This is a genomic window from Burkholderia sp. IDO3 (assembly GCF_003366075.1).
Taxonomy (GTDB): domain Bacteria; phylum Pseudomonadota; class Gammaproteobacteria; order Burkholderiales; family Burkholderiaceae; genus Burkholderia; species Burkholderia anthina.
Genome location: NZ_CP028963.1, coordinates 741,545 through 969,223 on the forward strand (window position 1 = coordinate 741,545; position 227,679 = coordinate 969,223).

The 227,679-nt window shown below is 64.7% G+C and carries 205 protein-coding genes, 2 tRNA genes and 1 riboswitch (2 of these 208 only partly in view); of the genes, 102 read left to right on the plus strand and 105 right to left on the minus strand.

What is annotated here, in order from left to right:
- The 6 genes in view from panB to hda are tightly spaced (at most 44 nt apart) and all read right to left on the minus strand, a layout consistent with a single transcriptional unit that may run on beyond the window.
- A protein-coding gene (gene panB, locus DCN14_RS17935) for a 3-methyl-2-oxobutanoate hydroxymethyltransferase (RefSeq protein ID WP_096505031.1) crosses the window boundary here: on the minus strand, positions 1-516 show its 5' portion. It extends 300 nt beyond the left edge of the window; the window shows 516 of its 816 coding nt (coding positions 1-516); its start codon is at positions 514-516; the stop codon falls past the left edge of the window.
- A gap of 44 nt (positions 517-560) precedes the next feature.
- Positions 561-1,247, minus strand: coding sequence for a deoxynucleoside kinase (locus tag DCN14_RS17940; RefSeq protein WP_096505029.1), 687 nt, complete (start codon positions 1,245-1,247; stop codon positions 561-563).
- The gene (folK, locus tag DCN14_RS17945; protein WP_096505027.1) at positions 1,244-1,786 is read right to left on the minus strand and encodes a 2-amino-4-hydroxy-6-hydroxymethyldihydropteridine diphosphokinase; all 543 of its coding nucleotides are present in this window, start codon (positions 1,784-1,786) and stop codon (positions 1,244-1,246) included. The genes DCN14_RS17940 and folK overlap by 4 nt, the downstream gene beginning before the upstream one ends.
- Before the next feature lie 35 nt (positions 1,787-1,821).
- Positions 1,822-3,357: a polynucleotide adenylyltransferase PcnB gene (pcnB, locus tag DCN14_RS17950; RefSeq protein WP_096505025.1), complete on the minus strand. Its 1,536-nt coding sequence runs from the start codon at positions 3,355-3,357 to the stop codon at positions 1,822-1,824.
- Positions 3,358-3,362: 5 nt separating this feature from the next.
- On the minus strand, positions 3,363-4,040 hold the full coding sequence (locus DCN14_RS17955) for an HAD family hydrolase (protein WP_096505023.1): 678 nt from the start codon (positions 4,038-4,040) through the stop codon (positions 3,363-3,365).
- A gap of 11 nt (positions 4,041-4,051) precedes the next feature.
- Positions 4,052-4,786 (minus strand): DnaA regulatory inactivator Hda, encoded by a 735-nt coding sequence (gene hda / locus DCN14_RS17960; protein WP_216360933.1) that lies wholly within the window; start codon positions 4,784-4,786, stop codon positions 4,052-4,054.
- A 250-nt stretch (positions 4,787-5,036) separates the two neighbouring features.
- Here hda and purM point away from each other — a divergent pair, with 250 nt between their 5' ends.
- Positions 5,037-6,092 carry a phosphoribosylformylglycinamidine cyclo-ligase gene (purM, locus tag DCN14_RS17965; RefSeq protein ID WP_059451336.1) on the plus strand — a complete coding sequence of 352 codons (1,056 nt, stop codon included), beginning with the start codon at positions 5,037-5,039 and terminating at the stop codon, positions 6,090-6,092.
- A gap of 96 nt (positions 6,093-6,188) precedes the next feature.
- Here purM and miaA read toward each other — a convergent pair whose 3' ends face one another.
- Positions 6,189-7,163: a tRNA (adenosine(37)-N6)-dimethylallyltransferase MiaA gene (gene miaA / locus DCN14_RS17970; RefSeq protein ID WP_096505019.1), complete on the minus strand. Its 975-nt coding sequence runs from the start codon at positions 7,161-7,163 to the stop codon at positions 6,189-6,191.
- Entirely contained in the window at positions 7,160-9,145 is a 1,986-nt protein-coding gene (gene mutL / locus DCN14_RS17975) for a DNA mismatch repair endonuclease MutL (protein ID WP_096505017.1), read from the minus strand. Before mutL ends, miaA begins: the two co-directional genes overlap by 4 nt.
- A 173-nt stretch (positions 9,146-9,318) precedes the next feature.
- On the opposite strand from mutL, the gene DCN14_RS17980 reads away from it, so the two are divergent.
- Positions 9,319-10,002: a DedA family protein gene (locus tag DCN14_RS17980; protein WP_096505135.1), complete on the plus strand. Its 684-nt coding sequence runs from the start codon at positions 9,319-9,321 to the stop codon at positions 10,000-10,002.
- A gap of 130 nt (positions 10,003-10,132) precedes the next feature.
- Here DCN14_RS17980 and DCN14_RS17985 read toward each other — a convergent pair whose 3' ends face one another.
- Positions 10,133-10,945: a mechanosensitive ion channel family protein gene (locus DCN14_RS17985; protein ID WP_096505015.1), complete on the minus strand. Its 813-nt coding sequence runs from the start codon at positions 10,943-10,945 to the stop codon at positions 10,133-10,135.
- A gap of 234 nt (positions 10,946-11,179) precedes the next feature.
- Between DCN14_RS17985 and DCN14_RS17990 the strand changes: the two genes are divergently transcribed.
- Positions 11,180-11,962, plus strand: a complete 783-nt coding sequence (locus tag DCN14_RS17990; RefSeq protein ID WP_096505013.1) for an SDR family NAD(P)-dependent oxidoreductase — start codon at positions 11,180-11,182, stop codon at positions 11,960-11,962.
- On the opposite strand, the gene DCN14_RS17995 is transcribed toward DCN14_RS17990, so the two are convergent.
- Positions 11,865-12,965 (minus strand): hypothetical protein, encoded by a 1,101-nt coding sequence (locus DCN14_RS17995; protein WP_240327384.1) that lies wholly within the window; start codon positions 12,963-12,965, stop codon positions 11,865-11,867. The two genes, DCN14_RS17990 and DCN14_RS17995, sit on opposite strands and share 98 nt — an antisense overlap.
- Before the next feature lie 484 nt (positions 12,966-13,449).
- Here DCN14_RS17995 and DCN14_RS18000 point away from each other — a divergent pair, with 484 nt between their 5' ends.
- Positions 13,450-13,641, plus strand: coding sequence for a hypothetical protein (locus tag DCN14_RS18000; RefSeq protein WP_096505009.1), 192 nt, complete (start codon positions 13,450-13,452; stop codon positions 13,639-13,641).
- Positions 13,628-15,688, plus strand: a complete 2,061-nt coding sequence (locus tag DCN14_RS18005) for a capsular polysaccharide biosynthesis protein (RefSeq protein ID WP_240327386.1) — start codon at positions 13,628-13,630, stop codon at positions 15,686-15,688. The genes DCN14_RS18000 and DCN14_RS18005 overlap by 14 nt, the downstream gene beginning before the upstream one ends.
- On the opposite strand, the gene DCN14_RS18010 is transcribed toward DCN14_RS18005, so the two are convergent.
- Complete coding sequence (locus DCN14_RS18010; protein ID WP_240327387.1) at positions 15,630-16,961, minus strand: capsular biosynthesis protein; 1,332 nt, start codon at positions 16,959-16,961, stop codon at positions 15,630-15,632. The two genes, DCN14_RS18005 and DCN14_RS18010, sit on opposite strands and share 59 nt — an antisense overlap.
- Positions 16,962-17,085: 124 nt before the next feature.
- Here DCN14_RS18010 and DCN14_RS18015 point away from each other — a divergent pair, with 124 nt between their 5' ends.
- The 8 genes from DCN14_RS18015 (at position 17,086) to DCN14_RS18055 (ending at position 29,609) form a co-directional block, all read left to right on the plus strand.
- On the plus strand, positions 17,086-19,170 hold the full coding sequence (locus DCN14_RS18015; RefSeq protein ID WP_240327389.1) for a glycosyltransferase family 2 protein: 2,085 nt from the start codon (positions 17,086-17,088) through the stop codon (positions 19,168-19,170).
- A 38-nt stretch (positions 19,171-19,208) separates the two neighbouring features.
- Complete coding sequence (locus DCN14_RS18020; protein ID WP_096505004.1) at positions 19,209-20,327, plus strand: ABC transporter permease; 1,119 nt, start codon at positions 19,209-19,211, stop codon at positions 20,325-20,327.
- Positions 20,328-21,476 (plus strand): polysaccharide biosynthesis/export family protein, encoded by a 1,149-nt coding sequence (locus DCN14_RS18025; RefSeq protein WP_240327390.1) that lies wholly within the window; start codon positions 20,328-20,330, stop codon positions 21,474-21,476.
- Between the two features lie 11 nt (positions 21,477-21,487).
- Positions 21,488-22,303 (plus strand): ABC transporter permease, encoded by an 816-nt coding sequence (locus DCN14_RS18030; RefSeq protein WP_096505002.1) that lies wholly within the window; start codon positions 21,488-21,490, stop codon positions 22,301-22,303.
- Between the two features lie 29 nt (positions 22,304-22,332).
- The gene (locus DCN14_RS18035; RefSeq protein ID WP_346265276.1) at positions 22,333-22,956 is read left to right on the plus strand and encodes an ABC transporter ATP-binding protein; all 624 of its coding nucleotides are present in this window, start codon (positions 22,333-22,335) and stop codon (positions 22,954-22,956) included.
- A 79-nt stretch (positions 22,957-23,035) separates the two neighbouring features.
- Entirely contained in the window at positions 23,036-27,190 is a 4,155-nt protein-coding gene (locus tag DCN14_RS38025) for a glycosyltransferase (protein ID WP_143331678.1), read from the plus strand.
- Positions 27,191-27,417: 227 nt separating this feature from the next.
- A complete protein-coding gene (locus tag DCN14_RS18050; RefSeq protein ID WP_162826222.1) occupies positions 27,418-28,686 on the plus strand; it encodes a BNR repeat-containing protein in 1,269 nt (422 codons plus the stop codon).
- A 74-nt stretch (positions 28,687-28,760) separates the two neighbouring features.
- Positions 28,761-29,609: a glycosyltransferase family 2 protein gene (locus DCN14_RS18055; RefSeq protein WP_096504996.1), complete on the plus strand. Its 849-nt coding sequence runs from the start codon at positions 28,761-28,763 to the stop codon at positions 29,607-29,609.
- A gap of 648 nt (positions 29,610-30,257) precedes the next feature.
- Here DCN14_RS18055 and DCN14_RS18060 read toward each other — a convergent pair.
- The 5 genes from DCN14_RS18060 to DCN14_RS18075 form a co-directional block, all read right to left on the minus strand.
- Positions 30,258-31,169, minus strand: a complete 912-nt coding sequence (locus tag DCN14_RS18060; protein ID WP_205212608.1) for a glycosyltransferase family 92 protein — start codon at positions 31,167-31,169, stop codon at positions 30,258-30,260.
- A 46-nt stretch (positions 31,170-31,215) separates the two neighbouring features.
- Complete coding sequence (locus DCN14_RS38030) at positions 31,216-32,481, minus strand: hypothetical protein (RefSeq protein WP_143331677.1); 1,266 nt, start codon at positions 32,479-32,481, stop codon at positions 31,216-31,218.
- Positions 32,482-32,880: 399 nt separating this feature from the next.
- Entirely contained in the window at positions 32,881-34,047 is a 1,167-nt protein-coding gene (locus DCN14_RS18065; protein ID WP_096504994.1) for a nucleotide sugar dehydrogenase, read from the minus strand.
- A gap of 53 nt (positions 34,048-34,100) precedes the next feature.
- Positions 34,101-35,459 carry an aminotransferase class I/II-fold pyridoxal phosphate-dependent enzyme gene (locus DCN14_RS18070; RefSeq protein ID WP_096504992.1) on the minus strand — a complete coding sequence of 453 codons (1,359 nt, stop codon included), beginning with the start codon at positions 35,457-35,459 and terminating at the stop codon, positions 34,101-34,103.
- A gap of 7 nt (positions 35,460-35,466) precedes the next feature.
- On the minus strand, positions 35,467-43,104 hold the full coding sequence (locus DCN14_RS18075) for a type I polyketide synthase (protein WP_096504990.1): 7,638 nt from the start codon (positions 43,102-43,104) through the stop codon (positions 35,467-35,469).
- A 299-nt stretch (positions 43,105-43,403) separates the two neighbouring features.
- Between DCN14_RS18075 and DCN14_RS18080 the strand changes: the two genes are divergently transcribed.
- Positions 43,404-43,634 (plus strand): hypothetical protein, encoded by a 231-nt coding sequence (locus DCN14_RS18080; protein WP_143331676.1) that lies wholly within the window; start codon positions 43,404-43,406, stop codon positions 43,632-43,634.
- A 64-nt stretch (positions 43,635-43,698) separates the two neighbouring features.
- On the opposite strand, the gene rfbD (DCN14_RS18085) is transcribed toward DCN14_RS18080, so the two are convergent.
- From rfbD (DCN14_RS18085) to DCN14_RS18110, 6 genes are all read right to left on the minus strand, one after another.
- Positions 43,699-44,601, minus strand: a complete 903-nt coding sequence (rfbD, locus tag DCN14_RS18085) for a dTDP-4-dehydrorhamnose reductase (protein ID WP_096504988.1) — start codon at positions 44,599-44,601, stop codon at positions 43,699-43,701.
- Positions 44,602-44,609: 8 nt separating this feature from the next.
- On the minus strand, positions 44,610-45,161 hold the full coding sequence (rfbC, locus tag DCN14_RS18090) for a dTDP-4-dehydrorhamnose 3,5-epimerase (RefSeq protein ID WP_096504986.1): 552 nt from the start codon (positions 45,159-45,161) through the stop codon (positions 44,610-44,612).
- Positions 45,146-46,039 (minus strand): glucose-1-phosphate thymidylyltransferase RfbA, encoded by an 894-nt coding sequence (gene rfbA, locus DCN14_RS18095; RefSeq protein ID WP_096505127.1) that lies wholly within the window; start codon positions 46,037-46,039, stop codon positions 45,146-45,148. Before rfbA (DCN14_RS18095) ends, rfbC (DCN14_RS18090) begins: the two co-directional genes overlap by 16 nt.
- Before the next feature lie 11 nt (positions 46,040-46,050).
- Positions 46,051-47,112, minus strand: coding sequence for a dTDP-glucose 4,6-dehydratase (gene rfbB / locus DCN14_RS18100; RefSeq protein WP_096504984.1), 1,062 nt, complete (start codon positions 47,110-47,112; stop codon positions 46,051-46,053).
- A 578-nt stretch (positions 47,113-47,690) separates the two neighbouring features.
- On the minus strand, positions 47,691-48,524 hold the full coding sequence (locus DCN14_RS18105; RefSeq protein WP_096505125.1) for a class II glutamine amidotransferase: 834 nt from the start codon (positions 48,522-48,524) through the stop codon (positions 47,691-47,693).
- A gap of 148 nt (positions 48,525-48,672) precedes the next feature.
- Positions 48,673-49,002, minus strand: a complete 330-nt coding sequence (locus DCN14_RS18110; RefSeq protein WP_096504982.1) for a carboxymuconolactone decarboxylase family protein — start codon at positions 49,000-49,002, stop codon at positions 48,673-48,675.
- A gap of 128 nt (positions 49,003-49,130) precedes the next feature.
- Here DCN14_RS18110 and DCN14_RS18115 point away from each other — a divergent pair, with 128 nt between their 5' ends.
- The 10 genes from DCN14_RS18115 to DCN14_RS18160 all read left to right on the plus strand — a co-directional run bounded on the left by DCN14_RS18115 (position 49,131) and on the right by DCN14_RS18160 (position 59,980).
- Complete coding sequence (locus tag DCN14_RS18115; protein WP_096504980.1) at positions 49,131-50,075, plus strand: AraC family transcriptional regulator; 945 nt, start codon at positions 49,131-49,133, stop codon at positions 50,073-50,075.
- 110 nt (positions 50,076-50,185) lie between these two features.
- The gene (gene yiaA / locus DCN14_RS18120) at positions 50,186-50,629 is read left to right on the plus strand and encodes an inner membrane protein YiaA (RefSeq protein ID WP_096504978.1); all 444 of its coding nucleotides are present in this window, start codon (positions 50,186-50,188) and stop codon (positions 50,627-50,629) included.
- 139 nt (positions 50,630-50,768) lie between these two features.
- The gene (locus DCN14_RS18125; RefSeq protein WP_239007660.1) at positions 50,769-51,833 is read left to right on the plus strand and encodes a glycosyltransferase family 2 protein; all 1,065 of its coding nucleotides are present in this window, start codon (positions 50,769-50,771) and stop codon (positions 51,831-51,833) included.
- A gap of 59 nt (positions 51,834-51,892) precedes the next feature.
- Positions 51,893-52,924: a hypothetical protein gene (locus DCN14_RS18130; protein WP_096504974.1), complete on the plus strand. Its 1,032-nt coding sequence runs from the start codon at positions 51,893-51,895 to the stop codon at positions 52,922-52,924.
- Positions 52,921-53,676, plus strand: a complete 756-nt coding sequence (locus DCN14_RS18135; RefSeq protein WP_172441903.1) for a hypothetical protein — start codon at positions 52,921-52,923, stop codon at positions 53,674-53,676. The genes DCN14_RS18130 and DCN14_RS18135 overlap by 4 nt, the downstream gene beginning before the upstream one ends.
- Positions 53,673-54,842 carry a hypothetical protein gene (locus tag DCN14_RS18140; RefSeq protein WP_096505121.1) on the plus strand — a complete coding sequence of 390 codons (1,170 nt, stop codon included), beginning with the start codon at positions 53,673-53,675 and terminating at the stop codon, positions 54,840-54,842. The genes DCN14_RS18135 and DCN14_RS18140 overlap by 4 nt, the downstream gene beginning before the upstream one ends.
- Positions 54,839-55,462 (plus strand): phosphatase PAP2 family protein, encoded by a 624-nt coding sequence (locus tag DCN14_RS18145; RefSeq protein WP_096504972.1) that lies wholly within the window; start codon positions 54,839-54,841, stop codon positions 55,460-55,462. The genes DCN14_RS18140 and DCN14_RS18145 overlap by 4 nt, the downstream gene beginning before the upstream one ends.
- Positions 55,450-56,424 carry a fatty acid desaturase family protein gene (locus DCN14_RS18150; RefSeq protein ID WP_096504970.1) on the plus strand — a complete coding sequence of 325 codons (975 nt, stop codon included), beginning with the start codon at positions 55,450-55,452 and terminating at the stop codon, positions 56,422-56,424. Before DCN14_RS18145 ends, DCN14_RS18150 begins: the two co-directional genes overlap by 13 nt.
- Positions 56,421-57,560 (plus strand): beta-propeller fold lactonase family protein, encoded by a 1,140-nt coding sequence (locus DCN14_RS18155; RefSeq protein ID WP_115531421.1) that lies wholly within the window; start codon positions 56,421-56,423, stop codon positions 57,558-57,560. The genes DCN14_RS18150 and DCN14_RS18155 overlap by 4 nt, the downstream gene beginning before the upstream one ends.
- Positions 57,557-59,980, plus strand: coding sequence for a hypothetical protein (locus DCN14_RS18160; RefSeq protein ID WP_162826223.1), 2,424 nt, complete (start codon positions 57,557-57,559; stop codon positions 59,978-59,980). The genes DCN14_RS18155 and DCN14_RS18160 overlap by 4 nt, the downstream gene beginning before the upstream one ends.
- A gap of 207 nt (positions 59,981-60,187) precedes the next feature.
- On the opposite strand, the gene DCN14_RS18165 is transcribed toward DCN14_RS18160, so the two are convergent.
- From DCN14_RS18165 to DCN14_RS18205, 9 genes are all read right to left on the minus strand, one after another.
- A tRNA-Lys gene (locus DCN14_RS18165) sits at positions 60,188-60,264 on the minus strand.
- A gap of 114 nt (positions 60,265-60,378) precedes the next feature.
- Positions 60,379-61,128, minus strand: coding sequence for a tol-pal system protein YbgF (gene ybgF, locus DCN14_RS18170; protein WP_096504966.1), 750 nt, complete (start codon positions 61,126-61,128; stop codon positions 60,379-60,381).
- Positions 61,129-61,147: 19 nt separating this feature from the next.
- The gene (gene pal, locus DCN14_RS18175; RefSeq protein WP_096504964.1) at positions 61,148-61,660 is read right to left on the minus strand and encodes a peptidoglycan-associated lipoprotein Pal; all 513 of its coding nucleotides are present in this window, start codon (positions 61,658-61,660) and stop codon (positions 61,148-61,150) included.
- 17 nt (positions 61,661-61,677) lie between these two features.
- On the minus strand, positions 61,678-62,973 hold the full coding sequence (gene tolB, locus DCN14_RS18180; protein ID WP_096504962.1) for a Tol-Pal system beta propeller repeat protein TolB: 1,296 nt from the start codon (positions 62,971-62,973) through the stop codon (positions 61,678-61,680).
- Positions 62,974-63,082: 109 nt separating this feature from the next.
- The gene (gene tolA, locus DCN14_RS18185) at positions 63,083-64,147 is read right to left on the minus strand and encodes a cell envelope integrity protein TolA (RefSeq protein ID WP_096504960.1); all 1,065 of its coding nucleotides are present in this window, start codon (positions 64,145-64,147) and stop codon (positions 63,083-63,085) included.
- Positions 64,144-64,593: a protein TolR gene (gene tolR, locus DCN14_RS18190; RefSeq protein ID WP_096504958.1), complete on the minus strand. Its 450-nt coding sequence runs from the start codon at positions 64,591-64,593 to the stop codon at positions 64,144-64,146. The genes tolA and tolR overlap by 4 nt, the downstream gene beginning before the upstream one ends.
- Positions 64,594-64,603: 10 nt before the next feature.
- Positions 64,604-65,281: a protein TolQ gene (gene tolQ / locus DCN14_RS18195; protein ID WP_021157170.1), complete on the minus strand. Its 678-nt coding sequence runs from the start codon at positions 65,279-65,281 to the stop codon at positions 64,604-64,606.
- Between the two features lie 130 nt (positions 65,282-65,411).
- Positions 65,412-65,897: a tol-pal system-associated acyl-CoA thioesterase gene (gene ybgC / locus DCN14_RS18200; RefSeq protein WP_096504956.1), complete on the minus strand. Its 486-nt coding sequence runs from the start codon at positions 65,895-65,897 to the stop codon at positions 65,412-65,414.
- Positions 65,898-66,005: 108 nt separating this feature from the next.
- Positions 66,006-66,752, minus strand: coding sequence for an SDR family oxidoreductase (locus tag DCN14_RS18205; protein ID WP_096504954.1), 747 nt, complete (start codon positions 66,750-66,752; stop codon positions 66,006-66,008).
- A 180-nt stretch (positions 66,753-66,932) separates the two neighbouring features.
- Positions 66,933-67,033, plus strand: a riboswitch (ZMP/ZTP riboswitch).
- A 137-nt stretch (positions 67,034-67,170) separates the two neighbouring features.
- On the opposite strand from DCN14_RS18205, the gene glyA reads away from it, so the two are divergent.
- From glyA to DCN14_RS18245, 7 genes are all read left to right on the plus strand, one after another.
- Positions 67,171-68,418, plus strand: coding sequence for a serine hydroxymethyltransferase (glyA, locus tag DCN14_RS18215; protein ID WP_096504952.1), 1,248 nt, complete (start codon positions 67,171-67,173; stop codon positions 68,416-68,418).
- Between the two features lie 6 nt (positions 68,419-68,424).
- Entirely contained in the window at positions 68,425-68,904 is a 480-nt protein-coding gene (gene nrdR, locus DCN14_RS18220; protein WP_006760615.1) for a transcriptional regulator NrdR, read from the plus strand.
- Positions 68,905-69,057: 153 nt separating this feature from the next.
- Positions 69,058-69,624, plus strand: coding sequence for a GspH/FimT family pseudopilin (locus DCN14_RS18225; RefSeq protein WP_096505119.1), 567 nt, complete (start codon positions 69,058-69,060; stop codon positions 69,622-69,624).
- Between the two features lie 20 nt (positions 69,625-69,644).
- Positions 69,645-70,055 carry a hypothetical protein gene (locus DCN14_RS18230; RefSeq protein ID WP_096505117.1) on the plus strand — a complete coding sequence of 137 codons (411 nt, stop codon included), beginning with the start codon at positions 69,645-69,647 and terminating at the stop codon, positions 70,053-70,055.
- The gene (locus tag DCN14_RS18235) at positions 70,045-70,884 is read left to right on the plus strand and encodes a PilW family protein (protein WP_096504950.1); all 840 of its coding nucleotides are present in this window, start codon (positions 70,045-70,047) and stop codon (positions 70,882-70,884) included. Before DCN14_RS18230 ends, DCN14_RS18235 begins: the two co-directional genes overlap by 11 nt.
- Before the next feature lie 110 nt (positions 70,885-70,994).
- Complete coding sequence (locus DCN14_RS18240) at positions 70,995-71,540, plus strand: hypothetical protein (protein ID WP_240327391.1); 546 nt, start codon at positions 70,995-70,997, stop codon at positions 71,538-71,540.
- Complete coding sequence (locus DCN14_RS18245) at positions 71,537-71,989, plus strand: type IV pilin protein (protein WP_096504948.1); 453 nt, start codon at positions 71,537-71,539, stop codon at positions 71,987-71,989. The genes DCN14_RS18240 and DCN14_RS18245 overlap by 4 nt, the downstream gene beginning before the upstream one ends.
- A gap of 63 nt (positions 71,990-72,052) precedes the next feature.
- Here the strand turns inward: DCN14_RS18245 and DCN14_RS18250 are convergent, their stop codons facing one another.
- From DCN14_RS18250 to DCN14_RS18260, 3 genes are all read right to left on the minus strand, one after another.
- On the minus strand, positions 72,053-72,496 hold the full coding sequence (locus DCN14_RS18250; protein WP_096504946.1) for a DUF3318 domain-containing protein: 444 nt from the start codon (positions 72,494-72,496) through the stop codon (positions 72,053-72,055).
- Positions 72,497-72,539: 43 nt separating this feature from the next.
- The gene (locus DCN14_RS18255) at positions 72,540-72,929 is read right to left on the minus strand and encodes a phage holin family protein (RefSeq protein ID WP_096504944.1); all 390 of its coding nucleotides are present in this window, start codon (positions 72,927-72,929) and stop codon (positions 72,540-72,542) included.
- 125 nt (positions 72,930-73,054) lie between these two features.
- Positions 73,055-73,357, minus strand: a complete 303-nt coding sequence (locus DCN14_RS18260; RefSeq protein WP_096504942.1) for a YqjD family protein — start codon at positions 73,355-73,357, stop codon at positions 73,055-73,057.
- A 316-nt stretch (positions 73,358-73,673) separates the two neighbouring features.
- Between DCN14_RS18260 and DCN14_RS18265 the strand changes: the two genes are divergently transcribed.
- A complete protein-coding gene (locus DCN14_RS18265) occupies positions 73,674-74,312 on the plus strand; it encodes a peroxiredoxin (RefSeq protein ID WP_096504941.1) in 639 nt (212 codons plus the stop codon).
- Between the two features lie 150 nt (positions 74,313-74,462).
- On the opposite strand, the gene DCN14_RS18270 is transcribed toward DCN14_RS18265, so the two are convergent.
- Positions 74,463-75,650: an acyl-CoA dehydrogenase gene (locus DCN14_RS18270; RefSeq protein WP_096504939.1), complete on the minus strand. Its 1,188-nt coding sequence runs from the start codon at positions 75,648-75,650 to the stop codon at positions 74,463-74,465.
- Positions 75,651-75,920: 270 nt separating this feature from the next.
- Between DCN14_RS18270 and DCN14_RS18275 the strand changes: the two genes are divergently transcribed.
- Both DCN14_RS18275 and DCN14_RS18280 read left to right on the plus strand, forming a co-directional pair.
- The gene (locus DCN14_RS18275) at positions 75,921-76,712 is read left to right on the plus strand and encodes an IclR family transcriptional regulator (RefSeq protein ID WP_096504937.1); all 792 of its coding nucleotides are present in this window, start codon (positions 75,921-75,923) and stop codon (positions 76,710-76,712) included.
- Positions 76,713-76,822: 110 nt separating this feature from the next.
- The gene (locus tag DCN14_RS18280; RefSeq protein WP_096504935.1) at positions 76,823-77,233 is read left to right on the plus strand and encodes a GFA family protein; all 411 of its coding nucleotides are present in this window, start codon (positions 76,823-76,825) and stop codon (positions 77,231-77,233) included.
- A gap of 204 nt (positions 77,234-77,437) precedes the next feature.
- On the opposite strand, the gene DCN14_RS18285 is transcribed toward DCN14_RS18280, so the two are convergent.
- The gene (locus DCN14_RS18285; protein ID WP_096504933.1) at positions 77,438-78,241 is read right to left on the minus strand and encodes an EAL domain-containing protein; all 804 of its coding nucleotides are present in this window, start codon (positions 78,239-78,241) and stop codon (positions 77,438-77,440) included.
- A gap of 375 nt (positions 78,242-78,616) precedes the next feature.
- On the opposite strand from DCN14_RS18285, the gene DCN14_RS18290 reads away from it, so the two are divergent.
- Genes DCN14_RS18290 through fahA form a run of 5 tightly spaced genes read left to right on the plus strand, consistent with a single transcriptional unit; the run spans position 78,617 to position 84,574 of the window.
- The gene (locus DCN14_RS18290; RefSeq protein WP_096504931.1) at positions 78,617-80,293 is read left to right on the plus strand and encodes an FAD-dependent oxidoreductase; all 1,677 of its coding nucleotides are present in this window, start codon (positions 78,617-78,619) and stop codon (positions 80,291-80,293) included.
- Between the two features lie 41 nt (positions 80,294-80,334).
- The gene (locus DCN14_RS18295) at positions 80,335-80,565 is read left to right on the plus strand and encodes a DUF2783 domain-containing protein (protein ID WP_096504929.1); all 231 of its coding nucleotides are present in this window, start codon (positions 80,335-80,337) and stop codon (positions 80,563-80,565) included.
- Positions 80,562-81,923, plus strand: coding sequence for an MFS transporter (locus tag DCN14_RS18300; protein ID WP_096504927.1), 1,362 nt, complete (start codon positions 80,562-80,564; stop codon positions 81,921-81,923). The genes DCN14_RS18295 and DCN14_RS18300 overlap by 4 nt, the downstream gene beginning before the upstream one ends.
- 15 nt (positions 81,924-81,938) lie before the next feature.
- Complete coding sequence (gene hmgA / locus DCN14_RS18305; protein WP_096504925.1) at positions 81,939-83,273, plus strand: homogentisate 1,2-dioxygenase; 1,335 nt, start codon at positions 81,939-81,941, stop codon at positions 83,271-83,273.
- Positions 83,270-84,574, plus strand: a complete 1,305-nt coding sequence (fahA, locus tag DCN14_RS18310; protein ID WP_096504923.1) for a fumarylacetoacetase — start codon at positions 83,270-83,272, stop codon at positions 84,572-84,574. Before hmgA ends, fahA begins: the two co-directional genes overlap by 4 nt.
- A gap of 135 nt (positions 84,575-84,709) precedes the next feature.
- Here fahA and DCN14_RS18315 read toward each other — a convergent pair whose 3' ends face one another.
- The 6 genes from DCN14_RS18315 to DCN14_RS38035 form a co-directional block, all read right to left on the minus strand.
- Positions 84,710-85,870 (minus strand): MFS transporter, encoded by a 1,161-nt coding sequence (locus DCN14_RS18315; RefSeq protein WP_096504921.1) that lies wholly within the window; start codon positions 85,868-85,870, stop codon positions 84,710-84,712.
- Between the two features lie 108 nt (positions 85,871-85,978).
- Positions 85,979-87,148, minus strand: coding sequence for an MFS transporter (locus tag DCN14_RS18320; protein ID WP_096504919.1), 1,170 nt, complete (start codon positions 87,146-87,148; stop codon positions 85,979-85,981).
- Positions 87,149-87,417: 269 nt separating this feature from the next.
- Complete coding sequence (gene bluB / locus DCN14_RS18325; RefSeq protein ID WP_096504917.1) at positions 87,418-88,203, minus strand: 5,6-dimethylbenzimidazole synthase; 786 nt, start codon at positions 88,201-88,203, stop codon at positions 87,418-87,420.
- Between the two features lie 118 nt (positions 88,204-88,321).
- Positions 88,322-89,320 (minus strand): 2-hydroxyacid dehydrogenase, encoded by a 999-nt coding sequence (locus tag DCN14_RS18330; protein ID WP_096504915.1) that lies wholly within the window; start codon positions 89,318-89,320, stop codon positions 88,322-88,324.
- A 30-nt stretch (positions 89,321-89,350) separates the two neighbouring features.
- Positions 89,351-90,334, minus strand: a complete 984-nt coding sequence (locus tag DCN14_RS18335; RefSeq protein ID WP_096504913.1) for a LysR family transcriptional regulator — start codon at positions 90,332-90,334, stop codon at positions 89,351-89,353.
- 228 nt (positions 90,335-90,562) lie between these two features.
- The gene (locus DCN14_RS38035; RefSeq protein ID WP_162826224.1) at positions 90,563-90,880 is read right to left on the minus strand and encodes a hypothetical protein; all 318 of its coding nucleotides are present in this window, start codon (positions 90,878-90,880) and stop codon (positions 90,563-90,565) included.
- Between the two features lie 206 nt (positions 90,881-91,086).
- On the opposite strand from DCN14_RS38035, the gene DCN14_RS18340 reads away from it, so the two are divergent.
- Positions 91,087-92,298 carry an alanine--glyoxylate aminotransferase family protein gene (locus DCN14_RS18340; RefSeq protein ID WP_096505113.1) on the plus strand — a complete coding sequence of 404 codons (1,212 nt, stop codon included), beginning with the start codon at positions 91,087-91,089 and terminating at the stop codon, positions 92,296-92,298.
- Positions 92,299-92,368: 70 nt separating this feature from the next.
- Here DCN14_RS18340 and DCN14_RS18345 read toward each other — a convergent pair whose 3' ends face one another.
- Positions 92,369-93,304 (minus strand): AraC family transcriptional regulator, encoded by a 936-nt coding sequence (locus tag DCN14_RS18345; protein WP_096504911.1) that lies wholly within the window; start codon positions 93,302-93,304, stop codon positions 92,369-92,371.
- A gap of 133 nt (positions 93,305-93,437) precedes the next feature.
- Between DCN14_RS18345 and DCN14_RS18350 the strand changes: the two genes are divergently transcribed.
- From DCN14_RS18350 to DCN14_RS18360, 3 genes are all read left to right on the plus strand, one after another.
- Positions 93,438-94,328: an EamA family transporter gene (locus tag DCN14_RS18350; RefSeq protein ID WP_096504909.1), complete on the plus strand. Its 891-nt coding sequence runs from the start codon at positions 93,438-93,440 to the stop codon at positions 94,326-94,328.
- Between the two features lie 120 nt (positions 94,329-94,448).
- A complete protein-coding gene (locus DCN14_RS18355; RefSeq protein WP_096504907.1) occupies positions 94,449-95,114 on the plus strand; it encodes a hypothetical protein in 666 nt (221 codons plus the stop codon).
- A 9-nt stretch (positions 95,115-95,123) separates the two neighbouring features.
- Positions 95,124-95,717 (plus strand): RES family NAD+ phosphorylase, encoded by a 594-nt coding sequence (locus DCN14_RS18360; RefSeq protein WP_096504905.1) that lies wholly within the window; start codon positions 95,124-95,126, stop codon positions 95,715-95,717.
- 27 nt (positions 95,718-95,744) lie between these two features.
- Here DCN14_RS18360 and DCN14_RS18365 read toward each other — a convergent pair whose 3' ends face one another.
- Positions 95,745-96,959: an MFS transporter gene (locus tag DCN14_RS18365; protein ID WP_096504903.1), complete on the minus strand. Its 1,215-nt coding sequence runs from the start codon at positions 96,957-96,959 to the stop codon at positions 95,745-95,747.
- Positions 96,960-97,308: 349 nt separating this feature from the next.
- Here DCN14_RS18365 and xdhA point away from each other — a divergent pair, with 349 nt between their 5' ends.
- The 4 genes from xdhA to DCN14_RS18385 all read left to right on the plus strand — a co-directional run bounded on the left by xdhA (position 97,309) and on the right by DCN14_RS18385 (position 102,507).
- Entirely contained in the window at positions 97,309-98,868 is a 1,560-nt protein-coding gene (gene xdhA, locus DCN14_RS18370; protein ID WP_096504901.1) for a xanthine dehydrogenase small subunit, read from the plus strand.
- Between the two features lie 18 nt (positions 98,869-98,886).
- Complete coding sequence (gene xdhB, locus DCN14_RS18375) at positions 98,887-101,250, plus strand: xanthine dehydrogenase molybdopterin binding subunit (protein WP_096504899.1); 2,364 nt, start codon at positions 98,887-98,889, stop codon at positions 101,248-101,250.
- 105 nt (positions 101,251-101,355) lie between these two features.
- Positions 101,356-102,018 carry a xanthine dehydrogenase accessory protein XdhC gene (gene xdhC / locus DCN14_RS18380; protein WP_096504897.1) on the plus strand — a complete coding sequence of 221 codons (663 nt, stop codon included), beginning with the start codon at positions 101,356-101,358 and terminating at the stop codon, positions 102,016-102,018.
- An 87-nt stretch (positions 102,019-102,105) separates the two neighbouring features.
- A complete protein-coding gene (locus tag DCN14_RS18385; RefSeq protein WP_096504895.1) occupies positions 102,106-102,507 on the plus strand; it encodes a polyketide cyclase in 402 nt (133 codons plus the stop codon).
- Positions 102,508-102,552: 45 nt separating this feature from the next.
- On the opposite strand, the gene DCN14_RS18390 is transcribed toward DCN14_RS18385, so the two are convergent.
- The 3 genes from DCN14_RS18390 to DCN14_RS18400 form a co-directional block, all read right to left on the minus strand.
- Complete coding sequence (locus DCN14_RS18390; RefSeq protein ID WP_096504893.1) at positions 102,553-103,500, minus strand: LysR family transcriptional regulator; 948 nt, start codon at positions 103,498-103,500, stop codon at positions 102,553-102,555.
- A 68-nt stretch (positions 103,501-103,568) separates the two neighbouring features.
- Entirely contained in the window at positions 103,569-104,207 is a 639-nt protein-coding gene (locus DCN14_RS18395) for a 2-hydroxychromene-2-carboxylate isomerase (protein ID WP_096504891.1), read from the minus strand.
- A gap of 95 nt (positions 104,208-104,302) precedes the next feature.
- Entirely contained in the window at positions 104,303-105,730 is a 1,428-nt protein-coding gene (locus tag DCN14_RS18400) for a TAXI family TRAP transporter solute-binding subunit (RefSeq protein ID WP_096504889.1), read from the minus strand.
- A gap of 439 nt (positions 105,731-106,169) precedes the next feature.
- On the opposite strand from DCN14_RS18400, the gene DCN14_RS18405 reads away from it, so the two are divergent.
- The 3 genes from DCN14_RS18405 to DCN14_RS18420 all read left to right on the plus strand — a co-directional run bounded on the left by DCN14_RS18405 (position 106,170) and on the right by DCN14_RS18420 (position 111,210).
- Positions 106,170-106,535 (plus strand): BON domain-containing protein, encoded by a 366-nt coding sequence (locus tag DCN14_RS18405; RefSeq protein WP_096504887.1) that lies wholly within the window; start codon positions 106,170-106,172, stop codon positions 106,533-106,535.
- A gap of 138 nt (positions 106,536-106,673) precedes the next feature.
- Positions 106,674-108,764: a D-(-)-3-hydroxybutyrate oligomer hydrolase gene (locus DCN14_RS18410; protein WP_096504885.1), complete on the plus strand. Its 2,091-nt coding sequence runs from the start codon at positions 106,674-106,676 to the stop codon at positions 108,762-108,764.
- A gap of 610 nt (positions 108,765-109,374) precedes the next feature.
- Positions 109,375-111,210: a peptidase S1 gene (locus tag DCN14_RS18420; RefSeq protein ID WP_096504883.1), complete on the plus strand. Its 1,836-nt coding sequence runs from the start codon at positions 109,375-109,377 to the stop codon at positions 111,208-111,210.
- Positions 111,211-111,406: 196 nt separating this feature from the next.
- Here DCN14_RS18420 and DCN14_RS18425 read toward each other — a convergent pair whose 3' ends face one another.
- The 5 genes from DCN14_RS18425 to DCN14_RS18445 all read right to left on the minus strand — a co-directional run bounded on the left by DCN14_RS18425 (position 111,407) and on the right by DCN14_RS18445 (position 116,715).
- Positions 111,407-112,195 carry a sulfite exporter TauE/SafE family protein gene (locus tag DCN14_RS18425; RefSeq protein WP_096505111.1) on the minus strand — a complete coding sequence of 263 codons (789 nt, stop codon included), beginning with the start codon at positions 112,193-112,195 and terminating at the stop codon, positions 111,407-111,409.
- 286 nt (positions 112,196-112,481) lie between these two features.
- Positions 112,482-113,921, minus strand: a complete 1,440-nt coding sequence (locus DCN14_RS18430; protein WP_096504881.1) for a DHA2 family efflux MFS transporter permease subunit — start codon at positions 113,919-113,921, stop codon at positions 112,482-112,484.
- A gap of 148 nt (positions 113,922-114,069) precedes the next feature.
- Positions 114,070-114,801, minus strand: a complete 732-nt coding sequence (locus DCN14_RS18435; protein WP_096504879.1) for a DsbA family oxidoreductase — start codon at positions 114,799-114,801, stop codon at positions 114,070-114,072.
- Between the two features lie 148 nt (positions 114,802-114,949).
- Positions 114,950-115,744, minus strand: a complete 795-nt coding sequence (locus DCN14_RS18440) for a PAS domain-containing protein (protein ID WP_096504877.1) — start codon at positions 115,742-115,744, stop codon at positions 114,950-114,952.
- Complete coding sequence (locus DCN14_RS18445; protein ID WP_096504875.1) at positions 115,741-116,715, minus strand: ornithine cyclodeaminase family protein; 975 nt, start codon at positions 116,713-116,715, stop codon at positions 115,741-115,743. Before DCN14_RS18445 ends, DCN14_RS18440 begins: the two co-directional genes overlap by 4 nt.
- Before the next feature lie 339 nt (positions 116,716-117,054).
- On the opposite strand from DCN14_RS18445, the gene DCN14_RS18450 reads away from it, so the two are divergent.
- From DCN14_RS18450 to DCN14_RS18490, 9 genes are all read left to right on the plus strand, one after another.
- Complete coding sequence (locus DCN14_RS18450) at positions 117,055-117,834, plus strand: ABC transporter substrate-binding protein (RefSeq protein WP_096504873.1); 780 nt, start codon at positions 117,055-117,057, stop codon at positions 117,832-117,834.
- Between the two features lie 67 nt (positions 117,835-117,901).
- Positions 117,902-119,146, plus strand: coding sequence for an FAD-binding oxidoreductase (locus tag DCN14_RS18455; protein ID WP_096504871.1), 1,245 nt, complete (start codon positions 117,902-117,904; stop codon positions 119,144-119,146).
- 450 nt (positions 119,147-119,596) lie between these two features.
- On the plus strand, positions 119,597-121,195 hold the full coding sequence (locus tag DCN14_RS18460; RefSeq protein WP_096504869.1) for a hypothetical protein: 1,599 nt from the start codon (positions 119,597-119,599) through the stop codon (positions 121,193-121,195).
- A 296-nt stretch (positions 121,196-121,491) separates the two neighbouring features.
- The gene (locus DCN14_RS18465; RefSeq protein WP_096504867.1) at positions 121,492-121,851 is read left to right on the plus strand and encodes a hypothetical protein; all 360 of its coding nucleotides are present in this window, start codon (positions 121,492-121,494) and stop codon (positions 121,849-121,851) included.
- Between the two features lie 43 nt (positions 121,852-121,894).
- Positions 121,895-122,410 carry a sigma-70 family RNA polymerase sigma factor gene (locus DCN14_RS18470; RefSeq protein ID WP_096504865.1) on the plus strand — a complete coding sequence of 172 codons (516 nt, stop codon included), beginning with the start codon at positions 121,895-121,897 and terminating at the stop codon, positions 122,408-122,410.
- On the plus strand, positions 122,410-123,198 hold the full coding sequence (locus tag DCN14_RS18475) for an anti-sigma factor (protein WP_096504863.1): 789 nt from the start codon (positions 122,410-122,412) through the stop codon (positions 123,196-123,198). Before DCN14_RS18470 ends, DCN14_RS18475 begins: the two co-directional genes overlap by 1 nt.
- Positions 123,199-123,226: 28 nt before the next feature.
- Complete coding sequence (locus DCN14_RS18480) at positions 123,227-123,646, plus strand: quinol oxidase (protein ID WP_096504861.1); 420 nt, start codon at positions 123,227-123,229, stop codon at positions 123,644-123,646.
- The gene (locus DCN14_RS18485; protein ID WP_096504859.1) at positions 123,643-124,275 is read left to right on the plus strand and encodes a DUF1571 domain-containing protein; all 633 of its coding nucleotides are present in this window, start codon (positions 123,643-123,645) and stop codon (positions 124,273-124,275) included. Before DCN14_RS18480 ends, DCN14_RS18485 begins: the two co-directional genes overlap by 4 nt.
- 38 nt (positions 124,276-124,313) lie before the next feature.
- Positions 124,314-124,829: an SRPBCC family protein gene (locus DCN14_RS18490; protein ID WP_096504857.1), complete on the plus strand. Its 516-nt coding sequence runs from the start codon at positions 124,314-124,316 to the stop codon at positions 124,827-124,829.
- Positions 124,830-124,842: 13 nt separating this feature from the next.
- On the opposite strand, the gene DCN14_RS18495 is transcribed toward DCN14_RS18490, so the two are convergent.
- The 6 genes from DCN14_RS18495 to DCN14_RS18520 all read right to left on the minus strand — a co-directional run bounded on the left by DCN14_RS18495 (position 124,843) and on the right by DCN14_RS18520 (position 132,554).
- A complete protein-coding gene (locus DCN14_RS18495) occupies positions 124,843-125,892 on the minus strand; it encodes an ABC transporter ATP-binding protein (RefSeq protein WP_096504855.1) in 1,050 nt (349 codons plus the stop codon).
- 31 nt (positions 125,893-125,923) lie between these two features.
- Positions 125,924-127,522 carry an iron ABC transporter permease gene (locus tag DCN14_RS18500; protein ID WP_096504853.1) on the minus strand — a complete coding sequence of 533 codons (1,599 nt, stop codon included), beginning with the start codon at positions 127,520-127,522 and terminating at the stop codon, positions 125,924-125,926.
- Between the two features lie 2 nt (positions 127,523-127,524).
- Entirely contained in the window at positions 127,525-128,559 is a 1,035-nt protein-coding gene (locus tag DCN14_RS18505) for an iron ABC transporter substrate-binding protein (protein ID WP_096504851.1), read from the minus strand.
- 62 nt (positions 128,560-128,621) lie between these two features.
- The gene (gene efeB, locus DCN14_RS18510) at positions 128,622-129,920 is read right to left on the minus strand and encodes an iron uptake transporter deferrochelatase/peroxidase subunit (RefSeq protein ID WP_096504849.1); all 1,299 of its coding nucleotides are present in this window, start codon (positions 129,918-129,920) and stop codon (positions 128,622-128,624) included.
- 11 nt (positions 129,921-129,931) lie between these two features.
- The gene (locus DCN14_RS18515; RefSeq protein WP_096504847.1) at positions 129,932-131,065 is read right to left on the minus strand and encodes a hypothetical protein; all 1,134 of its coding nucleotides are present in this window, start codon (positions 131,063-131,065) and stop codon (positions 129,932-129,934) included.
- Positions 131,066-131,129: 64 nt separating this feature from the next.
- The gene (locus DCN14_RS18520) at positions 131,130-132,554 is read right to left on the minus strand and encodes a carbohydrate porin (protein ID WP_240327393.1); all 1,425 of its coding nucleotides are present in this window, start codon (positions 132,552-132,554) and stop codon (positions 131,130-131,132) included.
- Between the two features lie 723 nt (positions 132,555-133,277).
- On the opposite strand from DCN14_RS18520, the gene DCN14_RS18525 reads away from it, so the two are divergent.
- Positions 133,278-133,571 carry a co-chaperone GroES gene (locus tag DCN14_RS18525; RefSeq protein ID WP_011544732.1) on the plus strand — a complete coding sequence of 98 codons (294 nt, stop codon included), beginning with the start codon at positions 133,278-133,280 and terminating at the stop codon, positions 133,569-133,571.
- Positions 133,572-133,617: 46 nt separating this feature from the next.
- Positions 133,618-135,258 (plus strand): chaperonin GroEL, encoded by a 1,641-nt coding sequence (gene groL, locus DCN14_RS18530; RefSeq protein ID WP_096504843.1) that lies wholly within the window; start codon positions 133,618-133,620, stop codon positions 135,256-135,258.
- 194 nt (positions 135,259-135,452) lie between these two features.
- On the opposite strand, the gene DCN14_RS18535 is transcribed toward groL, so the two are convergent.
- A complete protein-coding gene (locus DCN14_RS18535) occupies positions 135,453-136,319 on the minus strand; it encodes a hydroxymethylpyrimidine/phosphomethylpyrimidine kinase (protein ID WP_096504841.1) in 867 nt (288 codons plus the stop codon).
- 255 nt (positions 136,320-136,574) lie between these two features.
- Here DCN14_RS18535 and DCN14_RS18540 point away from each other — a divergent pair, with 255 nt between their 5' ends.
- From DCN14_RS18540 to DCN14_RS18575, 8 genes are all read left to right on the plus strand, one after another.
- Entirely contained in the window at positions 136,575-136,745 is a 171-nt protein-coding gene (locus tag DCN14_RS18540; RefSeq protein WP_004186709.1) for a rubredoxin, read from the plus strand.
- Positions 136,746-136,849: 104 nt separating this feature from the next.
- Positions 136,850-138,151 (plus strand): hypothetical protein, encoded by a 1,302-nt coding sequence (locus tag DCN14_RS18545; protein ID WP_115531423.1) that lies wholly within the window; start codon positions 136,850-136,852, stop codon positions 138,149-138,151.
- A gap of 182 nt (positions 138,152-138,333) precedes the next feature.
- Complete coding sequence (locus DCN14_RS18550) at positions 138,334-138,912, plus strand: YqgE/AlgH family protein (protein WP_034187262.1); 579 nt, start codon at positions 138,334-138,336, stop codon at positions 138,910-138,912.
- A complete protein-coding gene (ruvX, locus tag DCN14_RS18555) occupies positions 138,909-139,358 on the plus strand; it encodes a Holliday junction resolvase RuvX (RefSeq protein ID WP_096503379.1) in 450 nt (149 codons plus the stop codon). Before DCN14_RS18550 ends, ruvX begins: the two co-directional genes overlap by 4 nt.
- Positions 139,345-139,872, plus strand: a complete 528-nt coding sequence (gene pyrR / locus DCN14_RS18560; RefSeq protein WP_096503381.1) for a bifunctional pyr operon transcriptional regulator/uracil phosphoribosyltransferase PyrR — start codon at positions 139,345-139,347, stop codon at positions 139,870-139,872. Before ruvX ends, pyrR begins: the two co-directional genes overlap by 14 nt.
- Before the next feature lie 74 nt (positions 139,873-139,946).
- Positions 139,947-140,978, plus strand: a complete 1,032-nt coding sequence (locus tag DCN14_RS18565; protein WP_096503383.1) for an aspartate carbamoyltransferase catalytic subunit — start codon at positions 139,947-139,949, stop codon at positions 140,976-140,978.
- 61 nt (positions 140,979-141,039) lie between these two features.
- Positions 141,040-142,326 (plus strand): dihydroorotase, encoded by a 1,287-nt coding sequence (locus tag DCN14_RS18570; RefSeq protein ID WP_096503385.1) that lies wholly within the window; start codon positions 141,040-141,042, stop codon positions 142,324-142,326.
- Between the two features lie 19 nt (positions 142,327-142,345).
- Positions 142,346-143,203, plus strand: a complete 858-nt coding sequence (locus tag DCN14_RS18575; RefSeq protein WP_096503387.1) for a lysophospholipid acyltransferase family protein — start codon at positions 142,346-142,348, stop codon at positions 143,201-143,203.
- A 30-nt stretch (positions 143,204-143,233) separates the two neighbouring features.
- On the opposite strand, the gene DCN14_RS18580 is transcribed toward DCN14_RS18575, so the two are convergent.
- The gene (locus DCN14_RS18580; RefSeq protein ID WP_096503389.1) at positions 143,234-144,073 is read right to left on the minus strand and encodes a symmetrical bis(5'-nucleosyl)-tetraphosphatase; all 840 of its coding nucleotides are present in this window, start codon (positions 144,071-144,073) and stop codon (positions 143,234-143,236) included.
- Positions 144,074-144,417: 344 nt separating this feature from the next.
- Between DCN14_RS18580 and rfbB (DCN14_RS18585) the strand changes: the two genes are divergently transcribed.
- The 15 genes from rfbB (DCN14_RS18585) to DCN14_RS18655 all read left to right on the plus strand — a co-directional run bounded on the left by rfbB (DCN14_RS18585) (position 144,418) and on the right by DCN14_RS18655 (position 163,366).
- Entirely contained in the window at positions 144,418-145,479 is a 1,062-nt protein-coding gene (gene rfbB / locus DCN14_RS18585) for a dTDP-glucose 4,6-dehydratase (protein ID WP_096503391.1), read from the plus strand.
- 11 nt (positions 145,480-145,490) lie between these two features.
- Positions 145,491-146,384, plus strand: coding sequence for a glucose-1-phosphate thymidylyltransferase RfbA (gene rfbA, locus DCN14_RS18590; RefSeq protein WP_096503393.1), 894 nt, complete (start codon positions 145,491-145,493; stop codon positions 146,382-146,384).
- Complete coding sequence (gene rfbC, locus DCN14_RS18595) at positions 146,369-146,920, plus strand: dTDP-4-dehydrorhamnose 3,5-epimerase (RefSeq protein WP_096503395.1); 552 nt, start codon at positions 146,369-146,371, stop codon at positions 146,918-146,920. The genes rfbA (DCN14_RS18590) and rfbC (DCN14_RS18595) overlap by 16 nt, the downstream gene beginning before the upstream one ends.
- On the plus strand, positions 146,913-147,809 hold the full coding sequence (gene rfbD / locus DCN14_RS18600; RefSeq protein WP_096503397.1) for a dTDP-4-dehydrorhamnose reductase: 897 nt from the start codon (positions 146,913-146,915) through the stop codon (positions 147,807-147,809). Before rfbC (DCN14_RS18595) ends, rfbD (DCN14_RS18600) begins: the two co-directional genes overlap by 8 nt.
- 73 nt (positions 147,810-147,882) lie before the next feature.
- On the plus strand, positions 147,883-149,088 hold the full coding sequence (locus DCN14_RS18605) for a sulfotransferase family 2 domain-containing protein (RefSeq protein WP_096503399.1): 1,206 nt from the start codon (positions 147,883-147,885) through the stop codon (positions 149,086-149,088).
- Positions 149,089-149,343: 255 nt separating this feature from the next.
- Positions 149,344-150,789 (plus strand): mannose-1-phosphate guanylyltransferase/mannose-6-phosphate isomerase, encoded by a 1,446-nt coding sequence (locus DCN14_RS18610; protein ID WP_096503401.1) that lies wholly within the window; start codon positions 149,344-149,346, stop codon positions 150,787-150,789.
- Positions 150,789-151,583 carry an ABC transporter permease gene (locus DCN14_RS18615; protein WP_096503403.1) on the plus strand — a complete coding sequence of 265 codons (795 nt, stop codon included), beginning with the start codon at positions 150,789-150,791 and terminating at the stop codon, positions 151,581-151,583. The genes DCN14_RS18610 and DCN14_RS18615 overlap by 1 nt, the downstream gene beginning before the upstream one ends.
- Positions 151,583-152,803 (plus strand): ABC transporter ATP-binding protein, encoded by a 1,221-nt coding sequence (locus DCN14_RS18620; protein ID WP_096503405.1) that lies wholly within the window; start codon positions 151,583-151,585, stop codon positions 152,801-152,803. The genes DCN14_RS18615 and DCN14_RS18620 overlap by 1 nt, the downstream gene beginning before the upstream one ends.
- Positions 152,803-154,260: a class I SAM-dependent methyltransferase gene (locus DCN14_RS18625; protein WP_096503407.1), complete on the plus strand. Its 1,458-nt coding sequence runs from the start codon at positions 152,803-152,805 to the stop codon at positions 154,258-154,260. Before DCN14_RS18620 ends, DCN14_RS18625 begins: the two co-directional genes overlap by 1 nt.
- The gene (locus DCN14_RS18630; RefSeq protein WP_096503409.1) at positions 154,260-157,904 is read left to right on the plus strand and encodes a glycosyltransferase family 1 protein; all 3,645 of its coding nucleotides are present in this window, start codon (positions 154,260-154,262) and stop codon (positions 157,902-157,904) included. Before DCN14_RS18625 ends, DCN14_RS18630 begins: the two co-directional genes overlap by 1 nt.
- An 80-nt stretch (positions 157,905-157,984) precedes the next feature.
- On the plus strand, positions 157,985-159,019 hold the full coding sequence (gene gmd / locus DCN14_RS18635) for a GDP-mannose 4,6-dehydratase (protein ID WP_096503766.1): 1,035 nt from the start codon (positions 157,985-157,987) through the stop codon (positions 159,017-159,019).
- Complete coding sequence (locus tag DCN14_RS18640; protein ID WP_096503411.1) at positions 158,997-159,914, plus strand: NAD-dependent epimerase/dehydratase family protein; 918 nt, start codon at positions 158,997-158,999, stop codon at positions 159,912-159,914. Before gmd ends, DCN14_RS18640 begins: the two co-directional genes overlap by 23 nt.
- Entirely contained in the window at positions 159,911-161,062 is a 1,152-nt protein-coding gene (locus DCN14_RS18645) for a glycosyltransferase family 1 protein (protein WP_096503413.1), read from the plus strand. The genes DCN14_RS18640 and DCN14_RS18645 overlap by 4 nt, the downstream gene beginning before the upstream one ends.
- Positions 161,063-161,099: 37 nt before the next feature.
- A complete protein-coding gene (locus tag DCN14_RS18650; RefSeq protein WP_240327394.1) occupies positions 161,100-162,164 on the plus strand; it encodes a glycosyltransferase family 1 protein in 1,065 nt (354 codons plus the stop codon).
- Positions 162,161-163,366, plus strand: coding sequence for a glycosyltransferase (locus DCN14_RS18655; protein WP_096503417.1), 1,206 nt, complete (start codon positions 162,161-162,163; stop codon positions 163,364-163,366). The genes DCN14_RS18650 and DCN14_RS18655 overlap by 4 nt, the downstream gene beginning before the upstream one ends.
- A gap of 29 nt (positions 163,367-163,395) precedes the next feature.
- On the opposite strand, the gene DCN14_RS18660 is transcribed toward DCN14_RS18655, so the two are convergent.
- The 7 genes from DCN14_RS18660 to DCN14_RS18690 form a co-directional block, all read right to left on the minus strand.
- A complete protein-coding gene (locus DCN14_RS18660) occupies positions 163,396-163,830 on the minus strand; it encodes a GtrA family protein (protein WP_096503419.1) in 435 nt (144 codons plus the stop codon).
- A complete protein-coding gene (locus DCN14_RS18665; RefSeq protein ID WP_096503421.1) occupies positions 163,827-165,110 on the minus strand; it encodes an NAD(P)/FAD-dependent oxidoreductase in 1,284 nt (427 codons plus the stop codon). Before DCN14_RS18665 ends, DCN14_RS18660 begins: the two co-directional genes overlap by 4 nt.
- Positions 165,111-165,114: 4 nt before the next feature.
- Positions 165,115-166,053, minus strand: coding sequence for an NAD-dependent epimerase/dehydratase family protein (locus tag DCN14_RS18670; protein ID WP_096503768.1), 939 nt, complete (start codon positions 166,051-166,053; stop codon positions 165,115-165,117).
- Positions 166,054-166,096: 43 nt separating this feature from the next.
- Positions 166,097-166,849, minus strand: coding sequence for an SDR family oxidoreductase (locus DCN14_RS18675; RefSeq protein ID WP_096503423.1), 753 nt, complete (start codon positions 166,847-166,849; stop codon positions 166,097-166,099).
- Entirely contained in the window at positions 166,846-168,162 is a 1,317-nt protein-coding gene (locus tag DCN14_RS18680; RefSeq protein ID WP_096503425.1) for an FAD-binding oxidoreductase, read from the minus strand. The genes DCN14_RS18675 and DCN14_RS18680 overlap by 4 nt, the downstream gene beginning before the upstream one ends.
- 3 nt (positions 168,163-168,165) lie before the next feature.
- Positions 168,166-169,590, minus strand: coding sequence for a UbiA family prenyltransferase (locus DCN14_RS18685; RefSeq protein WP_096503427.1), 1,425 nt, complete (start codon positions 169,588-169,590; stop codon positions 168,166-168,168).
- Between the two features lie 71 nt (positions 169,591-169,661).
- Positions 169,662-171,653, minus strand: coding sequence for a hypothetical protein (locus DCN14_RS18690; protein ID WP_143331664.1), 1,992 nt, complete (start codon positions 171,651-171,653; stop codon positions 169,662-169,664).
- A gap of 386 nt (positions 171,654-172,039) precedes the next feature.
- Here DCN14_RS18690 and DCN14_RS18695 point away from each other — a divergent pair, with 386 nt between their 5' ends.
- From DCN14_RS18695 to DCN14_RS18705, 3 genes are read left to right on the plus strand one after another with little or no spacing between them, the layout of a single operon-like run.
- Positions 172,040-173,005, plus strand: coding sequence for an SDR family oxidoreductase (locus tag DCN14_RS18695; RefSeq protein ID WP_096503431.1), 966 nt, complete (start codon positions 172,040-172,042; stop codon positions 173,003-173,005).
- Positions 172,975-174,027: a glycosyltransferase family 4 protein gene (locus DCN14_RS18700; protein ID WP_096503433.1), complete on the plus strand. Its 1,053-nt coding sequence runs from the start codon at positions 172,975-172,977 to the stop codon at positions 174,025-174,027. The genes DCN14_RS18695 and DCN14_RS18700 overlap by 31 nt, the downstream gene beginning before the upstream one ends.
- Positions 174,028-174,039: 12 nt before the next feature.
- Positions 174,040-175,923, plus strand: a complete 1,884-nt coding sequence (locus tag DCN14_RS18705) for a nucleoside-diphosphate sugar epimerase/dehydratase (RefSeq protein ID WP_096503435.1) — start codon at positions 174,040-174,042, stop codon at positions 175,921-175,923.
- A gap of 75 nt (positions 175,924-175,998) precedes the next feature.
- On the opposite strand, the gene DCN14_RS18710 is transcribed toward DCN14_RS18705, so the two are convergent.
- Genes DCN14_RS18710 through DCN14_RS18730 form a run of 5 tightly spaced genes read right to left on the minus strand, consistent with a single transcriptional unit; the run spans position 175,999 to position 181,428 of the window.
- Entirely contained in the window at positions 175,999-177,105 is a 1,107-nt protein-coding gene (locus tag DCN14_RS18710; protein WP_096503437.1) for a glycosyltransferase, read from the minus strand.
- Between the two features lie 27 nt (positions 177,106-177,132).
- Complete coding sequence (gene galE / locus DCN14_RS18715; protein WP_096503439.1) at positions 177,133-178,155, minus strand: UDP-glucose 4-epimerase GalE; 1,023 nt, start codon at positions 178,153-178,155, stop codon at positions 177,133-177,135.
- 15 nt (positions 178,156-178,170) lie between these two features.
- Positions 178,171-179,307 (minus strand): glycosyltransferase family 4 protein, encoded by a 1,137-nt coding sequence (locus tag DCN14_RS18720; RefSeq protein WP_096503441.1) that lies wholly within the window; start codon positions 179,305-179,307, stop codon positions 178,171-178,173.
- A gap of 43 nt (positions 179,308-179,350) precedes the next feature.
- Complete coding sequence (locus tag DCN14_RS18725; RefSeq protein ID WP_096503443.1) at positions 179,351-180,175, minus strand: glycosyltransferase; 825 nt, start codon at positions 180,173-180,175, stop codon at positions 179,351-179,353.
- The gene (locus tag DCN14_RS18730) at positions 180,172-181,428 is read right to left on the minus strand and encodes an oligosaccharide flippase family protein (RefSeq protein WP_096503445.1); all 1,257 of its coding nucleotides are present in this window, start codon (positions 181,426-181,428) and stop codon (positions 180,172-180,174) included. The genes DCN14_RS18725 and DCN14_RS18730 overlap by 4 nt, the downstream gene beginning before the upstream one ends.
- 245 nt (positions 181,429-181,673) lie before the next feature.
- On the opposite strand from DCN14_RS18730, the gene DCN14_RS18735 reads away from it, so the two are divergent.
- The 4 genes from DCN14_RS18735 to waaA all read left to right on the plus strand — a co-directional run bounded on the left by DCN14_RS18735 (position 181,674) and on the right by waaA (position 186,569).
- Complete coding sequence (locus tag DCN14_RS18735) at positions 181,674-183,068, plus strand: phosphomannomutase/phosphoglucomutase (RefSeq protein ID WP_096503447.1); 1,395 nt, start codon at positions 181,674-181,676, stop codon at positions 183,066-183,068.
- A 154-nt stretch (positions 183,069-183,222) separates the two neighbouring features.
- A complete protein-coding gene (gene waaC, locus DCN14_RS18740; protein WP_346265279.1) occupies positions 183,223-184,251 on the plus strand; it encodes a lipopolysaccharide heptosyltransferase I in 1,029 nt (342 codons plus the stop codon).
- Between the two features lie 43 nt (positions 184,252-184,294).
- Positions 184,295-185,179 (plus strand): Kdo hydroxylase family protein, encoded by an 885-nt coding sequence (locus DCN14_RS18745; RefSeq protein ID WP_096503451.1) that lies wholly within the window; start codon positions 184,295-184,297, stop codon positions 185,177-185,179.
- A gap of 34 nt (positions 185,180-185,213) precedes the next feature.
- Positions 185,214-186,569, plus strand: a complete 1,356-nt coding sequence (gene waaA, locus DCN14_RS18750) for a lipid IV(A) 3-deoxy-D-manno-octulosonic acid transferase (RefSeq protein ID WP_096503453.1) — start codon at positions 185,214-185,216, stop codon at positions 186,567-186,569.
- 59 nt (positions 186,570-186,628) lie between these two features.
- On the opposite strand, the gene ureG is transcribed toward waaA, so the two are convergent.
- The 16 genes from ureG to hemN form a co-directional block, all read right to left on the minus strand.
- Positions 186,629-187,276, minus strand: a complete 648-nt coding sequence (gene ureG / locus DCN14_RS18755; protein WP_096503455.1) for an urease accessory protein UreG — start codon at positions 187,274-187,276, stop codon at positions 186,629-186,631.
- Between the two features lie 14 nt (positions 187,277-187,290).
- Entirely contained in the window at positions 187,291-187,971 is a 681-nt protein-coding gene (locus DCN14_RS18760) for an urease accessory UreF family protein (RefSeq protein WP_096503457.1), read from the minus strand.
- Entirely contained in the window at positions 187,958-188,590 is a 633-nt protein-coding gene (gene ureE / locus DCN14_RS18765; protein WP_096503459.1) for an urease accessory protein UreE, read from the minus strand. Before ureE ends, DCN14_RS18760 begins: the two co-directional genes overlap by 14 nt.
- A gap of 17 nt (positions 188,591-188,607) precedes the next feature.
- Entirely contained in the window at positions 188,608-190,314 is a 1,707-nt protein-coding gene (gene ureC / locus DCN14_RS18770; protein ID WP_096503461.1) for an urease subunit alpha, read from the minus strand.
- Between the two features lie 26 nt (positions 190,315-190,340).
- Positions 190,341-190,646 carry an urease subunit beta gene (locus tag DCN14_RS18775; protein WP_096503463.1) on the minus strand — a complete coding sequence of 102 codons (306 nt, stop codon included), beginning with the start codon at positions 190,644-190,646 and terminating at the stop codon, positions 190,341-190,343.
- Between the two features lie 13 nt (positions 190,647-190,659).
- Positions 190,660-190,962 (minus strand): urease subunit gamma, encoded by a 303-nt coding sequence (locus DCN14_RS18780; RefSeq protein WP_096503465.1) that lies wholly within the window; start codon positions 190,960-190,962, stop codon positions 190,660-190,662.
- A gap of 237 nt (positions 190,963-191,199) precedes the next feature.
- Positions 191,200-192,075 carry an urease accessory protein UreD gene (locus DCN14_RS18785; protein WP_096503467.1) on the minus strand — a complete coding sequence of 292 codons (876 nt, stop codon included), beginning with the start codon at positions 192,073-192,075 and terminating at the stop codon, positions 191,200-191,202.
- Between the two features lie 172 nt (positions 192,076-192,247).
- Complete coding sequence (gene urtE / locus DCN14_RS18790; protein ID WP_096503469.1) at positions 192,248-192,940, minus strand: urea ABC transporter ATP-binding subunit UrtE; 693 nt, start codon at positions 192,938-192,940, stop codon at positions 192,248-192,250.
- 4 nt (positions 192,941-192,944) lie between these two features.
- Entirely contained in the window at positions 192,945-193,805 is an 861-nt protein-coding gene (gene urtD, locus DCN14_RS18795) for an urea ABC transporter ATP-binding protein UrtD (protein ID WP_096503471.1), read from the minus strand.
- Entirely contained in the window at positions 193,802-194,998 is a 1,197-nt protein-coding gene (gene urtC / locus DCN14_RS18800; protein ID WP_096503473.1) for an urea ABC transporter permease subunit UrtC, read from the minus strand. The genes urtD and urtC overlap by 4 nt, the downstream gene beginning before the upstream one ends.
- 6 nt (positions 194,999-195,004) lie before the next feature.
- Positions 195,005-196,624 carry an urea ABC transporter permease subunit UrtB gene (urtB, locus tag DCN14_RS18805; protein ID WP_096503475.1) on the minus strand — a complete coding sequence of 540 codons (1,620 nt, stop codon included), beginning with the start codon at positions 196,622-196,624 and terminating at the stop codon, positions 195,005-195,007.
- Between the two features lie 144 nt (positions 196,625-196,768).
- Positions 196,769-198,076 carry an urea ABC transporter substrate-binding protein gene (urtA, locus tag DCN14_RS18810; protein ID WP_096503477.1) on the minus strand — a complete coding sequence of 436 codons (1,308 nt, stop codon included), beginning with the start codon at positions 198,074-198,076 and terminating at the stop codon, positions 196,769-196,771.
- Between the two features lie 443 nt (positions 198,077-198,519).
- Positions 198,520-198,843: a rhodanese-like domain-containing protein gene (locus tag DCN14_RS18815; RefSeq protein WP_096503479.1), complete on the minus strand. Its 324-nt coding sequence runs from the start codon at positions 198,841-198,843 to the stop codon at positions 198,520-198,522.
- Positions 198,844-198,854: 11 nt separating this feature from the next.
- Positions 198,855-199,511, minus strand: coding sequence for a protein-L-isoaspartate O-methyltransferase (locus DCN14_RS18820; RefSeq protein ID WP_096503481.1), 657 nt, complete (start codon positions 199,509-199,511; stop codon positions 198,855-198,857).
- A 104-nt stretch (positions 199,512-199,615) separates the two neighbouring features.
- Positions 199,616-199,873, minus strand: a complete 258-nt coding sequence (locus DCN14_RS18825) for a hypothetical protein (protein ID WP_096503483.1) — start codon at positions 199,871-199,873, stop codon at positions 199,616-199,618.
- Positions 199,874-199,945: 72 nt separating this feature from the next.
- Complete coding sequence (gene hemN, locus DCN14_RS18830; protein ID WP_096503485.1) at positions 199,946-201,337, minus strand: oxygen-independent coproporphyrinogen III oxidase; 1,392 nt, start codon at positions 201,335-201,337, stop codon at positions 199,946-199,948.
- Between the two features lie 172 nt (positions 201,338-201,509).
- Here hemN and DCN14_RS18835 point away from each other — a divergent pair, with 172 nt between their 5' ends.
- The 3 genes from DCN14_RS18835 (at position 201,510) to DCN14_RS18845 (ending at position 203,477) form a co-directional block, all read left to right on the plus strand.
- Entirely contained in the window at positions 201,510-201,827 is a 318-nt protein-coding gene (locus DCN14_RS18835; RefSeq protein WP_096503770.1) for a YkgJ family cysteine cluster protein, read from the plus strand.
- Between the two features lie 159 nt (positions 201,828-201,986).
- On the plus strand, positions 201,987-202,568 hold the full coding sequence (locus tag DCN14_RS18840; RefSeq protein WP_096503487.1) for a DUF1439 domain-containing protein: 582 nt from the start codon (positions 201,987-201,989) through the stop codon (positions 202,566-202,568).
- 78 nt (positions 202,569-202,646) lie between these two features.
- Positions 202,647-203,477, plus strand: coding sequence for an undecaprenyl-diphosphate phosphatase (locus DCN14_RS18845; RefSeq protein ID WP_096503489.1), 831 nt, complete (start codon positions 202,647-202,649; stop codon positions 203,475-203,477).
- 114 nt (positions 203,478-203,591) lie between these two features.
- On the opposite strand, the gene trmB is transcribed toward DCN14_RS18845, so the two are convergent.
- Together trmB and DCN14_RS18855 are read right to left on the minus strand one after the other, a co-directional pair.
- Positions 203,592-204,359: a tRNA (guanosine(46)-N7)-methyltransferase TrmB gene (gene trmB, locus DCN14_RS18850; RefSeq protein ID WP_096503491.1), complete on the minus strand. Its 768-nt coding sequence runs from the start codon at positions 204,357-204,359 to the stop codon at positions 203,592-203,594.
- Between the two features lie 131 nt (positions 204,360-204,490).
- A tRNA-Gly gene (locus DCN14_RS18855) sits at positions 204,491-204,565 on the minus strand.
- A 255-nt stretch (positions 204,566-204,820) separates the two neighbouring features.
- On the opposite strand from DCN14_RS18855, the gene DCN14_RS18860 reads away from it, so the two are divergent.
- Positions 204,821-205,732, plus strand: coding sequence for a hypothetical protein (locus DCN14_RS18860; protein ID WP_096503493.1), 912 nt, complete (start codon positions 204,821-204,823; stop codon positions 205,730-205,732).
- On the opposite strand, the gene DCN14_RS18865 is transcribed toward DCN14_RS18860, so the two are convergent.
- Positions 205,704-206,756 (minus strand): site-specific DNA-methyltransferase, encoded by a 1,053-nt coding sequence (locus DCN14_RS18865; RefSeq protein ID WP_240327396.1) that lies wholly within the window; start codon positions 206,754-206,756, stop codon positions 205,704-205,706. The two genes, DCN14_RS18860 and DCN14_RS18865, sit on opposite strands and share 29 nt — an antisense overlap.
- Positions 206,757-207,263: 507 nt before the next feature.
- On the opposite strand from DCN14_RS18865, the gene DCN14_RS18870 reads away from it, so the two are divergent.
- Positions 207,264-207,494, plus strand: coding sequence for a hypothetical protein (locus tag DCN14_RS18870; protein ID WP_096503497.1), 231 nt, complete (start codon positions 207,264-207,266; stop codon positions 207,492-207,494).
- A gap of 2 nt (positions 207,495-207,496) precedes the next feature.
- Here DCN14_RS18870 and DCN14_RS18875 read toward each other — a convergent pair whose 3' ends face one another.
- Positions 207,497-207,895, minus strand: a complete 399-nt coding sequence (locus DCN14_RS18875; RefSeq protein WP_096503499.1) for a helix-turn-helix transcriptional regulator — start codon at positions 207,893-207,895, stop codon at positions 207,497-207,499.
- 199 nt (positions 207,896-208,094) lie between these two features.
- On the opposite strand from DCN14_RS18875, the gene DCN14_RS18880 reads away from it, so the two are divergent.
- Together DCN14_RS18880 and DCN14_RS18890 are read left to right on the plus strand one after the other, a co-directional pair.
- Entirely contained in the window at positions 208,095-208,574 is a 480-nt protein-coding gene (locus DCN14_RS18880; RefSeq protein ID WP_096503501.1) for a helix-turn-helix domain-containing protein, read from the plus strand.
- Positions 208,575-208,946: 372 nt separating this feature from the next.
- On the plus strand, positions 208,947-209,369 hold the full coding sequence (locus tag DCN14_RS18890) for a hypothetical protein (RefSeq protein WP_240327400.1): 423 nt from the start codon (positions 208,947-208,949) through the stop codon (positions 209,367-209,369).
- Between the two features lie 114 nt (positions 209,370-209,483).
- On the opposite strand, the gene DCN14_RS18895 is transcribed toward DCN14_RS18890, so the two are convergent.
- The gene (locus DCN14_RS18895; protein WP_096503507.1) at positions 209,484-210,629 is read right to left on the minus strand and encodes a site-specific integrase; all 1,146 of its coding nucleotides are present in this window, start codon (positions 210,627-210,629) and stop codon (positions 209,484-209,486) included.
- A 757-nt stretch (positions 210,630-211,386) separates the two neighbouring features.
- Here DCN14_RS18895 and DCN14_RS18900 point away from each other — a divergent pair.
- The gene (locus tag DCN14_RS18900; RefSeq protein WP_096503509.1) at positions 211,387-214,605 is read left to right on the plus strand and encodes a plasmid replication protein, CyRepA1 family; all 3,219 of its coding nucleotides are present in this window, start codon (positions 211,387-211,389) and stop codon (positions 214,603-214,605) included.
- Between the two features lie 312 nt (positions 214,606-214,917).
- Here the strand turns inward: DCN14_RS18900 and DCN14_RS38040 are convergent, their stop codons facing one another.
- Positions 214,918-215,859: a hypothetical protein gene (locus tag DCN14_RS38040; protein ID WP_143331665.1), complete on the minus strand. Its 942-nt coding sequence runs from the start codon at positions 215,857-215,859 to the stop codon at positions 214,918-214,920.
- A 437-nt stretch (positions 215,860-216,296) separates the two neighbouring features.
- Here DCN14_RS38040 and DCN14_RS18910 point away from each other — a divergent pair, with 437 nt between their 5' ends.
- Positions 216,297-216,605: a hypothetical protein gene (locus tag DCN14_RS18910; RefSeq protein WP_096503513.1), complete on the plus strand. Its 309-nt coding sequence runs from the start codon at positions 216,297-216,299 to the stop codon at positions 216,603-216,605.
- A gap of 109 nt (positions 216,606-216,714) precedes the next feature.
- Here DCN14_RS18910 and DCN14_RS18915 read toward each other — a convergent pair whose 3' ends face one another.
- Positions 216,715-218,424, minus strand: coding sequence for a hypothetical protein (locus DCN14_RS18915; RefSeq protein ID WP_096503515.1), 1,710 nt, complete (start codon positions 218,422-218,424; stop codon positions 216,715-216,717).
- 27 nt (positions 218,425-218,451) lie between these two features.
- A complete protein-coding gene (locus DCN14_RS18920) occupies positions 218,452-219,582 on the minus strand; it encodes a DUF4297 domain-containing protein (RefSeq protein ID WP_096503517.1) in 1,131 nt (376 codons plus the stop codon).
- A 361-nt stretch (positions 219,583-219,943) separates the two neighbouring features.
- On the opposite strand from DCN14_RS18920, the gene DCN14_RS38045 reads away from it, so the two are divergent.
- Complete coding sequence (locus DCN14_RS38045; protein ID WP_143331666.1) at positions 219,944-220,477, plus strand: hypothetical protein; 534 nt, start codon at positions 219,944-219,946, stop codon at positions 220,475-220,477.
- 638 nt (positions 220,478-221,115) lie between these two features.
- Positions 221,116-221,460 carry a cupin domain-containing protein gene (locus DCN14_RS18925; protein WP_006752094.1) on the plus strand — a complete coding sequence of 115 codons (345 nt, stop codon included), beginning with the start codon at positions 221,116-221,118 and terminating at the stop codon, positions 221,458-221,460.
- A gap of 196 nt (positions 221,461-221,656) precedes the next feature.
- Here the strand turns inward: DCN14_RS18925 and DCN14_RS18930 are convergent, their stop codons facing one another.
- The 9 genes from DCN14_RS18930 to DCN14_RS18965 form a co-directional block, all read right to left on the minus strand.
- Positions 221,657-222,754: a GlxA family transcriptional regulator gene (locus tag DCN14_RS18930; protein WP_239007976.1), complete on the minus strand. Its 1,098-nt coding sequence runs from the start codon at positions 222,752-222,754 to the stop codon at positions 221,657-221,659.
- Between the two features lie 271 nt (positions 222,755-223,025).
- The gene (gabP, locus tag DCN14_RS18935) at positions 223,026-224,420 is read right to left on the minus strand and encodes a GABA permease (protein ID WP_096503519.1); all 1,395 of its coding nucleotides are present in this window, start codon (positions 224,418-224,420) and stop codon (positions 223,026-223,028) included.
- A gap of 507 nt (positions 224,421-224,927) precedes the next feature.
- On the minus strand, positions 224,928-225,056 hold the full coding sequence (locus tag DCN14_RS39030) for a hypothetical protein (RefSeq protein ID WP_275896827.1): 129 nt from the start codon (positions 225,054-225,056) through the stop codon (positions 224,928-224,930).
- A gap of 9 nt (positions 225,057-225,065) precedes the next feature.
- Positions 225,066-225,278, minus strand: a complete 213-nt coding sequence (gene rpsU, locus DCN14_RS18940; RefSeq protein WP_096503521.1) for a 30S ribosomal protein S21 — start codon at positions 225,276-225,278, stop codon at positions 225,066-225,068.
- Between the two features lie 35 nt (positions 225,279-225,313).
- Positions 225,314-225,523 carry a hypothetical protein gene (locus DCN14_RS18945; RefSeq protein WP_096503523.1) on the minus strand — a complete coding sequence of 70 codons (210 nt, stop codon included), beginning with the start codon at positions 225,521-225,523 and terminating at the stop codon, positions 225,314-225,316.
- A 47-nt stretch (positions 225,524-225,570) separates the two neighbouring features.
- Positions 225,571-225,846, minus strand: a complete 276-nt coding sequence (locus DCN14_RS18950) for a hypothetical protein (protein WP_096503525.1) — start codon at positions 225,844-225,846, stop codon at positions 225,571-225,573.
- A 421-nt stretch (positions 225,847-226,267) separates the two neighbouring features.
- Positions 226,268-226,894, minus strand: a complete 627-nt coding sequence (locus DCN14_RS18955; protein WP_096503527.1) for a LysE family transporter — start codon at positions 226,892-226,894, stop codon at positions 226,268-226,270.
- 171 nt (positions 226,895-227,065) lie between these two features.
- A complete protein-coding gene (locus DCN14_RS18960) occupies positions 227,066-227,407 on the minus strand; it encodes an SMR family transporter (protein ID WP_096503529.1) in 342 nt (113 codons plus the stop codon).
- Between the two features lie 137 nt (positions 227,408-227,544).
- On the minus strand, positions 227,545-227,679 hold the end of the coding sequence (locus DCN14_RS18965; protein ID WP_096503531.1) for a LysR substrate-binding domain-containing protein. Its footprint extends 795 nt past the window's final position; 135 of the gene's 930 nt are visible here — the last part of the coding sequence; the start codon falls outside the window, past its right edge — the gene reads right to left on this strand; it ends in the stop codon at positions 227,545-227,547.

Genomic DNA, 227,679 nt, shown 5'->3' on the forward strand with positions numbered 1-227,679 from the left:
CAGCAGCTGCGCGGCGCCGGCTTCCGTGCGGCCCTGAACCTTGAAGCCGCCGAACGCATGCACCGACTGCGGCGTGAGGCCGACGTGCGCGCACACCGGCACCGAGCGTTCGACGAGGAAGCGGATCGTGTCGGCGAGCCATGCACCGCCTTCGAGCTTGATCATCTGCGCGCCGGCACGCATCAGCGCGACCGAGTTCGCGAACGCTTCGGCCGGCGTGCCGTACGTGCCGAACGGCAGGTCGGCGACGACGAGCGCCCGCGGCTGCGCACGTGCGACGCAGGCGGTGTGGTACGCGATGTCTTCGAGCGACACCGGCAGCGTCGTCGTATGGCCTTGCAGCACATTGCCGAGCGAGTCGCCGATCAGCAGCACGTCGGTACCTGCACGATCGAGCAGCGCGGCAAAGCTCGCGTCGTAGCAGGTGAGCATCGCGATCTTCTCGCCGGCCTCGCGCATTGCCTGCAGCTTGGGCACCGTCACGGCAGGCCGGCTCGATTCCTGGAGATAGGTCATGGGAAATCCGGTTCGATAGGTGAAAAACGACAGGCGAGGACGCGTCAGCGCGTCGTCTCGCCCTTGACGAAGAATTCCTTGCGGCCGCGCATCGTGTCGATGCGCTCGATCAGCAGCGCGAGGTCTTCGGGGGAATCCAGCGGGTTCAGGTGTTCGGCTGCGACCGTCAGCACCGGCGTGCGGTCGTAGTGATAGAAGAATTCGTTGTATGCGTCGACGAGCGAGCGCAGGTACGCATCGCTGATCTGCAGCTCCATCGGCAGCCCGCGCTTCTGGATGCGCGAGAACAGCACTTCGGGGCTTGCCTGCAGGTAGACGACGAGATCGGGCGCGGGCGCCTGCGGCACCTCGACGTGCATCGCGATCGACCGGTACAGCTGCCATTCGTCTTCCGGCAGGTTCAGGCGCGCGAAGATGTCGTTCTTCTGCGGCATGAAGTCGGCGATGACGGGGCGCCCCGTTTCGAGCGCGGCGGTCAACTCGCGCGCCTGCTGCGCGCGTTGCAGCGCGAACGACAGCTGCACGGGCAGCGCGTAGCGCGCGGTGTCGCGATAGAAGCGCTCGAGGAACGGATTGTCCTGCGGGCGTTCGAGCAGCGTCTGCATCGACCAGCGCTCGGCGAGCAGGCGCGCGAGCGTCGTCTTGCCGACGCCGATCGGGCCTTCGATCACGAGGTAGCGGTGCGGGGCGCGCAGGTCGGGCGCGGTGACGGTCAGCGGAGTCGGATTCATCGGCAGGGGTTCTTGTCGGCGTCTGCGCCGGCGGCAAGGGCCTTCTGCATCAGGCATTGACAGGTCTGCACCTTCTCGACGCGCTGGTCGGCGACGGCGGCGAGATAGGCGTCGGCGCGGCCGCGCGCGGGGATGTCGAGCGTCGGCTCGATCTCGACGAGCGGTACGAGTGCAAATGCGCGATCGGTGAGGCGCGGGTGCGGGACGATCAGGTCGGGTTCGTCGATCGAGTCGGCGCCGAACAGCAGGATGTCGAGGTCCAGCGTGCGCGGCGCGTTGCGATACGGGCGCTCGCGCCCGAAGTGATGCTCGATCTTTTGGCAGAGCGCGAGCAGCTCCCGGGCCGACAGCGTCGTGTCGAGCTTGACGACGCAGTTGTAGTAATCGTCGCCGCCCGCTTCGAAGGGCGCCGTGCGATACAGGCTCGATTTGCCGAGGATCGAGATGGTGCGCTGCTGCGCAAGGCACACCACCGCGTCCTTCAGGGTCTGGCGCGCATCGCCGAGATTCGCCCCCAGTCCGATATATGCAACCGTCATGGCATCACTTCCTACGTCGTTCGCCGGCGAGCGCGTCAGTCGTCGGAACCGCCTGCGGTGTCCGGCGCCTGCTCGGCTGCGCCTTCGCCCTGCTGGCGGTTTCGCGCGCCGCCGCGGCGGCGCCGCTTGCGGGGCGATTTTTCCTTCGAGCCGCCCTGCGTGAGGAGTGCCTCGCGCGCGGCTGCGTCGCCTTCGATGAAATCCGTCCACCACTGTCCGACTTCGGCTTCGAGCTCGCCGGATTCGCAGCGTAACAGGAGGAAATCATACCCCGCTCTAAACCTTTGGTGTTCCAGCAGCCGCATCGCGCTGCGGCCCGAGCGTTTTTCGAGGCGCAGCTGCAAGCCCCAGATTTCGCGCATGTCGGCCGAGTAGCGCTTGTGGATCGCGAGTTTCTCGGTCTGCATGTCGAGCACGTCGTCCATCGCGCGATGGAGCGCCGGCACGGGGATTTCGCCTTCGGCCGTGTATTGCTCGAAGCGCTGGCGCATGTCGTGCCACAGCAGCGTCGCGAACAGGAAGCCCGGCGACACCGGTTTGCCGGCGCGCACGCGCGCGTCGGTGTTGTTCAGCGCGAGCGTGATGAACTTCTCGCCCTGCGGCTGTTCGAGCACGACGTCGAGGAGCGGCAGCAGCCCGTGGTGCAGGCCTTCCTTGCGCAACTGCTTCAGGCACGCGAGCGCGTGGCCCGACAGCAGCAGCTTCAGCATTTCGTCGAACAGGCGCGCGGCCGGCACGTTGTTGATGAGATCGGCGAGCGCGTTGATCGGCTCGCGCGTGTGCGGCTCGATCTCGAAGCCGAGCTTCGCCGCGAAACGCACGACGCGCAGCATGCGCACCGGGTCCTCGCGGAAGCGCGTGGCCGGATCGCCGATCATCCGCAGCAGACGGGCGCGCATGTCGGCCATCCCGTCGTGGTAGTCGAGCACCGTCTGCGTCGACGGGTCGTAGTACATCGCGTTGATCGTGAAGTCGCGGCGCGCGGCGTCTTCGTGCTGTTCGCCCCATACGTTGTCGCGCAGCACGCGGCCGCTCGCATCCACCGCATGCGTGCGGCGATCGAGCTCGTCACGCTTGAGCCGCTTCGGCGGCTCGCTCGCGGCCGCCTCGGGCGGCGCGTCGACCAGCGCGCGGAACGTCGACACTTCGATCAGCTCCTGGCCGAACTGCACGTGGACGATCTGGAAGCGGCGGCCGATCAGGCGTGCGCGGCGGAACAGGCGCTGCACCTCGGTCGGCGTCGCGTCGGTCGCGACGTCGAAATCCTTCGGCGCGATGCCGAGCAGCAGGTCGCGGACGGCGCCGCCGACGATGAATGCGCGATAGCCCGCCTGTTGCAGCGTGTCGGTCACGCGCACGGCGTTCCTCGAGATCAGCGACGGGTCGATGCCGTGCACGCTGGCCGGCACGACGGTCGGTTCGTGATTGCTGCGCGATTTCTTCGCGGCGCTGCCGCGATGCCCCTTCGCGGGGCGTGCAGCGGGCGCCGTTTCGTCGGCGGGGGCCTCGGCGGGCGACGTTTGTTCGGTGCCGTCCTGGCCGAGCAGCTTGCGGATGAATTTTTTGATCACGACGTTCAGAAGAGATCGAGGATGCGCCAGCCGCGGTCGCTTGCATGCGCGCGCAGCGTGTCGTCGGGGTTGGTCGCGATCGGGTCGGTGACTTTCTCGAGCAACGGGATGTCGTTGTGCGAGTCGCTGTAGAAATAGCTGTGTTCGAAGTCGCCCCAGTGCTTGCCGAGCGACGCGAGCCACGCTTCGGTGCGCACGATCTTGCCTTCGCGGTAGCTCGGGGTGCCCGTGGGCCGGCCGGTGTACGGCGAATCGGGATGCCCGTCGGTCGTTTCGACCTCGCATGCGATCAGCGTGTCGACGCCGAATGCGGTGGCGATCGGACGCGTGATGAATTCGTTGGTCGCGGTCACGACGCAGCAGAGGTCGCCGGCGTCGATGTGCTTGCGCACGAGTTCGAGCGCGGCGGGTGTCATTGCGGGACGGATCACTTCATGCATGTACTGCTCGTGCCATTCGGCGAGTTGCGCGCGCGAATACTTCGCGAGCGGCGTGAGCATCGCGCACAGGTATGCATGGATGTCGAGCTGGCCGGCCTTGTAGTCGGCGAAGAACTGATCGTTCTGACGCGAAAAGCTTTCCGCGTCGACGATGCCGAGCTTCACCATGAAGCGGCCCCATTCGTGGTCGCTATCGGTCGGGATCAGCGTGTGATCGAGGTCAAAGAGTGCCAGATTAGTCATGGAAGCGCATTTTACTCGAAGCGGTTCGGGCCTGTGCCCGGCGGTGCGATGTCGTCGCCGGGACGGGCCAGCATCCGGCGCAGCAGCGGCAGCGTGACGGCGCGTTTCTGCTCGAGCGAGAAGCGGTCGAGCGCGTCGAGCAACGCCATCAGGCTCGGCATGTCGCGGCGGAAATGGGTGAGCAGGTAAGCGGCGATGTCGTCGGTGAGCGCGATGCCGCGCTCCTTCGCCGCGAGCTTGAGCACGGCGATCTTGCCGGCGTCCGACGGCGGCGACAGGTGGAACACGAGCCCCCAGCCCAGGCGCGTGCGCAGGTCCTCGCGCACGTCGAGCGCGAGCGGCGCCGCGGGGCCTGCCGCGACGAACGCGCTCGACGGGTGTGCGCGAACCTCGTTGAACAGGTTGAACAGCGCGACCTGCTGCGCGTCGCTCATCCGGTCGCAATCGTCGATCGCGTAGATGCCGATGCGCGGGTCGAACGTGAACGCGCCGAGCGGGCTTTGCGGCGTCAGATAGCGCGCGTAGCCGTACGACGCGTCGCTCACGAGCGCCTGCAGCAGGTGGGTGCGGCCGCTGCCGGGCTCGCCCCAGATGTAGAACGATCGATCCGGCACGGGCCCCGCCGCGAGCGCGAGGTCGAGCTTCTGGAGCCGCGAGACGAGCTCGTCGTTCTCCTCATTCATGATGAAGTTGTCGAACGTGGCGGGCGGCGGCGTGCCGAGATCGAGCGTCAGTTGACGGGACACAACAGTCACAATGCGGGTCGGTTGAAAAAACGCGTGCCGTACGCCGGGCACGCGCGCGGGGATGCCGTTCCGGGGTTGGCACGCGCGGCCGCACGCACGGCGGCACGCGCGTTTCGGCGCGGCTCGCGTAGCGATGAAAACGGGGACGTGTCGACCAAGATGCAATCCCTGACGATTCGGTGCTGGGAATTCCGGCCAACGGGCCGGCTTCGGGTAAAATCGCATTTTACCGACCTTCTCGCATTCCCCCATGAATCCTCCGAAATCCGCTCCCGACGCTCAGGGTCTGTCCTACCGCGACGCAGGCGTCGACATCGACGCGGGCGACGCGCTCATCGACAAGATCAAGCCTTTTGCGAAGAAAACCCTGCGCGACGGCGTGCTCGGCGGCATCGGCGGGTTCGGCGCGCTGTTCGAAGTGCCGAAGAAGTACAAGGAGCCCGTGCTCGTGTCGGGCACCGACGGCGTCGGCACCAAGCTCAAGCTCGCCTTTCATCTGAACAAACACGACACCGTCGGCCAGGATCTCGTCGCGATGAGCGTGAACGACATCCTCGTGCAGGGCGCCGAGCCGCTGTTCTTCCTCGACTACTTCGCGTGCGGCAAGCTCGACGTCGACACGGCCGCAACGGTCGTCAAGGGCATCGCGCACGGCTGCGAACTGTCGGGCTGCGCGCTGATCGGCGGTGAAACGGCCGAAATGCCGGGCATGTACCCGGACGGCGAATACGACCTGGCCGGTTTCGCGGTCGGCGCGGTCGAGAAGAGCAAGATCATCGACGGCAGCACGATCGCCGAAGGCGACGTGGTGCTCGGCCTCGCATCGAGCGGCATCCACTCGAACGGCTTCTCGCTCGTGCGCAAGATCATCGAGCGCGCGAACCCGGATCTGTCCGCCGATTTCCACGGCCGCTCGCTGGCCGACACGCTGATGGCGCCCACGCGCATCTACGTGAAGCCGCTGCTCGCGCTGATGCAGAAGCTGTCGGTCAAGGGCATGGCGCACATCACCGGTGGCGGCCTCGTCGAGAACATTCCGCGCGTGCTGCGCGAAGGCCTCACCGCCGAGCTCGACCAGAACGCCTGGCCGCTGCCGCCGCTGTTCAAGTGGCTGCAGGAGCACGGCGGCGTCGCCGACGCGGAAATGCACCGCGTGTTCAACTGCGGGATCGGGATGGCCGTGATCGTCGCGGCGGCCGATGCCGACGCAGCGATCGCCGACCTGACGGCCGCCGGCGAACAGGTGTGGAAGATCGGCACCGTGCGTGCGAGCCGCGAAGGCGAGGCGCAGACGGTCGTGGTCTGACGCAACACGCAATGAATGCAGCAGGGAAAGCCGCCCGGAGTCGATCCGGGCGGCTTTTTTTTCGGGCATCGCTTGGGTAACGAGCCTGCGCGTGCGTCAGGCTGTTGCGCGGCCGTCCAGCACGCGTTCGAGCGCATCCAGCGCGTGCGCCGTCGCGTCCGGCGCGACGCAGTCGACCACGACCCGCTCGGGCATCGCGCGCAGCCACGTGATTTGCCGTTTGCACAGCTGGCGCGTCGCGAAAATGCCCTTGTCGCGCATGGTTCGATAGTCGGTGTCGCCATCGAGGAATTCCCACGCCTGCCGGTAGCCGACGCAGCGCATCGACGGCAGGCCCAGATGGAGATCCTCGCGGCGGCGCAGCCGCTCGACTTCGTCGATGAAGCCCGCGTCGAGCATCGCGTCGAAGCGTTGCGCGATGCGTGCGTGCAGCACGGCGCGGTCCGACGGTTCGAGCGCGACCGGCACGAAGCGGTAAGCCGCGGCCGCGTCGTCCACGGGGCGGGGCGCGGCGAGCAGCGCCGACATCGGCTGCCCGCTCAGCATGAACACTTCGAGCGCGCGCTGGATCCGCTGCGAATCGTTCGGCGCGAGGCGCGCGGCCGTCGCGGGGTCGACCTGCGCGAGCCGCGCATGAAGCGCCGGCCAGCCATCGCGCGCGGCATCGGCATCGAGCGCCGCGCGCACGGCTGCATCGGCGGTCGGCAGGTCGTTGAGCCCTTGCGTGAGCGCCTTGTAGTACAGCATCGTGCCGCCCGCGAGCAGCGGCGTGCGGCCGCGCGCGGCGATCTCGCCGATCAGGCGCAGCGTGTCCGCGCGGAAGCTGGCCGCCGAATACGCGTCGGCCGGGTCGATGATGTCGATCAGATGGTGCGGCACGCTCGCACGTTCGTCGCGTGTCGGTTTCGCGGTGCCGATATCCATGTCGCGGTAGACGAGCGCCGAATCGACGCTGACGATCTCGATCGGGCGACGCGCGGCGAGCGCCAGCGCCGCGGCCGTCTTGCCCGATGCGGTGGGGCCGAGCAGGCAGGCGATCGTCGTCGGTTGGTTCTGCGGTGAAGCGCTCATTGCCCGCGCATGAAGAGGCGGTCGAGATCGTTCAGCGTGAGCTGATACCACGTCGGCCGGCCGTGATTGCACTGGTCCGCGCGTTCGGTCGCTTCCATCTGGCGCAACAGCGCGTTCATCTCGTCGAGCGTCAGGCGCCGGTTCGCGCGCACCGCGTGGTGGCACGCGAGCGTGCCGAGCAGTTCGTGCTGGCGCTCGGTGAGCACGCGCGAACCGCCGAATGCGTGCAGATCGGCGAGCACCGCGCGCGCGAGCGACTGCAGGTCCGCATCCTTCAGCAGCGCGGGCACCGCACGGATCGCGAGCGTCGTCGGCGACAGCACCGCGAGGTCGAAACCGAGCGATTCGAGCGTGTCGCGCTCTTCCTCGACCGTGCCGATCTCGACCGGCGTCGCCGTCATCGATATCGGCAGCAGCAGCGACTGCACGGCCACCGAACGGTCGGCGAGCGCATTCTTGAACTGTTCGTACAGGATCCGCTCGTGGGCCGCGTGCATGTCGACGATCACGAGGCCGTGCGCATTCTGTGCGAGCACATAGATGCCGTGGATCTGGCCGAGCGCGAAGCCGAGCGGCTGCTCGTCATGCGGGCTGGCGGCGATCGGCGATGCGGCGAAGCCCGGCAGCGGCGCGGCCGGCGCGCCCGTCGAATCGTGCGCGCCGCCGGTCGTGCCGTCCGGCGTGCCCGCGCCCGTATCCTTGCGGCCGAACAGCGCATCGTAGAGCGCGAGCGGTTGCGCGACGGGCAGCGTGCCTTGCGTCATGCGCGCCTGGCGCATCCACGTGTTGCCTGCCGACGACGGCGACGACGGCGACGAGAAGCCGCTGCCGCCCGTGCCGGTGGCTGCGCCCTGGCCGAGCGGCGTATTCAGGAACGACGCGGGGCCGGCGGGCGCCGGTTCGAGATGCGCGGCATGGCCGCCCGCGGTGGTTTCCGGCGACGCGCCCGCATGGCGGGCCAGTGCGCGCTGCACCGCGTGGAAGACGTATTGGTGGATCGAGCGCGAATCGCGGAACCGCACTTCGATCTTCGACGGGTGCACGTTCACGTCGACGGCTTCGGGCGGCAGGTCGAGGAACAGCACGTACGACGGGTAGCGGTCGCCGTGGAGGACGTCTTCGTATGCCGCGCGCACGGCGTGCGTGAGCAGCTTGTCGCGCACGAAGCGGCCGTTGACGAAGAAATACTGCTGGTCGGCGCGGCCGCGGCTCGCGGTCGGCAGGCCCGCGCAGCCGTAGACGGCAAGCGGCCCGGCCTGCTCGTCGAGCGGCAGGTGCGCGGTGGCGAAGCTGTCGCCGAGGATCTTCGCGACGCGCTGCGCGGGCTCGGTCGCGTTCCAGTGCTCGACGGCCTTGCCGTTGTGCAGCACCGAGATCGCGACGTCCGGCCGCGCGAGCGCTGCGCGGCGGATCATTTCGAGGCAGTGGCCGAACTCGGTCTGCTCGCTTTTCAGGAATTTGCGGCGCGCGGGCGTGTTGAAGTACAGCTCGCGCACCTCGATCGTCGTGCCGACCGCGCCGGCCGCCGGCGACAGCGCGCCGGTGGTCGCATCGATCTTCATCGCATGCGCGACGTCGGCCGTGCGGCTCGTGATCGACATCTCGGCGACCGATGCGATCGACGCGAGCGCTTCCCCGCGAAAACCCAGCGTGGCGACCGCCTCGAGCTCCTCGAGCGAGCGGATCTTGCTGGTCGCGTGGCGCATCAATGCGAGCGGCAGCTCGTCGGGCGGAATCCCGCAGCCGTCGTCGGTGATCGCGATGCGCTTGACGCCGCCTTCTTCGAGGACGATGCGCAGCGTCGTCGCGCCGGCGTCCATCGCGTTCTCGAGCAGTTCCTTGACGACCGACGCCGGGCGTTCGACGACCTCGCCCGCGGCGATCTGGCTGATCAACTGGTCGGGCAAGGGCTGGATCGCGCGCAGCGGGCGCGGAGCAGGGGCGGGCGCGGCGCCCGCGGCCGTTTCGGTGATTTCGGACATGGCCGAATTATAGCGAGGCGGCGGATGCTTGCCGGCGTGGCCGACGGTTACGTTTTTTCACGGAGCCTTAAGGTAGTTTCGGTATCATGACTCCGTTTCGCGCGCCGCCTTGCGCGGCGGGCACTTTCCGCTTTTTCGGCCGTTCCGGCCCTTTCGCCTTCGAGGACTCGCATTTGGATACGCTGCTTCATTTCGTCAATCTGGTCCTGCATATCGACGCGTTCCTCGGCGATTTCATCCGACAGTACGGCGCATGGGTGTACCTGGTGCTGTTCCTGATCGTGTTCTGCGAGACCGGGCTCGTCGTGTTGCCGTTCCTGCCCGGCGATTCGCTGCTGTTCATCGGCGGCGCGTTCGCGGCGACGGGCGACATGAACGTCGGCGCGCTGATCGTGCTGCTGCTGGTCGCGGCGATTTCCGGCAATACCGTGAACTACCTGATCGGCCGCTGGATCGGGCCGAAGGTGTTCAATACCCATATTCCGGTGCTCGAGCGCTTCCTCGACCGCGCCGCGCTGCAGAAAACCCACTCGTTCTACGACAAGCACGGCGGCAAGACCATCGTGCTCGCGCGTTTCATCCCGGTCGTGCGCACGTTCGCGCCGTTCGTCGCGGGGGCCTCGTCGATGAGCGTCGCGCGCTTCCAGCTGTTCAACGTGCTCGGCGCGGTGTTCTGGGTGCTGCTGCTGGTGCTGCTCGGCTACTTCTTCGGCAATATCCCGTTCATCCGTCAGTACCTGAACGTGATCGTGCTGGCCGGGATCGGCGCGGCGATCGTGCCGGTCGTGCTCGGCGGGCTGTGGAAGATGGTGCGTGGGCGCCAATCGGGCGGTACGCAGAAGACGGGCGGCCGCTGAGGCAGCGCATTTCTCGTCGGTCTTCGGCGCAATAAAAAAGCGTGGCAGTTGCCACGCTTTTTTTCGTCCTTGCAATTCCAGCAATTCCAGCAATTCCAGCAATTCCGGCAATTGCCGGCGGGCGCTGCCGTCACGCGTTACGGTGCGAGATCGGCGTTTCGGGCGTCGGGTATTGCGCGTCGCGGAACGTCTCGAGGATCACGCGGTTGGTGTCGCAGTACACCTGCCAGTAGTTCTCCGGCTGCGTCGACGGGCGCACGAACAGCAGCGGGCCTTCCGGCGTGAATTGCAGCACGCCGACGTCCGGGGCCGGCACGTTCAGCACGTTCGGGATCGACTGGATCTGCGTCTTCAGGCGGTTGATCGCATCGGCTGCATCGACGCCATTCGCGATCTTCGCGGTCAGGTCGACGCGGCGGTGCGGCGTCGCGCTGTAGTTCGCGATGTTGTCCGAGAAGATCTTGTTGTTGCCGACGATCGTCACGACGTTGTCGGCGGTGATGATCGTCGTGCCGAACAGGCCGAGCTCCTTCACCGTGCCGGTGACGCCGCCCGCGCTGATCACGTCGCCGATCTTGAACGGGCGCAGTACCTGCATGAACACGCCGGCCGCGAAGTGGGCGAGCAGGCCGCCCCAGGCGGTGCCGATCGCAAGGCCGAGGCCGGCGAGCAGCGCGGCGAACGACGTGGTCTGCACACCGAAGATCTGCAGGATCGCGAGGATCAGCAGGATCGTCAGCAGCACGCCGACGACCGAGGTCAGGTAATCGGTGAGCGTCGGGTCGACCTTGCCGCTGCGGCGCACGACCCTGCCGAGCAGGCCGGTGCCGAGGCGGATCGCCCACCGGCCGATGAACCACAACACGATCGCGGCGAGGAGGTTCAGGCCGAAGTCGAGGCCGCGGGTCATCAGGAATTGCTGGGCGGTTTCCAGGTTCAGCATGGGAGCTCCTAAATGGAAAGGGGCCGGCTGGCGGCTTTTCGACGGATGGTTATAACCGAAGAGAAGGTGCTCGATGATGAAAGAGTGTTAAAGGCCGGGCGCGAAAAAGCCCGGATTTCCCGATTGTCGAGCGGTCGTTTGGGCAAAATATTCTATGAACGGTGCGCGCGTTCAGCGGTGCATATCGGATAATGCTGCCGAAATTATCACTATCCCAAGCCCTATTTCTCGATCATGGCGACACAAAAAAACGGGGTTCCGCGCTGCGTGCTGATTACGGGTGCCACGGGCGGCATCGGTTCAGCGCTGGCGGAGGAATACGCGCGTGCCGGCACGGCGGTGCTGATTCTGCACGGCCGCAAGACTGCGCTGCTGCAGCAAGTGAGCGATGCGTGCACGGCGCTCGGCGCGCGCGTCATCACGGCCGCATTCGACGTGCGCGACCACGATACGTTGCGCAACTGGGTCAGCGAGATGAGCGAGACCGAAGCGCCCGATCTCGTGATCGCCAATGCCGGGGTCAATATCAACACCGGCCCCGGGCATCAGGGCGAAGCGTGGGACGACATGCACTGTCTGCTGGACGTGAACGTCAAGGCCAGCATGGCCACCGCTCATGCCGCGATGCCTGCGATGCGCGCACGCCGCGGCGGCCAGATCGCGTTGATCAGCTCCCTCGCCGCATGGCGCGGATTGCCCGAGACGCCGAGCTACAGCGCGAGCAAGGCCGCGGTGAAGGCGTACGGAGAGGCGATGCGCGACGGGCTGGCGGCCGAAGGCGTGAAGGTCAACGTGATCATGCCGGGCTATGTGGAATCGCAGATGTGCTTCGATATGCCGGGCCCGAAGCCGTTTCTGTGGAAAGCGCCGAAGGCGGCGCGCGTGATCCGCGTCGGCCTGAGTACCAATCGTGCGCGAATCAGCTTTCCATTCCCGCTGAATCTCGGGTGTTTCCTGCTGGCAGGACTACATCCGGCCGTGTCCGGCTGGTTCCTGAGCCGGCTGGGTTACGAGTAAGCGTGATTTGCTCGGGCGCGGTGTGGATGATCCCGACCGACTGAGCGGCAGGCCGCTGCAGCAGTGCCTGCGCGGCCACGCGCAGCGCATGGAGGCGCGCCGGGTCGCCGGCCAGCGCGCATAGCGCTTCCACCCAGCTTTGCGGATCGTTGTCCAGCAGCAGGCCGTTCTCGTCGTGCCGGATCACCTCTTGATACGGGCCGGCGGCGGCATACAGTCCCACGGCCCGGCAACGGGCGATGTCGTAGGCCTTCACATGCGCGCGGGCGGCGTTGAATTCCGACGGCAGCAGCGGGGCGAGGCCGATATGGCCGTCGAGCAGGCGGCAATGGCCGCGGTAGTTGGCCCAGTCCATCGGATGCACGACCCGTGTGCGCGGCAGGCCGCGATAGAGCACATTCACCGCATGCGAGCCGATCAGCTCGAAATGGACGTTCGGACAGCGCGCGAGCATTTGCGCAATGATCGGCTGCAGCCACGAGATCTCGGCTTCGTGGGCGGCGCTACCGTGATAGAACACGAGGATCGGCGATTCCGCCAATGCGTTGCGCACCCGCTGCGTGCGCGCATCCTCGGGCAGCGCGCGCGGCGTCACGAGGGTGGCGGCGCGTTCCGGATAGCGATCGCGCAGCGCCTGCGTGGAAAACCAGTATTCCGTCGCAAGGTCGCGGATGTCCGCCGTATGCGCATGACAGTACTTGCGGAGTTTTTTCACGTACGGCCGCGGCAACCCGTTCCACGACCGCGGATGCAGCAAGTCGTCGTCCATGAAATAGACGATGCGTGCCAGTTGTACGCGGCGAATGCGCAGCGCCCGCGCCCATCGCGCATTCAGATAGCGGATGATGATGACCGCCGTCCCCGGCGCGAGATCGCCCGGCTCCGGAACTGCGCTGTCCAGGTTCTTGTAGACGACCGGCAGCCCGAGCTCCTGCAGGCGCGGGAGCACGTAATAATCCGTGGACGGATTTTCGCCTTGATGCAAAACCAGCCAGCGCTGCACCGCCGTGTTGTGACGGAGGTGAGACGGGCCGTGCGCCGATTTTCGGTATAGGAGCCTGCGCAACATCAGGATATTAAATACGTCTGGTTGGTCGGTGCGTGTCGCCGCGGCCCATGCGGAATCGGTCTCGACATGCGCTGCGACTTTGATTTACCGGTGATTCGGGGATTCTAAAGACATTTGATTGTGTGTGCGTTACCGACATTGTCAAATTTATATGGGGTCATCTTCGTAACGAATTAAATCCGCAACCTGCCGGCGTTTATGCATGCGGTGCGGGCGGCTGTCGCGCGTGCCTCCAGAGGCCGGTCGGCGGCGGGCAGGCGGCTCCCGAGCGAATAAATCGGATTTCCGGCGGTTTCGAGCGGCCGGCCCGTTAAAATACCGGCCACGAGCCGGCCGGGTAGCGGCGAACAGTAGGCAAGTACAATGCGATTGCGTCAGCAGCGTGAGGAAATGCACGGCGATCACGTGAATTGCGTCCATGATGAGCATTGCTGCCGCCGGCGGCGGGTTGCATGAACCGATACTCGACTGCCCGCTCGACACGAAGAACCTCATGAGCACACCGATATTTCATTATTCCGGCTTCGCGGCAAAATCTTTCGCTTTCGGCAATTGCCGGATCGCGCGGACGCTTGCGGCCATATTTGCCGAGGCTCGTGTCTTTGACTGATTTTTCTGTTGCCCGGGGCGAAGTCGCCGGACAGGCGCTGCCCGATGCGTTGACGGGTTCGCTGCCGATTGCCTATACGCAGGCACCCGGCGTGAACCGCATCCCGACGCTTGCCGCGTTGCTCGACGATTTTCAGTTGCACTACCGGTCGGTTGGCCAACCAGTGGCCGGCGCGGGTGTGCTCGCCTGGGGGCGTCGTCCGAGCGCGCTGGCTGCGCAGCGCTATGCGCAGAAGCACGGCCTCGCCGTCTATCACGTCGAGGACGGCTTTTTGCGCTCCGTCGGACTCGGCAAGGACGATCCGCCGCTCGCGATCGTTTTCGACGATGTCGGGCTTTATCTCGATGCGAGCCAGCCGTCGCGGCTCGAGTCGCTGATTGCGCAGCCGCTGCGCGACGACCAGATCGTGCGGGCTCGCGCACTGGCCGCGGCGTGGCGGGACGGCCGCGTGTCCAAGTACAACCATAGTCGCGACCTGGGACGGGCATTGCCCGATGGGTGTGTATTGGTCGTGGACCAGACGCGCGGCGATGCATCGATCTCCTGCGGTCTCGCCGATGCCGCCAGCTTCCACCGGATGCTGGAGGCCGCGCTGCACGAGCATCCCGATCGCACGATCCTGCTCAAGGTTCATCCCGACGTCGTGTCCGGCCGCAAGCACGGTCACTTCGATCTCGACGCGGTGCGCGCGATGCCGCGCGTGCAGGTGCTGGACGACAACGTGCATCCGGCCAGCCTGCTGCCGCTGGTGCGCGAGGTGTATACCGTCACGTCGCAACTCGGCTTCGAGGCGCTGATGTGGGGATTGCCGGTGCGTGTCTTCGGCATGCCGTTCTATGCGGGCTGGGGGCTGACGCGGGACGCGCTGCCGGCGCCCGCGCGACGCGGTGCGGCCACGCTGGAACAACTCGTTCACGCGGCGCTGATCGATTACTGCCGCTATGTCGATCCGGAAACCGGCAAGCGCTGCGAGGTCGAAACCGTGCTGGCATGGCTCGCGTTGCAGCGCCGGATGCGACAGCGATTTCCCGTCGATATCGATGCGCTCGGCTTTTCCGGCTGGAAGAAGGACTACGTGCGTCAATTCTTCGACGGCAGTGCCGTTCGTTTTCGCTGGCGCGTGCCGCGGGCGATCGATCGCGCCGTTGCCACATGGGGGCGCAAGCTCGACGACCGGCTCGCACCCGCGCTGCCCGCAACGCAGAAGGTCATTCGCGTCGAGGACGGCTTCGTGCGCTCCGTCGGCCTCGGGGCCGATCTGACTCGTCCGCTGTCATGGGTGCAGGACGACGTCGGTATCTATTACGACGCCACACGGCCTTCGCAGCTGGAAACGCTGCTCGCGCAAACCGCGTTCACGCCTGACCTGCTCGCGCGCGCAGCAGCCCTGCGCCAGGCCATTTGCGACGCGGGCATTACCAAATACAACCTCGGCGGACACGCGAACTGGGTTCGTCCGGAGGGCAGGCGCGTGATTCTTGTGCCCGGACAGGTGGAGACCGATGCGTCGATCCGCTTCGGTGCGTCCGGCATTCGCGGCAATATGGATCTGTTGCAGGCCGTGCGTGCCGCCAATCCCGATGCTTATCTACTGTACAAGCCGCACCCCGACGTGATGGCCGGCCTGCGCAAGGTGGGGCGAGGAGAGGACGACGCGGCGCGGTGGTGCGACGAGACGATCGGCTCGGTGTCGTTTCACCAGTTGCTCGGCAGCGTGGACGAAGTCCATGTGCTGACGTCGCTGGCCGGATTCGAAGCGCTGTTGCGCGGCGTGAAGGTGGTGACTTATGGGCAGCCGTTCTATGCGGGCTGGGGCGTGTCGCACGATGCGGGATTGACGGAACCGGTGCGTCAGCGGCGCAACCGTGTGCTGACGCTCGACGAACTCGTTGCCGCCGCGCTGATTTTATATCCCACGTATGTCAGCAGAACGACGAAACGCTTCACCACGCCGGAGCGTGCGTTGCAGGAACTCGTCGAATGGCGCGCTATGCCACGGGTGCCACGTTGGCGGCATTGGGTTGCGCGGCTGTTTCGGGAGGCTTAGCAACCGGGCGCGTACCTGCCGGCTCGATGCCGCTGCCTTTCAACGAACCGAAGATCGGAACGTTCGACCGCAGCGCGCGATCGAGCCGGGGAGGCGGATCGACAAAGGCACCGTGGCCGTTGACCTCGTCTTTCATCACGCGGCGCACGATTTCGACGCACGCCGCATCGCGGCCCGCGCGGTTGTAGAACGAGCCATGTATCTGGACGGTGGCGGCAATCGCTGCCACGAAGTCGTTGAGCAACGGCTTATTGACGCGCTCGGGCCTGGTCCAGAACGTTTCCAGCGAACCCTGGTGCGTGAGCCCCGCAATGTCGTACATCGCCATGCCGAGCACCTTCACCGGGCAATTGGCGCGCAACGCATGCAGGCCCACGGTCGAATTCACCGCAATGACACCTTTGCTGTGCTTGATCGTGCGCTTGAGGTCGCAGTCCGTCACGGCAATGACGCGCGACGCTACGTCGTAGCGTTTTGCCGTGCGCGCGACGAATTTCTCCCAGCGCTCCATGCCATTGTCGAGCGGATGCAGCTTGATGATCAGCGAGCCGTCCTGCGGAGCGTGCTGTGCGAACGATGCAATGACTTCCTCAATCACTTGCCGCTGATCGCTGTACGCGGAATTGGCGCGCAGCTGGTAATCGGCCTGCATTTGCAGCGCGAGCATCCAGTAGCGAGCGTCCGAGTGGCGCAATACGTCGGCGGCGGCGACCCGCGCCGGCTCATGCAGGCGCTGGCCGATCATGCGCGGCAGCCAGCGCAGATAGTCCAGTAACGGCAGGTAATACTTGTCGGTGCGATAGAGCGGGAAAAAATATGGCACCAGCGAGGTCAGGAGGTTATAAAGCACCTCGTTGAACGCTTCTTGCCCGAAACTGTGCGAATAGTGCTTGGTGTCCGGCTTGAATGGCCCGACACGGCGGGCAATTGCGCGGATCGCCTTCGGGTCGGTGGGGAAGTGCGACAGCGTGCCCATGCCGCCGCGCTCGAGGGTGAGCCAGTCGGGGCGCAAGTAGCCGAATTCGATCGAGTACGTGCGAATGCCGAGCGACTCGGCGACTTCACGCGCGACCGCATGATAGGGCAGGCGGTCGGCAAAGTACATGATGTCGGTGATCTCGTGACGCACCAGATAATCGCGCAGAAAGTCCGCCCAGCGGCTAAAGCGGCCGCGGTAGTTGACCGCGCCCGGTTTGCGCCAGTAGGCCCAGTCCCCCAGGGAAAGATTGATCCGATGCGTGCGCACGAGTGCGGCATCGAAGTGATCGCTCAATTGGCGCCAGAAAAGCGAGGGAGGCCCCTGGAGAAATAGTATGGATCTGCGCATGTTTGATACTTCTAGGTTTTTCTAGTCTTCCTCTGGCCGTGAATTATAATCGCGGATCCTAAGTTGCGACATGATTAAGGCAGGTAGTGAAGAAGTGGCGGCTGAAATCGTTCATAAGGAGAGTTGGCGTGCTGCCACGGCCTGGCTTATAGAGGGCCAAGTGGTTGGTAATGTCAAGGCTTGCGTGGCTACTGTCGTGCTGACGATGCATGATGATCGCACGCAGGCGTTAAAAGTCTTAATCAGCAGTAAGGGCCATATCCAGGAGCTGGTCAAGACTCCTGCAGCCGTGCGGACTGTCCATTTGCTCATGGACAACGACGATCTTCCCCTTCAAGTCCGATTCCTTCGGCATCGCCGTCTGAGTTCCGCAGAGTACCGCTTGCGGCAGTTCTGGCGGGCGGTGAACACGCTGTACAAGCAACCGATGCAGCGTTGCGTCCGCGCAGGACTTACACCGGTCACCCTTTTCCGCGATCTTGATCACGCATACGACGTGGCGTGCCGTTTTCGTGCGAACGTGTATCGCGCAGGTTACGCAGGGTGGTATCAGGAGTTCTATGCTATTACCCCGGCGGACCGTGCGTTGATGGCTCGTCGCGCGAAACGTTGGCAAGATTCACCAATATTTAATATTTCGCTGGGGGTGAGCCGGCAAACTACGCAGACTGATATCGATGTGACGCGCGCCAGTTTGCAGGCGCAGACATATCGACACTTTAAAGTCGAGGTGCGAGACGATTTCTCGGACGATTTAACCCGGTTGATTTCGACACCGGTCGCTGAGAACTCCTGGCACCTTGTTATCCGGGCTGGAGTGATGCTCTCGGAACAGGCGCTGTTTTGCCTCGCAGATGCTGTCATCAAAACACCCGATGCCGCTGTGGCTTATGCCGATCACGATGTTGTGGGGGCGGACGGCCAACTGCGCGATCCCGTTTTCAAGCCGGACTGGTCTCCCGAACTGTTGCGTTCCACTAACTATATCGGCGACGCCTTTGTCTGGAACGGCCGGTATGCCGATCGCTTGCAGGAATTCGGCGCGGATGTGACAGATGCCAACGTGATGCACGCTTTGCTATTGGCGCTGAGCGAACTCGGCTCGCCGATGGTTCACGTGCCCGCACCGCTCTGGCATATGACACCCCGGGATGAACAGGATGATGGCGCGGGGACGGTTCGTGCAGTGGCCGCGCATCTGCGGCGCATGGGCGTGCGTGCGGAAGTTGAAAGCACGGGGCCGGGCCGTTGCCGGGTGCGTTATCCGGTAGCCGAGCCGGCACCGTTGGTCAGTATCGTCATTCCTACGCGCGATCAGTTGGGGCACCTACGCCGCTGCATCTCCAGCGTGCTGGAGAAGACGCGCTATGGGCCGTATGAAATCCTCGTTGTCGATAACCAAAGCATCGAACCCGACGCACTGGTTTACCTGCAGAGCTTGAAGCAGCTAGCCAATGTTCGGGTGTTGTCGTTTGATGAGCCGTTCAATTACTCGCGCATCAACAACATGGCGATCGCCGAGGCGAAGGGGGAACTTGTGTGCTTACTCAACAACGACACCGAAGTGATTTCGCCTGATTGGCTAACGGAGATGGTTGGTCACGTGTTGCATTTCAATGTTGGTGCTGTAGGAGCCAAGTTGCTTTATAGCGACGGCACCGTGCAGCATGCAGGTGACACTGTAGGCCCGGGCGGCTGCGCAAACCATCTTCATTCTGGCATCGGACAGCGTGCGCCGGGTTATGCTGGTAGAGCGCAACTGACGCAAGACCTGTCCGCCGTAACGGCTGCTTGCTTGGTCACAAAGAAAAATCTTTACCAAGCATTAGGTGGCTTGGACGAAGAGAATCTCAAGGTGGCTTTTAATGACGTCGACTATTGTTTGCGTATTCGAGAGTCGGGGCTTCGTATAGTGTGGACGCCTCATGCTTTGCTATATCACCACGAGTCTGTCTCGCGCGGAAAGGATGAGACGCCAATTCAAATAAGGCGAGCTAGAGCTGAAATCAAGCATATGAGGACGCGTTGGGCGCATGTAATGAGTCATGACCCCTTCTATAATCCGAATTTAAATTATCTGCAACCGGATTTCTCTTGTAGTGCGACGCCTATCGTTTTGCGCCCTTGGCTGCATGATGAAAGGCGAGTTGGCTAAAATATCAATGTATTTTTTTGTAAAGAAAAATCGAGAAAATGATCATCGGTAATATAAAAAAATATAGGCTCTTTATTGGCATAGTTGTTGTGCCTATGTTGCTGGCTATCATTTACTACGTCTTCTTGGCGAGAGACCGGTACATAAGTACATCCCAAGTGGTGGTGAAGAAGGTCGGCTCAGACGGCGGCGGAGGCGCTACCTCTGCACAAATGCCTGGTTTGGCCGTGTTATTGAGCGGTGGGATGTCTAGCTCAATTGAAGAAACCCTCTACGTTCGTCAATTTATTCTTTCTCAGGATATGTTGAATATTTTGCAGAGGAAGATAAATTGGAGTAGCCATTACTCGGGTAATATTCGCGATTTCTGGTTTCGTCTATCGCCGAATGCTTCGCAAGAGGAGTTATTCAAATACTATCAGCGTGTGGTAAAGGCTAATATTGACGAGCAGACAGGTTTGCTGACAATTGAGGTGCAGGCATTTGATAAAAAATTTGCCGAAAAGACATTGGCTGTAATTATTTCAGAAAGCGATCAGTTTGTTAACGATATTTCGCATCGCCTCTCTCGTCAGCAAGTTGATTTTGCTGAGGAGGAGTTGGAGCGTTCGCGCCGGACATTTGAAGTCAAGAGGGATTCGCTCTTGCATTTTCAAAGCAACAACAATATGTTGGATGCGCAGCAAACTGCGCTAGCACAAAATAGTGTGATTACCGGGTTGCAAGCAGATTTGACGAAGGCGAGCACCACGCTGAGAGGTATGCGGGCGAGTCTTAGCGAGGATAGTCCTCAAGTTAGACAGCAAAAAATTCAAGTTCAAGCAATTCAACAGCAAATTATCGCTGAACAAAAGAAGTTGATTGCAAGAAATTCAAGTGGCCAACTTAACGTGGCGGCATCCAAGTACCATAATCTGGAGATAGATGCTGGTATTGCCGAGGATACCTACAAGGCGGCGGTTACCTCGTTAGACAATGCTCGTGTCGAGGCGGTCAGAAAGTTGCGCAGTTTGATAGTAGTGGTGAATCCCAACATGCCGGACGAATCACTTCTGCCCAAACGACTGTATGGACTGTTCACAGTGCTTGTTATATCGTTGTTGGTTTATGGAATCACATTATTTGTTATCGCAACGATAAATGATCATAAAGACTGAATGGAAGAGTACTTCGAGATGAGTAAAGCATTGGCATCTAATAATTTGGGTCCGAAGCGCGTGCGCTATGCAATGGGGGCGACGCTGCTCTCTTGTCTCGTGACTTTAGGTGGGTGTGGGGCGATTTCTGGTGCTGGTCCGCTTATGACCAGTATTACCTCGGATAAGAAAATGAATAACGGAGATTATCCTTATCAGCTTATTGATCTTTCTCCGAGCAATATAGTCGCATATATGAAACCGGCAGAAACAGCCCCCTTAAGGAAGGTGGCCGCACCGATTGTTCCTGAGGTGCGTTTGCTTCCTGGTGATGTACTGAAGGTAATGATTTCTGATGATAACGGAACTGAAAATACCGTATTCGCTCCTCTCGCTAAGGGGGGGACAATTTTTGGTCAAGTGCGTGTTGACGCGAAGGGGAGAATTTCACTTCCCTATATGGGGGCGAAGAAAGTCAGTGGTCTCACCTTAGCGGACGTGGAAGACGTGATTCGGCGAGGCGTTATGGGACGTGCTAGCGAGCCTCAGGTGCATGTAGAGCTAGTCGGTGACTTATCCGGATCCGTTTTAGTTGCGGGTGCAGTCAAGAACCCTGGGCGTTTCACATCATTGCAAGGGCCTCTCACGTTGCTGGATGCGATAAATCAGGCAGGAGGGCCATTATTGGATCCTTATCTGATTAACGTGACTCTGCGTACTGGTAAGACGGTGGACGTCTTTAATTACCAGGATTTATTGTCTGGAAACAATATTTCGGTGCCACCGAATTCGGAAATTGTCCTGGAGCGATCACGTAAGCGCTTTGTGGCCATGGGAGCTGTAACGCAGCCGGGGCTACACGATTTTCCTTCGGCTTCCCCTACTCTGCTTGAGGTGTTGGGTTCGGTAGGAGGTCTGAGTGAACATATGGCTAATCCGAGTGGGGTATTTGTATTCCGCTTGGCTCAAGGAGATGACGGCGGGAAGTCCAAGGCAGAAGTGTTTCGCCTTGATATGCGAGAGCCGGTTTCAATGTTTCTCGCAAAAAGCTTTCTTGTTCAATCGGACGATACAGTGTATGTAACGAATTCGCCTGTTTACGAGATGCAGAAGATAATTGGGCCAATTGTCCAGGTGCTGGTTTTGGGTCGATCTGTAAGCAATTACTAACGGAGGCAGCGATGGAGAAATTAGAATCTACGTTCAAAATTCGACGCTCATCGCTAGCAATCGTCAAATCAGTAATGTTTGCGCTCTTTATGCGCGAAATGCAGACTCGGTTCGGCGCGCGGAGAATGGGTTTCTTGTGGGTCCTTATGGAGCCACTAGCGATCTTGGCCATTATTTTGGTGTTTCACACCTTTGTTAGAACTATTCAGTTATCCGGTGTGGATGTTGTGATGTTCATGGTCAGCGGCATCGTTCCATTCCATATGATGCGAAATATTGCATGGAGAGTGTCCGATGGTTTGACGGCGAATCAAGGGTTATTTTCGTATCGACAGGTAATGCCATTCGACGCCTTTGTGGCGCGATTGATCGTCGAAATATGCATGTATTCCTGCGCCTATATAATAATTTGTTTCTTTTTGGCAGTTTGGTTTGATCATGATGTTTTAGTTAACGATCCGCCAGCCTGGATATGGGCGCTGGTGGTGGGGATATTTCTCTCGTTCGCATTTGGTGTGCTCTTTGCGATCATTGGTCATGCCTTTCCGGCTGCCGCACGACCGTGCAAGTTGGTATATATCCCGTTATATGTCACTTCGGGCGTGTTTTTTCCAATATCAAAAATTCCACCTGATAAAATGCCACTTGTGGAGTGGAATCCGTATGTTGAGATCATTGAGAGCATTCGTGCGGCGATGTTTGATGGGTACTCTCAATCAAGTATTTTAAACTATAATTATCCGCTTGTTCTGTCGCTTGTGCTCATGTTTATTGTGATGGTGCTATATAGGAGCAGGCGCCAAATTTTACGGGTGCCTCCGATATGATTGAACTATCAAATCTCACGAAATCGTATGTGACGAAGCAAGGAAGGAAGTATATTTTTCGAGATCTCTCCTTCCTTGTTCCGCCGGATAGAAATATCGCTCTGATCGGTAGAAACGGCGCGGGGAAAAGTACGCTCATGCGCTTGTTGTGCGGCACAGATGTCCCCGACAGCGGGAAGATAATTACTGATAAGAGAATATCCTGGCCAGTCGGACTCGGCGGAGGATTTCAAGGGTCGCTCACCGGTAGACAGAACGTGAAATTCATATGTCGAACCCTCGGTGCCGAGGGGCCGCAAATGGAAAAGATAATCGCATATGTTGAGGAATTTGCTGAGCTTGGGGATTATTTTCACCAACCAGTGAAGACCTATTCGTCTGGCATGAGCGCGAGATTGCGTTTCGGAATGAGTTTGGCATTCGATTTCGATTACTACATGGTCGATGAGGCGATGTCGGTTGGAGACGCTCATTTTAGAGCGAAAGCAGAAGAAGAGTTTAAGCGACGTACTGGGAAGTCAAATTTAATACTTGTCACGCACGGTATGGGGCAAGTTAGGAAGCTGTGCGATATCGTTCTTTTGTTGCGTGATGGGCGTGTTGACGTTTTTGAGGATGTCGAAGAGGGCATAAGCGCTTATTCAAAGATTTAAGTCCGTTGGCACCGATTTTTGCGCGGGACCTTCGGGAATTTAGAATAATGAATATGATGTGCAGATCGAGGGAAAGGAAATGAGCAAAGGGAATGACGTGCGTCATCAATTCAGGAAGGGCGAAACTGGCAATAAAGAAGCCGAGGGTAAAGAGATGTCTGACAAAGCGGATGTGCCCCGGAAAGCCGGTGGTGGAATTTGGAAGAAATTACGGAGAGTCGCTGGCTATTCAGTAGACGATATTGGTGGTAAGCCGGCAAATCGAGACGCCGTTCTGATTCAAAATTCTGGATTGTTTGATGTCGATTGGTATCTGACGCAGTATCCTGACGTGGCCGATGCTGGGGTTGATCCGCATCTGCATTATCTACTTCATGGTGCGGTTGAAGGAAGAAACCCTGGGCCCAATTTCAACACATTTTATTATCTGGATAAATATCCGGATGTGGCGCAAGCGAAGATAAATCCGTTGGTCCATTTCATTCGGCATGGAAAAGGTGAAGCAAGAAGTGCTTTTCCAAACGAGCGGGGTGATGTGGTTGCAAAGAAGCGCGCCAGCGATGCAAGAGCGATCAAGATTGAGCACGCTGAACGTAAAGGGACTCCGAGTATTGAGGTGAAAGTTTCTGAGGAGCGGGAGAAGTTAATCAAATCCGCTGATGAAGTGGTTTCGCAAAAAGAAAGCGCGTCTTTGGAACGTAATGTAAAGAAAATCGATAGCAAAATATCCACGTCATCGGGTGCACAAAAATCAACCGCCTCAAGTCGCATCAAGGGCAATGTGGACGTTGTTGATGAAAAGGGCGTGACTGGATGGGCTATTGACACATCCAAACCCGGGCAGCGGATAGAGGTGAAATTGCTGGTCGAAGGGCAGGCGATTTTCTCCATTGATACATCGATTAATCGTCCTGATGTTTCACGCGCGGGTATGGAAGGAAAGATTGCGGGGTTTTTTATTCCTTTTCCACCAGGACTGCTGGAAAAAGGGCAAAAAATCGAAATTCGTGCCGGAGGAGGCACTCTGAGGAATGGAGTTCGGGTAATCGAAGACGCTCGGCCCAAAGGATCAACTCCGCTGTCGGAGTATCTGCCTTCGCTCCAGAGAGGGGATGTTCTACCGGTTACAGTAATTGTACCTGTATACAATGCTTGGGAGGCTGTATCTCTGTGCCTCTCGTCTCTGGCGGCAAACCTAACTTCCGATGTTGAAGTTCTGGTCATGGATGATGCGAGTCCCGATCCGCGGATTTCGCAACTGCTCAAAGAATATCAGGCGGTGTCCGGGTTTCGAGTCCAGCGAAATTCTGTCAATCTCGGTTACACGCGAAATATTAATGCCGCGATAAATTTGTGCCCTAATCGGGATATCGTCTTACTTAATAGTGACACGACAGTTACCAAAGATTGGCTTCGAAATATGCAATACTGCGCTTATGCGCAGTCGAGAGTCGCTACAGTCACTGCTCTTTCGGATAATTCTGGGGCATTTTCTGTTCCCGAAATTGGGCAATTTAATCCTTGCCCTCCGCATTTGAGTCCTGAAGATGTTGGGTATGTCGTAAGGCAAAGCGGTGCCGGCGTCGGAATTCCAGTACCTACGGGTAATGGATTCTGTATGTATATAAGAAGAGCTGCCCTAAATGAAATAGGAGCATTTGACGAAGAAAAATTTCCTCGTGGATACGGAGAGGAAAATGAATTTTGCATGCGCGCCGTCTACGCCGGTTGGGTAAACGTCGTTTGTGATAAGGCTTATGTGCTTCACCAGCGATCACAAAGTTTTCAAGGTGAAAAGACGACGCTTATTGCCGCGGGATCGAAGCAAGTTCTCCAGGAGTATCCGGAGTATAAAGTTTTAACCCGACGTTTTTCTGATATGGAATTTTCACTTCTTCGGGCTCGGATTCGAGGGCGTCTAGCATCGGCGCGTAGAAGGAATATTTTACCCAGAATTCTTTACGTTATTTCGACTCAGACTGGTGGTACGCCTCAGACCAATATGGACTTGATGCGTGCGATGCAAGGTCGATATGATTGCTGGCTTTTGCGCTCTGATGGCATGCGGGTAACGCTTTCGCATCTGCGAGGAAGCGAGCTCGTTGAAATTGAATGTAAAGATATTTCTCAAGAAATTGATCCGTATACGCACCGCTCTGCAGAATACGATCGAATGGTCCTGGATATGATGTATCGCCACTCGATTGACTTGCTACATATTCGACATATTGCTTGGCATAGTGTTGGACTCGCAGAGTCGGCTAAAGCGTTGCATATTCCGGTTATATTTTCGGCGCATGATTTCTATGGTGTATGTTATTCGGTTAACTTGATCGATGCCGACAACAAATACTGCGGAACAAAGCTATCAGGCGCGAAATTAAATCCACTGTGGCCGAAGCATAACATTCCGGACGGCTTTTCTGTGCGCTGGCGCAAGACTATGCTCGGCTTTTTGGAGTCTTGTGACCAACTCATTACGACAACTCCATCTGCGGTTTCGATATTTTCGGACGTCTACCCAAGTCAGGGGGGGAAATTTAATGTTATCCCTCACGGTCGAGACTTTTCCTCATTTGCGATGCTTGGGGAGGCTCCCCGTGCCGGAGAACGCATTCGAATTCTTATACCAGGGAATATTTCTGTAACGAAAGGTGCTCTGATATTGGAGAAAATGGCGCAACTCGATACGAAGGGTATATTTGAATTTCACTTTCTCGGAAACGCAATATCTCAGTTGAAGCATATCGGGGTGCATCACGGAATCTATGCGAGAAATGAGTTTCAAGATAAGGTCGCCTCAATCAAGCCGCACATTGGTCTAGTTCTGTCAATTTGGCCAGAGACGTACTGTCACACTTTGACCGAAATGTGGTCCTGTGGAATTCCGGTGCTTGGAATTGACCTTGGAGCGGTCGGTGATCGTATTCGTTCGACCGGCGGCGGATGGTTGATGCCTCCGAGTTCGTCCGCTGAGGAAGTTTTTTCTTACATTAATCGTCAACTTAGTGATGGTGACGGTTATAGTAAAAAATTACAATCTATTAGGCATTGGCAGGACACCGAAGGTAGTTATAACACCACTGCTAATATGGCGACGCAATATCGATCGATTTATCGATCGGTGATGAAGCCGAAGAAACCGCCGATGCTCCGTTTGGGTATGTTGCTTAAAGGGGTGAGTCGCGGACGACATTGGCCCACGGCTCATATTAGAGTTCTTCGTCCGTTAGCTGCTGCTGCAGCAACGGGTGAATTGGATGCTCGTTCGGTTTCGGTTCCTTGGCTCCTTGCGGGCGGTGTAACTCAACTAGACGCACTTTTGATACAACGGGATGCGTTAAAACCAGAGGATGCTGCTCGAGTTTTAGACGCCTTGGATAAGGCTGGATTGCCTTGGATTTATGAAATAGACGACATGTTGTGGGAGTTGCCTGCGCAGCATAAAGATCATGGAGTTGACCGAGCTCAGGCCTCATCTATTTTGAAGTTGGCTGCTCGGGCGTCAATGGTTACATGCTCGACGGATATCTTGGCGAGTGAGTTGAGATCTGTTGCACGAAATGTGCAAGTAATTCCAAATGCCTTGGATGAGGATCTTTGGTGCGCTCCATTAAATCAGAATTTAGTGGATAAGGTTGCCAAGGAATATAATTTCAAAGATGGGCGGCAGCGATTAATTTATATGGGATCGAAATCTCACGCCGCTGATTTGGAAATGGTGGAGGCTGCCTTGGCTAAGGTAAAGGCGGAGATGCCCAACTTACATATTATTCAAATTGGCGGCGGTAAGCGCCTGTCGATGGGGGATGAAATCGAGCGACCGGAATCATTGTTTGAGTATCATGATTTTGTTCCATGGTTCCGAGCGGTTTGCGCGAATTCGACAATTGCGATTGCGCCATTAGTTGATAATGAATTTAATAGGAGTAAGTCTGATATCAAGGCAATTGATTACGCTCTGGTCAGTACTCCGGCGGTATACAGCAAGGTTCCGGCTTATAAGAGTGTCCTCAATGGGCAAACGGGATTGGTCGTCGAAAATAACCCAGATGATTGGGCCCGCGCAATATTGAAGTTGCTCAACAGTAAGCAATTACGGACTCATATTAGGAAGAATGCTCTCGAGAAGGCGCGATTGCTACGAAAAAGTGGTATCGCCGATCAGTGGTTGAGTGCAATTCGAGACGTTGCGATGATGAGAGAGAATAGCGTGAATTCGAAGGAAGTATAATTTAGTAACTTGCTATGGAAGAGCAGGCCGTGCTTTTATCGTGGTGACTATCGATTTAAGTTGATGTCTAGAGAGTGTAAAAAATGGTTAGATCAAAGCGATATATGGCAACGTGGCTATTCCTTCTTTGGGGGAGCACGGCCTGGACGGCATCGGAAGGTGCGGTTTTTCCTGATTGTCAGAAAGTTACGCCCGAGGTAGCCTCGGGTGGTATGAGTCGGTATGTCGTGGATCAAGGATGGTCCGGGACTCTGATTGGCTATGAGGGGATAAGCGATGGGCGAAAAATCTATACTGCATATTATGATAAGGATCGATGGTTGACGGTAGCGAGTCTTGAACCGTCAACGAATATGTTTTGTAAGATTCGATTGTCTTCGAGATTTAGCGGATGGGATAGCCATAAGTATCCTAAGCTTGCCTTAGATGCCCATGGGATACTTCATGTGGCTGCTAATATGCATGATTCACCTTTGGTGTACGCGCATGCTCAACAGCCGGGAAGTATCGAGGGAATGAAATTGGATGCGATGACAGGGTTAAATGAAGATCGAGTGACGTATCCAGTTTTCCTCCGGGCGAAGTCGGCAGGACTGCTGTTTTTTTATCGAGATGGAAGCAGCGGAAACGGACTATGGTATGTAAATCATTTTGTAAAAGGAAAATGGGTTCGATTGGTTGATAAGCCGATTTATGAGGATAGTTGGTCTGGGCGAAGCGTTAGTGCCTATCCATCGTCACCGTTCCTTGATTCTGACGGAATTTATCATATCGCCATTGTGTGGCGTGAAAATCGCGACGTTAAATCAAATTTCGCAATTAGTTACGTGAAAACGCCGGATTTTATTAATTTCTTTTCGGCGAAGGGCGCGCGACTGACTTTGCCTATTTCTCCAGATTCTAAGTCTTTGGTGATGAATCCAGGCCCTTCCGAGGGATTGGGAAACAACGCACGAGTTGTCGCTGGAGAAAACGGCAAGCCTATCATATTTTATACAAAATATGACGAGGAAGGTCGAAATGGGGCCTATGTAGCGAGTTACAGCGGCGGAACCTGGATCGATAAACGATTGGATTCGTCTAACGAGCGAATAGCTATACAAGGCACTGGTTCGATAAAAATGCCTGTTGAATTTGAGAACGAAGGGAGTGATGCCGGTCAACAGCAGGTCTCTGTTTATGTGAAGATATTGGGTAAGCCTTTGTCGAGATATGTGATCTCGACTATTGATTTATCTAATAGAAAATATCTAATTCAAACCGAAAAATCTGCAAAAACTACCGCCTTGACAATCCCAGGAGGTATGGAGAATTCGGCGCCGCTAAGTGGTCCGGTGTATTTGGGAGTAAGCGGGACAGGTAAAAAAATTGGGGCGATACGATATTACGCACAGCTTCCAAACGGAGATAAGCCGCGTGTATGTACGAAAAAGTTCCCTATGGCTTGTAATCCGGTGCCGTCGCCGATTGAAATTGATCTAAATGCTGTAAATTAATATGTTTGTTGAGTATTGGTTTTGTTTTCTGGAGGTAAGGTGATAATGCTAAAGTCGGTGCCGAGGGAGGTCGAATGAGAATTGGCCTCGTTGCTATTGCAAAAAATGAAGGGCGCTATCTTGCGGAATGGATTTCTTATCATCTCGGCCTCGGGTTTGATTATATAGCAATATATGATAATGAAAGTGATGATGGATCGGATAAGATAATCGATGAGCTGTCTGGTTTTCTTCCCGTTAAAAGAATATTCTGGAAGAATGTTAATGGCGTTTCCGCGCAGCAGTCCGCATATAATGATTTTATTAAGAATCACGCGGGCGGATTTGATTGGCTGGCATACTTCGACCTTGATGAATTTCTGGTTGTGAAGGACGGGCGAAGTTTTAGGGATGTTATGGGAGCTTTCCCTGATGATGTGTCAGCTATTGGAGTAAATTGGCTGACGTATGGCAGTTCAGGAAAACTGGATTCGGATTATGATCTCGTGACAAAGGAATTTAAATGGGGGAGGTTTCGAGATTTTGATAATAATTACCATATCAAAACTTTGCTAAAACCGGATCGGATCTTGAAAATGGAGGTTCATCATTGTGAGGTTATTTCTGGAAAATACATTCGCCCGAATGGCGATTTGATTGATTTTCCGAAGAAAAATGGTATTTCTGATAAAATAGATCATAGTGTTTTTCAGTTAAATCATTATCAAGTGAAATCGAGGGGCGAGTTTGTGAAGAAAATAAATAGAGGACTTGCTAGCGTTCCCATTGATAACGCATCACATTTCAGAAAGAATTTCGATGCGCTATTTAAGAAAATAGATGTTCAAGAAGAGATGTATCATGAAATTGATGAGTCTTTTTTTGAGGGTGAATTGTATAACCGTTGCCGCAGCGTTGGTGAGAAACATCTGATCTCTGAATGAAAATTTTAATCGCGGCACGTCGTGATATCGGGTTGTTAATTCGATAATTTTTGTTGAGTGGTGTCATAAGATTGCTCAAAAAATAATCCCTCTCCTTGTGTTGTTGAGAGGGGAAACACTTTGACAGCGCGGGACCGAGCTGCGAAGCGACGGCTCGATTCCTGTATCGCTAGACATTTGCGAGTTTACGGGGTTGGAGCGAAGCTGCCGGTCGATCCATTGATTCCGACGTGCTCGAGTGCGGTCGGTTGGACGGGGTCTGGCTTTGTAGGTCCGTATGCTGAGCGAGTTGTACTGCGGAACGCCGCGCGTGTACTCTATCGGAAGCGCGGGCGTTAAGTATGTGATTGCTGGCACGATGGTTACGGAAAGGGAGCCACCCGTCCTACCTTTATATGCTGAGGCTGCGCCAGAGCTGTGAAGGCGCTCTTACAGGATGGTCCAAAGTTGCCGAAGAATAACAGTCGCGCGATGCGCCCCGTCTGAAGAATCAGATTGATCCTAGTGTGTACGCAGGGCAATGCTAAGTGCAAGAGGCGTTGCGGACATTGTTTGTGCTCGCATTGCTTCGATGCGGACCGACGGCAAGATACTCATGCTATTGATAATATATCGTCTTAGCGAGTAAGGTGAGTTGTTCTGAGATGATTATTTGCGATCACTCCAGGTAAAAAATTTAGATATTCGACTTTTATTTGCGGGAGTGGGGAGCTCAGGGCTGGCGTTGATCATTGCGGACAAGTTATCCATTTCGGCCTTTGTTGCGATGGAAAAATGAGCTGCTATTAGGCATTCCTCGTCATTGCGATCGTGGTGTAGAAAGTATCGCTTATGCTTAATGCGCCCTTCCTTTGAAGCGCTCCCGCGTTTACTTTTTCCAAGCAAAAACTCTTCTAGTGATTTGGTTGCGTAATGATTGACTCTCACGCCATCCCATATGACAGAGTTGCTTAAGCCATTTCCATGCTTGATGTGTGGAACGATATCTCGCTCGTTCGTCGTAACGTATCGACCAGATTCTAAGTTTACGTGATGCGGGTTGTGAAAATGAAGTGCTCTGTCGGGACGCACTATTGTCTTGTAGTGATGATTTACCGTGCATTCCCGCTTGGCGCGACGAGTAAAGCGATCGATGACAAGACCATCTTCGATGAAAAGATGGCCGGACGAACCGAAATTTGCCCAATTGACGGCAATTGCCGATACGGACGGATCCGAAAAAATTTTGTCTATTATTGGCGTGACGGTTGACGCTCCATCTGTCGGGACAAGAAATTCATCGGCGTCAATAAAGGCAATGGCGTCGCAGCTTTTTCTGGATAAATCCAGCAGTGATGCGTAGGCAGGTAGTTGTGGTTTTTGATTCTCGATAGTAGGAAAATCAATTAGTGTGACAATCCCGCAATTTTCGAGAGCAGCGAGCATGTCGCGAGTTCCGTCGGTGCTGTCGTTATTCGCGATGAAGAAGTGAGTGACTCCGATTATTCGATGGTAGGCAATCCACTCCAATAAACTATCGGCTTCGTCCTTTACAATGCCGGCTATACCTAATTTAATCATAATTTACCCTATATTAATTGAGTTAATGGGGTGCGGTTTGGGTTAATTAGATTGGTGTGTATAGCTCCCAGCGATTTATTTGAGATGTTCTCAGGCTGAGTTTTCCATTCCTTTCGGTGCTGACGACTTGTTTTCCATCCGATAGTGCGACTCGACCATTGGTGAAACGGTAGTGTATAACAGACTGCAGAGGAGTGGTGGTGTCTTCGGTGCCAAAGGTCACGGAAGTAGAGTCGTAGACGACAGCTAAGTTTCGTACGCGCAAAACACCAGTATTGAATTGTTTTTCTATTGATGCTATTTCCCACTCATCTGATTGGTGTTGAAGTGTGTTGGCATCCATTGCTTCGATTGCGCCCGTTTTCGTGTTCTTGCTAAGAATTTTCCCATTCCAGCTGACCAGTGCAAGATGCTCTTCTGAAATCGCCTGATTTATCCAATTGGGTCTTAGGTTATTTATTTTATTTCCATTAAATGTATGAATTCCATTTCGGTATTCGCTTAGGGTTGCGAATTTTACTTTATGGATATCCGTTTTTCTTGATATATGTTTAATTGCCTTGAGTGAATGGGGTTCCCATCTTGGTGAAATTAGTGTTTCTATGTAAAATTTATTTTCTATCTTTAATGAATTTGTTTTTTTTCGAACTGCGATAAGATTTTCTTTGTTGGGGTTTTCTGAGTAATTTAGGATGGCCAGAAAAAAGTCCGACCCAGCTAAGATCGATGTCGCATGATGGTCCGTGAAGCAAAGCGGTATTCTGTGCGTTTCCGGGTATATGCTTTTTATGTACTGCGCGTGTGATTCATCTATCGGATGACGAGGATCTGACACCATTACTATAGTGCCAGTAATGTCGCTTTGGGCGATCGTCATCTCTTTGTTCAAAATCGGATCAAATAAATCGCAATACCGATGGTCGTTTATTATCTCGGGGTCGATGGTGGCTTGAGGTACGTAAGCTATGGTCCGAGTGAATTTTAAGAGTCTTGAATATTTGATAGCGGCATAGCCTCCCATCGATCCTCCGTACCCAATTATTTGGCAGGATGCCGATATTTTGGAGAATAAAACTTGTGCTGCGCGATTTATGGATTCTTTGGGGTACCAATTTGGCCGTTTTGCCATAATTCCGACGAAAGAATATCCGGTTTTGGTGATAAGTCGTTCCCCCCAAAATAGATCTTGGCCTTTTTTGTGGAGATTCGATTTGTCTCCAAAGCATATTATTACGACGTCGGTTTTTTTGAGACTTGGAGTGTGCTTGCAGATTATATTTTCGTCTTCGAAAAAAAATTCGCTTTCTTGCATTGCGTGTACCTCATTGAGGAGCTCGACCGTATGTTGTGGGGGCGTCCTGAATTCTTTGTGCACCGATGGGTGTTCTCGCGATGTCGCCGGGCATTAGGAGCAGTGCGACTGCAACTACTGTGTCGAAATCGCATCTGATCATCGCCGGCATATCTATTTTTTTGCGCTGATATGGGCGGCTGATCGAACTGCACTAACATAACATCGGAACTCCATACGGGTGCTTAGTGAATACGATGCCAAGCGGAAAACCTCCTGGCGTGTGAGTTACTGAGAATCAATTTCATTGAATATGCCGGCATCACGCACGCATTCGATAGCGACCTAAGTAAAGAGATCTACATGCAAGGTATGGAATTTTTTGATCTAAGGCCGGCTAGAGGCGGCTCCTAAATTTTGCTAATCGCTTCCGAAAAGATCCCGCGTATAAACTTTTTTTGCTACATCTTCTAACGATGTAGCAATACGATTGCTGATAATCACATCCGATTCCGTCTTGAACGCCTCAAGATCCTCGACGACTCGCGAATGGAAGAACTCCGATTCCTTCAGCGCAGGCTCGTACACGATGACCTCCACGCCCTTCGCCTTGATCCGCTTCATCACGCCCTGGATGCTTGACGCCCGGAAGTTGTCGGACCCGCTTTTCATGATGAGGCGATAGATCCCGACCACCTTCGGCTTGCGACGCAGCACGTCTTCAGCGATGAAGTCCTTGCGCGTCGTATTCGACGCCACGATCGCCTGAATCAGGTTCTGCGGCACGGCCTTGTAGTTGGCGAGGAGCTGCTTGGTGTCCTTGGGCAGACAGTATCCACCGTAGCCGAACGACGGATTGTTGTAATGGCTACCAATCCGCGGATCAAGACAAACCCCGTCGATGATCTGCCGCGTATCCAGCCCGTGCGTCGCCGCGTAGGTGTCGAGTTCGTTGAAGTACGACACACGCATCGCGAGGTAGGTATTCGCGAAGAGCTTGATGGCTTCCGCTTCCGTCGAGTCGGTAAAGAGGACCGAGATGTCCTTCTTGATCGCGCCTTCCTGAAGCAGTTCGGCGAACACCTTGGCTCGTTCCGATTGTTCTCCGACGATGATTCGCGACGGATGCAGGTTGTCGTGCAGCGCGCGACCTTCGCGCAGGAATTCGGGGGAGAAGATCACTTGATCGCAATCCAGCTCCTGTCGAACCTTCGCCGTGTATCCGACCGGCACGGTCGACTTGATCACCATCACCGCACGCGGATTGATCGCCTTCACGTCCCTGATCACGGCTTCGATCGAGCGCGTATTGAAGTAGTTGGTCTCCGGATCGTAGTCCGTCGGCGTGGCGATGATGACGTAGTCCGCCCCTTCATAGGCCTCGTGCTTGTCCAGCGTCGCCCGGAAGTTCAGGCGCTTGTTCGCGAGATAATCCTCGATCTCGGTATCGATGATCGGAGACTGCTTGCGATTGAGCATCTCCACTTTCTCGGGAACGATGTCCAGTGCGACGACTTCGTGGTGCTGAGCGAGCAGGATACCGTTGGAAAGCCCGACATAGCCGGTGCCGGCGATAGCGATTTTCATGAGTCGTTGATTGATTTGGAATTGGAATGGACCGCGTACTCAACGTACCGGGACTATCGTTTCTCGAGCAACCCCTTCATTGCCTGCACGGTCTGGTCGATCTGCGCTTCACTATGCGTGCAAGCGATGAAAAACCTCAACCGCGCCGACTGCTCCGGCACCGCCGGATAAAGAATGGGCTGCACATTGATTCCTTGTTCGAACAGGGCGTCCGACCACTTGGTCGCCCGTAGCGAGCTGCCGAGAATCGCCGGAACGACAGCAATTCCCGCGCTGCTGCCCGTATCGATTCCCACCGCCTTGGCCTGCGCAAGAAAATACTGCCCGCGCGCCTGAAGCGTGGCCACGCGCTCGGGCAATTCCAGCATGCGCCGCAGCGCTGCGAGCGAAGCGGCCGCAACCGGCGGTGGCATTCCCACGCTATACAGGAACCCCGGCGCCAGAAATTTCAAATGCTCGATGAGCGCCGTCTCGCCGGCAATATAGCCGCCGCAGCCGGCCAGCGATTTGCTCAGCGTGCCCATCCAGATGTCGACGGCATCGCCGGCAAGGCCGAAGTGCTCGCGAATCCCGCGCCCCGTCTTGCCCATCACGCCCAGCGAATGGGCCTCGTCCACCATCAGGAACGCCCGGTGACGGCGCTTGATGTCGACGAAGCGCGGCAGGTCGGGGTAGTCGCCGTCCATGCTGTAGATGCCTTCCAGCACGATCAGCACGCGCTCGAACTGATGCCGCTGTTCCGTCAGCAGCCGCTCGAGCGCATCGGCGTCGTTGTGCGCGAACGAAAAGCGCTTCGCGCCCGACAGCTGGATCCCCTGCAGCACGCTGTTGTGGATCAGTTCGTCGTGAATGACGAGATCACGCGGCCCGAACAGGTAGCCGATCGTCGTCACGTTGGCCGCATGGCCGCTCACGAACGTGATGGCGTCGTCCACGCCGTACAGCTCGGCGAGCGCGCGTTCGAGCTCGCGGTGGATCGGCCGTTCGCCCGACACCAGGCGGCTCGCGGATACCGACGTGCCGTAGCGGTCGATCGCATCTTTCGCGGCTTGCGAGACGACGGGGTCGCCCGACATGTCGAGGTAGTTGTAGCTGGCGTAATTGACGTACGTATGACCGCCGATGCGGGTTTGTGCACCGGCCGTCCCTTCATGCAGCTTGAAGAACGGGCTGCGCAAGCCAAGGCGCGCCGCGCCGTCGCTCATGATGCGCAACTGCCGATAGCCCGGATACTGGTCGAAGCGCGTGTAGGCTTCCGGCACGGAAGCCGCCGTCCTGCGGCCCGCCGCCGGCGCGGCCGCGGGCTGCTCGCGCCCGGCTTCACGCAGCTTGCGCTCGAGCGCCTGCTGAATGAGCTTGTTCTTCAGGGCCGAGGTGAGGCCCGGCAGTCCGGTGGTTTTGGTCTTGCTCATGTCGCGCTTATCGGATCATGCGTTCCGGCTTGTGGCCGGCTTCTTGTGCAGCCTTGATTTCGTCGGTGAACTCGGCGATCGCTTCGCTGGAAACATCCTCGGTATGCTGGGCCACGACGTGCGCAACCTGCTGGGCAACGGTGTCGGGCTCGGCCGGCTCTTCGCCGCGCAGCACCTCGATCAACCGCGTGGCCAGCTTGGTCATGGTGGGGCTCTCGGAGAGTGCCATCACCGGCAGCCGGACGCCGAAGCGGCTTTCGAGCGCCACCACGAGCTCCACACCCATCAACGAATCGAGGCCCATATCGTAAACCGAACGATCGGGGTCGATCTTGTCCGCGGGTACGCGCAGGATCTCGCTGACTTCGTGCTTGATCATGTCGACCACGGCCGGGTGCAGCTCCTCGTCGTTCAGCGTGGCCAGCAACTCGGCGACGTCGTCGCTGCCGTCCTCGTCCTGATGCGACGTTGCCGCGTCGCGCGCGACCCAGGCGAACTTGGGCGTCTGCGCGCTCGGCAGGAAGCGCGACAGCGCACGCCAGTCCAGTTCGAGCACGCCGAGGTCGCCGACGTTGCCCAGCAGCATGTCTTCCAGCGCATCGAGCGCCGTCGCGGCGGGCAGGGCGCTGCCGCCCATGCGGTTTTGCAGCGCGTCCTTGACCTTCTGGTTGCGCGCGAGGAAGCCGGCATCGGCAATCGCGCCCCAGCGCGGGCTGGTCGCGGGAAGCCCGCGTGCGCGCCGCAGGCGGGCCAGCGCTTCGAGCCAGCCGTTGGCGGCCACGTAGTTCGATTGCCCCGGGTTGCCGAACAGCGTCGTGCCCGACGAATGAAACACGAAGAAGTCGAGCGGCAGTGCGCAGGTGAGTTCGTCGAGATGCAGTGCGCCGACGATCTTGGGCGCCATCACGCGTTCGATTTGCGCGGCGGTTGCGCCGCGCACGAGCCCGTCGTCGATGACCATCGCGGCGTGCACGATGCCGCGCAGCGGCGGCATGTGCGCATCGACGTGTGCAAGCAGCGCGGCGAGCGCTGCGCGATCGGTGACGTCGCACGCGGCGGCATGCACGTCCACGCCGCGTTCGCGCAGCGCGGCGATCGCTTCCTTTGCCTCGTCCGATGCGGGGCCGCTTCGGCTCGCGAGTACGAGGTGGCGCGCGCCCTTGTCGGCCAGCCATTGCGCGGTGCGCAGGCCGAAACCGGACAGGCCGCCGGTGACGAGATAGCTGGCCTCGTCGCGCAAACGCAGTTCGTCCGCGGGGGCGGCGGCTTGTGCCGCCGCGCTTGCCTGCAGGCCTCGACGATAGGTCACGACGATCTTGCCGATCTGGCGCGCCTGTTGCATATGGCGGAACGCGTCAACGATATCGTTTGCATCGAAGGCGTGATAAGGGAGCGGACGGAGCACGCCCTCCTCGAACAGCGCCATCATCTCGCCGTACAGGCGTCGCGTCAGGTCCGGGCGCTTCGACATCAGCTGGTCGGCGTCGATGCCGAAGTAGCTGATGTTGTTGCGGAACGGACGCAGGCCGATGCGCGTGTTTTCGTAGAAGTCGCGTTTGCCGAGTTCCAGGAAGCGGCCGAACGGCTTGAGCGCGCGCAGGTTGCGGTTGATGGCTTCGCCCGCGAGCGAATTGAGCACGACGTCGACACCTTCGCCATCGGTCGCGGCGAGGATCTCGTCGGCGAACTCGAGCGAGCGCGAATCGTAGATGTGCTTCACGCCCATCAGGCGCAGGAAGTCGCGCTTCTCGTCCGAGCCCGCGCTCGCGTGAATCTCCGCGCCGATCCATTGTGCGAACTGGATCGCGGCGATGCCGACGCCGCCGGCCGCGCCGTGGATCAGCACGCGCTCGCCGGGCTCGAGCCGGGCGAGGTGGTGGAACGCGTAGTAGACGGTGAAGAACGTGCTCGGAATGGTGGCCGCGGCCTCGAACGACAGGCTGCGCGGAATGTGCGACAGCGCGCTCGACTGCGTGACGACGCGGTTGCCGAAGCTGGCCGGCCCGAAGCCGACGACGGCGTCGCCCGGCTTGTATCCGGTGACCTTGCGGCCGACGCGCTCGACGACGCCCGAGAACTCGAGCCCGAGCGTCGGTCCGGCAAAGCCGTTTTCGATCGCTTCGTCGGACAGCAGGCCCAGCGTATACATCACGTCGCGGAAATTCAGGCCGGTGGCTTCGACGCGGATCTGCAGCTCGTCCTCACGCACGTCGGGCAACGTATGGGCTTCCCAGCGCAGGTTGCGCAACTGGCCGGGCACCTCGAAGCCGAGACGCAGCGCGGTATCGGTCGCGGAAGCGGGTGTCGCCGGCGCTGCGGAATGCGGGCGCGGATTCTTGCGCAGACGCGGCGCATAGCGCTCGCCCGCTGCGCCGAGCGCGACTTCCTGTTCACCGTCCGGCCACAGCAGCTCGCGCGCGAGCGCGTCGAGCGGCACCGGTTCGGTTTGCGGCAGGTCGACGAGGCGAACGTCGAATCCGGCGGCCTCGTTGATCATCGTACGGCCGTACAGCCATAGCGAAGCGTCGTTCAGCGTCGCGTAGCGGCTGCTCGGCGCGCTCGGCAGGAACGGTGCGGCGCCGGCCGTCAGCAGCCACAGCGTGGTCTTCAGGCCCGCGCGCTCGCACGCCGATGCGAGCCCGGCGGCCAGCGCGCAGCGCTGCACCTGGGCTTGCAGCAGGCGTTGCGGATCGTCGCCGTCGGCGAGGTTCGCGCCGTATGCGAGGCCCGCGAGATGCACGATGCCACGAATGTCGCCGAGCTCGGCTTGCGCGCGCTGGAGTACCGCATCCAGCTGCTCGGGCGTGACGTCGGTCTCGACGCGCACCGGCAGGCGGCGACGGCTCGACAGATGGTCGGCGAGCTTGCGTGCGGGGCCGGATTCGCCGGCCGTGTGCGCATCCGAGAGAATCAGCCAGCCGCCTTGAGGCGGTTGCGGCTGCGCGACGGCGGCGGCTTCGACCGGCAAGCCGGCCGCGAGCAGATACGGGCCGCACGCGCTTTCCGGTGCGAGTTCCAGCGGCTCGTCACATTCGAGGCCGAGTTGCGCCAGCTCGGTTTGCCAGTAGGCGGCCGTGCGTTGCGGCGAGACCGGCGTGCCGTCGGCGCGCTTGGCCCACCACGCGGCATTGCCGCCGAAGATGAAGTCCATCCACGCGGCCGGTTGCGTGCCCCACAGCAGCAGCGTGCCGCCGGGCTTGAGGCGGTTCGCGCCGTATTGCAGCGCCAGCCGGGCCGCATCCGGGTTGCCGAAGTCGCAATGGAAGACGATCAGGTCGGCATCGCGGCCCGGGCTTGCCGCACTCGCATCGATCCGCTGGACCGACAGCTCCGGGCAATGCTCGCGCAGGCGTTCAGCGTGTTCGAGCGCTGCATCCTCGGAGCTGGCGTAGCTGAAGTCTGCCACCGCGAAATCGAGATGGCGGCACAGGTCGGCGGTCGCGCGAGATGCGCCGGCGCCGATTTCCACGATGCCGACGCGCTGCTCAGGCGCGCGCGCGACCAGCGCCTTCTCGAGGTGCGCGCTCAGCGTGTCGGACAGCCGCTGGTTCGCTTCATCGCCCAGCACGTAGTGCGTGAGCTCGACGGGCGTGACGTCGCGCGGGCAGACGTTGGCCCACGCGGCCGAGCCGGTCAGCAGGGCCGGCAGGTGCAGGCCGACACGGCCGGTCGCGTGAACCAGCGTGAAGTAGTCGGGGTATTCGCGCAGCAGGCTGTTCCAGATGTCGCCGGTGCTGGCGCCGTCGTCTTGCGGCACATCGATCTGCCAGTCCTGCGAATCCGGCAGGCGGCGCGCGCTGCGGCCGAGCGCCCAGTCGAGCAGCGGGGCGGCGTGCGGTGCGGCATCGCGACAAGCGGTGAGCGCGGAGGCGTCAAGCCGGCCGTCGGTCGACAGCGTCAGCAGCGCTTCGGCGGCATAGCGGTCGCACAACGTTTCCAGCAGCGGATCGACTTCCTGCGCATAGCGTTCGAGCAGGCCGTCGGTCGCGATGGAGCGGACCGTCGCGCGCAGCGCGGGCTGCAGCGCGTTGCGTCGCAGCGCGGTATTCGCGGGTTGCTGGCTCTGCGGATGCGGGCTCGGTGTGGCGGCGTAGTCGAGGAACGAGAGCGGCTCGGTGTGCGCCTTCGCCAGGCGCACGCTACGAAAGCGTGCTTCGCTGACGGCCGCGATCTGCTGCCCGTGTTCGTCGAAGATCGCGAATTCGGCGGTGAGCGAATGCGGCGCCCGCTTCAGCAGGCGCGCACGCACGCGGTGCGGCGTGCCTTGCCCGGCGCGCCAGCGCAGCCGGCCGATACGGGTCGGCACGAACGCGATGCCTTGTCCCAGTGACGGATCGTCCTTCAGCATCTGGATGATGAGCTGGAACGTGCAGTCGAGCAGGGCCGGGTGCAGCAGGCTGTGGGGCAGGCTGTCGGCCAGCGCTTGCGGCGCGTGCAGCACGGCCACCACGCTTTGCGGCGATTCGAGCCAGCCGTGCGACACGGCCTGGAAGGCCGGGCCGTAGTCGAGTTCGGCCGCGCGTGTCAGCGCGAGGTGCGTAGCGCCGGTGAAGTCGGGCTCGCGTTCGGGCAGCGCCGGCGCGATTTCGGCCAGTTGCTGCGCGTTCGCGCCCGACAGCAGGCGGCCGCTGGCGTGCACGGTCCACGGATCGGTGCTGCCGACCGGCTTGCTGCGCAGCCTGAAGCGGCCGTCGCCTTCGTCGAGCGACAGGCGGGTGATCTTGCTCGGCGCGGTGGACAGCAGCAGCGGCGCATGAATCTCCAGTTCCTCGATGTCCGCGTGGTCGCCGGGGTGCCATTGAAGCGCGGCGGCGAGCGCGATTTCCGCGAAGCCGGAGCCCGGGAAGACGGTCGCGTGGCCGACCACGTGGTCGGCGAGCCACGGCTGGAGCAGCGTATCGAGCTGGTTTTCCCATGCAGGTTGGGTCTGCTGGGTCATCCTGTAGCCGAGCAGCGGATGAACGCGACGGCGGCCGAGCTGGTTCAGCGACTCGGTGGTGACCGGGTGCCAGTAGCGCTCGCGTTGCCATGCGTACGAAGGCAGTTTGGCGCGGGCCGCGTCGCTCGGGAAGAACCGCGTCCAGTCGATCGGCGCACCGCTGATCAGCGTTTGCGCGGCGGCTGCCTGCACGCGCTCGGGCGCGTCGTCGGTGCGGCGGCCGGTCGGGATGCAGTGACCGGTCTTGCCGTGCTGCTTGAGCGTTTCGTTGATGTAGTTGCGCAGCACGGGCGCCGGGCCGACTTCGATCAGCACGTTGCTGCCTTGCGTGACGAGACTGTCGAGCGCCTGCTCGAAGCGCACCGGCACGCGAATGTTGCGCCACCAGTAGTCGGCATCGAGCGCGGTGCCGTCGAGCTCGGCGCCGGCGACGGTCGAGAAGAACGGCACGCTCGCGCGCTGCGGCCGGATAGGGGCCAGCGCCTGCTTGAGCGGGGCTTCGATCGGATCCATCGCACTGCTGTGGAACGCGTAATCGAGGTCGAGCTGCTTGTAGAATACGCGGCGCTCGGCGAGCACCTTGCCGACCTGCTCCAGCGCGTGCGGCGCGCCGGCCAGCGTGGCGCCCTTGGCGCTGTTGTAGCCGGCGACGCACAGCGCGTCCTGCAGGCCGAGTTCGTCGAGCAATGCGGCGGTGGCGACGCCGTCGATGCCGACGGCCGCCATGCGTCCCTTGCCCTTCGTGAGCCCCTGCTGCTGGCTGCGGTGATAGATGACCGCGACGGCATCGGCGAGCGAGAGCGCGCCGCATGCCCACGCGGCGGCGACTTCGCCGACGCTGTGTCCGACGACGGCGGTGGGTCGCACGCCTTGCTCGGCGAGCATGCGCGTCACGCCGACCTGCAGCGCGAACAGCGCGGGCTGCGCGATTTCGGTGCGCTCGTAGATGCCGTCCTGCGCGTCGCGTTCGAACAACGCGTTGAGCGACCAGTCGGCGAGCTCGGCGAACATGCGATCGATTTCGGCGATCGTCTGCTTGAAGACCGGGTGCGCGAGCAGCTTGCTGCCCATCCCCGCCCATTGCGAGCCGTTGCCGGAATACACGAAGACCGGGCCTTGCGCGTCGCGCACGCCGACGCCTTCGTGGATCGACGGGTTCGCCGCGTCGTCGGCGCCGAGCTGCTCGAGCAGCTGCGCGACATGTTCGCTGTCGGTGCCGAACACCACCGCGCGCTTTTCGTGCCAGTCGCGACGCAGCGCGGCTTCATGCGCGACGTCGTACAGCGCCGGTGCGCCCGGGCCGCGCAGCGTGTCGGCAAGCTTGCGGGCGTTGGCCTGCAGCGCCGCGCTGCTGCGGCCGGTGACGATCATGGGCACGGCGGCCGTCGTTGCCGCTGCCGCGCGCGTATCTGGCGTGCCGGCCGCTTCGGCGGGCGTTTGCAGGATCACGTGCGCGTTGGCGCCGCCGAAACCGAACGAATTGACGCCGATGGTCAGCGTGCCGGTTTCGCGCAGCGGATACGGCTTGGTCAGGACTTCGATGTTCCAGTCGTCGAAGCGGATGTTCGGATTGAATTCCTTGATGCCGATCGTGCCCGGCACCACGCGATGCTGGAGGCTGTAGATCGCCTTGACGAGCCCGGCGACGCCGGAGGCCGCTTCGAGGTGGCCGAGGTTGCTCTTGACCGACCCGATCGGCAGCGGCGCATCGGCGGCGCGGCGCTGGCCGAGTGCCTGCCCGATTGCGCGGGTTTCGATCGGATCGCCGACCGGCGTGCCGGTGCCGTGGGCTTCCAGATAATCGATCGCGCTCGGCGGAATGCCGGCCTGCTCGTAGACCTGGCGCATCAGCGCGGCCTGGGCGTCCACGCTCGGCACGGTCAGGCCGGACTTGCGGCCGTCGGTGTTCACCGCGGTGCCGGCCACGACGGCGAGGATGCGGTCGCCATCGGCCACGGCCTGGTCGTAGTCCTTCAGCAGGAACAGGCCGCCGCCTTCCGAGCGCACGTAGCCGTCGCCGGACGCGTCGAAGACCTTGCAGCGCCCGTTGGGCGACAGCATCGACGCCTTCGAGAACGTGATGAAGCCGTACGGATGCAGGTGCAGGCTGACGCCGCCCGCGATTGCGTGGCTGATTTCGCCGTTGGCGATCGCGCGGCAGGCGAGGTGGAAGGCCACCATCGCCGACGAGCACGCGGTATCGACGGCCAGGCTCGGGCCGCGCAGGTCGAAGACGTAGGACAGGCGGTTGGCCGCGATGCTGGCCGTATTGCCGGTCGCCATGGACGCATCGACCGTCGCGAGGTCGTCTGCCATCCGGTACGAATAGTCGGCGCTGGCGATACCGACGAACACGCCGCAGTCGCTGCCGCGCAGCGACGAAGGCTTGATGCCGGCGCTTTCGATGCTTTCCCAGCCGAGTTCCAGCAACAGTCGTTGCTGCGGGTCCATCAGTGCGGCTTCGCGTGGCGAAATGCCGAAGAAATCCGCATCGAAACCGGAGACGTCCCCGATCGAACCTGCGGCGAACGTGTAGGCGGTACCGGGATGCTCCTTGGCTGGATGCAGATAAGCATCTTTCGACCATCTGCCAGCTTCGACTTCGGTGACGCAGTCCTTGCCGTTGAGCAGGTCGTTCCAGTAGTGACGACTATCTGTTCCAGGAAATCGAAACGCCAATCCGACTAAAGCGACGCATTTGCTCATGTGCTTGTATCTTTCTTACTGGCTGACTGCGTGATTTCCCTGTTATTGCATGCGAAAAGCAAAGCGGCCCGGGGGTTGTACGGCAGATGGGAGAGGAGACTGACCATGCCCGCCAGCTTTGGACATGGACGCGACCCGCGATTTTATCTCGAAAATTATGTTTCACCCTAGAACGTCTCGAAATTTGCGGACCGGTCTGATGCGGTATGGCAACGCTGCCCGGTTGAAGGGGCGGATCGGCGCGAGGATGTAAACAGTCCTAATCAATATCTCGTTATTGCTTCCGGTCAGTGATGCAAATGGTGCTCGTCAAACGCCTGTTTGATACGCAACCGGATGGAATGAGGAATATTTTGCTGCAAGAGGGGTGGTTGCGACGCCGAAATGGGTATTTTTTGCTGGTTGGCGGCGCGATGACGTCCCGGCGTGCCGGCGCCGAATTTTGCGGCGCGACGCACATTCGAATCGGAATGCTGTGTGCGGATATTCGCAGCGCGGATAACATTGCAACCGGAATGACCAGAATATGAATTCCGTAATAATGCGAAATAATCCGCCAGCCGCGATTCAGCGAAAAGCGGCTGGCGGCGCGCTTTAAATCTCTTTCATGCAGAGTTCGAGCGCGGTTTCCCAATCCGGTGCGCCGAGGCCGAAGTGTTCGGCCAGTTTCGCATTCGACATGCGGGAATTGGCCGGGCGTGCCGCGGGCGTCGGATAAGCGCTGGCGGGAATGGGCGCCACCGACGGCTTCTTCGGGAGATTCGACAGACGGAAGATCGCTTCCGCGAATCCGTGCCACGACGTCGAGCCGCCCGCGCACAGGTGATAGACGCCGGAATGCGTGCGCCACCAATCGTCCCGGCCGGCCGTGCCCGCACCGATGGCCTGCGCGGCTACGTTCGCGCTCAGCGCGGCGATCGTCTTGGACCACGTGGGCGCGCCGATCTGGTCGGCGACGATCTTCAGCTCGTCGCGCTCGGCGCCCAGGCGCAGCATGGTCAGCAGAAAGTTCTTGCCGCGCGTGCCGTACACCCAGCTCGTGCGGAAGATCAGGTGCGCACATCCCGATGCCGCGATCGCCTGTTCGCCGGCGAGCTTGGTTTCGCCGTAGACGTTTTGCGGATCGACGGAATCGTCCTCGACGTACGGGCCATCCTTCGTGCCCGCAAACACGTAGTCCGTCGAGAAATGAATCAGCGCCGCGCCGATGCGTGTGGCTTCTTCGGCGAGTACCGCGGGCGCTTCCGCATTCAGGCGCGTCGCCATTGCGACCTCGGTCTGCGCCTGGTCCACGGCCGTATAGGCGGCCGGGTTGACGATCAGATCCGGCTTGACCTCGCGCACGACGTCGCGCACCTGATCGAGGTTCGACAGGTCGAGCCGGCTGCGATCCAGTGCGACGACCTTGCCGAGACCCTGCAGGCTGCGTGCGAGCTCGAACCCGACCTGACCGTTGATACCGGTGAGCAGGATGGTCCGCTGTGCGGGGGATTGCATGGCGCCGCTCATTCGTAGCACTCGGCTTCGACGAGTCGCTTGCCCGCCGCGTCCTTCGCCGCCAGCACCGGCTCGCCGTCGAACGGCCATTGAATGCCGATCTCCGGATCGTTCCACAGCAGGCTGCGCTCGTATTCCGGGAACCAGTAGTCGGTCGTCTTGTACAGGAATTGCGCGGACTCGGACAACACCACGAAGCCGTGCGCGAAGCCGGGCGGCACCCACAGCTGACGATGGTTGTCGGCCGACAGCGTCACGCCGACCCACTTGCCGAAATTCGGCGAACTGCGCCGGATGTCGACCGCGACGTCGAACACTTCGCCCTCGACCACGCGCACGAGTTTGCCCTGCGCGTGTTCGATCTGGTAATGCAGCCCGCGCAGCACGCCCTTCGCCGAACGCGAATGGTTGTCCTGCACGAATTCGACGCCGGTTTCGACGAGTTCCGCGAATTCGCGGCCGTTGAAGCTCTCGTAGAAGTAGCCGCGCGCGTCGCCGAACACCTTCGGCTCGACGATCTTGACTTCGGGGAGTGCCGTAGCAGTTACCGTGATGGCCATGCGACCTGATCCGTAAGAATGTTCAGCAGATATTTACCGTAGCCGTTCTTCGACAGCGGTTGCGCGAGCTTCTGCACTTGCTCGGCATCGATCCAGTGACGGCGGTACGCGATTTCTTCGGGGCAGGCGACGACCAGGCCTTGCCGCTTCTGCAGCGTTGCGATGAAGCTCGCCGCCTCGATCAGCGAATCGTGCGTGCCGGTGTCGAGCCACGCATAGCCGCGCCCCATGATCTCGACGTTCAGCGCGCCGTCTGCAAGATAGCGCGAATTGACGTCGGTGATTTCGAACTCGCCGCGCGGCGACGGCTTGATGTCGGCCGCGATGTCGCACACGCGGTTGTCGTAGAAGTAGAGACCTGTGACGGCGTAGTGCGAACGCGGTTTTGCCGGCTTCTCTTCAATCGACAGCGCGCGGAATTCGTCGTCGAACTCGACGACGCCGTAACGCTCCGGATCGTGCACGTGATACGCGAACACCGTCGCGCCCGCGTCCTGTGCGTCCGCGCGCTCGAGCTGCTTCGCGAGATCGTGCCCGTAGAAGATGTTGTCGCCGAGGATCAGCGCCGACGGATCGTTGCCGACGAAATCCTTGCCGATCACGAATGCCTGCGCGAGACCGTCAGGCGACGGTTGCACCGCGTACTGGATGTTCATCCCCCACTGGCTGCCGTCGCCGAGCATCGATTCGAAGCGCGGCGTGTCCTGCGGCGTCGAGATGATCAGTACGTCGCGAATGCCCGCGACCATCAGCGTCGACAGCGGGTAGTAGATCATCGGCTTGTCGTACACCGGCAGCAGCTGCTTCGACACTGCATGCGTGATCGGATACAGCCGGGTGCCGGATCCGCCGGCCAGAATAATGCCCTTGCGTGCCATGTCCATTGCCCTTACGCGCGATGCGCGTAGTTCGTTGCGACCCATTTCCGATAGTCGCCCGAAGCGACTTCGTCGGCCCATTCCTGGTTGTCCAGGTACCAGCGCACCGTCTTCGCGAGGCCGGTTTCGAACGTCTCGGCGGGCTTCCAGCCGAGCTCGCGCTCGAGCTTGCGCGCATCGATCGCGTAGCGGCGATCGTGGCCGGGGCGGTCCGTCACATAGGTGATCTGGTCACGATACGAACCGGCTGCCTTCGGGCGCGCCTGGTCGAGCAGGTCACACAGCGTGTGCACGACTTCCAGATTCGTTTTCTCGTTCCAGCCGCCGACGTTGTACGTTTCGCCGGTCCGGCCGCGGGCGAGGACTTCGCGGATCGCCGAGCAATGGTCGCCGACGTACAGCCAGTCGCGCACGTTCTGGCCGTCGCCATAGACCGGCAGCGACTTGCCGGCGAGCGCGTTCGCGATCATCAGCGGGATCAGCTTCTCGGGGAACTGGTACGGGCCGTAGTTGTTCGAGCAGTTCGTGGTCAGCGTCGGCATGCCGTACGTATGCTGGTACGCGCGCACGAGATGGTCCGAACCTGCCTTGGTAGCCGAATAGGGGCTGTTGGGCGCGTACGGCGTCGTTTCGGAGAATTGCGGGTCGGTGGGCGACAGCGAACCGAATACTTCGTCGGTGGACACGTGCAGGAACCGGAATGCGGCCTTTTCGGCCTCAGGCAGCGTATTCCAGTACTGACGCGCCGCTTCGAGCAGCGTAAAGGTGCCGACGACATTGGTCTGAACGAAATCGGCCGGGCCGTGAATCGAGCGGTCGACGTGGCTTTCAGCAGCGAAGTGCAGCACCGCGCGCGGCTTGTGCTCGGCGAACAGCGCGTCGAGTGCGGCGCGATCGCAAATATCCGCCTGCGCGAACACGTGCTTCGGATTTCCCTGCAGCGATTTTAACGTTCCCAGATTGCCCGCATAGGTCAGTTTGTCGACGTTAAGAACCGATTCGTCCGATTGACGCAGCCAATCCAACACAAAGTTGGCACCGATAAAACCGGCGCCACCAGTAACCAATATCATGTAGCCTCTTTTTATGTTAACGGCAGGCAATACTGCCGTGCTCTCGTTGTGGACATCGCCCTCGGTTGACGCGGGACGAACAATATCAAGAAACTGCGCGGACCCGCCCGGAGTGGATGGACCAGCCTGATCGCCGCGTATTCTAGGGCATCCGCATGTAGCGCGCATGTCGCCCGGCAATTCGCGTTGCAAGACCAAATTCTCTATGCTCCGGCGCCCCGCATGGCGCCGTCGTGCCCGTCGTATCGCTACTTTCCATTGAATTTTCCAAGACTCGCCGGACGTGCGATCGCACGCAGACATTGCGCGGATTGCAGCGACGAACTGCGGCGGGACTCGGTGCCGATTACAGTGGGAGTTGTTGCGATACTAAAAGGCGGCGGTAACTATAGCATGCTCGATTCGCGCATAACGAGAGTCGTCTGGTTTATGTCGCGATTTAAGACGACCGTGTTTTTTTACCGGTATGGGGTTTTGCGATGCGCTCACCGCGGCTTCGCTTGCCGGCTTTTCGCCGATTCCGGTTCGCGCCGGACTCGTGTCGCACGGTGTGGCCGGCGTCTTGAGCGCCTTGCAGCCTATTTGTGCCGCGGATTGAACGGCCGCTGCTGGACGTCGGCGCCATGCGCGACGATCGCCATGCTTTCCGGCACTTCCTCCCACGCGCCGCGCAGGTCGACGAGCGGCTCCGACACGACCATGAACGCGTCGTCGCCGGCTTCGGCAATACGCGGATTGTGCGGATAGAGTTCGTGCAGATGCTTGAACGACGTGCTGTGGAACAGCGAGCGCGATTGCCGCTCGCTCGAATAGCGCACGGCGATGATCCGGTCGCCGTCGGTTGCGCAGATCGTCATGTTGAGCGGCTCGGCGACGCGATACCGCGCGGCGGTTTCCTCGACCACGCCGACCATCCGCTCGAGCGCCGGCAGCGGCATTTGTTCGAGCCCGTACGTCAACGCGAGGCGGAACATCAGCTCGGAGTCGGTCGAGCCTTCGAGCGTCGGGAACAGCGCGGGGTCGACCTTCATCGTCAGGTCGCGGCGCAGCTTGTGGAAATCGCGGATCAGCCCGTTGTGCGCGAACAGCCAGCGGCCGTGGCGGAACGGGTGGCAGTTGGTTTCCTGCACGGGCGTGTCGGTTGCCGCGCGGATGTGCGCGATGAACATTCGCGAGCGGATCGCGCGTGCGGCCTCGCGCAGGTTGCGGTCGTTCCACGCGGGATGCACGGAGCGGTAGCGAAACGGAAGTTCATCGGGATGGCCGTACCAGCCGATGCCGAAGCCGTCGCCGTTGGTCGTCGTGGCGCCCAGCTCCGAATGCAGGCTCTGGTCGATCAGCGAGTGCTTCGCGCGAAACAGCACGGTTTCGAGATGGATCGGATTACCCGTGTAAGCGAGCCAGCGGCACATGGCATGCTCCTTCGCGATGAATCGTTCGCGCATGGTAGCCGACTTCGCGGCACACCCGAAGGCGATTCGCGGCGGCCCCGGCCGATCGGCCGAGGCCGCCGCAATCGTCATGCGGTGCGTTGCGCCGGGTTGTGCCCGGCTGCGATCGTCAGTCGCCGAGCGCGTCCATCACGCGCGCGGAATACACGAGCGCCGCGCCCGCATTCATCGCGATCGCGACGCTGAGCGCCTCAGCCACTTCCTCCTTGGTCGCGCCATGCTTCACGGCGTCGGCCGTATGTATCGCGATACAGCCGTCGCAGCGCGTCGTGACGGCTACCGCGAGCGCGATCAGCTCGCGCGTCTTCGCATCCAGATGGCCCGTCTTGGCGCCGGCGCCGGACAGCGCCTTGTAGCCGGCCAGCGTATCGGGCGACAGCTTGGCGATTTCGCCGACGCGCGTCGAGAGTTCCTTCCGGTATTCGTTCCAGTTCAGCATGATGTGTCCTTTAGAAATGGTGGAGCGGGGCGGCGGATGCCGCGATCTCGGGCGATGCAGAGCTATTCTGATCGCTCGCGCTGAGGGTTTCGATACGCTAGAGTGTCAATTTTTAGTGCAATCGTCTCATGGATGCATTGAGTCAACTGTTGTCGCTGGGCCGTAGCCATGTCGAGTTGGACGTGCGCTGCCTGCTCGACGGCTCCTTCGCGATGCCGCACGATCCGTTGCCGCCGGGTGAAGCGGTGTTCCATCTGTTGCTGGCGGGAACATGCCTGATGCGTACCGCCGACGGGCGCACGCTGCGGCTGGCCGACGGCGACTTCGTGCTGCTGCCGGCGGGCGACGCGCACGACCTGTCCGATGTCGGGGGCGGCCGGGCGAAGTCGGCGCCGCTGCGCGAACCGGTCGCGGCGGGCGGCGCGGTGCTGCCGGTCACGTCGAATCTCGATCCCGCCGAACCGGGCGGTGCGAGCGTGGACTTGCTGTGCGGACGCTTCGTCTATGCGCGCGGCGCCGGCGAATTGCTGATGCGCACGCTGCCGCGCGTGCTGCACGTCGGGCTGCGCGAAGCATCGGGGCTTGCGTCGCTGCAACTGCTGACGAGCGTGCTGCGTGCCGAGGCATCGAATGCGCAGCCGGGCGCACGCGCGATCGTGAATGCGCTCGGGCAGGCGCTGCTCGCCTATGCGCTGCGCGCATACGGGCGCGACGCAAGCGTGCCGGCCGGCTGGCTCGCGCTCGCCGCCGACGCGCGGCTCGGCCCGTCGGTCCAGGCCGTGCTGCAGGCACCGGCGCAGCCGTGGACGGTCGAATCGCTCGGTGCGGCATCCGCGATGTCGCGGGCGACCTATGCGCGGCATTTCCGCGAGAAGGCCGGGATGAGCGTCGGCGCGTTCGTCGCGCAGATCCGGATGATGCATGCGTGCGCGCTGCTGCAGGATACGCAGCGCGGACAGGCGGAGATCGGACAAGCGGTCGGCTATCAGTCCGAGGCGGCTTTCGGCAAGGCGTTTCGCGCGGTGCTCGGCACGACGCCGGGGCGCTGGCGGCGCGCGCAGCGCGGCGCGTAAGACGGCAAACGCGCCCGCCGTGCGGCGCGACAAAGCTGCTACCATGCGCGAAACGCGTGCCAGCGAAGCGCGTTTCCGAACAAGAAACAAAAAGAGAGAGGGCAACAGCAATGAACCAGACCACCATCCAGCAGCCGTCGTTCGCATTCGTCGCGGCGTCGTGGGCCGCGCTGATCGCCGGTTTTGCCGCATTCCTGATCGGCCTGTGGAACGCCGGCATGCAGCTCAACGAGAAGGGCTACTACTTCACCGTGCTCGTGTTCGGCCTCTATGCGGCGATTTCGCTGCAAAAGAGCGTGCGCGATCGTGCGGAAGGCATTCCCGTCACCAGCATCTATTACGGGCTGAGCTGGGTCGCCCTGCTGCTCGCGATCGCGCTGCTGATCGTCGGCCTCATCAACGCGACGCTGCAGTTGAGCGAGAAAGGGTTCTACGCGATGTCGTTCGTGCTCGCGCTGTTCGGCGCGGTGACCGTGCAGAAGAATACGCGCGACATGCAGAGCGCGAAGCCGCGTTTCGCCGACGCAGATTCCACGCCGTCCGTGACCGAATGAGCGCACGCGGGGCGGGCGGCCGTTGCGGCCGCGCGTCGCGCGACAACCCTCGCGGCGGGCAGCAGGCGCCGGCGCACCGCCGGATTTCCGTACGCCCGATTCATCCGTGCCGCCGCGCATGACGATGGAGACATTCCGGATGCCAGACGATATGCAACCGATGCACGACACGTGCGCGGCCGCCCGTTCCGTGGCGAGCCGCGCGGCGCTCGTGCTGGAGACCAACAACCTGCGCGGCGGCGCCGGCATCGCGCAGGCCGTCGAGAGCCTGAAGCGCCTCGTGTCCGCGCTGTCGAACCAGACGGTGCCGCCGGCTTCGCTCGCGCAATGGATCATCACGCACGACGGGTTGCCCGCCGACGCATGCGCGCAGATCGCCGCGCTCGCCGGCCGCCCGATCGACTTCGTCGAGATCGACGCGAGCACCGGCTACTACGAGGCGAAGAACGAAGGATTCGATCGCGTCGATGCGGCGCGCTGCGACGTCGTCGTGTTCGGCGATGCCGATTGCCGGCCGGCCGACGACTGGCTCGAGCACCTGCTCGCGCCGTTCGCGCGCCACGGCGACGACCGGCCCGTCGCCGTGGCGGGGCGCACCAGCTACGCGCCGAACGTGCTCGGCGTCGCGCTGACGTCGATCGACTTCATGTACTTCCCGAGCCCGCTGCGCGACGGCGCGACGCGCAACTTCTACGCGAACAACGTCGCGTTCCGGCACGACGTGTTCGCCCGATTTCGGTACGAGCCGCTCGACGGCGTGTATCGCGCGCATTGCCAGGTGCTGGGGCTGCGGATGCAGGCTGCCGGCATCGCGATCGAGTTCGCGCCGTGCGCGCACACCGAGCACCGGCTGCCGGACACGCGTCGCGAATCGCTGAAGCTGCGCTGGATGCGCGGCGAGGACAGCGTCGGGCTCACGCCGTATCTCGTGAATGCATATCTGCCGCGTGCGTGGCAGTGGTTCGGTCGCAGCGGCCCGCTCGCCCCGTTCTGCGTGATGGCGATGCGGCTCGGCTACAGCCTGCGCGCGCTCGATCACCAGCAGTTGCCGCGGCTTGGCTTCATCCGTTACGTCGCGGCCATCGGGGTGACGATCGGCGCGTCCGCGGTCGATACGCTCGGTGCGCTTGCCCGCGGCTTCGGATTGTCCGGGCGCGGGGCGGCGCGGCGCGATCTCGAAGCGCTGTCGTATCACCGTCGTTGAGCGACACCGCGCCACGCCTCGCGGTAAACCCACCACGACCCGACTTCCTCCAGACGACCATGTCCTCATTCGCTAACCGTGTTGTCTGCCTTGCCCTGTTTGCCGCCAGCGCCGCCGCTCATGCCGCGCCGGTCGATCATGCGGGGCGCGGGATCTACCACTTCGCGTCGCAAAGCGGCTGCCCGTTCGCGCGTGCGACGGCGACGGACTGCAATCGCGTCGCGCTCGATGCGCCGGACGTTCATGCGAGCGTCGATACCGATACGCATACGATCGTCTTTTCGAGCGACGCGGCGCGCCGCACGAAGGACGTGCTCGGCGACGTGCTGCTGCAGGGCACGGGCGTCGACGGCGACGGCCAGCGCGTGCCGCTGAGCGTGCACGTGCTGTTGCGTCGTGACGGCGCGAAATGGAATCGCGACGTGTACGTTCATGCGCCCGTGCACGGCAAGTTCACCGACGTCCGGATCGATCCGTATCGCGTGCGCGTGAAGGAGCGCGGCGGCGAGCGCGACGTGCTCACGCCGGACGAAACGAGCGCGCTGTTCGCGCATCCGTCGTTCGCGTCGCGGCTCGCGCGGCATCTCGTGAAGGTGCGCGCGACCGATCCGAAGCAGCCGGCCGCCGACGACATCACGATCGCGCTCGGCGTCGGCAAACTGACCCAGTCGGTCGCGCGCGCGAGCTTCACGTCGAACGGGCCGCGCGACGGCGATATCGCCGGTGCGCTCGCGTCCGGGACCTGGGCGATCCGTCTCGATGTACTGAGCGACCACATCCCGGTGTGGGTGGCGCAGCGTGAGCTGTTCCTGTTCGGGCTCGACGGCAGCCCGCTCGTGAAGACGCTGCGCGAGCGCGGCTTCGCGAAGAACGACCGGATCGAACTCGGCGCGCGCGACGGCAGCGGCTATCTGCGCGTGAACGGCCACGAGGAGGCATTCGCCGGCGCCGGCGCATCGGCCCATGCGTTCCTGCAGGAAAGCTTCGTCGGCCTGATTCTCGGCTGGCATCGCGATCCGGCCGCGGCGTCCGCGGCGGCGTCGGCCGTCGCGCCGAAGGTCGCGCGTTCCGCGCCGGGTGTGCCGGCATGATGCCGGCCGGCGAATGGTCGGCGTCGCCGCACGCCGCGCCCGACGAAGGCTTCGCGTGTCTCGAGCAGCGCGTGCCGCGTGGCGCCGCGCGCATGCGCGCGTATCTCGTCGACCGGATCAAGCGCGCGGCGATCCGGCGGCTGCATCGCAGCGCGCACGGCGAGCGCTGGATCCTGCGCCTGTACCTGATCGGCGAAGAGGCGACCGAGTGCGCATTGCTTGACGAATGCACCGGGCAGCCGCCGGACTGGCTCGCACTGCGGCTCGAGCAGCATCTCGCGGACGAACGCCGCCACGCGGCCGCGTTCGCCGACGCACTGCGCGTGCGTGGCGTGACGGCCGCGGCGGGCCCGCGCGAACCGGACTGGGCGACCCGGCGCAAGATCCTCCGGTGGCGCCGGCTCGGGCGCCGCTACGCGCCGCACTTCGCGCAAGGCGCGCTGGTGCCGACCTACGCGACGGGCCTGTGTGCGGAGCAGATGGCGATGCGCGTGCTCGCGCGCCACTGCGCGACGCTCGGCGAAGCGCATGCACTGCATCCGCTCTTCGCTCGGGTGCTGGCCGACGAGGCGCGGCATGTGCGACTCTGCGCGGATACGCTGCGCCGCATCGTCGCGCCGTCCGAGGTCGTGCATCTCGCGGCGCTGCTCGACGAGATCCGCACGATCGAGGCCGGATTCGGCGTGACGGGTGCGCTGGCGATGTACGCGGCCGGATGGATTCAGTGGTGGCGTCCGGGGGCGCGCGCATGATGTTGCGCATCGTCTATCTCGCGACCGCCGATGCGCGCGGTCATCTGATGCGCGCGCAACTGCTCGTGCATGCATTGCGCGCGGCCGGTGCACAGGTCGACGTGCTGACGACGTCCGACGCCGGGCAGGCCTTCCTGTCCGCATTCGGCATCGAGGCCGCCGTGCTGTCGCGTCACTATGCGGTGCAGTTCGACACGCGGCAGAACATGCTGCGCGATGCGACGGATCGCAACGTCGCGCACTACGTATTCAGGCCGACGCGGATGCTGCGCGACATCGCGCGGCTACACGCGATCGTCCGCGACGCCGATCTCGTGATCAACGATTCGTTTCATCCGGCGCTGCTGTTCATGGGCGCGGTGCCCGGCTGGCGCGGTCGCATCGTGCACGTGTATGGCGGCAGCCTGCGCGGCGCGCTGACCGCGAACTTCAACGGACGACTGCCGCGCATGCTGGCGCGTGCGTTCTCCCGGATCGTCGACTGGCAGATCGATTCGGCGCTGTGTTGCATCGAGCACGACTTCGCGTGCGACGCGATCGATGACGTGCAGGGTTCGCGCATGCGCTACCGGTTGCCGACACCGGTGCCGGTCGTCGGCGAATGGCCTGCATCGGAGCCGGCCGCCGCGGCCGTGTATCTGAATCCGCACTTCAGCGACGTCGCGCTGGCCGATGCGCTGTCGGCGGGACTGCACGATGCGGGGCTGGCCGCGCACCGCGTCGGCGAAGGCTATGCCGCGCACGATGGCTGGACCGGCGTCGACGCGGACTGGGCGACGCGCGCCGCGCATGCGCCGTTGATCGTGTCGGCGCCGGGGATGGCGGCGCTGTCGATTGCGCGCGTCTATCGCAGGCCGATCCTGCTCGTGCTGACCGACCAGCCCGAGCAGGCGAGCAACGCCGCTCGCGCCGCCCGGTTGCAGCTCGTGCATCGCATCGTCACGTGGCGCGGCGATGCCGCTGCGTTCCGGCAGGACATCGCGTACGCGGCGAGCGCGCTGATGCACGACGCCGGCACGCGCGCCGCAACGGCCGACGGTCGCGAACATGCGCGCTCGCGCGTGGACGGATGGACGTCGCGTATCCTCGCGTTGCGGCCGAATGCACGGCACGCCGACGCCGACGCCGATGTCGACACGCAACGCGAGGCGCCGGCATCGCGATGAACAGCCTGTCGTCTATCGATCGCCGGCCCGATCTGCGGCAGATGCTGTCCGCGGCATTCGGGATGGCCGCGGGGCTCGCCGTCTTCATCCTGCTCGAGCGTGGCGTCACGCCGCGCTATGTGTTCGCCACCGCGCTCGATGAGCGCATTCCGTTCATCGCGTGGTCGTGGTTCGTCTACGTCGGCTTCTTTCCGTTCGTGATTGCGCTTGCCGCCTATGCGCGGCCGCCGGCGTTCGTCGCGTTCAGGGACGCGGTGCTGATCGCCTTCGTCGCGGGGATCGTCTGCTTCCTGCTGTTTCCCGAAGCGGTGCCGAGGCCCGACGTCGCGGAGATCGGCAATGCGTTCGTGCGCCACCGTCTCGCACGGATGTGGCGGCTCGATCTCGCGGCCAACGGCTTTCCGAGCCTGCATGTCGCCGTCACGTGTCTTGCGTGCCGGATGCTGACGGAGCGGCGCCGTGGCGTACCGATCGCGATCGGCGTGCTGATCTGCGCGTCGACGCTGACGCTCAAACAGCATACGGTCGTCGACGTGCTGGGCGGCGTGGCGCTCGCGATGGGCAGTGCGATATGGGTCGAGCGGCGCTCGGTGCGCGGGAGGCTCGCATGGCGCAAGTGAATCCGCACGCCGGGTCGAACACCGCGCTCTCGCGCTTCGTGCCCGACGCCGCGCTGTTCCGCGTGAAGCCGTCGCGCGTCTGCGCGGCGCTCGCGGGCGACTGGATGCTGATCGCCGCGGCGTTTGCGGCGGCGATCGCGTTTGCGCACCCGCTCGTGTACGTGTGCGCCGCGATCGTGATCGCGCGCAGCCAGCTCGCGCTCGCCGTGATGATGCACGAAGGCGCGCACGGGCTGCTCGCGCGAAACCCGCGCGTCAACGACATGCTGGGCCAGTCGTTCGCCGCCGGCCCGCTGTGGTTGTCGTTGCGCACGTATCGCGCCGGTCATCTGAAACATCATCGCGCGCCGATGCAGGCGGACGATCCCGTCGCGCTGCTGTTCGGCGTTCACGACTATCCGGTGTCGCGCGCGCGGCTGGCCGGCCGCCTGCTCGCTTACGCGTGCGGGATCGGCTACGTGACGAGCGTCGTGAAGCTCGCGCGCGGTGCGTTTGCCCATGCGTTGCCGAAGGTCCGCAAGTCGCGCGCGTATGCGGCGTGGGAGCTTGCGTCGATGCTTGCCGCGAACGGCGTGCTGTTCGCCGCGCTCGCGACGGCCGGACATCCGCTGCTGTACGTCGGCCTGTGGATCGTGCCGTCGGTCACGCTGCTGCCGCTCGCCGGGCAGGTGCGTGCGATCTTCGAACATGCGGGATTGCCGGCTTGCGCGGATCAAAGCCGCAACGCACGCACGATCGGCCGGCGTTCGTGGCAGACGTTCCTGTTCGGCCCGCACGCGATTCATTTCCACATCGAACACCATCTGTTCATGCGGATGCCGTTCCATCACTTGCCGGCCGTGCATCGGCAACTCGTGCAGCGGCAGTTGCTGCCCGACGGCAACCTGTATGCGGGATACGGGGCGGTGCTGCGCGACGTGAGCGCGCACACGATCCCTGCCTTCGAGGAATCAACAGAGTGAGCGTCGATTTCAAGTTGCGTGTGCTGTATCGCGCGGTGATTGCCGTGCCCCTGGCGATGCTGGCCGCGGACGTCGTCGCGCAGGCGGAGCCGGCGAAGGCCGATGCGCCCGCTGCCATTGCGGTCGGCAAGCATCCCGCCGGCATCGCGTTCGGGCCGGACGGCAAGCATCTGTACGTGACCAGCAACGGCGACAACAGCGTCGCCGCGATCGACGTCGCGGCGCGGCAGCGCGTGCGCGACTTCGGCGATCCGCCGGCAAAGGCGCCCAATGATGGTTGTCCGGACAACTTCTGTCGCGGAATGGGCGCGACGGATATTGCGATCGCGGCCGACGAGCGCCATGCATACGTCAGTTCGATGCGCGCGGATGCGCTGGCGCGGCTCGATCTCGACAGCGGCCACGTGGATGGCGTCGCGAAGGTGCAGCGCTTTCCGCAGGCCGTGGCCGTGTCGCCGGACGGCACGCGCGCGTATGTGCTGAATGTGGTCGCCAATTCGGTTTCAGTTGTCGATCTCGACACGTTCCGCACGCTCGGCAAGCCGATTGCGCTCGGCGGCGGGAATGCCGGCAATCAGCCGTTCGGGCGGCCCGCGGCGCTGGTCCTGTCCCGCGACGGGCAGCGCCTGTTCGTCACGAACGGTGTGGCAAGCAGCATCGACGCATTCGATACGCGCACGCGCGCGCAGGTCGGCACGATTCCCGATGCGGATGCCTACGACCTGGCCGTCGAGCCGGGCTCCGGTGATCTGGTCGCGCTGTTTCGCGACGGTATCGCGGCCTATGACGCGAACACGCTGCGTCCGCGCCAGGCGGCGCAGTATTGCCGCGGGCTGACGAGCTACAACTTCGCGCTCAGCCCGGACGGCCGCGCGGTGGCGTTCAGCCTGCCGCAGGAGAACACGGTGCTGGTCGCCGACCGCGCGACGGGCATGCTGCGCGCCGCATATCGCAGCGGCGAATGGCCGCTCGCGCTGGCCTTCAGTCCGGACGGCAGCCGCCTCGCGGTGCTCAATGCAAGCCAGTCCGGCAGCGTGTCGCTGTTCGACGTGCGCGATGCCGGCACGCTGAGCGACTACGTCGCCGCCAGCGGCGAGCTGTTTTGCCGGCCGGCCGCGGAGGGCGCGTTGCAATGAAGAAGGCAAATCGTTCGGCAACTGGCGGGAACGGCATGGGGAAGGGGAACACGATGATCTGGAACGTGAACGGTATCGGCATGCGCATCGCAACGTGTGCGGCCGTGACCGTGCTGCTCGGTGCGTGCGGCAGTTTTCCGCCGGCGGGCGGGCCGTCGCTCGAATGGGTGGCCGGCACGCCGGGCTCGGAAGGCAATCTCGACGGCAGCGGTACGACGGCACGCTTCGCCGGCAGCCTGAGACTGCACGCGGATCGCGACGGCGGCGTGCTGGTGGTGGACACGTACGCATCAACCGTGCGACACATCGATGCGCAGGGCCATGTGACCACGCTCGCCGGCAGGAGCGGCGTGCGCGCGTATCGGGACGGTGCGTCGTCCGCCGCGCGCTTCGACCAGCCGGGCGATGCTGTGCGCGCGCCGGACGGTACCGTTTATGTGGCCGATACCGGTAATTCGCTGGTGCGTGCGATCCGGCCGGACGGTACCGTCGCGACGATCGCCGGCGTGCCGGGCAAATCGGGCGATGCCGACGGTCCGCGCGGCGTCGGCCAGCTCAACCAGCCGGACATGATCGCGCTGGACGGACAGGGCCGGTTGTGGACGCTCTCGCGGTATTCCGGTCATTTGCGAATCGTCGGCACGGACGGTTCGGTCGCGACCTGGACGCCGCAGTCCGACGGCGATTGCACGCTGTCGGGGCTTCGCGCGATCGCGGCGAGCCCGACCGGCGAGATCTGGGTGACCGATGGCAAGACGTTCGGCCACGTGACGCCGACCGGCGATGCGCCGTTGCCCGCGTGCAGGACCGGTGGTGCACCGGACGGCATCGATACGGCGAGCGACGCCGCGGCTGCAGCGGCGGCTGCCGCGGCCGCGGCTGCGGCGGCAGCGATGCGCGTGCCGCCCGAGCCCGGCCCGGTGGCGGCACTGGCCGGCGCCGTGCCGTTCATCGGCTCGGCCCCGGCCGCCGGGACCGACAAGCAACCCGACGCGAGCGATACGCAGGACGATTCTGGCTACATCGCGCTCGCGTTCGACGGCGCCGGGCGGATGATCGCCGCAAGCGCACGCTCGATCGTGACCGTCGGCGCCGACGGCAAGCCGACCGTGACGGTGCATGTCGCATCGCCGGCGCTGCACCGCGGCCGCTCGGACGATCGCGATCTGACGTCGCTCGCGATCGACGGCTCGGGGCGTCGGCTGGTGACGACGGGCAGCGGCGAGGTCGTGCTGCAGGCGGCGCCGGACGGTCGTCTGCTCGCCTATGCAGGCACGAGCAACCGCAGCGACGCGTTGCTGGTGACCGACTCGAAGTTCGTGCCGTTGCCGGGATCGGTCGACGACGATTTCGCGGTCGCCGCCGATGGCACGATCTATTACGTCGACCGGCTCGACGACGCGATCTATCGGATCGCGCCGGACGGCAAGAGCGAGCTGTGGGCCGGCGCGCCGGACGGGAAGGGGCGTGCCGACGGGCCGCGTTCGAGTGCGCGCTTCCGTTATCCGTCGGGGCTTGCGCTGGATGCGTCGGGCAATCTCTACGTGGCGGACAGCGGCAATGCGCTGATCCGCCGCATCGATCCGCAGGGCAACGTGCAGACGGTGAGCGGCAAGCTCAGCGACGAGACGCGGGTCGACGGCCCGTTCGCGCAAGCGACGTACTGGCGGCCACGCTATCTGCGCTTCGATCATGACGGCCGGTTGTACGTGCTCGACGACAGTCCGTATATCGGCAGGCGCGGCGCCCGTATCCGGCGGCTCGATTTCTCGACGGGAACGGTCACGACCGTTGCGCGCGATGAACAGCAGTACAAGATTCCGCGTGACGAGGTCGAACGTTTCGTCACGAGCCGCCGGATGCCGGGCAGCTACGAGGATCTCGCGATCGGTCCGCAAGGACAACTCTTCGTGCTGAGTCGCGACGTGATCTGGCAGATCGATCCCGCGACCGGCGAACACCGGATTCACTTCCTGCCGGGGCCGTGGCCGGCCGCGGAACATGCGTATTACGGCGCGCTCGCGAAAGCGGAGTCGCGCGACGAAAAGGACCGGCTGACGAACAACCTGATCAGTTGCGACTGGACATGGTGCATGCCGGATCGCATCGCGGCCGATGCGAGCGGCAACGTGTACGTGAGCGATAGCGGTAACCACACCGTGCTGCGGATCGATCCGAAGGGCGACGCGGCGGTCATCGCGGGGCAACTCGGTTCGCGCGGCAATCGTGCGGGTACGCTGCCGGGTTCGTTGAACCGGCCGGCGGGGATGGTCGTCACGCCACGGGGCGATCTGTACGTCGAAGTCGGGGACGAGGGGATCATGCGGTTGCGCGCGCCGGCAGCGGCGACGGGGCAGGTGCCGGTTGCAGCGGCGACGACATCGGAGAACGCCGTGGAGGCCAACGCACGACAGCCGTGACGAACAACAGGGCGATCGACGCTTGCAGGCGCGTGATGCCGCACCGGCGAGCGGCGTCGCCTGGCAAGCCTGTACGTGGCGTCGATCCGCGTGCAGTGCGCTTTCTTCGGCGGCATTGCGGGCAGGGAAGGGTCACCGTGCCCCCGCAAAAGCAACAGACGCAAAAAAGCCTCCGCGAGGGAGGCTTTTTGCACTATCGAAGATAGTTGGTAGGGTGGGAGGGACTCGAACCCTCGACTCTCTGATTAAAAGTCAGATACTCTAACCAACTGAGTTACCACCCCACGTTCTTGAAACCGGTTCTGTCGGGTTCGTTGCTTTTGCAACTTGTCAAGCGACCCAAAGAGCAAAAGATTATAGCGGCGGGTTGTTGGACTGTCAACAACCCGTCACGATAATTATTTGATGCTTTCGAGCTTGCCCTGCGCCGTCTGCGCAGCGTTCGACCCGGCGTACTGCGACACGACCTGCTCGTACGTCTTCTTCGCGGCCGCCTTCTGGCCTTGTTCGAGCTGGTTCGTGCCGATTGCGACGAGGGCGTCGGCCGCGCGCGGATGCTGCGGATACTTGCTCACGATCGCTTGCCACGTCGCCGTGGAGCCGCGATAGTCGCGCAGTGCGTATTGCGCATTGCCGAGCCAGTATTGCGCGGTCGGCTGGTACGGGCTCTGCGGATACTTCGCGATGAAGCTGCGGAACGACGCCGACGCCGCCTTGAAGTTACCGTTGCGGAACTGCTGTTGCGCCGCGTTGAGCGCATCCGTTTCACCCGGCTGCACGGTGCCTTCGACACCATCGATCGTCGCCTGTTGCGGCTCGAACTTCTTGAGCCGCGTGTCGAGATCCTGGTAGTACTCCTTCTGCTGCCGTTCGAGCGTCGTCAGCCGGTTCGTCAGATCCTCGTTCTCGCCGCGCAGCGTCGCGACCTGCTGGTTCAGCTGGTCGAGACGGCCGGATTGATCGAGGATCGTACGCTGGGCGGCCGACAACTGGCTCGCCAGGTTGTCGGTTTTGCTGCGCAGATCGAGCACGGCGCGGCGCGCTTCGTTGTCGTCGAACACGCCGGCGTGCGCCGGCGCGGCCGACCACGCCGCGCCAACGACGCAGAATGCCGCGGCAACGCGCAGCAGGGATACACGGTGCGTCATACGGCGAACCTTCCGTTACTTACTGTTGGTAGACGAGGTCGGCGCGACGGTTCTGCGCCCACGATGCTTCGTCGTGACCCGTTGCTTGCGGCTTTTCCTTGCCGAGGCTCACGGCTTCCATCTGCGAGTCGTTCACGCCGAGCAGTGCCATCGCGCGGCGCACGGCTTCCGCACGCTTCTGGCCCAGCGCGAGGTTGTACTCGCTCGTGCCGCGTTCGTCGGTGTTGCCCTGGATCAGCACGTGACGCTGCGGGTGGCTCTTCAGGTACTGAGCGTGTTGCTGCAGCAGCGGCTGGTACTCGTCCTTCACCGAATAGCTGTCGAAATCGAAGTAGATGCTGCGCTTCGCGAGCGGGCTGTTCGGATCATTCAGCGGATCGACGTTCACTTGTGCGACGTTGTCGGCGCTCGGCTGCGTGCTCATCGCGCCCGCGTTGTTGGCCTTGTCGTCGAGCTTCACGCCCGACTTACACGCTGCGAGCGTGCCGATCATCATCACGGCCAGGGCCAGACGAACTTTTTTCGACATCATGGTTACTCTCCTTGTGGTCATTGCATGAAGGGCCCCCACGACGGCTCACGAACGGAGCCGCCCTGGACGGACAGGATCTGCGGCGGCGCGCTGCCGTCGGAAGGCACGGCGGCCAGTACGTTGCGCCCGCCCGACTGGGTGGCATAGAGGAGGTACTGACCGTTTGCCGCGAAGCTTGGCGATTCGTCGCGATTCGTATTGGTGATGGCGTTCGCCGCGCCCGTTTGCAGATCCTGAACGTACAGCTTGAAGCCCCCGCCCGTGCGGGAGATGTAAGCGAGCAGCTTGCCGTCCGGGCTGATGCGCGGACTGGTGTTGTAGCTGCCGGTGAAAGTCACGCGTTGCGCGGCGCCGGCGCTTTCGCCTTGCGCGGGCATCCGGTAGATCTGCGGCGCACCGCCGCGATCGCTCGTGAAGTAGATCCAGCGGCCGTCCGGCGAGTAGAACGGCTCGGTGTCGATCGAGCTGCTCTGCGTGAGACGACGCAGGCCGCCGCCGTTGGAGTTGACCGTATAGATTTGCGTATTGCCCGTCAGCGACAGCGCGACCGCGAGCGTGTTGCCGTCCGGCGACCACGCCGGCGCGCTGTTGTTGCCCTTCTGGTCGGAGACCATGTAGCGGCGGCCGGTCGGCAGGTCGTGGATGTAGACGATCGGCTTCTTGCGCTCGAACGACACGTACGCGACCTTCGTGCCGCTGGGCGACCACGCCGGCGAGATGATCGGCTCCGTGCTCGACAGCGCGATGCGCGCGTTCTGGCCGTCGGAGTCCGAGATCTGCAGCTGGTAGCGGTTGCCCGTCTTGATCACGTACGACAGGCGCGTGGCGAATACGCCGCGCACGCCGAGCAGCTTCTGGTAGATGTAGTCGGCGATCTTGTGGCCGGCCGTGCGCAGCGTGTTGTCGTTCGCCGTCAGCGACAGGCCGCCGAGGCTTTGCTGCTTCACGGTGTCGTACAGGATGAAGTTCACCTTGTACTGGCCGTTCGCTTCGCGGTTCACACTGCCGGCGACGAACGCATTGGCGCCCTTGGCCTTCCATGCGCCGAGATCGACCGATGCGGTCTCGGGCACGGGCGTGCTGCCCGCGTCGATATTGGTGAATTTGCCGCTACGGGCGAGATCCGCGCGGACGATCGACGTGACCTGCTGCGGCAGGCCTGCCTCGTTCGCGAAGTTCGCGGTCGCGATGGGGAACTGGGTCGAACCGACGCCGGTGATCAGCACGTTGACCTGCGCATTAGCGGTGCCGCCCGCGGCAATCAGACACGAGGCCACGAGTGCCCTGAAACCTAGCTTCGTCATCAAACTCATGCTTCTTGCTTCCCGTATGACTTGAATCGCTGCGCAACGGCAGAGACAGTAAAAATACCCGATTCGTTCCCGTCTGACAGCGACGCCCGGAGTGTAAGCGCATTTCCGTTCACTCCGCCGCCTTGAAGGTAATCGTAATGTCTGATGGGGTACGACCGTTAGAATCGGGTGGCAACGGGACCGATGCCTGGATCGCATTGACCACGGCTTGATCCCACCCCGAATTTCCGCTCGAACGGCGGATCGAAACGCTCAGCACGTCGCCCGACGGTGTGCAGCGGATCGCGACGACGGTCGTCAGGCCGGCGCGCTCGCCGCCCCAGACGATGTTCGGCTTCACGCGGCGACGCACCTTGTCAGGATACCCGGGCGACGCAGCATTGCCGCCGGAACCTGTGCCGGTGCCGCTGTGCGCGAGGCCCTGGCCGCCGCCTTCGCCGGCGCCTGCCATGCCCTGCATCTGCGCGAGGCGTGCATTCCGTTCCTGGTCGAGCTTCGCTTTCGATGCCGCGTCGGCTTTCGCGCGGGCCGTCGCTTCGGCCTTCGCCTTGGCTTTGGCCTGTGCCTGGGCTTCCGCCTTCGCCTTCGCGGCTGCATCGGCCTTGGCCTTCGCCGCCTGCTGGGCCTCGAGCTGCGCCTGCTTCTGCTGTTGAAGCTTCTGCTGCTCGAGTTTTTGCTGCTCGACGAGCTGCTGTTGCTTCAGCTTGTCCGCCTGCTTCTGCTTGTCGCGCTCGGCCGCCTTTTGCGCGGCGAGCGCGGCGGCCTGCTGGGCGGCGAGCTGCGCGCGCCGGGCTTCGTCTTCCTGCTGCTTCAACTGCTGCGCGCGGCGCTGTTGCTGCTCGAGCAGCGCTTCACGCGCGGCCGCTTCCTGCTGCCGCTTCTTCTGCTGCAGCGCGATGTCGGCCTGCTCGTCGCGAACGGGCGGAGCGGGCGGGGCCAGCTTCGCGGGCGGCGGCGGCACGACGGGGCGCGGCGTGGGGACGTCGGGCACCTCGGTCCACAGCTCGGCTTCGGCGCCGGCCGGCGTGCTGTTTTGCCACTGCACGCCGTGATAGAGAAACAGCGCGAGCAGCACGTGCATCAGCGCGGCGAGCGCGAACGCACGCCAGGTGCCGCGCTCGCGAGGGGGCTGAGGCGGGTAGGCGTTGCTGCGCGTGGATTGCTGCCGGTTCATTGCGATTTGACGAGGAGGCCGACGCGCTTGACGCCGCGCGCCTTCAGATCCGACATCACGGTCATGACTGCATCGTACTGCACGGTCTTGTCGGCCGCGATCACGACCGGCTGGTCGGGATGGTCGGCCTGGCGGGACGAGATGAAGCTGTCGAGCTCGGCCTTGGTCATCGTGTCTTCCTGCGTCGCGCCGGAGTCGCCCTTGTACTTGACGCTCATCGTGCGGTCGGCCTTGATGTTGACGACGACGGGCGGCGTCTGCTCCTGCGGCGCGGCATTGCCGACGGTCGGCAGATTGATGATCGACGGGGCGACGAGCGGTGCCGTGACCATGAAGATCACGAGCAGCACGAGCATCACGTCGATGTACGGCACGACGTTGATGTCGGCCATCGCACGGCGCCCGCGGCCGCCGCGCATGCTGGATCGAATGGGACTTCCTGCCATGGCGCGCTCCTTACTGGGCCTGACGCTGCAGGATGTTCGAGAACTCTTCGATGAAGGTCTCGAAGCGGATCGCGAGGCGGTCGATGTCGTGCGCGTAGCGGTTGTACGCGACGACTGCCGGAATCGCGGCAAACAGGCCGATCGCGGTGGCGACGAGCGCTTCCGCAATGCCCGGCGCGACGTTCGCGAGCGTGGCCTGCTGCACGTTCGCGAGGCCGCGGAACGAGTTCATGATCCCCCACACCGTGCCGAACAGACCGATGTACGGGCTGACCGAGCCGACCGACGCGAGGAACGCGAGGTTCGCTTCGAGCACGTCCATTTCACGCTGGAACGACGCGCGCATCGCGCGGCGCGCGCCGTCGAGGACGAGGCCCGGATCGCTGATGCGTTTTTCCTTCGCCTTCAGGAATTCGCGCATCCCCGATTCGAAGATCCGCTCGAGCGCGCCGATCGTATGGCGGTTGTTGGCCGCGCTCTGATACAGCGCCTGCAGGTCGCCGCCCGACCAGAAGTCTTTTTCGAAGCGCTCGGTCTGCGCGCGCGCGCGGCGGATCGCGAACCACTTGCGGAAGATGAAGGTCCACGACATCAGCGACAGCAGCAGCAGCAGCCCCATCACGGCCTGGGCCAGCACGCTCGCGTTGAGGACGAGGGAAATGATCGACAGGTCTTGAGAAGTGTTCATAGAGGTTTGAGTAACGTCCCTTCGGGGCGCCGGGTATGCGTGCGGCGCGGCGCGCCGGCCAGGCCTGGCGCCGAACCTTGCTTAGTATCGATTCAGGAAGGCAAGTTCATGGGCATTGTCTAAACGGTGCTCATGCGAGCTTCGTTGACAATACAGTCTGCCCGGTGTCGATGACGGGCCCGCGGTGCAGCGCGTCGAGTACGACCGGCGGGATCGCCGCGGGCCGAATGCCGGTACGGTCGACGCAGCCGAGGCGGATATGTCCGGCCACGAGCAGCGTGTCTCCACGCCACGCTTCCTGCGTGAATTCCACCGATGCGCGGCCGATGCGTCCGGGCCGGTTCGTGATCGCCAGTGCGTCATCGAGTCGCGCCGGTGCGCGGTAGTCGAGCGACGTGCTGCGCACGATGAAGATCGCGCCGGTGTCGTCGGCGAGCCGACGCTGGTCGATGCCGCACGCGCGCAGCCATTCGGTGCGGGCGCGCTCGAAGAATTTCAGGTAGTTGGCATAGAAAACGATGCCGCCTGCATCGGTATCCTCGTAGTACACGCGCACCGGCCAGGTAAAGCCGGAGGGCGCGTCCGGGGAGCGGGTAGGCTGAGTCATGGCGCGCATTCTACCGGAAGGGCGGGGCCGGATTCGTAACCGATTCGTAACGGAATGTAGTACGCGGTAGCACGCCGCGGGCCCGCCTCAGGCAGGGCCCGCGGTGCCTCCGGCGCGTCAGCCGCGATGGATCGTGAGACCCGCCGGCGCCTGCGCGACCGGCATCATCTCGATCGTGTTGATGTTGACGTGCGCGGGGCGCGTCGCGATCCAGTAGATCGTGTCGGCGATGTCCTCGGCCGTGAGCGGCTGGACGTTCTGGTAGACGTTTGCCGCCTTCGTATCGTCGCCGCGGAAGCGGACGTTCGAGAATTCCGTGCCGCCGCAGAGGCCCGGCTCGATGTCGGTTACGCGCAACGGTGTACCGATCAGGTCGGCGCGCAGGTTCAGGCTGAATTGTCTGACGAAGGCCTTGGTCGCGCCGTAGACGTTCCCGCCCGGATACGGATACATGCCGGCAACCGAGCCGAGATTGAAGATGTGGCCGCGACCGCGGGCGATCATGCCGGGCAGCAGCGTGTGCGTGACGGTCACGAGGCCCGAGCAGTTCGTGTCGATCATGGTCTGCCACTCGTCGAGGCTGGCCTTCTGGGCCGGTTCGACGCCGAGTGCGAGACCGGCATTGTTGACGAGCACGTCGAGCGCCGCGAATTCGGCGGGAAGGGCTGCCAGCACGGCTTCGACGGCCGCGCGGTCGCGCACGTCGAGCTCGATCGGCAGCAGGGCGTCGCCGAGTTCTGCCGCGAGTGCATCGAGACGATCCTTGCGGCGGGCGGTTGCGACGACGCGATGGCCGCCCTTGACGAAAGCTCGGGCGATGGCGGCGCCGAAGCCGGCGGACGCGCCTGTGACGAACACGATCATTGCTGCTCCTGGTCGGTAACAAAGTGGCGGATAGTATCCCGCAAGCCTACTGAGATTGCCGCACCGCGGCAAGGCGGCGAAGCGTTCCGGTACGGGTGCGTAGAGTCTGGCCCTTATTGTTTCGGGGCGGCTGCCGCGCGGTTGCCTATTCATGACGCATCCAATACACTAACGCGCTCATCACCCCTGCGTGACTGGCGATAGAACCCTTCGGGTTCAAGGTGGAGCATCCCACCGTGAAGCGCGGGGCATCGTTTTTGCCGTTCGCCTGGGCAGCCGTTGTGCGCCGTTGCGTGCATCGCCGGTGGCTGTCCTGCCTCGCGTCATACGGATTCTTCCGCCACGTCGAGCTGGTCCCGCCAGCAGCGCAATGTACTCGGCCACCCCGGTCAACCTGTACACACTTAACGGAAACCGTATGTTTGACAGAGCCCAAAGCACCATCGCGAACGTCGATCCCGAACTCTTTGCAGCGATCGAGCAGGAAAACCGCCGCCAGGAAGAGCACATCGAGCTGATCGCGTCGGAAAACTACACGAGCCCGGCCGTGATGGCCGCACAGGGCTCGCAGCTCACGAACAAGTACGCGGAAGGTTATCCGGGCAAGCGCTACTACGGCGGCTGCGAATACGTCGACATCGTCGAGCAACTGGCGATCGACCGCGTGAAGCAGCTGTTCGGCGCGGAAGCCGCTAACGTGCAGCCGAACTCGGGTTCGCAGGCGAACCAGGGCGTGTTCTTCGCGATGCTGAAGCCGGGCGACACGATCATGGGCATGAGCCTCGCGCACGGTGGTCACCTGACGCACGGCTCGCCGGTGAACATGTCGGGCAAGTGGTTCAACGTCGTCAGCTACGGCCTGAACGAAAACGAAGACATCGACTACGAAGCCGCCGAGAAGCTCGCGCAGGAGCACAAGCCGAAGCTGATCGTCGCGGGCGCATCGGCGTTCGCGCTGAAGATCGACTTCGAGCGTCTGGCGAAGATCGCGAAGTCGGTCGGCGCCTACCTGATGGTCGACATGGCGCACTACGCCGGCCTGATAGCAGCCGGTGTGTACCCGAACCCGGTGCCGCACGCGGATTTCGTGACGACCACCACGCACAAGAGCCTGCGCGGCCCGCGCGGCGGCGTGATCCTGATGAAGTCCGAGTACGAGAAGCCGATCAACTCGGCGATCTTCCCGGGCATCCAGGGCGGTCCGCTGATGCACGTGATCGCCGGCAAGGCCGTGGCGTTCAAGGAAGCGCTGTCGCCGGAATTCAAGGAATACCAGCAGAAGGTGGTCGAGAACGCACGCGTGCTGGCTGAAACGCTGGTCAAGCGTGGGCTGCGGATCGTGTCGGGCCGCACGGAAAGCCACGTGATGCTGGTGGACCTGCGCGCGAAGAACATCACGGGCAAGGCTGCGGAAGCGGCGCTCGGCGCAGCGCACATCACGGTGAACAAGAACGCGATCCCGAACGATCCGGAAAAGCCGTTCGTCACCAGCGGCATCCGCCTCGGTTCGCCGGCAATGACGACGCGTGGCTTCGGCACGGCGGAAGCCGAGACGGTCGGCAATCTGATCGCCGACGTGCTCGAGAATCCGGAAGATGCAGCGACGATCGAGCGCGTGCGCGCGCAAGTGGCCGAGCTGACCAAGCGTTTCCCGGTCTATCGCTGATCGACGATGCGCTGCCCGTTCTGCCGGCATGAAGACACGCAGGTCGTCGACTCGCGCGTGTCCGAAGATGGCGCCGCGATTCGTCGGCGCCGTCGCTGCTCGGCTTGCGACAAGCGTTTCACGACGTACGAGCGGGTCGAACTGAACCTGCCCGCCGTCGTGAAGAAGGATGGCAGCCGCACGGAATTCGACCGTCGCAAGATCGTCGCCAGCATGCAACTCGCGCTGCGCAAGCGGCCGGTTGCGGCTGACGCGATCGACGCGGCGGTCGCCCGTATCGAGTATCAACTGCTCGCGACCGGCGAGCGTGAAGTGCGTAGCGAGAAGCTCGGCGAACTTGTGATGAACGAGCTGCGCGGCCTCGATACGATTGCCTATGTCCGTTTCGCATCGGTATATCGCCGGTTCGAGGACGTCTCCGAATTTGCCGACGTGATCGAAGAGTTCCGTCGCGCGTCCCCCTCCAAGCCTCCGCGTAAGCGCTGACGCGCTGCGTTCGTCCATCGTCTTCTCCGTGGGTTCGATTCGCGCCGATTGTGTCGGTCGCGATCGCATGTCGCCAGTCGGCCGTTCGGCAAATGGCGTGCGTCCGCATGCGTCGCTACAGTCGTCGCATCACGTTGGCGGAGGGCGATGGCGATGGGGCGGCACCGGCAGGGAGTGGTTGAAAAAGGCGGGCGACACTGCGGCGGGTTCACGCTCGTCGAGCTGATGGTTGCGATCGCGCTCGTGGTCGGGATGGGGCTCTACGCGGCGCCTGCCTTCGATCAGTGGCGCATGCGCGAACGCGTCGATGCGCGTGCCCGCACACTGCTTGGTGCGTTGTCGTTCGCGCGCACCGAGGCGGCGCGTCTCGGCGTGCGCGTCACGCTGTGCAGGGCCGGGCGCGACGGTGCCTGCGTGCGTTCGGGCGAGCGTTGCGGCCCTGCGGAGTGGTCGTGCGCCTGGATCGTCAGCGGGCAGTTCGACGGGCAGTCGCGCGTGCTGCGGCGATATCCGCATGATGCGGAAATCGCCGTCGCGGGGGCCGCACACGATCTCGCGTTTGCACCGCCTGCCGGTCAGGTGATCGGCGGAATGCGTCGTTTCGAATTGCGTCCGCAGCGTGAGTCGCCGGGAGACGACGCGGCACGTGTGTCGCGGTGTATCCGGATAGCGGCGGGCGGCCGCGCGCGCGTCGTCGCCGGCCGGTGCGACGCGGCATGAGGTGGGGGATGAGGCGCGGCATGAAGCGCGTGCGCAAATCGACACGCGGCACGTCGTTGCTCGAAGCGGTGCTGGCCATTGCGCTGCTCGCGGTCGTGATGCTGGCGGTGGCCGGCAGCCAGCTCGCGATGGCGCGTGCGCAGCGGGCGACGATCTGGCGCGAGCGCGCGCTGTGGCTCGCCGATGCACGGATCGAGCGCCTGTACGTCGCTGCAACGGCCGACGACAGCGTCGCGGCGCTCGTGGCCGCATCGTTGCCGGGCGGCACGATGACGCTCTATCGCGGCACGGGCCACGTGCGGTACGCGATCGTCGGCTGGCGCGACGCCGACGCGGTGGCGTCGATGCGATGCGAAGCGGCGGGGGTGACGACCAAGCCACCGTCGTGCGTGCGGATTCCGTTTCGGGAGGCCGACGCCGATGAACGCTGATCGCCGCATCCGCGCACATACGTTGCTCGAAGTGCTGGTCGCGATGACCGTCGGTCTGCTCGTGCTTGCCGCAGCCGGCGCGTTGTATCACGCACAGCGCGTCGCACAGCGACGGGCCGAGGACGGCTTCCGGATGCGCGATGCAGCGGCGACCGCGCTGACACTGATCGGTCAGCAGCTCCAGATGGCCGGCTTTCGCCCGCTCGATGCCGAAGCGGCGCCATCGTTGTCGCCGGTATTCGGCTGTTCGGCCGCGCGTGTGCGAGGCGACGGCGCGCAGGTGCGGTGCGAGGCCGTGCGCGCCGCGTCGGACGCGGTGCTGATCCGGTATGTCGGCGACACCGTGTCGACATGGCCGACGAGCGGCGCCCAGGTATCGGACTGTCTCGGGCAGGGTGTTGGCACGGCCGGTGAGCGGCCGCTCGTGGAAAACCGTTTCGACGCGCACGTGAGTCCGTCGACGGGCGAGCCGGAGTTGTACTGCGAAGGGAGCGGGCGCCCGGGCACGCCGCAACCCGTCGTGGCTGGGATCGATCAGTTGCGCCTGCGCTACCTGCGTCATGCAGACGTGCAGTTCGTGAACGCAGAGGCGATGCCCGCCGGAGGCTGGCACGAGGTCGTCGCCGTGCATGTATGCGTCCGGGCACGCGGCGAACCGATGCGCGAATCGATGAGCCATGTCGATTGCGACGGTCGCACGGTCGTTGCGCGGGACGGTCGCGCGCGTCTCGTGCTGCACCGGATCGTCGCGTTGCGAAACGCCGCGTTCGCAATGGCCGAGCCCGAGCGCGAACGTGACGCAGCGCATGCCCACGAGGCGTTCCGATGAACCGTGCAAACGAGTGCGTGAACGAACCGGCAATGCGAGGCGCGGCAGGACATGTCCGCGAAAGCACGATGGAGGCTGGCGGCACGCAACGCGTGATGGGCGGCACATGCATGAGCCGACGCGAATGGCGTACAGGCGGCCGATCGGCAAACCGGGTCTGGCGCCGCGATGCCGGCCTCGCATTGCCCGCCGTGATCGCGGTCGGTGCGGCGGTCGCGGCGCTGACCGGCACATGGTTCGAAGCCGCGCTGACGGAGTCGCGCCGCGCGCGTGCATTGTCGGATCGGCTGATCGCCTTCCACGCGGCCGATGCGGCGTTGACCGCCTGCACCGCACGATTGCTCCGCGGTGCCGCGCCGTATGTCGACGCAGCCGCCTCGCACGTCGAGCCGGACGCGTGGCGGCGCACGCCGGCGCTCAGCGCTGCCGACGCGTTCGCACCGTTCGCTTCGTGGCCGATGGCCGCACAGCCGCCGCGATGCCTGATCGAGGCATGGCGTGGAGCAGGCCCGCCGGGGAGTCGCGCATACCTCGTCACCGCGCGGGGCGTCGGCGGCCATGCATCGAGCGTGGTCTGGCTGCAAAGCCAGGTCGCGCTGCGTGACGGCCGTATCGTTGCAGAGCGCTGGCGTCGCGTCGCGGCGATGCATCAATGAACAGGCGTACGCTCACGCGTCCACCGGCGGCATTCACGCTGGTCGAACTGATGATCGTGCTGGCGATCGTCGCCGTACTGGCCGGATGGGGTATCCCGTCGTATCGCGAGCACGTCGCGCGCGTGCATCGCGCGTCCGCGGTTGCCGCACTGTATCGCGCGGCTCACTATCTCGAGACGCTCGATGGCACGCCTCCCCCGGCGTTGCCGGAGGCGCTGGCGCATGCGCCTCCGGACGGGCGGCCGGTCTATCGCGTGGCACTCCGCCGCCCGGGCGGCGACGATGCTTCGGTAGTCTACGAACTCGTCGCGAGCCCGCTCGACACCGGCCCGATGCGCGACGACCGGTGCGGCGCATTCACGCTGCGCTCGGACGGGGTGAAAGGGAATACAGGATCGAGCGACGGCAGTGCCGATGGGCAGGACGGGACATGCTGGGGCGTACGCTGAACGCGCACCGAAGGCGCGCGACGACGCATGCAACACATGCGCATGCGCGTCCGTCGTCGTGCGTCAGTCGTCGTTCGCGGCGCTGCCGCGCTCGTCGCGCGACTGCTTCCAGATCCGGTAGATCTCCCATGCGGCGAAGCCGACGGTCCCCCACTTCAACGCGGGGCCGGCGCTTGCGCGCAGCAGCGAGCGCACGGGTTTCGCGAGCACGAGCGATGCGAGCGAACTCAGCATCGGATACTGGTTGACGAGTTGGCCGAGGCTCGCGTTCAGGTTCTTGGCGGACTGGCTGAACTTGCCGGTCGACAGGCCAGGCACGAAGACCTTGAGCCAGCTGAAGCGCGTGACGGCGTGGCGCATTTCGGCGGCGGCTTCGGCAAGCTCGAGCCGCTCGACCTCGGAGCGCAGGATCAGCAACTCCTTGCGCAGCGCGCGATGCTGCGATGCGCTCCAGTTCGATCGCGACGAATGGGAGCGGGATGAATTGCCCGTAACGTTCTGGCTCATGGCGCGTCGGCGAAGTAGGTGAGAGGGACGAACGCGGGTGCGTTCACGGCTTGCCGCGGAACATGTCGCGGTCTTTCTCGAGTTCGTGCAGCGTCGCCTCGAACACGGTCGGTGCATCGCGCAGGCCGGAGCGCGCCTTCAGCGCACATACGATGCCGCCGACGGCGTACACCGCGGTGATCGCGGCAAGCGATTGCCAGCGATAGGTGTCCCAGAACGCGATCGCGACGAGCACGGTGAGGCTGATGAGCGCCATCGTCGCGAGCATCATGGCCGCCAGCCCGAGGAACAGTACGCCCATCAGGCGCTCCTTCTCCTCGGCGAGTTCGATGCCCACCAGTTCGAGGCGCGTTTGCAGAAGGCCGATCGCGGAGCCGACGAGGCGGCGCAGCGGCCCCTGGCCGGACGGCTGCGGGTTGGTGTCTGTCGTCATGGATGAGGCGCTTGCGCGCGCAGTGAGCGGCTAAGTCAAAGCCGGCTGGTGGCGAACCGCCGGCCTGGCTTGAGCACCCCTGTGCCGCCGCGGGCGGCACAGGGGGCGGAACGGCGTCGAGCGCGTTACTTGCGGTTGATCAGCAGACCGACCAGCACGCCGATGCCAGCAGCGACGCTGATCGACGTCCACGGATGCTCGTGCACGTAGTCGTCGGTCGCGCGCGCGGCCTTCTTGCCTTTTTCGACCACCACGACCTGAACGTCGGTTGCCTTTTCCTTGGCCTGCTTCAGGCGCGACATGGCTTTCTCGCGCAGTTCGGCCGCACGGTCGCCCGTGCTGCTCGCCGCTTGCTTGAGCAGATCTTCGGCGTCCGCGAGAACGGTTTTGATATCCGACATCAGTTTCTCCTTGTTGATTTCCGACATTGCAACTCCCTTCATGCTGTCATGCTGCAGGTTCACATCGTAGCGAAACGCCTGCTTGCTGGCGAGCCGGGAAGATGCAGGACGGCGGTGCCAGCCCACATGGTAAACGACTTGTAATCATCAACAGAGCCGCAAACGATGCGAAAAGTTTCCCGTGCCGCCGCCCGTCTCGCTCCCGACCAGGCAAAAATGACAAAAAAGTATGAATATCAAACGGAATAATCGTTCGCATGTCCCATTGCTTCCCGTAAGCTGATGGACTGTCCCGCGCCGACAGCGCGCGGTTTCAACCAGCATCGTTCGAGGAGGGAACATCATGAGTCTGCGTCTTGGCGACATCGCACCGGATTTCGAGCAGGAATCGAGCCTGGGCCCGATCAAGTTTCACGAGTGGCTGGGCGACGGCTGGGGCGTCCTGTTCTCCCACCCGGCCGACTACACGCCGGTGTGCACGACCGAGCTCGGGCTGACCGCGAAGCTGAAGGGCGAATTCGAGAAACGCAACGTGAAGGTGATCGCGCTGTCGGTGGACGGCGTCGAGTCGCACAAGGGCTGGATCAACGACATCAACGAGACGCAATCGACGGTCGTCGGCTTCCCGATCATCGCCGATGCTGACCGCAAGGTTTCGCAGCTGTACGACATGATCCACCCGAATGCGAACGAAACGCTGACGGTGCGCTCGCTGTTCGTGATCGATCCGAACAAGAAGGTGCGGCTCATCATCACGTATCCGGCCAGCACCGGTCGCAACTTCGACGAAGTGCTGCGCGTGATCGACTCGCTGCAACTGACCGACAATTACAAGGTCGCGACGCCCGGCAACTGGAAAGACGGCGACGACGTCGTGATCGTGCCGTCGCTGCAGGATCCGGAAGAGCTGAAGAAGCGTTTCCCGAAGGGCTTCAACGCAGTGCGTCCGTATCTGCGCCTCACGCCGCAGCCGAACAAGTAAGCATGCGCCGCCGCATCGGCGGCGCGTGACACGCGACACGCGCGAGCGCCGACGAAAACGGCCCGCCCGGCAGCGATGCCGGGCGGGCCGTGTCTTTTCAGCGTATGCGCCGCCGGCGGGGTGGCGTGCCGGCGTGTCGCGCGCGATCGATCAGAAGAATGCCTGGATGCCCGTCTGCGCGCGGCCGAGAATCAGCGCGTGGATGTCGTGCGTGCCTTCGTACGTGTTGACCACTTCGAGGTTCACGAGGTGACGGGCGACGCCGAACTCGTCCGAGATGCCGTTGCCGCCGAGCATGTCGCGTGCGAGCCGCGCGATGTCGAGCGCCTTGCCGCACGAGTTGCGCTTCATGATCGACGTGATCTCGACGGCCGCGGTGCCTTCGTCCTTCATCCGGCCGAGACGCAGCACGCCTTGCAGGCCGAGCGTGATTTCGGTCTGCATGTCGGCGAGCTTTTTCTGGATCAGCTGGTTCGCGGCGAGCGGCCGGCCGAACTGCTTGCGATCGAGCACGTACTGGCGCGCGGTGTGCCAGCACGACTCGGCCGCGCCGAGCGCGCCCCACGCGATCCCGTAGCGCGCCGAGTTCAGGCACGTGAACGGGCCGCGCAGGCCGCTCACGTTCGGCATCAGGTTCTCTTCGGGCACGAACACTTCGTCGAGGACGATTTCGCCGGTGATCGACGCACGCAGCCCGACCTTGCCGTGGATCGCGGGCGCCGACAGGCCCTTCCAGCCTTTCTCGAGGATGAAGCCGCGGATCGCGTCCTTGCCGTTTTCTTCGAGTTTGGCCCACACGACGAACACGTCCGCGATCGGCGAGTTCGTGATCCACATCTTCGCACCGGACAGTGAGTAGCCGCCGGGCACCTTCTTCGCACGCGTGACCATGCTGCCCGGGTCGGAGCCGTGGTTCGGCTCGGTCAGCCCGAAGCAGCCGATCCATTCGCCGGTCACGAGCTTCGGCAGGTATTTCTGCTTCTGCGCGTCCGAGCCGAATTCGAAGATCGGCACCATCACGAGCGACGACTGCACGGACATCATCGAGCGGTAGCCGGAGTCGACGCGCTCGACTTCGCGCGCGATCAGTCCATAGCTCACGTAATTGAGGCCGGGGCCGCCGTATTCCTCGGGAATCGTCGGGCCGAGCAGGCCGACTTCGCCCATCTCGCGGAAGATTGCGGCGTCGGTGCGTTCATGGCGGAACGCCTCGGTGACGCGCGGCGCGAGCTTGTCCTGCGCGTATGCGTGCGCGGCATCGCGCACCATCCGCTCTTCTTCGGTCAGTTGCTGGTCGAGCAGCAGCGGATCGTCCCAATGAAAAGTTGCAGCACTCATCGTGTCATCTCCTGTCGGCCAGAGTTGGCGCTTTAGCGCTTACTCTGGCCCCATGCTTCGCGGTCGGCCAGAGTCGGCACTTCAGCGCTTACTCTGGCCCCATGCTTCGCAGTCGGCCAGAATCGGCGCTTCAGCGCTTACTCCGATCCCGTGCTTTGCGGTCGGTCCCGGGGTGGCGCTTCGCCGCCTGGCCCCATCTCTAAAGTTTGCTTGACTGAAGTTCCGCTGTGCGGAACAATGTTTTGCAAATCGAACCCAGTGTAGCATCAGATGACGTTTTCAACCATCGACGAAACCATGATCGACGAACGCAAGTTCGTCGTGGCACTCGCGCGCGGGCTCGACCTGCTGCGCGCATTCCGGCCCGGCGAGACGATGCTCGGCAATCGCGACTTCGCGGAGCGCACGGGGCTGCCGAAGGCGACCGTGAACCGGCTCGCCTATACGCTGACCGTGCTCGGCTACCTGCGCTACGACGAGACGCTCGGAAAGTATGCGCTCGACGCCGGCGTGCTGTCGCTCGGCTACGCGCTGCTGTCCGGCTCGGGGACGATCGATCTCGCGCGGCCGCACATGCAGGCGCTCGCGCGCGAGATCGGCGCGGCCGTGTCGCTGGGCTGCCGCGACGGGCTCGACATGATCTACCTGGAGACGATCCGCAGCGAAACGGCGCTTACGCTCGGGCTCGCGCCCGGTTCGCGGCTGTCGATGCTGACGAGCTCGATGGGCCGCGCGTACCTGGCCGTGCAGCCGGAGGACGTGCGTCGCGCGCTCTATGCGGATCTGCACCGGGCGGCCGGCGGCGCGGCCGACGCGGATGCGCTCGTCGCGGCCGCGCAGCAAGCGGTGGCGGAGTTCTCCGAAGGCGGGTGCTGCTATTCGTTCCGGGCGTGGCACATGGACGTGAATGCGGCGGCCGTGCCGTTTCGCGAGCCGCGCGAAGGGCGCTGGCTGATCCTCAGTTGCAGCGGGCCCGCGTCGTCGATGGACGAGGACGTGTTCCGCACGCAGGTGGGACCGAAGCTGAAGGCGCTCGCGCAGCGGCTCGGTCCGACGGCCTGAACCGCGGCGAGCCGCGACAACGGCGGAGGGGGCCGGCGCGGGTTGAAGGTTGAATCGCGCGCGAACCGCGCTCATCATCGTTCGTTCGCATCCCGACGACGAGGTTCGCAATGTCCCACCCCGAGACGATGGAAGGCGGTTGCGCATGCGGTGCGATCCGCTACCGGATCGCGTGCATTCCGGCCGACGCCGGCTTCTGCCATTGCCGGCTTTGCCAGCGCACCACCGGCGCGGCGGTCGTTGCGTCGGCGTCGGTGCCGATCGATGCATTCGCTTACCTGCAGGGCGAGCCGACGGTCTATGCGTCGAGCGCGTGGGGCGAGCGGCGCTTCTGCGGGCGCTGCGGCGCGCAGCTCGAATACCGGCTGGCCGATGCGCCGAAAACCGTCGAAATCAATTACGCGACGCTCGACGAGCCGTCGCGGCTGCGTCCGGCGTGGCATGTCTGGTATGGGGATCGTTTCCCGGGCATCGAGATCGACGACGATCTGCCGAAATACGACGATGGCGGACGCGACTAGCGCGCGGTCGTCCGGTGGCCGCGAGCAGGTATCGGAGCGCACGCGCGCTCAATGCGCATTCGACGTTTCCGCTTAATAGCCAGCGCTTGACAGCCGACGAACCGGCCGGCATCGAGCCGCGAGCGACGAAGCGCACCGGCGCCCCGGCCGCCGAATCCACCATCGGGCCTGCGGCCCCACGCACGCGTCTGCCGCTCCCCGCAATCAGGCCGTGACGACCTTCGCGAATACCGGCCCCTGCATGAACCGCACGTCGTGCTGGCGCAGCAGTTCGCACTGCGTCTCGTCGACGACGCCGTCGAAAATCAGCGGAATCCGCACGCGCTGCGCATAGGCGACGAGCGCCTTGACCATCCCGTCGCGCAACGCGATGCCTGCATCCATCTTGATGTAGTCGGGCCGCGCCATCTCCGATTCGACCGCGAGGATCCGGCCCGGGTCGGGCAGCTTGTCCGCGACCTTGAAGCCGTGATGCTGGTAGCTGCGCGTGAGATACCCGAGGAAGGTCTTGTGCGCGACCGCGACCGCCGGCAGCTCGATCACGATCCGCTCGGTCGGCAGCCCGAAGCGCTGCAGCACCGACGAGAAATGCTTGCCGTGGTCGTACTTCACGCTCTTGAGCAGCCGCTCGTGCACGCGCAGGAACAACAGCCCGTGGCGCTGCGCGCCGAAGAAGTTGATGGCGTGCAGCGCGCGCGACAGCCGGTCGATCGCGACCAGCGTCTGGTCGTCGATGGCCGAGTCGACCGGGTCGTGCGGGGCGCCCGTGACCAGCGTGACGGCCTGGAAACCGAGTTCGTCGCCGTAGCGCTCGATCGCGTCGGCGAACGACGTCGACTGCGGCACGCCGGGCATCGTCACGTCGTAGATCGGCTCGTAGGCGCTCGCGAGCATGCGCTCGGGCAGATTCGCGCACGCGGTGCCGCCGTCGGCAAGCGCGAGGTGTTCCCGCAGGTAAGGCAGTTGCCCGGCACGGGCGACCAGCTCGGGGATGGTGGGCGGAATCATCGGCGTGAAAAGGAAAAATGGCGGCCGAAAGGGGCCGCCTCATATCTTGATATTAGCAGCGCGCGCCGCGCTCGGCTTGGCGTTTCACTCATAACGTTATCCCGTCCCTGGACCGATGGCTAGGGTTTACGTTTATTTCACTATTCGTAATTGGTTTTACTATTCGTAAATCCAAGATTTGACGCCGATCAGGAAACGCGGCGTTCGGGCGCCCCGGAATGGCGCCGTTCCGATTCGAATCAACAGGAAGCAAGGAGCGAGACGTGGCGGTTGACTGGAAGTGGACGCAGAAGGGCGGGCAGGGGCGCGGGACGAACCCGGGCGCGACGGTGAAGCAGCGTGCGCCGGCGCGCGCGCGGCAGGGTTGAGCAGCGGATGGCGACCATGAGCATCGATTACCAGACGCTGAAGTTCGAATACCGGGCGCGCGCGGCGCGAGCCGGCGGCGAGGACGCGGCCGTGCACCCGGTGATCGTCGTCGGTGCGGGCCCGGTGGGCCTGTCGGCCGCGATCGATCTGGCGCAGCAGGGCGTGCCGGTCGTGCTGCTCGACGACGACGACACGCTGTCGACGGGCTCGCGCGCGATCTGCTTCGCGAAGCGCACGCTCGAGATCTTCGACCGGCTCGGCTGCGGCGAGCGCTTCGTCGACAAGGGCGTGAGCTGGCACGTCGGCAAGGTGTTCCTGCAGGACGAGCAGCTGTACGCGTTCGACCTGCTGCCCGAGGAAGGGCATGCGCGCCCCGCGTTCATCAACCTGCAGCAGTACTACGTCGAAGGCTATCTGGCCGAGCGCGCGTTCGCGCTGCCGAACATCGACATCCGCTGGAAGCACAAGGTGACGGACGTCGCGCAGTCGGCGGAACACGCGGCGCTGACCGTCGAAACGCCGGAAGGCATCGAGACGCTGCGCGCGCGGTACGTGATCGCGGCCGACGGGTCGCGCAGCCCGATGCGCGCGGCGATGGGGCTGGAGAGCCGCGGCCGCACGTTCAAGGACCGCTTCCTGATCGCCGACGTGAAGATGAAGGCGGAGTTTCCGACCGAACGCTGGTTCTGGTTCGATCCGCCGTTCCACCGCAACCAGTCGGTGCTGCTGCATCGCCAGCCCGACAACGTGTGGCGCATCGACTTCCAGCTCGGCTGGGACGCCGATCCGGTCGCCGAGAAGCAGCCGGAGCGGGTGATCCCGCGCGTGCGCGCGCTGCTCGGGCCGGAGGTCGAGTTCGAGCTCGAATGGGTGAGCGTGTACACGTTCCGCTGCCAGCGGATGGATACGTTCCGTCACGGCCGCGTGCTGTTCGCGGGCGATTCCGCTCACGGCGTGTCGCCGTTCGGCGCGCGCGGCGCGAACAGCGGCGTGCAGGACGCGGACAACCTCGCCTGGAAGCTGAAGCTCGTGCTCGACGGCCGCTCGGACGACCGCCTGCTCGACACTTATGCCAGCGAACGCGAATTCGCGGCCGACGAGAACATCCGCAACTCGACGCGCTCGACCGACTTCATCACGCCGAAGAGCGCTGTGTCGCGCGTGTTCCGCGACGCGACGCTGAAGCTCGCGCGCGACTGCGAGTTCGCACGCAAGCTCGTGAACAGCGGCCGCCTGTCGGTGCCGGCCGTGCTCGCCGATTCGCCGCTGAACACGCCGGATCGCAGCGGCGACGCATTCGCGTGCGCGATGCGCCCGGGCGCGGCGGCGGCCGATGCGCCGGTGCGCGCGCAGGGCGCGTCCGGCTGGCTGCTGCAGCATCTGGGCGACGGTTTCGCGGGCGTGCTGTTCGGGCTGCCGGGCGATGCCGCCGCGCTCGCGCAGGCGCTCGACGGCCTCGCGCTGCCGGTGCGGCCCGTGCTGGTGGTGCCGGCCGGCCACGCGCAACCGGTGCCCGGCGTCGACGTGGTGGAGGACGTCGACGGTTTCGCCGCGCAACGCTACGACGCACAGCCCGGCACGTTCTATCTGCTGCGCCCCGATCAGCACGTGTGCGCGCGGACGCGCACGCTCGAACGCCAGGCAATTGCCGACGCCCTGGCGCGCGCGACCTGCGCATGCTGAGCACGGCATCGAACACGACAACGACACCGGAGACACCCGTCATGCCCCGACTCGATACCCGCCCGCGCCTGGCCGATCCGGACGCGTTCTACGAAGCGCTGATCGACATGCATCGCGACCTGTCCGACGCGGACAGCCAGCTCGTCAACGCGAAGCTGATCCTGTTGCTCGCGAACCAGATCGGCGATGCCGACGTGCTGCGCGAGGCGATGGCGCTCGCCCGGCAGGGCGTGACGCCGCCCGCGCATCCGGCCGCCGAGGTCGTGCAATGAGCGCGGCGCCGGCCGACACGCGCGTGCTCGAAGTCGAGCACGTGATCGACGAGACCCATCGCCCGGGCTTTCACTGGATGCTGCTCGTGCTGTGCGGGCTGTGTCTCGTCATCGACGGCTTCGATGCGCAGGCGATGGGTTACGTCGCGCCGAGCGTGATCGCCGAATGGGGCGTGCCGAAGCAGGCGCTCGGGCCCGTGTTCAGCGCGAGCCTGTTCGGGATGCTGCTCGGCGCGCTCGGGCTGTCGGTGCTGGCCGACCGGATCGGGCGGCGCCCGGTGCTGATCGGCTCGACGCTGTTCTTCGCGGTGACGATGCTCGCGACCCCGTTCGCCGGTTCGATCCCGGTGCTGATGGCGCTGCGCTTCGTCACCGGCCTCGGCCTCGGCTGCATCATGCCGAACGCGATGGCGCTGGTCGGCGAGTTCAGCCCGGCCGCGCATCGCGTGAAGCGGATGATGATCGTGTCGTGCGGCTTCACGCTCGGCGCCGCGCTCGGCGGCTTCATCAGTGCCGCGCTGATTCCGGCATTCGGCTGGCGCTCGGTGTTCTTCATCGGCGGCGCGGTGCCGTTCGTGCTGACGATCGCGATGCTCGCGCGGCTGCCCGAGTCGCTGCAGTTCATGGTGCTGAAAGGGCGCGACGCGCAGGCACGCGACTGGCTCGCGCGCTTCGCGCCGCAGGCCGGCATCGACGCGAACACGCGGCTCGTCGTGCGCGAGCGCGCCGCGAGCGGCGCCCCGGTCGCCGAGCTGTTCCGCCACGGCCGGCTGCCGGTCACGCTGCTGCTGTGGGCGATCAGCTTCATGAACCTGATCGATCTGTACTTCCTGTCGAACTGGCTGCCGACCGTGATGCGCGACGCGGGCTATTCGCCCGGCACCGCCGTGATCGTCGGCACGGTGCTGCAGACGGGCGGCGTGCTCGGCACGCTGTCGCTCGGCTGGTTCATCGAGCGCTACGGCTTCGTGCGCGTGCTGTTCGCCTGCTTCGCGTGCGCGGCCGTCTCGGTGGGGCTGATCGGCTCGGTCGCGCATGCGCTGCCGTGGCTGCTGCTGGTCGTGTTCGCGGGCGGGTTCTGCGTGGTCGGCGGCCAGCCGGCCGTGAACGCGCTCGCGGGCCAGTATTACCCGACGTCGCTGCGCTCGACCGGCATCGGCTGGAGCCTCGGCATCGGCCGGATCGGCTCGGTGCTCGGGCCGCTCGTCGGCGGACAGCTGATTGCGCTGAACTGGACCAACGGCGCGCTGTTCCATGCGGCCGCGGTGCCCGTGCTGTGCTCGGCGCTGTTCGTCCTCGGCCTGGCCGGCGTAACGCGGCGAAGCGGCGCGCAGGCGCCGAACGCCGCCATGAATTGATGGAGAAACGAAACGATGACGCTTGACCTGTCGAAACCGGCGAGAGCCGGCTACCTGAGCGGTTTCGCGAACGAATTCGCGACCGAGGCGCTGCCCGGCGCGCTGCCGCACGGCCGCAATTCGCCGCAGCGTGCGCCGTACGGCCTGTATGCGGAGCAACTGTCGGGCACCGCGTTTACCGCGCCGCGCGGGCACAACCGCCGCTCGTGGCTGTACCGGATCCGGCCGGCGGCCGTGCATCGGCCGTTCGAGCCGTTCACGGGCGTGCAGCGGCTCGTGTCGGAATTCGGCGATTCGGCCGACGTGCCGCCGACGCCGCCGAACCAGCTGCGCTGGGATCCGCTGCCGATGCCGGTCGAGCCGACCGATTTCGTCGAAGGGCTCGTGACGATGGCCGGCAACGGCTCGGCGGCCGCGATGAACGGCTGCGCGATTCATCTGTACGCGGCGAATCGCTCGATGCAGGACCGTTTCTTCTATAGCGCCGACGGCGAACTGCTGATCGTGCCGCAGCAGGGGCGGCTGTTCATCGCGACGGAATTCGGCCGGCTCGACGTCGAACCGTTCGAGATCGCGGTGATCCCGCGCGGCGTGCGTTTTTCCGTCGCGCTGCCGGACGGCGAGGCACGCGGCTATATCTGCGAGAACTTCGGCGCGCTGCTGCGTCTGCCCGACCTCGGCCCGATCGGCTCGAACGGGCTCGCGAACCCGCGCGACTTTCTGACGCCGCAGGCGGCTTACGAGGATCGCGAAGGCGCGTTCGAGCTCGTCGCGAAGCTGAACGGGCGCCTGTGGCGCGCGGACATCGGCCATTCGCCGTTCGACGTCGTCGCGTGGCACGGCAACTACGCGCCGGTCAAATACGATCTGCGCCTGTTCAACACGATCGGTTCGATCAGCTTCGATCACCCGGATCCGTCGATCTTCCTCGTGCTGCAGTCGCAAAGCGACACGCCGGGCGTCGACACGATCGACTTCGTGATCTTCCCGCCGCGCTGGCTCGCGGCCGAGGATACGTTCCGCCCGCCCTGGTTCCACCGCAACGTCGCGAGCGAGTTCATGGGGCTCGTGCACGGCGCGTACGACGCGAAGGCTGAAGGCTTCGTGCCGGGCGGCGCGAGCCTGCACAACTGCATGTCGGGCCACGGGCCGGACGCGGACACGTTCGAGAAGGCGTCCGCGGGCGACACGACGAAGCCGCACAAGGTCGATGCGACGATGGCGTTCATGTTCGAAACCCGTACGCTGATCCGGCCGACGCGCTACGCGCTCGACACCGCACAGCTGCAGGCCGACTACTTCGAATGCTGGCAAGGCATCAAGAAACACTTCAATCCGGAGCAGAGATGAGCGATACCCAAGACTGGCGCGCGACGCTGGACCCCGCCCGCAAGAGCTGGCTCGACACGGCGAACGATCCCGCCTGCGATTTCCCGATCCAGAACCTGCCGTTCGGGATCTTCAGCGATGCGAAGCAGTCGGCCCGTCGTGCGGGCGTCGCGCTCGGCGACCAGATCGTCGATCTCGCCGCGCTCGCGCATGCGGGCCTTGTGACGGTGCCGGCCGGCGCCGATGCGTTTGCCGCGCCGACGCTCAACGCGTTCATCGCGCTCGGCCGCGATGCGTGGCGCAGCGTGCGCGTGCAGCTGTCGGACCTGTTTTCGCGCGACAACGCTCGGCTGCGCGACGACGCCGCGTTGCGCGCGCAAGTGCTCGTCGCGCAGCGCGACGCGACGCTGCATCTGCCGGTCGACATTCCCGGCTATACCGATTTCTATTCGTCGAAGGAGCATGCGACCAACGTCGGTTCGATGTTCCGCGATCCGAAGAATGCGCTGCTGCCGAACTGGTCGGAAATGCCGATCGGCTACAACGGCCGTGCGTCGTCGGTGGTCGTGAGCGGCACGCCGGTGCGGCGTCCGAACGGGCAACTGAAGCTGCCCGATCAGGAGCGCCCGGTGTTCGGCGCGTGCCGCAAGCTCGACATCGAACTGGAAACGGGTTTCATCGTCGGCCAGGGCAACGCGCTCGGCGAGCCGATCGCATGCGAGGATGCCGAAGCGCACATCTTCGGGATGGTGCTGCTGAACGACTGGAGCGCGCGCGACATCCAGCAGTGGGAATACGTGCCGCTCGGCCCGTTCAATGCGAAGACTTTCGCGACGACGATCTCGCCGTGGATCGTCACGCTCGACGCGCTCGAACCGTTCCGCGTCGCGCAGCCCGAACAGTCGCCGCAGCCGCTCGCGTATCTGCGGCACGCGGGCAAGCACGCGTTCGACATCGCGCTCGAAGTGACGCTGCGCGCGGAAGGGGCCGCCGAAACGACGTCGATCTGCCGCACCAACTTCAAGCACATGTACTGGACGATGGCGCAGCAGCTCGCGCATCACACCGTTGCCGGCTGCAACACGCGCGTGGGCGACCTGATGGGTTCGGGCACGATCAGCGGGCCGACCAAGGATTCGTTCGGCAGCCTGCTCGAACTGACGTGGAACGGCAAGGAACCGCTCGCGCTGAACGGCGGCGGCAATCGCGCGTTCATCGAGGACGGCGACGAGCTCACGCTCGCGGGCTGGTGCCAGGGCGACGGCTATCGCGTCGGCTTCGGCGCGTGTGCCGGCAAGATCCTGCCGGCACGCAGCGCGTAACCGGCCGCGGCGCGATACGTCGCGCGCGATTCGCCGGAGCAGGGCGGCCCGCATTGCGCAGGCCGTTTTTGTTTGGCCGGTGGGCGGCGTCGATATGCCGATACGTCGACTGTCGCGCGCCGACCTGCGCCGGCATCAGACCGCGCGCCGCAGCGCGGTGCGTCGTTCCCACAGCGCGGCCGCGACGAACGCGGCGACGCACACGACCAGCACGCCGACCAGCGCGTTGCTGCCCAGTTGCTCCATCAACGCGCCCGCCACCAGCGGGCCGCCGAAGCTCGCGGCGCTCCACGACGCCGACACGAGCGAGCTCGCGGTGACGAGCGCCGAGCCGCGGAAGCGTTCGCCGCACGCGACGAGCGACAGCGTGTAGATGCTGCCGGCGGCCGCGCCGAGCACGAACAGCAGCGGCCAGCACAGCCACGGATTCGCGATCACCAACGGCAGCAGCGGCAGGCCCGCGAGCACGATCCAGCCGGCGCCGAGATGCACGCGTTCGCGCCCGAGCTTGTCCGCGAGCCAGCCGATCGGGAATTGCATCGCGGTATCGCCGAACAGCATGATCGATGCGAGCAGCACGGCGGTCGCGCTCGCGACGCCGTGATCCATCGCGTAGAGCGGCAGCAGCGACAGCGCGAGCGTATCGAACAGCGCGAAGAAGCCGGTGCCGATGATCAGCGCGGGCATGCGCGGCAGCACGGCGAGCCAGCTGTCGTGCGCTTCGTGATGCGCATCGTCGCCGGCGAGCGGCGCGCGCCGGATCGTCGCGAGCGTCGGCAGCGCGAGCAGGAACAGCGCGCCGCAGAGCGCAAAGCGGATGCTGGTCGCGCCGGCGATCTGGCTGACGAGCACGGGGCCCGCCATCTGGAACAGCGTGAAATTGGTCGCGTAGATCGCGACCACGCGGCCGCGCGTCGAATCGTCGGCGAGCTGGTTGACCCACGCCTCGCCGATCGTAAACAGCAGCATCAGCGCGGCGCCGCACAGCACGCGCAGCACGCCCCACACGATCAGGTTCGACGTGAACTGCATCAGCGCGGTGGCGGCGGCGAGCAGCACGACGGACACGACGATCGCGCGGCGCGCGCCGATGCGCCGCGCGAGCGCGGTGACGAACGGGACGATCGCGAGGCCGCCGAGCGCCTGCGCGGCGGTCAGCATGCCGACGACGTTGGTGCCGTGCCCGGCCTCGGTCAGCGCGAGCGCGGTGAGCGGCAGCGTGGCGCCGGTTCCGAGACCGACTACCGCGACGCTCAGGATCAGCGCGAGGAAATCACGATTGAGAATGGCTTTCATCGGCCGCGATGCTACACCGCGGGCCCTGAAAGGTCCATGAAGGCCATCAGCATCGAATGGCGTTGTGCGCGCAACGAACGCCGCGGCGCGCGAGCGGGGCGCCGCGCATCAAATGTATTCGGTCGGCGCGGCCACCGGGCGGCGTTCGAGCGAGGCCGACCACAGCGTGAGCGCGAGCGCGGCGACGGCCATCGCGGTGCCGACCCACGGCAGGTTCACGAGCGACACGCCGGAGCCGATCGCCACCCCGCCGAGCCACGCGCCCGTCGCGTTGCCGAGGTTGAACGCGCCCTGGTTCAGCGTCGACGCGAGGTTCGGCGCGTCGCTCGCGCGATCGACGATCATGATCTGCAGCGGCGGCACGATCGCGAACGCGAGGATGCCCCACACGAAGATCGTCGCGAGCGTCGCGAACGGCATGTGCATCGTGCCGGCGAACAGCGCGAGGACGATGCCGATCAGCGCCAGCGTCGCGATCAGCGACGGCATCCGGCGCCAGTCGGCGAGCTTGCCGCCGAGCGTGCCGCCGACGGTCAGGCCGAGGCCGAACAGCAGCAGCACGTAGGTGACCTGGTGCGGCGAGAAGCCGGTCACGTCCTCGAGGATCGGCGTGATGTAGGTGAACACGCTGAACAGGCTCGCGGACGCGAGCACGCTGATGCCGAGCACCATCAGCACCTGCGGATGCTTGAGCACGCTGAATTCGCGCGTGATGCTGGTGTCGGGCATCGCGAGGTGCTTCGGCAGGCAGACCGCGAGCGCGGCGGCCGCGGCGATGCCGATGCCGGTGACGGCCCAGAACGTCGCGCGCCAGCCGTACGCCTGGCCGAGTGCGGTGCCGAGCGGCACGCCGAGCACGTTCGCGAGCGTGAGGCCGGTGAACATCAGCGCGATCGCCTGCGCGCGGCGGTTCGGCGCGACGAGGTTGCTGGCGACCACCGAGCCGATCCCGAAGAACGCGCCGTGGCAGAACGCGGTGACGACGCGCGCGGCCATCAGCACCGTATAGCCGGGCGCGATCGCGCAGAACAGGTTGCCCGCGATGAACAGGCCGATCAGTCCCATCAGCGCGCGCTTGCGCGGCATCTTCGCGGTGACGATCGCGAGGATCGGCGCGCCGATCGTCACGCCGAGCGCGTAGCCCGACACGAGCATCCCGGCGGCCGGAATCGACACGCCGAGGTCGCGGGCGACGTTGGGCAGCAGCCCCATGATCACGAACTCGGTGGTACCGATTCCAAAGGCGGCGACGGCAAGGGCGAAAAGAGGTAAAGGCATCGCGGTGGCGGGCTACGGAAAGAGCCGCTGCCGGGACCGGCGCAGGATGCGCGGGACGGGCGGGCGGAGGACATCAGCCGCGATTCTACTTCAGTGAAAACCCCTATGCTTGGGGCCAAAACGGATGTTGTCGGCGTGCGACGAAAACGCGGCTGCGGTGCGCCACAGTGTGGGATTTCGCCGGGTTCAGGCGGGTATCGGTCGGGTATGTCGGGTCGGAACGAAGCCGGCGAGCCGGCCTCGGCGCATATCGCAGGCGGTTCGTCCGGCTAGCGGCCGGGTAGGGCCGCGTTCGGTACGGCGACGGGGGCTTCGTCGGCTGAGGCGATCTTGGGCGACGGCGACGATCCGGTTATGACCGTGGACACGGTGGGCGCGGTGGTCGCGGCTGCCGCGCAATCGGAGGCGGTGGAGGTGGCCGGCGCGTCCCAGCCGTTTTCGAACAGGCACGCTTCGATCGGCATCCGCGCGGCCCAGCGTTCCTCCTCGAGCATCGGCTTCGCGTAGAACGCGTCGACGTGGCCGACGCACAGCACGGCGATCGGCTTCGCGCCGGCCGGCATGCCGAGCAGCGTGCGCAACGCATCGACGTCGAACAGCGACACCCAGCCCATCCCGAGCCCTTCGGCGCGCGCGGCGAGCCACATGTTCTGGATCGCGCACGCGGCGGACGCGAGATCCATCTCCGGCAGCGTGCGGCGGCCGAACACGTGGCGCTCGCGGTCGTCGGTCAGCGCGACGACCAGCAGTTCGCCGCATTCGCGCACGCCCTCGACCTTCAGCCGCATGAATGCGTCCTGCCGTTCGCCGAGCGCGTCGGCGGTCGCGCGGCGCTCGGCCTCGATCAGTGCGTGGATCGCGGTGCGCAATGCGGGATCGGTGATGCGGATGAAGCGCCACGGCTGCATGAAGCCGACGCTCGGCGCGTGGTGCGCGGCGCGCAGCAGCCGCGCAAGCGTGGCCGGATCGACCGGCGCCGGCGTGAAGTGGCGCATGTCGCGCCGTTCGAAGATGGCACGGTAGACCGCGGCGATGGCGGAGTCGTCGAAACGCATGGGCGGCGCAAGCAGGGAGAAATCCGCGCAACGATAGCAGACGCCGCGCGCGCGGCGTTACTTCAGTCGAAACAAAATGACGGATCGTTGACGGATCGCGTATGCCGAACGGGGTGAGTCAGCGGCCCGGCGTGACGACGTTGGTCGGCGCGCCCGCGTGCCACGCCTCGATGTTCAGCAGCGTCGTGTGCGCGATTTCGGCGAGCGCCTCGCGCGTGAAGAACGCCTGGTGCGACGTGACGATCACGTTCGGGAACGTCAGCAGGCGCGCGAGCACGTCGTCCTGCAGCGGCAGGTCGGAGTGATCCTCGAAGAACAGGCCGCTTTCCTCCTCGTACACGTCGAGCCCGAGATGGCCGAGCTGGCCGCTCTTGAGCGCATCGATCAGCGCCTGCGCGTCGACGAGGCCGCCGCGCCCCGTATTGATCAGCATCGCGCCGTGCTTCATCCGCGCGAGCGTCTGCGCGTTGATCAGATGGTGCGTCGACGGCAGCAGCGGGCAGTGCAGGCTGACGATGTCGGCATGGCGCAGCAGTTCGTCGAGCTCGACATAGCGCGCGCCGAATGCGATCAGTTCTTCGTCGTGCGGCGGCATCGAGTGCGCGAGCACGTGCATCCCGAAGCCCATCATGATCTTCGCGAACACGCGGCCGATCAGGCCGGTGCCGATCACGCCGACGGTCTTGCCGTGCAGGTCGAAGCCGAGCAGGCCGTTCAGCGAGAAGTCGCCTTCGCGGGTGCGCGCCACCGCGCGCGGCAGCCGGCGATTGAGCGCGAGGATCAGCGCGACCGCGTGTTCGGCGACCGCATGCGGCGAATACGCGGGCACGCGCACGACCGCGATGCCGAGCCGTTCGGCGGCCGCCAGGTCGACGTGGTTGAAGCCGGCCGAGCGCAGCGCGATCAGGCGCGTGCCGCCGTCGGCGAGCCGTTCGAGCACGGCCGCGTCGACGGTGTCGTTGACGAACGGGCAGACGACGTCATAGCCGTGCGCGAGGATCGCGGTTTCCGCGTCGAGGTGCGAGGGCTGGAAGTGCAGCCGATAGCCGAACTGCCGGTTGGCGGCGGTAAACGAGTCGTCGTCGTACTGCCGGCTGCTGAACAGGATCACGCGCATGCTGCACCTCCGATGGCTGTCGGGGGCAGTTTACTGCAGGCCCGTGACGATATCGGCGCGATCGGGGCCGCGCGGCGGGCGCAGGAAATCGTAGCTCGTCCGCTCGCGCGCCGCCTGCACGCCGAAGTGCTCGAGCGCGTGCTCGACGAAGCTGCGCGTGCGAGCCGGCACATATTGGCGATTGGGATACACGAGCGACAGTTGCGCGTCCGGGTCGTCGATCCGGTAGCCGGGCAGCAGCCGCACGAGGGCGCCGCTCGCCAGTGCGTCGGCGACGCACGATTCGGGCAGCATCGCGATGCCCGAGCCGGCCGCGGCGGCGGCCTGCACGAGCGCGAGCTGATTGACCGTGCAGGTCGGGCGCAGCGTGACCGAATGCGTGACGCCGTCATGGCCGACGAGCCGCCACGCGGGCGCATGCTGATGCGGGGCGAGCGCGACCCAGTCGTGGCCGGGCAGGTCGTCGGGGCTGCGCGGCTCGCCGCGGCGTTCGAGATAGGCGGGCGCCGCGCATGCGACGAACGGGTTCGGCGTGAGCGCATGACCGATCAGCGTCGGGTTGCCGTCGAGCCGGTTGCCGGTGACGATGCCGACGTCGTAGCCCGAATCGAGCACGTCGAGCGGCCCTTCGGCGACGGTGAGCTGCACGCGCAGTTCGGGGTAGCGGTGGCGGAAGCTGCTGACGAGCGGCGTGAGCGCCGGCGGCGACAGCAGGCCCGACGCGACGACGCGCAGCGTGCCGGCCGGCTCACGCACCGCATGCGCGACCGACGCCTCGAGGTGGTCGAATTCCTCGAGCAGCGCACGGCAGCCGTCGAGGTAGCGCAGCCCCGCCTCGGTCAGCGACAGGTTGCGCGTGGTGCGGTGGATCAACCGCGTATTCAGGTGCGACTCGAGCATCGCGATCGAACGCGTGACGAGCGCATTGGACACGCCTAGATGGTGCGCCGCGCGCCGGAAGCTCTGCTGCTCGGCGACGCAGACGAACACACGCATGGTCTGAATCTGGTTCATGGCTCGCGTATTTCTGGCCCGGTTGATTGATTTATGGTTGTGATTTTTCGTCGCCCGCCCTGGAAAACCGTCGCGCGACCCCGGTTCTCGTTCGTATCGAAAAATCGATTTTTGATTCCGCAGACGATTGTTCATGACGGAAGCGATATCCGTCAACCTGAGAAAAGGGGCGGGTTGCGGAAAATCGAAATCGCAGGTATCGGTTAAACGGCGCCAGGCCGCGCGGGCTCAATGACGATAGCGGAGGACGTATTGGGGGTGCGCACGGGTTGGTTGAATATTTCTCATTAAAAACAGTCTGTTGGATGTAATTTCGTGCAGCCGTGTGCGGTAATGGGTGAAATCGGTCACCAATAGATGCCGTGATAATGGATGTTTTTTGGCGTCCCGGTTTTCGCGGGCCGATTGCCGCTGCGCGATTTTTATCGTGATGCCGGATATTGCGGTCGGTAGATGTGTGGCGCTCAACGAGCGGCATCGGGGAATCGTCGCGATATTGCCGGAGTAAATCGCGCGGATCGAACCGCAAATGGAACCGATTCGCATGCGGACCGCGATTCCCGGTCAATGCGAAATGCAATCGCGCGGCGCGTGCGCGGCTGCTGGCCCGGTCCGCCGACCGGGCCAGCGTCACGCTGTCCGGCCGTGCGTGCCTCTTGCGCGCAGCCGCGGAACGCGGAATGATCGATCAGTTCGCCGTGCCGTGCGGCGGGCGACGTCCCGGCGTTTTCTTCCTTCCATTTTTGCCAGCCATGTCCATCGATTACTCGCCGATTCCCTGTCCCGTCGTCGTGCCGCTCGACGCGATCCTGCCCGAAGAACCGCTGCTGATGATGGGCGCCGGCCCGGTTCCGATCCCGGCCGCCGTCGCGAAGGCGAACACGATCGTGATCAACCACCTCGGCGCGACGATGGCGAAGATCATCGAGCAGGTGAAGGAGATGGCGCGCTACGTATTCCAGACCCGCACGAAGTGGGTGCTCGGCGTCGCCGGCCCCGGTTCCGCCGCGATGGAAATGGCGATTTCGAACCTCGCATGGCGCGGCACGCGCGTGCTGTCGATCCGCAACGGCTTCTTCAGCGCGCGGATGGCCGAAATGGCCACGCGCGTCGGCGCCGACGTCGCGATGCTCGAAGTGGCCGACCGCTCGGTCGCGAGCCTCGACGAGATCGCCGACGCGATCGCGCGCGAGCGGCCCGAGATCGTCACGATCGTGCAGGGCGAGACGTCGAACACGGTGTGGAACCGCGACCTGCGCGACATCGCGGCGCTCGCGAAGGCGGCCGGCGCGCTGGTCGTCGTCGATGCGGTGTGCACGCTGTCGACGATGCCGCTCGAGATGGACGCGTGGGGCATCGACGCGGTGATCACGGGCGGTCAGAAAGGGCTGTCGTCGATCCCGGGCGTGTCGCTGATCGCGTTCTCGGATGCCGCATGGGAGCGGATGAAGCATCGTCCGGAGCCGAACGCGCACTGGTGCCTCGACATGGCGCTCGCGGAGAACTTCTGGCACAACGCGGGCTATCACTACACGGCGCCGGTGTCGGGCGTGCTCGCGCTGCACGAGGCGCTGCGGCTCGTCTGCGCGGAGACGCTCGAAAGCCGCTTCGCGCGCCATCTGCGCTGCTCGCTCGCGCTGCAGTCGGGCGTCGAGGCGATGGGGCTCACGCTCTATGCGCCGAAGGATTGCCGGCTCAATTCGGTGGTCGGGATCGAGACCCCGGAAGGGCTGACGCCGGGGATGGTTTGCGGCCATATCTCGAAGCAGTACCAGGTCGAGATCTCGGGCTCGTTCGGTCTGCCGATCGTGCGGATCGGCCAGATGGGCGAGCAGTGTCGCGAACACAACCTGTTCCGGACGCTGCATGCGTTCGGCCGCACGATGGTCGACCTGAAGGTGCCGGTCGACCTGCCGGCCGGCGTGGCGGCGCTGGAGCAGGAACTGTCGCGGCGCGGCGCGTAGCGCGTAAACGGGAAGAAGGGCGTGCCGGGTGCGCTTCGCGCAGCCAGCCGCGGCAACCGGCGTGCGGCGCTCAGCCGCCCTGCATCGCGCGCCGGTACGCGTTCGGCGTCGTGCCGTGCGCGTCGCGAAAGCGATGGCTGAAGTGGCCGGCATTCGCGTAGCCGCATTCGGCCGAGACCTGCGCGAGCGGCAGCGACGTCGTGCGCAGCAGCAGGCGCGCCCGCGCGAGCCGCTGCTCGGCGACCCACGCATGCGGCGCGCGGCCGAACGACAGCCGGAACATCCGCGAGAAGTGGTATTCGGACAGCGCGGCGACGTTCGCCAGTTCGCCGAGCGTCAGCGGCTGCGACAGGTAGCTGTCGATATAGTCGCGCACGCGGCGGCGCACGGCCGGCGCGAGCCCGCCGCGGAACGGCACGTCGGTGCGCGTCGTGCTCTGGCCGCGCAGCAACTGGCTCAGCACGTCGTGGGCGGCTTCGTTGACGCGTAGCCGCCCGTCGGCATCGTCCCAGCGCTCCAGCGCGAGCGACCGGAACTGCGCCGCGACGCGCGCATCCTCGAAATAGGTGCGATCGGCGAGCTTCAGCTCGCGCGGTTCGCGATCGAGCTCGCGGATCGCGCGCTGCGTGAAGTGCTCGGGCAGGAAGTACAGGTGGATGAAGTGCATCTCGCCGCGCACCCACCAGCGCGATTCATGGTCGCCCGGCAGCGCGCACAGCAGGCTCGGCGCGCCGTAGCGCTGCACGCGCTCGCGCTCCGTCCGGTAGCCGCCGTCGAGATAGCACGACAGCGTGTGGTGGCCGGGCTGCTCGTAGATCGTTTCGCTTTCGTCGGTGATGCGCGTCCATTCGGCGATCGCGAGATGGTCGCCGAGCCACGCGAAGCGCTCGAGCGTCGCATTCGCCTCGGCGAGCGTCCGGCACACCGACTGCAGGCCGAACGGCATGGCGCCGCCGGCCAGGGCGGCGGCGGGATCGACGGGCGGGGCGTGCAGGGGCGAACTCATGATGCGCCGAGTATAAGCGCGTGCGCGACGCGCCGTGCGGCGGGCCGAAAAAGACCGCAATTCCGGACAATCCGCGCGGGCGGGGCGGCCGCATAGTCGGCGTCCGTTTCACTCGTTTCGCTGCATCGCCGCCATGAACCTGTCGCTTTATTTCGTCACCGTGCTGATCTGGGGCACCACCTGGATCGCGATCAAGTGGCAACTGGGCGCCGTGCCGCCGCCCGTGTCGATCGCGTGGCGCTTCTGGCTTGCGGCCGCCGTGCTGTTCGCGCTGCTGCGCGTGATGCGCCGGCCGGTCCGCCCGCCGCGCGAAGCGTGGCGCTACCTCGTCGCGCAGGGCTTCGCGCTGTTCTGCCTGAACTTCCTGTGCTTCTATTACGCGGAGCAGGTCGTGCCGAGCGGGCTCGTCGCGGTGATCTTCTCGACCGCGCCGCTGCTCAATTCGATCAACGGCCGGCTGTTCATGGGCCGACCGCTGCGGCCGTCCGCGATCGCCGGCGCATTGCTCGGGCTGACCGGCATCGCGTGCCTGTTCTGGCAGCAGATGGCCGGCCATCTGAACGATCACGCGACCTGGACGGGCCTCGCGATCGCGTTCGCGGGCACGATGTGCTTCTCCGCCGGCAACCTGCTGTCGAGCCGGATGCAGTCGATGGGGCTGCACCCGCTCGCGACCAACGGCTGGGCGATGCTGATCGGCGCGGCGATCCTGACGGTCGGCAGCGCGGTGGCCGGGATGCCGTTCATGATCGATCCGAGCCCGCGCTATCTCGGCGCGCTCGTGTATCTCGCGGTGCCCGGTTCGGTGATCGGCTTCACCGCGTACCTGACGCTCGTCGGCCGGATCGGGCCGGAGCGCGCCGCGTACTGCACGGTGCTGTTCCCGATCGTCGCGCTGGCGGTGTCGACGGTGTTCGAGGGCTACCAGTGGTCGCCGCTCGCGGTGGTCGGGCTGCTGCTCGTGCTGGCCGGCAATCTCGTTGCGTTCGATCTGACGCGGCGGCTGTTTTTGCGGGCGGCCTGAGCTGGCATGACGCGGGCCGCCGCACGGCATGGCCCCGGGGTCATCCGAAATGGTTGACTCGGTTGACTTGGTTTAGATTCGAGGCTAGGCTGGATCCTCCGGCTGTGTCAGGAGGTGAAGATGGCCACGCACGCTCATGCGCTTGAAGGCGCGGATGCGATTCTCGATGTCGAGACCGAGGAGGCACTGCGCAGTGCCGTGGGCGCCGCAACCATGCTCGGCCCGGATCGCGCCCGTGCGCTGCTCAGGCTGTCGGACGAGCAACTGGGGCACCTGTTCAAGGTGGGCATCGCACAGGTCATCGATCTGGCCGGTACGATCACGTTCGGCATCGCGGCGGCCGCGACGCGCGACAGGAAGCCGTCCGGCCGGAAGAAGGGCGCGACGGATACGCGCACCGGTGTCGCCGTCGCCGATCTGGAGCGGTGCGCACAGGCCGAACGCCACGTGCTGGTTGCGGACGGCAAGCTATTGCCGGCCGCGCAAACCTGGACCGGGCTCGGCATGACGCGGCAGGCGCTCAGCAAGGCGGTGGCATCGGGGCGCATTTTCACGGTCGATGTCGGAACCGCGCAGTACTACCCAGCGTTCTATCTGGCGGGCAATATCGACCGCAAGGTGCTGGGGAGGGTGACCCAGCGTCTCAGCGGCTTGCCCGGATGGAGCAAATGGCAGTTCTTCACGACGCCCAAGGCGTCCCTCGGCAATGTCACGCCGCTGGTGGCGCTGTCCCGCGGGAAGGTGGACGAGGTCGAGCGTGCCGCCACGGCGTTCTCGGAACGCTAGGAGGCGTATTTGCTGACGGCGCCGGGGGAACATTTCGCGAGTGCGACGCTGGCAACCCGCGAGGTGGAGCCGACGGCGCTGGTTCGCATTTCGCGATACGCGACCGGCGAGCCGTACTTCGGCAAGTCGGGCGGCAACCGCTTCGACGATCCGCGCAAGCGGCGGCGGTACGGCACCAGCTATTTCGGTTTCGATCTGCATTGCGCTTTCGCCGAGACGGTGCTGCACGACGAAGTTGCGGATCTGGTGAAGGGCGGCTTTCCGCTCGTGACGACCGAACTCGACCGCTACGTGCTGTCATTTGACGGCGCGCCGTTGACCGTGGCCGTCCTGCACGGCTTGTCGCTGAAAAACCTGGGTGGCGACGGCGCGTTGTCGACCATCGTGCCGTATGGCGTTCCGCAGCAGTGGTCGCTTGCCGTATATCGGCATCACCGGCGGGTCGACGGCTTTCTATACATGTCACGCCATCTCAATACGTCGGAGGCACTCGTGCTCTTCGATCGTGCCGCCCCCAAGCTCTCGCTCAAGGACGCCGTTCCGTTCCGGCGTCATCCTCAAGCCGTCCGCGTGTTGCAGGACTTCAACGTGTTGCTGCGCTGAACGGCGTTGCTTCCGTGGCGACGCGGCTCAAGCCGCCGCGCCGCTCCCCTCGACCCGCGCCTGCCGCTGGTACAGCACCATCGACAGCGCCACGCCGGCCGCCGCGGCCACGGCCGCGAACAGGAACACCTGCGGATAGCCGAACGCGCCGGCGACATAGCCGGCGAGCGGGCCCGTGATGCCGAGCGACAGGTCGAGGAACACCGAATACGCGGAGAGCGCCGCGCCGCGGCTCGCCGGCGGCACCAGCGCGACGGCCTCGACGCCGAGCGCCGGGAAGATCAGCGCGAAGCCGAAACCGGTCAGCGCGGCGCCGATGAGCGCGACGTGCGGCACGGGCGCGAGCCACAGCAGCACGAGGCCCGAGCATTCGAATGCGAACGACACGATCGCGACGCGGAAGCCGCCGTACGTCTTGATCGTGTTCGCGAACAGCAGGCGCGCGCCGATGAACAACGTGCCGAACACGGTCAGCGACAGCGCGGCGTTCGGCCAGTGGCGCGCCGCGTAGTACAGCGTGACGAAGGTCGCGATCGAGCCGAAGCCGGCCGAGCCGAGCGCGAGGCCGAGGCCGTGCGGCAGCACGCGGGTGAACACGCTCGCATACGACATCCGTTCGCCGTGCACGAGCGGCACGGAATCGATCATGCGCGCGAGATAGAAGCCGATCGCGGCGAGCGCGATCACGATCACGCCGATCAGCGCCGGATTCAGCGTATGCGCGATCGCGACGCCGACCGGCGCGCCGAGTGCGAGCGCGCCATAGGTGGCGATGCCGTTCCACGAGATCACCTTCGCGTTGTGCGTGACACCGACCCGGCCGATGCCCCACAGGATCGCACCCGTGCCGCACAGGCTCTCGCCGACGCCGAGCACGAGCCGGCTCGCGACCAGCAGCACGAGACTCCCGACCGGCCAGTGCGCCAGCAGCAGCGCGACGAGCAGCAGCACGCCCGAGATGCCGCAGCCGATCAGCCCGCGCAGCACCGTCTGCTTCGGGCCGAGCGTATCGGCGAAGCGCCCGGCGAGCGGCCGGGACGCGAGCGTCGCGAAATACTGGACGCTGATCGCGCCGCCCGCGACGATCGCGGAAAAACCGAGGTCGTCATGGACGAAGCCCGGCAGCACCGCGAGCGGCAAGCCGATGGTCAGGTAGCAGATGAACGTGAAGCAGACGACGGACACGATTTGCAGCGTGACGGCGAACCCGCTGCGCGGCGGTGTGGCGGAATCGGTGGACATGGGGTCTGAACGAATGAGCGAAACGAAACGGAAGGCGGCGAAAAACGGAATCGGGATTTTCCCATGGAACCGGTTTTGCTGCATGTACCGTTTAGTTAATGAAGGCCCGTTTTAATCGGCGACAGATCGGTGGCGGACCCATGCGGACGCGCGTGAAAACCAGGCGGGGCAACGCGCGGCGGGCGCGCCCGGCGGCCCCGGCGCGCATATCGCGGCAGTTATATGGGCCTCATGCGTGATGGGCTATGGGTTGCGGAATTTGATGGTGATAGCGTGCAAACTGTCAGAAAGACGTCGGTCGAGCGCTGAGCGCAGGCCGCCTTGCCCCCACTTGAAGAATGATAGAGACATGAGTGAGCCGATCCGCTTCTACCATCGTCACGCAGTCCGCGAAGTCAGCGGCGCGGACGTCACCCGCACCGTGCTGCAGTATCTGCGCGAGGACGCGCACTGCACCGGCACCAAGGAAGGCTGCGCGGAAGGCGACTGCGGCGCGTGCACGGTCGTCGTCGGCGAGCTGACCGACGCGGGCACGGTCGCGTTCAAGGCCGTCAACGCGTGCATCCAGTTCCTGCCGACGCTCGACGGCCGTGCGTTGCTGACGGTGGAAGACCTGCGCCAGCCGGACGGTTCGCTGCATCCGGTGCAGCAGGCGATGGTCGATTGCCATGGCTCGCAATGCGGGTTCTGCACGCCCGGCTTCGTGATGTCGATGTGGGCGCTGTACGAGAAGCATGGCCACGAAGGCTGCGGCAGCGCGTGCGCGAAGGCGAAGGACGTGCCGACGCGCACCGAGATCGCCGATGCGCTGACCGGCAACCTGTGCCGCTGCACCGGCTACCGGCCGATCGTCGACGCGGCGGTGCGCATGTTCGACGCGACCGGCGAAGGTGCGCCGCAGCCGTCGGCGACGGTCGACACGGCCGTGCTCGCCCGCACGCTCGCGTCGCTCAAGCGCGACGACACGTTCGCCTACACGACGGCCGACGGCGCGCAATTCGCGGCGCCGCGCACGCTCGACGCGCTGGCCGCGCTGAAGGTCGAGCGCCCCGCCGCGCGGATCCTCGCCGGCAGCACCGACATCGGCCTGTGGGTCACCAAGCAGATGCGCCGGCTCGACGACCTGATCTACGTCGGCCAGATCGCCGAGTTGCAGCAGGTCGTGCACGGCGACGACTGGATCGAGATCGGCGCGGGCGTGACGGTCGAAAAGGCGTACGCGGCACTTGCCGGCACGTATCCGGAGCTGACCGAGATGTGGAAGCGCTTCGCGTCGCTGCCGATCCGCAACGCGGGGACGATCGGCGGCAACGTCGCGAATGGCTCGCCGATCGGCGACTCGATGCCCGGCCTGATCGCGCTCGGCGCGCGGGTCGTGCTGCGCGGCGGCGACACGGTGCGCGAGCTGCCGCTCGAAGCGCTCTACACGGGCTATCAGCAAAAGGACATGGCGCCGCACGAATTCGTCATCGGCGTGAAGGTGCCGACCCGCACCGGCGCGCGCGCGAAGCTGCAGTTCCGCACCTACAAGCTGTCGAAGCGGTTCGACTCCGACATCTCGGCCGTGTGCGCGGCGTTCGCGTTCATCGCGGACGGCGACCTGGTGCGCGAGCCGCGCATCGCGTTCGGCGGGATGGCCGCGACGCCGAAGCGCGCGACCCACACGGAAGCCGTGCTCGACGGCGCGCAGTGGCACGAAGCCACCGCGCAGGCCGCGATGCAGGCGCTCGAGCGCGACTACCAGCCGCTGTCCGACATGCGTGCGACGAGCGCGTATCGCCTCGATACCGCGAAGAACCTGATGATCCGGTTCTGGCTGGAGACGCGCCCGCACGATCCGCTGCCGCCGCAGGCGCTGAGCGTGCGTGAAGTGGCCGCCGAAGTTGCCAGCGACGCGGCGCGCGTCTGACGAGGGAGAACACCGAACATGAACCAGCAAGCAGAACCGTTCCTGAGCACCCTCGATCCGCAGGCAGACGCCGCGCAGGTGCACGTGTCACGCGCACACGAATCCGCCCACCTGCACGTGAGCGGACGCGCGACCTACACCGACGACATTCCGATCGTCGCCGGCACGCTGCACGCGGCGCTCGGATTGTCGGCGAAGCCGCACGCGCGGATCGTGTCGATGAACTTCGACGCGGTGCGCGCGACGCCCGGCGTGGTCGCCGTGTTCACGGCCGACGACATTCCCGGCGTCAACGACTGCGGCCCGATCATCCACGACGACCCGGTGCTGGCCAAAGGCATCGTGCAGTTCGTCGGCCAGCCGATGTTCATCGTCGTCGCGACGTCGCATGAAACCGCGCGGCTTGCCGCGCGCCGCGCGCAGGTCGACTACGAAGAGCTGCCCGCGATCCTGACCGCGCAAGAGGCGCGCAAGGCCGAAACCTACGTGATCCCGCCGCTGAAGCTCGCGCGCGGCGACGCGGCCGCGCGGCTTGCCGCCGCGCCGCACCGCGAGTCGGGCGAGATGCTGCTCGGCGGCCAGGAGCAGTTCTACCTGGAAGGGCAGATCGCGTACGCGGTGCCGAAGGACGACGACGGGATGCACGTGTACTGCTCGACGCAGCACCCGAGCGAAATGCAGCACCTCGTCGCGCACGTGCTCGGCGTCGCGTCGCACAACGTGCTGGTCGAATGCCGCCGGATGGGCGGCGGGTTCGGCGGCAAGGAATCGCAGTCGGGCCTGTTCGCCTGCTGCGCGGCGCTCGCCGCGTGGAAGCTGCTGTGCCCGGTGAAGCTGCGCCCGGACCGCGACGACGACATGATGATCACCGGCAAGCGCCACGACTTCCATTACCGCTTCGACGTCGGCTACGACGACGACGGCCGCCTCGACGGCGTCGCGCTCGACATGACGTCGCGCTGCGGCTTCTCGGCCGACCTGTCGGGCCCGGTGATGACGCGCGCGGTGTGCCACTTCGACAACGCGTACTGGCTCGGCGACGTCGACATCGCCGGCTATTGCGGCAAGACCAACACGCAGTCGAACACCGCGTTCCGCGGCTTCGGCGGCCCGCAGGGCGCGTTCGCGATCGAGTACATTCTCGACGACGTCGCGCGTTCGCTCGACCGCGATCCGCTCGACGTGCGCTACGCGAACCTGTACGGCAAGACGGAACGCAACGTGACGCCTTACGGCCAGACGGTCGAGGACAACGTGCTGCAGGAGCTGCTCGGCGAGCTCGAAACGACGAGCGGCTACCGCGCGCGGCGCGCGGGCGTGCGCGAATTCAACGCGCGCAACACGGTGCTGAAGAAGGGCATCGCGCTCACGCCGGTGAAGTTCGGCATCGCGTTCAACGTCACGCACTTCAACCAGGCCGGCGCGCTGGTGCACATCTATACCGACGGCTCGGTGCTCGTGAACCACGGCGGCACGGAGATGGGGCAGGGGCTCAACACCAAGGTCGCGCAGGTCGTCGCGCACGAGCTCGGCATCCGCTTCGGCCGGATTCGCGTGACGGCGACCGACACGAGCAAGGTCGCGAACACGTCCGCCACCGCGGCGTCGACGGGTTCGGACCTGAACGGCAAGGCCGCGCAGGATGCGGCGCGCCAGCTGCGCGAGCGCCTCGCGGTGTTCGCCGCGAAGCAGTTCGGCGACGGCAAGGTCGATGCGGCCGACGTGAAGTTCGGCAACGATTTCGTGTGGGTCGGCGGCACGAGCGTGCCGTTCGGCGAGGTGATCGCGAAGGCATATCTCGCGCGCGTGCAGCTGTGGTCGGACGGTTTCTACGCGACGCCGAAGCTGTACTGGGATCAGTCGAAGCTGCAGGGCCGGCCGTTCTACTACTACTCGTACGGCGCGGCCGTGTCGGAAGTCGTGATCGACACGCTGACCGGCGAAATGCGCACGCTGCGCGTCGATGCGCTGCACGACGTCGGCGCGTCGCTGAACCCGGCGCTCGACATCGGCCAGGTCGAAGGCGCGTTCATCCAGGGGATGGGCTGGCTCACGACCGAGGAGCTGTGGTGGAACGCGGGCGGCAAGCTGATGACGCATGCGCCGTCCACCTACAAGATCCCGACCGTCAACGACACGCCGCCCGAGTTCAACGTGCGGCTGTTCCAGAACCGCAACGTCGAGGACAGCATCCACCGTTCGAAGGCCGTCGGCGAGCCGCCGCTGCTGCTGCCGTTCTCGGTGTTCTTCGCGGTGCGCGATGCCGTGGCTGCGGTCGGCGACTACCGGGTGAATCCGCCGCTCGACGCGCCGGCCACCGGCGAGTCGATCCTGCGCGCGGTGTGTGCGGTGCGTGCGGCGAGCGCCGCGCGGGCAGGCTGAGATGAAACGACCCCCACGCTCACTGTGTTCGCCCGGGGGGGCGCAGTCCCCCCGTCTCTCGAACGCCGATTTCCATGCCTGCGGGGCGGCCCGGCGGAGTCCGACATGAACGGGCCCGCCCGCTCGCTGCGTGCCGCGTCGCATGCGCCCGTCGCCGGGTGCGACGGCGCGTGCGCAAGCACATCGGACTACGCGTTCGCGCAAGGCACCGGCCGGCGCAACCGCGCGAGCGCCGCGCCGCCGCCGATGCACATCGTGCTGTTCGGCGCGGGGCACGTCGGTCACGCGCTCGTCACGCTGCTCGGCGCATTGCCGTGCGTCGTGCAGTGGGTCGACACGCGCGACGAACTGTTCCCGGACGAATGTCCGCCGAACGTGCAGCCGGAGCCGACCGACACGCCGGAGGCCGTCGTCGACGCGGCGCCGCCCGGCACGTACTTCCTCGTGATGACGCACAACCACGCGCTCGACTTCTCGCTCGCCGCGCAGATCATGCGGCGGCGCGACTTCGCGTACTTCGGGATGATCGGCTCGCGCACCAAGCGCGTGAAGTTCGAACGCCGGCTCGCGGCGCGCGGCGTCGATCCGGTCAGGCTCACGGAGATGGTGTGCCCGATCGGGGTCGCGGGCATCGTCGACAAGGCACCGGGTGCGATCGCGGTGGCCGTCTGCGCGGAACTGCTGCAGGCGCGCTCGGGCACGCCGGTCGCCGATGTGAAGGCGGCCGCGGCGGGCCGCCTGCGCGACGACGTGAGCTGCACGCGATAAGCGCCTGCGCGACGCGCCCGCGCGCGTTTTTGCATACACTGCACGGAATGCGCGGCATGGGGCCGCGCATTTTTTCATGCAGGCACCATGTCCGATCATCAGGTCTATCTCGACGCGCTCGATACGAGCCTCGTCGTCATCGAACGCTGGCTAGCCGGCGTCGACACGTCATCCGCAGCGCTCGACGTGCTGATCGCGCCGTTCTCCGACGATTTCACGATGATCATGACCGATGGTCGCGCGCTCGATCGCGACGGCACGCATGCGCTGTTCGCGACGCTCGGCGGCGTGAAGCCCGGGCTGCGCATCACGTTGTCGGAAATCCGCGTGCTCGCGGCCGATGCGTCGCATGCGGTGCTCACCTATTTCGAGGCGCAGCGTGCGGCATCGGGCGAGCTGCCCGCGCGTCGCGCGACGGCCGTGTTCGCGCGCGACGCGGCAGGCGTCGTGCGCTGGACCCATCTGCAGGAAACGACCTGCGCGGCGTGAGCGAGCCGCGCGGGCTGAAGGCGAAGGCCCGTGCGGCCGTGTGTGTCAGCGCTTGCGGCCGCGCTGCGCCGTCAGTTCGTCGGACACGCTCTGCATCAGCGCGCACAGCCACGCGATATCGGTCGGGCGATCCGGTTGCGGATGCGTGAGCAGGTAGCTCTTGATGCGCGGAAACGGCACCGGCGGCGTGACGACGACGAGCGGCAGCAGTTGCGCATAGTGCGTCGCGAAGCGGCGCGTCGTCGTGAAGATCAGGTCCGATTGCAGCAGCACCTGCGGCACGATCCCGAAGTACGGCAGCGTCGTCACGATTCGCCGCGTGAGACGGGCGCGCGCGAGGCCGATTTCGATCGCGTTGCGTTTGTCGCCGGTGTACGGCGTCGGCGCCACGTGCGCGGCCGATGCGTACGCTTCGCGTGTGAGCGGCGCGCGCGCGAGCGGATGCGCGTCGCGCATCAGGCACACGATCGTGTCGGAGAACAGGTCCTGGCGCGCGAAGTGCGGGTCGGGTTTCGGCCAGTTGCCGATCACGAGATCGAGCGCGCCCGATTCGAGCGCGCCCGCGTGATCGAGCGCGGGATTCAGCGAATCGATTTCCAGATGCGCATGTGGCGCCGCGTCGCGAAAGCGCTCGATCAGCGTCGGCATGAAGAAGTCGTTCAGGTAGTCGGGCGCGGCGACGCGGAACGTGCGCCGCGCGGACGACGGATCGAAGTCGCCGTGCGGCGTCGCGATGAAGTCGACTTCGCGCAGCGCGCGCGACGCCGCGCCGAGCAGCGATGCGCCGTATTCGGTCGGCACCATCCCGGATTTGCCGCGCACGAGAATCGGGTCGTTCAGCGTTTCGCGCAGCTTGCGCAGCGCGGTGCTGATCGCGGGCTGGGTCTGGTTCAGCCGCAGCGCGGCTTGCGTGACGCTGCGCTCGAGCAGCAGCGTGCGCAATACGCGCACGAGCCAGATATCGAGCGAGGCGGTACGGTCGTCGTCTTCCATCGGTACGGGTCGATTCGGGGATGCGTAACCTTACCGCAGCCGCGCGTTGCCGTGCGTGATACCGGCCATCACGCACGGCCCTTCGGCAGCGTGCTGATCCGCTTGACCTCGCGCGACTCGAGCCAGTTCGGCGTGCGCGCGCAGTACAGCACCATCGGCAGCGCGTCCTCGCCCCAGAACAGCTGCTTGTTCATCCAGAAAGTCGGCACGCCGAACACGCCGAGCGCGATCGCGTCGTCGGTGTTGCGGCGCAGTTGCGCACTCGTTTCCTCGAATTCGATCAGTTCGTCGCCGTGCCCGACGCCGACGCGCTCGCACAGCGCGGCGAACCCGTCCGGCGTCGACGGATCGTTGCCGTCGCGCCAGATGAAGCGGAACATTTCGCGCACGGTCGCGATGTCGGCGCGCAGCGCGATCGCGAGGCGCAGCACCTTGTCGGAATCGAACGGATGCGCGGGCGGCATCTTGAAGCGGATGCCGAGCTGTTCGGCGCGAAACAGCGCGTGACGGTACGTGAACACGCGTTTGGCCGGGACGTCCGCGCTCGAGCGCTGCCCCCAGTGACGTTGCAGGTCGGGCAGCGACACGGCGACGGGTTCGAACGGCACGTCCGGCCATTTGTCGTGTTGTTCGAGCAGCAGGTAGGAGAACGGCGACACGAAGTCGAAGAACCAGGCAGGCTGGGCAGTGTCGAGGCCGGTTGTCATGGGCGGATCTCCAGAGGGTGGGGCGTGCGCGCCTGGCGGCGGCCTTCATGTTACGCGGTGGCGCGCGGATGCAGCAATGATCGCGGATCGTCCGCTCATGCGGAACCGGGAGTCGCCCGAGGGGGCGCGCCGGCCGGCGGCGACGTGTCGCCGGTGTCGGCGCCGGGCGTGTCTGCCGTCGTGTCGCGATCTTGCGCGGTGAGCCGCTCGCGCACGAAGCCGATGTGCTCGCGCAGCACATAGAACTGTCCCGCATACGCGAGCGGCATCTTCATCCGGTTCACGGCTTCCTCGATGTCGTCGAGCTCGTCGAGCAGCGCGACGCGTTCCTCGGCCGTATGCTCGCCGAGCGCGCTGCGCTCGAGCGCGATCAGCGCGCCGTACCAGCGGTAGATGCGCGAGCGCACGCGCCAGCCGTACAGCGACGGCACGAGCCGCAGCCCCGGAATCAGCACGACGATCAGCGGCACCACCACGACGAGCAGCCGGTCGACGAGACTCGCGACCCAGAACGGCAGGCGCCGGTACAGGAAGGTCTTGCCCGACTTGTAGTAGCGCGCCGCATCGTCCGACAGCGGGAAGCCGCGCGTGATCGGCGACGGGAATTCGCCCGCGTGCTGGAGGATCGTCGCGTGGCCGTGCACTTCGCGCGCGGCCTCGATCAGCAGGTCGGACAGCGCCGGATGCAGCGTGTCGCGCGCGACCAGCTCGATCGTCGGTGCGACCGTATGGATGTCGGCGGGCGGCAGGTTGCGGCCGAGATCGTAGACGCCCATCGGCAGCGTGATCGCGGTCAGGTACGGGAAACGCCGCGCGTACGCTTCGGCCTGCGTGAACGAGTACACGTGCACGCCGGGCGCGCGGAACAGCTTCGCCATCACCGGGATCTGTGTCGAGTCGCCGGACAGGAACGCGGCGTCGATTTTGCCGTCGAGCAGTTCGGTCGCGGCGTCTTCGCCGGCGGTCGGCAGCAGTTCGGTCGAACCGCCCGGCACGATGCCGTTCATCTTCAGCAGCGCGAGGCTCAGCTCGCGCGCGCCGCTGCCTTCCGAGCCGAGCGCGAGCCGCTTGCCCTTGAAATCGGACAGGCGCGCGACGATCGGGCCGCGGTACATGATCGCGAGCGGCACGTAGCCGATGCTGCCGAGCGACACCAGCTGTTCGTCGCGCTCCTTCGGGCCGATGCCGCTCTGCACGAAGCCCACGTCGACCGGCGCGTTCGGGTTCGACAGCCGCGCGAGGTTCTGCGCGGATCCTTCGGACGACTCGACGTCGAGCGTGATGCCGTTTTTCGCGAGGATCGTCTTGTATTTCTGCGCGGCGTTCCAGTACGTGCTGCCGGGCGGCCCGGACGAAATCACGAGGGTGGACGGCGGCGCGGGCTGGATCAGCTTGACCGCGAGCCAGACGGCCGCCGCGGCGAGCAGCACGGTAGGGCCGATCGACAGGGCGAGATCGCGCCACGACACCGCGACGAAGCGGGCGAGGATGCGGCGTGGCGGGCGAGGGCGGGCAGGCTTCATGGAATCGGCGGATGACACGGGTGTGACGCATCGATGGCGACCGTCACCGACGATGCACGCGGTGCACGTTCTGGCGGCGATGGTACCCGGTTTCGCCGCGCGTGCGCGAGCCGGGCGCCGCGGCGCGGCTGTGCGCCCACGTCGGCGGGCGGGCGCGCGTCAAAAGCTTTGCGCTTCGGCGGGCGCTGGATTACATTGTGCGACGCAGCCGCGCCCGATTCGCGCGCGACCCGGCACGCAATGAGACCGGGCGCGTCCGGCCGGCGGCTGTCCGGCCCGGCCGGCCCGCATTCGCGCGCGCCGGTCGCCGGCCCGTGTCGCCTCTCTCGCATCGCCGTGGAAATCATCGGCCGTCCCGCCCGTTTGCGCGCGGGCCGGCTGCCTTTGGGGGTTTCCGGCCGTACTGTGCACGGCCGTTCCGGAGTCACAAGGAGATAGCATGAAGTCGATCGTGTTGAGAGCGTTGGGTGTTGCGGCCGTGGCGGCCTGTTTGACGGGCAGCGTCTACGCGCAGTCGAGCGATGCGGCGGCCACCGAAGCGCCGGCCGCGGCGACGAGCTCGCCGAAAGCGGCAGCCAAGACCGCGAAGAAGGCGAACCGCAAGCTGGGCTACGCGGTGCGCAAGGCGATTACGAAGGATGGCGGCGTGAACGTGGCGAACCTCGTCGTCCGCTCGAAGGGCGGGGCGATCACGCTGGAGGGCACGGTGCCCGATCAGGCACAGATCGACAAGGCGGAAGCCGCGGCCAAGGGCGTGAAGGGCGTGACGTCGGTCACGAACAAGCTGACGGTCCAGCAGCAATGACGCCGGGCGGCGGCGCGCCAGCGCCGTCCGCGCCCGCTTGCAGGCGGGCCCCGGCATACCGGGGCCCGTTTGCGCTTCAAAGGCCGCGAGCCGCGCACGACGCGGCGGCGGACCCATGACGAGATCGAGAGGGCGGCAATGACGACGCACGGGTGGGGCAGTCGGATTCTTCTCGGCGCGGCGCTGGCCGCGGCGACGATGCTCGGCGCCTGCAACGGCGACGATTCGGGCGAACGCAACCGGTTGCCCGGCTTCGTGTCCGGCAGCGTGCGCACGACCGCCTATGACGGCGCGAGCGACGACCTGCTGACGGCCGGCCTCGGCAAGACGGGCCTCGCCGCCGCCACCGCACCGGCATTCGCGAATCCGTCGCGGCCGACGGGCGCCGAACTGCGCCGGGTCGCGATCTGGTCGAACTACCGCGCGCTCGTCGACATGAGCGTCAACGGCGGCTACGGCCGCTTCTGGGGGCCGAACGTCGACCTCGACGGCAACGACACGCTCGGCGAAGGCAGGATCCCCGGCACCGAATATCTCGCGTACGCCGACGACGGCAGCGGCCGCAAGAACGTGACGCTGCTCGTGCAGGTGCCCGCGAGCTTCGATCCCGCGCAGCCGTGCATCGTCACGGCGACGTCGTCGGGCTCGCGCGGCGTGTACGGCGCGATTTCGGCGGCCGGCGAATGGGGGCTCAAGCGCGGCTGCGCCGTGGCGTACAACGACAAGGGCGGCGGCAACGGCGCGCACGAGCTCGGCACCGACACGATCACGCTGATCGACGGCACGCTCGCCAACGCGGTGCTGGCCGGCAACGCCAGCCTCTTCACCGCCAACGTGACGAGCGGCGATCTCGCCACATACAACAGCCGCTTTCCGAACCGCTACGCGTTCAAGCACGCGCATTCGCAGCAAAATCCCGAGCAGGACTGGGGCCGTGCGACGCTGCAGTCGGTCGAATTCGCTTACTGGGCGCTCAACGAACGGTTCGGGCCGCTGCTCGACAGCTCGCATCGCGGCGTGCGCTACCATCCGGGCGACATCACGACGATCGCCGCATCCGTCAGCAACGGCGGTGGCGCCGCGCTCGCGGCGGCCGAGCAGGACACGCGCCGCTGGATCACGGCGATCGTGGTCGGCGAGCCGCAGATCAACGTGCGGATGGCGGCGAACGCGCTCGTGCGCGAAGGCGGCCAGCCGGTGCCGTCGTTCGGCCGGCCGCTGGCCGATTACGCGACGCTCGCGAACCTGCTGCAGCCGTGCGCGGCCGCATCGGCGTCGCTCGCCGGCGAGCCGTACCTGAGCGCGCTGCCGCTCGCCACCACGCAGTCGATCCGCACGCAGCGCTGCGCGACGCTCGCGGCGGCGGGGCTCGTGTCGGGCGCCGATACGCCGAGCCAGGCCGCCGACGCGCTCGCGCAACTGCACGCGGCCGGCTATCTCGCCGATTCCGACCTGCTGCACGCGCCGATGTGGGATTCGCAGGCGATTCCGGCGATCGCGGTCACCTATGCGAATGCGTACACGCGCTCGCGCGCGACCGACAACCTGTGCAATTTCAGCTTCGCGACCACCAGCGCGGCGACGGGCGCGGTCGCGCCGCCCGCGGCGTCGCCGATGCCGGCCGTGTTCGGCCTCGGCAACGGCGTGCCGCCGACGGCCGGCATCGATCTCGTGTTCAACACCGGCGCGGGCATCGATCACCGGCTCGCGACGCCCGACGCGAGCTTCGCGGGCGCGCTGTGCCTGCGCCAGCTGTGGACCAACGGGATGCTCGACATGCCCGCGAACGTCGACGCGGTGCGCGTGAACGCGAACCTGCAGGGCAAGCCGGCGATCATCGTGCAGGGCCGCAGCGACGCGCTCGTGCCGGTGAACCATGCGTCGCGCGCGTACGTCGCGCAAAACGGCATCAGCGAAGGCGGCCGCAGCCAGCTCGTGTTCTACGAGGTGACGAACGGCCAGCACTTCGACGCGTTCCTGCCGGTGGCGGGCTTCGACACGCGCTTCGTGCCGGTTCACTACTACAACCTGCAGGCGCTGAACCTGATGTGGCGGCACTTGAAGAACGGCGCGCCGCTGCCGCCGTCGCAGGTGATCCGCACGGTGCCGCGCGGCGGCACGCCGGGCGCCGCGCCCGCGCTGACGAGCGCGAACCTGCCGCCGATCTCGTCGTCGCCCGGCGCGAACGCGATCACCGCCGGCGCCGGCACGATCGACGTGCCGCTCTGACGGCGCCCGGCGCGCCGCACGCCCGAAGCCGGACAGTCGTCCGGCTTTTTTCTTTTCAGCGTCCGGAATCGGTTCCGCTCGATTTTTTATCCGAATGGCTTGCCCTGTAACAAATTATTACTTTACGGCGGAAAACCCGGAATCTAATATGCGCCGATATTTTCACTTAATTTAATAAATTACCGAGAGACAATAATCCTTTCCGCATAATTAACCGATCCTTTCGATTTTATTAAGTCGATTCGAGCAGCGACTGGCCGTTGTTTTGCGATTGGCCGGCCGCTCGTCGACGGGGATCGTTCGTCTGTTCGAAGCGAGGCCGCCTTGTCTGGCGGGCTTTGCGGGGGAGGTTTTTGCCGTTTGCTTTATGGCGCGTACGGATTGCCGCCTGAATCCGTATTGCTGCGGATTATTGAATTGTCGTTCGCAATGGAATGGATTCCATTGCGCAGTCGCGAAATATGGGTGGGGTAAATCATGCCGGACGGTATTCGCTGATCCGGTAAAAAACTCGGGGTGCGTCGCATAACGAATGCATTCCGGTGCGGAGCGCCGGCGCAAATGATCCTTTGCGGTCGGCGGTATTTATCGTTCTGTTCGAGAGGCAATAATGACGACACTGAAGTCCTTGAAAGACGGTTTCGCGCTATTTGGAACGACACTGGGCGTGCCGCTCGCCGCAGCCGCGGCGGCGGCGCTGCTCGTCACGGGGTGCGGCGGCGACGACGGATCAGGGCCGTCCGCCGCGACCTCCGCGGCGGCCGCGACGACGTCGAACGGCAGCACGTCGGCCAGCGCCGACGCAACGGCGGCCGCGGCCGACCAGCCGTACGTCGACAACGACGTGTACGGCACCGGGCCCGACGATGCGGTCACGGACTCGACCGAAGGCGCGGCGGTCGTGCACCGCCAGGTCGGGATCGGCGGCAAGACCATCAAGTACACGGCTACCACCGGCCACCTGACCACCATCGACCCGACCACGTCGGCGCCGAACGCGAAGATGTTCTACGTCGCGTACACGCAGGACAACCCGGATCCGTCGAAGCCGCGCCCGGTCACGTTCTTCTACAACGGCGGCCCCGGCTCGTCGTCGGTCTACCTGCTGCTCGGTTCGTTCGGGCCGAAGCGCCTGCAGTCGTCGTTCCCGAACTTCACGCCGCCGGCCCCGTACAAGCTGCTCGACAACCCGGACAGCCTGCTCGACCGCACCGACCTCGTGTTCATCAACCCGGTCGGTACCGGCTACTCGGCGGCGATCGCCCCGGCGAAGAACAAGGATTTCTGGGGCACCGACCAGGACGCGCGCTCGATCGACCGCTTCATCCAGCGCTACCTGACCAAGTACTCGCGCTGGAATTCGCCGAAGTTCCTGTACGGCGAGTCGTACGGCACGGCGCGCAGCGCGGTCGTGTCGTGGGTGCTGCACGAGGACGGCATCGACCTGAACGGGATCACGCTGCAGTCGTCGATCCTCGACTATGCGAATGCGCTGTCCGCGCCGGGCACGTTCCCGACGCTCGCGGCCGATGCGTTCTACTGGAAGAAGACGACGCTCAACCCGACGCCGACCGATCTCGACGCGTACATGATCCAGGCTCGCAACTACGCGGACAACACGCTCGCGCCGCTCGCGCAGAAGCCGAACCCGCAGGACGGCGGCTTCCTGAATGTGCGGCTGAACCTGAACCTGCAGACCGCGCAGCAGATGGGCTCGTACATCGGCACCGATCCGACGTCGCTGATCCAGACCTTCGGCAACCCGGCCGCGCTCGGCAACGTGCCGTCGTCGGACGACAACCCGCCGTACACGTTCTTCCTGACGCTCGTGCCGGGCACGCAGATCGGCCAGTACGACGGTCGCGCGAACTACACGGGCAAGGGCATCGCGCCGTACATCCTGCCGAACTCGGGCAGCAACGATCCGTCGATCACGAACGTCGGCGGCGCGTACACGGTGCTGTGGAACAGCTACATCAACACCGACCTCAAGTACACGTCGACGTCGTCGTTCGTGGACCTGAACGACCAGGTCTTCAACAACTGGGACTTCAGCCACACCGACCCGACCGGCGCGAACAAGGGCGGCGGCAATACGCTGTACACGGCCGGCGACCTGGCGGCGACGATGAGCGTGAACCCGGACCTGAAGGTGATGTCGGCGAACGGCTACTTCGACGCGGTCACGCCGTTCCACCAGACCGAGCTGACGCTCGAGCAGATGCCGCTCGATCCGACGCTCAAGGCGCAGAACCTGACGATCAAGAACTACCCGTCGGGCCACATGATCTATCTGAACGACGCGTCGCGCACCGCGCTGAAGGGCGACCTCGGCAGCTTCTACGACGGCATCCTCGCGAACCGGAGCGCGCTGCAACGCGTGCTGAAGCTGCAGGCGCGCACGCAGCAGCTCAAGCAGCAGCAACTGCAGCAGCAGGGGCGGTAAGCGTCGCGCAGCGATCCGTGCGGCCCGGCCTCGTGCCGGGCGGCGCGGGTGTGCGATGCCCCGGATGGACGACAGCCCGATCGGCGCAGGCCGGTCGGGCTGTTTTATTTGATCGGACGAATGCCCGGCAGACGATGCGCGGGCCGTTGATGACGAAACGCTGGCGGCGGAGAAACGGGCGGTTGCGTTCGGGCGTTCAGGCGAGCACGAGCCGCACGCCGACCGCGACGAGCGTCGCGGCGAGCAGGTTGCGCAGCAGGCGCTCCGGCGCACGCGCCGACAGCAGGCTGCCGAGCACGATGCCGGGCAGCGAGCCGAGCAGCAGCGACAGCAGCATCGACCAGTCGACCGAACCGAGCAGCCAGTGGCCCATGCCCGCGACGAGCGTGAGCGGCACCGCGTGCGCGATGTCGGACCCGACGATGCGGGTGGTCGCGAGCGTCGGGTACAGCAGCAGCAGCACGGTGACGCCGATCGCGCCGGCGCCGACCGACGTCATCGACACGAGCACGCCGAGCACGACGCCGGTCAGCACGGTCGACCACAGCGTGCGCGCGGGGCTGGGGGCGAGCGGATTGCGTGCGGCGAGCGCGGTGAGCTGCGGCCGGAAGATCAACGCGAGCGACGTGAGCAGCAGCGCGACGCCGAGCACCAGCTGGATCACCCGCGCGGTGCCCGGCGCATTCATCCCGTGCGTATGCATCGCCCACAGCGTAATGGCCGCGGCCGGGACGCTGCCCGCCGCGAGCCGGCCGGTGATGCGCCAGTCGATCGACCCCTTCAGCCCGTGGACGAGCGTGCCGGTGCCCTTGGTCGCGGCCGCGTACAGCAGGTCGGTGCCGACTGCCGTCGCGGGATGGACGCCGAACAGCAGCACGAGGATCGGCGTCATCAGCGAACCGCCGCCGACGCCGGTCAGGCCGACGAGAATGCCGACGAACAGGCCGGACAGGGAGTACAGCAGATCGATATGGGGAAGCGACATCGGAAGCAGGCGGTTATGCGGCGTTCGGCGGCGGCGCGCGGCTGCTGCGCGCGCGTCAAAGTCTGCCATTGTCGCAAAAGTGGCGCTTCGGTGTACGACTACGTTAAAAATCGGCCGGAGAAGCCCGCCGGGCGGGCGGTTCGTCGTGCGTGAAACGGTCGTTTGAACGTGTGTCGGGCCCGAAGGGCGACGCACGTGCCGCTGGCCGGCTATCGGGCGGCGGGGCAGGGCCGTACGGAACAGCGGGCGAGGCCGGGGGCGCGGCGGCGCGTGTCCCGGCCGGCCGTCAGTGCATCGCGGGGCCGACGCCGGCGACCGCATCCTGGCGACGGATGCGCAGCGCGAGGCCGAGCAGCCCGGCGGCAGCGGCGAACGCCGCGCCCACCGCGAACGCGGCGTGGTAGCCGCCGTTCAGCGCCTCGAGCGGCGCGGCATGGGCGGCAGCCAGCGCGTCGCTGCGCGCGGCCGCAAGGCTCGCCAGCACGGCCAGGCCGAGCGCGCCGCCCATCATGAATGCGGTGTTGACGATCCCTGACGCGAGCCCGGAATCGGCCGGATCGACGTCGTTCATCGCGGCCAGCAGCACCGGATTGAACGCGACGCCCGCACCGATGCCGAGCAGCGTCATGCCGGGCAGCACGTGCCAGACGAAGCCGCCGTCCGCCGGCGCGCGCGCGAACAGCGCGAGGCCGCACGCCGCGATCAGCAGGCCGGCGGCGATCGGGCCGCGGATGCCGAAGCGCATCACGATCCGCGCGGACAGCCCGAGCGAGAACGCCGCCATGATCAGGTTCGCGGGCAGGAACGCGAGGCCGACCTGCAGCGGCCCGTAGCCGAGCACGCGCTGCATGTAGAGCGCGGACAGGAAGAACCACGCGAACAGCGCGGCCGCCCACAGCACGCCGATCACGTTCGCGAGCGCGACGTTGCGCGCGGCGAACAGCGTGAGCGGCATCAGCGGATGCGCGACGCGCGCCTCGATCGCGATGAACAGCGCGAGCAGCGCGACGGCCGCGCCGATCAGCACGACGGTCTGCGTCGACAGCCAGCCGGCCTCGTTGCCGCCGACGATCCCGTAGACCGCGAGCATCAGCGACGCGGTGACGGTGATCGCGCCCGCGACGTCAAGCCTCGCGGCGTCGGCGGGCGCGCGCATGCGCGGCAGCAGCGCGACGCACATCGCATAGACCGCGATGCCGATCGGCAGGTTGACGAGGAAGATCCAGTGCCACGACAGCGTGCTCGTCAGCAGCCCGCCGAGCAGCACGCCGATGCTGCCGCCGCCCGCGCACACGAAGCCGTAGACGCCCATCGCGCGCGCCCGTTCGCCGGGCTCGGTGAACAGGTTCATGATCAGCGACAGCGACACGGCCGACACGATCGCGCCGCCGAAGCCCTGCACCGCGCGCGCGGCGATCAGCATCGTCTGCGATTGCGCGAGGCCGCATGCGAGCGATGCAAGCGTGAACACGACCAGGCCCGCGAGGAACATGCGCCGCTGGCCGTACAGGTCGCCGAGCCGGCCGCCGAGCAGCAGGCAGCCGCCGAACGTCAGCAGGTACGCGTTGACGACCCACACGAGGGCCGTCTCGGTGAAATGGAGATCGGTGCTGATCGACGGCAGCGCAACGTTTACGATCGTGCTGTCGAGCACGATCATCAGCACGCCGAGGCAGAGGACGATCAGCGCGTACCAGCGCTTCTCGCCGTGAATCCCGTGGGTCATGGGCTTGCAGCCTTCTTTGTGATAGGTATTTGAAAGGCTGCATTGTAGACGTCATTCGCGCGCGCTTCCTGCCGGTTTGTGGCAGCAGCGACGCGTAGTGACGGGCGCGCTTCGCACGACGGCGTGGCGCGCGCCGGGCGCCGGGTTGTTATCCGCGCGGCGGCAGTTCGCAGCCGTCCGGGCCGCAGGCGGCGGCGTCGCCGGTCAGCTCGACGATGCCGCCGTCGCGCCATGCCTGGTCGAGCGCCTGCGCGAACACGTCCGCCGGTTGCGCGCCCGACACCGCGTAGCGGCCGTCGAACACGAACAGCGGCACGCCGCGTCCGCCGATCTGCTCGGCGAGCGCGATGTCGGCCTCGACTTCGTCGCGGTAGGCGTCGCTGCGCAGCACCGCTTCGGCAGCCGCGCGCTCCAGCCCGGCTTCGACCGCGAAATCGAGCAGTGCCGCGTGGTCGAACAGCGAGCCGTGTTCGCAGAAATACGCGCGGTACAGCCGCTCGGTCAGCGCATGCGCGCGCCCCGTCGCTTGCGCGAGCTTCACGAGCCGGTGAGCGTCGAACGTGTCGCCGGCGAGCGTGCCGGGCAGGTCGTAGTCGAGCCCGACGCTCGCGGCCGCGTCGGTCACCTGGCGCAGCATCTGGTCGACCTGCGCGGACGACATCCGGTACTTGCCCGCGAGCATCGCCTCGACCGGTTCGACCGGATGGCCCGGCATCAGCCGGTACGCGCGCAGCACGACCTCGACGTGCTCGGCGTGCGCGAACGCGGCGAGCGCCTCGTCGAAGCGGCGCTTGCCGATCCAGCACCACGGGCAGATCAGGTCGGACCAGATTTCGACGGTCAGGGGCAGGCGGGCAGTCGGGGCAGCGGTGGTCGGCATCGGAACTCCGGGCAGCAGAAAAAGTGTAACTGAAACTATATCACTTTCCGGCTTCGAGGCTGGGGCGCGGCGCGGCCGCGTTGCCCGACACTGCCCGCGCGGGCAGGCGGTATCCGGCGCGCGCCGGTGCGACGCGCGGCTTGCCGGCTTACGCGTCGTCCTGCGCTTCCTTCAGATGCTTCAGGTGCTTGTAGACGGTCGCGCGGCCCATCCCGAGCACGTTCGCGACATAGTTCGCGGCGCTCTTGCCGCGGAACGCGCCTTCCGCATGCAGCGCCTCGACGAGCTCGCGCCGATGCTCGCGCGTGAGCCCGTTCAGGCCGACCTGACGCTCGCGCAGCCAGCCGTGCAGGAACGTGTTGATGCGCTCCTGCCAGTCGTCGCGGAACAGCTCGTCGGGCTGCGCGACGACGCCCGCGCCCTTGATGAACACGTCGAGCGTCGTGCGGACGTCGTCGAACACCGCGATGTTGAAGTTGATGCACATCATCCCGGCCGGGTGGCCTTCGTCGTCGAACAGCACGTTGCTCACGCAGCGCATGCGCCGTCCGTCCCAGTTCAGCTTCTCGTACGGGCCGATCACGCGCTCGCGCGCCGAATGATCGATTTCCTCGAGCGCCGAGTCGTCGCCGACCTCGCGCTTCGACAGGTTGTTCGCGAGATACAGCACGGTCTGGTCGTGCAGGTCGTGGATCACGACTTCCGCGTACGGGAAGAACAGCGCCGCGATGCCGTCGGCGATCGGTGCGTAGCGGGTGAGCAGCAGGTCTTTGACGGGGGATTGCTTCTTGCGCATCGGAATCGCCATCTCGGGTGAGCGGGGGCCGGGCGGTGCGTCGGCGCGGCGCGCCGGCGTGCCGTTGGCCGGCATGTCCGTGCGCGCACGCGCCGCCGCCGCGGCGGTTGCGCCATTGTATCGGCCCCGCGTGCGCGTGACGCTCATGCGCGCGTCAGCTGCGTGTACAGCGCGTGCGCGATCGCGATGTCCTCGAGTCCGAGGCCGATCGAGCGGAAGAACGCGTGACGCGTGCGCGACGGCGCCGCGCAACTGCCGGCGACGAGCGCGGGCAGGTCGCCGACGATCCGCTCGGGCGACCAGCCGTGTTCGGCCGCCGCGAGCTGCATCTCGCCCGCGCTCGCGGGCGTCGTCTGCCGGTAGTCGCAGTACACGTCCATGCCGGGCAGCCATGCGGGCGGGATTTCGTGTGCGCGCGCGACGTTGGTGCTGATCGACGTGACGAGCGCGGGGCGCGTGAGCATGCCGTCGGCGAGCACCGGCGTGCCCGACGACGTGCAGAGCATGACGACGTCCGCGTCGCGCACGCACGCTTCGATGCTCGCGGCCGGCTGCGCGCGCGGATCGATCCGCGCGAGCGTCGCCTGCAGCGCGGCGTCGCCGGCGAGCGCCGGCGAATGGACGCTGATCGATGCCCAGTCGCGCAAGCCCGCGGTGTGGCGCAGATGCGCGAGGCCGACCGCGCCCGTGCCGATCACGGCGAGCCGGCGCGCATCGCGCGGCGCGAGGCAGTCGACCGCGAGCGCGGTCGTGCCGGCCGTGCGCTCGACCGTCAGCAGCCCGGCGTCGCACCACATCAGCGGCTGGCCGGTGCGCATCGACATCAGCGCGGTCCATGCGGTGACGATCGGTTTCCCGTCGGGTTTGCCGCCGGTCACGATGTACGGCGACAGCTTCGCGCCGAACACCTGTTCGTCGGCGAGCGCGCCGAGGTACGTGATGAAGTCGCCGGCCTGTTCCGGGAACAGCGTGAGGGTTTGCGGCGGCTGCACCGCGCGGGCCGACGCGAGCGACGCGAACATGCGGCGCAGCGTGCCGAGCACGTCGAGCGATGGCAGCGCCGCGCGCACCGCGGCTTCGTCGACGGTCAGCGGCAGGGTCGGGGCGGGTTGCGTCATGGCACTTCTCCGGTCGGGAGCCGGACAACGCAGTCTCGAAAGACGGCGTCCGGCGATGTTCGTGATGGATTAAAAGTCTAATATAGACAAAAAAGTCGGGTGAGTTTTTCTTTTCGGGACGGGAGGGTTCCGGCAGTTTTTGGAAAAACATCGACAAATCAACGGCATTCTTTGCACCCTGCAGTATTTCGACAGGCAGCACCCCGGTCCGGATTATCGTATCCCCTATAGTCTATAGTAGACTAAGAGTCTATATTTGACGTGCAGACCAGCGTGCCGCCGCACGGCGCCATGCGACCGGTCTTCATCGCCTCAATCCAGAACCGAAGGATCTCCGTCATGAACTGGAAGCTTTCCCTTTGCGCCGTCGCGGCGCTTGCGTGCGCGGCCGTCACGGCCCACGCGGAACAGACCACGCTGCGCTTCGGGATCGAAGCCGCCTACCCGCCGTTCGAGAGCAAGACGCCGGCCGGCCAGTTGCAGGGTTTCGACGTCGACATCGGCAACGCGGTGTGCGCGAAGCTGAACATGAAGTGCGTGTGGGTCGAGAACGCGTTCGACGGGCTGATTCCGGCGTTGCAGGCGCGCAAGTTCGACGCGATCAATTCGGCGATGAACATCACCGCGAAGCGCAAGCAGAGCATCGACTTCACGCCGGCGATCTACGTGGTGCCGATCGTGATGGTCGCGCGGCGCGGCTCGCCGCTGCGGCCGGATGCGGCGAGCCTGCGCGGCAAGCACGTCGGCGTGCTGCAGGGGTCGTCGCAGGAGGATTTCCTGAAGGCGCACTGGGCCAACGCGGGCGTCGCCGTCGTGTCGTATCAGGATCAGGACCAGATCTACGCGGATCTCGCCGCCGGCCGTCTCGACGCGGCCGTGCAGGAAGCGCAGACCGCGCAGGACGGTTTCCTCGACAAGCCGGCCGGGCGCGATTACCAGATCGTCGGCGATCCGCTGAAGGATCCCGCGACGCTCGGCGAAGGCACCGGCTTCGGGATGCGCAAGGGCGACAAGGCGCTGCAGGCGAAGATCGTCGGCGCGCTCGATGCGCTGAAGAAGGACGGCACGCTCGGCGCGCTGTCGCAGAAATACTTCAAGCGCGACATCGTCGCGAAGTAAGCCTCCCCGCGCGCCGGCCGCGGGGCCGGTGCGCGTCGCACCGAATCTCGACGCAGTACGGAAAAGCATGGATTTCGACGTCATCGTTCTGGGGGCCGGCATCGTCGGCGTGTCGTCGGCGCTGCATCTGCAGGATCGCGGGCTGCGTGTCGCGCTCGTCGACCGGCGCGCGCCCGGCGAGGAAACGAGCCACGGCAATGCCGGGCTGATCGAGCGCTCGTCGGTCGTGCCGTACGCGTTCCCGCGCAGGCTCGGCACGCTGCTGCGCTACGCGCGCAACCGCTCGGTCGATCTCTATTGGGACTACAAAGCATTGCCCGCATATGCGGGCTGGCTCGCGCGCTTCTGGCGCGAATCGTCGCCGCAACGGCTCGCGGCCGCCGCGCGCGACATGCTGCCGCTGGTGGCGGCGAGCGTCGTCGAGCACGACGCGTTGCTCGCGCGCACCGACGCGCAGCCGCTCGTGCACGACGGCGGGTGGATCGAGGCATTCCGTTCGCCCGCGCTGTTCGACGCGGAAACGCGCGCGCAGCAGCGCGTGGCCGACGCGCACGGGTTGCGCATGAGTGTGCTCGATGCACGTGCGCTGCGCGATCGCGAACCCGGCATCGGCGATGCCTTCTGCGGCGCCTTCCACTGGCAGGATCCGAAGACCGTGTCGAGCCCGGGCGGGCTGACGAAGGCCTACGCGCGGCTGTTCGAGCGCGACGGCGGCACGTTCGTGTCCGGCGACGCGACGACGCTGGCGCAGGTGCGCGACGGCTGGCAGGTCGATACCGCGCACGGTCCGGTGTCGGCGAAGTCGGTCGTGGTGGCGCTCGGGCCGTGGTCCGATCACGTGTTCGCGCCGCTCGGCTACCGGATTCCGCTGCGCGCGAAGCGCGGCTATCACATGCACTACCGGCCGACGCGCACGCCGCTGAACGTGCCGGTGTGCGATACCGAGGAAGGTTTCGTCGTCGCGCCGATGGAAGGCGGCCGCCTGCGGCTCACGACCGGCGTCGAGATCGCGCTGCGCGGCGCGCCGCCGACCGGCGTGCAGCTTGCGCGCGCGGAGCCGCTCGCGCGCGACGCGTTCGGCATCGGCGAGCGTCTCGACCCGGCGCCGTGGCTCGGGATGCGGCCGTGTACACCCGACATGCGGCCGGTGATCGGGCCTGCGCCGCGCCATCGTCATCTGTGGTTCGCGTTCGGCCATTGCCACCACGGGCTCACGCTCGGCCCCGCGACCGGGCGGCTCCTCGCGGAAATGATGACGGGCGCGCCGACCTACATCGATCCGCATCCGTATCGCCCCGCGCGCTTCGGCTGAGCGCGCCGGACCGTGGCGGCCGCGCATGCGGCTCCACGATTGTTCGTCGAGCCGGCCGGAGCGATGGTCGACTGGATTGACGCGCGAGCGCAAACGATCCGCGTAATCGGGCGGAAAGAAATCGCGAAATAGAAAAATCCAGAAATCGCGATTCATCAATGTAGTCACCATTGCGATGAAAAGCGGAACGGGAAGTCCGCCCGGGCAATCCGGCATGTACCGGAACACGTTACCGCAGCCTCGCAAGCGTTACGTTACATCGGCGTTCCGCACGCCTTCTTCGTCGGACGGTCAAGCCGATCCGGCGCGCCCGTTTGCCCGGAAATTCCTGAAAAACCCGTCATTGGCTTGCAATGAGCCAACGAATGAATCCGCTTCGTCGCGGTGGCACGCTTCGTGCAATCGGTCCCCATGCTGGATTAACGGAGTGCCAACCGAGACGGGGTAGCGATGCGGCAAAAACTCAAATTGACGGGGATGGCGTTGTCGGTCGCGACGGCGTTCGGCGGGCTCGCTTCGGGGGCGGCCATGGCCGAGTCGCTCGGTGCGCTGCCGATTCCGCAAGCGATCGTCAATCCGCCGGCCAACAACGTATCCGTCGGGCTGGTCGCGACGGCCACGTCGCCGCTCGGTTCGGTTGCCGTGGTGACGGGCGCATCGGGTTCGGTTCCGACATCGCTCGGCAATCCCGGCCAGGCGCTGTCGGGTGCGGTGAGCGGGCTGACGGGCGCGCTTGGCGGCAGTGGCGGCACGGTGACGCCGCTCGCGCCGGTGCAGGGCGTTGCGAGTCAGGTGACCGGTGCGCTCGGCGGCAACAACCCGGCTGGTGCGTTGGGCGGCGCGCTGAATACGGGGGCGGGCGCGTTGAGCAACGCACTCGGCACGGCAACGAGCGCGCTGGGTAACGCCGGCGGCGCGACGAACCCGCTGGCGCCGCTTCACGGTGCGGTGAATCAGGTAACGGGCCCGCTCGGCGGCGGCAACCCGGCACGCGCGCTGACCGGCGCATTGGGCAACCTCGTCGGCAGCAATCCGGCAAATGCACTGACCGGTGTCCTGGGCACCGTCACCGGCGCGTTGGGCGCCGCCGGCAGCGCGACCCCGATCGCGCCGCTCCAGAGCGTCGTCGATCAGGTCACGGGCACGCCGGGCAGCGGCAACCCGGCCGGCAGGCTGGGCAACGCGGTCAATACGATCGCGGGGACGCCCGGCAACGCCGGCGGCACATCGAATCCGCTCGCACCGGTGCAAGGCGCCGTCACGCAACTCGCCGGCACGCTGGGCAGCGATAACCCGGCAGGCGCGATAACGGGCGCGGTGAACTCGCTGACCGGCACGCTCGGCAACCTCGGCGGGTCGGACCCGCTCGCGCCGGTACAGGGTGTCGTGAATCAGGTCGTCGGCACGCTGTCCGGTGCCGGCGCCGGCAGCGGCAGCCCGATCACGCCGATCACGAACCTCGTCGGCGGCCTGCAGAACGCGCTGCCGACGAGCGGCAACGCGGCAGGCGCGCTCACCGGTGCGCTCGGCTCGGTGCGGGGCGCGCTCGGCAACCTCGGCGGCTCGAATCCGCTCGCGCCGGTGCAGGGCGTCGTGAACCAGGTCGTCGGCACGCTCGGCGGCAGCAACCCCGCGGGCGCGCTGAGCAACGCGGTCAACTCGGTGACGGGCGCGCTCGGCAATCTTGGCAATCTCGGCGGCTCGAACGCGCTCGCGCCGGTGCAAGGCGTCGTGAACCAGGTCGTCGGTACGCTGTCGGGCGCCGGCGGCGGCAACGCGGCAGGCGCGCTGACCGGTGCGCTTGGCTCGGTGACGGGGGCGCTCGCGAACGGCCCGGCGGCGCTCGGGCAGGCGGCCGGCTCGCTGCTGTCGACGGGCACCAATGCGACGACGGCGGTCGTCAACGCGGTCGGCACCACGCTGGGCACGGCGCTCGGTTCCGTGCCGGGCCTGTCGGGCGCGTCGCACCCGGGCGGCGGCTCGGCGAACAACCCGCTCGCACCGGTGTCGACGCTGCTTCAGTCGGTGACGGGCGCACTGCCGAAGTAACCGGCGCGAACGCGCGGCGGCGACGCATCGTCAGCCGCGCGAACCGGGTCGCGCAACGCGGCATGACAGCAATGTCATGCCGCGTTTTCGTTGGATCCCCGAATGCGTTCGTCGGATGAATGGCCGGTGCGTGCTTGCCGCCCGCCACATTGCGGGGCGGTATGGAATAACCGGCCGGGCCCGTCCGTTTACATACCGAGTCGCGGCGCGATCGAGCGGCGGGATAATGGTCATGACGAAGTCGACCGTCCCGTGCGTCGGCGCCGTGCCGTCATGCCATGCCAGGGAGAACGGGAATGAAGACGATGCTGTTCGCCGTCGCGCTGACTGCCGCGATCGCAAGGCCCGCCGCCGCGGAGCCGCCGCAGACCGTCGACGGGAAACTGATCGACGAAGATCACATGACGCTGTACGTGTTCGATCACGACGCGCCGGGCAAGAGCACGTGCACCGGCGCGTGCGCGGTCAACTGGCCGCCGGTGCTCGCCGACGGCTACGACAAGGCGTCGGGCGCACTGAGCCTCGTGGTGCGCGGCGACGGCAAGAAGCAATGGGCATATCACGGCCGCCCGCTGTATCGCTGGAAGATGGACCGCAAGGCCGGCGACGCGGGCGGCGACGGGGTCGGCGGGATGTGGCACGTCGCGCGTCCCTGAGCGACCGACGGAGTGACGGCGCGGCGACGCGCGAGGCATCCGGATGAGCTACGAATCGGATCTGCTGGTATGGCTGCCGCATCTCACGCGGTATGCGCGCGCGTTGACGGGCGACCGGGCCTGGGCGGACGATCTCGTGCAGGACACGCTCGAGCGCGCGCTGAACCGGCCGCCGCGCGATGGCGGCAACCTGCGCGCGTGGCTGCTGACGCTGCTGCGCCACCGCTTCATCGACCAGTTGCGCGCGCGGCGCGAGTTCGCGGTCGACGATGCGACCGCGCCCTGGCAGACGATGGCTGCACCCGATGACGAGGTCGGCGGCCTGATGTTGCGCGACGTGCAGCGCGCGTTGTACCGGCTGCCGGTCGAGCAGCGCGAGGTGCTGCTGCTGGTCGCGCTCGAGGAATTGAGCTACCGCGACGCAGCACAGGTGCTGGGCGTGCCGGTGGGGACGGTGATGTCGCGGCTGTCGCGGGCGCGCGAACAGATGCGTGCGCTACTGTCCGGCGAGCAGCCCGCGCACCGCGCGGCTGCACTCAGGGTGATCGGGAAGACATGATGGACGACGATCCGCGCAGACCTTCGAACGACCGGGACGACGGCGCCGATGCATCGGCCCAGCTGCTGTCCGCGCTGCTCGACGGCGAGCTGTCCGGGGCGGCGCGCCGCGAGGTGCTCGAGCGGCTGCAGGCCGATCCGCGCGAAGCCGGCCGATTCGCGCATTACGGCGCACAGCGCGATGCGTTGCACGCGCTGTTTCCGTTGCCGGCCGCCGCGCCGGCGCTGTTCGTGCAGCGGCGCGCGTCGCGCCGGCGCGGGGTCGCGTATGCATTCGCGGGGCTGGCGGCCGGGCTGGTGATCGGCATTGCGCTGCATGCGGGCTGGACGGCGTTCGGCGTCCAGCCGGCGTTTGCCGCGCGCGCGGATGCCGCCTATGCCGTATATGCGGTCGATCGCGACCATCCGGTCGAAATCGACGCCCGCGATCCGGCGCGTCTGGGCGGATGGCTGTCCGCGCGTCTCGGCCGGACCGTGCGTGCGCCGTCGCTTGACGAATACGGCTATGCGCTGCTGGGCGGTCGCCTGCTGCCGGGCGACGCGGGGCCGGCCGCGCAACTGATGTATCAGCGTGCGGACGGCGCGCGCGTGACGTTGTACATGACGGCTTACGATGCGCGGCGGCTCGCGCCGCAGGCGATGTCGGCGGATGGCCGCTACACGTATTTCTGGTCGGATCGCGGCATGGGTTATGCGCTGTCCGGCCGAGGCGACGAACGGCGGCTGCGCGCGCTCGCGATCGACGCGTGCGGCGCGCTCGGCGGGCCGACGGATGCATGGAAGGGATGACGCGCGCGGCACCGGCAGGGAGCAAGGCATGAACGCGAAGGCGGCTATGACGTTGGCTGTGGCGGTACTCGCGGCAGGCGTGGGGCTCGCGCGGGCGGACGGCGATGCTCCGGTTCGCGTGCCGGTCGACGCCGATGGCGTGCAGCGGGTGAGCATCGTCGGCGGCAGCTATTTCTTTCGTCCGAACCACGTGATCGTCCGCGCGCACGTGCCGGTCGAACTGACCGTATCGGCCGAACCGGGTCTCGTGCCGCACAGTTTCGAAATCGATGCGCCGCAGGCCGGCATCGCGATGCACACCGAACTGGCCACGACGCCGCGCACCTTCCGCTTCACGCCGACGGCGCCCGGTCGTTTCGCCTACTATTGCATGCATCGGCTGCTGTTCTTGCGCAGCCATCGCGAGCGCGGGATGGAAGGCGTGCTCGACGTCGAGGCGGCGCCATGATCGCCGCATTGCTGGCCGCGAGCCTGATAGGAGCGAGCATGACAGCCGATCCCGTGACCGTCGCGCAGGCGCATTTCGACCACGTCCAGTCGTACCGCGCGACGATTCGCGCGTCGGGGAGAAGCGGCGAGCACACCGAGATTCACTACGCCTACCTGAAACCCGGCTTCGTCCGGATGGATTTCGTGTCGCCGCATCACGGCGCGGTGCTCGCCTACGATCCCGGCGAAGGCAAGGTCCGGCTGCGTCCGTTCGGCGAACACGCACTGCCTGCGCTGACGCTGTCGCCGTCCAATCCGCTCGTGCGCGATCGCAGCGGCCACCGTGTCGACCACTCGGACGTCGGCGCGCTGCTGCGCAACGTCCATGCGCTGCAGCAGGGCGGGGCGACGGTGACCGCGGGCGAGGAAACCGTCGGCGGCCGCACCGCGCTGCGCGTATCGGTGACGGGCGCGCCCGCGCATGCGATCCACGGCGTGCATCGCTACGAGCTGTGGCTCGACATCGAGGACGGCTTCCCGTTGAAGGTCGTCAGTTTCGCGGATGGCGACGGTGAGCCGCTCGAAACCGTGACGCTCGACGACGTCGAGATCGACGTCGCGTTTCCCGCACGCTTTTTCGCGCCCTGATCGCGCTTCATGCACGCGCACGACACGCCGGAGGCGGCATGGCGGAATACCGGTTTTCGACGACGTGGCGCGTGGATGCGCCGCTCGCGGTCGTCTGGGAGGCGATCTACCAGGTCGACCGCTGGCCCGACTGGTGGAAGAGCGCCGTGCGGACCGTCGAGATCGAGCGCGGCGACGCCCGCGGCGTCGGCGCGCTGCAGCGCTATACGTGGAAGGGGGCGTTGCCGTACCGGCTGACCTTCGACATGCGCGTGCTGCGCATCGAGCCGCCGCGCGTGCTCGAAGGCCGCGCGAGCGGCGCGATCGAAGGCGACGGGTGCTGGTCGTTCGGCGCCGACGGCACGCGCACCGTCGTGCGCTACGACTGGCACATCCGCACCCGCGAGCGCTGGATGAACTGGCTGGAGCCGGTTGCGCGCCCGCTGTTCAGATGGAATCACGACGTCGTGATGCGCGAAGGCGCGAAAGGCCTCGCGCGCCGGCTCGGCGCCGAAGTCGAAACGGACGGCCGCACCTTCCGGCCGGCCGCGGGCGCGGACTGCGCCGACGTGTGAGCCGGCGCGCCGGTCAGCGCGCGTAGGCCATCACCGCGCCGTCGACGACGAGCGCGACGCGCGCGCCGACGGCCGGACACCGATGTCCCGGCACGCGCGCACGTACGAGCGTGTCGGCATCGGCATCGAGCCGCACGAGCACGTCGGCGTCCTGCCCGGCGAACTGCGTGGCTTCCACCCGCGCGGCATGACTGCCCGCGGTGCCGGCCTGCGCGGCGGGCACGATGCCGATCTGTTCCGGACGCAGCATCGCGTCGGCCGGCCCGTCGGGCAGCGGCGCGACGAGCGGCAGCTCGCCGAGCACGCAGACGATGCGCCCGTCGCGCACGCGGCCCGCGAGCAGCACGGCCTGCCCGACGAACGACGCGATGTCGCGCGTGACGGGCTGCCGGTACAGCGTCTGCGGCGCGGCGGTCTGCACGAGCCGGCCCTGCCACATCACCGCGACTTCATCGCCGAGCGTCATCGCTTCGGGCTGATCGTGCGTGACGAGCACCGACGTCGCGCCTGCCGCGGCGAGGGCATCGGCGACCGCGCTGCGCGTTTCGTGCCGCAGCGACGTATCGAGTGCGGAGAATGGCTCGTCGAGGATCACGAGCGACGGTTCGGGCGCGAGTGCGCGCGCCAGCGCGACGCGCTGCTGCTGTCCGCCGGACAGTTGTTGCGGCATGCGGCTCGCATACGATGCGGGCAGCCCGACCATCTCGAGCAGTTCGTCGACGCGATGATGACGTCGGCGTGCCGCGCGCGGCAACCCGAACGCGATGTTGTCGGCCACCGACAGATGCGGAAACAGCGCGCCTTCCTGCGGCACGTAGCCGATCCGGCGCTGCTCAGGCGGCAGATGGAGGTCGGGCGCGGCCACGCGCCGGCCGTCGATCTCGACGGTGCCGCGCTCGGCGTGCTCGAAGCCGCACAGCACGCGCAGCAGCGTCGTCTTGCCGCTGCCGGACGGGCCGAGCAGCGCGAGCCGCGAGCCGCGCCGTACCGTGAGGTCGATATCGTGCAGGACGGTATGCGATCCGAACGATTTGGACAGGCCGTGGATGCGTAATTCGCTCATGAGCGGTTCCGGGGGAAAGAGGGCGGTGCGCTCAGTGGCGCACCGACGCGCGGCCGAGCAGCAGGAACAGCAGGCCCGACGCGCCCAGCGACAGCGCGACCAGAAGCGCCGCATACGGCGCCGCGGCCGCGAACGCGAGCGTCGCCGTATCGCTCCACACCTGCGTCGCGAGCGTGCGCGTGCCGATCGGCGACAGCAGCAGCGTCGCGTTCAGCTCCGTCACGACCGAGATGAATACCATCGTCGCGGCGGCGCCGAGGCCCGGCGCCGCGAGCGGCAACACCACGCGCGTGAGCGTCGCGCGCCAGCCGAGACCGAGCGCGCGCGCGGTTTCCTCGAGCCGCACCTGTACGTGCGACAGCGCCGCGCGCACGCTCACGATCGCGAGCGGCAGGAACAGGATCGCGTAGGCGGCGACGAGCGCCGGCGCGCTCTGGTACAGCGGTTGCAGCAGCCGCACGGTGATCGACACGATCGCGAGCGCGACGACGATGCCCGGCACGCCCTGCACGGTCATCGCCGTGCGTTCGAGCAGCGTCGCGACGCGGCCCGGGTGGCGCACCAGCAGGAACGCGAGCGGCAGCGCGAGCAGCGTCGTCACGGCCGCGGCCGTGAGACCGTAGCCGGCCGAGGCGAGCGTGGTCTGCCACAGCAGTTCGGGCGACACGTCGGCCGGCGTGACGGCCGCCGCTCCCTGTTGCGTGAGCCAGTAGCCGATCATCGCGAGCGGCACGCCGAGCGTGGCGAGCGCAACGGCGGCGAACACCGCGGCGACGGGGCCGCGCAGCCTGCCGAGCGGATAGCGCATCGCGACGCGGCGTGCGGCGCGGTGCGTATGGCCGTAGCGTGCCTGGCCGCGCGCGCGCGCCTCGACGGCCAGGCACAGCAGGCACAGCGCGATCAGCACGCAGCCGAGCAGCGATGCGCCGCCACCGTCGAACGCGGTGCGGTATTCCGCGTAGATCTCGGTCGTGAAGGTCCGAAAGCGCAGCAGCTGGAACGCGCCGAACTCGGACAGCACGCCGAGCGCGACGAGCAGCATGCCGCCGCACAGCGCGGGGCGCAGTTGCGGCAGCACGACGCGAAAGAAGGTATGCCACGGCGAGCAGCCGAGCGTGCGCGCGCTTTCCTCGAGCGCGGGATCGAGCTCGCGCAACGCGGCCGCCACCGGCAGGTAGACGAGCGGAAAGTACGCGGACGTCAGCACGAGCAGCGCGCCGGTGAAATCCTGCAGGTCGAGGCTCAGCGACACCCACGCGTAGCTGGTGATGAACGGCGGCACCGCGAGCGGCGCGGCGGCGAGCGCGGCCCACAGCGGCCGAGCGGGCAGGTCGGTGCGCTCGATGAACCACGCGAGCGCCGTGCCGAGCAGCGCGCACGCGAGCGTCGCGGCCAGCGTGATCGACAGCGTGTTGACGAGCAGTTCGCCGACGAGCGGCCGCCACAGCAGCTCGATCGCATCGTCGAAGCCGAAGGTTGCCGCGCGGTACAGCGTGAAGCCGAGCGGCAGCAGGATCGCGAGCGGCCCGCACGCGGCGGCCGCGACGAGCGCACGCGACGGGCGCCGCCGCGTCGCGGTGCGCTCGCCGTCGGGTGTCGCGCGGGCCGTGCCGGACACGGCGTCGCTCATGGTCAGAGGAGACCCGCCTGGCGCAGCAGCTTGCCGGCCTGGCTGTCGTCGCCGAGCTGATCGAACGTCAGCGCCGGCGGGTGCAGGTCATTGAACGGCTTCAGGATCGGATCGGGCGCGACGCCGGGCCGCAGCGGATACTCGAAGCTGATATGACCGTCGGCCATCAGTTTCTGTGCGCGCGCGCTCACCAGATACGCGACGAACTTCTGCGCGTCCGCCGGGTGCTTCGATGCCTTCAGCACCGCGGCGCCCGACACGTTGACGGCCGCACCGACGTCGCCGTTGGCGAAGTGATGGATCGCGCTCTTCGTCGACTTGTCGCCGAGCTCCGCGTGCAGACGTGCCCAGTAGTAATTGTTGATCACGCCGGTCAGGACGCCGCCGCGGTTGACGGCCGCCGTCACGCCTTCGTCGTCGTCGAAGATCTGCGCGTTGGTCTTCAGGCCCTTCAGCCATTGCAGCGTCGCGGCCTCGCCGTGCAGCGCGAGCACGGCGCTCACGACCGGCAGGAAGTCGGCGTCGCTCGGCGCGATGCCGACCTTGCCCTTCCATTCGGGTTTCGCGAGGTCGAGCAGCGATGCGGGCAGTTGCTGCGGCTGGATCTTCGCGGTGTTGTAGACGAGCACGTTCTCGCGCGCGAGCACGCCGACCCAGTTGCCGTCGGCCGGGTTGAAGCGCGCGGGCACCGCTTGCAGCGCGGCGCCGTCGGTCTTCGCGAGCAGGCCCTTGTGATCGAGCAGCACGAGTTCCGGCGAGTTCTCGGTGAAGTACACGTCGGCCGGCGTGCGGTCGCCTTCCGCGACGAGTTGCGCGGCGAGCGCCGGGCCTTCGCCCGAGCGCACCTTCACGGCGATGCCGCTCTCTGCTTCGAAGTCCTTGACGAGCTGGTTGACGACCTGCTCGTGCTGCGCGTTGTACAGCGTGAGCGTGGCCGCGTGCGCGGGCATGGCATGCAGCGCGCCGGTCAGCATGAGCGCGGCGGCGGCCGCGGAGATCAGGTGCCGCAGCGGGCGGTTAACGGGTGAAGTATTCATGTCGTGGTCGTAGGTTGCATCCGGACGGGCCGGCAGGAAATGCGTCGTACGTCGTCGCGCCGTCAGGCTTCGAACAGTGCGGCGCCGATGTAGGAGCCCGGTTGCGCGCCCGGCGGGCACGCGAAGATCGCGCTGCCGACGTGCGTGGTGAACTGGTTCATGATGTCCATCTTCGCGAGCTTCTCGTTGATCGGAATGAAGCCGTGGCGCGGGTCGCGCTGGTGCGCGACGAACATCAGCCCCGCGTCGTACTCGGTCTGCTGACGCCACGGCGGCCAGCGCTCGATGTAGAAGTTCGTGCTGTCGTTGTACGAATACGCGCGGCGCAGGATCTGCGCGCCGTTGTTCAGTTGGGGCGATGCGAGACGCGCGTGCGCGTTGTCCGGGATGACCGAGTTGCCGTCCTTGTCGACCGCGTCGAGATCGAGCGCTTCGAACTCTTCCTTGCCGCCGAGCGGCGCGCCGCTGTACTTCTTGCGGCCGAACACCTGCTCCTGAAAGCCGAGCTCGGTGTTGTCCCAGTGCTCGAGCGTGATGCGGATGCGGCGCACGACCGTGTAGGTGCCGCCGTTCATCCATGCCGGGCCTTCGGCGCCGGCCCACACGAATTTGTCCATCGAGCCCGGATCCTTGCTCGACGGATTCATCGTGCCGTCCTTGAAGCCCATCAGGTTGCGCGGCGTCTCGCCCGGCTTGCCGGACGTGAAGCCGGCCTGGCCCCAGCGCATCTGCACGGTCTTGCCGCCGAGCCGCACGAGCTGACGCACCGCGTGGAACGCGACCTGCGCGTCGTTCGCGCACGCCTGGATGAACAGGTCGCCGCCGGTCTTCTCCGGGATCAGCTGGTCGCCGTTGAAGCGCGGCAGATCGACCAGCGCGGCGGGGCGCTGCTTCTCGAGCCCGTAGCGGTCCTTGCCCGCGAGCGTGAACATGCCGGGCCCGAAGCCGAACGTGATGGTCAGCCGCGACGGGCCGATGCCGAGCGCGTCGCCCGAGTCGGCCGGCGCCGCCTCGTCCGCGCCGTTCGCCGGCAGCGGCTGCGCGGTTTCGCCACGCGCGAGGCGCGCGGCCGCGTCGGTCCACGTCTTCAGCAGCGCGATCACGTCCGCGCGCCGGGTCGTCGCGAGGTCGAGCGCCGCGAAATACGCATTGCGCTGCTGCGGCGTCGCGATGCCGCTCTGGTGCTTGCCGTAGAACGGCTCGATGTCGTCGTCGTGCGCGTGCGGGGACGGCGCGGCCGTCTCGGCCGCGCACGCGGGCGGCATCGCGCCGGCGGCGAGGCTCGCGGCCACCGCCGCGCCGCCGGCCTTCAGGAAGCCGCGGCGCGCGGGGCGCGACGGCGGGTTCAGATCGTCTGCCATGATTCGTTCCGTTACTTCGCGAGCATCAGCGTGTTGACGTCGTCCTGCACGTAATAGAAGCCGTCGCCCTCGGGCGTCATCGCGATCCCGAACAGGTCGCCGTTGCCCGGCGGCGATTGCGCCTTGTCGGTGTCGATCCAGCGCGCGTACAGCTGCTTGCCCGCGACCGGGTCGATTTCGACGACCTGGCCGTTCTGCGCATTGGTGGCGAGCAGGTGGCCGTTCGGCGCGGTCGCGAGCGCGAGCGGGCGGCGCAGGAAGCCGTCGGCCGTGATCTGGCGGCCGACGCCTGCGCTGGTGTCGCGCGTGAGCGGATCGTCGATCTCGACGATCCGGTTGCCGATCGCGTCCGACACGTACAGCTTCTTCTGGTCGTCCGACAGCGCGAGGCCGGTCGGGCCGACCAGGAACACGCCCTTGTCGGCCTGCGCGCCGAGGCCGCTCGCGATCACCGTTTCCTGCTTGATCGCGGGCGGCTTGCCGGCCGGCACGTCGACGTCCAGGCGCAGCACGGTCGCCTGCTTGTAGACGGGCGGGTTGCCGTCCGCGCCGCCGACGCCGAAGCCGGCCATGCTGACGAACAGCGTCGCGCTGTCGCCGCGGTCGACCACGGCCATGTTGCCCCACGGGTCGTTGATGTTCGGGCTCGACCACGTCGACGCGACCTTGCCTTGCGGGTCGAGCACGATCAGGCAGCCGGCGCCCTTGGTGTTGGTCGTGCCGTCGTTGCTCGGCGTGCTGCCGACGATCACCCAGCCGGACTTCAGCATCGTCATCGCGGTCGACAGGCCGATGCCGCCCGGGCATGCCTTCAGGTCGCGCGGGATCGTCGCGAACACGCTCATCTGCTTCGTCGACGGGCGGTAGTCGACGATCGTGCTGCCGGTGCCTTGCAGGTTCGCCGAGTTGTTGAAGTTGTCGACGAGCACGTCGCCCGCCTGGACCGTGCCGGCCGATACCGGCGCGACCGCGATCGCATACGGGTTCTGGTCGCCGTTGTCGGGCACCGTGTTCACGAGCAGCGCGTGGCGATGCAGCGTTTCGAGGAAGCCTTGCGGCTCGGCGAGCGCGCCGGCGGCGGCCGTCAGCGCGGCAGCGGCCAGTGCGCCCGTCGCGAAGCGGCGAAGCAGGGCGGATTGATTCATCTGGGTCTCTCCTGGGAGCGCGCCGCCCGGGCGGCGCGCGAAAAACGGGTGACGTGGGCGGCGTTCAGAACGTGATGGTCGTGCGCGCGCCGAGCACGAACGTGTTGCGCAGCGGCTGGGTCGCATCGTTCGGGTTCTGGCCGGCGCCGGCATTGAACGTGTACTGCGCATCGGCCTGGATCACCCACCACGGGTTCACCTGATACTGGTAGGTGGCCTCGATGGCCGTTTCGCGGGTGCGCACGCCATACGGGCCGGCCGCGGCCATCTGTGCGGCCTGGTCGAGATCCGTCACGTGGCTGCCGACCTGGATGTATGTGACGGCGAGGCCGACGCTGTCGTTGTCGCGGCCGTCGAACGGCCCTTTCAGCACGATGCCCGCGTTGGCCGAGAAGCTCACGAGGTTGCGGTCGCCCGGCGCGCCCATCACGCGTGCGAACACGCCGAGGCTCTTCGCGCCGGTCGGGTCCGGGCGCCAGATCATCTGGTCGGCCACCGCGTAGAAGCTGTAGTCGCCGTGATGCTGCTGCGCGATGCCGTTCGATGCGGTGCTCGCGAGCGACAGCCCGTCGGTGCCGACGTTCTGATCGGCGAAGCGGCCGTTGTGATACCAGACGCCGATCTTGTAGGTGCCCGGCAGCCCGTTCGACTGGCCGGTGTCCATCTCGCCGTCGGCCGGCTGGTTCAGCGCGTACTGCAGCTCGCCGATATAGAGCGTGCCGTTGTGCAGGTTGAAGTTCGTGCCGCTCAGGTTGTTCGGGTTGTTGCCGAGCGGATCGCCGTCGAACACGCCCGCGAGTGCGGTGAGCTTCGGCGTGATCTGGCCGCGCACGCGCACGCCCAGGCCCGCGAGCGGATACGCGGGGCCGCCGTTCGGCAGATCGTACGACGGCAGCGCGGGCCAGCCGAACATCGTGTTGACGAACGTGTTCGCGTACGTGCTGACCATGAATTCCTGGTCGAGGCTCTGCTGACCGATCTTCACGTCGACGCGCTTGTCGAGGAACGACTGCTGGTACCACAGCTCCCAGAGGCGCGTCGTGTCCTGCGCCTCGATGCCGCTCGCGGTGTTGAGCGTGCCGAGGTTGCGCGCGCTCAGGTTGGTGCCGTGGATCTGCAGCGCGCTGACGTTGAAGGTGCCGCCGGGCAGGCCGATCGCCTTCTGCGTGTCGACCGTCAACGTGGCCGTCGTGAGCCCGTCGTACGCGCCGCCGCGATTCAGGCCGCCGCGCAGGTTCGCGAGGTATTCGCTGGTTTCGGTGATCTGCAGCGTCGCGCCGTACTTGCCGAGCCACGGGCGGATGCCGCCCATGTCGCCGAGCAGGTTCTGGCGGGTCCAGATGCCGGTCCACATGTTGGTCGGCTGGGCCTGGATCGAGAGGTCGGCTTCGGGCGCTTCGGGCTGCGCATCGACCGGCGTGTCCGCATAGGCGCCGGCGCAGGCGAACGTCGCTCCGGCGACGAGAACCGCGCAGGCGGCGGGGCGCATCCGGGCGCGGAGGCGGTCTCCATGGCGCGACGCAAAGGTCATATCGAATCCCTGGCTCTAATTAGTGTGGAGTCCTGCTTGTCGGTCGCTGTCCGGACGCTCGGCACCTGTCGGTCGGAGCACGAAAACGAACGCAACGCGGCGCATCGTAGGAGTGTCAAATGAGAAAGTCAATGTAAACGAGAATGATTCTCATCTAAATTACTGAATGTAATGGGAGGCCTTACGGATGGGGCTTCGCGCGTGTTTAGCAACGCGCTAAACCGTAAATATCGGCGTAATGCAATTGATTGGTTCGATGCGGGCCGATGTCGCGGCGAGGAGGGGGCGCGACGGGCCGGCGGCGGGCGCGAGCGAGGGCGTTGCAGTGGACGGAATCGGCGTCCGTGCAGGCTTTGCGACGCGATGTCGCCGGACGCAGGAACTCCGTGCTTACCCGGTGTCCAAACGGGGCTGAACGACTTTCGGGGCGAGCCGCGCGCGCCGATCAGGCCGGTTCGGGTTTCCCATGTTTTTGTTTTAAAAGGGGTTTTCGTTGTGGTTGCGTGCTTTTCCGCCTGCTTTGCCGCGCCGAAAATTCGTTCGGCCTCCCTTCTTGAATTTGTCAAAACCCGTCCATATAATTAGCACTCGCTGCACGAGAGTGCTAACAATTCTCTGCCGGGCGATCCGCCGGGCAGATTCCCTAAGCGTTCTTCAATCTCAGTCAAGAGAGGAGTGAATATGAACCTTCGTCCTTTGCACGATCGCGTGATCGTCAAGCGCCTGGATCAGGAAACCAAGACCGCCTCGGGCATCGTGATCCCCGAAGCTGCTGCTGAAAAGCCGGATCAAGGCGAGATCCTCGCGGTCGGCCCGGGCAAGCGCGACGACAAGGGCGCACCGATCGCGCTCGACGTGAAGGTCGGCGATCGCGTCCTGTTCGGCAAGTACGCTGGTCAGACCGTGAAGGTCGACGGCCAGGAGCTGCTGGTCATGCGCGAAGAAGACATCATGGCCGTGGTCAACGCGAAGTAAGCGTCCACTGACGGTACATATTCCCAAGAATTCAAGGAGTTAGAAGATGGCAGCTAAAGACGTCGTATTCGGCGATTCCGCCCGTTCGAAGATGGTCGAAGGCGTGAACATTCTCGCCAACGCAGTCAAGGTCACGCTGGGTCCGAAGGGCCGCAACGTCGTGCTCGAGCGCAGCTTCGGCGGCCCGACGGTCACCAAGGACGGTGTGTCGGTCGCGAAGGAAATCGAGCTGAAGGACAAGCTCCAGAACATGGGCGCGCAAATGGTCAAGGAAGTGGCTTCCAAGACCAGCGACAACGCAGGCGACGGCACGACGACGGCAACCGTCCTCGCGCAATCGATCGTTCGCGAAGGCATGAAGTACGTCGCATCGGGCATGAACCCGATGGACCTGAAGCGCGGCATCGACAAGGCAGTCGCAGCGGCTGTCGAAGAGCTGAAGAAGATCAGCAAGCCGTGCACGACCAACAAGGAAATCGCACAGGTCGGCTCGATCTCGGCGAACAGCGACTCGTCGATCGGCGATCGCATCGCTGAAGCGATGGACAAGGTCGGCAAGGAAGGCGTGATCACCGTCGAAGACGGCAAGTCGCTCGCCGACGAACTCGACGTCGTCGAAGGCATGCAGTTCGACCGCGGCTACCTGTCGCCGTACTTCATCAACAACCCGGACAAGCAAGTCGCCGTCCTCGACAACCCGTTCGTGCTGCTGCACGACAAGAAGGTGTCGAACATCCGTGATCTGCTGCCGGTGCTCGAGCAAGTCGCGAAGGCTGGCCGTCCGCTGCTGATCATCGCCGAAGACGTCGAAGGCGAAGCGCTCGCAACGCTGGTCGTCAACAACATCCGCGGCATCCTGAAGACCGTTGCGGTCAAGGCGCCGGGCTTCGGCGATCGCCGCAAGGCCATGCTGGAAGACATCGCGATCCTGACCGGCGGTCAAGTCGTCGCGGAAGAAACCGGCCTGACGCTCGAGAAGGCAACGCTGGCAGAACTGGGCCAGGCGAAGCGCATCGAAGTGGGCAAGGAAAACACGACGATCATCGACGGCGCAGGCGAAGCCGTGAACATCGAAGCGCGCGTCAAGCAAGTTCGCACGCAAATCGAAGAAGCGACGTCGGACTACGACCGTGAAAAGCTGCAAGAGCGCGTGGCCAAGCTGGCCGGCGGCGTGGCAGTGATCAAGGTCGGTGCTGCGACCGAAGTCGAAATGAAGGAAAAGAAGGCACGTGTCGAAGACGCACTGCACGCAACGCGCGCAGCTGTGGAAGAAGGCATCGTGGCAGGCGGCGGCGTTGCGCTGATCCGCGCTCGCACCGCGATCGCAGCCCTGACCGGCGCGAACGCCGACCAGAACGCCGGCATCAAGATCGTGCTGCGCGCCATGGAAGAGCCGCTGCGCCAGATCGTCACGAACGGCGGCGAAGAAGCCAGCGTCGTGGTGGCGGCAGTTGCTGCGGGCAAGGGCAACTACGGCTACAACGCAGCAACGGGCGAGTACGTCGACATGGTTGAAGCCGGTGTCGTCGACCCGACCAAGGTCACGCGCACCGCACTGCAGAACGCAGCTTCGGTTGCCGGCCTGCTGCTGACGACGGACGCAGCTGTCGCAGAACTGCCGAAGGAAGACGCACCGATGCCGGGCGGCATGCCGGGCGGCATGGGCGGCATGGGCATGGACATGTAATCGACTTCGGTCGATGGTGTCCGGGGCGCGCAGCGATGCGCGTTCCAGCCAAAAGAAAAGACCCGCAGCGATGCGGGTCTTTTTTTATTTGTCGCGCGCCATTCGCGGCGTGCGCGAAAGAAGGGGCGGATGTGCCGCCCCGACGCGATGGTGGGCTGTGCTTCGACGGCGCGGCGGCATGTGGCCGCCGTGCGTCAATGCCGGTGCGACGTCCTCGGTACCGGATCGGCCTTCACGGCCGGCGGCGTATCCGCGTCGTCGTTGCTGCGGGCCCAGAAGAACCGGTCGGGCAGGTACGCACCCATGCCGGGACGGAACGCGTCGCGCACGGCCTGATACAGGTACTCCTGCGCTTCGCGTACCGCTTCGGGCGGCTCCTGGCCGTTCGCGAGCAGCGCGGCGATCGCCGCGCCCAGCGTGTCGGTGATGCCCATCAGCCGGTGCGGCGAGCGATCCCACATGTCTTCGCGCAGTTGGCCTTCCTCGCCGTACAGCGTGTTGACGAGCCGGTGCGAGCCCGTCTCCGACGACAGGATGTACTCGCAACCCTGCGCGAGCAGGTGCGACACGGCCGCGTCGAGATTCGGCGCTTCGGCATCGCCGTCCGGCTGCGCGAGCGCGATCAGCGTCGCGTAATCGGCAACGAGCAGCGTCGTCTGCGGCGCGAGCAGGTCGGCGATCGATTCGCGCAGGTCGTCGGCGGCGAGCACGTGCTCGTCGTCGAGCGTGAAGTCCGGCGCGAGCACGAGCGGCACGCCGTCGTAATCGGCGACCACTTCCGCGATCGCGCTCACGACTTCCGCGCGCGTCGCCGCGCCGATCTTGAATGCGGCGACCGGCATGTCCTCGAGCAGCATGCGCGCCTGGGCGGCGACGACATCGGGATCGAGGCCGGTCACTTCGTCGCAGGCAGCCGAGTCGCGCACGGTATAGCCCGTCAGGACGGACACGCCGTGGCAGCCCATGCTCGCCAGGGTCATCAGATCGGCTTGGAGGCCGGAGCCGCCGGTGGGATCGGACAGGCCGAAGGTGAGGACGATCGGAGGGGCGTTGCTGGACATGTAAAAATGGGGCAAGAAAAAAACGGGGAAGCGACGGAGGTGCGGACGGCGAGGCGAAATGGGCCATTTCGGGCCCTGTGTTGCCCGGCAGGCCGCACTTTGCAGCCATTATGCGGCGGAATCCGGCCCGCACGACGGATTTTTTAGCGCAGCGCAACGTAGTTGCCGTACTCCAGTGCGATTGCTAGGCAGTCCGGCCCCGACACGGTACCATCATGGCTCCCGAATTTACCGACTTTCCCGACGCGGCTTAAGATGGAATACAAGAGCTGGATGTGCCTGATTTGTGGCTGGATTTATGACGAAGAAGCGGGGCTGCCCGAAGAGGGCATCGCCCCGGGCACGCGCTGGGAAGACGTCCCGATCAACTGGACGTGTCCCGAGTGCGGCGCTCGCAAGGAAGACTTCGAGATGGTCCAGATCTGACCGGACCCTTGGCCCACGGACACACCGCTCCGGCCTCGCGGTTGCCCGGCGCTCGCGCGCCGTGGCCGGCGCGAGCGACTTGACGATGACAGGCGCGCGTGTCCATGACGGCCGACCCGGCGAACGTTCCCCATCCTGATGCACTGCCCAACCCTCGCGGCGGGGCGGTGCGCGCGGCCGACGCGTCACTCGCGGCGGCCGCCGACGCATTTGCGCGTCGCGACGACGCGGTAGCGCCGCTTGCGGCCGCCGCGGCGGTGCTCGCGGAGGCCGGCTGGCTGCCGGCCGCCCGGTTCGCGGGGCAGTTGTCGGCCGCCGCGCCGCTGGTCGTCACCGAGCCGACGTCTGCCGTCTGGCGCATCGCGCTCGACGATTTCCGCGCGGCCGTCGCGCGTCACAATCTGCGCGAGCTGGCCTGCTCGCCGGTTCTCTTCGAACATTTCCGCGCGTTGCGTGCGCAAAGCGCGGCGGATCTGCGCGCCAGCGCGCCGCTCGACGCGCTCGCGCTCGTCGGGCGCGCGGTGCCGCCGGCGACGCTGCGCGCGTTGCCCGATACCTTCGCGAGTCGCGCCCGCGCCCGCTACGAACAAGCGCTGCTCGCCGTGCTGCGCACGCCGCAGGGCACGCCGGACGCGGCGCTCGACGAACTCGATGCGACCCTGACCGCGCTGGCCGACGGCGTGCCGTACGACTTCTGGCGGCTGGCCGCCGCGTGCCTGCGCGCGCTGCGCGCCAGCGGCGCCCCCGAACTGAAACGTTTTCTCGCGCGGACCAACCTGCTGCTCGGCGAGCACGCGCAAGGCCGGCGCAGTGCGCCGCCCGCGCTCGTGCGCGAGACGCTTGCGCTGCTGTGGCGCGATTTCGCGTTGTTCGGCGCGGCCGCCGAGGATGTCGCGCTCGTCGACGTGCTGCACGACTACGGGCTGACGGTGGACTGGCACGTCGCCGGCACGCCGGCATCCGAGGCGTTGTGGGAAGCCGATGCCGCGCGCGCCGAGCATGACGCGGTCGCGGCGGCGCCGACCCGCACGCTCGGTGTCGTGACCGTCAACGCGCATGCCTATGAGGATTTCCTGCAGACGGCCGATGCGTCGATGGCCGATCTCGCGGCCGCGCCGGCCGGGGCCGATGCGGGCGCCGCATGGCGCGCATCGGCCGCCGCCTATCGGGTCGGGACGGCCGCATGCGCGCTCGGGCTCGGCCACGCGGCGCTGCTGGCCGATACGCTCGGGCTCGCGTGGCGCCGCGCCGCGCACGGCGTGCCGCTCGCCGACGGCGGGCTCGACGCGCACGCCCGCGCGTCCGACATGCTGCGCGCCGCGCTGCTGAAGATCGCGGCGGGCGTCGCGCCGCCGGACCTGACCGCGGCGTCCGGCGCGCTCGGCGCGGCGCTCGACCGGGCCTGACCCGCAACGGGGCGCCTGCACGGCGGCGGCCCTTGTCGCGCGGGCCGGCAACACGCTGCCGACAGCACCCGCGCGCGTGTTAGAGTGCCGTGTGATCCGCGCGCGTCGTTGCCAGCGTCGCGCGGCGTTGCTTGTTGATCGCGGCCCGGTCAGGTCGCGGCGTCTTTGCTAAAATTCAAACCATGTCAAAGCCTTCCGATCGCATCAATCTCACCAACCAGTTCCTGATCGCCATGCCGAACATGGCGGATCCGACGTTTTCGGGAACGGTGGTCTATCTTTGCGATCACAGCGAGCGCGGTGCGCTCGGCCTCGTCATCAATCGTCCCACCGACATCGATCTCGAATCGCTGTTCAACCGCATCGACCTGAAGCTCGACATCGAGCCGCTGCTGCACATTCCCGTGTACTTCGGCGGCCCGGTCCAGACCGAGCGCGGCTTCGTGCTGCACGAGCCGGTCGAGGGCGCGAACTACAACTCGTCGATGTCGGTCGACGGCGGGCTCGAGATGACGACGTCGAAGGACGTGCTCGAGGCGGTCGCGACGGGCACCGGCCCGAAACGTTTCCTGCTGACGCTCGGCCATGCGGGCTGGGGGGCAGGGCAACTCGAGGAAGAGATTTCCCGCAACGGCTGGCTGACCGTGGCCGCCGATCCCCGCATCGTGTTCGACACGCCGGCCGAGGAGCGCTTCGAAGCCGCGCTCGGCCTGCTCGGCGTCAGCTCGTCGATGCTGTCCGGCGAAGCAGGGCACGCATGAGTGGCGCGAGCGCGCGCGATGCGACGCTCCTGGCGTTCGACTACGGCGAGAAACGGATCGGCGTCGCGATCGGCAATGCGCTGACGCGCTCGGCCCGGGCGCTCGTCGTGATTCCCAACCTGAATCGTGAGCACCGCTTCAACGCGGTCGGCGAACTGCTGGCCGAATGGCGGCCGGACGCGCTCGTCGTCGGGCTGCCGATGCATCCGGACGGCACGCCGCACGAGATGACGCAGCAGGCCAAGCGCTTCGGCAACCAGCTGAACGGCCGTTTCGGGCTGCCCGTCACGTGGGTCGACGAGCGCTATTCGTCGGTCGAGGCCGAGGCCGGGCTGCGCGAGCGCAACGTGCGCGGCCGCGCGCGGGCCGAGATCCTCGATGCGGAAGCCGCGCGCGTCATCCTTCAACAGTATCTCGATCAATTGTCCGACCATGAGCACCATTGATGCCGACGCGCTTTATCGCGTCCTGCTCGACCAGATCCGCGGCGCATACGGCACGGCCTTCGCCGAACCGGGCGGCCCGCGCCTCGCCGGCATTTACAGCGGCGGCGCATGGCTCGCCGAGCGCCTCGCGCGCGATCTCGGCGCGCCGGCGTTCGGCGTCGTGAACGTCGCGCTGCATCGCGACGACTACGCGAAGAAGGGGCTGCACAGCCAGGCGAGTCCGACGGCGCTGCCGTTCGAGGTCGACGGTGCGCGCATCGTGCTCGTCGACGACGTGCTGTACACCGGCCGCACGGTGCGCGCCGCGCTCAACGAGCTATTCGACTACGGCCGCCCGGCCGCGGTCGAGCTGGCGGTGCTCGCCGATCGCGGCGGCCGCGAGCTGCCGGTTGCCGCGCGCTTCGCGGGCGGCACGCTCGACGTGCCGGCCGATGCGACGCTCGTGCTCGCGCGCGACGAAGCCGCGCAGCTCACGCTGCATATCGAGGCCCACAGCGAGGCGCGCGGCGCCTGAGCGAATCGCGAAACCGTATCCCGGGCCGCCGGTTCACGCCGCGGCCCGTTTGCATAGTTGGAATCACGCACACCATGACCACCGACACCACTGGCCGCACCGGCAATCCCGCGACGGCCGCGAGCCCCGAGCGGTTCCGCTACGGTTTCCTGAAGGGCAACCCGCAGCTCACGAAAAACGGCGAGCTGAAACACCTGCTGTCGATCGAGGGGCTGCCGCGCTCGATCGTCAACCATATTCTCGATACGGCCGAGCAGTTCGTCAGCGTGACGGACCGCGAGGTGAAGAAGGTGCCGCTGTTGCGCGGCAAGTCGGTGTTCAACCTGTTCTTCGAGAACTCGACGCGCACGCGCACGACCTTCGAGATCGCCGCGACGCGCTTGTCGGCCGACGTGCTGAACCTGAACATCAATGCGTCGTCGACGAGCAAGGGCGAGTCGCTGCTCGACACGATCAACAACTTGTCGGCGATGCATGCCGACCTGTTCGTCGTGCGTCACGCGTCGAGCGGCGCACCGTACCTGATCGCCGAGCACTGCGCGCCGCACGTGCACGTGATCAACGCCGGCGACGGCCGCCATGCGCACCCGACGCAGGGCCTGCTCGACATGTACACGATCCGCCACTACAAGCGCGACTTCACGAAGCTGCGCGTGGCGATCGTCGGCGACATCCTGCATTCGCGCGTCGCGCGCTCGGACATCCACGCGCTCACCACGCTCGGCGTGCCGGAAGTGCGTGCGATCGGCCCGCGCACGCTGCTGCCGGGCGGTCTCGAGCAGATGGGCGTGAAGGTGTTCCACAACCTCGACGAAGGGCTGAAGGGCGTCGACGTGATCATCATGCTGCGCCTGCAGAACGAGCGGATGAGCGGCGCGCTGCTGCCGTCCGCGCAGGAGTATTTCAAGACCTGGGGCCTGACGCCCGAGCGCCTCGCGCTCGCCGCGCCCGACGCGATCGTGATGCACCCGGGCCCGATGAACCGCGGCGTCGAGATCGATTCGCAGGTCGCCGACGGCCCGCAATCGGTGATCCTCAACCAGGTCACGTTCGGCATTGCCGTGCGGATGGCGGTGATGGGCATCGTCGCCGGCAACAGCGACTGAGCCCGCTTTCGCGCATCCTTGTTCAGGCATTCAACGCAATCAACGCAATCACAGACAGCGCATGAAGATTCATATCCAAGGCGGCACGCTGATCGACCCGGTCGCCGGCACCGAACGGCAGGCCGACGTATTCGTCGCGGACGGCAAGATCGCCGCGCTCGCGGCGGCCGGTACGGCGCCGGCCGGTTTCAACGCGGACAAGACGATCGACGCGGCGGGGCTGATCGTCGCCCCCGGCCTCGTCGACCTGTGCGCGCGGCTGCGCGAGCCGGGCTACGAGCACAAGGCGACGCTCGCGTCCGAGATGGCCGCGGCCGTCGCGGGCGGCGTCACGACCCTCGTGTGCCCGCCGGACACCGACCCCGTGCTCGACGAGCCGGGCCTCGTCGAAATGCTCAAGTTCCGCGCGCGCAACCTGCACCAGGCGAACGTGCATCCGCTCGGCGCGCTTACCGTCGGCCTCAAGGGCGAGGTGATCACCGAGATGGTCGCGCTGACCGAATCGGGCTGCGTCGGCTTCACGCATGCGAACGTGCCGGTGCGCGACACGCAGGTGCTGCTGCGCGCGCTGCAGTACGCGAGCACCTACGGCTACACGACGTGGCTGCGTCCGCTCGACGCGTTCATCGGCCGCGGCGGCGTTGCCGCGAGCGGCGCGCTCGCGTCGCGGCTCGGGCTGTCCGGCGTGCCGGTCGCCGCCGAGACGATCGCGCTGCACACCATCTTCGAACTGATGCGCGTGACGGGCGCGCGCGTGCACCTCGCACGCCTGTCGTCGGCGGCCGGTCTCGCGCTCGTGCGCGAGGCGAAGGCCGAGGGGCTGCCCGTGACGTGCGACGTCGGCGTGAATCACCTGCATCTGATCGACGTCGATATCGGCTACTTCGATTCGCAGTTCCGGCTCGACCCGCCGCTGCGCAGCGAGCGCGATCGCGAAGCGATCCGCGCGGCGCTCGCCGACGGCACGATCGATGCGATCTGCTCCGATCACACGCCGGTCGACGACGACGAGAAGCTGCTGCCGTTCGCCGAAGCGACGCCCGGCGCAACGGGCCTCGAACTGCTGCTGTCGCTTACCGTGAAGTGGGCCGACGAAACCGGCACGCCGCTCGCGCAGGCGCTGCGCCGCATCACGGCCGCACCGGCCGACGTGCTGCAGTTGCCGGCCGGCCGTCTCGCCGAAGGCAGCGTGGCCGACCTGTGCGTGTTCGACCCGCGCGCGCACTGGCGCGTGGAGCCGCGCGCGCTGAAGAGCCAGGGCCACAACTCGCCGTTCCTCGGCTACGAGCTGCCCGGCTGCGTGCGTGCGACGCTCGTGGCGGGGCAGGTCGCGTTCGAGCGCCACTGAACCACGCCGGATCTTCGCCATGATCGCTCTTCGCAAGCTGCGACTCGTTGTTCACCTGCTGCGCGGCATGGCGACCGTCGCGCTGTGCTTTTCGCGCGTGACGCCCGCGCGGCGCGCCGAGATGACGCGTCGCTGGTCGGTCAGGATGTTGCGGATCTGCGGGATGCGCATCGTCGTCCACAACGACGGTGCGCGGCTCGATGCGAGCGCGCTCGTGGTCGGCAATCACGTGTCGTGGCTCGATATCTACGCGATCAATGCGTGGCGGCCGACGCCGTTCGTGTCGAAGGCGGAGGTGCGGCAGTGGCCGGTCGTCGGCTGGCTCGCCGAGAAGCTCGATACCGTGTTCCTGCAGCGTGAAAAGCGCACCGAAGCGATGCGGATCATGCACGAGATGGCCGAGCGCCTGCGCAACGGCGGCTTGATGTGCGTGTTCCCGGAGGGCACGACGTCGGACGGGCAGGCGCTGCTGCCGTTCCATGCGAACCTGTTCCAGTCGGCTGTGTCGGCCGGCTGCGCGGTGCAGCCGGTCTGCCTGATGTACGAGGACGCGCAGCAGCGGCAGTCGGTCGCGCCGGCCTATACGGGCGACCTGTCGCTCGGGAAGTCGCTCGACATGGTGTTGCGCGGCGGCCCGCTGATCGTGCATCTGTACGTGTGCGATCCGATTCCGCCGGGCGGCGATCGCCGCACCACGTCCGCCGCCGCGCGCGACGCGATCGCGGCCGCGCTCGAGACGTTGCAGGCGAAGGTCGGCAAGCCGTCGCCCGAGTCGCTCGCGGAGCTGGAGGCGCATGCCTATCCGGCGACTGAAGTCGGCGCCGGTGCGTCGCACGACGCGGCGACCGACGAACCGGTGCCGGGGCGCGAGAGCTGAAGCGTCGTTGCGCAGCGCGAGCTGCGCGGGCTACTCGCCGCCCGGCGAGCGGCACGCTTCGCACTGCACCTGCGTGACCGTACGCTGTGCCGGATCGGCCGTCAGTCGCACGGCCGACAACTGATTCCCCCATACGCATCCCGAATCCAGCGCGACGACATTGTCGCGCAGCATCAGGCCGAGTGCGGCCCAGTGGCCGAACACGACCGTCACGTCCTGCGTGCGGCGACCGGGTACGTCGAACCACGGCAGGTAGCCGGGCGGCGCGCTGTCGGGGCCGCCATTCGCCTTGAACTCCATCGCACCGTCCGGCGTGCAGAACCGCAAGCGCGTGAATGCGTTGAACGCGACGCGCATCCGGTCGCGCTTCTTCAGATCCGGGCTCCATCGATTCGGCTCGTTGCCGTATAGCTGCCGCAGCGTGTCGCGCCAGTCGGGCGCGCGCAGTGCACGCTGCAGTTCGTCCGCGAGTTCGAGCGCGAGCGTGGCGTCCCATTGCGGCAGCACGCCTGCATGGACCATCAGCATTGCGTGTTCGAAGTGCGCGAACGGACGATGACGAACCCAGTCGAGCAGCGCGTCGGCATCGGGTGCGTCGAGGATCTCGCCGATGGTATCGCCCGGGCGTTCGGTACGAATGCCTGCGGATACCGCGAGCAGATGGAGATCGTGATTGCCGAGCACGACGGTCGCGCGCGGGCCTAGGTCGACGAGCGCGCGCAGTGCGGCGAGCGAGCCCGGTCCGCGGTTGACGATGTCGCCCGCGATCCAGAAAGGCGTATCGGCCGGGGCTGAAAGCTCTTCGAGCAGCGACTGGAAAGCAGAATGACAGCCTTGAATGTCGCCAATGGCGATGGGGGTGCGGGTCATGAGCGGAAAGTTGTTACAAAACCTATTGCCGAGTGAAAAGCGGGCATGGCGGCAGGGCAGCCGTATGTGCCGTCGTCTGACAGTTTAACCTATTGATTTGGCAAGAAGTTTTGATGGGTCTTCGGGTTCGGAGCACTGTTTCAAGTTGTTAGCGGCATGGCTTTTGCGCAATGCCGCTTCCTATAATCGACGCTTCCTTAACAAAATTAGCATTTCATGACTTTGGCGATCTCGGTGAACAGTTAGAATTCCCGCCTTGAGTGACGCGCAAGCTGGCGTCGTCGCTTTCAGAATCTGTGGCGGCACGTGCTCGAGGCCTGCCGTGTATGACTTAAGGGAGCCTCATGATCCTGGTGACGGGCGGCGCGGGTTTTATCGGTGCCAACTTCGTACTCGACTGGCTGCGTCGATCCGACGAAGCCGTGCTCAATGTCGACAAGTTGACCTATGCGGGCAACCTCCGCACGCTGCAGTCGCTCGACGGGAGTCCGAAGCACGTGTTCGCGCGTGTCGATATTTGCGACGGCGCCGCGCTGCGCGCGCTGTTCGACGAACACCAGCCGCGCGCCGTCGTGCATTTCGCCGCCGAGAGTCATGTCGATCGCTCGATCCACGGCCCGGCCGATTTTGTTCAGACCAATGTCGTCGGTACCTTTACGCTGCTCGAAGCCGCCCGCGCGTACTGGAACGATCTCGATGCCGCGGGCAAGAGCGCGTTCCGCTTTCTGCACGTTTCCACCGACGAAGTATTCGGTTCGCTGTCGTCGACCGATCCGCAGTTCTCCGAAACGACGCCGTATGCGCCCAACAGCCCGTACTCGGCGACGAAGGCCGGTTCCGATCATCTCGTGCGCGCCTATCATCACACGTACGGCATGCCGACGCTGACCACGAACTGCTCGAACAACTACGGTCCGTACCAGTTCCCCGAGAAGCTGATTCCGCTGATGATCGCGAACGCGCTCGCCGGCAAGCCGCTGCCCGTGTACGGCGACGGCCAGAACGTGCGCGACTGGCTGTACGTCGGCGACCACTGCAGCGCGATTCGCGAAGTGCTCGCGCGCGGCGAACTCGGCGAAACGTACAACGTCGGCGGCTGGAACGAGAAGAAGAACCTCGAGGTCGTGCACACGCTGTGCGACCTGCTCGACCAGGCGCGTCCGAAGGCAGCCGGTTCGTATCGCGACCAGATCGCGTACGTCACCGACCGTCCCGGCCACGATCGCCGTTATGCGATCGACGCACGCAAGCTCGAGCGCGAACTCGGCTGGAAGCCCGCCGAGACGTTCGAGACCGGCCTCGCGAAGACGGTCGACTGGTATCTCGGCAACCAGGGCTGGGTCGACGAAGTCTTGTCCGGCGAGTACCGGAAGTGGGTCGAGACGAACTATGCGCAGCGCGCTTGAGGACTGACGTCATGGCACGTAAAGGCATCGTTCTCGCGGGCGGCTCCGGCACCCGGCTGTATCCGATCACGCATGCAGTGTCGAAGCAGTTGCTGCCGGTGTACGACAAGCCGATGATTTATTACCCGCTGTCGACGCTGATGATCGCCGGCATCCGCGACGTACTGATCGTCTCGACACCGCAGGACACGCCGCGCTTCGAATCGATGCTCGGCGACGGCAGCCAGTGGGGGATGAACATCCGGTACGCGGTGCAACCGTCGCCGGATGGTCTCGCGCAGGCGTTCACGATCGGCCGCGATTTCGTCGGCAACGATCCGTCGGCGCTGATCCTCGGCGACAACATTTTCTACGGGCACGATCTCGCGAAGCAGCTCGAACGTGCGTATGCGCAGGAAAGCGGCGCGACCGTGTTCGCGTATCACGTGCACGATCCCGAGCGCTACGGCGTCGTCGAGTTCGACCAGGCATTCCGTGCGCTGTCGATCGAGGAGAAACCGGCGAAACCGCGTTCGCACTACGCCGTCACCGGTCTCTACTTCTACGACAACCGCGTGTGCGACATCGCGGCCGACATCAAGCCGTCGCCGCGCGGCGAACTCGAAATCACCGACGTCAATTCGCGCTATCTTGCAGACGGCGCGCTGAACGTCGAGATCATGGGACGCGGCTATGCATGGCTCGACACCGGCACGCACGATTCGCTGATCGAGGCGGCAGGCTTCATCGCGACGCTGCAGAAGCGGCAGGGGCTCATGGTCGCGTGTCCCGAGGAGATTGCGTACCGCAAGCGCTGGATCGACGAAGAGCAAGTGCTGAAGCTTGCGCAACCGCTGTCGAAGAATGCTTACGGGCAGTATCTCCGGAACCTTCTGACGAATCAGGTCGCATGGCTATCCAGGTAACGGCAACGGCGCTTCCTGAAGTCAGGATCATCGAGCCGAAGGTGTTCGGCGACGCGCGCGGCTACTTCTACGAGAGCTTCAACGGCCGCGAATTCGCGGAACTCGTCGAGACCGGCGTCGAATTCGTGCAGGACAACCATTCGCGTTCGGCGAAGGGCGTGCTGCGCGGGCTGCACTACCAGATCGAACACGCGCAGGGCAAACTCGTGCGCGTGGTCGAGGGTGAAGTGTTCGACGTCGCGGTCGACATCCGGCGCAGTTCGCCGAATTTCGGCAAGTGGGTCGGCGTGACGCTGTCGGCCGACAACCATCGTCAGCTGTGGGTGCCGCCCGGCTTCGCGCACGGCTTCGTGGTGCTGTCGGAGGCGGCGCAGTTCCTGTACAAGACGACCGACTACTGGTTCCCGGAATACGAGCGCAGCCTGCTGTGGAACGATCCGGAGATCGGCATTCAATGGCCGTTCGACGGCGAGCCGGTGCTGGCGGCGAAGGATGCAGCGGGCAAGCCGCTGAACGAGGCAGAAGTCTATGCGTGACGGCGGCCATCGTCAGCCGACGATCCTCGTGACGGGGGTGAACGGCCAGATCGGATTCGAGTTGCTGCGCACGCTGCAGGGGCTCGGCCGCGTGGTGCCGTGCGACAGGTCGATGCTCGACCTGTCCGATCTCGATCGCGTGCGGGCCGTCGTGCGCGAGCTGAAACCGTCGCTGATCGTGAACCCGGCCGCGTATACCGCGGTGGACAAGGCCGAGACCGACATCGACGCGGCACGGCGGCTGAATGCCGACGTGCCGAGCGTGTTCGCGGAAGAACTGGCGCGTATCGGCGGCACGCTGATTCATTACTCGACCGATTACGTGTTCGACGGCACGCAGGCGCGCCCGTACACGGAAAGCGATGCGACGAATCCCGTGAACGTGTATGGCGCGACGAAGCTGGAAGGCGAGCAGGCGATCGCGGCCGCCGGCTGCGCGCATCTGATTTTGCGCACGAGCTGGGTGTATGGCCGGCGCGGCAGGAATTTCCTGCAGACGATGCTCAAGCTCGGCGCCGAGCGCCCGGCATTGAACATCGTCGCGGATCAGGTCGGTGCACCGACCTGGGCGAACACCATTGCCGCCGCCACGGCACACATCGTCGCGCAGGGCGCGGCGGCGGCCGACGCGCACTGGTGGGCGCGTCGCACGGGCATCTATCACCTCGCGTCGGCCGGTGCGACTTCGTGGTGCGGCTTTGCCGACGCGATCTTCGCGACCGCGATGGCCGGATGCACGCCGACGGTTGCGCCGATCGCGTCGAGCGACTACCCGACGCCGGCGAAGCGACCGGCCAATTCGAGGCTGGCGCTGGACAAGCTGACCGCGACGTTTGGTCTGCGGATGCCGGACTGGCGCGATGTGCTGCAACTGTGTCTGACCGGGTGATTCAAGGGTTGGGGGTGTACGAAGGGCGCGGGCTGGGCGGTTTTGCCGCGACTCTCATTTTCGATTGGTGACAATGCATACGGATCCGGTTTATTTCCTTCATATTCCCAAAACGGGGGGATCGTCGCTCATTTCTTTCCTCGAGGATCAGTACGACAGGGAAGACGTGTGCCCGGCGCAGGTCCTCGAGGAGCTGTTCGCGCTGCCGCGGGAATCCGTTGACAGGTACCGGCTGTTTCGCGGGCATCACTGGCACGGCATCGAGTCGTTCGTCGGACGAAACCTGACCCACCTCACGATGCTGCGGGATCCGGTGCAGCGAACGGTGTCGTGGTATCTGCATGCGCAGCGCCACGACGATACGTATCGTCATCGGCGGATGAACGACGAGAAGTGGTCGTTGCTGGATTTCGTTCGGGATCCTGAAACGAACTGGGACATCGTCAATACGCAGACCCTCTTTCTCGCGGCCGACTTCGACTACGAGAAGCTGATGCGCGATCCGATCGGCTACGGTCGCGAGGCGGTCAAGGAATACGCATCGCGCCGGCACGACCGGACGTTGCTCGACCGCGCGAAAAAGCGGCTCGAATCGTTCGCGTTCTTCGGTATCACCGAGCGCATGCGCGATTCGATGAACCTGCTCGCCTATTCGATGAACTTCTGTCCGAGGTTCGCGACGCCGCGGCTCAACACGTCGTCGGACCGGCCGGTCATGCACGGGCTGTCGTTCGAGGAAGTCGACGCGATTAACGAACTGACCGCCCTGGACCAGGAACTCTATGCGTGGGGTTGCGCACTGTTCGAGGAGCGTCATGGCGATATGGTTCGCGCGTTGCTGATCGAGCGTTTCGAACAATCGGACACGTTGCGCAAGAATTCCTGGCATGCGCCGCTTTCGGCGCAGGCAAAGGCCGGAATCGCGGTGACGGTGCTCGACGCGCCGTCGACGGTTGCCGCGGGCGCGTCGTTTTCGGTGCGCGTTCGCTTGTCCAACCGGTCGAACTTTCAACTGGCCAGCCGTGCGCCGACTCCGGTGCACGCGTCGTATCACTGGCTCGACCGCACGCGCTCGCAGGTCGTGGTGTTCGACGGCGAACGAACGAGGCTGAAGGCCTCCATGATGCCGGGCGAGGCGCAAGATCTGCAGGTGTCGATCGTGGCGCCGGCCGCGGCCGGGCGCTACGTGCTGCGGCTGACCCTGGTTCAGGAAGGCGTCGCGTGGCTCGACGACGGTCAGTCGGGTGCATTCGGCGATGTCGAGGTGACCGTCCGGTAAGGCCCGTTCGACGGGTACGGCGCTTTTGTCGCCGCCGGCGCAAGCCGGGCCGCCCGATCGCCCGGCGCAGGCATCCGGGCCTTGCGTGGCGGCGGTTCCCGGCGCCCGGCCGGTTCCGAAGGCGGCAGTTCGCCAGCTATAATTCCGGCTTGGTCCGGCCGGTCGCGACCGGCCGGCAGGCACGCCGGTGGTGGTTTGATGTAAGTGGCGAAGGTGTTTGCTTCGCCAGCGGATACTAAATCTGGAGTGAATGTGATGTTAATCCCCGTCATCCTGTCCGGTGGTGCCGGCACGCGGCTTTGGCCCGTCTCCCGCGAAGGGCACCCCAAGCCGTTCATGAAGCTTGCCGACGGCGAGAGCCTGCTGCTGAAGACGTACCGACGGGCAGCCGCGGCGGTCGGCCAAGATGCCGAGTCCGCATGCGCGGAACTGCTGACGGTCACGAACCGCGACTACTACTTCATGAGCAAGGACGAGTTCGTCTGCGCGGCGCTCGGCGATCAGCAATCTGGCGTATTCATGCTCGAGCCGTCCGGCCGGAACACGGCGCCCGCCGTCGCGATGGCGGCGCACCACGTGGCGGAAAAGTACGGGCGCGATGCGCTGATGCTGGTGCTCGCGGCCGATCATCTGGTGCAGGATCAGCAAGGATTCTCCGCAGCCGTTGCAAGCGCGGTCGAACTGGCGAAGCAGGGCAAGCTGGTGACGTTCGGTATCGTGCCGACGTGCCCGGATACCGGCTTCGGCTATATCGAGGCCGGCGAGCAGATCGGCAACGGCCGGGTCGTGCAGCGCTTCGTCGAGAAGCCCGATGCGGCGAAGGCCGCCGAATACCTGGCGACGGGCAATTATCTGTGGAATTCCGGCATGTTCTGCTTCGCGGCGGGCGCCATTCTCGACGAGATGGCCCGTCACGCGCCGGACGTCGCGGCGGCTGCCGAAGCATGCTGGGCGTCGCTGCAAGCCGACAAGGCAACCGCGCAGATGCTCGAGATTCCGGCCGAATCGTTCCAGAAGATGCCCGACATTTCGATCGACTACGCGGTGATGGAGCGCTCGTCGAACGTCGCGGTGGTGCCGTCCAGCTTCGGCTGGAGCGACATCGGCTCCTGGGGTGCGGTGCGCGACCTGGTGGCGCCGGATCAGGACAGCAACCGTGTCGTCGGCGATGCGATCTTCGTCGATAGCCACAATACCTACGTGCAAAGCCCGGATCGCGTGGTCGCGGCAGTCGGCGTGGCCGATCTGATGATCATCGATACGCCGGACGCGTTGCTGGTCGCGCATCCCGATCGCGCGCAGGACGTGAAGCAGGTCGTCGCCCGGCTGAAGAAGCGCAATCACGATGCGTACAAGCTGCATCGCACCGTGAGCCGGCCGTGGGGCACCTACACGGTGCTGGAGGAAGGGCCGCGCTTCAAGATCAAGCGCATCGAGGTCAAGCCGGGCGCGAGCCTGAGCCTGCAGATGCACCATCACCGCAGCGAGCACTGGATCGTCGTGTCGGGGATGGCCAAGGTCGTCAACGGTGACCGCGAAATCTTCGTGCGCACCAACGAGTCCACCTACATCCCGGCCGGGCACAAGCATCGCCTCGAGAATCCGGGCGTGCTGGATCTCGTGATGATCGAGGTGCAGAGCGGCGAATACCTTGGGGAAGACGACATCGTTCGTTTCCAAGATGTGTACGGGCGGGCTTGATGCTGGGCATGCTGAGAGCCCTGTGGGCGTATCGCGGCTTCATCCTGGGAAGCGTCAAGCGGGAATTCCAGTCCAAGTACCGTAATTCCCTGCTGGGCGCCGCGTGGACGGTCCTCAACCCGCTCGCGATGATCGTCGTCTATACGGTGATTTTTTCGCGGGTGATGCATGCCCGGCTGCCGGGCGTCGACAGCGGCTTCGCGTACAGCATTCACCTGTGCGCGGGCGTGCTGCCGTGGGGGATGTTCGTCGAGATCGTCAGTCGCGCGCAGAACGCGTTCATCGAGAACGCCAACCTGATCAAGAAGCTGAATTTTCCCCGGCTGTGCCTGCCGGTGATCGTGGTGGCGAACTCGCTGATCAACTTCGCGATCGTGTTCGGGCTGTTCGTGGTATTCCTGCTGGTCACCGGCAACTTTCCCGGCGTGGTGTTCGTGGCCGTCATTCCGCTGCTGATCGTGCTGACGCTGTTCGCGATCGGTCTCGGGATCACGCTCGGCGTGCTGAACGTGTTCTTCCGCGACGTCGGGCAGTTCTTCAACATCGTGCTGAATTTCTGGTTCTGGCTGACGCCGATCGTCTATTCGGTCGACATCCTGCCCAAGCAGATCCAGGCCGGGATGCAGTTCAACCCGATGGCATCGCTGGTCGAGTCGTTCCAGGTCGTGATGATGCAGGCCAGGTGGCCCGACTGGTCGCAGCTCTGGTTCGTGACGGCGCTGGGCGTCGGCCTGTGCCTGCTCGGCTTCAGCCTGTTCCGCAAGCATGCGGGCGAAATGGTGGATGAACTCTGATGGGCACCATTACCGTTACCAATCTGGGCAAGGCCTACAAGCAGTATCCGACGCGCTGGTCGCGTCTCGTCGAATGGATGGACCCGCGCCGCAAGCCGCATCACACGCTGCACTGGGTGCTGCGCGACGTGAGCTTCTCGGTGAAGGCCGGCGAGGCGCTGGGCATCATCGGCATCAACGGCGCGGGCAAGAGCACGCTGCTGAAGATGATCGTCGGGACTACGCAGCCGAGCGTCGGCAGCGTGACCATGACCGGCCGCGTTGCCGCGCTGCTGGAGCTCGGGATGGGGTTTCACCCGGACTTCACCGGGCGCCAGAACGTGATGATGGCCGGGCAGCTGCTCGGCTATTCCGTCGACGAGCTGCTCGCGCTGATGCCGGAAATCGAGGCGTTCGCCGAAATCGGCGAATACATCGACCAGCCGGTGCGCGTGTATTCGAGCGGCATGCAGGTGCGTCTGGCGTTCAGCGTCGCGACCGCGCGCCGGCCCGACGTGCTGATCGTCGACGAGGCGCTGTCGGTCGGCGATGCGTATTTCCAGCACAAGAGCTTCGACCGGATCCGCGAGTTCCGCAAGCTGGGCACGACGCTGCTGATCGTCGCGCACGACAAGGCGGCGATCCAGGCGATCTGCGATCACGCGATCCTGCTGAATGCGGGACGGCTGGAGATGCAAGGGCAGCCGGAAGTGGTCATGGACTACTACAACGCGATGCTGGCCGACCGCAAGGATCACGAGGTCCGGCAGGAGAAGCTCGAGAGCGGCGCGGTGCAGACGGTGTCCGGCACCGGCGAGGCAGTGATCGACGCAGTCGAGCTGCTGGACGAGTCCGGTCAGCCTATCGAGGTTGCGGGCGTCGGGCAGCCGGTCGCATTGTGCGTCAAGGTCCGGTGCGTGGAGGCGATCCCCGAGCTGGTGGTCGGCTACATGATCAAGGACCGGCTCGGGCAGACGGTGTTCGGCACGAACACGTATCACCTGAAGCAGGTGCTGGTCGGTCTCGATGCGGGACAGACGATCGAGTTGCGCTTTGAATTCACGGCCAATCTCGGCGTCGGCAGTTATTCGGTTGCGGTCGCGCTGCATACGGGCGACGCCCATCTTGCCAACAACTACCAGTGGCGCGACCGCGCGCTGGTGTTCAACGTCGTCAACATCAAAATGCAAGACTTTGTCGGCGTAGCCTGGTTGCCGACGACGGTGCGGAGCTTGCCATAGTGGATAGTTTTTATCGTGCGTTTGAAGATCGGTATCGGGGATCGCGCAAGCTGATCAAAAGCCGGCTGACGAACTACTCGCCCTTCTTTCAGCCGCTCGCGGCGCGTTATCCGGGCGGGAAGACCTTCGACCTGGGGTGCGGCCGCGGCGAGTGGCTCGAGCTGATGGTCGAGGCCGGCTTCGAACCGATGGGGGTCGATCTCGACGCGGACATGCTGGAAGCCTGTCGCGAGCGCGGGCTGCCGGTTCAGCAGGGCGATGCGATCGCGTATCTCGCGTCGCTCGAATCGGATAGCCACGCGCTGATCTCGGCGTTTCACGTCGTCGAACACGTGAGCTTCGAGCAGCTGGGTGTGATCGTCGCCGAAGCGCTGCGCGTGCTGAAGCCGGGCGGCCTGCTGATTCTCGAGACGCCGAATCCGGAAAACATCTCGGTGGCGACGACCAATTTCTACATGGATCCGTCGCACCAGAAGCCGATTCCGCCGCTGTTGCTGTCGTTCGTCGCCGAGCATGCGGGCTTCGATCGCGTGAAGGTGGTTCGTCTGCAGGAATCGCCGGAGCTGCGCGATGCCGCGACACCGGTTCAGTTCCTCGACATCGTGCGCGGCGCGAGCCCCGACTATGCGATCGTCGCGCAGAAGAACGTGGAATCGACCGAGGGCGCGTTCGACGAAGCGTTCGGCGCGGAATACGGGCTGACGATCGATACGCTGATCCAGCGTTACGAAACCCGCCTGACGTCGAACGTTTCGCAGATCGGCGGTCGCGTGCAGCAGATGGGTGCGCGGCTTCAATCCATCGAAGGTCAACTGCGGCTCGCGGAAGGGCGGCTGCAGCTCGCCGAGGATCGTAGCAGGTTCGCCGAAGAACAGCGCGTGCTGGCGGAGCAAGTGCTGCGCGAGGTTGAAGCGCGCGCGCAGCATGCCGAGGAACTGGCCAGGCTGGCCAGCTCGCGGGTCGTCGATACGCAACTGCTGCATGTCGAGGATCGGTGCCGGCAGCTCGAGGCGCAGCTCGCACTGGCCGAGAGCAAGCTGCACGAGGCCGAGGCGCGTGCGCAGCACGAGCAGGCCGTGGCCCAGCAGACCCATGCGCATTTGCAGGCCGTCTATCGGAGCACGTCGTGGCGCGTCACCGCGCCGCTGCGGTGGGTGAGCCTCGGCCTGCGCGGCAAGGGACTCGGGCCGCTCAAGCGGGCCGTGAAGCAGCAGGTGAAGCGGGTGGTGCGCTACGCGTACCGGCAGCCCGTGCTGCGCCGGCTCACGGTGGCCGTGCTCAATCGCGTGCCGGGCCTGAAGGCGCGTCTCGTGCCGTACGTGGCGGCCGCAGCGGCCAGCCAGCCCGTCGGCACCGCGTCGACGCATATCCGTATCGACAATCTGGACGCGCATGCGAATCGCATTCACGCGAGCCTGGTCGCTGAATTCGACCGGCTGAAGCAGGAGAAGAACTGATGCGCATTGTTATCGACATGCAGGGTGCGCAGACAGAAAGCCGATTCCGCGGAATCGGTCGCTACGTACTGGGTTTTGCGAAGGGCGTCGCGCGCGTGCGCGGCGAGCACGAGGTCGTACTGGTCCTGAACGGCATGCTGCGCGAATCGATCGAAGCGATTCGCGCGGAGTTCGAGGGGCTGCTGCCCCAGGAAAACATTCGCGTCTGGCAAGCGATCGGACCGGTCGAGGAAGTGATCGACGACAACGTCACGCGCCGGGAAATCGCGGAGCTGAGCTGGGAGTCCTTCCTCGCGAGCCTGCGGCCGGACGTCGTGCACGTCGGCAGCCTGTTCGAAGGCGTGACGGGCTACGGCGTATCCAGCGTCGGCCAGCTCGATCACGCAACGCCGGTCAGCGTGACGCTGCACGATCTCATTCCGCTCGTGCACGCGAAGCGATATCTTGATCCGCACCCGGTCACCTCGCGGCACTACTACCGGAAGATCGGCTATTTGCAGAAGGCGGCGCTGCTGCTCGCGAACTCCGAGTTTTCGCGGCAGGAAGGCATCGAGTATCTGGACTATCCGGCCGAGCGGATCATCGCGGTGTCGTCGGCCATCGAGGATTCGTTCAAGCCGATCTCCGTCGATGCGGCCGAGGCCGACCGGCTGCGCCGGCAATTCGGGATCAACGCATCGTTCCTGCTGTACACGGGCGGTGCGGACGAGCGCAAGAACCTGCCGCGACTGATCGAGGCGTACTCGCAGCTGTCCGGCACGCTGCGTGCGAAGGTGCAGCTGGTGTTCGTGGGCAAGATCCCGGAATCCGTCAAGGCCGAGCTCTACAAGCACGCGGCACAGTTCGGCGTCGGAGAGTCCGAACTGAAGTTCACGGGCTTCGTCAGCGATGCGGATCTGCACGCGCTATACGCGATCTGCGACGCGTTCGTCTTCCCGTCGTGGCACGAAGGATTCGGTTTGCCGGTGCTCGAGGCGATGGCGTGCGGTGCGCCCGTCATCTGCGCGCACGCGGGCAGCCTGCCGGAAGTCATGGGCTGGCAGGATGCGATGTTCGACCCGATGGATGTGCCGGCGATGTCGCGCAAGCTGGCCGAGGTGCTGGAGGATCCGGCGTTCCGCCAGAAGCTGCGCGAGCATGGCCTCGTGCAGTCCGGCAAATTCTCGTGGGATGCAGTGGGCCGCCGGGCGTTCGCCGAATGGGAAAAGCTCGCTGCGCCGCCCCGGCCATCGTGGCTCGAGCAGTCCCGTTCCCAGGAGCACCTGATCGAACTGGTGGCGGCCAAAGCCGCCCGATCGGCGGATCGCAACATGCTGGTTCCGCTCGCGGCATGCCTCGCGCAGAACGAGAAGACGGGCTATGTCCGGCAGATCCTGGTCGACGTGTCGGAGTTCTGCCAGAACGATGCGGGCACCGGCGTGCAGCGGGTCGTCCGCAACTACCTCGACTGCCTGCTCAAGCATCCGCCGGCAGGGTATCGCGTCGAGCCCGTCTATGCGACGCTGACCCACGGGTATCGGTATGCACGCCGCTTTACCCAGAAGTTCCTCGGCGCACCGGTGGACGAATCGATTCGCGACAGCGACGTGCAATGGCAGCGCGGCGACGTGTTCCTCGGTCTCGACATGCAGCACTCCGTGCAGATCGCGCAGGCGGCCTTCTATCAGAAGCTTCGGCAGCAGGGCGTGTGCGTGAAGTTCCTGGTCTACGACCTGCTGCCCATCGAGTTCCCGGAGTATTTCTTCGACGCGAACCTGAAGACGATGCACGAACGGCTGCTGGCCGTGATGGCCACGACGGACGGCACGATTTGCATTTCCAAGGCGACTTCCGACGCGCTGCTCGCGTGGATTCGCGACAAGAACATCCCGACGTCGCCGAACTTCAGCAGCACGTGGGCGCACATCGGCGTCGATTTCCCGGACGTGGTCGAAGGCGGGCTGCCGCCTGACGCCGCGACGGTGATCGCCGCGATGCAGCGCTGCCCGAGCTTCCTGTGCGTGTCGACCATCGAGCCGCGCAAGAACCAGGCGCAGGTGCTGGAGGCGGTCGAGGCGTTGTGGGCGGCAGGGCAGGACGTCTGCCTGACCTTCGTCGGGCGCCTGGGATGGAAGATGGACGCGCTCGCGGACAAGATGCGCAAGCATCCGGAGTTCGGCAAGCGTCTGTTCTGGCTTGCCGGCGTCGACGACAACTACCTGATCAGCCTGTACAAGGCGGCCAGCGGGCTGGTCGCCGCCAGCGTCAACGAGGGTTTCGGCCTGTCGCTGATCGAAGCCGCGTACTACGGGCTGCCCGTCATCGCGCGGGACATTCCCGTGTTCCGCGAGGTGGCCGGCGACGGCGCCTATTATTTCGGCGGGAATTCGGCCGGCGAACTGGGCACGGCGCTCGCGGCATGGCTCGAACTGTACCGGCTCGGCCAGCATCCGAAGCCGACCGGCATTTCGTGGCTGAACTGGGAAGACAGCACGGCGCTGCTCGCGTCGCGGCTTCTGGACGGCGTATCGAACACGCGCCAGTTGCTCGTCGATATTTCCGAGCTGGTGCAGCGCGATGCGCGCAGCGGCATCCAGCGCGTCGTGCGCAGCATTCTTCGGGAGTGGGTGCTGCAGCCGCCCGTAGGCTATCGTATCGAGCCGGTGTATGCGACTGCCGACCAGCCGTATCGTTACGCGAGAACATATATGGCCCGCTTCCTCGGGAAGGAAGACGATTCGCTGACCGACGACCCGATCGAATACGGCCCCGGCGACGTGTTCCTCGGGCTCGATCTCGCGCCGGCGGTCGTGCCGCATTACGCGGGCTTCTATCAGAACCTGCGCGAGCAGGGCGTGCGGGTCAAGTTCGTCGTCTACGATCTGCTGCCGCTACGGGACAACCATTTCGAGCAGCACGTCGTCGACCACTTCGTGCGCTGGCTGGACGTCGTCGCCGAAAGCGACGGTGCGCTGTGCATTTCGAAGGCGGTCGCCGATGAATTCGAGGACTGGATGGCCGGGCGCAAGATCGCGCGGCAGCGTCCGTTCGCGTTGGACTGGTTCCATCTGGGTTCCGATATTGCGAACTCGGTTCCGACCACCGGCATGCCGAAAAACGCGGCAAGCGTGCTGGACGCACTGGCGGCGCGTGCCAGCTTCCTGATGGTGGGCACGCTGGAGCCGCGCAAGGGCCACGCACAGGTGCTGGAGGCTTTCGAGCAGTTGTGGGCGGCCGGCGTCGACGCCAATCTCGTGATTGTCGGCAAGCAAGGCTGGATGATGGACAATCTGGCGAACCGGCTGCGGTCCCACACGGAACGGGACCGCCGGCTGTTCTGGCTGGAGAGCATCAGCGACGAGTTTCTCGAGAAGGTGTATGCAGCGAGCGGTTGCCTGATCGCGGCGTCCACCGGCGAGGGTTTCGGGTTGCCGCTGATCGAGGCGGCTCAGCACGGCGTGCCGATCCTGGCGCGCGACCTTCCGGTCTTCCGCGAGGTGGCTGGCGAGCACGCAGCGTATTTCACGGCAAACGACGCGTCCGCGCTGGCCGGTGCGATTCGCGAGTGGCTGGCCGGGAAGGCGGCGGGCACCATTCCGGTGTCGACCGGCATGCCGTTTCTGTCGTGGCGGCAGAGCGCGGCGATGCTGACCGAAAAAATATAGGGTCGGGGCGAGTCCGACGGTCCGGCTTCACGTGGACCCGGCGTATTGAATAGTTCTGTTGAAACGAGTTTGAGGGGATGATGAAGACTTCCATTATTACCGGCATCACCGGTCAGGACGGTGCCTACCTTGCGCAGATTCTGCTCGAGAAAGGCTATACCGTTTACGGCACCTACCGCCGCACGAGCTCGGTCAACTTCTGGCGCATCGAGGAACTCGGGATCGCGAAGCACCCGAACCTGCATCTGATCGAGTACGACCTGACCGACCTGTCCTCGAGCATTCGTCTGCTGCAGACCACGGGCGCGACGGAAGTCTACAACCTGGCCGCGCAGAGCTTCGTCGGCGTGTCGTTCGACCAGCCGGTCACCACCGCGGAAATCACCGGGATCGGCCCGCTGAACCTGCTCGAGGCGATCCGCATCGTCAACCCGAAGATCCGCTTCTACCAGGCGAGCACGTCGGAGATGTTCGGCAAGGTGCAGGCGATTCCGCAGATCGAGTCGACGCCGTTCTATCCGCGCAGCCCGTATGGCGTGGCCAAGCTGTATGCGCACTGGATCACGGTGAACTATCGCGAGAGCTACGACATCTTCGGCTGCAGCGGGATCCTGTTCAACCACGAGTCGCCGCTGCGCGGCCGCGAATTCGTCACGCGCAAGATCACCGACTCCGTCGCGAAGATCAAGCTCGGCCAGCTCGACGTGCTCGAACTGGGCAACATGGACGCGAAGCGCGACTGGGGCTTCGCGAAGGAATATGTCGAAGGGATGTGGCGCATGCTGCAGGCCGACGAGCCGGACACCTACGTGCTGGCCACGAACCGGACCGAAACCGTGCGCGATTTCGTGCGCATGGCGTTCAAGGCGACGGGCGTCGACCTAGAGTTCAAGGGCAGCGACGTGAATGAAACCGGCGTCGATGTGGCGACCGGCAAGACGCTGGTTCGCGTCAATCCGAAGTTCCATCGCCCGGCCGAAGTCGATCTGCTGATCGGCAATCCGGAGAAGGCGAAGCAGAAGCTCGGCTGGGAGCCGAAGACGACGCTCGAGGAGCTGTGCGCGATGATGGTCGAAGCGGATTTGCGTCGAAATGAACGCGGCTTCTCGTTCTGACGCCCCGCGCGCCCTGGTGACGGGGCTCGGCGGCTTTACCGGCGATTACCTCGCGCAGTCGCTGCGTGCGGCCGGCTATCGCGTGTTCGGCACCGCGCACGGCGCCGAAGCGACGGGCGCCGACATGTACCGCGTCGACTTGTGCGACCGCGCCGCGCTCGCGCAAGTCGTCGCGGACGTGCAGCCGGACGTGGTCGCGCATCTGGCCGCGATCGCGTTCGTCGCGCACGGCGACGCCGATGCGATCTATCGCACCAACGTGGTCGGCACGCGCAACCTGCTGGAGGCGCTCGCGAACCTGGAGAACCGTCCGAAGGCGGTCCTGCTGGCGAGCAGCGCCAACATCTACGGTAACGCGGCGGTCGAGGTCATCGACGAATCGGTCGAACCGAATCCGGCGAACGACTACGCGGTCAGCAAGCTGGCGATGGAGTACATGGCGCGTCTTTGGCGCGACAAGCTGCCGATCGTCGTCGCGCGTCCGTTCAACTACACGGGTGTCGGCCAGTCGCCGCAATTCCTGCTGCCGAAGATCGTCGGCCATTTCCAGCGCGGCGAGCGCGTGATCGAGCTCGGCAATATCGACGTCGAGCGCGATTTTTCCGACGTTCGGCGCGTGGTGGACGCCTATCGGCGCCTGCTTCAACTGGCACCGGCCGGCGGCGTGTTCAACGTATGCTCGGGCCGTGCCGTATCGCTGAAGGCGGTGATCGCGATGATGGAACAGATCGCCGGCTATTCGATCGAGGTGCGCGTCAACCCGGCATTCGTGCGGGCGAACGAAGTCCGTCGTCTGCAGGGTGACGGTGCGCGCTTGCAGGCCGCCGTCGGGCCGCTCGAGGACATTCCGCTGGAAAGCACGCTGCGCTGGATGTTTGGCGGAGGGCGGGGGTGAAAGTCGGTTTCGGCACGACCGCCCTCGCGCGCAGCAGCGCGCATGGCGGTGTCGACGGCATCGGGTCGTATACGCGTGAACTGGGGCGGGCGCTGCTGGCGCACGGCGGGATCGACCTGGTTCCCGCCGGCTTCGGCGCGGTCGTCGGCAGCGATGCATTTCCGGGCGCCCGGCCGCCCGTGAACCTGGGCGGGCACGCGGTCGCGACGGTGCTCGGCGCCGTTACCCCGTGGTCCTGGGTCGACACGCAGGCGTTGCGCGCCGAGCGCGTCGACGTTTTCCATGCGACGGATCACCTGATTCCGAAGCTGTCGGGCACGCCCGTGATCGCAACGCTGATGGATGCCATCCCGTTGTCGCATCCGGAGTGGACGACGGTTCGCCTGGCCGCGCTGCGCCGCTGGCTGCTGCGGCGTTCCGGGCATTGGGCCGATCATGTGATCACGATCTCCGACTATTCGAAGCGCGAAATCGTCGAGCATTTCGGCATCGCGCCCGACCGGATCTCCGTCGTTCCGCTGGGCGTGCATCCGCGCTTCTTCGAGCGGATCGACGCGGCCGAGCGGGCCGCGGTGCTGAAGCGGCTCGGCCTGCCCGAGCAGTTCTTCCTGTGCGTCGGCACCTTGCAGCCGCGCAAGAACCTCGAGCGGGTGGTCGACGCCCACGCGAGCCTGCCTGCCGCATTGCGTCGCGATATCCCGCTGGTTATCGTCGGCCGTGCCGGGTGGGGCTGCGACCAGCTCGTCGCGCGCCTGAGCGCGGACGAAAGCGGCAGCGTGCGCTGGCTCCAGTATCTGCCCGACCACGACGTGCGTGCACTGATGCAGTCGGCCACCGCGCTCGTGTTCGCGTCGCTGTGCGAGGGTTTCGGGCTGCCGGTCGTCGAGGCGTTCGCGTCGGGGCTGCCGGTGATCGCATCGAATACGACGTCCGTTCCCGAAGTCGCGGGCGGCGCGGCGATCCTGGTCGACCCCGCCAGCACCGGCGACATCGCCGACGGGATGCGCGCGATCGTCGAGCAACCGGGCAAGGCCGCCGCGCTGCGCGAAGCCGGGCTTGCGCGTGCGCGCGAACTGAACTGGCCGGCCTGCGCGGCGCAGACCCTGGCCGTCTACGACGCCGTCCTGCGCGGGACGCGTCGTTCATGAATGAATTTGCTGCGAGGAGTACCGCGTGAAGTTGGGGGTGGATATCACCTGGATGGTGGGCAACTACCGCGGCATGGGGCGGTTCGCCCGGCAACTGGTGGCGCCGGTCGGCGCGTCGGTCCTGGGCCTCGCGCCGGACGGCGTGAGCGCCGACGAATGGCCGTGCGTGAGCGGCGGCCGCGGTTTCTTCCCGTGGTGGGAGCAGGTCGAGCTGCCGCGCCTTTGCCGGGAACAGAAGCTCGACTATCTGCTGTGCCCGTACAACACGGGGCCGCTGCGATCGATCGGCAACACGCGGCTGATCGCGGTCGTTCACGACCTGATCTACATGAAGCCGTGGAGCGTGCTGCCGCCGGCGAGATCGCTGTACCAGACCGCCGGACGCGTCTATCGCCGGCACGTGGTGCCGCGGCTCGCGCGCCGGGCGGACGTCCTGCTGACCATTTCGCGATTCACGCAGCGTGAACTGGTGGAGACGCTCGGATTGCGCGAGGCGGACGTACAGGTCATTCCGTGCGCGATTTCGGACGACTGGTTCGCACCGCCGCTGAGCCGCGCGGAGCGCGAGCCGTATCTGTTTACGGTGGCGGGCGAAGTGCCGAGCAAGAACGTCGACCGGCTGCTGCAGGCTTTCGCGGTCGCGCGGCCGGCGCTGGACGACGACGCGCGGCTCCGGATCGCCGGCATCAAGGTCGAGCATCACGCGCATTTTCTCGAGCGCGCGAATGCGCTCGGGATTGCGAGCCACGTCGAGCTGCTCGGCTACGTGTCGCGCGACGAACTGCGCGAGCAGTACCGGCGAGCGCGTGCGTTCGTGTTTGCTTCGCTGTTCGAAGGATTCGGGATTCCGCCGCTGGAAGCGATGGCGTCCGGCACGCCCGTCGCGTGCAGCAACACGACGTCGATCCCCGAGATTGTCGGTACCTGCGGCCTGCAGTTCGATCCGTATTCGGTGGAAGACATGGCGGAGCAGATCCGCCAGGTATGGTGCGACGACACGCGCTTCGAGGTGGCGTTCGGCGACGGGATGGACCGTGCGCGGACCTTTTCCGAATCCGCCGTCCGTCCGAAGATCGAGGATTTCTGGGCGCGCCTGTCATGAGCGAAAACAAGAAGAAGCTGCTGGTGCTGACGCCGCGGTTTCCGTATCCGGTGATCGGCGGCGACAAGCTGCGGATCTATCATCTCTGCAGGATGCTGTCGCGCCGTTACTCGCTGACGTTGCTGAGCCTGTGCGACAGTCAGGAAGACATGCATGCCGAAGTGCCGGCCGACGGCGTGTTCGACCGCGTCGAACGGGTCTTTCTGTCCCGGGCGCGTTCGTACGTCAATACGCTGCTCGCGCTGCCCACGCGCACGCCGCTGCAGGTGGCGTACTACCGCAGCAGCGCGTTTGCGGCGGCCGTGTCCCGGCTGCTGCCGTCGCATGACGGCGCGTTCGTGCATCTGGTGCGCTGCGCGGAGTACGTGCGCAAGTCGGACAAACCGCGCGTGCTCGAAATGACCGACGCGATCTCGCTCAACTACAGCCGCGTCAAGCAGCTCAGGAAAGCACGCGGGCTGAAGTCGCGCGTGTTCGGCATCGAGGCGAAGCGCCTGCTCGACTACGAGCGCACGATCGTCGACGACTTCGATCTGTCGGTACTGGTGTCGAAGACCGATCGCGATTACCTGTTTCCCGGCGAGTCGGGCAAACGGGTGATGGTGTGTTCGAACGGCGTGGATCTCTCCGGCCTGCCGTATGCGGCGCGCAGCATGGCGAGCCGCTTGCTGGTGTTCATCGGCGACATGCGCACGGTGCAGAACCAGGACATGTGCCATTACTTCGCCGAAGCGGTGCTGCCGTTGCTGCGCCGGCGTGCCGACTATCGCTTTCGGATCGTCGGCTCCATCGCGCCCGCGCTGGCCGAGCAATTCCGCGCGTACGACGGCGTCGAGGTGACCGGCCGCGTCGAATCGGTCGCGCAGGCCGCGGCCGACGGCGCGATCGGCGTGTGCCCGATGCGGATCGGCGCCGGCGTGCAGAACAAGATCCTCGAGTACATGGCGCTCGGACTGCCGGTCGTCACGACGTCGCTGGGGCACGAAGGGCTGAGTGCGAAAAGCGGGCAGGACCTGCTGATCGCCGATACGCCCGAGGCGTTCGTCGAGCGCATCGAGTGGCTCGTCGCGCATCCGTCGGAGGCTGTGGAGATGGCCGGTCACGCGCGGCAGTTCGTCGAGCGCGAACATGGCTGGATCGAGATGACCCGCGCGCTGGTCGAGCGGGTGGATGCGCTGCTGGCCGCCGGCCCGGCGCGTTAGCCGGGCGGCGGGTATGCCGTCGGGATGGCTCAGCTTTCGTGATGCCGGAAGCTGAACTTCTTGTGGCCGATGTAGCTGGAGAAAACCGGGACGATCACGCCGACCAGGTGGGCGATGTCCCGGTCATGCCAGTGCAGGCCGAGTCGCGGAAAGACGTAGTACGCAAGACCGACGCTGACGAGCCACGTCTGAAACACCGCGACCAGGTTCACCAGCGTGAAGAAGAACGCCGAGCGCCCCGTGGACTGCGTGCTTTTCTTGAAGACGAACAGCTTGGCCAGGATGAACGCCGTGATCATGCCGGTCACATAGGCGACGACGATCGCGGCCGAGTAGGGCATCCACAGGTTGTAGAGAATCCGGCTGCCCCAGTTGACGGCCGCGGCGAAGCCGCCCGTCAGCAGGAACAGCAGGAATTCCCGGGAAACGAGGCCGCGCTTCGCGGTTCGGGCAATGTCGGTCATACCATTCTGGCCATTTCGCGCGCGAGCCCGATGCTCTCGGAGATGCCGCGGTCTTCGGGGTAGTAATACGACGTGTCGGCGACCAGCAGGCCCTGCACGGGCAACTGGATCGGTGGCAGGCGATCGGCGAAGCCAGGCTCGCACACCGGTTGCGCGAAGCGGTAGCGGCTTGCACGCACGTCGATGAAATCGTCGGGCGTGATCGCGGGGTTGATCTTCATCAGGTAGCGCTTCACCTTGTCGATGAAGGCCGTATCCGGCTGCTGGTAGACCGGATGTTCGCCCGGCACGTAGAACGGGACGTACACGACGTGCGCATCGAGCGGGCGCAGGTTCGTGTATTCGACGATCCCTGGAATGTCCATGTCCGGATCGTTGGTGTTGAGCCAGAAGTTCTCGGTGACCGGCTTGCGCAGCTTGGCGATCACGCACACCACCGCGACGTTCTTCACGCTCGCGAATTTTTCCAGGATGTCCGTCGGGAGATCGGGCATCACGCGCGGCACGTACGGCAGCGGAATGGTGCTGATGACCTTGTCGAACGCGAGCGACTCGCCGCCCGCCTCGACGCCGGCGACCTTGCCGTTCTCGATCAGCACCTTGCTGACCGGCGTGCCGAGCCGGAATTCGCCGCCGTTCGCTTCGATGTAGCGGCGCATGCCTTCGAGCAGCGTATCCGAGCCGCCGTCGAGGTAGCCGAGTTTTTCCTTGAAGAGGTTGTAGCGCGACCGGCCGATCCGTCGCACGCGGCTCCAGATCCACGCGGCGGAGAGGCTGCGCGCGTGATCGTAGAACTTGTAGTCGAACAGGCGGCGCCACAGCACTTCCCACGCTTCCTCGCCCACCCAGCGGCGAATCCAGCCGGTCGCCTCGAGCTTGTCGAGCGGCTTCCAGTTGTCGCGGCGCGTGCAGAGAAACGCGTGCAGCCCGTAGCGGATCTTCGCGGTCAGGCCGAGCCCCTTGAACTTCAGCAGTGCGATCGGATTGCCCCACGGCTGCACGCGATCCTGGTAGAAGTACCCCATCTTCGTCTCGCGCCAGTGCATCTTGTCTTCGAGGCCGAGCTCCTGCAGCACCTTCAGGAACGCGTGATCGGAAATCGCGTGGAAGTGGTAGTAGCGCTCGATCGAGAGCCCGCCGAAGTCGAAGCATGCGGCCATGCCGCCGACACGGTCGTCTGCCTCGAAGATCACGGGCTTGCGCCCGTCCTTGACGAGCTGGTAGGCAACGCCGAGCCCCATGGGGCCGGCACCGAGGACGGCAATACGGTCTGCGCTCATGGCTTTAGAACTCTAGTGCGATGTGGCTGTAGGTCGGGTCGTTGAAGGTTTCGGTCATGGCCTTGGCGAGCGGCGTGGCCTGGATGCCGAAGATGCCTTCCCAGTCGATCACCTCGAACTCGTCGCCAGCGGTGAGCGCCTTCAACTGATCCGCGGTGAACGGCGGGTTGCTGTCGAACAGCGCGTAGATCTTCAGCAGCACGTAGAACAGGCCGTACGGGATCTTCACGATCGAGCAGCGTGCGTGGGTCGCGCGCTTGATCTGACGAATCAGGTCGATGTAGTCGACGCGCTCGAGCCCCGTGATGTTGAAGGCCTGTCCGGCCTTGCCGGAGCGGATGCAGCTGATGATCACGTTGCAGAAATCGCCGACGTAGAGCGGCTGGCGCATGTAGCGGCCGCTGCCCGGGATCGGGAACACCGGCACGCGGTGCATGAAGCGCGACAGCCAGCCGAGGTGCTTGCGGTCGAACCAGCCGAACATCAGCGTCGGGCGCAGGATCACGCAGTTGATGCCCGATGCGGCCACGATCTCTTCCTGCTCGCGCTTGGTTTCCGTGTACCAGTCGTCCCCCACGGAATTGACCACCGACGAGCTGATATGCACCGTATGGGGAATGGCGTAGCGCTTGATCACCTCGAGCACGTGCTTCGTCGCCGTGATGTTGTTGCGCACGAACGGCTCGCGGGTCGGCGCGCCGATCTGGGCCTGCAGCATGACGACCGTGTCCGCGTGTTCGAAATGCTTGTCCCAGTCGCCCGGCTCGGCGAGATCGGCGAACACGGCGGTGACGTCCGGATGCACCTGGCGCAGCACGTTCAGGTTCGCTTCGTGCTTGTCGAGCACGACGATGTTCGAGTAGCCCTGCTGCTTCAGGCGGGCGACGAGGTTCTGACCGACCAGGCCGGCGCCGCCAGGGAGGACGATACGGGTTTGATTCATGATTTCGGATGTCTGCATGAGAGGGGCGGGCGCGTCGCGGTCGTTACAGGGACAGGCGCTTGAAGACGAACTGCGGCACCGAGCGGATGATCAGCATGATCAGCGACCAGAAGCACGGCGTATACAGCACGTTCTTCTTCTTCTCGATGGCCCGGGTGATGTCCTTCGCGACCTTCTCCGGCGACGCGACGAGCGGGCCGGGCAGCGGCAGCCCCGCCGTCATCGCGGTGGCCACGAAGCCGGGCTTGATCGTGACGAGGTGGACGTCGGCCTTGTAGAGCCGTGCGCGCAGGCCTTCGCAGAACGTGGCGAGCGCGGCTTTCGCGCTGCCGTACAGATAGTTGGACGGGCGGCCGCGGTCGCCGGCGACCGAGCCGATCACTGCGATCGCGCCGCTTCGTGCCGCCTCGAGCGTGTTCGCGATCGTGGTCAGCAATGCGATCACCGACGTCGCATTGGTGTTGAATTCGCGCACGGCAACGGCAGGGTCGGCCTGGCATAGCGCCTGGTCGGGCAGCGTGCCCGGTGCGACCAGCACGATGTCGGGCGCGCCGTCGAACGCGCGCCGGCAGTCGTCGAGCATCGCGGTGTGCTGCCCCAGTTCGTTGATGTCCAGCGTGTGCGTGGCCGCGAGCGTCGCGCCGCGGGTCAGCAGGTCGTCGGCCACTTGTTGCAGGCGCTCAGCGTTGCGCGCGACCAGGAACAGCCGGGCGCCCTGAGCGGCCCAGACGCGTGCACAGGCCATTGCAATGCCTGAGGTCGCACCTACTATCAGTATCTTTTTCTGCATGGTCATGTACGGGTGACGCGATCCCAAAAACGGGAAAGCAGCGCGGGATCGCGCAGGGTTTCGACCTGTTCCCAGTCCGGATAGGCCGTCCGGAAGTCCTGGCCCGTCATATGGGCGTCCTTCGCCGGATAGATTCTTCCCGCGGCCTCGCGGACGATGGTGTCGAGGACGGCAAAGAGCCGGCGGTTCTGTTCGTCGCGCTGTGGAAAATCGAGCGCGAGCGACGTGCCCTCCATCGGGAACGACAGCAGCCCGGGCGACCGGACGTCTCCGCAACGCTTCAACACGGCCAGAAACGATCCGGTTCCGCTGTCGGCGATCGCGCGCAGCATGTCGCGCGTCGCATCGCGGGCCACCGCGCGCGGCACGACGCATTGATATTGCTGGAAGCCGCGGCGCCCGTAGATCCGGTTCCACTCGAGCAGGCCGTCCAATGGATAGAAGTACTGGTCGTAGCTGACGGTGGAGCGGACTTCGCGGGTCTGCTGGCGGTGATAATACAGGCCGTTGAACGCGCGCAGGGTCGCCTTGTTGAAAATCGGCGCCGGAAAGGTGAACGGCACCGTGCGTTTTCCGCGCCGGTCGACTTCCAGCGGCCCCTCGCTCGCATGGTCGCCGATCATGAAGATGCCGCGCCCGAGTTGCTCGCCCCGCCCGAGGCAATCCACCCAGGCGACACTGTATTCGTGCACGGGATCGTAGGCTTCCGACAGCGCGAAGAACTCGTCGAGATCACCGAAGCGGATGCTGGTCACGTCGATGCGGCTCGACCGGATGGGCATCAACTGGATCTCGGCCCACTGGATCAATCCGGTCAGGCCCAGGCCGCCGATCGTCGCGGCATGGAGCGTTGCGTTCGCGTCCGCCGCGCATTCGAGCATCGCGCCGTCGCTGCGGGCCAGCATGAAGCGGCGCACATGACGGCCGAACGTGCCGCGCACGTGATGGTTCTTGCCGTGCACGTCGTTCGCGATGGCCCCGCCCAGCGTCGCGTATTTGGTCCCGGGCGTGACGGGCAGCATCCAGCCGCGCGGTATCGCGACTTCCAGAATCTGCTCGAGCGTGATGCCGGGCTCCGCGCGCAGCACGCCCGTTTCCCAGTTCGCGCCGATCAGCCGGTCCAGCGAGCGGGTTCGCAGCACGTGGCTGGAAGCGGCCAGGCAGCTGTCGCCGTAGCTTCTGCCGTTGCCGTAGGCGAGCGTGGTTTCATGCGCGCCGACGACACCTGCCCAGGTTCCGGGCAGGTCGTTGCGCCACGCAACGTCGTGCGGGGTTTGCGGGTGGGCGGGGTAGCGTCCCCATGAAAGCACCGTGCGCATGGTTCAGATCGCCGCCCAGAACACCAGGCCGCACAGGCCGATCACGACCAGGCTCAACCGGTCGCGGACCGCGAAGATGATCGGGTCGTCATGCATGTGGCCGCGGTGCGCGAGGATCCAGGTCCGGCTGATCCAGTAGAGCAGCAGCGGACACGCGAGCCAGATCAGCTGCGGGTGACGGTAGAGGTGTGCGGTCTTCGGGTCCTGGATGTACATCGCCAGCACGAGCACGGACAGATAGCCCGAGGCGCTGCCCAGCGACGAGACCAGTTCGAGATCGCTCGCGACGTAACCGCGGCCGCGCGACTGAGTCAGCCCGCGCTTTTTCATCGACAGCAGTTCCGCGTAGCGCTTGACGAGCGCGAGGCTGAGGAAGATGAACATCGAGAAGGCCAGCAGCCAGAACGTCAGATGTGTCGCGATGGCCGTTGTGCCCGCAACGATCCGCACCGTATAGAGCAGCGCGAGCACGACGACGTCGACCATCACCAGGCGCTTGAGTACCGCCGAGTAGGCCAGCGTCAGCGCGTAGTAGCCGAGCAGCACCGCCGAGAAGCGCCACGGCAGCGCGACGTATGCGAGCGCGAACGCGCCGACGAGCAGCGCAGGAAACGCGGCCAGCCCCCACACGAGCGGCAGCGCGCCGGACGCGAGCGGGCGCCGGCATTTGGTCGGATGGTGCCGGTCGTCCTCGAGATCGAGCAGGTCGTTGAGCAGATAGACGCTCGACGCGCAGAGGCCGAAGGCGACGAACGCCAGCGCCGCATTGACGATCAGGTGGGGCGAGCCCAGCATGTGTCCGGCAAGCAGCGGCACGAAGATCAGCAGGTTTTTCAGCCACTGATGCATGCGCAGCGACCGGGCCCACGTTTTCAGCGCCGGCGGACGGGATTCGAACACACGCTCGACGTTGCCGGCTTTTTCCGCCGCGCGCTTGACGGCGGCCGGTGCGTTGACGACGTACGCACGCTCTGCTGCCTGCCAGACCGGAAGATCGTCGCGCGAGTTGCCGGCATAGTCGAAGCCATGTTCGCCGAAGCGGGCGACGAGCCGGTCCCGTTTCCGATGCGCGGACAGGTTGACCTGGTCGTCGGTCGCCAGGACTTCGTCGAACAGCGCGAGATGCTCGGCGATTGCGTGCGCGTACTTCTCGTGGCTGGCGGTGGCCAGCACGATCGTGCGTCCGTTCGCGCGTTCGTCCTTGAGCCACTCGACGATCTGCGGATCGAACGGCAGCACGCTGACGTCGAGATCGGTCTCGGCGGCCAGCCGCGATTTGAGCACGGGCTTTCCGCCGCGGAGCAGCCACGCGAGCGGCGCGTGGCAACGAAGCGGCGAAGACTTCAGGTAACAGAACCCGGATTCGATCAGGATGTCCGAACGAAGCAGGGTGCCATCGAGGTCAACAACGAGCGGTCTGCCGATCATAGTTAGGTGCTGCAGTGGCGGGTCGAATCAAACAGCATGAGCAGACGGTTTCAAGTACCTTCGAACTCGCGTCAACGGGCGAGGCCGAGTCCGTATAGCGACACGCCGAGTGTGCGCGGATCGTCGGACAGGCCGAGGGATCGGGGAGACACGATGTCGGGATCGACGAAGCGGATATCGAGTCGGCCCTGATCCACCCGTTCGATCGGGATGCGAATCGTCTGCCGCGGCGTGTTGGCGTCGAACGTGGCGTGGTAAGCCGGGGCGCTGTTCACATAGATCGTCAGATGCTGGGCGGAATTCGGGCGCGGCAGGAATGCGCCGAGATCCAGTTGCAGGGTGCCCGAGTATCCGTTGTGTACCTTCAGCAGCAGGTGGGCTTCGTTTGCTTGCATCCAGACGAATTGCGATTCGACGGATGACCAGCCGCCATTGAGCACGGATGCGAACAGGCCCGGCTCCTTTTCGGCTGAAATGAAGCCGAGTTCGGCGTAATCGTCAGGATATCTCCTGAGCAGCAGACCCGCTCCGTCGATATCCGTGGGAGCGCGATCGCCCGCCGACGAGTTGGAAACCTCATAACCCGCGTTGTTGGCGATTTCGCTCGGCGTACATTGCGCGTCTTTCGTATAACTAATGTGCCAGTTCTGGTTGATGCAAACCAGATCGGTTCCGGAGCGTTTTGCATAAATCAGGAGCCCTAGGGTCGTCTCCCATATATGTGCGGGGTTCGGCTTGGTGTCCAGATTGAGCACGATTCGCCCGTTCGGCTTCGTCTGCTCGAGCGAGTTGTACAGGTGGGCGATGCCCGGTTCGTTATAGAAATTCGCGTAATCCGGGGTGTTGTTGATCTTGACTACGGTAGCAGTGAGGAGGACCGGTATCGCGATTGTCGCCACCAGCCTCAACGGCCGTGGCGGGCATGCGCGCGTTACCCATGTGACGAGCAGACCCGCCGTCAGTGCGGGAACCGAATAGTAGAAATAGCCGATGTATTTCTGATTCAGTTCATCGACGCCGAACTTCGAGTAAAACAGCATGGCCGCCGTCGCCGCAGCGAGCGTGGCCAGCAAGGCAACGCCGTTGCCGGGAGCGGCGCGCCGCTTGCCGAAAATGGTGCGGGCGAGAATCACGCCCATTGCGAGTACCGCTACAACGAATACCGTGGTGCTTCCCCAATATCCGCCTGAATACCGGAGCATATTGCCGAACGTATTGGCATGATGGTGCCTGCCGAACGAAATATAGCTCGCCACAGGCCCGGGAAAATGGCGGATGGTTTCGATGATCAGCGGAACGAAAAAGAGAAACAAAACGAAAATAGCTCGGGCAACCGCTCGGCCGTTCGTTTTCCAGTATTCACGGGAAAAGATGTACTGGTCGCGTCCAAGCTTGTCACGCTGAAGGTGGTTATAGAGCAGCAGTAACGTGAAAATGATTCCCAGCGTGGACACGAACGACACATGCCCGTTGATCAGGAATCCCGCGCTCAGTGCCAGCGGCAACAGCGCGTCGGTTTTGCCCGATGCGAATCTGGACGCAGCGACCAGCGCGGTCGCAAACGGGAAGAAATAGAGCTCCGGAAACCACATTCCGGCAAAGAACTGGAAATTCTCCCGAGCGACCACGTATAGAAATACGGCCATCATGAGGCCGGCGTAACTTGTCGAGCCGGCGATGGTTCTGAGCATGCGGAAAATGATGGTGATCCATGCGGCGTTATACAGAATCACCGCCACCATTTGCCCGGAGAACGCCGACGGAAGCAGGCGCGTCCAGTCGTGAAAGAGCAATTCGCCGAATGCCAGCACGTACAGAATTGCCGGCCCGGGATGATAGAACCCGACTCGGGAATAATTCCCGACAAATAGATCGAGATGCTTTGCTTTCTGGATCAGAAGGCTATTTGCTGCGAAATCTGTTGCTTCGAGATTGTGAACGTTGATCAAGTGCCAATTGATCAACAGCAACGTGAGCGCAACGGCAAAAAAAATCAATAAGTCAAGAAGAGGGCTGATTTTTATGGATGGATTCTTGATTTGCTGATTTTCGTGTGCGTTCAATATGGATCCCATGGGCAGCTTTATTGTGCAACGCGTCCTAACGCCCGGCGATGCCGGGTCGGCTGTCATATAGTGAAACGGTCGCTATCATGCAGTAAAAAACACGATTTTTCAACCACTTGCGCGCGTATGGATAGTAGTCTGAATGGAATTTGAAAGGGGGTGGTCCGACGCACGGGGTGTGCTGACGTGATCGATTTGTCCGCCCGAGCAGCCGTCCCGGCGAGCTTTTCGCGTTGAGCGCAAGAAGGTGGCGAGGGCAGCCGGTATACTGCCGATCTGTTGGGCATCCCAGCCTGATTCAAGCATGGAAAAGATGCGCTTCGGTCCTGTCGCGCGCCGCGCCCATGCTGCTTCCTCAACCGCTTTGCCTGGAAACATCGCCGATGCATGTCGTGGTAACGGGGGCGAGCGGCTTCGTGGGCCGCGCCCTGTGCCGTACCCTGGTCGAGAACGGTCATCGGGTGACCGGCCTCGTGCGCCGCGCCGGCACCGCGCCGGCCGGCGTCGACGAATGGGTGTACACCGGCCCCGAATTCGCCGATATCGAAACGCAGTGGCCGGCCTCGGCCCGTGACGCCGACTGCGTCGTGCATCTCGCCGCGCGCGTGCATGTGATGAACGACGCCGCTGCGGATCCGGACGCCGCGTTTCGCGCGATGAACGTCGAAGGCACGCTGCGCGTGGCCGCAGCCGCGCACCGGCATGGCGTGCGTCGCATCGTGTTCGTCAGCAGCATCAAGGCCATCGCCGAAACCGACGGCGGCCAGCCGCTGCGCGAGGACAGTCCGGCCCGCCCCGAAGATCCGTACGGCCGTTCCAAGCGCGATGCCGAAGTGCGGCTTCGGCAATTCGGCGACGACACCGGCCTCGAGACGGTGATCGTCCGGCCGCCGCTGGTGTACGGCCCCGAGGTCCGCGCGAACTTCCTGAGAATGATGGACGCAGTATCGCGCGGCGTGCCGCTGCCGCTCGGTGCAATCACCGCGCGCCGCAGTGTCGTCGGCGTCGACAATCTCGTGGACGCGTTGCTGCGCTGCGTGATCGATCCGCGCGCGGCGCGCGAATGCTTCCACGTCGCCGACGACGACGCGCCGTCGGTCGCCGGCCTTCTGCGCATGGTCGGCGACGCGCTCGGCCGGCCGGCGCGGCTCTTTCCGGTGCCGCTCGCCGCGCTGCGGCTCGCCGGCCGCCTGACCGGCCGCAGCGCCGCCATCGACCGCCTGACCAGCAGCCTGCAGCTCGATACGAGCCGCATCCGGCGCGTGCTCGGCTGGCAACCTCCCCATACGACCCGACAGGGTCTCGAAGCGACCGCCGCATGGTATCGTTCGCGCGATACCCAGAACTAACCAACATGTCTTTCCCGATCTCCACGTGGCCGGCCGCGTTCGCCCTGGCCCTGGCCGCGGCCGTCGCATCGACGGCCATCCTGCGCGTGCTGCTTGCGACCGGTCTCGCATGGCGGCTGGCCACCGACATTCCAAACGATCGTTCGCTCCATACGCTGCCGACGCCGCGCGTGGGCGGATGGGGCATCGTGCCCGTATGCGTCGTCGCGCTGCTGGCGCTTGCGCCGCGGCTGGGACTGATCGCGGCCGCGGCAGCGGGGCTTGCCGCGCTGTCCCAGATCGACGACCGGCGCGGGCTGCCGGCGCGCGTGCGGTTCTCCGCACACCTCGCCGCGGTCGTGGCGCTGGTCGCCGTCTATCCCGCTGCCGCGCCGTGGTGGCTGCTGGCCGGCGTGGGCTTCGTGATGGTCTGGCTGACGAACCTGTACAACTTCATGGACGGCGCGGACGGTCTCGCGGGCGGGATGGCGCTGTTCGGCTTCGGCGGCTACGCGGTCGCGGCGCTGGGCGGCACGAATCCGTCGTCCGACCTCGTCGTGGCCGGCGCGGCTGCCGCCGGCGCGGCGCTCGGCTTTCTTCTGCTGAATTTCCATCCGGCGCGGCTGTTTCTCGGCGACGCCGGTTCGATTCCGCTCGGCTTTCTCGCCGGTGCGCTCGGCTACTGGGGCTGGCGCACGGACGTGTGGCCCATCTGGTTTCCGGCGCTGGTGTTCTCGCCCTTTATCGCAGACGCATCTGTAACACTTTTGAGACGTCTGTTACGCGGAGAAAAGTTCTGGCAAGCGCACCGGGAGCATTATTATCAAAGGATGGTTCGATCGGGGGTTGGCCACCGTCGTACCGCTCTCTATTGGTACCTCATCATGCTCGCAGGCATAATCGTCGCCGTGTGGGCAAAGGGCCGCCCTGAACTGCAGCAATGGCTGTCGTTCGTTGCTTGGTACGGCGTCCTGGCATGTGTCGGATTGGTGATCGACATGCGTTGGCGCCGGTTTCAGTCGGCCGCAAAAAACAACTCGTGAGGTTTCCCGCCGATGTTGCGATCCAAAGCATCATGGCTGTCGCTGAGTGCTTTCCTGTTCGACCTGATGGCGGTTGTGGCCGCCTGGTTGTTCGCTTATCTCGTCCGTTTCAACGGCAGTATTCCGCCTGACTTCCTGAGCGGCGGTTCGACCGCGCTCTTCTGGGTGCTGCCGGTCTACGCGCTGATGTTCCACGTGTTCGGCCTCTATCGCGGCCTGTGGGTGTTCGCGAGCCTGCCCGATCTGATGCGGATCTCGAAGGCTGTGATCGGCGGCGGCGTGATCGTGATGATCGGCGCCGTGATGTTCCAGCCGTCGCCGATCATTCCGCGCTCGGTGCTGCTCGTGTCGCCGCTGATGCTGTTTCTCGCGATGGGCGGCGCGCGTGCGCTGTATCGTGCGACCAAGGAGTTCTACCTGTACGGCGGACTCGTCGGGCAGGGCAAGCCGATACTGGTGCTCGGCGCGGGGACGGCCGGCGCGAGCCTCGCGCGCGAGCTGTCGCGTTCGGGCGAATGGCGGCTCGTGGGCCTGCTCGACGACGACGTCACCAAGCAGGGCCGCGAAATCTACGGCTACAAGGTGCTCGGCTCGTTCAACGACCTGCAGCACTGGACCGACGCGATGAAGGTCGAGTACGCGATCATCGCGATTCCGTCGGCGTCCGTCGAAACGCAGCGCCGCGTCGCGACGCTATGCGTGCGCGCCGGCATCAAGGCGATGGTGCTGCCGTCGCTGACCGCGCTGATGCCGGGGCAGGGCTTCCTGTCGCAGGTGCGGAACATCGACCTCGAGGATTTGCTCGGCCGCGATGCGGTGACGATCGACACGCCGCACGTCGAGGCGCTGCTGCGCGGGCGCGTGGTGATGGTGACGGGGGCGGGCGGCTCGATCGGTTCCGAGCTGTGCCGGCAGATCCTCCGCTTCAAGCCGGCGCAACTGGTGGCGTTCGATCTCTCCGAATACGCGATGTACCGGCTCACGGAGGAACTGCGCGAGCGCTTCCCCGACCAGCCGGTGCTGCCGATCATCGGCGATGCGAAGGATTCGCTGCTGCTCGACCAGGTGATGTCGCGCTATGCGCCGCACATCGTGTTCCATGCGGCCGCCTACAAGCACGTGCCGCTGATGGAAGAGCACAACGCGTGGCAGGCGCTGCGCAACAACGTGCTCGGCACGTACCGCGTCGCGCGCGCGGCGATCCGCCACGACGTGCGCCATTTCGTGTTGATCTCGACCGACAAGGCCGTCAATCCGACCAACGTGATGGGCGCGAGCAAGCGGCTGGCCGAAATGGCCTGTCAGGCATTGCAGCAGACGAGCGGGCACACCCAGTTCGAGACGGTGCGTTTCGGCAACGTGCTCGGCAGCGCGGGCAGCGTGATTCCGAAGTTCCAGCAGCAGATCGCGAAGGGCGGCCCGGTGACGGTCACGCACCCCGAGATCACGCGATTCTTCATGACGATTCCGGAGGCATCGCAGCTCGTGCTGCAGGCCTCGAGCATGGGCCGCGGCGGCGAGATCTTCATCCTCGACATGGGCGAACCGGTCAAGATCGTCGATCTCGCGCGCGACCTGATCCGCCTGTACGGTTTCTCGGAAGGGCAGATCCGCATCGAGTTCACGGGGCTGCGTCCCGGCGAAAAGCTCTACGAGGAATTGCTCGCGGACGACGAGGCGACGACGCGCACGCCGCACCCGAAGCTGCGCATCGCCCGCGCGCGCGAAGTGCCGGGCGGCCTGCTCGACGAACTGCTGCCGTGGCTGATGCAGAATCGCGTGCTGAGCGACGACGAGGTGCGGCGCGATCTGCGGCGCTGGGTGCCGGAATACCAGTCGACGGTGGCGCCGGTGCTGCAGAGCGTGCCGGCGGTGCGCGCGGTATCGAACGAGTAAGTCACCGTCGTGCGAAACAAAAAACGCCCCGCGGGGCGTTTTTTTTGTCTGGCGAGAACCGCCGGCCGACATCGCTCAGTGGCTGCGCTTTTCCTTCCTCACGACCATCCAGCGCGGCACCCGGAACCGCACGATGCTGATGTACAGCCATACGTAGGTGAGCGCGAACAGCACGACGAACACGAACAGGTGCACCGTGTGCCGCCAGAACAGCGTCGCGGGAATCACCGCGATCAGGCACAGCAGCCACAGGTACGGCGACGTCAGCGAGTTGCGGCGCGTGAGATCGTGCGCGTGCTTCGTGCCGACGGCCCAGCGCATCAGCCGCTTGTACACCAGCATGTGCAGGTGCACGCCATCCGGAATGCCGGGCGACATCCCGCGAATGAATTTCTTCCGGTAGATCGAGAAGCAGGTCTCGAAGATCGGGTACATGAACAGCAGCACCGGGTACCACGCGGACACTTCGCGGTTGCGCATCACGAGCATGATCGCGAGCTCGGCGAGCATGAAGCCGATGAAATACGCGCCGCCGTCGCCGAGAAAGATCAAGCCGGCCGGGAAATTCCACAGGAAGAACCCGAGCACCGCGCCCATCATGATGATCGACGCGGACATCACGACCGGGTCGCCGACCTCGAACGCGACGTACGCGAGCGACGCGAACATCATGAAACTGACCATCGACGCGAGCCCGTTGAAGCCGTCGATGATGTTGATCGCGTTCGCCAGCGCCGCGACCGCGAGCACGGTGACGAACGCCGAAATGGCCACGTAGCGGAGCAGGAAGTCGAGCGGCGGCACGCTGATGCGCGTGACCGCGATGTTCAGCAGCCAGAACGCGAGCGCGGCCGCGGCCATCGTGCAGAGCAGCCGCGCGCGCGGCGACACTTTCTTGGTGAGGTCCTCGACGAGCCCCGACAGGAACGCGGGCATCCCGCACGCGACGATGCCGAGGATGCTGCCGGCGATCGTCGGGTAGCGCTGCGTCAGCAGCAGCGCCGACGCGACGACCCCGGTGAGGATCCCGATGCCGCCGACGCGCGGCACCGGCCGCACATGGAATTTCTGCACGCCGGCCAGGTCGCTGTCGATCGAGAATTTCTCGTGCAAATGCGCGTAGCGCACGATGAACAACGTGACGAGCAGGGAGACGATAAAGCCGGACGCGAAGCTGAGCATGGGATCGCTCGAAAAATGGACAGCGGATTATACAAAACCGCGGGGGTTCCCCTCCTGCCATTTCCAGTGGTCGGCGCACATCTCGTCGATTCCGAGCGTCGCACGCCAGCCGATCAGGTCGGCCGCGGCCTGCGGATTCGCGTAGCACTCGGCGATGTCGCCCGGGCGGCGCGCGACGAGTTCGTACGGCACCGCGCGGCCCGACGCCTTTTCGAACGCGCGCACGACTTCCAGCACGCTGTAGCCCTGGCCCGTGCCGAGGTTCACGACGAAGCTCGCATCGCGCGTCGCGAGCGCGTCGAGCGCGGCGATGTGCCCCTTCGCGAGATCGACGACGTGAATGTAGTCGCGCACGCCGGTGCCGTCCGGCGTCGGATAGTCGGAGCCGAACACGCGCAGCTTCTCGAGCTTGCCGACGGCGACCTGCGCGACGTACGGCATCAGATTGTTCGGGATGCCGGCCGGATCCTCGCCGATCAGCCCGCTCGCATGCGCGCCGACCGGGTTGAAGTAGCGCAGCGTCGCGATCCGCCACGACGGGTCGGACACCTCGAGATCGCGCAGGATCTGCTCGGCGATCAGCTTCGACTGGCCGTACGGGTTGGTCGCGGAGAGCGGGAACGATTCGTCGATCGGCGAGCGCTCCGGCACGCCGTACACGGTCGCCGACGAGCTGAACACGAACTGCCTGACGTTGCGCTCGCGCATGACCTTGAGCACGGCGAGCAGGCCGCCGAGGTTGTTCTGGTAGTACTCGATCGGCTTCGCGACCGACTCGCCGACCGCCTTGAGCGCCGCGAAATGGATCGTGCCGGTGATCGGGTGCGCGTCGAACACCTTCGCGAGCGCGGCTTCGTCGCACACGTCGATCGGGTGGAACGCGGGCGTCCTGCCCGTGATCCGCTCGATGCGCCGCACGGACTCGGCCTTGCTGTTGACGAGGTTGTCGACGATCACGACGTCGTAGCCGTTGTCGAGCAGCTCGACGGCCGTGTGCGAGCCGATGTAGCCCGCACCGCCGGTGACGAGGATGGTGCCTTTAGCGGTCATTGCTGATGCGCTCCTTCAAAGTGTGATGCCCGTCAACGAATGGATGGTCTGTCGGTAACGTTCGACGACATGCTGCTCGTCGAATTCTGCCGCGACTTTTTGTCGGCCGCGTGCACCCATGGCTTCGCGCCCGGCCGTGCCGAGCTCGACCATGCGAATCAATTGTTCCGCGAGGCTCGCGCTGTCGCGCACGCGGCACAGGAAGCCCGTTTCGCCGTCGGCGACGACGTCGCGGCAGCCCGGCACGTCGGTCGCGACGATCGGGCGGCCCATCGCGGACGCCTCCATCAGCGTGCGCGGCACGCCCTCGCGGTACGACGGCAGCACGACGCAGTCGGCCGCCGCGATATGCGGGCGCACGTCGTGCGCCTCGCCGAGATAGTCGATGACGCCTTCGCCGACCCATGCGTCGACATCCGCGCGGCCGATCGCGCTCGGGTTGTCGACACCGAGCGGCCCGAGCAGCTGGAAGCGCGCATTCGGGTAGCGCCGGCGCACGACGCGCGCGGCTTCGACGTATTCGCGCACGCCCTTGTCCCACAGCAGCCGGCCGATCAGCACGAATACCGGCGCGTCGCCGGCCGGCAGCGGCACCGGCGCGAACTGTTCGAGATCGACGCCTTCGCCGTGCAGGAGCCGCGCGCGTTCGGGGTGGGCGAGCAGCTTCTCGTCGGTGAAGGTGGCGAGATCGTCGCGGTTCAGGAACCAGACTTCACGCGGGAAGCGGAACGCGAACCGGTACAGGCGCTTCGCGACGCTCGCCGCGCGGCTTTTCTGGATGAAGACATAGCCGAGCCCCGTCGTGACCGCGATCGACGGCACGCGCGCGAGCCACGCCGCGACCGACCCGTAGATGTTCGGCTTGATCGTGTAATGGAACACGAGATCGGGCGCGAGCGCGCGGTAATGGCGCACCAGCGCGGCCAGCGTGCCGAGGTCCTCGCGCGGGCTCGTGCCTTTCGATGCGACCGCGAGCGCGACGTAGCGGCAGCCCATCTGCTCGAGCAGCGGCACGGTGCGGTCGTGCGGTGCGATCACGATGACCTCGGCGCCGCGCGCGACGAGCGCCCGGATCAGCCCTTGGCGGTAGGTGTAGATCGCCCAGGCCGTGTTGCACACGAGCGCGATGCGCAGCGGGGAGGTAGCGGACATGAAAAAAAGGAAAAATAAAGCGTCGAAAATGCCGGCTTGTCGGCTAGGCGGACGGCCGCGCGGCGAACAGCGCCTGCTTGATCCGCTGCAGCGTCCGGTACGGCGTCACGAAATGCAGCAGGTTCTTGGCGAGGCCGGCCCAGTCGTACGGGTTCAGCGCGTTGAAGTGGCGCAGCAGCAGCGACAGGGTCGACATCAGCTGGCGGCGGCGCTTGGTCGCGCTGATCCCGCCCTCGTTGAGCTCGTAGTAAAGGCCGAGCTCCGGCAGGTTCGCGCAATCGTAGCGTTGCATTAACCGTAAAAAAAGATCGAGATCCTCGGCCGCGCGGTACTTCGCGCGATAGTTGCCGACTTCGCGCACGGCATCGATGCGCAGCATGACCGACGGATGCACGAGCGGCGAGCGCAGGAAGCGCGTGCGGCGCAGCGCGCGCGGATCGGCGGGCGGCGTCAGCATGAAGCGCGGCTCGCCGGCGCGCGACACGACCTGGGTCCACATGCCGACGCAGGCTACGCGCGGGTGGGCGTCGAGATATGCACGCTGCTTCGCGAGGCGCTGCGGCGCGGCGAGGTCGCCCGCGTCGATCCGGGCCGCATAGCGGAAACCGCGCGCGGCGAGCGCGTCGATGCCGGCCTGGAGCGCGCGCTCGATGCCGCCGTTGCGCGGCATGCGCAGCACCTCGATCTCGAGGCCGGGCAGCGCCGGCGCGACGATCGGCGGCGTGCTGCCGTCGTCGACGATCAGCACGTGAACCGGCGCGTCCTCGCGAAACGACGCGAGGGTCCGGGCGACGTCGTCGTGCCCGTTGTAGGCCGGCATCAGCACGGCCACGTCGTCGAGCGGGAGCGGGCAATCGGGAGACGTCATGGGCGCAGCTTGAAACGAATGTAATAAAAATTAACGGTGGCCGCCGCGACATAGCCGGCCGCGAGCCCGACGAGCGCGCCGTACAGGCCGAGCCGGGGGATGGCGAACACGTTGACGAGCGCGGCGATCGCGAGCGCGAGCACCCATTTCGCCAGCAACACGAATTTTGCTTGATATTTGAGAACGATAAGATTGCCTATCGCCTCGATGCCGGCCGGCACGGACAGCCAGACGGCCCAGCGGAAGATGTCGACCGACGCCTCGTAGCCGTGGCCGAACACCTTGCCGACGATGAGCGGGGCGGCCGCGTCCAGCACCAGCGCGCCGGCTGTCATCAGCGCGGCGGTCATCGCGATCAGCCGGACGATGTTGCGGCGCAGCCGCGCGACGTCCTGCACGCGGTACACGAACGCGGGCGCGATGGTCTGCGCGAGCATCAGCGCGAGCGTGATCCAGTTCTCGTTGAGCTGCTGGGCCGCCGCGTAGCGGCCGAGGTCGGCGAACGACACGTGGCGCTCGAGCATCAGGCGGTCGAGCTTCAGGAACAGGTACATGCAGATCAGGCCGAGCCAGAACACGGTGCCGGCGGTCGCAAAGTGCCTGAACAGCGGTTTGTCGAACGTCCAGCCGAGCGTGCCGCCGTTACGATGGCGGTAGTAGAGCAGCAGCGCGAAGCCGATCGCGGCGGCCTCCAGCGCCCACAGCCACGCGAAGCGGGCCGGGCCGGCGGCCGCGCGCACCAGCAGCCACACGAGCAGCGCCTTCGCCAGCGCCGTGACCATGCTGGTCACGAGCTGCGGCTTGCTGTAGGTCATGCTCTGCAGCCACGCGTTGATCACGCCGACGAACGGCTCGCGAAACACCATCGTGACCGCGAGGCCGGCGAGCATCGCGCCGACGAGCGGATCGAACGCGCCCGCGCCGATCGCGATCCAGGTCGCGATCAGCGCGACGGCGGACACCCCGATCCGCAGCGCGAATGCGCTGCCGAGCACCGCGCCGAGCTGGGCCGGCGGACGCTGGACGATGGTCGGAACCAGGATTTCGGCGCCGCACACCCAGGTGAGCGGCGCCAGTACGAGGAGAAGCGTATTCGCATACTGCCATTTGCCGAACACGTCCGGCCCGAAATAACGGGCCAGAAGGCCGCTGATCGCGATCGCGACGCCGATCTGCGTCAGCCGTTCGAGCCCCAGCCAGACGAGGTTTGCGACGGCCTTCGCGACGTCCGGGTTGCCGAATCGTTTCAGCATGCGGGACAGCCGCACGCGTGCGAAGCAGCCGGGAAGGCGCCCGGGGACGGCAGATTGGCGGCAGCGGCGGAACGGCTAGGCATTAAAATGGGCGCAATGCGCGTCATCAAAACCTGCAATTATAAGTTGGAACGGGGCCGCTCCCGCCGTCCCGTTCCTCGTTGCGCGGAGCCCGCATGTATCATGCCGGGCACACGCACGAGGCGGCCAGATTACTTTTCATGCACGCAACCGAGAGAGAATCGATGATCTCCCAATCCATCTTCAAGGCATATGACATTCGCGGTGTGGTCGGCAAGACGCTCGACGCCGACACGGCGCGCGGGATCGGCCGGGCCTTCGGCAGCGAAGTGCGTGCCCAGGGCGGCGACGCGGTCGTCGTCGCGCGCGACGGCCGCCTGTCGGGGCCCGAGCTCGTTGGCGCACTCGCCGACGGCCTGCGTGCGGCGGGCGTCGACGTCGTCGACGTCGGCATGGTGCCCACGCCGGTCGGCTATTTCGCGGCGAGCGTGCCGCTCGCGCTGAAGGATGGCGAGCGCCGAGTCGATTCGTGCATCGTCGTCACGGGCAGCCACAACCCGCCCGACTACAACGGCTTCAAGATGGTGCTGCGCGGCGCGGCAATCTACGGCGAGCAGATCCAGGCGCTGTACCGCCGCATCGTCGACGCGCGCTTCGAGACGGGCAGCGGCTCGTACGAAGCGTTCGACGTCGCCGACCAGTACCTCGAGCGCATCGTCGGCGACGTGAAGCTCGCGCGCCCGATCAAGCTCGTCGTCGACGCCGGCAACGGCGTCGCGGGCCCGCTCGCCACGCGCCTGTTCAAGGCGCTGGGCTGCACGCTCGTCGAGCGCTTCACCGACATCGACGGCACGTTCCCGAACCACCACCCGGATCCCGCTCACCCGGAAAACCTGCAGGACGTGATCCAGGCGCTGAAGGACACCGACGCCGAACTCGGCTTCGCGTTCGACGGCGACGGCGACCGCCTGGGCGTCGTCACGAAGGACGGCCAGATCATCTATCCGGATCGTCAACTGATGCTGTTCGCCGAGGAAGTGCTGTCGCGCAACCCGGGCGCGCAGATCATCTACGACGTGAAGTGCACGCGTCACCTCGCGCAATGGGTGAAGGCGAAGGGCGGCGAGCCGCTGATGTGGAAGACGGGCCACTCGCTCGTGAAGGCGAAGCTGCGCGAGACGGGTGCACCGCTGGCGGGCGAGATGAGCGGCCACGTGTTCTTCAAGGATCGCTGGTACGGCTTCGACGACGGCCTCTACACGGGCGCGCGCCTGCTGGAGATCCTCACGAAGACGGCCGACCCGAGCGCGCTGCTCAACGGCCTGCCGGACGCGATGAGCACGCCCGAACTGCAGCTGTGGCTCGACGAAGGCGAGAACTTCCGCCTGATCGACAAGCTGCAGAAGGAAGCGAAGTTCGAAGGCGCGGACGAAGTGGTGACGATCGACGGGCTGCGTGTCGAGTATCCGGACGGCTTCGGCCTCGCGCGTTCGTCGAACACGACGCCGGTGGTCGTGATGCGATTCGAAGCGGAGACGCGCGAAGGGCTCGAGCGCATCCAGGCGGACTTCCGCCGCGTGCTGACGGCCGCGAAGCCGGACGTCAAGCTGCCGTTCTGAGTTCGCGCGGCCTGCGGGCCGCGACCGGCGCGACGCCCGGGCCGACGGCCGGGCGATTCGTCGCGCCATTTCCGAAAAAGCGGCGCACGCGTACTGCGTGCGCCGCTTTTTGCCTGTGTGGTTCACCGGGCGCGATAAAATCGCGTCTTTATGCCTGTCGCCGGCTGTCCGCCGGCGTTTTTTCAGCGTGCAAAAGATCCTGATCGTGCGCGTGTCGTCGCTGGGCGACGTCGTGCACAACATGCCGGTGATCGCCGATATCCGGCGACGCCACCCCGACGCGCAGATCGACTGGCTCGTCGAGGAGAGCTTCGTCGACCTCGTGCGGCTCGTCGACGGCGTGCGTGAAGTGCTGCCGTTCTCGCTGCGCCGCTGGCGCAAGAAGCCGTTGTCGGGCGCGACGTGGCGCGAGATCCGCGCGTTCCGCAAGCGCCTCGCGGCCGAGCAGTACGACCTCGTGATCGACTGCCAGGGCCTCATCAAGACGGCCTGGGTCGCGAGCTGGGCGCACGGTCCGCTCGTCGGCCTCGGCAACCGCACCGACGGCGCGGGCTACGAGTGGCCCGTGCGCTTCTTCTATCGCAAGCGCGTGCCGATCGCGCCGCGCACGCACGTGGTCGAGCGTTCGCGCGAGCTCGTCGCGGCCGCGCTGGGCGACCCGGCGCCGACGCCGGCCGACCCGGTCGACTTCGGCCTCGACACGCGTGCGGCCGCGCTCGCGGTCGCGGCGCTCGGGCTGAACCTGCCGGTGCCGTACGTGGTGTTCGTGCACGCGACGTCGCGCGCCGACAAGCAATGGCCGGACGCCGCGTGGATCGAGCTCGGCCAGGCGCTCGTGCGGCGCGGCGCGTCGCTCGTGCTGCCGTGGGGCAACGACGCGGAGCGCACGACCAGCGAGCGGCTGGCTCAGGCGTTCGGCGAGGCGGCGATCGTGCCGCCGAAGCTGTCGCTGCCGGCCGTGGTCGGCCTGATCGACGGCGCCGCCGCGACGGTGGGGGTTGATACAGGTCTGGTTCATATCGCGGCCGCGCTGAAGCGTCCGACGGTCGAACTGTACAATTTCTCGACGGCCTGGCGTACCGGCGGCTACTGGTCGCCGAACGTCGTCAATCTCGGCACGGCGGGGCAGCCGCCGTCGATCGCGCAGGTGAAGGCGGCGCTCGCGGGCTTCGGTCTGCTGTAATGCCCGTCATGCCTGCCTTGTCTGTCACGCACGCGAATCGACCATGAGCGAATCCCAGATCATCGAAGTCCCGTCCGCCGACTGGAGCGGACACAACCTGTCGGCGCCGCGCGAGCAGTTGCTGGCCGCGGTCGAGGAAGGCAAGGTGCTGTATTTCCCGCACCTGCGCTTCGCGATCGAAGGCGGCGAGGAAGCGCTGCTCGATCCGGCGCTCGCCGATCCGAAACGCAAGAACATCAGCCTCGCGCCGAACGGCGGCGCGCTCGCCGGCGTGCTCGGCGACAGCGTCACACAGTCGGCCGTGCGCGCGCTCGTCGCGCGTTTCCAGCATCAGGCGGGCACGCTCGTCGACGGCCTCTTTCCCGAATACCGCGGCAAGCTGCGCGTCGCGCCGACGAGCCTGCGGCTGATGCAGGTCGAGACGCGCCAGACGTCCTGGCGCAAGGACGACAGCCGGCTGCACGTCGACGCGTTCCCGTCGCGGCCGAACTACGGCGAGCGGATCCTGCGCGTGTTCACCAACGTGAACCCGGCCGGCCAGCCGCGCGTGTGGCGCGTCGGCGAACCGTTCGAGGACGTCGCGAAGCGCTTCCTGCCGAAGATCCGGCCGCAGTTGCCGGGCGCGGCGTGGCTGCTGAACCTGCTGCACGTGACGAAGTCGCCGCGCAGCGCATACGACCACCTGATGCTGAACCTGCACGACGGGATGAAGGCCGATCTCGACTACCAGAAAACCTGCCCGCAGCAGACGATGCCGTTTCCGCCGGGCAGCGTGTGGATATGTTTCTCGGATCAGACTTCGCACGCTGTGATGTCCGGCCAGTTCATGCTCGAGCAAACCTTCTTCCTGCCGGTCGACGCGATGGTGCGCCGCGAATGCGCACCGCTCGGCATTCTCGAACGCCTGCAGGGCAGGGCGCTGGTTTGAGCGCGCACCGCATTCGCCGCGCCGGAGCCCGCGCATGCTGAGGGCGATCTATCGCGCGCTGTGGTGGCTCGTCGCGCCGGTCGCCGTCATCCGGCTCTTCGTGCGTTCGCGCAAGGAGCGCGGCTATCGCGAGCATGTCGGCGAGCGCTTCGGCCACGTCGCGGGCCGCTCGCCGGACGATCGCGCGCCGCTGGTGTGGGTGCATGCGGTGTCGGTCGGCGAGACGCGCGCCGCACAGCCGCTGATCGATGCGCTGATGCGCGCGCGTCCCGATGCACGCATCCTGCTCACGCACATGACGCCGAGCGGGCGCGCCACCGGCGAACAGATCTTCGGCGGTCGCGTGCTGCGCTGCTACCTGCCGTACGACATGCCCGGCGCGGTGCGGCGTTTCCTGCGCGCGTGGCGGCCGACGCTCGGCCTCGTGATGGAAACCGAGGTATGGCCGACGCTGATCGACGAGTGCCGCCGCGCGGACGTGCCGCTCGTGCTGACCAATGCGCGGATGTCCGCGCGTTCGTTCCGGCGCGCGGCGAAGTTCGGCGCGGCGGCGCGCGACGTGTTCGGCGGTTTCGCGCGCGTGCTCGCGCAGAGCCCGGCCGACGCGGAGCGGCTGTCGTCGCTCGGCGCGCGCAACGTGACGGTGCTCGGCAACCTGAAGTTCGACATGACGACGCCGCCGGAGCTGGCGGCGCGCGGCCACGCGTGGCGCGATGCGATCGGCGCGCGGCCCGTGTGGGTCGCGGCCAGCACGCGCGAGAACGAGGAAGCGCTGGTGCTGCAGGCGTTCGCCGCGATGCGTACGCCCGGCGCGTTGCTGATTCTGGTGCCGCGTCATCCGCAGCGTTTCGCCGAAGTCGAGGCGCTGGTCGAGCGCGGCGGGCTCAAGTGCGTGCGGCGCTCCGCGTGGGCCGCCGATGCGGCCGCGCTTGCCGCCGGCCGCCCGGCGGCCGAGCCGCTGCCGGCCGACGTGACGGTGCTGCTCGGCGATTCGATGGGCGAGCTCGGCGCGTACTACGCGGCGGCCGACATCGCGTTCATCGGCGGCAGCCTGCTGCCGCTCGGCGGGCAGAACCTGATCGAAGCGTGCGCGGTCGGCGTGCCGGTGTTGATCGGGCCGCACATGTTCAACTTCACGCAGGCGAGCGCCGACGCGGTCGCGGCCGGTGCGGCGATGCAGGTCGCCGATCCGCTCGATCTCGCGCACGTGCTCGACGCGCTGTTTGCCGACCATGCGCGACGCATCGCGATGGGCGCGGCCGGCGCGGCGTTCGCGTCGCGCCATCGCGGCGCGACGGCGCGTTCGGTCGACGTGCTCGCGGCGCTGCTGCCGCCGGTCGAGCGCGGCGCGCACGTGACAGATGGCGCGCAGGACGCGTCCGACGACTAGACGCAGGCGGCGCAATGCCGCCGGAGCAGGCGAGGCGGCCGCGGGTGCCGCCTTGCCGCTCAGACCGTCAGCAATCCCTTCCTTTCGATGAACGCGACGACGTCCGCGACGCCGTCGAGCGCCTTCAGGTTCGTCATCACGTAAGGGCGCTCGCCGCGCATCTTCTTCGTGTCGGACGCCATCACGTCGAGATTCGCGCCGACGAGCGGCGCGAGGTCGGTCTTGTTGATCACGAGCAGGTCGGACTTCGTGATGCCGGGGCCGCCCTTGCGCGGAATCTTCTCGCCGCCGGCGACGTCGATCACGTAGATCGTCAGGTCGGACAGCTCGGGGCTGAAGGTCGCCGCGAGATTGTCGCCGCCCGATTCGATGAACACGATGTCGGCATCGGGAAAGCGCGACAGCATCCGGTCGACGGCTTCGAGATTGATCGACGCATCCTCGCGGATCGCCGTGTGCGGGCAGCCGCCCGTCTCGACGCCCATGATGCGCGCCTCGGGCAGCGCACCCGCGACCGTCAGCAGGCGCTGGTCTTCCTTCGTGTAGATGTCATTCGTGATCGCGACGAGGTCGTACCGCTCGCGCATTGCCTTGCACAGCATTTCGAGCAGCGTGGTCTTGCCGGAGCCGACCGGGCCGCCGATGCCGACGCGCAGCGGCGGCAGTTTCTTGGTGCGGCGGGCGGAGGAGGGAGCGAATGCGTTCATGGCGGGTATCGGATTCAGGAGCGGAACAACCGCGAATACTGGGTTTCGTGCCGCGCGGACAGGATGCCGAGCTGCGGCGCAAAGGTGTTGATCGCGTCGGGCGGCGTGGCGAGCGCGCGGCGCACGGCCGCGTCGATCGCGCCGCGCAGCGCGACGATGATGCGCTGGCCCGCGAGCTGGCCGAGCGGCACGGCCTTCAGCGCGGCCGACGTCTGGTTTTCGACCCAGCCGAACGCGTACGCGGCGAGCGTCGCGTCGGCGCCGGCGTCGTGCGCGGCGGCTGCATAGGCGAATGCGGTCGGCAGCGCGATCGGCGACAGCGACGCGAGCGTCGCGCGGCGCGCGGCATCGCCCCATTCGAGCGACGCGCAGAGCTGCGCGAGCGACCAGCCCATCTGTTCGGTCTCGCGGCGCAGCTCGGCCGATTCGCGGCTCGCGACGAACCACGCGTTCTCGCGTGCCAGCGCATCGGCGTCGTGCGCGTGCCAGCGTGCGAGCTGGTGCGCGAGGAACGGCAGCTCCCCGTGCGCGAGCACGTCGGTCAGCCCGCTCGCGATCCAGTCGCGCGCGGAGTCGGCATCGCGGATCAGGTTCGCGTCGAGCGCGGCTTCGAGTCCCTGCGAATAGCTGAACGCGCCGATCGGCAACGCGGGCGACGCGAGATGCAGCAGCGCGACGAGCTCAGTGGTGGTCATGGCCGTGGTGGCCGTGCGTGCAGCCCGGACCATGCTGATGATCGTGATCGTGATCGTGATCGTGCGAGTGCGAGTGCGAGTGCGAGTGGCCGTGGCCGTGGCCGTGGTGCTCGCCGAATACCTGCTGCGCGAGCGCATAGTCTTCGGCGAACGTCGCATCGTGCCCGTGCCTGTGACCGCCGCCGTACGCACCGGCTTCCGGCTGGAACGGCGCGCGCGTCTCTTCGACCTGCGTGCCGAGCCGGCGCAGCATGTCCGCGAGCACCGGGTCGGCTTCGAGCTTCAGGTAACCGTCGCCGATCTCGACCGGCGTATGGCGGTTGCCGAGGTGGTACGCGGCGCGCATCAGCGTCAGCGCGTCGGCCGCGCGCACGCGCAGCACCGTTTCGGGGGCGGCGGCGACGCGCACGAGCGCGCCGTCGTCGGCGACCAGCACGTCGCCGTCGCGCAGCACGGTGCCGCGCGGCAGCAGGACCGCGACGTCCTCGCCGGTGTCGAGCGTCGCCGCGAGGCGGCTCTTGCAGCGGGCGTCATAGGCGAGCGTGAGGGTCGGCGCGCGCGCGACGAGCGACGCGGCGAGCTTCACGTTCGGGGCAATGCGTTTGTCGAGGGTGCGCATGGAACGAGAACCGGCAATCAGAACAGGAAATAGCGCTGCGCCATCGGCAGCACCGACGCGGGCTCGCAGGTGAGCAACTGCCCGTCGGCGATCACGTCGTAGGTTTCGGGATCGACGCTGATCGACGGACGCCATGCGTTGTGGATCATGTCGGCCTTCGTCACGTTGCGGCAGTTGCGCACCGGCACGATGCGCTTCGCGAGCCCGTAGCGTTCGGCGATGCCCGCATCGGCGGCCATCTGCGATACGAAGGTCAGCGACGTGCGCGCAAGCGCACCGCCGCGCGTGGCGAACATCTCGCGGTAGTGCACCGGCTGCGGCGTCGGGATCGACCCGTTCGGGTCGCCCATCTGCGCGACCGCGATCATCCCGCCCTTCAGGATCATCGACGGCTTGATCCCGAAGAACGCCGGCTCCCACAGCACGAGGTCGGCCCACTTGCCGGGCTCGATCGAGCCGACTTCGTGCGCGATCCCGTGCGTGATCGCCGGGTTGATCGTGTACTTCGCGACATAGCGTTTCGCGCGGAAGTTGTCGTTGCGCGCGCCGTCCTCGGGCAGCGCGCCGCGCTGCACTTTCATCTTGTGCGCGGTCTGCCACGTGCGGATGATCACCTCGCCGACGCGGCCCATTGCCTGCGAGTCCGACGACAGCATCGACAGCGCGCCGAGGTCGTGCAGGATGTCCTCGGCCGCGATCGTCTCGCGGCGGATCCGCGATTCGGCGAACGCGAGATCCTCGGCGATCGACGGATCGAGGTGGTGGCACACCATCAGCATGTCGAGGTGTTCTTCGAGCGTGTTGATCGTGTAAGGGCGCGTCGGGTTGGTCGACGACGGCAGTACGTTCGCCTCGCCGCACACCTTCAGGATGTCGGGCGCGTGGCCGCCGCCCGCGCCTTCGGTGTGGTACGTGTGGATCGTGCGGCCCTTGAACGCGGCGACCGTCGATTCGACGAAGCCGGCTTCGTTCAGCGTGTCGGTGTGGATCGCGACCTGCGTGTCGGTGTCGTCGGCGACCGACAGGCAGTTGTCGATCGCGGCGGGCGTCGTGCCCCAGTCCTCGTGCAGCTTCAGGCCGATCGCGCCGGCGGCGACCTGCTCGACGAGCGGCTGCGGCAGGCTCGCGTTGCCCTTGCCGAGAAAGCCGAGGTTGATCGGCCAGCCGTCGGCCGCCTGCAGCATCCGCTCCATGTGCCACGGGCCCGGCGTGCAGGTCGTTGCATTGGTGCCGGTGGCCGGCCCCGTGCCGCCGCCGAGCATCGTCGTGACGCCCGATGCGAGCGCCTCGTCGATCTGCTGCGGGCTGATGAAGTGGATGTGGGTGTCGATGCCGCCGGCGGTGACGATCAGCCCTTCGCCGGCGATCACTTCCGTCGCCGCGCCGATCGCGATCGTCACGCCGGGCTGGATGTCGGGATTGCCGGCCTTGCCGATCGCGGCGATGCGGCCGTGCTTGATCGCGATGTCGGCCTTCACGATGCCCCAGTGATCGAGGATCACCGCGTTCGTGACGACCGTGTCGGGCACGTCGGCGGCCACGCGCTGCGACTGGCCCATCCCGTCGCGGATCACCTTCCCGCCGCCGAACTTCACTTCCTCGCCGTAGATCGTGTAGTCGCGTTCGATCTCGATCAGCAGCTCGGTATCGGCGAGCCGCACGCGGTCGCCCGTCGTCGGCCCGAACATTTCCGCGTACGCGCGGCGGCTCAAGCGTAGTGTCATGTTGCTGTTCCTGAAGAGCGGGGCGCTTACAGCGGCCCCATCACCTTGCCCTGAAAACCGTAGACGACGCGCTCGCCAGCCAGCGCGACGAGCTCGACGGTGCGCGTCTGGCCCGGCTCGAAGCGCACGGCCGTGCCGGCCGCGATGTTGAGCCGGAAGCCGCGCGCGGCCGCACGGTCGAACGACAGCGCGTCGTTGACTTCGAAGAAGTGGTAATGCGAGCCGACCTGCACGGGGCGGTCGCCGGTGTTCGCGACGACGAGCGAGAGCGTGGCGCGGCCCGCGTTCAGTTCGTGTTCGCCGTCGTCGGTGAGGATTTCGCCGGGGATCATGCGCGGGCCTCGGTCACGGAATCGGGTGGTGGACGGTGACGAGCTTCGTGCCGTCGGGGAAGGTCGCCTCGACCTGGATGTCGGGGATCATCTCGGGGATGCCTTCCATCACGTCGTCGCGCGTGAGCAGCGTCGTGCCGTAGTGCATCACCTCGGCGACGGTCTTGCCGTCGCGCGCGGCTTCCATCAGTGCGGCGGTGATGAACGCGACCGCTTCCGGATAGTTGAGCTTCAGTCCGCGCGCACGGCGGCGCTCGGCCAAAAGGGCCGCCGTGAAGATCAGCAGCTTGTCCTTTTCTCGGGGAGTCAGTTTCATGAAGGCAATCGTTCAGGAAAACGTAATTTTTATCGGTGCTCAGGGTTCCGGCGAATGCGCGGGTCATCGTAGCACCGCGCCGTTTTTCGTGCGTCGTGTATCCGTTATGTAAGCAGCAAGGTATGTGCCATGTCGTCGGCGCGCACGGCCATGCGCGTTCGTGGTGCGCGATGCATGAAGCGCATGCAGCGCCGACGCCGCGCTGCGCCGAAATGGTGCGCGCCGTGTATGGCGCGCTCAGGTTTGCCAGATTCGCAACGGCCGTGCGTCGACGCCGTGCACGATCGGCCGCAGGTGCAGCCAGCAGTCGGTGAAGAGGCGCTGCAGCGCTTCCATCGACGTCGACAGCGCGCGCACCAGCACGACGCCGGGCGCCACGCAGGTTGCGCCCGCGCGCAGCGTGTCGTCGAACGGCAGTTGCGCGGCGAGTGCTTCGGCGAGCGCGGCGTCGCACGTGGCGCCGGCCGCCCACAGCGTGCCGTAGGCGGGGAAGCCGGCGAGGCCCTGCAGCGCGCCGCGCAGCGGATCGCGCGCGTCGAGCAGCGCGCGCTCGGTCCACAACGGCCGGCCGTCGGCGTCGACGAGCGCCGACGTGGACGCGATGCGGCCCGCCGACCACGCTTCGCCGGCTGCCTGCCGGCCGAGTTGCGTCGCGTCCCAGCCGATCGCGCTCGCGCCCGCGCCGAGCGTCACCGTGAAGTCGAGCGTGGCGTGCGCCGCGTCGAAGAACAGGTTGTTCTGCGGCAGCCAGTCGAGCTTTGCGTGCGCGCCGAGCGCGATGCCGATGCGCTGGGTCGCGTCGAGGCCGTTCGACTTGTACCACTTGGTCGCGCCGGGTGTCGTCAGCACCGCGTGCGTGCCGTCGCCGAGCGCGATGTCGACGTCGAGCCGGTCGCCGCCCGCGACGCCGCCCGGCGGATGGAGGATCACCGCGTGGCAGATCGCATCGCCTTCCGGATACAGCGGCCGCTGCACGCGCAGCGGGCCGTCGTGCAGCCGATGCGCGAGCGTCGTGCGCGCGCCGTGCCGTTCGAAGCCGAGTTCCAGGCGGCCGTGCCACGACTTGGCGATGGCGGGGCGGGACAGCGAGGCGTGGGAGTCGGGAGCGGACATCGGCGGGAAGCGGGAGGACGGAGGAGCAGGCGCGGGCGCGGCGGACGTGGATGCAACCGCAACACTATACGATTCAGCTTTCGCGTGGCTGAATGCGGCGTGGACGACTGGCGGCAGCGCCGACGCTTGCCGGGCCGTTGCCGCCCGGCACCGTCGCGCGCCGTCTGCGTCGCTACACGGCGATCAGCTCGCGCACGCCGTTCGTTTCCATGTCCCGCGCATCGCCGCCCGCGACGATCTCGCCGCGGCTCATCACCCAGTAGCGATCCGCGATCGAGCGCGCGAAGTCGTAATACTGCTCGACGAGCAGCACGGTCATCTTCGATTCGTCGACGAGCTGGCGCAGCGTGCGGCCGATGTCCTGGATGATCGACGGCTGGATGCCCTCGGTCGGCTCGTCGAGGATCAGCAGTTGCGGCTCGCTCATCAGCGCGCGACCGATCGCGAGCTGTTGCTGCTGACCGCCCGACAGGTCGCCGCCGCGCCGGGCGCGCATGTCCTTCAGCACCGGGAACAGGTCGTAGATGCGGTCGGGCACCTTCGACGGCGCGCGGCGGCTTGCCGCGCCGACGAGCAGGTTCTCCTCGACGGTGAGACGCGGAAAGATGTCGCGGCCCTGCGGCACGTACGCGAGCCCGGCGGCGACGCGCGCATACGGCGGCAGCGCGCCGAGCGCCGTGCCGCGCCACGACACGCTGCCGCTTTTCGCTGCGACGACGCCCATCAGGCAGCGCAGCAGCGTGCTCTTGCCGACGCCGTTGCGGCCGAGCAGCACGGTGAGCTTGCCGTCGTCGGCGGCCAGCGTCACGTTGCGCAGGATATGGCTGCCGCCGTAGTACTGGTTCAGTGCATCGATCTTCAGCATCGCATCATCGTCCGAGGTAAGACTCGATCACCGCGTCGTCGCGCTTGACCTGATCGAGCGTGCCTTGCGCGAGCACCGCGCCTTCGGCCATCACCGTCACGCGGCCCGTGTCGCCCGCGAGCGCCGCGACGAAGTCCATGTCGTGCTCGACGACCATCATCGAGCAGGTGCCGCGCAGCGTGTTCAGCAGCGCGGCGAGTTCCATCGTCTCGTGGTCGGTCATCCCGGCCGCCGGTTCGTCGAGCAGCAGGAGCGCCGGGCGCTGCATCAGCAGCATGCCGATCTCGAGCCGCTGCTTCTGCCCGTGCGACAGCTCGCCGGCCGCGCGATACGCGTCGCTTTCGAGGCCGATCAGCGCGAGCGTCTCCTCGATCTTCGCCTGCGCATCGCGGTCGAGCCGCGCGCGCAACGACGCGAGCCAGCCCTTGTCGGTCTGCATCGCCAGTTCGAGGTTTTCCCACACCGGATGCTGTTCGAACACGGTCGGCTTCTGGAACTTGCGGCCGATCCCCGCCCGCGCGATTTCCGGCTCGTTCATCCGCGCGAGGTCGAGCGTCTGGCCGAGAAACACCTTGCCCGCGTCGGGACGCGTTTTGCCGGTGATCACGTCCATCATCGTCGTCTTGCCCGCGCCGTTCGGGCCGATCACGCAGCGCAGCTCGCCCGCGTCGATCTCGAGCGACAGCTTCTTCAGTGCGCGAAAGCCGTCGAAGCTCACTTCGATGTCCTCGAGGTAGAGGATCGTGCCGTGCGACGTGTCGATGCCGGGCGGCACGACGCGGCCCATCGATGCGGTGCCGCTGACGGTCAGCCCGTCGTCGTCGGGCGGTGGTGGCGTGAACTGGTAGAGCGCCGTGCCGTTCATCCGCGTTTCCCCTTTGCGAGTAGCGTGTCGACGAGGCCCATGATGCCGCGCGGCAGCAGGAGCGGCACCAGCACGAAGATCAGGCCGAGAAAGAACAGCCAGTATTCGGCGAAGTACGCGGTGAAGAAGCTCTTCGCGCCGTTCACCGCGAACGCGCCGACGATCGGCCCGATCAGCGTGCCGCGCCCGCCGACCGCGACCCAGATCGCCATTTCGATCGAGTTGCCGGGCGACATCTCGCCGGGATTGATGATGCCGACCTGCGGCACGTACAGCGCGCCCGCGATCCCGCACAGCACGGCCGACAGCGTCCACACGAACAGCTTGTACGCGAGCGGGCTGTAGCCGAGGAACATCAGCCGCGTCTCGCCGTCGCGCACCGCGGTGACCACGCGCCCGAGCTTGCTGGCGACGATCGCGCGCGCGACGAGGAACGCGAGCACGAGCGTCGCGAAGGTCAGCAGCAACAGCACCGTGCGCGTGCCGGGCGACGTGATCGGAAACCCGGCGATGCGCTTGAAGTCGGTGAAGCCGTTGTTGCCGCCGAAGCCCGTTTCGTTGCGAAAGAACAGCAGCATCGCGGCGAACGTCAGCGCCTGCGTGATGATCGACAGGTATACGCCCTTCACGCGCGAGCGGAACGTGAAGAAGCCGAACACCCACGCGAGCACGGCCGGCACGAGCACGACCAGCGCGAGCGCCCAGGCGAGATGCTGCGTGCCGCTCCAGTACCACGGCAACTGGTGCCAGTCGAGGAACACCATGAAGTCGGGCAGGTCGCTGCCGTACTTGCCGTCGCGGCCGATCTCGCGCATCAGGTACATGCCGATCGCATAGCCGCCGAGCGCGAAGAACAGCCCGTGGCCGAGGCTCAGGATCCCGCAGTAGCCCCACACGAGATCGAGCGCGAGCGCGGCGATCGCGTAGCACATCAGCTTGCCGGCGAGCGTCATCGCGTACGCGGACAGATGGAACGCGCTCGACTCCGGTGCGACCAGCGCGGCGAGCGGCACGCCGATGCCGATCGCGACGCACAGCGCGACGAGCGCGAGCCATGCGCGGCGCGACAGCAGTGCGGGGCGGGGCGGCAGGCCGAGCGCGAAGCGTTCGCCCGCGCGCGCGGCGGCCGCGGCAGGCTTCGGCGCGTCGGCAACCGGGTTCGACAACGAATCGGTGATTGAAGGTGAAGTCATGTCAGGTCAGGCCTCCGCGCTGCGTCCCTTCGGGGCGAACATGCCCTGCGGACGTTTCTGGATGAACAGCACGATCATCACGAGCACCGCGATCTTCGCGAGCACCGCGCCCCAGAACGGCTCGATCGCCTTGCTGACGAGGCCGAGCCCGAAGCCGCCGAGCACGGTGCCGGCGATCTGGCCGACGCCGCCGAGCACGACCGCCATGAACGAATCGATGATGTAGTTCTGCCCGAGGTCGGGCCCCACGTTGCCGATCTGCGACAGCGCGCAGCCGCCGAGGCCCGCGATGCCCGCGCCGAACGCGAACGCATACGCATCGACGCGCGCCGTCTTCACGCCGACGCACGCCGCCATCCGGCGGTTCTGCGTGACCGCGCGCACGAACAGGCCGAGCCGCGTCTTCGTCAGCACGGCCCACGCGACGAAGACCACCGCGAGCGCGAACGCGAGGATCGCGAGCCGGTTGTACGGCAGGATCAGGTTCTGCATCACGGTCACGCCGCCGCTCATCCACGACGGGTTCACGACCTGCACGTTCTGCGCGCCGAACAGCATGCGGGTCGCCTGGATCAGGATCAGGCTCACGCCGAAGGTCGCGAGCAGCGTCTCGAGCGGGCGGCCGTACAGGTGCCGCAGCACGAGCCGTTCGAGCACGATGCCGACCAGTGCGGCCGCCGCGAACGACGCGGGCACCGCGACGAGCGGATACCAGTCGAACGCGGCCGGCGCATAGCGCTGGATCAGCGTCTGCACGACATAGGTTGCGTACGCACCGATCATCAGGAATTCGCCGTGCGCCATGTTGATCACGCCGATCAGCCCGTACGTGATCGCAAGGCCGAGCGCCGCGAGCAGCAGCACGCTGCCGAGCGACAAACCGGCGAACATGGTGCCCGCGATCTCGCCGCGGCGCTGCAGCGTGTGCAACGCATCGAGCCCTTGCTGCGCGGCGTCGCGCACCTGCGCGTCGGGCTCCGCATAGCTGCCGTCGGCGTTCTTCGCGACGAGCGGGCGCAACTGCTCGATCATGTCGAGATCGTGGCGCGCAGCCACCACCTGCACGGCTTCGAGGCGCTTCGCCGGATCGGCGTCGTGCAGCGCGGCGATCGCCCACAGTGCGTCGAGGCGGCGCTTCAGCGCGGGATCGGTTTCCTTGGCGCGTGCGCGGTCGATCATCGGCTTGAGCGCTGGGTCGGGCGACTTCAGCAGCGCGTCGATCGCGTCGCGACGCGCGGCGACATCGGGCGACGCGAGCGCGAGACCCGACAGCGCGCCGGCGATCTTCGTGCGCAGCAGGTTGTTCAGCATCACCGGCTGCGCGTCGCCGGCCGGCGTCGCGGCCTGCGTGAGCGCATCGTGCGCGGTGTCGCCGGTCTGGATCAGCAGGTGGCCGTCGCCGGTCGCGAGCGCATCGCCGGTCGACAGCGCATTGAGCAGCGCGACGGCGCGCGGATCGGCATCGGTCGCGAGCCGATCGACTGCGGCCGCTTTCGCGTCGAAGTCGTCGCCGGCGAGTGCGGCGGCATCGGCGGCCGTCAGCGCGAATGCGGCGCGCGGCAGCATGCCCGCCAGCGCGGCACAGGCGACGACCGCGACGGCGGCGCGGCGAAAGCGTGTAGGCATCGGGAGATCCTGTCGGGCGTAGGAAAGCGAATTCATGTGGCAGTGCGTGCGCGAGCGCGGTTCGTTACCGTGAGTGCCGGCGGTCGCGCACGTATGTGCAAGCGAAACGCCGCACCGAAGTGCAGCGCTTCGCTTCGCATCGCATCAGGCCAGCGCGGCGCGCTGCCGGCGCAGGAACGCTGGAATCGAGCTGACGATGTCCGGCTTGCCCTGGTTGCCCGCGATGAACGGGCTCCACGGCTGCGCGCGGACCACGGTCTTCGTCTTCCACACGACGTTGAACTGTCCGTCGCCGCGGATCTCGCCGATCATCACCGGCTTGTGCAGGTGATGGTTGCCGTCCATCGCGAGCGTGAAGCCCGACGGCGCGGCGACCGTCTGGCCGATCATCGCGACGCGCACCTTGTCGACGTCGGTGCTCTTCGCCTTCTCGACGGCCTGCTTCCACATGTGGATGCCCACATAGGTCGCCTCCATCGGATCGTTGGTCACGCGCTTCGCGCCGCCCGGCAGGTTGTTCGCCTTCACCCACGCGGCGAACTGGTCCTTGAACTTCGTGTTGGTCGGGTTCTTCACCGACATGAAGTAGTTCCACGCGGCGAGATGGCCGACGAGCGGCTTCGTGTCGATCCCGCGCAGTTCCTCCTCGCCGACCGAGAACGCGACCACCGGCACGTCGGTCGCCTTGATCCCCTGGTTGCCGAGCTCCTTGTAGAACGGCACGTTCGAATCGCCGTTGATCGTCGACACCACGGTCGTCTTGCCGCCCTGCGCGAAGTTCTTGATGTTCGCGACGATGGTCTGGTAATCGCTGTGGCCGAACGGCGTGTAGACCTCCTGAATGTCGGCGTCCTTCACGCCCTTCGATTTCAGGAACGCGCGCAGGATCTTGTTGGTCGTGCGCGGATATACGTAATCGGTGCCGAGCAGGAAGAAGCGCTTCGCGCCGCCGCCTTCCGCGCTCATCAGGTATTCGACGGCCGGGATCGCCTGCTGGTTCGGCGCGGCGCCCGTGTAGAACACGTTGCGCGACATTTCCTCGCCTTCGTACTGCACCGGGTAGTAGAGCAGGCCGTTCAGCTCCTCGAACACCGGCAACACCGACTTGCGCGACACCGACGTCCAGCAGCCGAACACGCACGCGACCTTGTCCTGCGTGAGCAACTGGCGCGCCTTCTCCGCGAACAGCGGCCAGTTCGACGCGGGATCGACGACCACCGGCTCGAGCTTGCGGCCCATCACGCCGCCGTTCTTGTTGATGTCGGCGATCGTCATCAGCGCCGTGTCCTTCAGCGACGTTTCGGAGATCGCCATCGTGCCCGACAGCGAATGCAGGATGCCGACCTTGATCGGGCCCGTGCCCGCATCGGCCGCGTGCGCGAACGGGCTCTTGCCCGCCAGCGCGAGCGCACCGGCCATCGAACCGAACTTCAACAGACTGCGACGTTTCATCGGGTTCCCCTTGACGTGTTGGATTGGCGTGCGCCGTGACGGCGCCTGCATCGGGGTAACGCAAGGCATGTGCCAGTCGCGCGGATGCACGCCGGGCGTGCCTGTGCGGGGAGGGCGCGGGGCGTCGGCGCGGTGCGCATGACGCGTCGTGCAGCATGTACGACCCGTTGCGGTGCGTGCGTGCGCAAATGGTGCACGGCGTGCGTTCGTGTTCGAGCGCGGGCATCGCCGGCTGAACGGCGTGCACGATGTGACGGCTGTCGCGGGCAGCGAGACCGCGCGACATCGTCATCGCATGCTACGGGGGCGGGGGGCGGGGAGTGGGGCAGGGCGAAAACAGAAACGGGCGCGCCATGCGCGCCCGTTCGGCGGATCGGTGCGGCCGGCGGCAGCGTGCCGGTCGACGTGGCGGCGCGCGATGCGCCGCCGGGAAGGTCAGGTGCTCAGTAGCGCGGCACGGACGGATCGACGTCGCGCGACCACGCGTCGATCCCGCCTTGCAGGTTGTACAGCTTCGTGAAGCCGCGCGATTCGAGGAACATCGCGACTTGCGCGCTGCGCATCCCGTGATGGCACACGCAGACGATTTCCGCTTCGTCGTCGAGCTCCTCGCTGCGCGCGGGGATCTGCTGCATCGGGATCGACATGCTGCCGGCGATCTGCGCGGTCGAGATTTCCCACGGCTCGCGCACGTCGAGCACGATCGGCGCGGGACGTGCCGAATCGCGAAGCCATTCCGCGAGCATCGCAGGCGTCAGGATCTGCATGGGGCCGCCGCTCAGAACTTGAAGCGCGACGGTTCGATCGCGTTCACGAGGTGGTCGACGTAGGTTTCGAACACGTCGGCGACACGGTACTGCTTGTCGTCGATGCGCGTGATGATCTGCGCCTTCATCACCGGACGGCCGCCGACGAATGCCGACAGGCGGCCGCCGACCTTCAACTGCTCGAGCAGTTGCTGCGGCACGAGCGGCAGGCCGCCGGCGACACAGATCACGTCGTACGGCGCCTTGTCCGCCCAGCCGAGCGACCCGTCACCGAGCAGGACTTCCGCGTTCGTCACGCCGTCGTTGCGCAGGTTCTCTTCCGCGAACTTCGCGATGGCCGGATCGATCTCGATCGCCGTCACGTGCCGTGCGCGGTGCGCGAACAGCGCGCTCAGGTAGCCGGAGCCCGCGCCGATCACGAGCACGTTCTCGTGCTTCTTGACCGCCAGTTCCTGCAGCACGCGCGCTTCGACGCGCGGGAACAGCATCTTCGCGTGGCCGCCGGGCAGCGGCAGCTCGAGGTCGGCGAACGCGAGATCGCGATGTTCGGGCAAAACGTATTTTTCACGCTTGACGATCGACAGCAGACCCAGGACGTCGAGATCCAGCACGTCCCACGGCCGGATCTGTTGTTCGATCATATTGAAACGCGCGTTTTCGATATTCATGGTGTGGTCACGCAGCCAGGTCGGCCGTCAGCGGGGATAGAGAAACTTCGTAATTGTACCAAACGGGGCGGCGACCAAGCCTGCCGGCCGCGTGCAACAGACCTTTACCCTTTGCTCTTCTTGATCTGCGCTTCGAATGCGAGATCCAGCTTGCTCGCCTTGCGCGGTTTTTTGGGGCCGAATTCGTCGACGAACTTGACGAATGCATCGAGCGGCAGCGGCTCGCAGCGCTTCTCGGCGGTGCCGCCGGAGCGGTCGACGAGGTAGAACAGGCCGCCGGCCACCGCGACGGCCGCGAACTGCGGGTTGCCGGAGCGGGTTTTCAGGCGTTCGACTGCGTTGGTTGCTTTGGTGGTGCGCATGGGGCGGGTTCTTGCAGGGGCGTCGAGCCCCTAACTGTATCAAACCCGCCACCCGCCCGCGGCCGCGCGGTATCAGACGGTGCGCGAATAGCTGTGCCGCGGCGTCTGGCCGAGATACGCGTCGAACGCCATCGCGATATTGCGCACGACCATCCGGCCGGCCGGATGGATCGTCAGGCGGTCGGCGGCGATCGTCAGCAGCGTGTCGCGCTCGAACGGGCGCAGCGCGTCGAGCTCGCGCGCGAAGTGATCGGCGAAGCGGATGCCGTGCGCGGCCTCGATATGCGAGAACGGCAGTTCGAGGTTGCACATGAGCTGCGTGATCACGTCGCGGCGCAGCCGGTCCTCGGGCGTGAGCCGCACGCCGCGCGCGATCGGCAGCCGGCCCGCGTCGAGCGCGGCGCCATAGGCCGGCAGGTCCTTCGCGTTCTGCGCGTAGACGTCGCCGACCTTGCCGATCGACGACACGCCGAAGCCGACGAGATCGGTATCGGCCCGCGTGCTGTAGCCCTGGAAATTGCGCTGCAGCGTGCCGTTGCGCTGCGCGCGCACCAGCTCGTCGGACGGCCGTGCGAAGTGGTCCATCCCGATGTACACGTAGCCGGCCGACGTCAGCATGTCGATCGCGAGGCCGAGCAGCGCGATGCGCGTGGCGGGCGGCGGCAGCGCCGCGTCGTCGATCTGCCGCTGCATCTTGAACAGGTTCGGCATGTGCGCGTAGCCGAACACCGACAGCCGGTCCGGCGCGAGCTCGATGATCGTCTCGAGCGTGCGCGCGAACACGGCGACCGTCTGGTGCGGCAGCCCGTAGATCAGGTCGACGCTGACCGAATGGAAGCCCGTCGCGCGCGCGGCGCTCAACAGGTCGGCCGTCATCGCGAGCGGCTGGATCCGGTTGATCGCCTGCTGCACGACCGGATCGAAGTCCTGCACGCCGAGGCTCAGCCGGTTGAAGCCGATCGTGCGCAGGTGGACGAGCGTCGCGGGCGTGACCGTGCGCGGGTCGATCTCGATGGAGAACTCGGCGTCGGCGTCCGGCGCGAGCGTGAAGTGTTCGCGGGTGGCGGCCATCAGCTCGGCCGTTTCGGCGTCGGACAGGAAGGTTGGCGTGCCGCCGCCCCAGTGGAGCTGCGTGACCGGGCGGGCGGGGTCGAACAGTGCGGCCTGCAACGCCATTTCCCGTTTCAACTGGTCGAGGTACGGGCGTGCGCGGCGGCGGTTGTTCGTCGCGATCTTGTTGCAGCCGCAGTAGAAACAGGCCGTGTTGCAGAACGGGATGTGGACGTACAGCGACAGCTCGCTCGACGACGCACCGGGATCGCTCGCGGCGCGCACGTAGTCGGCCGGGTCGAAATCGTCGCGAAACTGCAGTGCGGTGGGGTACGACGTATAGCGTGGCCCGTTTGCGCCGTATTTCGCAAGCAGATCGGGACGGAACATCGTGTCGGCAGAACCGGAACTCATGGTGGTCTCGCGCTTTCTGGATGCTTTCGAGTATATAAACGCGCGTTTGGCCTGCATTGTGTAATAACGTCGCAGCCGGCGGTGGCACAATGCGCAGTGGGCTGCCGCACCCCGCGTCCGGTTGCCGCACCGTTTTTTGTTGTTCGTTCGAGAGAGCCGAGTGTCCGTCGAAATGCCTGTTCGCCCGGCGCCCGCCGATGTCCCGCCGCCGCATGCGTGTCGCGAGGGGTGCGGCGCGTGCTGCATCGCCCCGTCGATTTCCAGCCCGATTCCGGGCATGCCGGACGGCAAGCCGGCCGGCGTGCGCTGCGTGCAGCTCGGCGACGACCTGCGCTGCCGGATCTTCGGCCGGCCCGAGCGGCCCGCCTGCTGTTCCGGGCTGCAGCCGTCCGCCGAGATGTGCGGTGCGTCGCGCGACGATGCGCTCGCGTGGCTCACGCGCCTCGAAGTCGCGACGCAGCCGTCCGGGGGCGCCCGCCCGGCGCGGTAGCGCGCCGCCGCCGCGCCGTGCGGGCACCGCGTCGGACGCCGTCAGCGCGCGCATGGAACCGCCAGCCCGCGCCGCCGCACTAACGTGGGTCCATTGCCCCGCCATGGGCCGGAGCCGATAGCCAGCCTGCCGCTCCGCCCGACACAGGAGATTTCCAGCATGACCGCACCTTGCACGCCCGGCCGGCGCCGTTTCCTCGCCGTCTGCGCCGGCGCCATCGGCGTGTCGGTATCGCTCGCCGCCTGCGCGTCGACGTTCCCGTTCATCCCCGATCACTACACGTTCTCGCGCGGCGACGTGCAGAAAGCCGTCGCGCGCAAGTTTCCGTACCAGAAGACGGTCGCGCAGGTCGTCGACGTGTCGCTCGTGAATCCGGCCGTCAACCTGCTGCCCGACCAGAACCGCGTTGCCGTGCAGCTCGACGCACACTTCGCGAGCCCGTTCCTGCGCGAACCCGTGAGCGGCAAGTTCACCGTGTCGGGCCAGCTCGCGTACGACGCGCCGAGCCGCTCGGTCGTGCTGAAGGCGCCGGCCGTCGACAGCCTCGTGCTCGACGGCGACGCGCAGATGTATGCGCAACAGGTCGGCGCGGCCGCGGGCCTGCTCGCGACGCAAGTCCTGACCAACTATCCGATCTACACGTTCAAGCCCGAACAACTGCAATTTGCCGGTGTGAACTACGAACCCGGTACAATTACGATTCTTACAAACGGCATACGCGTGGCGATCGTCGAAAAGTGACGATGCACCGCGCGCGGCCGGGTGGGCCGCGGCGGTAATGCGGCCCTTTCTTTCGACCACTTCGGAGTTGGGCCACGGATGGACTGGATCCTGATCTGCAAGGCATTGATCCTCGGCGTTGTCGAGGGGCTGACGGAATTCCTCCCGGTATCGAGTACCGGTCACCTGATCGTTGCCGGCAGCTTCCTGAACTTCAACGACGCGCACGCGAAAACCTTCGACGTCGTCATTCAGTTCGGCGCGATCCTCGCCGTCTGCTGGGAATACCGGCAACGGATCGTATCGGTCGTGTCCGGCCTGCCGGGCCGGCCCGACGCGCGGCGCTTTACGCTGAACGTCGTGATCGCGACGATTCCCGCGATCGCGCTCGGCCTGCTGCTGGAGAAGAAGATCAAGGCCGTGTTGTTCTCGCCGGTGCCGGTCGCGTTCGCGCTCGTCGTCGGCGGCGCGATCATCCTGTGGGCCGAGGCGCGGCAGCGCGAGCGCAGCGAGCCGCCGCGCGTGCAGTCGATCGATGCGCTCACGCCGCTCGATGCGCTGAAGGTCGGCATCGCGCAATGCTTCGCGCTGGTGCCCGGCATGTCGCGCTCGGGCTCGACGATCATCGGCGGGATGCTGTTCGGCCTCGATCGGCGCGTCGCCACCGAATTCTCGTTCTTCCTCGCGATTCCGATCATCTTCGGCGCGACGCTCTATGAAACCGTCAAGGACTGGCAGGCGTTCACGGTCGACTCGATCGGCCTGTTCGCGCTCGGGCTCGTCGCGGCGTTCGTCAGTGCGTTCGTCTGCGTGCGCTGGCTGCTGCGCTACGTCGCGACGCACGATTTCACGGTGTTCGCGTGGTACCGGATCGCGTTCGGCCTGTTCGTGCTGCTCGTCGGCTATAGCGGGTGGCTGAACTGGGCGTGACGCCGGGGTGACGCGGGCGCGTATCCCATGCAAAACGGCCCGATCGGCAGATGCCGGTCGGGCCGTTTTTTCATGGCGCGGCGCGCCGCGTGCGATGCGCCGCTGCGGCGGGATTCAGCTCGCGCGCTTGCGGAACACCAGATCCCACACGCCGTGGCCGAGCCGCAGCCCGCGTCGTTCGAACTTCGTCACGGGGCGGTAGTCGGGGCGCGGCGCGTAGTCGGCGGCCGTGTTTTCGAGCGACGGATCGGCGCCGAGCACTTCGAGCATCTGTTCGGCGTAGTTCTGCCAGTCGGTCGCGCAATGCAGGTACGCGCCGGGTTTCAGGCGCGACGCGAGATGCGCGACGAGCGGCGGCTGGATCAGCCGGCGCTTGTGGTGGCGCGCCTTGTGCCACGGATCGGGGAAGAAGATGTGCACGCCGTCGAGGCTTTCGGGCGCGAGCATGTGCTCGAGCACTTCCACGGCGTCGTGCTGGATGATGCGGATGTTCGGCAGGTCCTGCTCGCCGATCAGCTTCAGCAGCGCGCCGACGCCCGGCTCGTGCACTTCGACGCCGAGGAAGTCGTCGCCCGGGCGGTGTGCGGCGATTTCGGCGGTCGATGCGCCCATCCCGAAGCCGATCTCCAGGATGCGCGGTGCGCTGCGGCCGAATATGGCGTCCCAGTCCGGGATGTCCGGTGCGTACGGCACCACGAAGCGCGGGCCCAGATCGTCGAGCGCGCGGCGCTGGCCGGTCGACACGCGGCCGGCGCGCGTCACGAAGCTGCGGATGCGGCGGCGGTGCAGCGGATTGACTTCGTCGGCGCCGTCGGCGGCTTCGTCGGGAAGGGCGGCATCGTGCGGCGGCTGGCCGGCTTCGTTCGGATCGTCGTGCATCATCGGTGACAGAGAAAGGCTGGGTTCGGGCGAGGGCCCCGTTGCGCAGCAGTGTGGCGGATGAACCGGCACATGGTACAAAAAAGCCGCCTTCGACGAGGCGGCTCATGCGCAGGCTGCAGTGCAGCAGAAAGTGGAGCGGGCGATGGGAATCGAACCCACGTCATCAGCTTGGGAAGCTGAGGTAATGGCCATTATACGACGCCCGCAGAACGCGTAATTCTACAGGGGTTTGGGTGGGGATGGCAAGCGGGCGGTTTGGGGCGGTGGCAGCGAAACTGGCATCGCTCGATGCTGGGGCGGTGGCGTCGCCTAGGAGTATGCTTTGGTAAGCGGCTATCGATATTGCCAGTGTCAAACGACTCGAGACGCCCGGAGATCATGACCGACAAAGTTCATCGCAAGATGTACAGTCGGCTGCACGAGTGCTAACGTATGGCTTTTAGCCACTCGTACAGAATGACGTGAATAACAAATATTTGACCACAATTGATAATCCGGGTTCGATAATAACAGCTATTGATGCTGCTGTTCGTTTTCCTGAGATTTTGCAGGTTTGCAACGCGAAATACGCGCCTGATATCGATAATTTTAAGAGATTGGTGGGTGTTGCGGAGAATAGCGCGGACCTTCTTGGGCGCATAAGATCTTCTGATTTCACGTCTGAGCAACGTATGTCGTTGCTCAAGATGTTTAGGCGTTGCGTCTCCCCTGTGCTCGATACCGAAATGGCGAAGAAAATTACTAAGGTGTCGACGCAAACTCTAGTCGAAAATTTGGGACACACGTTTAAAGCGATTGAGGTTTTGCGTCGGCAGTTCGCAAATCTCTCTCGTGATGAGGAGGCTGCTCTTGCAGCACTAATTGGTGAGTATGATACTCGTGGGCAACTGGGGTATCTCTTAACGGATCGTTTTTTTTCTTGGTTTGAAGGGGCCCTTGGTAACACCTTCTCGATCGAAGGTCCGCGAGGTGCGGGACGTGATATCGAACTTTCTACGGTGTATAGTGACTACGTTGGAAGATTTCCGTGTGATTTCGTAATTCGTTCTTGCGGTGACGACGCCGTTCGGGCGATTGGTTTTGCTCGATATGATTCGACTAGAGGAGGTGCGCAATCGGACGATCGTACGGGTGGTAACTCTGATAAAGTAAGTAAGGCGAAGAAGTTTTGCGAGGAATTTGGTAAAGCGTTTCGAATTATCTTTGTTTCAGATGGACCTGGCCTTGCGCATGGCGATACGTGGTCGGAGGCGTGTGAATTGGATGGCGGGTGGGATGGTAACGTGAGAGTTACCACCCTCAAAACCGCGCCATATCGTGTCGATAAATTTTGGCTAATGGGAACTACCGGAGAAATTCACGTAGCTCACTGACCTTCTCTGGGTAGGCCGTCGAGATTTCAGAATCAACATATACATTGAAGTCGACAGCCCCGCTCTCGTGACGCAGGGGCTCCATATCTTCTTCAGGAAAGAGGCTGTGATTTGACTCTCGTGTTACAAAATCCCCCATTGGCTGGCGCCCCTTCATCAAGCGACTGATAGTAGTCTTGGCTGCAGCAAAGGATTCATCGATCCCGATCCAGCGCCTCTGAAGGACCTCGGCGGCATGAAGCGTCGAGCCTGATCCCGAAAATGGATCTAAAACAAGAGAACCTTCTGAGCTGCTCGCACTGACAAGCATTTTCATCATCTCAAAGTTTTTTTCCGTTGGGTATCCGGTGACTAAAATGCTCTGGTGATGTGCATCCCGAAAATCTTCCCAGTAATCAGTCAATGCGATCCGCTTACCTTCCGTTAAGTAGACCTTTCGTCGAGGGTTTCCGGTTTTTGACCAGTGAATCTCTCCTGCTGCATCCAATTCTTCAAGTTTCGCAGGGGTATATTGCCAATGCTTGCCGGTTGGTGGTAATACCCCTCTCCATGCCATGCCTGTCTCGCCATTCCTGGTCCCTGGTGCGTGGACCGGTACAAGCTTATACTGACCTCGTAAATCGACTTTTGAATATTCTTTGGCAATCCATTCGTCAGTGGCTGATTTGGTTGGTTGATTCCAAACGTAGTCGTTGGTCTTTGTGTAAAAAAGTATGTAGTCGTTCAGATTCGCAAATTGATGTTGCGTGAAATTCTTGCTGCTACATTTGCGTCGAGAAATTATGTTGCGAAAGTTCTTTCGACCAAATACCTCGTCCATGATCACCTTGAGTTCAGTCACCATTTGATGCCCTATGTGGACATAGATCGATCCCTTGTCGTCTAAAATTTCTTTCATTAAGACAAGGCGGCGGCGCATGAACTCGAGGTATGCTGCATCGTCCAATACATCATGATATGCATGTTCCTGTTTCCGAGAGGAAAAGGAGCGTCCGGTTGCATAAGGAGGATCGAGATAAATCATCTCGGCTTTCTCTCGAGACTCAATTATGGAGTGCAGTCCGAACCAGTTGTCTGACCAAATGAAGCTGTTCGCGTGTATAAAACGCTGCTCTATAAGTTGATCATCGGATAGGCGCCTGTATGCAGATACGACAGGCGTCAAGATTTCGGAAATCGGCAGTTTTCCAGGGTAGCTCAGTTGTGCTTCGGTGCCTGCGGGTGGTAGGGGCGGGGACGAGTGATGTGATCTAGTCGCTCGTACTGAGTCGTCACCAGTAAGCTCTGCTTTGTTCAAACCGACGGCCATGTTCTTCAAAAAAATGGTAACCAGAGTTGGTGAGTCTATGTGCGAGCTCTCGCAGTGTCAACGGAGAGAGGCGATCGGGTTGGCATTGTTAGACGAAAGGCCGAGTGTCCTCCGTATCCGGGAGGGGGCGAGGTAGGGATGCCGTAAAATTTGGGGCGGGAGCACGATGGGGATTGTTTTCACCCAGTTGTCGGCGACTGCGGATTCGAAGATGGTCGTCACATGAACGATACTCAACAACAAAACGACTTCCCGCCGCTTACAATCGATCAGATTCGCGATCTGGCCGCCGCGATCCGAGAGGATTTTGGAGGCAGCCTCTCGCGAGCAGGTTTCACTGACAGCTTGCTGATGCTTCTCGAAAACGTTCCGGAAGTTAAGGCAGGCGAGGTGTCGACTTCGCTGATCGACCCGGCATGGGATGAGTACGTTCGATATCGTTTCGAATCCTGACCCTACTTGCGCCGCTTGCTCCTATAGGGATGCTTGGCCTTGAGCATGTCAGCGAATTGCTGGACGAAATTCACGACGAGTTCGCGCTCGTTGCTATCCAATCCATCGAGCGCATCTGCGATCATCGCGAGTTGGTCGTCCGGCCGTTTCGATCCTCGTTGCAATAGCTGATCTACCGAGCATTCCAGCGCGTCGCTGAGCTGTTGAAGCCGATGTAAGGTCGGTACGCGCGTTCCCCTTTCCCACCTGCTGACCGCTTCCTGTTCCAGGTCGATCAATTCCGCTAACTTGGCTTGGGTAAGGCCGAGTGCTCGGCGTCGTTCAGCAATGGCGGTTCCGACGCGGGCGGCAAGCAGCGCGTCTTGGTTGTCATCAGTGGGCGGGGCGGAACGTGTAGTCATAGAACCATATGGTGGTCTTCATTCCGATTACGATGAACGTCCATATTGGAATGTAACATTCCAATATGGTTGAATTCAGTGGAGCTTTGACGTATCGTGCGGGGGATGCCTGAGCGGTCGGGGAAGTGCACGAATTCCGGCAGGCAGGTGGCTGCTGGAAGGGCGGTGGCCTTGTTGGGATCAGAAAAACTAATGAACTATGACCACGAACGATTCACTTTCCCGATTTCACTCCTTCATGGCCGTCTACGAGGGTTGCCGAGCTTCGGCACTGGGTAACGCGTTGCAGATGACGCCGATGGCGGCACGGGCGCTCAGTTTGATTTGTGCGTTTCCTGGCATGACCTTGCATGAGTTGAGTTGCGTCCTCGGCGGTAGTCAGGGGCAGGTGATTGGAGCTGCATTCGACCTTCAACATCTCGGATACGTCGAGATGAGCGAGGAGCGAAACGACGACCGTCGCCGGGTTCTGAGTCCGATCAGAGAGCGAATGTTTGGCTTCGACGGCTATCAGCGACTCGTCGGCAATCTCGCGGCCGACGCAGGAATTACCGGTCAACTGGAGGTGCTATTGCCGTTGTTCCAGGACGTGCTGACGAAGGCGCTGGAGGAGTTGCAGGGCGACGCACAGAATGTCCAGTATCAGGCGCAACGCCGGATTTTGGCGCGCGTCGCGTGAGTATCGTTGTCGGTACGAATTCAGGCAGGCGTTGGAAGAGCGTGGGTTTTGAAAGCCGTCCTGTCGAATAATTACAAGATTCATGCGAAGGTTGCATATGAAAGAAAACATAAGTTGCGACTGTCCTCACTGTTTCATGCCGGTCGATGAATCGGCGACCGTTTGTCCTTACTGCACAAGAGATATTCCCAATCCATCGGGTGTGGTACTTGGTGATCCGATGGGGGATATTGCGGAGGCGTTGATTAAGCTCGGCATATGGACCGTTATATTCAGCATAGCTATATGTACCACCATTAGTGAGCTAGATTTACCAATGCCCAGTGGGGACTGGGTTCTGCTTCTGATCATCCTGGTTGCGCTCGTCATTTCTTGTTTTCTCTACAAAAAGCTGCCGCCGAAGTATTGATGATGGTTCTGACAAAAAAATTGAGTGGGCGCTATCACGGGTTACGAGTGAGGCATGACATGGTGTTCGAACGATGGCTTCGAGGCGCGCTCTGTTCGAAAGTGCCGGAGCAAATGGGCGTAATGTCAATCGACTCGCTCGACAGACAGTGGGTATTTGTTACCGTCGTGGACGGCTATCTCATCGCGAAGTCGAAGGACGGCAAAGCCGTACTGATGGGCCGCATGGGCAAGCGTGACGATGGCAAGTTTTGCATCGAAGTCTCGGTGCGCGCTGAAATCGAAAACAAGAGGCTTCGGAATTACGAGTTATGGCATGTAGATCCAGCGGATGGGTACCATCATGTCCGACGACTAGATGAAGTCTTGCAGGCCGCGCCAGCCTGATGGAGGCAGGATTCTCCGGGATTCCCGATACAGGGAATCCCGGTTATGTACGCCTATAATAAATTCTCAAAGTGTCCTAAATTCAGAGACGTCAAGGCCGGGAAAACCCACGTTTCATGCGGGTTGCAGCAGCGAATCGATGACCTTGACCGCCTTTCGACTCGCGTCATTCGGGCTTAGGTGGGCGTAGCGCTGTGTCATCTTCGGGTCGCTGTGGCCGAGCAGCACCGACACCTCATAGAGACTGACGCCCGCTTTGACGAGTTTGCTTGCGAACGTATGTCGGAGCGTGTGCAAGGTGACGCGCCCACCGCGCTCCTTGACGAGAACGGGATCGTTGAGGCCAGCGCGCTCAATCGCCTTCTTGATCGACTTCGTGCTATAGCCACGTTCGTTGCCGGTGCGATCTTCGAACACATAGCGCTGCCCCGTTCGGCGTTCTTCCCATCGGCGACGCAGGATCGTTTCGAGGCGAGAGGTCATGTGCAGCACATCCTCGTTCCGAACCTTGCTCCGATAGAGGCTGATCGTGCTGGCGTCGATGTTGATCGCCGACCACGGAATATTCGCGACCTCCGAGTAGCGACACCCCATATCGAGCAGGAAAACCGTGATGTCGTAGTTGTCCTGCATATTCCGCGTCATTTCGGGTGTTAGCGGTTTAGACGCGTTTATACGCGCTCTAAGCCGTTCCGGATCGAGTTCGCGCAATAACGCCGACTCGTCGTTAGAATCCAGATATCGAAGCCTATACGAAGTCCGAAGCTCGGGAAAAACGATATCTCGATTGACTTTGAATCCGAGCTTTGCCATCTCGTTGATGGTCGCGCGCAGCAATCCGATTTCATGCTTGATCGTCGCCGGCTTGTCGCCTTCGGCCTTGCGCTTCGCGACGAGAAGATCGAAATCGCGCGTCTTCAGTTCATGCAGCAGCGTATCGGGCGACATGCCGTAGCAGGGGAGCTTGGCCTTCGTCCGAGGATGGAGCTTGTAGCCGAGCGTCTTCCGGACGATCGAGCACATGTTCCGGTGATAGGACGTTTCGCTCCGTGCTTCGACATATTGTTCCAGCGCATCCTTGAGCGAGATGGGCTGCGCATCGCCGAGATACTGTTCAGCGTGAGCTCGGTTGCGCATCTCGCGTTCGACCTGAGCGGCCTTCGTCTTGTTCGGCGTCCCGGTTGAGCCGAAGAACTTCTTGCCCTGAATCTGGAACTGGTAGTACCAGTTCTTGCTGTTGTTTCGACGGATGAGCGTCATAGTGTTACTCCTTACGGAATGTAATTGATGAGCAACACCATCCGGTCAGAGACGGGGCATGACAACAGCTTTCGCCCATGCCACCGAATAAATTGTCCGTGGAGAGTGGGGATGGCAGCCGACGACCGACGCCGAGTGCATCGATCATCGGTCGTCGCAGATAAGACGCCCCTTTATCAACACAGAGAATGACTTATCCATATTCAATGAACACCCCGCGCACTGGTCGCGCCGAGCGAACGAGAAGAAAGGTAGATGAAGGGATTGAGCGGAACTATCGTCGTTGATGACGTCGATTCCCGGTCGTCGCAGATAAGTCGCCGCTTTAACAACACAGAGAAAACACTTATCTACATTCGTTGAACATCCGCGCACTTGTCTGATCGGGCGCTCCGCTCCAGATCAATGATTTGACAATCGGGGGCCCGATCCTGTAGCCTGCCGCCTTGGCTCGAGGAGTGAGCAAGCGGCGGACAGAACGCGTACCGGTCGTGCAAACAAACACGATACGGACGCGGGATCCATTACCCATCCAGCAACGGGAAAGACTAAAACCGTACGTTGCTCTAGGTTCTCTCAAGAACCTGGCCCAGTGAGAAACCGGGCAGTTGGGAAAGATAGTGCACTCGGACCAGTTAGACCGAACGATTTTCAGATCGAGCGGTGTTGCTGGTCGGTGGTTCTATCTTGTGTCTGCGCTTCCTCCCTGAAGCCCGGAACCATTAGCCAAATCTTTCATTTTTTATGGAGATTTGTCATGGTTCAGAAAGATGTTCTTCCCGCATTCCCGCAGCAAAGTGCCGTCGCAACGAGCGATGCGCAAAATCCCGGCTCCCCCATCCCCGTATCCAGCGTTGCGACGCTGAAGGTCGCGATCAATCGGCACGTCAGGAACAAGATCGTTCCCGGTGATGACATGGGTTGGTCGCACGCGACCTATAAATTCGTGAATTGCGAGCTTGCCCCCGACGATTTCATTGATGAAGTGACGTCGGGGTTCGCCTTCTGCGCGTGGTTGAAAGGGCCCAGGAAGTCGAAGAATTTCCAGTGCATGCAGGTCCTGGCGGTCGATATCGACTCCGGGCTGACGATTGGGGACGTGCTCGCGCACCCATTCTTCCAGAAGTTCGGATGGTTCATCTACACGACGCCGAGTCACCGTGCGGATGCTCCCCGTTTCCGGATTGTGTTCCTGATGGAGCGGCCCATCGAGACGGTGAAGCGGATGAATCTCGCGTACACCGGCATCATTCGCATGTTCGCGGGCGACCGGTCGTGCACGGATGCGAGTCGGTTGTTCTATGGTTCAGAAGGTTGCGAGGTCCATCGCGTAGACCGCGTGCTTCCGATGGAGCAGGTCGAGTATGTGATCGAACTGGGCGAGAACGTGATTCACAACGACGGGCGGGCGCTCTCTGACAATGACTTGGCAAATAGCAGGTCATCGGTCGTCCTTGACCGGAACGAGATGGTGAGGACGGAGGACGACGGAATCTATCTGCTTGATGAGTTGAAGTCGGGAACGCGCGTCTTTTGTCCTCGTCACCTTGACCAGCACGCAAGCGCGTTCGTCGTGACGTCGAGAGTCGGACAGAATGGGGTGTATTGCAGTGCCTGTGCGCAAACCTTCTGGCCGAAGTGGAACCAGCGCTCGCACCTCCAAGAGTATGATTTTTATTCGTTCGAAGATGGGTTGATCGAGATTGATTACGACGAGCAGCAGCATCCGTCCGAATGGCTCGATGAAGACGCCCCGGTCGAATACCGGGATGTGATCGATGAGAAGTCTGTGTTCGTTCGGGATGCGCGGCTTCTCGGCGAGGCTGGATTTCCGCCGTTCGTGGACGGTGTCAACTGTGTTCGGAGTCCAAAGGGAACTGGGAAGACCTTTCTGCTGGAACGGGCGGTAGAACAGTGGAAGGCGGAGGGAAGGTCCGTCCTATTGATCGTACACCGTCAGGTTTTGGCGGAATCTCTGGCTGCCCGTCTCAAGATGCACTGTTATCTGAAGAAGCTGGAGAGCTACGAGGACCGCGATGAAGTGTTGAAGTACTGCGTGGTGTGTCTCGATAGCCTATCACGCTATCTCAATCCTGTTCGACACAAGTACGACGTGGTGGTGATTGATGAAACCGAGCAGGTGTATTCACATGTGTTGTCGGACACCCTCGCCGGGAACAAGCGGAAGTATTGTTTCAACCTGTTGCACCTCTATATCCGCCGCGCGAAACAAGTTGTCCTGTGTGATGCCGACCTCGGTTGGCTGACCTTCAATGTTACGGCACTCCTTCGTGACGATGTGGGTCCTGTGCGTTGCTACGTCAATCGGTTCCGGAAGAACCAGGACCCGATGCAGCCGAGGCATGTTGTGCATCTCTACCATAACGCGACGCAGCTGCTCGACTATGCGATTTCCGTTGTCGGTGCCGGTGGAAAGCAGTTCATCGCATGCAATTCGAAGGACAGGGCGAAAACGATCAGGAAACTCGTGTTGAAGCGGTACGGAGACCGTGTCAGGATTCGGATCATTACGTCGGACAACTCGACTACTGAGGAAGGGCGTAGGTTCATCACGACGATCAAGGAAACATCGGCTGACTACGATGTGCTGATTGTTTCGCCGTCTGTCGGGACGGGCGTGGACATCAACATCCCCGATCACCTGCCCCAGTTTACCCACGTGTTCGGATTTTTCGATGCAGCAGTAACCACGCATTTCGAAATGGACCAGCAACTTGCACGGGTGCGTAATATGCGGGATCAGCATGTCTGGATTTCTTGGGCGCACCTGTATCTGGAGTACGAGGTTGATGCAGTTCGTCGGAGCATTTTGTCGAGGGGAGAACTGCCGGAGGTGCTGAAGGGGTACGATTGGGAAGGACGTCCTCAATACTATGAGGATGACAAATTGATTGAGGTCTATGCTCAGGTAAAGTCCATGCGTCACGCGTCGCTCAACAATGTCCGCGATCACTTCGTTGGATTGAAGAAGCGTGAGGGCTGGGAGATTCGGGATGCTTTGCACAAAGCAGAAGATGAGAGGGCGCTGAACAAGGAATACTTCGGAGTGAAGAAACAGGTTGTAGAAGACGAGTATGTGTTGATTGCGTCCGCGCCCAGAATTTCCCACCAGCACTACGTCGAACTGTGCGACAAGCAGACGGTGACCATCGACGAGAAGGCGCAGATCGCCCGTCATCAGATCGAGAAGTTCTATGGTGTGAAAGAGGTGACGGTTGATCTGGCTCGGCTGGACAACCGCGGGCGTTTTCGCAATTGCGTGCGGTTCTATTCGATATTTTTCGCCAACAAGTACCAGCGGAACCGGTTCGCCCTGGATGAGCAGAGTGTGTCGGTAACGGAGCGCGACGATTACGGCCGGAAGTGCAAACTGCTGAAGACGCTGCTTCGTGCTGCGGGTGTGGTGGACGAGAATGGTAAGCTGGATAAGTTCGCCGAGTTCGAGATGAAGACGCTCGGTGCATTCGTCGATGCTGTGGAACTGCATGTTCAACAGATTGGGCTGGAGCTTCAGGTTCGTGTTCGCGACGACTTGCGGGAAAAGCCAATGCTTCAACTCAAGGGACTCCTAAAGCTGATCGGTCTCGATACTGCGAAGAGGAGCAAGTACGAGGGGCCGAAGAAGATTTACAAGTACACACTTAATCATGAATCTATTGAGTTGATGGACATGTATCGGGCGACCTTCATGAAAGGGATGATGGAGGTGCGGGTCCAGCAAAACCTGCTTGAGGGCGGCAGCATGATGGTTGTGACCGAGACACCCGAAAAAACGAAGCGGATGAAGTTTGCGAAGGTCGATAGGAAGCCGGTGAAGAAGTGGGAAGAGCTCACCTCTCATCAGCGTCGTCAGGAACTGCTCAAGACGCGGAGGATGCCAAAGTTTCAACCAATCGAGCCGAGTCCGTTTGATAGGGATGAGGGCATCATTCCGCTCAGTCCATCCGACGATTGATCGTTATGAAGATCAATTGCCGCGATGATCAGTGATTTGTAGATAAGTGTTTTTCTTGTGTTGATAAAGCGGCGACTGATCTGCTCGAACGACGGGGCTAGCCATGAGTTGGCCCCGTGATTGAATCTTAGAAAGCTGATGATCTGGCTAGGAAATATGTAGTAAATCAAGGGGATAGGAGGGTGCGGAGGCGGGTGGGGTGAAAGCTGCCGCTGTTGCCTCGCGATTCTGCAAGTTCAGCATCGAAGTTGTCGACCGAGCCGTATGACTTCCCGATCATCGGCGCGGCCCCCTGGTGATAGCACCCAACGATCAGTAATCGGTATCCTCTTCATCATCCTCGGGAAAGTACACGCTCGGATCTCCGAGCACAGACATTTTTTCTAATCGTTCTTTTCTTTCGTCTTTGTCCAATTCCCCGTAGAGGTGCTCCAAGGTATCAACTACATAAGATTTGGCGGAATCAGATTCAAAGCACTGCAGATATTCTTGAGCTTCCGCTGGATCGAACTCGAGAGGCTGAATATCTTTCAGGAAATTGAATAGACCTGTATCGGCATTGGAGTTCATGAAAAATATCAAAAGTTCTTTCCATAAAACTTCTTCTGTGGGTACGTCAGCCTCCCCGAGGAAGACGGTAAACGCCCTTGAGCCGTAGCGTACCTCGTAGGTATAGATATTCAGGTCATGAGCTCGATCTCTGATAATCTCGTATAGAGAATTGGAGATCTTTATAACTGTTCTGCGAATAAACTGACGATAGCGATCCTCGTTTTTGGTCGCAAAGAGTCCCATGGAGTCCTGTTCGATTTCAACATTCAGGAACTTGTTGAGAAAAGCGTATAAGCTTTCTCTTTCCTTGTCCATTGAAAATATGGAATTTAGGGAGAATCTATCGTATCTGTGAGAAATGTAAAATTTGCTTAACAGCGAGAGAATTGCGATATGAGGGTCGCCAAAGTTGAGTTTGGTGTGTGATTTTATTCGATTAAGGAGGTCGACATGATTGTGGGTTATGAGGGATTTTTCCAATGCCTCTTGATCTGTTTTATCATTGTGCTCAAGCAGAACTACTACTATTTTTAGTAATCGCTCGAGACCTACCGATAAATTATAGAAGAATTCGAATATTTCATCTGTGTGATCTAGCGAGCGCATTTCGTGAAAGCGTCGAAGCCCGTTGTATATGAACGTTCCCGCGATACTGAGTTCATCCCCTAGGTTGAAATTTTTCCATGCATCTTGCGGTCTCATTCGTGTCCCCGGTAGTAACTTCAATTACAAAAAATAGTACCTGCATTCGCTGGCCGATGCTCGCTTTGTCCGTGGCCATCGGGCGAGATATGTGCAGGCATAGCAAGAAAACAACATCTCCTGGTGCGGGCTCGTTCGATTTTAGAGCCGGTGTGCATACACGGTTGGTGCGGAGATTGAAAGCGGCTCACTTGTCGGATCGAAACTCCGGGACGGCCCTACGGAAGAATCCTAGAAAGCTGATGATCTGATTCGGAAATCCCCGGTAGATCAAGGGGATATGGGAGAAGCGGGTGAGGGTGACGTGAAAACTGTCACTGTTCCTCGATGGATTCCGCGGTGGTGACCGTCATGACCGTCGTGATTGCACGGTCGCCGTTGCCGTTAAGGGCGATCCGATGGACCCTGGCCGCACTTTCAACGAATGGAGTACGATCATGGTCGATCAGAAGCAGGGTGCAACGAGCAAGGACGAGAAAGCGAGCAAGCCGGTTAGTACGGACCAAAAGCCGGTGATCTCGGCAGCCAGTTCGACGGGAAACGATACCGCAGCGATGACGGCACCGGCTGCGCCGACGAAGATGGAACTGGCGACCGAAATCTACAAGCGGATGCGAACCGTCAAAGACGTGGCTCGGAAAGATATCGTCGAGAAGTTCATCGCCGAGGTGAAGCTGACGAAAGCCGGCGCGAGTACCTACTATCAGATGATCAAGGACAAGCACGAGCCGATGGGCAAGAAGTGACGTTTGGTTGGGCGCATCGTTCAATGAAAGGCTCCTGCGGGAGCCTTTCATTTTTCTAGCTCCCCGGCGTTGATGCGCGCCGCTTGCTGAGGTGCCATCGTTTCAGGTGTTAACCTGCTCGACCAAGTTCCGTGGTAGCGCGCTCGATTAAAGGAAGAACGCGGGCAGAGACTTCGTCCATCTGATCTGACTCGAGCAACGCACGCTCTCGTTCGAGTTGGATCACCTTGTCAGGATTGAACGAGTCGCTGGGGTCTTCTGCGCATAGGATGACTTGTGCGTTTGCTGGCGTTTTGCTCGCCAATAGCCCCATCACGCGCTCAAGATGCTTCCGGTCCTGGGCATTTTGGTTCGGCGAGTCGATGACAATTGGACTAGGCAAGAACGACTCCGCGCTCTTCATCACCGTCCAAAGTGCACCGTAATACGCTACCACCGACCGAGGGCCAGGGCTACCTGAGTCGGTTGGTCGCTTGTTGAGTTTCCAAGTGCCTACGTTGCTAAATTCGGGTACGTCGGCGACTACGAGAAGTTCTTTGAATGTTTCTCTGAAGATCCTGAGAGGTTCACCGGTATCATGGTTCTTCATAAGGTGATCAAGCTCAATCTTGAGCCCTCGGATAGTCTCTGCGGTAGCGGTAGCAGCCTTCTGGATGCTTGCTATCTCCGCATCGAGTGCCGACTCCGCCGCCTCAGCCCCGTGGCTCTTCACCACGTCCTCAAAAGTTCGGCGACCACGTTTGACCGCCAAGATATTCGACACCTCGACGTACTGCGTACGTAGGGAAGCAGCTTCTCGTCTCGACCTCGACATGCGCGCACTGACAGAATCCAGATTCTGCCGTAGGCGCTCTTTCAGTCGGTAAAGTTCGCGCGCATCCTCCGCTAGTTCCAAGAAAGTATGAAACGATGCATCGTGTTCTGCATGACATGTCGGACACCGAAACGTGCCTTGCTCCGCTGTTGCCGACGATACGCTTTTAAAGTCAGCTTCATGCTCGCGCAGCGCGGCCTCCGCCAATCGAATTTGGTCCGTAATTTGTCTGGATAGTTCTTGTCCCTCGACAAGTTCACTGCGAACCTTATCCTGCTTGGTACCCAATTCAGTAGCGAGTTTCGCGAGTTCGTGGACTTCTCTTTCAAACCCCGCAGTCGACAACTTTACATGTGATGCCTTTAGCGACCGGCGAAGCCGAAGCCGAGTTCGCTGTAATGTGCTTGCTTCCACATCCAGCTCCGTCAGCTTGCTTTTTGCCGTGCGCTCGCGTCCTTTGAGTTCAAAGTACTGAAAAGGCCTTACTTGAGCGAAATATTCGAGCGTGTGGGGAATGGCGCTTGAGTCGAACTGTTTCAGGCTCTTGAAAGTATCCCAGTTGCCGAAGAACGAGCCGTCTTGATTTATATAAAATGGTAGGAAGAACATCGACGGCGTTGCTGCTCGCAAATTCTCTTCCCTGTCCATCAGCTGCAAGTGAAAGCCAACGGCTTCCGAAAAAATCTCATTCCAGCGAGCGCTGCTTGTAGTGACTCCCAGTAGCTGCTGGCCGCGAAAGAGCGCCTTTAGATCGCCACGGCGAATTGTCGTGAAGGCTATGTCGTTGACGGAAAAATCAACGGCAACGATCGCCGAGTAGTCCCAGTTTCTTAGATCCCCAGTAGGTTCTGCGTCAAATGCCCGGAAGAGGGATTTGATAATTGTCGATTTCCCCGTCGAGTTTCCGCCCAGCAGTAACGTTTTCCGCGGATGGAACGTCTCGCTGTATGCTTTCTGCTCGTTCTCCGAGCAGATGCTTATTTTGTTGAATCGCAAGCTTTGCATTGGTCTTTTTTCGTATGGCTCGAAGAATTAGGCGAACGTTTGGCTTGTCCATGCTTGGACCATCCCGTAAATAGCTAATGCGCGTATTCGCGCGACGGTTTCGTCTGGAAGAAATCCCTTGAGGCAACTTTCGGCGGCCTCGAATTCTTTTACGGTCGACCAGGATTCAGCTTCTGCTGTTGCGCTCACGGCGCGTAGTGCAGCCCAGTCGACGTTGGCGATGGATAGTTCGCCACCGGTGACTTTCAATCGAGCGAGTTCGGTGAGGGCGACTTCTATCCTCATCCGATCACGTGTGTGCCACTCGAGAGCTGATGCAAGCTCCTTGAGCAGAGTTTCACGTCGACCTTGCTGATCAGGCAGCAGTTGTAGCGCGGCGAGTGCGTCGTTGAACTGCTTCTTGCTGTAACCGCGCTTACTGACCAGTTCTTCCCACGTCTGGCATTTGGACGTGTTGCGTGAGGCGGTCGCTAGTTTTGCGAATAAGGCGTCCACGAACGAGTCAGCCTGTGCCGCATGTGCGATACTGAGCTTCTTGAGGAATCCGTGAGCAACCCCGATGACATGTACTCGCATGTCGTTGACTTCGATAGGTGCATACCGAAGGCCAATTTTCTGAAGAGGAATGGCCGCTGCTGGTACCGAATGGGCTGTTGCTGCACTGTCACGAAAATTAGACTGCCTTTCAACCTGCAGGTCTGCCAAGGAAAGATAGTCCATCTGAAGAGCAGTCCCGCCCGCAGCAAGTTTGACGTTAAATCGTGCGTTGGAGACGAACTCGGCGCTCGCCGACAGCATCTTAAAGCCGAGTACGGATTTCACAATCTTCGCGAGTGGCGACGCGGGTTTGACCTGCTTTCCCTTTTCGGTGAGACCAGCTAACGAGTTGAGGTCCCAAACGCTGCCTTCCTTCTTCTTGAGTTGGTATAGTGTGATCGCCGCAGGTGCCGCCGGGTCGTCTATGCGAGCGACGTCTTGAACATACTCTAGAATAAAGAGGTAGTCGTTTGTGCCGACTTCGGTCAGCGTTATCAACTCGCTTATGAGCCAGAATCGGGCGAAGTCGTTGCCCTTGTTTCCGTGCCCACCCCCGAATTCATGCAGACCGTCATCGTTTTCAACCTGACAGAGCTCCACGATTGTTGCGGATGACGCCATGCCTTTCCTCCTACTTGCTGTTACGGAGCCATCAGTTGATTGCGTCTAGTCGCGCGCTCACAGAAGCCTCGTTAGCCCAATAGTAAGCGATTCGGAGTAGTCGTGACAGCCGTTGTGTTTGACAATCACAGACATGATGCGGTACCCGTCGCGCCGGAGCGACGTCAACGCTTATTTCCTACGCAGCATTGCCTTAACGGCTACTGTGCGCTTAGTGTTCCGTTGTTTACAAGCTATTTTTCGCCAGACGACGATGAAGAATGGGGGGGAGATCTAACGTCAATACTTTTCTTTTTCCCCATACCATCGGAATGCCGAGGTGACTACGTCGGCTCAAAAATAATCAACGTATCAGACTGTTATGAGTGTAAAAATAGAACCAGATCTCCCCGGAAAATCCGAAGCAAGCCAAATGTTATGGCTGGGTTCGGCCTATGCGAGTGCTGCTAAAGTTTTGGTGGAATCGATGGTCGATGATAAGTTCGATCAAAATCATGCAAATGTGAGGGTAATTCTTCACCTTTGCAGGCATGCCCTTGAGCTTTTTCTAAAAGGGGCGATTGGCTTGAGAACTGGGGGTATTCCTAGAAATACGCATCGACTTGCTTCGCTTTTTGATCAGTACAAGATTCTGTATCCATCCGGAAAATATCAATTTTCGTTTCCATTTTCGGAGCAGGTGTTTTTGGCAGACGACATGTTTCCTGAAACGATTGAATCATTTCATAGGACGCACGATCAAAGATTTCGATATCCTTCTGATTCTAAGGGAAATGTTTTTGATGGTTTCGAGATCTTTGATCTCAGTTCTCGAGCGGATGCCATAGCGGATTTTTGGCAGCGGCTGCACCTTATTGGCACGGGCCTAGCATGGGAGGATACCTTCGGTGCCTAGGGTAATTCGTGATGAGTATTGCTTCCGAGAGATGCGGCACTGGTTGATATTCTGTGCGACAGGATCAATGATCGATGCGCTCTAGGGGGGATATTGATTGCGGTGCTGCTTTGATGGACATCTATATCGTCAGCTTCTTGCGATTGGCGCTGGCGTGAAAACTGGCATCGCAGTGAATCCCGCATGAACAGCGGTTCTTAGTGGAGCCGGGAGAAATTATGACGTTAGAACGCGCGTGATTAGTGGTTTTGATTAACGCGCTGGGGCTTGGGAAGCTGAGGTAATGGCCATTATACGACGCCCGCAGAACGCGTAATTCTACAGGGTTTGGCGGCCGTGTTGCAAGCGAGGCGTTTTGGCCATGCGCAAACGCACTGCGCGTTCCTCGATGGCGGCCCCATTCCCCGGCGATTCCGCGAACGGGGCGGGGCTGTCACGAGGGGCTGAACCAGAACCAGAGATAGCGCCAGGGGCACTCACGCGAATCCGGTCAACGTCGAACGCAACGCGCCTGCCCCGCGCCCGCCAGGCCGCCAGTGTCGAAATTAGACGAGTCGGTGTCGGAAGCATACAAGCCCCGATGTGGCTTTCGAACTAACGTGACAGACCTCTTACCCGATCGTTTGTCTGGAGCCGACATGTCCGATTTCATCACCGTCCTGCGCGAAACCTGCCCGACCCCGGTCCTTGACGCGACCAAGTGGAAGCGCATCGGCGGCGATCCGCACACCGTGAACCTCAACGCGTACCTCTCGAAGGACGGCAGCAAGATCATGGGCACGTGGATCTGCACGCCGGGCAAGTTCGAGGTGAACTACGAGAAGTGGGAGTACTGCCACTTCCTCGACGGCTACTGCATCATCACGCCGGAAGGCGAGGAGGCGGTGCATTTGAAGGCCGGCGACGTGTTCGTGATCGAACCCGGCATGAAGGGGACGTGGGAAGTGGTGGAGACGGTGCGCAAGTACTTCGTGTTCGCCTGAGCGGCCGCGCAGGTTCAACCGACGCATAACGCCGCGGTCCGGATACCCTCGCGATCCGCGGCGTCTCTCGTCCCGGCCCGTGCATGCGGCAAGGGCAGCACGGGCCGTGCACGCATCAAACGATGCGACGATTTCACCGCTTTCCCGTACCCGTGAACCGGGGTTTCAACCGGGACGGCAAGCCGGCGACACCGGCTCAATAAAACTCGTTGCGATTCGGGAACAGCTCGCCCAGTGAGGTGGCGCGCTGCGCCGGATCCGGTATCTCGCTCAAGGCGCCGGGTGCCTGACGCTCGCGATACGCGCTCGGCGACATCCCGTATGCCCGCCGAAACTCGCGCCCCAGATGCGACGCATCGGCAAAGCCGCAGCCCGCCGCGATCTCGGAAATGTTCTTGTCCAGATGCATCAGCATCCATGCGGCCGTACGAATCCGGATCGCCCGATAGCAGGCGGCCGGCCCGCTGCCGGTCGCTTCCCTGAACAGGCGTTCGAGCTGCCGCGCCGAAAGATCGAGCCTGCGCGCCAGCTCGTCGATCGTAATCGAGTGGCTGATGTGTTGCTCCATCAGCAGGATCGCGCGCTTCACCTTCGGATGCGCGTTGGGCGCGACACCGGGCGGATGCGGTTGCGGCGCGCTGACCGTCTCGCGTCCGTCGACCAGCAGGATGCGAAGCGCCTTGTAGACGATCGACGGCTCGATGTGCCGGACCAGGATCGCGGCGGCGACGTCGATCGATGCACGCCCGCCGGAGCAGGTCACGCGCCGCCCGTCCAGCACATAGAGGCGGTCGGACACGACGAGGTTCGCATCGACGGACGGAAACCGCTCGATGAAGTCCCAGTAGTGAAACCAGCTGATGCAGATGCGATGCCCGGCCATCACGCCCGCGCGCGCAAGCGCGAACGCGCCGGTGCAGATGCCGACCAGCATCGAGCCCGCCGACGCGGCAGCGCGAATGAATTCCAGCGTGGCCGCGTCGAGTTCCGAGCGGGCATGCAGCAGCCCGCCGACGACGACCACGTAGTCGAACGCCTGGTTCGAACTCAACGATTCCCACGCGGGGATCTGGATGCCGCAACTTGCGCGAACGGGGGAGGTCATGTCTCCCAGAATCGTCCATGACAAGCGGACCGGCCGGCTGTTGTCGCCTTCGTCGGCCGCGAGCCGCAGCACGTCGATCATGCCGGAGAACGCCGTCAGCGTGAAATTCGGCAACAGGATGAAGCCGAACCGGATACGCGTCGGTTTGTCGGATTCCGGGGGGCTTGCGACGGGCGAGGGGTGAGTCATGACGATGCACTGATCGGGTAACTGCTGACGCAGAAGCGGAACAAGGCGCCAGCGCGATTCCAGATGAATCGCAGATGGCCGGCCGACACGGGCCGCGGACTTCGACTCGGGGTTCCGCGCACCCCGGGAACGACGCGGCCCGGACGTCGTCGTCCGGGCCGGGCCGCAAAAATCATCGTTGCGCCAAGGGCGTCGGCGAAGTGCGCGACGCGCACTCGACCGACGGGCAGGCAGCGGTTTCCCGTGCCTGCATTCACGCTCGGGCCAGTCTTCAGGCCGACGATACGCCGCGACGGCCGAGGCTCGATTGCGCGTCGCGGCTACGCTGGTTCAGCCGCGCGGCGATCAGCACGAACACGGCGAGCACGCCGGTCGCGGCAACTTCCATCCGGTGGCCGTTGAGGAACAGCATCGTGACGAGCGTCCCGCAGATGAACAGGATGACCGCCCACGTGAGCCACGGGAACAGCCACATCCGCAGCGTCAGCGCCGCACCGGTCACGTCGAGCATGCGGCGCATCCGCAGTTGCGACACCGCGATCACCAGATACACGAGCAGCGCGATCGCGCCCGACGTTGCGATCAGCACGTTGAACACCTGCTCCGGCACCACGTAGTTCGCGATCACGGTCAGGAACGCGAACGCGGTCGATGCGAGCACGGCCGCGCGCGGCGTGCCGGTCGAATCGGTGCGCTGCAGGAACGCCGGTGCGTCCTTGCGCTTGGCCAGCGAGAACATCATCCGCGACGCGGTGTACAGCGCCGAATTCAGGCAGCTCGCGACCGACACGAGCACGATCACGTCGATGATCGCCTTCGCATGCGGCACGCCGATCAACTCCATCACGCGCTGGTAGGAGCCGTGCACCGGCAGCAGCGGATCGTTCCACGGCACGATCGCGGTGACGAACAGGATCGAGCCGAGATAGAACAGCGAGATGCGCCAGATGACCGAATTCGTCGCGCGCACGATCTGGCGTTCCGGGTTCTCGGATTCGGCCGCGGCAATCGTCACGATCTCGGTGCCGACGAACGAGAACATCGTCATCAGCATGCCCGCGAACACCGCGCCGATCCCGTTCGGCATGAAGCCGCCGTGGCTGACCAGGTTCGAGAAGCCCGATGCGTGGCCGCCCGGCAGCAGCCCGAACACGGCCGCGCCGCCGATCGCGATGAACACGGCGATCGCGACGACCTTGATCAGCGCGAACCAGAACTCGAATTCGCCGTAGTTCTTGACCGAGAAGAGGTTGGTCACCGTCAGCAGCAGCGTGACGCCGAGTGCGAAGACCCAGGTCGCGATGCCCGGGAACCACGCGTTGAGGATGGTGGCCGCGGCCGTCGCCTCGATCGGGATCACGAGCACCCAGAACCACCAGTACAGCCAGCCGATCGTGAAGCCGGCCCAGTGGCCGATCGCGCGATCGGCATAGGTGGAGAACGAACCGCTGTCGGGATGCGCGACGGCCATTTCGCCGAGCATGCGCATCACGAGGACGACGAGCGCGCCCGTCAGCGCGTAGGCGATCAGCGCCGCCGGTCCGGCCGCCGCGATGGCGTGCCCGGAGCCGACGAACAGGCCCGCGCCGATCACGCCGGCGATCGACAGCATCGTGACGTGGCGTTGCTTCAGGCCTGTTGCCAGGCCCGTGTGACTACCGTTCATGTCATCCTCCAATCCATATTTCTATTGTCCGGCCCGCGTTCCGATGAACCGCGCCTTTCCAGGATGGCGACGCGGCGCGTCGGCACGCCGTTGCCAGCCTGGCGACATGTATCTTCTCGACACAAAACCTTGCGATCTAGAAAATATCCGACCGCCACCCATAACAAATGCGACGCACTGTTGATCGGCGACGACACGGATACGCGCCGCGCCGATCGGCGGGCGAGAAACGACCGGATGACGGCGGTGTGGCGCCTGCTGTCGGGTGTCGACAACATTTGCTGATTTCGGAGGGGATGGGCGAGCGTCCGGATGACGGTTTGAATCGACCGGCCGGGCATTCGGCGACCGATGCGATTCAAATTCGCGTGTGGAGATCGCGGACAGATTTCGTCCGGAGGAGCGGTCGCTCCGCGAACGCTCCTCCGGGAAGCGCGTGTTACGCGATCCTTGGCAGCAGAAGAATGATCGGAGAGGGGAGGAGCCGGTTGCAGCCGAAGGAGACGCTCACTGCGCGATGCCGAGTGCTTTCTCGATCGCGGCAATCAGCCTGAACGCATCGTTCTGTCGATCGAAATCGACTTCGCATTTCGTCAACGGAAAAAATGCAGGGTCTTCGACGGGCGGCTGGTACACGACGTTCTCCTAGTACAGCTTGCGAGGCGGCAGCAGCCGTTTGGCTCGCAGGCGTTGTCTTGCGACGGCACTGGCTTTCTTTCGCTTGCGCTCGGTCGTGGGTTTTTCATAGCCGGTGCGACTGCGTAATTCCCGGATCAGGCCCGTCTTCTCGATGTCTCGACGGAAGCGCCTCAGCGCGACATCGACAGGTTCGTTGGGCTTGAGGATGATGGTGGTCATGTAGATCCTATTCTGAAACTGCTTGAGGAAAGAGGTTAGCCGAGCCGCGTCATGACGGCGCTCGCTATCTCGTCGGATTCGAATTCCGAGTAGCCGGCACCGATCGACAGCGCACGTACCGCAGCGAACATCTGCAACTCGGGTTGGTGACGCTGTGCCGACCCGTCGAGGCCGTCGGAGGGTACGCCGTCGGCCCAGGTGACTTCGCGTCGTCTGACCAGGTCGATGAGTTCATCAATAATCATTTCGTGCTCCGGATTAAATGTCGGGGGAGCGGTCGAAACAGGCAGCGTCAGTGCGTGTTGGCGAAGAGCGGTTGCTTGCCGTCGATGATTTCCTCCGCATAGCGAAGGGACGCCCGGCGTGCATCGCCTGCCGAGATGAACGGCGCGTTGTCGAGCAACCGGAACGTCTCGCTGCGTGTCAGCGTGTCGGCGGTGCCGCGCAGACAGATCTTCACGGCTGCGTCGAACCCGTTTTCGTAGTTGTGCGGGTTGCCGTGCTGCGATGAAACGTGCGGATAAATCAGCGGATAAATCTCGAAGCCGCGATACAGATGCATGCTCATGATGGACTCCTGGGTTCGATCGCGACGAATCGCGTGGACGAACGCAACCGACCGGTATCACCGAAGCGCGGTGCGACGGGTGGGGCGAAAGGGGCAACAATGCGTGCGGATGAAGACGCGACGCAGCGGGGGTGCAGATGGCGGGGCGAGGGGTCGGTGAAATGACGCAGTCTCGGACGAATTCATCATACGCGCTTCGCGTCGGAAGTCCATCTTATTCTCGGCTGTGCAGGGGGGCGGTGCTCGTATTCGATGGGTTCGCTGCACGTTGTGTGCGATGCAATGTTCGTCGGGACTCCGATGATGAGCGGCCCGATTCGGGCGACGTCGAACGATGCCGCGTGATGTCGCGAGGGTGTGTCGGTCACGTACGCGCAGGACGTCATGCACGCGATCGAGCCCCCGATCGGTGCTGTCGCGTTCAACGCGCATCGATCGCGAAGCGCACGGCAAAGCCGAGCATCGTCACCGCGACGAACAGGTCGAGCATGCGCCACGCCAGCACGCGGGCGAACCACGCGCGGCAGGCGCGTGCACCATACGCGAGCATCAGGAACCATACGAGCGATGCCGTCATCGCGCCGAGCGCGAACGGCATGCGCGCGGCTGGCGCATGGTTCGCGATCACCGTGCCGATCAGCAGCACGGTGTCGATCCACGCATACGGATTGAGCAGCGAGACGGCCGCGGCCGCGAGCAACGTGCGCGAGCGCGTCGCGCCGTATCCGGCGCCATCGGCATCCACGTGGCCGGGCTGCCGTCGCCGGATCGCGGAGCGCAGCGAGAGCAGGCCGTAACCGGCGAGATACGCGATGCCGGCCCACAGCGCGGCGGACACGATGGCCGGATGATGCAGCAGCAACGACGACAAGCCGTGCGCGCCGAGCACGATCAGCAGCGCGTCGCTGCCCGCGCAGACGATCGCAATGGAGAGCAGATGGGGGCTCGAAATCGAGCGTTTGATGACGAAGGCGTCCTTGGGGCCGACCGACGTGAACAGGCCGGCGCCAAGCAGCAGACCTTCCAGGAAGGCAGAGGTGTCGAGCACGAGCGGGCCGACAACCTCTTAAGCTGAACCGGTGATGGTTACGATGCGACCCACATTAAGGGGCGGCGGAGGGCGTTGTCAATGTTCGGCGCACCATGCCGCACGGTGCGCTCGCGCACCCGTCATCTGCCGCCTGCCGCCGCGTTGCGGCGACGAGCGCCGCGCATGCCGTCAGCCGGCGGCGGCGTCGCCGAGATTGAGCGCGACGAGGGCGCAGACGGTCAACGCGATGCCGACGAGCTTCAGCGACGATACCGATTCATCGAAGCAGACGATGCCGATGACGGCGGTGGCCGCCGTGCTGGCGGCGGCCCAGCTCGCATAGGCGAGCCCCATTTCGACGCGCTTCGTCGCGAGCGCCATCAGCCAGACGGCACTCGCATAGCAGACGATCGTGATGGCGGACGGTAGCGGGCGGGACAGGCCGGCGGAGCATTTCAGGCCGACGGAGCCGAGTACTTCGGCGACAACGCTGATGCCCAGCAAAAGCCAGGCGGACTGGAACGGGGACACGAACGGGCTCCTTCCCCCGACGCTTATACCGAGCGGCGAGGAGAAGAGCAGGTGTCAGCGGTACCCAGGATGAAAGGAGCTTAGCGCGTGCGGCGGCGTTGCGCAAGGCACGGGCGATGCACGACGTGCGTCGCGCGTCACGCGTGCCCGGCATTTCCTGCCGCCCACTCCGGCCGGCGTCCGAGCGTGTCGAACAGCGCGACGATTTCCGCCTTCACCTTCTGCACCGCATTGCTGACGAGCGCCGTGTCGTGCCAGCACAGCGACAGGTC

What these genes read in the sequence shown, in the direction of transcription:
- DCN14_RS18620 (WP_096503405.1), top strand. Translation starts at nt 151,583, where the DNA reads ATGGGCACCATTACCGTTACCAATCTGGGCAAGGCCTACAAGCAGTAT.
- DCN14_RS18660 (WP_096503419.1), bottom strand. Translation starts at nt 163,830, where the DNA reads ATGACCGACATTGCCCGAACCGCGAAGCGCGGCCTCGTTTCCCGGGAA.
- DCN14_RS18680 (WP_096503425.1), bottom strand. Translation starts at nt 168,162, where the DNA reads ATGCGCACGGTGCTTTCATGGGGACGCTACCCCGCCCACCCGCAAACC.
- DCN14_RS18470 (WP_096504865.1), top strand. Translation starts at nt 121,895, where the DNA reads ATGAGCTACGAATCGGATCTGCTGGTATGGCTGCCGCATCTCACGCGG.
- DCN14_RS18640 (WP_096503411.1), top strand. Translation starts at nt 158,997, where the DNA reads ATGAACGCGGCTTCTCGTTCTGACGCCCCGCGCGCCCTGGTGACGGGG.
- DCN14_RS18500 (WP_096504853.1), bottom strand. Translation starts at nt 127,522, where the DNA reads ATGAGCGACGCCGTGTCCGGCACGGCCCGCGCGACACCCGACGGCGAG.
- glyA (WP_096504952.1), top strand. Translation starts at nt 67,171, where the DNA reads ATGTTTGACAGAGCCCAAAGCACCATCGCGAACGTCGATCCCGAACTC.
- gmd (WP_096503766.1), top strand. Translation starts at nt 157,985, where the DNA reads ATGAAGACTTCCATTATTACCGGCATCACCGGTCAGGACGGTGCCTAC.
- DCN14_RS18820 (WP_096503481.1), bottom strand. Translation starts at nt 199,511, where the DNA reads ATGAATATCGAAAACGCGCGTTTCAATATGATCGAACAACAGATCCGG.
- DCN14_RS18365 (WP_096504903.1), bottom strand. Translation starts at nt 96,959, where the DNA reads ATGTCCACCGATTCCGCCACACCGCCGCGCAGCGGGTTCGCCGTCACG.
- DCN14_RS18910 (WP_096503513.1), top strand. Translation starts at nt 216,297, where the DNA reads ATGGTCGATCAGAAGCAGGGTGCAACGAGCAAGGACGAGAAAGCGAGC.
- DCN14_RS18105 (WP_096505125.1), bottom strand. Translation starts at nt 48,524, where the DNA reads ATGTGCCGCTGGCTCGCTTACACGGGTAATCCGATCCATCTCGAAACC.
- DCN14_RS18450 (WP_096504873.1), top strand. Translation starts at nt 117,055, where the DNA reads ATGAACTGGAAGCTTTCCCTTTGCGCCGTCGCGGCGCTTGCGTGCGCG.
- DCN14_RS18525 (WP_011544732.1), top strand. Translation starts at nt 133,278, where the DNA reads ATGAACCTTCGTCCTTTGCACGATCGCGTGATCGTCAAGCGCCTGGAT.
- DCN14_RS18275 (WP_096504937.1), top strand. Translation starts at nt 75,921, where the DNA reads ATGACGTTTTCAACCATCGACGAAACCATGATCGACGAACGCAAGTTC.
- efeB (WP_096504849.1), bottom strand. Translation starts at nt 129,920, where the DNA reads ATGGCAGACGATCTGAACCCGCCGTCGCGCCCCGCGCGCCGCGGCTTC.
- DCN14_RS18430 (WP_096504881.1), bottom strand. Translation starts at nt 113,921, where the DNA reads ATGACCCACGGGATTCACGGCGAGAAGCGCTGGTACGCGCTGATCGTC.
- rfbD (WP_096503397.1), top strand. Translation starts at nt 146,913, where the DNA reads ATGCGTGACGGCGGCCATCGTCAGCCGACGATCCTCGTGACGGGGGTG.
- DCN14_RS18315 (WP_096504921.1), bottom strand. Translation starts at nt 85,870, where the DNA reads ATGAAAGCCATTCTCAATCGTGATTTCCTCGCGCTGATCCTGAGCGTC.
- rfbC (WP_096504986.1), bottom strand. Translation starts at nt 45,161, where the DNA reads ATGGCCATCACGGTAACTGCTACGGCACTCCCCGAAGTCAAGATCGTC.
- DCN14_RS18710 (WP_096503437.1), bottom strand. Translation starts at nt 177,105, where the DNA reads ATGCTCAGCTTCGCGTCCGGCTTTATCGTCTCCCTGCTCGTCACGTTG.
- fahA (WP_096504923.1), top strand. Translation starts at nt 83,270, where the DNA reads ATGAGCGATACCCAAGACTGGCGCGCGACGCTGGACCCCGCCCGCAAG.
- rpsU (WP_096503521.1), bottom strand. Translation starts at nt 225,278, where the DNA reads ATGACCACCATCATCCTCAAGCCCAACGAACCTGTCGATGTCGCGCTG.
- DCN14_RS18000 (WP_096505009.1), top strand. Translation starts at nt 13,450, where the DNA reads ATGATGAGCATTGCTGCCGCCGGCGGCGGGTTGCATGAACCGATACTC.
- DCN14_RS17955 (WP_096505023.1), bottom strand. Translation starts at nt 4,040, where the DNA reads ATGACTAATCTGGCACTCTTTGACCTCGATCACACGCTGATCCCGACC.
- DCN14_RS18350 (WP_096504909.1), top strand. Translation starts at nt 93,438, where the DNA reads ATGAACCTGTCGCTTTATTTCGTCACCGTGCTGATCTGGGGCACCACC.
- tolQ (WP_021157170.1), bottom strand. Translation starts at nt 65,281, where the DNA reads ATGAACACTTCTCAAGACCTGTCGATCATTTCCCTCGTCCTCAACGCG.
- DCN14_RS18785 (WP_096503467.1), bottom strand. Translation starts at nt 192,075, where the DNA reads ATGTCCGCTCCCGACTCCCACGCCTCGCTGTCCCGCCCCGCCATCGCC.
- DCN14_RS18490 (WP_096504857.1), top strand. Translation starts at nt 124,314, where the DNA reads ATGGCGGAATACCGGTTTTCGACGACGTGGCGCGTGGATGCGCCGCTC.
- DCN14_RS18745 (WP_096503451.1), top strand. Translation starts at nt 184,295, where the DNA reads ATGAGCGAATCCCAGATCATCGAAGTCCCGTCCGCCGACTGGAGCGGA.
- DCN14_RS18495 (WP_096504855.1), bottom strand. Translation starts at nt 125,892, where the DNA reads ATGAGCGAATTACGCATCCACGGCCTGTCCAAATCGTTCGGATCGCAT.
- DCN14_RS18345 (WP_096504911.1), bottom strand. Translation starts at nt 93,304, where the DNA reads ATGAGTTCGCCCCTGCACGCCCCGCCCGTCGATCCCGCCGCCGCCCTG.
- tolR (WP_096504958.1), bottom strand. Translation starts at nt 64,593, where the DNA reads ATGGCAGGAAGTCCCATTCGATCCAGCATGCGCGGCGGCCGCGGGCGC.
- DCN14_RS18295 (WP_096504929.1), top strand. Translation starts at nt 80,335, where the DNA reads ATGCCCCGACTCGATACCCGCCCGCGCCTGGCCGATCCGGACGCGTTC.
- urtC (WP_096503473.1), bottom strand. Translation starts at nt 194,998, where the DNA reads ATGACTTCACCTTCAATCACCGATTCGTTGTCGAACCCGGTTGCCGAC.
- DCN14_RS18235 (WP_096504950.1), top strand. Translation starts at nt 70,045, where the DNA reads ATGAACGCTGATCGCCGCATCCGCGCACATACGTTGCTCGAAGTGCTG.
- DCN14_RS18520 (WP_240327393.1), bottom strand. Translation starts at nt 132,554, where the DNA reads ATGCGCCCCGCCGCCTGCGCGGTTCTCGTCGCCGGAGCGACGTTCGCC.
- DCN14_RS18020 (WP_096505004.1), top strand. Translation starts at nt 19,209, where the DNA reads ATGATCATCGGTAATATAAAAAAATATAGGCTCTTTATTGGCATAGTT.
- ybgF (WP_096504966.1), bottom strand. Translation starts at nt 61,128, where the DNA reads ATGACGCACCGTGTATCCCTGCTGCGCGTTGCCGCGGCATTCTGCGTC.
- purM (WP_059451336.1), top strand. Translation starts at nt 5,037, where the DNA reads ATGAATCCTCCGAAATCCGCTCCCGACGCTCAGGGTCTGTCCTACCGC.
- rfbB (WP_096503391.1), top strand. Translation starts at nt 144,418, where the DNA reads ATGATCCTGGTGACGGGCGGCGCGGGTTTTATCGGTGCCAACTTCGTA.
- DCN14_RS18230 (WP_096505117.1), top strand. Translation starts at nt 69,645, where the DNA reads ATGAAGCGCGTGCGCAAATCGACACGCGGCACGTCGTTGCTCGAAGCG.
- DCN14_RS18205 (WP_096504954.1), bottom strand. Translation starts at nt 66,752, where the DNA reads ATGATCGTGTTCGTCACAGGCGCGTCCGCCGGCTTCGGCGCCGCCATC.
- trmB (WP_096503491.1), bottom strand. Translation starts at nt 204,359, where the DNA reads ATGATGCACGACGATCCGAACGAAGCCGGCCAGCCGCCGCACGATGCC.
- DCN14_RS18630 (WP_096503409.1), top strand. Translation starts at nt 154,260, where the DNA reads ATGCGCATTGTTATCGACATGCAGGGTGCGCAGACAGAAAGCCGATTC.
- DCN14_RS18395 (WP_096504891.1), bottom strand. Translation starts at nt 104,207, where the DNA reads ATGACAACCGGCCTCGACACTGCCCAGCCTGCCTGGTTCTTCGACTTC.
- DCN14_RS18405 (WP_096504887.1), top strand. Translation starts at nt 106,170, where the DNA reads ATGAAGTCGATCGTGTTGAGAGCGTTGGGTGTTGCGGCCGTGGCGGCC.
- ybgC (WP_096504956.1), bottom strand. Translation starts at nt 65,897, where the DNA reads ATGCGCGCCATGACTCAGCCTACCCGCTCCCCGGACGCGCCCTCCGGC.
- DCN14_RS18335 (WP_096504913.1), bottom strand. Translation starts at nt 90,334, where the DNA reads ATGAACCAGATTCAGACCATGCGTGTGTTCGTCTGCGTCGCCGAGCAG.
- DCN14_RS18915 (WP_096503515.1), bottom strand. Translation starts at nt 218,424, where the DNA reads ATGCAAAGCTTGCGATTCAACAAAATAAGCATCTGCTCGGAGAACGAG.
- DCN14_RS18825 (WP_096503483.1), bottom strand. Translation starts at nt 199,873, where the DNA reads ATGCGCACCACCAAAGCAACCAACGCAGTCGAACGCCTGAAAACCCGC.
- hmgA (WP_096504925.1), top strand. Translation starts at nt 81,939, where the DNA reads ATGACGCTTGACCTGTCGAAACCGGCGAGAGCCGGCTACCTGAGCGGT.
- miaA (WP_096505019.1), bottom strand. Translation starts at nt 7,163, where the DNA reads ATGAGCGCTTCACCGCAGAACCAACCGACGACGATCGCCTGCCTGCTC.
- DCN14_RS18060 (WP_205212608.1), bottom strand. Translation starts at nt 31,169, where the DNA reads ATGATTAAATTAGGTATAGCCGGCATTGTAAAGGACGAAGCCGATAGT.
- DCN14_RS18675 (WP_096503423.1), bottom strand. Translation starts at nt 166,849, where the DNA reads ATGACCATGCAGAAAAAGATACTGATAGTAGGTGCGACCTCAGGCATT.
- DCN14_RS18720 (WP_096503441.1), bottom strand. Translation starts at nt 179,307, where the DNA reads ATGTCCGCTACCTCCCCGCTGCGCATCGCGCTCGTGTGCAACACGGCC.
- DCN14_RS18075 (WP_096504990.1), bottom strand. Translation starts at nt 43,104, where the DNA reads ATGAGCAAATGCGTCGCTTTAGTCGGATTGGCGTTTCGATTTCCTGGA.
- DCN14_RS18445 (WP_096504875.1), bottom strand. Translation starts at nt 116,715, where the DNA reads ATGACGCAACCCGCCCCGACCCTGCCGCTGACCGTCGACGAAGCCGCG.
- DCN14_RS18505 (WP_096504851.1), bottom strand. Translation starts at nt 128,559, where the DNA reads ATGAATACTTCACCCGTTAACCGCCCGCTGCGGCACCTGATCTCCGCG.
- DCN14_RS18615 (WP_096503403.1), top strand. Translation starts at nt 150,789, where the DNA reads ATGCTGGGCATGCTGAGAGCCCTGTGGGCGTATCGCGGCTTCATCCTG.
- DCN14_RS18435 (WP_096504879.1), bottom strand. Translation starts at nt 114,801, where the DNA reads ATGCCGACCACCGCTGCCCCGACTGCCCGCCTGCCCCTGACCGTCGAA.
- DCN14_RS18280 (WP_096504935.1), top strand. Translation starts at nt 76,823, where the DNA reads ATGTCCCACCCCGAGACGATGGAAGGCGGTTGCGCATGCGGTGCGATC.
- DCN14_RS18610 (WP_096503401.1), top strand. Translation starts at nt 149,344, where the DNA reads ATGTTAATCCCCGTCATCCTGTCCGGTGGTGCCGGCACGCGGCTTTGG.
- DCN14_RS18880 (WP_096503501.1), top strand. Translation starts at nt 208,095, where the DNA reads ATGACCACGAACGATTCACTTTCCCGATTTCACTCCTTCATGGCCGTC.
- DCN14_RS18515 (WP_096504847.1), bottom strand. Translation starts at nt 131,065, where the DNA reads ATGAATCAATCCGCCCTGCTTCGCCGCTTCGCGACGGGCGCACTGGCC.
- urtA (WP_096503477.1), bottom strand. Translation starts at nt 198,076, where the DNA reads ATGAAACGTCGCAGTCTGTTGAAGTTCGGTTCGATGGCCGGTGCGCTC.
- rfbC (WP_096503395.1), top strand. Translation starts at nt 146,369, where the DNA reads ATGGCTATCCAGGTAACGGCAACGGCGCTTCCTGAAGTCAGGATCATC.
- DCN14_RS18670 (WP_096503768.1), bottom strand. Translation starts at nt 166,053, where the DNA reads ATGAATCAAACCCGTATCGTCCTCCCTGGCGGCGCCGGCCTGGTCGGT.
- pal (WP_096504964.1), bottom strand. Translation starts at nt 61,660, where the DNA reads ATGATGTCGAAAAAAGTTCGTCTGGCCCTGGCCGTGATGATGATCGGC.
- ruvX (WP_096503379.1), top strand. Translation starts at nt 138,909, where the DNA reads ATGAGTGGCGCGAGCGCGCGCGATGCGACGCTCCTGGCGTTCGACTAC.
- DCN14_RS18110 (WP_096504982.1), bottom strand. Translation starts at nt 49,002, where the DNA reads ATGCTGAACTGGAACGAATACCGGAAGGAACTCTCGACGCGCGTCGGC.
- mutL (WP_096505017.1), bottom strand. Translation starts at nt 9,145, where the DNA reads ATGTCCGAAATCACCGAAACGGCCGCGGGCGCCGCGCCCGCCCCTGCT.
- DCN14_RS18385 (WP_096504895.1), top strand. Translation starts at nt 102,106, where the DNA reads ATGTCCGATCATCAGGTCTATCTCGACGCGCTCGATACGAGCCTCGTC.
- groL (WP_096504843.1), top strand. Translation starts at nt 133,618, where the DNA reads ATGGCAGCTAAAGACGTCGTATTCGGCGATTCCGCCCGTTCGAAGATG.
- DCN14_RS18125 (WP_239007660.1), top strand. Translation starts at nt 50,769, where the DNA reads ATGCCAGACGATATGCAACCGATGCACGACACGTGCGCGGCCGCCCGT.
- DCN14_RS38025 (WP_143331678.1), top strand. Translation starts at nt 23,036, where the DNA reads ATGAGCAAAGGGAATGACGTGCGTCATCAATTCAGGAAGGGCGAAACT.
- DCN14_RS38045 (WP_143331666.1), top strand. Translation starts at nt 219,944, where the DNA reads ATGAGTGTAAAAATAGAACCAGATCTCCCCGGAAAATCCGAAGCAAGC.
- DCN14_RS18255 (WP_096504944.1), bottom strand. Translation starts at nt 72,929, where the DNA reads ATGACGACAGACACCAACCCGCAGCCGTCCGGCCAGGGGCCGCTGCGC.
- DCN14_RS18920 (WP_096503517.1), bottom strand. Translation starts at nt 219,582, where the DNA reads ATGGCGTCATCCGCAACAATCGTGGAGCTCTGTCAGGTTGAAAACGAT.
- DCN14_RS18655 (WP_096503417.1), top strand. Translation starts at nt 162,161, where the DNA reads ATGAGCGAAAACAAGAAGAAGCTGCTGGTGCTGACGCCGCGGTTTCCG.
- xdhB (WP_096504899.1), top strand. Translation starts at nt 98,887, where the DNA reads ATGAACCAGCAAGCAGAACCGTTCCTGAGCACCCTCGATCCGCAGGCA.
- DCN14_RS18460 (WP_096504869.1), top strand. Translation starts at nt 119,597, where the DNA reads ATGCGGCAAAAACTCAAATTGACGGGGATGGCGTTGTCGGTCGCGACG.
- DCN14_RS18835 (WP_096503770.1), top strand. Translation starts at nt 201,510, where the DNA reads ATGCCTGTTCGCCCGGCGCCCGCCGATGTCCCGCCGCCGCATGCGTGT.
- rfbA (WP_096503393.1), top strand. Translation starts at nt 145,491, where the DNA reads ATGGCACGTAAAGGCATCGTTCTCGCGGGCGGCTCCGGCACCCGGCTG.
- DCN14_RS18545 (WP_115531423.1), top strand. Translation starts at nt 136,850, where the DNA reads ATGACGGCCGACCCGGCGAACGTTCCCCATCCTGATGCACTGCCCAAC.
- DCN14_RS18270 (WP_096504939.1), bottom strand. Translation starts at nt 75,650, where the DNA reads ATGAGTGCTGCAACTTTTCATTGGGACGATCCGCTGCTGCTCGACCAG.
- urtD (WP_096503471.1), bottom strand. Translation starts at nt 193,805, where the DNA reads ATGAACGGCACGGCGCTCTACCAGTTCACGCCACCACCGCCCGACGAC.
- urtB (WP_096503475.1), bottom strand. Translation starts at nt 196,624, where the DNA reads ATGCCTACACGCTTTCGCCGCGCCGCCGTCGCGGTCGTCGCCTGTGCC.
- DCN14_RS18055 (WP_096504996.1), top strand. Translation starts at nt 28,761, where the DNA reads ATGAGAATTGGCCTCGTTGCTATTGCAAAAAATGAAGGGCGCTATCTT.
- DCN14_RS18265 (WP_096504941.1), top strand. Translation starts at nt 73,674, where the DNA reads ATGAGTCTGCGTCTTGGCGACATCGCACCGGATTTCGAGCAGGAATCG.
- DCN14_RS18285 (WP_096504933.1), bottom strand. Translation starts at nt 78,241, where the DNA reads ATGATTCCGCCCACCATCCCCGAGCTGGTCGCCCGTGCCGGGCAACTG.
- galE (WP_096503439.1), bottom strand. Translation starts at nt 178,155, where the DNA reads ATGACCGCTAAAGGCACCATCCTCGTCACCGGCGGTGCGGGCTACATC.
- DCN14_RS18895 (WP_096503507.1), bottom strand. Translation starts at nt 210,629, where the DNA reads ATGACGCTCATCCGTCGAAACAACAGCAAGAACTGGTACTACCAGTTC.
- hemN (WP_096503485.1), bottom strand. Translation starts at nt 201,337, where the DNA reads ATGAGTTCCGGTTCTGCCGACACGATGTTCCGTCCCGATCTGCTTGCG.
- DCN14_RS18775 (WP_096503463.1), bottom strand. Translation starts at nt 190,646, where the DNA reads ATGATCCCCGGCGAAATCCTCACCGACGACGGCGAACACGAACTGAAC.
- DCN14_RS18725 (WP_096503443.1), bottom strand. Translation starts at nt 180,175, where the DNA reads ATGACGTCTCCCGATTGCCCGCTCCCGCTCGACGACGTGGCCGTGCTG.
- DCN14_RS18845 (WP_096503489.1), top strand. Translation starts at nt 202,647, where the DNA reads ATGGACTGGATCCTGATCTGCAAGGCATTGATCCTCGGCGTTGTCGAG.
- DCN14_RS17985 (WP_096505015.1), bottom strand. Translation starts at nt 10,945, where the DNA reads ATGCTGAACCTGGAAACCGCCCAGCAATTCCTGATGACCCGCGGCCTC.
- rfbD (WP_096504988.1), bottom strand. Translation starts at nt 44,601, where the DNA reads ATGCAATCCCCCGCACAGCGGACCATCCTGCTCACCGGTATCAACGGT.
- DCN14_RS17940 (WP_096505029.1), bottom strand. Translation starts at nt 1,247, where the DNA reads ATGAATCCGACTCCGCTGACCGTCACCGCGCCCGACCTGCGCGCCCCG.
- DCN14_RS18130 (WP_096504974.1), top strand. Translation starts at nt 51,893, where the DNA reads ATGTCCTCATTCGCTAACCGTGTTGTCTGCCTTGCCCTGTTTGCCGCC.
- waaA (WP_096503453.1), top strand. Translation starts at nt 185,214, where the DNA reads ATGCTGAGGGCGATCTATCGCGCGCTGTGGTGGCTCGTCGCGCCGGTC.
- DCN14_RS18685 (WP_096503427.1), bottom strand. Translation starts at nt 169,590, where the DNA reads ATGATCGGCAGACCGCTCGTTGTTGACCTCGATGGCACCCTGCTTCGT.
- DCN14_RS18025 (WP_240327390.1), top strand. Translation starts at nt 20,328, where the DNA reads ATGGAAGAGTACTTCGAGATGAGTAAAGCATTGGCATCTAATAATTTG.
- DCN14_RS18240 (WP_240327391.1), top strand. Translation starts at nt 70,995, where the DNA reads ATGAGCCGACGCGAATGGCGTACAGGCGGCCGATCGGCAAACCGGGTC.
- DCN14_RS18730 (WP_096503445.1), bottom strand. Translation starts at nt 181,428, where the DNA reads ATGCTGAAACGATTCGGCAACCCGGACGTCGCGAAGGCCGTCGCAAAC.
- DCN14_RS38030 (WP_143331677.1), bottom strand. Translation starts at nt 32,481, where the DNA reads ATGCAAGAAAGCGAATTTTTTTTCGAAGACGAAAATATAATCTGCAAG.
- urtE (WP_096503469.1), bottom strand. Translation starts at nt 192,940, where the DNA reads ATGCTGAAGATCGATGCACTGAACCAGTACTACGGCGGCAGCCATATC.
- DCN14_RS18290 (WP_096504931.1), top strand. Translation starts at nt 78,617, where the DNA reads ATGGCGACCATGAGCATCGATTACCAGACGCTGAAGTTCGAATACCGG.
- DCN14_RS18225 (WP_096505119.1), top strand. Translation starts at nt 69,058, where the DNA reads ATGGGGCGGCACCGGCAGGGAGTGGTTGAAAAAGGCGGGCGACACTGC.
- DCN14_RS18245 (WP_096504948.1), top strand. Translation starts at nt 71,537, where the DNA reads ATGAACAGGCGTACGCTCACGCGTCCACCGGCGGCATTCACGCTGGTC.
- ureC (WP_096503461.1), bottom strand. Translation starts at nt 190,314, where the DNA reads ATGACACTACGCTTGAGCCGCCGCGCGTACGCGGAAATGTTCGGGCCG.
- DCN14_RS18465 (WP_096504867.1), top strand. Translation starts at nt 121,492, where the DNA reads ATGAAGACGATGCTGTTCGCCGTCGCGCTGACTGCCGCGATCGCAAGG.
- DCN14_RS18330 (WP_096504915.1), bottom strand. Translation starts at nt 89,320, where the DNA reads ATGCGCGTGATCCTGTTCAGCAGCCGGCAGTACGACGACGACTCGTTT.
- DCN14_RS18475 (WP_096504863.1), top strand. Translation starts at nt 122,410, where the DNA reads ATGGACGACGATCCGCGCAGACCTTCGAACGACCGGGACGACGGCGCC.
- DCN14_RS18135 (WP_172441903.1), top strand. Translation starts at nt 52,921, where the DNA reads ATGATGCCGGCCGGCGAATGGTCGGCGTCGCCGCACGCCGCGCCCGAC.
- DCN14_RS18300 (WP_096504927.1), top strand. Translation starts at nt 80,562, where the DNA reads ATGAGCGCGGCGCCGGCCGACACGCGCGTGCTCGAAGTCGAGCACGTG.
- ureE (WP_096503459.1), bottom strand. Translation starts at nt 188,590, where the DNA reads ATGCGCACCCTCGACAAACGCATTGCCCCGAACGTGAAGCTCGCCGCG.
- DCN14_RS17990 (WP_096505013.1), top strand. Translation starts at nt 11,180, where the DNA reads ATGGCGACACAAAAAAACGGGGTTCCGCGCTGCGTGCTGATTACGGGT.
- DCN14_RS18410 (WP_096504885.1), top strand. Translation starts at nt 106,674, where the DNA reads ATGACGACGCACGGGTGGGGCAGTCGGATTCTTCTCGGCGCGGCGCTG.
- DCN14_RS38040 (WP_143331665.1), bottom strand. Translation starts at nt 215,859, where the DNA reads ATGAGACCGCAAGATGCATGGAAAAATTTCAACCTAGGGGATGAACTC.
- DCN14_RS18700 (WP_096503433.1), top strand. Translation starts at nt 172,975, where the DNA reads ATGGTATCGTTCGCGCGATACCCAGAACTAACCAACATGTCTTTCCCG.
- DCN14_RS18780 (WP_096503465.1), bottom strand. Translation starts at nt 190,962, where the DNA reads ATGAAACTGACTCCCCGAGAAAAGGACAAGCTGCTGATCTTCACGGCG.
- DCN14_RS18030 (WP_096505002.1), top strand. Translation starts at nt 21,488, where the DNA reads ATGGAGAAATTAGAATCTACGTTCAAAATTCGACGCTCATCGCTAGCA.
- DCN14_RS18760 (WP_096503457.1), bottom strand. Translation starts at nt 187,971, where the DNA reads ATGACCACCACTGAGCTCGTCGCGCTGCTGCATCTCGCGTCGCCCGCG.
- DCN14_RS18390 (WP_096504893.1), bottom strand. Translation starts at nt 103,500, where the DNA reads ATGGAAGACGACGACCGTACCGCCTCGCTCGATATCTGGCTCGTGCGC.
- DCN14_RS18665 (WP_096503421.1), bottom strand. Translation starts at nt 165,110, where the DNA reads ATGAGCGCAGACCGTATTGCCGTCCTCGGTGCCGGCCCCATGGGGCTC.
- DCN14_RS18580 (WP_096503389.1), bottom strand. Translation starts at nt 144,073, where the DNA reads ATGACCCGCACCCCCATCGCCATTGGCGACATTCAAGGCTGTCATTCT.
- DCN14_RS18695 (WP_096503431.1), top strand. Translation starts at nt 172,040, where the DNA reads ATGCATGTCGTGGTAACGGGGGCGAGCGGCTTCGTGGGCCGCGCCCTG.
- DCN14_RS18900 (WP_096503509.1), top strand. Translation starts at nt 211,387, where the DNA reads ATGGTTCAGAAAGATGTTCTTCCCGCATTCCCGCAGCAAAGTGCCGTC.
- xdhC (WP_096504897.1), top strand. Translation starts at nt 101,356, where the DNA reads ATGAACGGGCCCGCCCGCTCGCTGCGTGCCGCGTCGCATGCGCCCGTC.
- DCN14_RS18140 (WP_096505121.1), top strand. Translation starts at nt 53,673, where the DNA reads ATGATGTTGCGCATCGTCTATCTCGCGACCGCCGATGCGCGCGGTCAT.
- DCN14_RS18930 (WP_239007976.1), bottom strand. Translation starts at nt 222,754, where the DNA reads ATGACTCACCCCTCGCCCGTCGCAAGCCCCCCGGAATCCGACAAACCG.
- DCN14_RS18565 (WP_096503383.1), top strand. Translation starts at nt 139,947, where the DNA reads ATGACCACCGACACCACTGGCCGCACCGGCAATCCCGCGACGGCCGCG.
- DCN14_RS18605 (WP_096503399.1), top strand. Translation starts at nt 147,883, where the DNA reads ATGCATACGGATCCGGTTTATTTCCTTCATATTCCCAAAACGGGGGGA.
- DCN14_RS18840 (WP_096503487.1), top strand. Translation starts at nt 201,987, where the DNA reads ATGACCGCACCTTGCACGCCCGGCCGGCGCCGTTTCCTCGCCGTCTGC.
- DCN14_RS18455 (WP_096504871.1), top strand. Translation starts at nt 117,902, where the DNA reads ATGGATTTCGACGTCATCGTTCTGGGGGCCGGCATCGTCGGCGTGTCG.
- rfbA (WP_096505127.1), bottom strand. Translation starts at nt 46,039, where the DNA reads ATGGCACGCAAGGGCATTATTCTGGCCGGCGGATCCGGCACCCGGCTG.
- DCN14_RS18875 (WP_096503499.1), bottom strand. Translation starts at nt 207,895, where the DNA reads ATGACTACACGTTCCGCCCCGCCCACTGATGACAACCAAGACGCGCTG.
- folK (WP_096505027.1), bottom strand. Translation starts at nt 1,786, where the DNA reads ATGACGGTTGCATATATCGGACTGGGGGCGAATCTCGGCGATGCGCGC.
- yiaA (WP_096504978.1), top strand. Translation starts at nt 50,186, where the DNA reads ATGAACCAGACCACCATCCAGCAGCCGTCGTTCGCATTCGTCGCGGCG.
- DCN14_RS18160 (WP_162826223.1), top strand. Translation starts at nt 57,557, where the DNA reads ATGAAGAAGGCAAATCGTTCGGCAACTGGCGGGAACGGCATGGGGAAG.
- tolB (WP_096504962.1), bottom strand. Translation starts at nt 62,973, where the DNA reads ATGAGTTTGATGACGAAGCTAGGTTTCAGGGCACTCGTGGCCTCGTGT.
- DCN14_RS18945 (WP_096503523.1), bottom strand. Translation starts at nt 225,523, where the DNA reads ATGATTATTGATGAACTCATCGACCTGGTCAGACGACGCGAAGTCACC.
- DCN14_RS18250 (WP_096504946.1), bottom strand. Translation starts at nt 72,496, where the DNA reads ATGAGCCAGAACGTTACGGGCAATTCATCCCGCTCCCATTCGTCGCGA.
- DCN14_RS18815 (WP_096503479.1), bottom strand. Translation starts at nt 198,843, where the DNA reads ATGCAGATCCTGACGCCTGCGATGCTCGCGGAATGGCTTCGCGATTCG.
- xdhA (WP_096504901.1), top strand. Translation starts at nt 97,309, where the DNA reads ATGAGTGAGCCGATCCGCTTCTACCATCGTCACGCAGTCCGCGAAGTC.
- DCN14_RS38035 (WP_162826224.1), bottom strand. Translation starts at nt 90,880, where the DNA reads ATGCGAATCGGTTCCATTTGCGGTTCGATCCGCGCGATTTACTCCGGC.
- DCN14_RS18550 (WP_034187262.1), top strand. Translation starts at nt 138,334, where the DNA reads ATGTCAAAGCCTTCCGATCGCATCAATCTCACCAACCAGTTCCTGATC.
- DCN14_RS18260 (WP_096504942.1), bottom strand. Translation starts at nt 73,357, where the DNA reads ATGTCGGAAATCAACAAGGAGAAACTGATGTCGGATATCAAAACCGTT.
- DCN14_RS18440 (WP_096504877.1), bottom strand. Translation starts at nt 115,744, where the DNA reads ATGAGCGTCACGCGCACGCGGGGCCGATACAATGGCGCAACCGCCGCG.
- DCN14_RS18870 (WP_096503497.1), top strand. Translation starts at nt 207,264, where the DNA reads ATGAACGATACTCAACAACAAAACGACTTCCCGCCGCTTACAATCGAT.
- gabP (WP_096503519.1), bottom strand. Translation starts at nt 224,420, where the DNA reads ATGAACGGTAGTCACACGGGCCTGGCAACAGGCCTGAAGCAACGCCAC.
- DCN14_RS18535 (WP_096504841.1), bottom strand. Translation starts at nt 136,319, where the DNA reads ATGTCCAGCAACGCCCCTCCGATCGTCCTCACCTTCGGCCTGTCCGAT.
- bluB (WP_096504917.1), bottom strand. Translation starts at nt 88,203, where the DNA reads ATGCGTTTCGACGACTCCGCCATCGCCGCGGTCTACCGTGCCATCTTC.
- DCN14_RS18925 (WP_006752094.1), top strand. Translation starts at nt 221,116, where the DNA reads ATGTCCGATTTCATCACCGTCCTGCGCGAAACCTGCCCGACCCCGGTC.
- rfbB (WP_096504984.1), bottom strand. Translation starts at nt 47,112, where the DNA reads ATGATATTGGTTACTGGTGGCGCCGGTTTTATCGGTGCCAACTTTGTG.
- DCN14_RS18340 (WP_096505113.1), top strand. Translation starts at nt 91,087, where the DNA reads ATGTCCATCGATTACTCGCCGATTCCCTGTCCCGTCGTCGTGCCGCTC.
- DCN14_RS18145 (WP_096504972.1), top strand. Translation starts at nt 54,839, where the DNA reads ATGAACAGCCTGTCGTCTATCGATCGCCGGCCCGATCTGCGGCAGATG.
- DCN14_RS18865 (WP_240327396.1), bottom strand. Translation starts at nt 206,756, where the DNA reads ATGATTTATCTCGATCCTCCTTATGCAACCGGACGCTCCTTTTCCTCT.
- DCN14_RS18540 (WP_004186709.1), top strand. Translation starts at nt 136,575, where the DNA reads ATGGAATACAAGAGCTGGATGTGCCTGATTTGTGGCTGGATTTATGAC.
- DCN14_RS18400 (WP_096504889.1), bottom strand. Translation starts at nt 105,730, where the DNA reads ATGAAGCCTGCCCGCCCTCGCCCGCCACGCCGCATCCTCGCCCGCTTC.
- pyrR (WP_096503381.1), top strand. Translation starts at nt 139,345, where the DNA reads ATGAGCACCATTGATGCCGACGCGCTTTATCGCGTCCTGCTCGACCAG.
- nrdR (WP_006760615.1), top strand. Translation starts at nt 68,425, where the DNA reads ATGCGCTGCCCGTTCTGCCGGCATGAAGACACGCAGGTCGTCGACTCG.
- tolA (WP_096504960.1), bottom strand. Translation starts at nt 64,147, where the DNA reads ATGAACCGGCAGCAATCCACGCGCAGCAACGCCTACCCGCCTCAGCCC.
- DCN14_RS18150 (WP_096504970.1), top strand. Translation starts at nt 55,450, where the DNA reads ATGGCGCAAGTGAATCCGCACGCCGGGTCGAACACCGCGCTCTCGCGC.
- DCN14_RS18575 (WP_096503387.1), top strand. Translation starts at nt 142,346, where the DNA reads ATGATCGCTCTTCGCAAGCTGCGACTCGTTGTTCACCTGCTGCGCGGC.
- DCN14_RS18485 (WP_096504859.1), top strand. Translation starts at nt 123,643, where the DNA reads ATGATCGCCGCATTGCTGGCCGCGAGCCTGATAGGAGCGAGCATGACA.
- DCN14_RS18080 (WP_143331676.1), top strand. Translation starts at nt 43,404, where the DNA reads ATGGTGCTCGTCAAACGCCTGTTTGATACGCAACCGGATGGAATGAGG.
- DCN14_RS18070 (WP_096504992.1), bottom strand. Translation starts at nt 35,459, where the DNA reads ATGAGCAAGACCAAAACCACCGGACTGCCGGGCCTCACCTCGGCCCTG.
- DCN14_RS18320 (WP_096504919.1), bottom strand. Translation starts at nt 87,148, where the DNA reads ATGCCTTTACCTCTTTTCGCCCTTGCCGTCGCCGCCTTTGGAATCGGT.
- DCN14_RS18015 (WP_240327389.1), top strand. Translation starts at nt 17,086, where the DNA reads ATGATTAAGGCAGGTAGTGAAGAAGTGGCGGCTGAAATCGTTCATAAG.
- DCN14_RS18355 (WP_096504907.1), top strand. Translation starts at nt 94,449, where the DNA reads ATGGCCACGCACGCTCATGCGCTTGAAGGCGCGGATGCGATTCTCGAT.
- DCN14_RS18425 (WP_096505111.1), bottom strand. Translation starts at nt 112,195, where the DNA reads ATGTCGCTTCCCCATATCGATCTGCTGTACTCCCTGTCCGGCCTGTTC.
- DCN14_RS18115 (WP_096504980.1), top strand. Translation starts at nt 49,131, where the DNA reads ATGGATGCATTGAGTCAACTGTTGTCGCTGGGCCGTAGCCATGTCGAG.
- DCN14_RS18705 (WP_096503435.1), top strand. Translation starts at nt 174,040, where the DNA reads ATGTTGCGATCCAAAGCATCATGGCTGTCGCTGAGTGCTTTCCTGTTC.
- ureG (WP_096503455.1), bottom strand. Translation starts at nt 187,276, where the DNA reads ATGAACGCATTCGCTCCCTCCTCCGCCCGCCGCACCAAGAAACTGCCG.
- DCN14_RS18480 (WP_096504861.1), top strand. Translation starts at nt 123,227, where the DNA reads ATGAACGCGAAGGCGGCTATGACGTTGGCTGTGGCGGTACTCGCGGCA.
- DCN14_RS18735 (WP_096503447.1), top strand. Translation starts at nt 181,674, where the DNA reads ATGATCTCCCAATCCATCTTCAAGGCATATGACATTCGCGGTGTGGTC.
- DCN14_RS18420 (WP_096504883.1), top strand. Translation starts at nt 109,375, where the DNA reads ATGACGACACTGAAGTCCTTGAAAGACGGTTTCGCGCTATTTGGAACG.
- DCN14_RS18570 (WP_096503385.1), top strand. Translation starts at nt 141,040, where the DNA reads ATGAAGATTCATATCCAAGGCGGCACGCTGATCGACCCGGTCGCCGGC.
- DCN14_RS18065 (WP_096504994.1), bottom strand. Translation starts at nt 34,047, where the DNA reads ATGAAAATCGCTATCGCCGGCACCGGCTATGTCGGGCTTTCCAACGGT.
- DCN14_RS18950 (WP_096503525.1), bottom strand. Translation starts at nt 225,846, where the DNA reads ATGAGCATGCATCTGTATCGCGGCTTCGAGATTTATCCGCTGATTTAT.